201 protein-coding genes, 2 tRNA genes, 1 pseudogene and 3 riboswitches (1 of these 207 running past the window's edge) are annotated in these 230,686 nt (G+C 60.9%); of the genes and pseudogenes, 109 read left to right on the forward strand and 95 right to left on the reverse strand.

From position 1 onward, the window contains the following. The 5 genes from dnaQ to H4I99_RS15535 are packed head-to-tail and all read right to left on the reverse strand — an operon-like array spanning position 1 to position 3,610. The gene (dnaQ, locus tag H4I99_RS15515; protein WP_163902417.1) at positions 1-702 is read right to left on the reverse strand and encodes a DNA polymerase III subunit epsilon; all 702 of its coding nucleotides are present in this window, start codon (positions 700-702) and stop codon (positions 1-3) included. Beyond that, the gene (coaE, locus tag H4I99_RS15520) at positions 703-1,302 is read right to left on the reverse strand and encodes a dephospho-CoA kinase (RefSeq protein WP_163902416.1); all 600 of its coding nucleotides are present in this window, start codon (positions 1,300-1,302) and stop codon (positions 703-705) included. Further along, positions 1,299-2,159 carry a shikimate dehydrogenase gene (locus H4I99_RS15525; protein WP_163902414.1) on the reverse strand — a complete coding sequence of 287 codons (861 nt, stop codon included), beginning with the start codon at positions 2,157-2,159 and terminating at the stop codon, positions 1,299-1,301. The genes coaE and H4I99_RS15525 overlap by 4 nt, the downstream gene beginning before the upstream one ends. Continuing rightward, on the reverse strand, positions 2,152-2,751 hold the full coding sequence (locus H4I99_RS15530; protein ID WP_163902412.1) for a Maf-like protein: 600 nt from the start codon (positions 2,749-2,751) through the stop codon (positions 2,152-2,154). The genes H4I99_RS15525 and H4I99_RS15530 overlap by 8 nt, the downstream gene beginning before the upstream one ends. Positions 2,752-2,788: 37 nt before the next feature. Beyond that, positions 2,789-3,610 carry a pyruvate, water dikinase regulatory protein gene (locus tag H4I99_RS15535; protein WP_163902410.1) on the reverse strand — a complete coding sequence of 274 codons (822 nt, stop codon included), beginning with the start codon at positions 3,608-3,610 and terminating at the stop codon, positions 2,789-2,791. A gap of 401 nt (positions 3,611-4,011) precedes the next feature. On the opposite strand from H4I99_RS15535, the gene hemE reads away from it, so the two are divergent. From hemE to H4I99_RS15575, 8 genes are all read left to right on the forward strand, one after another. After that, entirely contained in the window at positions 4,012-5,043 is a 1,032-nt protein-coding gene (gene hemE, locus H4I99_RS15540; RefSeq protein WP_163902408.1) for a uroporphyrinogen decarboxylase, read from the forward strand. Then, on the forward strand, positions 5,040-5,585 hold the full coding sequence (hemJ, locus tag H4I99_RS15545) for a protoporphyrinogen oxidase HemJ (RefSeq protein WP_163902406.1): 546 nt from the start codon (positions 5,040-5,042) through the stop codon (positions 5,583-5,585). The genes hemE and hemJ overlap by 4 nt, the downstream gene beginning before the upstream one ends. A gap of 199 nt (positions 5,586-5,784) precedes the next feature. Beyond that, entirely contained in the window at positions 5,785-7,050 is a 1,266-nt protein-coding gene (rho, locus tag H4I99_RS15550; RefSeq protein ID WP_099059781.1) for a transcription termination factor Rho, read from the forward strand. Between the two features lie 104 nt (positions 7,051-7,154). Further along, positions 7,155-8,486 carry a tRNA uridine-5-carboxymethylaminomethyl(34) synthesis GTPase MnmE gene (mnmE, locus tag H4I99_RS15555; protein WP_163902405.1) on the forward strand — a complete coding sequence of 444 codons (1,332 nt, stop codon included), beginning with the start codon at positions 7,155-7,157 and terminating at the stop codon, positions 8,484-8,486. Positions 8,487-8,549: 63 nt separating this feature from the next. Further along, on the forward strand, positions 8,550-10,421 hold the full coding sequence (gene mnmG, locus H4I99_RS15560) for a tRNA uridine-5-carboxymethylaminomethyl(34) synthesis enzyme MnmG (protein ID WP_163902403.1): 1,872 nt from the start codon (positions 8,550-8,552) through the stop codon (positions 10,419-10,421). A gap of 3 nt (positions 10,422-10,424) precedes the next feature. After that, positions 10,425-11,063, forward strand: coding sequence for a 16S rRNA (guanine(527)-N(7))-methyltransferase RsmG (gene rsmG / locus H4I99_RS15565; protein WP_425314387.1), 639 nt, complete (start codon positions 10,425-10,427; stop codon positions 11,061-11,063). 15 nt (positions 11,064-11,078) lie between these two features. Next, positions 11,079-11,873 carry a ParA family protein gene (locus H4I99_RS15570; protein WP_163902400.1) on the forward strand — a complete coding sequence of 265 codons (795 nt, stop codon included), beginning with the start codon at positions 11,079-11,081 and terminating at the stop codon, positions 11,871-11,873. A gap of 28 nt (positions 11,874-11,901) precedes the next feature. Next, positions 11,902-12,783 carry a ParB/RepB/Spo0J family partition protein gene (locus tag H4I99_RS15575; RefSeq protein WP_163902398.1) on the forward strand — a complete coding sequence of 294 codons (882 nt, stop codon included), beginning with the start codon at positions 11,902-11,904 and terminating at the stop codon, positions 12,781-12,783. 44 nt (positions 12,784-12,827) lie between these two features. On the opposite strand, the gene holA is transcribed toward H4I99_RS15575, so the two are convergent. Genes holA through leuS form a run of 3 tightly spaced genes read right to left on the reverse strand, consistent with a single transcriptional unit; the run spans position 12,828 to position 17,024 of the window. Next, positions 12,828-13,874 (reverse strand): DNA polymerase III subunit delta, encoded by a 1,047-nt coding sequence (gene holA / locus H4I99_RS15580; protein ID WP_163902396.1) that lies wholly within the window; start codon positions 13,872-13,874, stop codon positions 12,828-12,830. Positions 13,875-13,885: 11 nt separating this feature from the next. Next, positions 13,886-14,407, reverse strand: coding sequence for a hypothetical protein (locus H4I99_RS15585; RefSeq protein WP_186663339.1), 522 nt, complete (start codon positions 14,405-14,407; stop codon positions 13,886-13,888). After that, complete coding sequence (gene leuS, locus H4I99_RS15590; protein ID WP_163902394.1) at positions 14,397-17,024, reverse strand: leucine--tRNA ligase; 2,628 nt, start codon at positions 17,022-17,024, stop codon at positions 14,397-14,399. The genes H4I99_RS15585 and leuS overlap by 11 nt, the downstream gene beginning before the upstream one ends. A gap of 202 nt (positions 17,025-17,226) precedes the next feature. On the opposite strand from leuS, the gene H4I99_RS15595 reads away from it, so the two are divergent. Then, positions 17,227-17,886: a YggS family pyridoxal phosphate-dependent enzyme gene (locus tag H4I99_RS15595; RefSeq protein ID WP_163902392.1), complete on the forward strand. Its 660-nt coding sequence runs from the start codon at positions 17,227-17,229 to the stop codon at positions 17,884-17,886. 121 nt (positions 17,887-18,007) lie between these two features. Beyond that, positions 18,008-19,915 (forward strand): propionyl-CoA synthetase, encoded by a 1,908-nt coding sequence (locus H4I99_RS15600; RefSeq protein WP_163902390.1) that lies wholly within the window; start codon positions 18,008-18,010, stop codon positions 19,913-19,915. Between the two features lie 113 nt (positions 19,916-20,028). On the opposite strand, the gene H4I99_RS15605 is transcribed toward H4I99_RS15600, so the two are convergent. Continuing rightward, positions 20,029-20,730: a DUF1013 domain-containing protein gene (locus H4I99_RS15605; RefSeq protein ID WP_099059772.1), complete on the reverse strand. Its 702-nt coding sequence runs from the start codon at positions 20,728-20,730 to the stop codon at positions 20,029-20,031. Positions 20,731-20,967: 237 nt separating this feature from the next. Between H4I99_RS15605 and acs the strand changes: the two genes are divergently transcribed. Further along, positions 20,968-22,920 (forward strand): acetate--CoA ligase, encoded by a 1,953-nt coding sequence (gene acs / locus H4I99_RS15610; RefSeq protein ID WP_099059771.1) that lies wholly within the window; start codon positions 20,968-20,970, stop codon positions 22,918-22,920. Positions 22,921-22,977: 57 nt separating this feature from the next. On the opposite strand, the gene H4I99_RS15615 is transcribed toward acs, so the two are convergent. From H4I99_RS15615 to H4I99_RS15625, 3 genes are all read right to left on the reverse strand, one after another. After that, positions 22,978-23,253 carry an excalibur calcium-binding domain-containing protein gene (locus H4I99_RS15615; RefSeq protein ID WP_244625119.1) on the reverse strand — a complete coding sequence of 92 codons (276 nt, stop codon included), beginning with the start codon at positions 23,251-23,253 and terminating at the stop codon, positions 22,978-22,980. Between the two features lie 93 nt (positions 23,254-23,346). After that, a complete protein-coding gene (locus tag H4I99_RS15620; RefSeq protein ID WP_244625120.1) occupies positions 23,347-23,730 on the reverse strand; it encodes a thermonuclease family protein in 384 nt (127 codons plus the stop codon). A 137-nt stretch (positions 23,731-23,867) separates the two neighbouring features. Then, complete coding sequence (locus H4I99_RS15625) at positions 23,868-24,089, reverse strand: DUF1674 domain-containing protein (protein WP_163902386.1); 222 nt, start codon at positions 24,087-24,089, stop codon at positions 23,868-23,870. A 114-nt stretch (positions 24,090-24,203) separates the two neighbouring features. Here H4I99_RS15625 and htpX point away from each other — a divergent pair, with 114 nt between their 5' ends. The 4 genes from htpX (at position 24,204) to purH (ending at position 30,197) form a co-directional block, all read left to right on the forward strand. After that, entirely contained in the window at positions 24,204-25,190 is a 987-nt protein-coding gene (gene htpX, locus H4I99_RS15630; protein WP_163902384.1) for a zinc metalloprotease HtpX, read from the forward strand. Continuing rightward, on the forward strand, positions 25,181-26,587 hold the full coding sequence (locus tag H4I99_RS15635; RefSeq protein ID WP_163902383.1) for an RsmB/NOP family class I SAM-dependent RNA methyltransferase: 1,407 nt from the start codon (positions 25,181-25,183) through the stop codon (positions 26,585-26,587). The genes htpX and H4I99_RS15635 overlap by 10 nt, the downstream gene beginning before the upstream one ends. Before the next feature lie 217 nt (positions 26,588-26,804). Beyond that, the gene (locus H4I99_RS15640) at positions 26,805-28,481 is read left to right on the forward strand and encodes a heparinase II/III family protein (RefSeq protein WP_163902381.1); all 1,677 of its coding nucleotides are present in this window, start codon (positions 26,805-26,807) and stop codon (positions 28,479-28,481) included. 99 nt (positions 28,482-28,580) lie between these two features. Then, positions 28,581-30,197: a bifunctional phosphoribosylaminoimidazolecarboxamide formyltransferase/IMP cyclohydrolase gene (gene purH / locus H4I99_RS15645; RefSeq protein ID WP_163902379.1), complete on the forward strand. Its 1,617-nt coding sequence runs from the start codon at positions 28,581-28,583 to the stop codon at positions 30,195-30,197. Between the two features lie 53 nt (positions 30,198-30,250). On the opposite strand, the gene H4I99_RS15650 is transcribed toward purH, so the two are convergent. Both H4I99_RS15650 and H4I99_RS15655 read right to left on the reverse strand, forming a co-directional pair. Then, positions 30,251-31,588 (reverse strand): MFS transporter, encoded by a 1,338-nt coding sequence (locus H4I99_RS15650; protein ID WP_163905961.1) that lies wholly within the window; start codon positions 31,586-31,588, stop codon positions 30,251-30,253. 141 nt (positions 31,589-31,729) lie between these two features. Continuing rightward, positions 31,730-36,511, reverse strand: coding sequence for an NAD-glutamate dehydrogenase (locus H4I99_RS15655; RefSeq protein WP_163902377.1), 4,782 nt, complete (start codon positions 36,509-36,511; stop codon positions 31,730-31,732). A gap of 202 nt (positions 36,512-36,713) precedes the next feature. Between H4I99_RS15655 and pdxY the strand changes: the two genes are divergently transcribed. The 3 genes from pdxY to H4I99_RS15670 all read left to right on the forward strand — a co-directional run bounded on the left by pdxY (position 36,714) and on the right by H4I99_RS15670 (position 40,138). Then, positions 36,714-37,592: a pyridoxal kinase PdxY gene (gene pdxY, locus H4I99_RS15660; RefSeq protein ID WP_163902375.1), complete on the forward strand. Its 879-nt coding sequence runs from the start codon at positions 36,714-36,716 to the stop codon at positions 37,590-37,592. A 77-nt stretch (positions 37,593-37,669) separates the two neighbouring features. Next, on the forward strand, positions 37,670-38,311 hold the full coding sequence (locus tag H4I99_RS15665; protein WP_163902373.1) for a carbonic anhydrase: 642 nt from the start codon (positions 37,670-37,672) through the stop codon (positions 38,309-38,311). 231 nt (positions 38,312-38,542) lie between these two features. Beyond that, positions 38,543-40,138: a diguanylate cyclase gene (locus H4I99_RS15670; protein WP_163902371.1), complete on the forward strand. Its 1,596-nt coding sequence runs from the start codon at positions 38,543-38,545 to the stop codon at positions 40,136-40,138. Positions 40,139-40,170: 32 nt separating this feature from the next. Here H4I99_RS15670 and H4I99_RS15675 read toward each other — a convergent pair whose 3' ends face one another. Next, positions 40,171-40,938 carry a lytic murein transglycosylase gene (locus tag H4I99_RS15675; RefSeq protein ID WP_244625138.1) on the reverse strand — a complete coding sequence of 256 codons (768 nt, stop codon included), beginning with the start codon at positions 40,936-40,938 and terminating at the stop codon, positions 40,171-40,173. Positions 40,939-41,157: 219 nt separating this feature from the next. Further along, complete coding sequence (locus tag H4I99_RS15680) at positions 41,158-42,192, reverse strand: aspartate-semialdehyde dehydrogenase (RefSeq protein WP_163902367.1); 1,035 nt, start codon at positions 42,190-42,192, stop codon at positions 41,158-41,160. 592 nt (positions 42,193-42,784) lie between these two features. On the opposite strand from H4I99_RS15680, the gene H4I99_RS15685 reads away from it, so the two are divergent. Both H4I99_RS15685 and H4I99_RS15690 read left to right on the forward strand, forming a co-directional pair. Next, positions 42,785-44,662 carry an MFS transporter gene (locus H4I99_RS15685; RefSeq protein WP_163902365.1) on the forward strand — a complete coding sequence of 626 codons (1,878 nt, stop codon included), beginning with the start codon at positions 42,785-42,787 and terminating at the stop codon, positions 44,660-44,662. Positions 44,663-44,850: 188 nt separating this feature from the next. Further along, positions 44,851-45,408, forward strand: coding sequence for a GNAT family N-acetyltransferase (locus H4I99_RS15690; protein WP_163902363.1), 558 nt, complete (start codon positions 44,851-44,853; stop codon positions 45,406-45,408). Between the two features lie 106 nt (positions 45,409-45,514). On the opposite strand, the gene H4I99_RS15695 is transcribed toward H4I99_RS15690, so the two are convergent. After that, positions 45,515-45,913, reverse strand: a complete 399-nt coding sequence (locus H4I99_RS15695; RefSeq protein ID WP_163902361.1) for a DUF2794 domain-containing protein — start codon at positions 45,911-45,913, stop codon at positions 45,515-45,517. 100 nt (positions 45,914-46,013) lie between these two features. Further along, positions 46,014-46,961, reverse strand: a complete 948-nt coding sequence (locus H4I99_RS15700) for a LysR family transcriptional regulator (protein WP_163902359.1) — start codon at positions 46,959-46,961, stop codon at positions 46,014-46,016. Between the two features lie 170 nt (positions 46,962-47,131). Between H4I99_RS15700 and chvE the strand changes: the two genes are divergently transcribed. The 11 genes from chvE (at position 47,132) to fhuF (ending at position 61,058) form a co-directional block, all read left to right on the forward strand. Continuing rightward, positions 47,132-48,202 carry a multiple monosaccharide ABC transporter substrate-binding protein gene (gene chvE / locus H4I99_RS15705; RefSeq protein WP_163902357.1) on the forward strand — a complete coding sequence of 357 codons (1,071 nt, stop codon included), beginning with the start codon at positions 47,132-47,134 and terminating at the stop codon, positions 48,200-48,202. 114 nt (positions 48,203-48,316) lie between these two features. Beyond that, on the forward strand, positions 48,317-49,852 hold the full coding sequence (gene mmsA / locus H4I99_RS15710) for a multiple monosaccharide ABC transporter ATP-binding protein (protein ID WP_163902356.1): 1,536 nt from the start codon (positions 48,317-48,319) through the stop codon (positions 49,850-49,852). Beyond that, complete coding sequence (gene mmsB, locus H4I99_RS15715) at positions 49,852-51,063, forward strand: multiple monosaccharide ABC transporter permease (RefSeq protein WP_163902354.1); 1,212 nt, start codon at positions 49,852-49,854, stop codon at positions 51,061-51,063. Before mmsA ends, mmsB begins: the two co-directional genes overlap by 1 nt. A gap of 10 nt (positions 51,064-51,073) precedes the next feature. Then, a complete protein-coding gene (gene araD1 / locus H4I99_RS15720) occupies positions 51,074-52,039 on the forward strand; it encodes an AraD1 family protein (protein WP_163902352.1) in 966 nt (321 codons plus the stop codon). A gap of 70 nt (positions 52,040-52,109) precedes the next feature. Beyond that, complete coding sequence (gene araD / locus H4I99_RS15725; RefSeq protein ID WP_163902350.1) at positions 52,110-53,855, forward strand: L-arabinonate dehydratase; 1,746 nt, start codon at positions 52,110-52,112, stop codon at positions 53,853-53,855. 10 nt (positions 53,856-53,865) lie between these two features. Continuing rightward, complete coding sequence (locus tag H4I99_RS15730) at positions 53,866-54,795, forward strand: Gfo/Idh/MocA family protein (RefSeq protein WP_163902348.1); 930 nt, start codon at positions 53,866-53,868, stop codon at positions 54,793-54,795. A 21-nt stretch (positions 54,796-54,816) separates the two neighbouring features. After that, positions 54,817-56,331, forward strand: a complete 1,515-nt coding sequence (locus H4I99_RS15735) for an aldehyde dehydrogenase (NADP(+)) (RefSeq protein ID WP_163902346.1) — start codon at positions 54,817-54,819, stop codon at positions 56,329-56,331. 15 nt (positions 56,332-56,346) lie between these two features. After that, on the forward strand, positions 56,347-57,267 hold the full coding sequence (locus H4I99_RS15740) for a 2-dehydro-3-deoxygalactonokinase (protein ID WP_163902344.1): 921 nt from the start codon (positions 56,347-56,349) through the stop codon (positions 57,265-57,267). A 14-nt stretch (positions 57,268-57,281) separates the two neighbouring features. Then, positions 57,282-57,923 (forward strand): 2-dehydro-3-deoxy-6-phosphogalactonate aldolase, encoded by a 642-nt coding sequence (locus H4I99_RS15745; protein WP_163902342.1) that lies wholly within the window; start codon positions 57,282-57,284, stop codon positions 57,921-57,923. Positions 57,924-58,078: 155 nt separating this feature from the next. Then, positions 58,079-60,250 (forward strand): TonB-dependent siderophore receptor, encoded by a 2,172-nt coding sequence (locus tag H4I99_RS15750; RefSeq protein ID WP_163902340.1) that lies wholly within the window; start codon positions 58,079-58,081, stop codon positions 60,248-60,250. Between the two features lie 4 nt (positions 60,251-60,254). Further along, positions 60,255-61,058, forward strand: a complete 804-nt coding sequence (gene fhuF, locus H4I99_RS24515; protein WP_163902338.1) for a siderophore-iron reductase FhuF — start codon at positions 60,255-60,257, stop codon at positions 61,056-61,058. A gap of 4 nt (positions 61,059-61,062) precedes the next feature. Here the strand turns inward: fhuF and fhuB are convergent, their stop codons facing one another. From fhuB to H4I99_RS15770, 3 genes are read right to left on the reverse strand one after another with little or no spacing between them, the layout of a single operon-like run. Further along, positions 61,063-63,036, reverse strand: a complete 1,974-nt coding sequence (gene fhuB, locus H4I99_RS15760) for a Fe(3+)-hydroxamate ABC transporter permease FhuB (protein ID WP_163902337.1) — start codon at positions 63,034-63,036, stop codon at positions 61,063-61,065. Further along, entirely contained in the window at positions 63,033-63,953 is a 921-nt protein-coding gene (locus H4I99_RS15765; protein WP_163902335.1) for an ABC transporter substrate-binding protein, read from the reverse strand. Before H4I99_RS15765 ends, fhuB begins: the two co-directional genes overlap by 4 nt. Beyond that, positions 63,943-64,758: an ATP-binding cassette domain-containing protein gene (locus H4I99_RS15770; RefSeq protein WP_163902333.1), complete on the reverse strand. Its 816-nt coding sequence runs from the start codon at positions 64,756-64,758 to the stop codon at positions 63,943-63,945. The genes H4I99_RS15765 and H4I99_RS15770 overlap by 11 nt, the downstream gene beginning before the upstream one ends. Positions 64,759-64,895: 137 nt before the next feature. Between H4I99_RS15770 and H4I99_RS15775 the strand changes: the two genes are divergently transcribed. Together H4I99_RS15775 and H4I99_RS15780 are read left to right on the forward strand one after the other, a co-directional pair. Continuing rightward, positions 64,896-65,780: a helix-turn-helix domain-containing protein gene (locus H4I99_RS15775; protein ID WP_163902331.1), complete on the forward strand. Its 885-nt coding sequence runs from the start codon at positions 64,896-64,898 to the stop codon at positions 65,778-65,780. Between the two features lie 189 nt (positions 65,781-65,969). Beyond that, complete coding sequence (locus H4I99_RS15780) at positions 65,970-68,120, forward strand: TonB-dependent siderophore receptor (protein ID WP_244625121.1); 2,151 nt, start codon at positions 65,970-65,972, stop codon at positions 68,118-68,120. Positions 68,121-68,210: 90 nt separating this feature from the next. On the opposite strand, the gene H4I99_RS15785 is transcribed toward H4I99_RS15780, so the two are convergent. The 3 genes from H4I99_RS15785 to acnA form a co-directional block, all read right to left on the reverse strand. Then, complete coding sequence (locus H4I99_RS15785; RefSeq protein ID WP_194362146.1) at positions 68,211-70,304, reverse strand: ATP-dependent helicase; 2,094 nt, start codon at positions 70,302-70,304, stop codon at positions 68,211-68,213. Positions 70,305-70,591: 287 nt separating this feature from the next. Continuing rightward, positions 70,592-71,329, reverse strand: a complete 738-nt coding sequence (locus tag H4I99_RS15790) for a DUF1223 domain-containing protein (RefSeq protein WP_163905958.1) — start codon at positions 71,327-71,329, stop codon at positions 70,592-70,594. Positions 71,330-71,654: 325 nt separating this feature from the next. Then, positions 71,655-74,348, reverse strand: a complete 2,694-nt coding sequence (acnA, locus tag H4I99_RS15795; RefSeq protein WP_163902327.1) for an aconitate hydratase AcnA — start codon at positions 74,346-74,348, stop codon at positions 71,655-71,657. Positions 74,349-74,625: 277 nt separating this feature from the next. Here acnA and ccmA point away from each other — a divergent pair, with 277 nt between their 5' ends. From ccmA to H4I99_RS15820, 5 genes are all read left to right on the forward strand, one after another. After that, positions 74,626-75,273 carry a heme ABC exporter ATP-binding protein CcmA gene (gene ccmA / locus H4I99_RS15800; protein ID WP_163902325.1) on the forward strand — a complete coding sequence of 216 codons (648 nt, stop codon included), beginning with the start codon at positions 74,626-74,628 and terminating at the stop codon, positions 75,271-75,273. A gap of 136 nt (positions 75,274-75,409) precedes the next feature. Then, complete coding sequence (gene ccmB, locus H4I99_RS15805) at positions 75,410-76,069, forward strand: heme exporter protein CcmB (protein WP_163902323.1); 660 nt, start codon at positions 75,410-75,412, stop codon at positions 76,067-76,069. 45 nt (positions 76,070-76,114) lie between these two features. Continuing rightward, complete coding sequence (locus H4I99_RS15810) at positions 76,115-76,882, forward strand: heme ABC transporter permease (RefSeq protein ID WP_163902321.1); 768 nt, start codon at positions 76,115-76,117, stop codon at positions 76,880-76,882. Beyond that, complete coding sequence (gene ccmD / locus H4I99_RS15815) at positions 76,879-77,055, forward strand: heme exporter protein CcmD (RefSeq protein WP_163902319.1); 177 nt, start codon at positions 76,879-76,881, stop codon at positions 77,053-77,055. Before H4I99_RS15810 ends, ccmD begins: the two co-directional genes overlap by 4 nt. Next, complete coding sequence (locus H4I99_RS15820) at positions 77,052-77,672, forward strand: DsbE family thiol:disulfide interchange protein (protein WP_163902317.1); 621 nt, start codon at positions 77,052-77,054, stop codon at positions 77,670-77,672. Before ccmD ends, H4I99_RS15820 begins: the two co-directional genes overlap by 4 nt. Here H4I99_RS15820 and H4I99_RS15825 read toward each other — a convergent pair. From H4I99_RS15825 to H4I99_RS15860, 8 genes are all read right to left on the reverse strand, one after another. Beyond that, complete coding sequence (locus tag H4I99_RS15825; RefSeq protein WP_244625122.1) at positions 77,656-78,837, reverse strand: GGDEF domain-containing protein; 1,182 nt, start codon at positions 78,835-78,837, stop codon at positions 77,656-77,658. The two genes, H4I99_RS15820 and H4I99_RS15825, sit on opposite strands and share 17 nt — an antisense overlap. Before the next feature lie 209 nt (positions 78,838-79,046). Continuing rightward, a complete protein-coding gene (locus H4I99_RS15830) occupies positions 79,047-79,637 on the reverse strand; it encodes a DUF2585 domain-containing protein (protein WP_163902313.1) in 591 nt (196 codons plus the stop codon). After that, a complete protein-coding gene (locus H4I99_RS15835) occupies positions 79,634-80,284 on the reverse strand; it encodes a septation protein A (protein WP_163902311.1) in 651 nt (216 codons plus the stop codon). Before H4I99_RS15835 ends, H4I99_RS15830 begins: the two co-directional genes overlap by 4 nt. Positions 80,285-80,332: 48 nt before the next feature. Further along, positions 80,333-81,694 (reverse strand): signal recognition particle-docking protein FtsY, encoded by a 1,362-nt coding sequence (gene ftsY / locus H4I99_RS15840; RefSeq protein WP_163902309.1) that lies wholly within the window; start codon positions 81,692-81,694, stop codon positions 80,333-80,335. A 55-nt stretch (positions 81,695-81,749) separates the two neighbouring features. Then, positions 81,750-83,129: a tRNA (N(6)-L-threonylcarbamoyladenosine(37)-C(2))-methylthiotransferase MtaB gene (mtaB, locus tag H4I99_RS15845; RefSeq protein ID WP_186663341.1), complete on the reverse strand. Its 1,380-nt coding sequence runs from the start codon at positions 83,127-83,129 to the stop codon at positions 81,750-81,752. Beyond that, complete coding sequence (dapF, locus tag H4I99_RS15850) at positions 83,051-83,956, reverse strand: diaminopimelate epimerase (protein WP_163902305.1); 906 nt, start codon at positions 83,954-83,956, stop codon at positions 83,051-83,053. The genes mtaB and dapF overlap by 79 nt, the downstream gene beginning before the upstream one ends. Before the next feature lie 789 nt (positions 83,957-84,745). Continuing rightward, positions 84,746-86,560 (reverse strand): phosphomethylpyrimidine synthase ThiC, encoded by a 1,815-nt coding sequence (gene thiC / locus H4I99_RS15855; RefSeq protein WP_163902303.1) that lies wholly within the window; start codon positions 86,558-86,560, stop codon positions 84,746-84,748. A gap of 139 nt (positions 86,561-86,699) precedes the next feature. Further along, a riboswitch (TPP riboswitch) is annotated at positions 86,700-86,831 on the reverse strand. Positions 86,832-86,880: 49 nt separating this feature from the next. Continuing rightward, positions 86,881-87,888 (reverse strand): MBL fold metallo-hydrolase, encoded by a 1,008-nt coding sequence (locus tag H4I99_RS15860; protein ID WP_163902302.1) that lies wholly within the window; start codon positions 87,886-87,888, stop codon positions 86,881-86,883. Between the two features lie 330 nt (positions 87,889-88,218). On the opposite strand from H4I99_RS15860, the gene ffh reads away from it, so the two are divergent. From ffh to trmD, 5 genes are all read left to right on the forward strand, one after another. After that, positions 88,219-89,790 carry a signal recognition particle protein gene (gene ffh, locus H4I99_RS15865; RefSeq protein WP_163902300.1) on the forward strand — a complete coding sequence of 524 codons (1,572 nt, stop codon included), beginning with the start codon at positions 88,219-88,221 and terminating at the stop codon, positions 89,788-89,790. Between the two features lie 11 nt (positions 89,791-89,801). After that, the gene (locus tag H4I99_RS15870) at positions 89,802-90,122 is read left to right on the forward strand and encodes a chorismate mutase (protein ID WP_163902298.1); all 321 of its coding nucleotides are present in this window, start codon (positions 89,802-89,804) and stop codon (positions 90,120-90,122) included. A 63-nt stretch (positions 90,123-90,185) separates the two neighbouring features. Then, positions 90,186-90,560, forward strand: coding sequence for a 30S ribosomal protein S16 (gene rpsP, locus H4I99_RS15875; RefSeq protein ID WP_163902296.1), 375 nt, complete (start codon positions 90,186-90,188; stop codon positions 90,558-90,560). 128 nt (positions 90,561-90,688) lie between these two features. Beyond that, positions 90,689-91,258, forward strand: coding sequence for a ribosome maturation factor RimM (rimM, locus tag H4I99_RS15880; RefSeq protein WP_163902294.1), 570 nt, complete (start codon positions 90,689-90,691; stop codon positions 91,256-91,258). 7 nt (positions 91,259-91,265) lie between these two features. After that, positions 91,266-91,967: a tRNA (guanosine(37)-N1)-methyltransferase TrmD gene (gene trmD, locus H4I99_RS15885; RefSeq protein ID WP_163902293.1), complete on the forward strand. Its 702-nt coding sequence runs from the start codon at positions 91,266-91,268 to the stop codon at positions 91,965-91,967. On the opposite strand, the gene H4I99_RS15890 is transcribed toward trmD, so the two are convergent. After that, positions 91,949-92,695 (reverse strand): sulfite exporter TauE/SafE family protein, encoded by a 747-nt coding sequence (locus H4I99_RS15890; protein WP_163902291.1) that lies wholly within the window; start codon positions 92,693-92,695, stop codon positions 91,949-91,951. The genes trmD and H4I99_RS15890 overlap by 19 nt on opposite strands. 268 nt (positions 92,696-92,963) lie before the next feature. Here H4I99_RS15890 and rplS point away from each other — a divergent pair, with 268 nt between their 5' ends. From rplS to H4I99_RS15925, 7 genes are all read left to right on the forward strand, one after another. Next, positions 92,964-93,500 (forward strand): 50S ribosomal protein L19, encoded by a 537-nt coding sequence (gene rplS, locus H4I99_RS15895; RefSeq protein ID WP_099059721.1) that lies wholly within the window; start codon positions 92,964-92,966, stop codon positions 93,498-93,500. Between the two features lie 146 nt (positions 93,501-93,646). Continuing rightward, entirely contained in the window at positions 93,647-94,045 is a 399-nt protein-coding gene (locus H4I99_RS15900) for a DUF2946 family protein (protein WP_186663343.1), read from the forward strand. Positions 94,046-94,144: 99 nt separating this feature from the next. Continuing rightward, the gene (locus H4I99_RS15905; protein WP_163902289.1) at positions 94,145-94,819 is read left to right on the forward strand and encodes a Crp/Fnr family transcriptional regulator; all 675 of its coding nucleotides are present in this window, start codon (positions 94,145-94,147) and stop codon (positions 94,817-94,819) included. Positions 94,820-94,827: 8 nt separating this feature from the next. Further along, entirely contained in the window at positions 94,828-96,240 is a 1,413-nt protein-coding gene (locus H4I99_RS15910) for a PepSY-associated TM helix domain-containing protein (RefSeq protein ID WP_163902287.1), read from the forward strand. 81 nt (positions 96,241-96,321) lie between these two features. Then, entirely contained in the window at positions 96,322-96,846 is a 525-nt protein-coding gene (gene tsaA, locus H4I99_RS15915; RefSeq protein WP_163902286.1) for a tRNA (N6-threonylcarbamoyladenosine(37)-N6)-methyltransferase TrmO, read from the forward strand. Positions 96,847-96,981: 135 nt separating this feature from the next. Continuing rightward, on the forward strand, positions 96,982-97,779 hold the full coding sequence (locus H4I99_RS15920) for a transporter substrate-binding domain-containing protein (protein ID WP_163905954.1): 798 nt from the start codon (positions 96,982-96,984) through the stop codon (positions 97,777-97,779). Between the two features lie 27 nt (positions 97,780-97,806). After that, positions 97,807-98,640, forward strand: a complete 834-nt coding sequence (locus H4I99_RS15925; RefSeq protein ID WP_163902284.1) for an amino acid ABC transporter permease — start codon at positions 97,807-97,809, stop codon at positions 98,638-98,640. A gap of 18 nt (positions 98,641-98,658) precedes the next feature. On the opposite strand, the gene ppk2 is transcribed toward H4I99_RS15925, so the two are convergent. Beyond that, positions 98,659-99,564, reverse strand: a complete 906-nt coding sequence (gene ppk2, locus H4I99_RS15930; RefSeq protein WP_163902282.1) for a polyphosphate kinase 2 — start codon at positions 99,562-99,564, stop codon at positions 98,659-98,661. 320 nt (positions 99,565-99,884) lie between these two features. Here ppk2 and leuC point away from each other — a divergent pair, with 320 nt between their 5' ends. From leuC to H4I99_RS15960, 6 genes are all read left to right on the forward strand, one after another. After that, positions 99,885-101,294: a 3-isopropylmalate dehydratase large subunit gene (gene leuC / locus H4I99_RS15935; RefSeq protein ID WP_163902280.1), complete on the forward strand. Its 1,410-nt coding sequence runs from the start codon at positions 99,885-99,887 to the stop codon at positions 101,292-101,294. 160 nt (positions 101,295-101,454) lie between these two features. Further along, positions 101,455-102,264 (forward strand): class I SAM-dependent methyltransferase, encoded by an 810-nt coding sequence (locus H4I99_RS15940; RefSeq protein WP_163902279.1) that lies wholly within the window; start codon positions 101,455-101,457, stop codon positions 102,262-102,264. Positions 102,265-102,452: 188 nt separating this feature from the next. Continuing rightward, entirely contained in the window at positions 102,453-103,283 is an 831-nt protein-coding gene (locus tag H4I99_RS15945) for an EamA family transporter (RefSeq protein WP_163902277.1), read from the forward strand. Between the two features lie 139 nt (positions 103,284-103,422). Then, positions 103,423-103,968 carry a SixA phosphatase family protein gene (locus H4I99_RS15950; protein ID WP_163902274.1) on the forward strand — a complete coding sequence of 182 codons (546 nt, stop codon included), beginning with the start codon at positions 103,423-103,425 and terminating at the stop codon, positions 103,966-103,968. 244 nt (positions 103,969-104,212) lie between these two features. After that, a complete protein-coding gene (locus tag H4I99_RS15955; protein ID WP_163902272.1) occupies positions 104,213-104,896 on the forward strand; it encodes a response regulator transcription factor in 684 nt (227 codons plus the stop codon). Positions 104,897-104,919: 23 nt separating this feature from the next. Next, positions 104,920-105,375, forward strand: a complete 456-nt coding sequence (locus H4I99_RS15960) for a cyclic nucleotide-binding domain-containing protein (protein WP_163902270.1) — start codon at positions 104,920-104,922, stop codon at positions 105,373-105,375. Positions 105,376-105,483: 108 nt separating this feature from the next. On the opposite strand, the gene xth is transcribed toward H4I99_RS15960, so the two are convergent. From xth to tesB, 6 genes are all read right to left on the reverse strand, one after another. Beyond that, entirely contained in the window at positions 105,484-106,287 is an 804-nt protein-coding gene (xth, locus tag H4I99_RS15965; protein WP_163902268.1) for an exodeoxyribonuclease III, read from the reverse strand. 84 nt (positions 106,288-106,371) lie between these two features. Continuing rightward, on the reverse strand, positions 106,372-107,028 hold the full coding sequence (locus H4I99_RS15970; protein WP_163902266.1) for an outer membrane lipoprotein carrier protein LolA: 657 nt from the start codon (positions 107,026-107,028) through the stop codon (positions 106,372-106,374). A gap of 99 nt (positions 107,029-107,127) precedes the next feature. Further along, complete coding sequence (locus tag H4I99_RS15975; RefSeq protein ID WP_163902264.1) at positions 107,128-109,788, reverse strand: FtsK/SpoIIIE family DNA translocase; 2,661 nt, start codon at positions 109,786-109,788, stop codon at positions 107,128-107,130. Between the two features lie 352 nt (positions 109,789-110,140). After that, the gene (locus H4I99_RS15980; RefSeq protein WP_163902262.1) at positions 110,141-111,502 is read right to left on the reverse strand and encodes an ammonium transporter; all 1,362 of its coding nucleotides are present in this window, start codon (positions 111,500-111,502) and stop codon (positions 110,141-110,143) included. 27 nt (positions 111,503-111,529) lie between these two features. After that, entirely contained in the window at positions 111,530-111,880 is a 351-nt protein-coding gene (locus tag H4I99_RS15985; RefSeq protein WP_162708326.1) for a P-II family nitrogen regulator, read from the reverse strand. Positions 111,881-112,094: 214 nt separating this feature from the next. Then, the gene (gene tesB / locus H4I99_RS15990) at positions 112,095-112,979 is read right to left on the reverse strand and encodes an acyl-CoA thioesterase II (protein ID WP_163902260.1); all 885 of its coding nucleotides are present in this window, start codon (positions 112,977-112,979) and stop codon (positions 112,095-112,097) included. Between the two features lie 112 nt (positions 112,980-113,091). On the opposite strand from tesB, the gene H4I99_RS15995 reads away from it, so the two are divergent. Continuing rightward, positions 113,092-114,306, forward strand: coding sequence for a ubiquinone biosynthesis hydroxylase (locus tag H4I99_RS15995; RefSeq protein WP_163902259.1), 1,215 nt, complete (start codon positions 113,092-113,094; stop codon positions 114,304-114,306). Positions 114,307-114,361: 55 nt separating this feature from the next. Here the strand turns inward: H4I99_RS15995 and H4I99_RS16000 are convergent, their stop codons facing one another. The 4 genes from H4I99_RS16000 to H4I99_RS16015 all read right to left on the reverse strand — a co-directional run bounded on the left by H4I99_RS16000 (position 114,362) and on the right by H4I99_RS16015 (position 116,922). After that, positions 114,362-114,565, reverse strand: coding sequence for a Trm112 family protein (locus H4I99_RS16000; protein ID WP_163902257.1), 204 nt, complete (start codon positions 114,563-114,565; stop codon positions 114,362-114,364). An 18-nt stretch (positions 114,566-114,583) separates the two neighbouring features. Beyond that, positions 114,584-115,267, reverse strand: a complete 684-nt coding sequence (locus tag H4I99_RS16005) for an LON peptidase substrate-binding domain-containing protein (protein WP_163902255.1) — start codon at positions 115,265-115,267, stop codon at positions 114,584-114,586. A 95-nt stretch (positions 115,268-115,362) separates the two neighbouring features. Beyond that, the gene (gene trxA / locus H4I99_RS16010; protein WP_163902253.1) at positions 115,363-116,340 is read right to left on the reverse strand and encodes a thioredoxin; all 978 of its coding nucleotides are present in this window, start codon (positions 116,338-116,340) and stop codon (positions 115,363-115,365) included. 60 nt (positions 116,341-116,400) lie between these two features. Then, positions 116,401-116,922: a prolyl-tRNA synthetase associated domain-containing protein gene (locus H4I99_RS16015; protein WP_163902251.1), complete on the reverse strand. Its 522-nt coding sequence runs from the start codon at positions 116,920-116,922 to the stop codon at positions 116,401-116,403. Between the two features lie 276 nt (positions 116,923-117,198). Here H4I99_RS16015 and H4I99_RS16020 point away from each other — a divergent pair. Together H4I99_RS16020 and H4I99_RS16025 are read left to right on the forward strand one after the other, a co-directional pair. After that, positions 117,199-117,273, forward strand: a tRNA-Gly gene (locus H4I99_RS16020). Positions 117,274-117,387: 114 nt separating this feature from the next. After that, positions 117,388-118,155: an SDR family NAD(P)-dependent oxidoreductase gene (locus H4I99_RS16025; protein WP_163902249.1), complete on the forward strand. Its 768-nt coding sequence runs from the start codon at positions 117,388-117,390 to the stop codon at positions 118,153-118,155. A gap of 45 nt (positions 118,156-118,200) precedes the next feature. Here the strand turns inward: H4I99_RS16025 and H4I99_RS16030 are convergent, their stop codons facing one another. The 6 genes from H4I99_RS16030 to H4I99_RS16055 all read right to left on the reverse strand — a co-directional run bounded on the left by H4I99_RS16030 (position 118,201) and on the right by H4I99_RS16055 (position 123,382). Beyond that, positions 118,201-119,211: an aldose epimerase family protein gene (locus H4I99_RS16030; RefSeq protein ID WP_163902247.1), complete on the reverse strand. Its 1,011-nt coding sequence runs from the start codon at positions 119,209-119,211 to the stop codon at positions 118,201-118,203. A 39-nt stretch (positions 119,212-119,250) separates the two neighbouring features. Continuing rightward, positions 119,251-120,435 carry a vWA domain-containing protein gene (locus H4I99_RS16035; protein WP_163902245.1) on the reverse strand — a complete coding sequence of 395 codons (1,185 nt, stop codon included), beginning with the start codon at positions 120,433-120,435 and terminating at the stop codon, positions 119,251-119,253. A 19-nt stretch (positions 120,436-120,454) separates the two neighbouring features. Beyond that, positions 120,455-120,907 (reverse strand): GNAT family N-acetyltransferase, encoded by a 453-nt coding sequence (locus H4I99_RS16040; RefSeq protein ID WP_163902243.1) that lies wholly within the window; start codon positions 120,905-120,907, stop codon positions 120,455-120,457. Between the two features lie 4 nt (positions 120,908-120,911). Beyond that, on the reverse strand, positions 120,912-121,841 hold the full coding sequence (metA, locus tag H4I99_RS16045; protein WP_163902241.1) for a homoserine O-acetyltransferase MetA: 930 nt from the start codon (positions 121,839-121,841) through the stop codon (positions 120,912-120,914). Between the two features lie 102 nt (positions 121,842-121,943). Beyond that, a riboswitch (SAM riboswitch) is annotated at positions 121,944-122,021 on the reverse strand. 24 nt (positions 122,022-122,045) lie between these two features. Then, positions 122,046-122,543, reverse strand: coding sequence for an NUDIX hydrolase (locus H4I99_RS16050; protein WP_244625123.1), 498 nt, complete (start codon positions 122,541-122,543; stop codon positions 122,046-122,048). Further along, on the reverse strand, positions 122,540-123,382 hold the full coding sequence (locus H4I99_RS16055) for an AAA family ATPase (RefSeq protein ID WP_163902239.1): 843 nt from the start codon (positions 123,380-123,382) through the stop codon (positions 122,540-122,542). Before H4I99_RS16055 ends, H4I99_RS16050 begins: the two co-directional genes overlap by 4 nt. Before the next feature lie 155 nt (positions 123,383-123,537). Between H4I99_RS16055 and H4I99_RS16060 the strand changes: the two genes are divergently transcribed. Together H4I99_RS16060 and H4I99_RS16065 are read left to right on the forward strand one after the other, a co-directional pair. Further along, positions 123,538-124,188, forward strand: a complete 651-nt coding sequence (locus tag H4I99_RS16060; protein ID WP_163902237.1) for a thiamine diphosphokinase — start codon at positions 123,538-123,540, stop codon at positions 124,186-124,188. A gap of 4 nt (positions 124,189-124,192) precedes the next feature. Further along, the gene (locus H4I99_RS16065; protein WP_163902235.1) at positions 124,193-126,025 is read left to right on the forward strand and encodes an ABC-F family ATP-binding cassette domain-containing protein; all 1,833 of its coding nucleotides are present in this window, start codon (positions 124,193-124,195) and stop codon (positions 126,023-126,025) included. A 137-nt stretch (positions 126,026-126,162) separates the two neighbouring features. Here the strand turns inward: H4I99_RS16065 and H4I99_RS16070 are convergent, their stop codons facing one another. Then, positions 126,163-127,968 (reverse strand): ABC transporter ATP-binding protein/permease, encoded by a 1,806-nt coding sequence (locus H4I99_RS16070; protein WP_163902233.1) that lies wholly within the window; start codon positions 127,966-127,968, stop codon positions 126,163-126,165. A 198-nt stretch (positions 127,969-128,166) separates the two neighbouring features. Next, positions 128,167-128,281, forward strand: a riboswitch (TPP riboswitch). 41 nt (positions 128,282-128,322) lie between these two features. Here H4I99_RS16070 and thiB point away from each other — a divergent pair. From thiB to H4I99_RS16090, 4 genes are all read left to right on the forward strand, one after another. After that, complete coding sequence (gene thiB / locus H4I99_RS16075; protein ID WP_163902231.1) at positions 128,323-129,351, forward strand: thiamine ABC transporter substrate binding subunit; 1,029 nt, start codon at positions 128,323-128,325, stop codon at positions 129,349-129,351. Further along, entirely contained in the window at positions 129,324-131,003 is a 1,680-nt protein-coding gene (thiP, locus tag H4I99_RS16080; protein WP_425503189.1) for a thiamine/thiamine pyrophosphate ABC transporter permease ThiP, read from the forward strand. The genes thiB and thiP overlap by 28 nt, the downstream gene beginning before the upstream one ends. Next, complete coding sequence (locus tag H4I99_RS16085) at positions 130,993-131,721, forward strand: thiamine ABC transporter ATP-binding protein (RefSeq protein WP_163902230.1); 729 nt, start codon at positions 130,993-130,995, stop codon at positions 131,719-131,721. Before thiP ends, H4I99_RS16085 begins: the two co-directional genes overlap by 11 nt. A gap of 254 nt (positions 131,722-131,975) precedes the next feature. Next, positions 131,976-133,502, forward strand: coding sequence for a M48 family metalloprotease (locus H4I99_RS16090; RefSeq protein ID WP_163902228.1), 1,527 nt, complete (start codon positions 131,976-131,978; stop codon positions 133,500-133,502). Between the two features lie 19 nt (positions 133,503-133,521). Here H4I99_RS16090 and H4I99_RS16095 read toward each other — a convergent pair whose 3' ends face one another. The 5 genes from H4I99_RS16095 to H4I99_RS16115 form a co-directional block, all read right to left on the reverse strand. Further along, positions 133,522-134,394 carry an RNA polymerase factor sigma-32 gene (locus H4I99_RS16095; RefSeq protein WP_163902226.1) on the reverse strand — a complete coding sequence of 291 codons (873 nt, stop codon included), beginning with the start codon at positions 134,392-134,394 and terminating at the stop codon, positions 133,522-133,524. Positions 134,395-134,669: 275 nt separating this feature from the next. After that, positions 134,670-135,461, reverse strand: a complete 792-nt coding sequence (lpxE, locus tag H4I99_RS16100) for a lipid A 1-phosphatase LpxE (protein ID WP_246225640.1) — start codon at positions 135,459-135,461, stop codon at positions 134,670-134,672. A gap of 214 nt (positions 135,462-135,675) precedes the next feature. Next, a complete protein-coding gene (gene leuB / locus H4I99_RS16105; RefSeq protein ID WP_163902224.1) occupies positions 135,676-136,794 on the reverse strand; it encodes a 3-isopropylmalate dehydrogenase in 1,119 nt (372 codons plus the stop codon). A gap of 162 nt (positions 136,795-136,956) precedes the next feature. After that, on the reverse strand, positions 136,957-137,562 hold the full coding sequence (leuD, locus tag H4I99_RS16110) for a 3-isopropylmalate dehydratase small subunit (protein ID WP_163902222.1): 606 nt from the start codon (positions 137,560-137,562) through the stop codon (positions 136,957-136,959). Positions 137,563-137,717: 155 nt separating this feature from the next. After that, positions 137,718-137,957: a hypothetical protein gene (locus tag H4I99_RS16115; protein ID WP_164490819.1), complete on the reverse strand. Its 240-nt coding sequence runs from the start codon at positions 137,955-137,957 to the stop codon at positions 137,718-137,720. A gap of 110 nt (positions 137,958-138,067) precedes the next feature. Here H4I99_RS16115 and H4I99_RS16120 point away from each other — a divergent pair, with 110 nt between their 5' ends. Continuing rightward, positions 138,068-138,979: an HpcH/HpaI aldolase/citrate lyase family protein gene (locus H4I99_RS16120; protein ID WP_163902218.1), complete on the forward strand. Its 912-nt coding sequence runs from the start codon at positions 138,068-138,070 to the stop codon at positions 138,977-138,979. Then, positions 138,976-139,182 (forward strand): DUF1737 domain-containing protein, encoded by a 207-nt coding sequence (locus tag H4I99_RS16125; RefSeq protein ID WP_163902216.1) that lies wholly within the window; start codon positions 138,976-138,978, stop codon positions 139,180-139,182. Before H4I99_RS16120 ends, H4I99_RS16125 begins: the two co-directional genes overlap by 4 nt. A gap of 49 nt (positions 139,183-139,231) precedes the next feature. Here H4I99_RS16125 and H4I99_RS16130 read toward each other — a convergent pair whose 3' ends face one another. Further along, a complete protein-coding gene (locus H4I99_RS16130; protein ID WP_163902214.1) occupies positions 139,232-139,981 on the reverse strand; it encodes an SDR family oxidoreductase in 750 nt (249 codons plus the stop codon). A 121-nt stretch (positions 139,982-140,102) separates the two neighbouring features. After that, positions 140,103-140,543: a metallopeptidase family protein gene (locus H4I99_RS16135; RefSeq protein WP_163902212.1), complete on the reverse strand. Its 441-nt coding sequence runs from the start codon at positions 140,541-140,543 to the stop codon at positions 140,103-140,105. 159 nt (positions 140,544-140,702) lie between these two features. On the opposite strand from H4I99_RS16135, the gene H4I99_RS24520 reads away from it, so the two are divergent. From H4I99_RS24520 to H4I99_RS16145, 3 genes are read left to right on the forward strand one after another with little or no spacing between them, the layout of a single operon-like run. Beyond that, positions 140,703-141,614 carry an ImuA family protein gene (locus H4I99_RS24520; RefSeq protein ID WP_244625125.1) on the forward strand — a complete coding sequence of 304 codons (912 nt, stop codon included), beginning with the start codon at positions 140,703-140,705 and terminating at the stop codon, positions 141,612-141,614. Next, complete coding sequence (locus H4I99_RS16140; RefSeq protein ID WP_244625127.1) at positions 141,586-143,061, forward strand: Y-family DNA polymerase; 1,476 nt, start codon at positions 141,586-141,588, stop codon at positions 143,059-143,061. Before H4I99_RS24520 ends, H4I99_RS16140 begins: the two co-directional genes overlap by 29 nt. Next, positions 143,058-146,396 carry an error-prone DNA polymerase gene (locus H4I99_RS16145; protein ID WP_163902208.1) on the forward strand — a complete coding sequence of 1,113 codons (3,339 nt, stop codon included), beginning with the start codon at positions 143,058-143,060 and terminating at the stop codon, positions 146,394-146,396. Before H4I99_RS16140 ends, H4I99_RS16145 begins: the two co-directional genes overlap by 4 nt. Positions 146,397-146,854: 458 nt before the next feature. On the opposite strand, the gene H4I99_RS16150 is transcribed toward H4I99_RS16145, so the two are convergent. Together H4I99_RS16150 and H4I99_RS16155 are read right to left on the reverse strand one after the other, a co-directional pair. Beyond that, on the reverse strand, positions 146,855-147,412 hold the full coding sequence (locus H4I99_RS16150; RefSeq protein ID WP_163902207.1) for an NADPH-dependent FMN reductase: 558 nt from the start codon (positions 147,410-147,412) through the stop codon (positions 146,855-146,857). Between the two features lie 132 nt (positions 147,413-147,544). Further along, complete coding sequence (locus H4I99_RS16155) at positions 147,545-147,898, reverse strand: hypothetical protein (protein ID WP_163902205.1); 354 nt, start codon at positions 147,896-147,898, stop codon at positions 147,545-147,547. A 216-nt stretch (positions 147,899-148,114) separates the two neighbouring features. On the opposite strand from H4I99_RS16155, the gene H4I99_RS16160 reads away from it, so the two are divergent. Next, positions 148,115-148,330, forward strand: a complete 216-nt coding sequence (locus tag H4I99_RS16160) for a hypothetical protein (protein ID WP_163902203.1) — start codon at positions 148,115-148,117, stop codon at positions 148,328-148,330. Here the strand turns inward: H4I99_RS16160 and uxaC are convergent. From uxaC to H4I99_RS16190, 6 genes are read right to left on the reverse strand one after another with little or no spacing between them, the layout of a single operon-like run. After that, on the reverse strand, positions 148,318-149,706 hold the full coding sequence (uxaC, locus tag H4I99_RS16165) for a glucuronate isomerase (protein WP_163902201.1): 1,389 nt from the start codon (positions 149,704-149,706) through the stop codon (positions 148,318-148,320). The two genes, H4I99_RS16160 and uxaC, sit on opposite strands and share 13 nt — an antisense overlap. A 6-nt stretch (positions 149,707-149,712) precedes the next feature. Then, positions 149,713-151,002, reverse strand: coding sequence for a TRAP transporter large permease (locus H4I99_RS16170; protein WP_163902200.1), 1,290 nt, complete (start codon positions 151,000-151,002; stop codon positions 149,713-149,715). Then, on the reverse strand, positions 150,999-151,490 hold the full coding sequence (locus H4I99_RS16175; protein WP_163902198.1) for a TRAP transporter small permease: 492 nt from the start codon (positions 151,488-151,490) through the stop codon (positions 150,999-151,001). Before H4I99_RS16175 ends, H4I99_RS16170 begins: the two co-directional genes overlap by 4 nt. A gap of 59 nt (positions 151,491-151,549) precedes the next feature. After that, positions 151,550-152,530, reverse strand: a complete 981-nt coding sequence (locus H4I99_RS16180; RefSeq protein ID WP_163902196.1) for a C4-dicarboxylate TRAP transporter substrate-binding protein — start codon at positions 152,528-152,530, stop codon at positions 151,550-151,552. Continuing rightward, complete coding sequence (locus tag H4I99_RS16185; protein WP_163902194.1) at positions 152,518-153,783, reverse strand: AGE family epimerase/isomerase; 1,266 nt, start codon at positions 153,781-153,783, stop codon at positions 152,518-152,520. The genes H4I99_RS16180 and H4I99_RS16185 overlap by 13 nt, the downstream gene beginning before the upstream one ends. Next, positions 153,780-154,484 (reverse strand): GntR family transcriptional regulator, encoded by a 705-nt coding sequence (locus tag H4I99_RS16190; protein ID WP_163902192.1) that lies wholly within the window; start codon positions 154,482-154,484, stop codon positions 153,780-153,782. The genes H4I99_RS16185 and H4I99_RS16190 overlap by 4 nt, the downstream gene beginning before the upstream one ends. Positions 154,485-154,587: 103 nt before the next feature. Between H4I99_RS16190 and uxuA the strand changes: the two genes are divergently transcribed. Both uxuA and H4I99_RS16200 read left to right on the forward strand, forming a co-directional pair. Continuing rightward, on the forward strand, positions 154,588-155,805 hold the full coding sequence (uxuA, locus tag H4I99_RS16195; protein WP_163902190.1) for a mannonate dehydratase: 1,218 nt from the start codon (positions 154,588-154,590) through the stop codon (positions 155,803-155,805). After that, the gene (locus tag H4I99_RS16200; protein WP_163902188.1) at positions 155,802-157,274 is read left to right on the forward strand and encodes a mannitol dehydrogenase family protein; all 1,473 of its coding nucleotides are present in this window, start codon (positions 155,802-155,804) and stop codon (positions 157,272-157,274) included. The genes uxuA and H4I99_RS16200 overlap by 4 nt, the downstream gene beginning before the upstream one ends. Here the strand turns inward: H4I99_RS16200 and H4I99_RS24525 are convergent. Beyond that, a pseudogene (locus H4I99_RS24525) lies at positions 157,270-158,178 on the reverse strand (tyrosine-type recombinase/integrase); the annotation flags it as partial. The gene H4I99_RS16200 and the pseudogene H4I99_RS24525 sit on opposite strands and share 5 nt — an antisense overlap. Positions 158,179-158,343: 165 nt before the next feature. On the opposite strand from H4I99_RS24525, the gene H4I99_RS16205 reads away from it, so the two are divergent. Further along, positions 158,344-158,676: a type II toxin-antitoxin system RelE/ParE family toxin gene (locus H4I99_RS16205; protein ID WP_163902184.1), complete on the forward strand. Its 333-nt coding sequence runs from the start codon at positions 158,344-158,346 to the stop codon at positions 158,674-158,676. 42 nt (positions 158,677-158,718) lie between these two features. Then, on the forward strand, positions 158,719-159,807 hold the full coding sequence (locus H4I99_RS16210; RefSeq protein WP_163902182.1) for a HigA family addiction module antitoxin: 1,089 nt from the start codon (positions 158,719-158,721) through the stop codon (positions 159,805-159,807). Between the two features lie 697 nt (positions 159,808-160,504). On the opposite strand, the gene H4I99_RS16220 is transcribed toward H4I99_RS16210, so the two are convergent. Beyond that, on the reverse strand, positions 160,505-160,744 hold the full coding sequence (locus H4I99_RS16220; protein ID WP_163902178.1) for a hypothetical protein: 240 nt from the start codon (positions 160,742-160,744) through the stop codon (positions 160,505-160,507). Between the two features lie 180 nt (positions 160,745-160,924). Continuing rightward, on the reverse strand, positions 160,925-161,917 hold the full coding sequence (locus tag H4I99_RS16225) for a site-specific integrase (RefSeq protein ID WP_163902176.1): 993 nt from the start codon (positions 161,915-161,917) through the stop codon (positions 160,925-160,927). Between the two features lie 239 nt (positions 161,918-162,156). Here H4I99_RS16225 and H4I99_RS16230 point away from each other — a divergent pair, with 239 nt between their 5' ends. Then, the gene (locus H4I99_RS16230; protein ID WP_163902174.1) at positions 162,157-163,485 is read left to right on the forward strand and encodes a PDDEXK-like family protein; all 1,329 of its coding nucleotides are present in this window, start codon (positions 162,157-162,159) and stop codon (positions 163,483-163,485) included. 377 nt (positions 163,486-163,862) lie between these two features. Beyond that, positions 163,863-164,903, forward strand: a complete 1,041-nt coding sequence (locus tag H4I99_RS16235) for a hypothetical protein (protein WP_206110887.1) — start codon at positions 163,863-163,865, stop codon at positions 164,901-164,903. 104 nt (positions 164,904-165,007) lie between these two features. Here the strand turns inward: H4I99_RS16235 and H4I99_RS16240 are convergent, their stop codons facing one another. Further along, positions 165,008-166,096: a Fic family protein gene (locus H4I99_RS16240; RefSeq protein WP_163902173.1), complete on the reverse strand. Its 1,089-nt coding sequence runs from the start codon at positions 166,094-166,096 to the stop codon at positions 165,008-165,010. Positions 166,097-166,334: 238 nt separating this feature from the next. Then, a tRNA-Ser gene (locus H4I99_RS16245) sits at positions 166,335-166,424 on the reverse strand. A 300-nt stretch (positions 166,425-166,724) separates the two neighbouring features. Here H4I99_RS16245 and rplU point away from each other — a divergent pair. From rplU to H4I99_RS16265, 4 genes are all read left to right on the forward strand, one after another. After that, entirely contained in the window at positions 166,725-167,039 is a 315-nt protein-coding gene (gene rplU / locus H4I99_RS16250) for a 50S ribosomal protein L21 (protein WP_112830514.1), read from the forward strand. A gap of 40 nt (positions 167,040-167,079) precedes the next feature. Further along, on the forward strand, positions 167,080-167,352 hold the full coding sequence (gene rpmA / locus H4I99_RS16255) for a 50S ribosomal protein L27 (protein WP_163902171.1): 273 nt from the start codon (positions 167,080-167,082) through the stop codon (positions 167,350-167,352). Positions 167,353-167,487: 135 nt separating this feature from the next. Then, complete coding sequence (locus H4I99_RS16260) at positions 167,488-168,123, forward strand: GNAT family N-acetyltransferase (protein ID WP_163902169.1); 636 nt, start codon at positions 167,488-167,490, stop codon at positions 168,121-168,123. Next, positions 168,120-168,710: a GNAT family N-acetyltransferase gene (locus tag H4I99_RS16265; protein WP_163902167.1), complete on the forward strand. Its 591-nt coding sequence runs from the start codon at positions 168,120-168,122 to the stop codon at positions 168,708-168,710. The genes H4I99_RS16260 and H4I99_RS16265 overlap by 4 nt, the downstream gene beginning before the upstream one ends. Before the next feature lie 57 nt (positions 168,711-168,767). Here the strand turns inward: H4I99_RS16265 and H4I99_RS16270 are convergent, their stop codons facing one another. Then, positions 168,768-169,625, reverse strand: coding sequence for an endonuclease/exonuclease/phosphatase family protein (locus H4I99_RS16270; protein WP_163902165.1), 858 nt, complete (start codon positions 169,623-169,625; stop codon positions 168,768-168,770). Between the two features lie 85 nt (positions 169,626-169,710). On the opposite strand from H4I99_RS16270, the gene obgE reads away from it, so the two are divergent. The 10 genes from obgE (at position 169,711) to H4I99_RS16320 (ending at position 179,690) form a co-directional block, all read left to right on the forward strand. Further along, entirely contained in the window at positions 169,711-170,778 is a 1,068-nt protein-coding gene (gene obgE / locus H4I99_RS16275) for a GTPase ObgE (RefSeq protein WP_163902163.1), read from the forward strand. A 1-nt stretch (position 170,779) separates the two neighbouring features. Further along, entirely contained in the window at positions 170,780-171,961 is a 1,182-nt protein-coding gene (gene proB / locus H4I99_RS16280; RefSeq protein WP_163902161.1) for a glutamate 5-kinase, read from the forward strand. After that, on the forward strand, positions 171,954-173,240 hold the full coding sequence (locus H4I99_RS16285) for a glutamate-5-semialdehyde dehydrogenase (RefSeq protein WP_163902159.1): 1,287 nt from the start codon (positions 171,954-171,956) through the stop codon (positions 173,238-173,240). Before proB ends, H4I99_RS16285 begins: the two co-directional genes overlap by 8 nt. Then, on the forward strand, positions 173,215-173,865 hold the full coding sequence (locus tag H4I99_RS16290) for a nicotinate-nucleotide adenylyltransferase (protein ID WP_186663345.1): 651 nt from the start codon (positions 173,215-173,217) through the stop codon (positions 173,863-173,865). The genes H4I99_RS16285 and H4I99_RS16290 overlap by 26 nt, the downstream gene beginning before the upstream one ends. A gap of 113 nt (positions 173,866-173,978) precedes the next feature. Then, positions 173,979-174,413 carry a ribosome silencing factor gene (gene rsfS / locus H4I99_RS16295; protein ID WP_163902156.1) on the forward strand — a complete coding sequence of 145 codons (435 nt, stop codon included), beginning with the start codon at positions 173,979-173,981 and terminating at the stop codon, positions 174,411-174,413. Positions 174,414-174,528: 115 nt separating this feature from the next. Next, the gene (gene rlmH / locus H4I99_RS16300) at positions 174,529-175,011 is read left to right on the forward strand and encodes a 23S rRNA (pseudouridine(1915)-N(3))-methyltransferase RlmH (protein WP_163902154.1); all 483 of its coding nucleotides are present in this window, start codon (positions 174,529-174,531) and stop codon (positions 175,009-175,011) included. Positions 175,012-175,189: 178 nt separating this feature from the next. Further along, positions 175,190-176,587, forward strand: coding sequence for a murein hydrolase activator EnvC family protein (locus H4I99_RS16305; RefSeq protein WP_244625146.1), 1,398 nt, complete (start codon positions 175,190-175,192; stop codon positions 176,585-176,587). After that, positions 176,577-177,899, forward strand: coding sequence for a S41 family peptidase (locus H4I99_RS16310; protein ID WP_163902150.1), 1,323 nt, complete (start codon positions 176,577-176,579; stop codon positions 177,897-177,899). Before H4I99_RS16305 ends, H4I99_RS16310 begins: the two co-directional genes overlap by 11 nt. A 63-nt stretch (positions 177,900-177,962) precedes the next feature. Next, positions 177,963-179,141, forward strand: coding sequence for a divergent polysaccharide deacetylase family protein (locus H4I99_RS16315; RefSeq protein ID WP_163902148.1), 1,179 nt, complete (start codon positions 177,963-177,965; stop codon positions 179,139-179,141). Positions 179,142-179,162: 21 nt separating this feature from the next. Continuing rightward, positions 179,163-179,690, forward strand: coding sequence for an RNA pyrophosphohydrolase (locus H4I99_RS16320; protein WP_163902146.1), 528 nt, complete (start codon positions 179,163-179,165; stop codon positions 179,688-179,690). Between the two features lie 87 nt (positions 179,691-179,777). On the opposite strand, the gene bfr is transcribed toward H4I99_RS16320, so the two are convergent. The 4 genes from bfr to H4I99_RS16340 all read right to left on the reverse strand — a co-directional run bounded on the left by bfr (position 179,778) and on the right by H4I99_RS16340 (position 185,196). Beyond that, positions 179,778-180,263 carry a bacterioferritin gene (bfr, locus tag H4I99_RS16325; protein ID WP_163905944.1) on the reverse strand — a complete coding sequence of 162 codons (486 nt, stop codon included), beginning with the start codon at positions 180,261-180,263 and terminating at the stop codon, positions 179,778-179,780. Positions 180,264-180,500: 237 nt separating this feature from the next. Then, complete coding sequence (locus H4I99_RS16330) at positions 180,501-180,827, reverse strand: (2Fe-2S)-binding protein (protein ID WP_244625148.1); 327 nt, start codon at positions 180,825-180,827, stop codon at positions 180,501-180,503. Positions 180,828-180,941: 114 nt separating this feature from the next. Further along, the gene (locus tag H4I99_RS16335) at positions 180,942-183,314 is read right to left on the reverse strand and encodes a DUF3772 domain-containing protein (RefSeq protein ID WP_163902143.1); all 2,373 of its coding nucleotides are present in this window, start codon (positions 183,312-183,314) and stop codon (positions 180,942-180,944) included. Positions 183,315-183,456: 142 nt separating this feature from the next. Beyond that, positions 183,457-185,196 carry a glucan ABC transporter ATP-binding protein/ permease gene (locus H4I99_RS16340; RefSeq protein WP_163902141.1) on the reverse strand — a complete coding sequence of 580 codons (1,740 nt, stop codon included), beginning with the start codon at positions 185,194-185,196 and terminating at the stop codon, positions 183,457-183,459. Between the two features lie 325 nt (positions 185,197-185,521). On the opposite strand from H4I99_RS16340, the gene H4I99_RS16345 reads away from it, so the two are divergent. Together H4I99_RS16345 and pyc are read left to right on the forward strand one after the other, a co-directional pair. Next, positions 185,522-186,262 (forward strand): LuxR family transcriptional regulator, encoded by a 741-nt coding sequence (locus tag H4I99_RS16345; protein ID WP_163902139.1) that lies wholly within the window; start codon positions 185,522-185,524, stop codon positions 186,260-186,262. A 114-nt stretch (positions 186,263-186,376) separates the two neighbouring features. Then, a complete protein-coding gene (gene pyc / locus H4I99_RS16350) occupies positions 186,377-189,835 on the forward strand; it encodes a pyruvate carboxylase (protein WP_163902137.1) in 3,459 nt (1,152 codons plus the stop codon). 86 nt (positions 189,836-189,921) lie between these two features. Here the strand turns inward: pyc and H4I99_RS16355 are convergent, their stop codons facing one another. The 7 genes from H4I99_RS16355 to H4I99_RS16385 all read right to left on the reverse strand — a co-directional run bounded on the left by H4I99_RS16355 (position 189,922) and on the right by H4I99_RS16385 (position 203,870). Then, positions 189,922-198,414 (reverse strand): glycoside hydrolase family 94 protein, encoded by an 8,493-nt coding sequence (locus tag H4I99_RS16355; protein ID WP_163902135.1) that lies wholly within the window; start codon positions 198,412-198,414, stop codon positions 189,922-189,924. Positions 198,415-198,457: 43 nt separating this feature from the next. Beyond that, entirely contained in the window at positions 198,458-198,709 is a 252-nt protein-coding gene (locus tag H4I99_RS16360; protein ID WP_163902133.1) for a hypothetical protein, read from the reverse strand. Continuing rightward, complete coding sequence (gene relB / locus H4I99_RS16365; RefSeq protein ID WP_163905942.1) at positions 198,706-199,401, reverse strand: type II toxin-antitoxin system RelB family anti-toxin; 696 nt, start codon at positions 199,399-199,401, stop codon at positions 198,706-198,708. Before relB ends, H4I99_RS16360 begins: the two co-directional genes overlap by 4 nt. A gap of 92 nt (positions 199,402-199,493) precedes the next feature. Further along, entirely contained in the window at positions 199,494-201,107 is a 1,614-nt protein-coding gene (locus H4I99_RS16370; protein ID WP_163902131.1) for a 5-guanidino-2-oxopentanoate decarboxylase, read from the reverse strand. Beyond that, positions 201,092-202,294, reverse strand: coding sequence for a pyridoxal phosphate-dependent aminotransferase (locus H4I99_RS16375; protein WP_163902129.1), 1,203 nt, complete (start codon positions 202,292-202,294; stop codon positions 201,092-201,094). The genes H4I99_RS16370 and H4I99_RS16375 overlap by 16 nt, the downstream gene beginning before the upstream one ends. 11 nt (positions 202,295-202,305) lie before the next feature. After that, positions 202,306-202,995 (reverse strand): TetR family transcriptional regulator C-terminal domain-containing protein, encoded by a 690-nt coding sequence (locus H4I99_RS16380; protein ID WP_163902128.1) that lies wholly within the window; start codon positions 202,993-202,995, stop codon positions 202,306-202,308. Then, on the reverse strand, positions 202,992-203,870 hold the full coding sequence (locus H4I99_RS16385; RefSeq protein WP_163902126.1) for a dimethylarginine dimethylaminohydrolase family protein: 879 nt from the start codon (positions 203,868-203,870) through the stop codon (positions 202,992-202,994). Before H4I99_RS16385 ends, H4I99_RS16380 begins: the two co-directional genes overlap by 4 nt. Before the next feature lie 202 nt (positions 203,871-204,072). Here H4I99_RS16385 and H4I99_RS16390 point away from each other — a divergent pair, with 202 nt between their 5' ends. From H4I99_RS16390 to H4I99_RS16410, 5 genes are all read left to right on the forward strand, one after another. Further along, positions 204,073-204,846 carry an ABC transporter ATP-binding protein gene (locus H4I99_RS16390; RefSeq protein ID WP_163902124.1) on the forward strand — a complete coding sequence of 258 codons (774 nt, stop codon included), beginning with the start codon at positions 204,073-204,075 and terminating at the stop codon, positions 204,844-204,846. Between the two features lie 35 nt (positions 204,847-204,881). After that, positions 204,882-205,664: a transporter substrate-binding domain-containing protein gene (locus H4I99_RS16395; RefSeq protein WP_163902122.1), complete on the forward strand. Its 783-nt coding sequence runs from the start codon at positions 204,882-204,884 to the stop codon at positions 205,662-205,664. 72 nt (positions 205,665-205,736) lie between these two features. Next, positions 205,737-206,468, forward strand: coding sequence for an ABC transporter permease (locus H4I99_RS16400; RefSeq protein ID WP_163902120.1), 732 nt, complete (start codon positions 205,737-205,739; stop codon positions 206,466-206,468). Positions 206,469-206,472: 4 nt separating this feature from the next. Continuing rightward, a complete protein-coding gene (locus tag H4I99_RS16405; RefSeq protein WP_163902118.1) occupies positions 206,473-207,288 on the forward strand; it encodes an ABC transporter permease in 816 nt (271 codons plus the stop codon). 2 nt (positions 207,289-207,290) lie between these two features. After that, positions 207,291-208,454: a M20 aminoacylase family protein gene (locus tag H4I99_RS16410; RefSeq protein WP_244625129.1), complete on the forward strand. Its 1,164-nt coding sequence runs from the start codon at positions 207,291-207,293 to the stop codon at positions 208,452-208,454. Between the two features lie 153 nt (positions 208,455-208,607). On the opposite strand, the gene H4I99_RS16415 is transcribed toward H4I99_RS16410, so the two are convergent. The 4 genes from H4I99_RS16415 to H4I99_RS16430 all read right to left on the reverse strand — a co-directional run bounded on the left by H4I99_RS16415 (position 208,608) and on the right by H4I99_RS16430 (position 213,993). Continuing rightward, on the reverse strand, positions 208,608-211,808 hold the full coding sequence (locus H4I99_RS16415) for an efflux RND transporter permease subunit (protein ID WP_163902116.1): 3,201 nt from the start codon (positions 211,806-211,808) through the stop codon (positions 208,608-208,610). Further along, positions 211,805-212,788 carry an efflux RND transporter periplasmic adaptor subunit gene (locus H4I99_RS16420; RefSeq protein WP_186663347.1) on the reverse strand — a complete coding sequence of 328 codons (984 nt, stop codon included), beginning with the start codon at positions 212,786-212,788 and terminating at the stop codon, positions 211,805-211,807. Before H4I99_RS16420 ends, H4I99_RS16415 begins: the two co-directional genes overlap by 4 nt. Positions 212,789-212,814: 26 nt before the next feature. Then, positions 212,815-213,015 carry a YgaP family membrane protein gene (locus tag H4I99_RS16425; protein WP_163902114.1) on the reverse strand — a complete coding sequence of 67 codons (201 nt, stop codon included), beginning with the start codon at positions 213,013-213,015 and terminating at the stop codon, positions 212,815-212,817. Between the two features lie 114 nt (positions 213,016-213,129). Continuing rightward, entirely contained in the window at positions 213,130-213,993 is an 864-nt protein-coding gene (locus H4I99_RS16430; RefSeq protein WP_163902112.1) for a DMT family transporter, read from the reverse strand. Between the two features lie 210 nt (positions 213,994-214,203). Between H4I99_RS16430 and H4I99_RS16435 the strand changes: the two genes are divergently transcribed. Further along, positions 214,204-215,415, forward strand: a complete 1,212-nt coding sequence (locus tag H4I99_RS16435) for an MFS transporter (protein ID WP_244625130.1) — start codon at positions 214,204-214,206, stop codon at positions 215,413-215,415. On the opposite strand, the gene H4I99_RS16440 is transcribed toward H4I99_RS16435, so the two are convergent. Both H4I99_RS16440 and H4I99_RS16445 read right to left on the reverse strand, forming a co-directional pair. Then, positions 215,412-217,688, reverse strand: coding sequence for a xanthine dehydrogenase family protein molybdopterin-binding subunit (locus tag H4I99_RS16440; RefSeq protein ID WP_163902110.1), 2,277 nt, complete (start codon positions 217,686-217,688; stop codon positions 215,412-215,414). The two genes, H4I99_RS16435 and H4I99_RS16440, sit on opposite strands and share 4 nt — an antisense overlap. A gap of 2 nt (positions 217,689-217,690) precedes the next feature. Beyond that, positions 217,691-218,149, reverse strand: a complete 459-nt coding sequence (locus H4I99_RS16445; protein WP_163902108.1) for a (2Fe-2S)-binding protein — start codon at positions 218,147-218,149, stop codon at positions 217,691-217,693. Between the two features lie 76 nt (positions 218,150-218,225). On the opposite strand from H4I99_RS16445, the gene H4I99_RS16450 reads away from it, so the two are divergent. The 3 genes from H4I99_RS16450 (at position 218,226) to H4I99_RS16460 (ending at position 220,891) form a co-directional block, all read left to right on the forward strand. Further along, complete coding sequence (locus H4I99_RS16450) at positions 218,226-218,813, forward strand: TetR/AcrR family transcriptional regulator (protein WP_163902106.1); 588 nt, start codon at positions 218,226-218,228, stop codon at positions 218,811-218,813. Between the two features lie 82 nt (positions 218,814-218,895). After that, a complete protein-coding gene (ispG, locus tag H4I99_RS16455) occupies positions 218,896-220,146 on the forward strand; it encodes a flavodoxin-dependent (E)-4-hydroxy-3-methylbut-2-enyl-diphosphate synthase (protein ID WP_163902105.1) in 1,251 nt (416 codons plus the stop codon). 79 nt (positions 220,147-220,225) lie between these two features. Continuing rightward, positions 220,226-220,891, forward strand: a complete 666-nt coding sequence (locus tag H4I99_RS16460; RefSeq protein WP_163902103.1) for a YiaD family glycine zipper/OmpA-like lipoprotein — start codon at positions 220,226-220,228, stop codon at positions 220,889-220,891. A gap of 78 nt (positions 220,892-220,969) precedes the next feature. On the opposite strand, the gene hisC is transcribed toward H4I99_RS16460, so the two are convergent. Together hisC and H4I99_RS16470 are read right to left on the reverse strand one after the other, a co-directional pair. After that, on the reverse strand, positions 220,970-222,025 hold the full coding sequence (gene hisC, locus H4I99_RS16465; protein WP_163902101.1) for a histidinol-phosphate transaminase: 1,056 nt from the start codon (positions 222,023-222,025) through the stop codon (positions 220,970-220,972). A 1-nt stretch (position 222,026) separates the two neighbouring features. Next, positions 222,027-222,941: a polyprenyl synthetase family protein gene (locus tag H4I99_RS16470; RefSeq protein WP_163905933.1), complete on the reverse strand. Its 915-nt coding sequence runs from the start codon at positions 222,939-222,941 to the stop codon at positions 222,027-222,029. Between the two features lie 319 nt (positions 222,942-223,260). On the opposite strand from H4I99_RS16470, the gene mtgA reads away from it, so the two are divergent. The 4 genes from mtgA to H4I99_RS16490 all read left to right on the forward strand — a co-directional run bounded on the left by mtgA (position 223,261) and on the right by H4I99_RS16490 (position 225,532). Beyond that, positions 223,261-223,926 (forward strand): monofunctional biosynthetic peptidoglycan transglycosylase, encoded by a 666-nt coding sequence (mtgA, locus tag H4I99_RS16475; RefSeq protein WP_163905931.1) that lies wholly within the window; start codon positions 223,261-223,263, stop codon positions 223,924-223,926. A gap of 76 nt (positions 223,927-224,002) precedes the next feature. Then, the gene (locus H4I99_RS16480) at positions 224,003-224,650 is read left to right on the forward strand and encodes a glutathione S-transferase family protein (RefSeq protein WP_163902099.1); all 648 of its coding nucleotides are present in this window, start codon (positions 224,003-224,005) and stop codon (positions 224,648-224,650) included. A gap of 158 nt (positions 224,651-224,808) precedes the next feature. Then, positions 224,809-224,994, forward strand: coding sequence for a 50S ribosomal protein L32 (rpmF, locus tag H4I99_RS16485; RefSeq protein WP_007604390.1), 186 nt, complete (start codon positions 224,809-224,811; stop codon positions 224,992-224,994). A gap of 130 nt (positions 224,995-225,124) precedes the next feature. Beyond that, positions 225,125-225,532 (forward strand): hypothetical protein, encoded by a 408-nt coding sequence (locus H4I99_RS16490; RefSeq protein ID WP_163902097.1) that lies wholly within the window; start codon positions 225,125-225,127, stop codon positions 225,530-225,532. Positions 225,533-225,612: 80 nt separating this feature from the next. Here the strand turns inward: H4I99_RS16490 and phaR are convergent, their stop codons facing one another. After that, the gene (gene phaR, locus H4I99_RS16495) at positions 225,613-226,188 is read right to left on the reverse strand and encodes a polyhydroxyalkanoate synthesis repressor PhaR (RefSeq protein WP_163902095.1); all 576 of its coding nucleotides are present in this window, start codon (positions 226,186-226,188) and stop codon (positions 225,613-225,615) included. Between the two features lie 230 nt (positions 226,189-226,418). Between phaR and H4I99_RS16500 the strand changes: the two genes are divergently transcribed. Together H4I99_RS16500 and H4I99_RS16505 are read left to right on the forward strand one after the other, a co-directional pair. Continuing rightward, a complete protein-coding gene (locus H4I99_RS16500) occupies positions 226,419-227,600 on the forward strand; it encodes an acetyl-CoA C-acetyltransferase (RefSeq protein ID WP_163902093.1) in 1,182 nt (393 codons plus the stop codon). Positions 227,601-227,745: 145 nt separating this feature from the next. Next, positions 227,746-228,471 (forward strand): beta-ketoacyl-ACP reductase, encoded by a 726-nt coding sequence (locus tag H4I99_RS16505; RefSeq protein ID WP_163902091.1) that lies wholly within the window; start codon positions 227,746-227,748, stop codon positions 228,469-228,471. Positions 228,472-228,821: 350 nt separating this feature from the next. Here the strand turns inward: H4I99_RS16505 and H4I99_RS16510 are convergent, their stop codons facing one another. The 3 genes from H4I99_RS16510 to H4I99_RS16520 form a co-directional block, all read right to left on the reverse strand. Then, a complete protein-coding gene (locus H4I99_RS16510) occupies positions 228,822-229,076 on the reverse strand; it encodes a YMGG-like glycine zipper-containing protein (protein WP_163902089.1) in 255 nt (84 codons plus the stop codon). Between the two features lie 26 nt (positions 229,077-229,102). Then, the gene (locus H4I99_RS16515) at positions 229,103-229,258 is read right to left on the reverse strand and encodes a DUF3309 family protein (RefSeq protein ID WP_163902087.1); all 156 of its coding nucleotides are present in this window, start codon (positions 229,256-229,258) and stop codon (positions 229,103-229,105) included. A gap of 319 nt (positions 229,259-229,577) precedes the next feature. Then, on the reverse strand, positions 229,578-229,772 hold the full coding sequence (locus tag H4I99_RS16520; RefSeq protein WP_163902085.1) for a hypothetical protein: 195 nt from the start codon (positions 229,770-229,772) through the stop codon (positions 229,578-229,580). An 81-nt stretch (positions 229,773-229,853) separates the two neighbouring features. On the opposite strand from H4I99_RS16520, the gene H4I99_RS16525 reads away from it, so the two are divergent. Beyond that, positions 229,854-230,686: the 5' end (the start) of a helicase-related protein gene (locus H4I99_RS16525; RefSeq protein WP_163905929.1), read on the forward strand. It continues 2,248 nt past the right edge of the window; the window shows 833 of its 3,081 coding nt (coding positions 1-833); the start codon lies at positions 229,854-229,856; the stop codon falls past the right edge of the window.

The following is a 230,686-nucleotide window of genomic DNA, read 5'->3' on the forward strand; positions in this document are numbered from 1 at the left end:
TCAACTGTATTTTGACCAGATCGCCTTGTCGCCGAGACGACCGAGCAAGCCCGCATGTTTCTCCGCTTCGGCTTCACTCACGCGTGCCGCAAGCGGTCGCGAGCGTTGATAGGAAACCTCGACGACTTCGGTTTCGCTGCCGCTGCTTGCGCTGCCCCGCATTTCGGACTGCACCAGACCGAAAGCTGCCTGACGGCCTCCCAGCATTTCGATGTAGACTTCGGCGAGCAGTTCGGAGTCGAGAAGCGCTCCGTGCTTCGTGCGATGCGAATTGTCGATACCGTATCGACGGCAAAGCGCATCAAGCGAGTTCGGTCCCATGGGATGCTTGCGGCGCGCGAGCGCCAGCGTATCAATCACCATTTCCCCCGGCACCGGGGGAAGACCGAGCCGATCGAATTCGGCATTGATGAAGTTCATGTCGAAGGTCGCGTTATGCGCCACCCACTTCGCTCCATCGAAAAACTCGATGAGATCGTTGACGATATCGGCGAAGGGCGGCTTGTCTTTCAGGGACTCGTCGGTGATCCCGTGAACAGCAAGAGCGTCGGGGTGCACCTTACGGTCGCCCGGATTGATATAGACATGAAAGCTTCTCCCGGACGGGAAATGGTTCACGAGTTCGATCCCGCCGATTTCGATGACCCGGTCATTCTTGAATTCAAGGCCGGTGGTTTCCGTATCGAATACGATCTCGCGCATTCACGCCTCCGATTTCGCCTGCCGACGCAGGGTTTCAATAATGTCCTGAACCTGTTTTCGTGCGGCCTCAAGCCCACGCCCGGTATCGATCACGTAATCGGCCCGTCGGCGCTTTTCGGCATCCGGTACCTGCCGCCCAAGGATCATTTCGAATTTCTCGGGCGTCATCCCCGGTCGTTCCAGAACCCGCTTGCGCTGTATCTCCGGATCGCAGCTTACGACCACAACGACATCCACGCGTTTTTCGGCACCGGTCTCGTAAAGCAGCGGAATATCGAGAACGACCATGTCCGCGGCAGATTCACGCGCTGCCTTCAGGAATGCAAGTTCCCGTTCGCGTACAAGCGGATGAACGATGGATTCGAGAAGTTTGAAATTAGCCGGATTCTTCGCCAGATTCCTTGAAAGCTCGGAACGATCCACCTCACCATTGCGGATGCTCCCGGGAAAGGCCGCCTCGATCGGTATAACCGCCTCGCCACGATAAAGTTCATGCACGACCTGATCGGAATCGTTCACCGAGATACCGGCGTCGGCAAACATCTTCGCCGTGGTCGATTTGCCCATGCCGATCGATCCGGTGAGTCCGATGACGATCATTCATGCGCCTCCATGTCCGCGATGACGAGATTGCGCAATTCCTCATCCACCACCGGTGTGCGGCCGAACCACTTTTCGAAACCTGGAACGGCTTGATGTAACAGCATGCCCAGACCATCGACCGTCGCCAGACCTTTTGCCTCCGCCTGCTTCAGGATCGGTGTCATCAGCGGAACATAGACGATGTCGGTCACTACGGCCGATGGCAGAAGCCGTTCGAAAGGCATCTCGTCGACGGCTCCACCATCCATGCCAAGCGACGTTGTGTTGATAAAGAGGCCAGCGCCTTCGCATACCTCGCCAAGCGCCGCCATCGGATGGGCATGGATCGCTGGGCCGAACCGGTCGGCCAGTTCCACCGCTCTTTCCACCGAACGATTGACGATGTTGATTTCCCCGATACCGCGATCCCGCACCGCCTGAACCACGGCGCGACTGGCACCACCCGCGCCCAGAATCACCGCCCGATCCACATTCTCCCATCCTGGATGACCTGCATCGAGACTGGCGGTAAAACCGATACCGTCGGTATTGGTGGCGTTCAGCCTGCCCTCTTCCATCCAGAGGGTGTTGGCAGCCCCGAGTTCTTCGGCCAAGGCATCCGGTACATCGGCAAGCCGACACGCGGCTTCCTTGTGCGGTATGGTCACATTGCCCCCGCGAAAACCGGAGGTGCCCCTCTTCAGGTCCGCGATAAACGCCTCGAAATATTCCGGGCTGACTGCCACGGGCTCATAACTCCCCTCGATCCCGAACCTCCTCAGCCAGTGCCGGTGGATGAGCGGAGACCGTGAGTGCTTTATCGGATAGCCGACAACGAAAGCTTGGTTAACAAATGTTTCACGTGAATCAGCCATCAATCTCCCCCAGAACCCGCAGCTCCTCCAGCAGCGGCAAAAGCGGCAAACCAAGGATGGTGAAATAGTCGCCGCTTATCTCATTAAATAGCCGGATTCCCTCAGCCTCCAGCTGATAGCATCCAACACTTTTCAGCACCGCATCCCCGGTGCTCTGCAGATAGCCTTCCAGAAACTCGTCGGAAAACTCCCGCATCGTCAACTCTGCAATCGACACGTTTTCCCAGAGAACCTCACCGTCCCTAACCAGAACGACAGCGCTGTTCAGACGATGCGTTCTGCCGCGCAAGGTCTTCAGATTGCGCCGGGCTTCTTCGATATCGACAGGCTTATGAAAGACGACCTCATCGAGGGACATGGTCTGGTCGCATCCGATCACGAGTGCGCCCGAATGCCTGGAGGCGACATCGATCGCCTTCAGTCTCGCGAGTTCCAGCGCAAGGTGATCCGGAGACAAAGGGTTGCCGCCCAGAGCGGCCTCGGCAGCGCGCTCGTCGAGCTGCGCAGCTTCGGCCTCGAATTGAAGGCCGGCGTTTTCCATCAGCATCCGACGTGACTGGCTTGCCGAAGCCAGTATCAGCTTCCCTGCCATGGGACACCTTTTCTAAAGGAATGAAGCGAGGTTCGCCTTAACGTACCTTCAGGCGCAGAGCAACGATAGCCGCAGCCGTTTCCTCAATCGAGCGGCGGGTCACATCGATGATCGGCCAGTTATTACGCGAACAGAGGCTTCGGGCATATTTCAGTTCCTCGGCAATGGAAGCCCTGTCGGTATAGTCACTGGCATTAAAGCCGGGCGTGATGCCAAGTTCACGATTTCCTCGGACCTGAGAAATCCGGTCCGACGTGGCGATCAACCCGACGATCAACGGCCTGTTCGCTCGATACAAACTGTCCGGCAAAGGTACTCCACAAACGATCGGAATATTTGCCGTCTTGATGCCGCGGTTGGCGAGGTAGATGCTGGTCGGCGTCTTGGAGGTGCGACTGATCCCGATAATGACCACATCGGCATCCTCATATCCATCCGGTGCCTGTCCGTCATCGTGATCCATCGTATAGTTCAGCGCCTCGATGCGAGCGAAATATTCCGCATTAAGAGCATGCTGGGCCCCCACCCTTCCGCGCGACGAAGCGCCGAGATAGGACTGGAACTTGTCGATCACCGGTTCCAGAACATTGACGCTTGGCACGCCCATATCGCGGCAGCCTGCCTCGAGCAAATTGGCGAGCTCGCGATCGACAATCGTGTAGAGCACAATGCCCGGTTCCTGATCGATCGCTTCCAGCACAGGGAGTAACTGCCGCTTACTGCGGATCAGCGGATAGACATGCTCGATGGCGCTGTAGGAATTGAACTGGGCCGCCGCCGCCCTGCCCGTCGAAATCAGAGTCTCACCGGTCGAGTCAGAAATCAGGTGCAGATGGAAGAAGCTTTTTCGGTTCTCCACGTTGTTCTCAGCCGCCTGTTGATAATTCGGGAGTAAGAGAGGTAGCGATCAGCACCCCGGCGAGGCAAGGGGAAAAATGCCGATTTATCCACAAACGACACCGGACAGGATAGCTGAAAGGCGGGTCTGTGGATTGTGGTAAGACGCCGCAGTTTTGCCAAATGACTCACAGCTTATCCACAAGCCATTTCTTTCCGACATATCACCTATCGTTTTGAATCTAAATCGTTTATCGCAATGATCAGCGTTTACTGCCAAACATAGCGGATTCCATTCGGCGAAAAGGATCATTTGCCAAGGACGCCGGGAAACCTGTGTGCCGGGATTAATCCTTGATAGTCAGAGACTCTTAGAAATAGAAGAAGATTCATATATCATTTCTTTTTTGAAAGGGCTGACCCTTGAGCGCCAGCGACCGCAAGATCCTCGATGTCCTAAATGGGAAGACTGTCTCTCCGCCACCGGTATGGCTGATGCGGCAAGCAGGCCGATATCTTCCGGAATATCGGGAGACTCGGGCAAAGGCCGGCAGCTTCCTCGATCTCTGTTATACGCCGGAGCTTGCGGTGGAAGTGACCCTGCAGCCGATCCGGCGTTACGGTTTTGATGCAGCGATCCTCTTCTCCGACATCCTCGTGATACCCGACGCATTGAACCGCAATGTTCGCTTTACCGAGGGGCACGGACCGCAGATGGATCCGATCGATGTCGATGGCATCAATGCTCTCGAAGCTGGTGATCCACTTATCCATCTCGCTCCCGTTCTGCAGACCGTCAGACGTCTGAGAGCGGAGCTGCCCCATGAGACTGCCTTGCTTGGCTTCTGCGGTGCGCCGTGGACGGTTGCGACCTACATGATCGCCGGACACGGCACACCCGATCAGGCCCCTGCCCGGCTCTTCGCCTATCGACACCCGAAGGCTTTCGAAAAGCTGCTCGATCTGCTCGCCGATATTTCGGCCTCCTATCTGGTGGCTCAGATCGATGCCGGTGCCGATGCCGTGCAGATTTTCGATTCCTGGGCCGGTGTTCTGGGTGAAGACGAGTTCGAACGTTTCTGTGTTCGTCCCGTCGCTCGAATGATCCAGTCGGTGCGTTCTCAGCGGCCGGGCGCGAAGATCATTGCCTTCGCCAAGGGTGCCGGTCTTCTTCTCAAGGATTATCGCCGCAAGACGGGAGCCGATGCGATCGGGCTCGACTGGACCATTCCGCTCTCCTTCGCCGTTGAATTGCAGAAGGAAGGCGCGGTTCAGGGCAATCTCGATCCAATGCGGGTGGTTGCCGGTGGCTCGGCGATGGAGGAGGGCATCGACGCCATCCTCCAGGCGCTTGGCAATGGTCCGCTGATCTTCAATCTCGGCCATGGCATCACGCCGCAAGCTGCTCCGGAAAATGTGACCCGGCTGGTCGATCGGGTGCGTGGGAAGCGATGAGCGAGAAAGAGCAGCAGACCGGAAGAAGTGCCGGACGCAGGGCAGCCTTTCGGGCGGCTACGGCGATTGTCTTCTTCGGGACCATTGCACTCGCCATCATGGTCTTTGGCGCTGACGAAGCCTATCTCTGGATCAAGGCCCTTCATATTATCGCCGTGATTTCCTGGATGGCGGGGCTGCTCTACATGCCGCGGCTGTTTATTTATCACGGCGACAGCGAACCGGGTTCGGCACAAGCCGAGACTTTCGCTATCATGGAACAGAGGCTTTTGAAGGTTATCATGAACCCCGCCATGATGGTGGCGTGGATCCTTGGGCTTTATCTCGCCTGGTCTGTCTATGGTTTTCACGGCGGCTGGCTGCATGCGAAACTTGCAGCTGTTGTCGCGTTGACCGGCGTGCATTTGTTTCTCTCACGCGCGGTTGCGTCATTTGCCAAGGGCTACTATGTCAGAAATGCTCGTTTCTGGCGTCTGATGAATGAGGTTCCGACCTTGCTGATGATCGCCATCGTCATCCTCGTGGTCGTTAAGCCGTTTTGATCCCGCCTGCGGCATTCTCGCATTATTTTGGGTCATTTCCGCTTTTCGCTTGCGGGTAAAAGGCTGAATCGCTATTTTCCGCCAATCCTATCTTCTGGCTTGCGTAACATTCTGTCATTTGCGGCCTCACTCGCGATCGTACCGAATTCCACCGGCTCGCCTTCCCCGACAAAAATAATCAAAGACGTGGTCCCTCTTCATGGCTGAAATGAAGCTACAAGAACTCAAAAGCAAATCACCGACCGATCTCCTGACCTTCGCGGAATCGCTTGAGGTCGAGAACGCCAGCACCATGCGCAAGCAGGAGCTGATGTTTGCTATCTTGAAAATGCTCGCCAGCCAGGACATCGAGATTATCGGAGAAGGCGTGGTCGAGGTGCTGCAGGACGGTTTCGGCTTCCTGCGTTCGGCCAATGCCAACTATCTCCCGGGTCCTGACGATATCTACATTTCTCCCTCGCAGATCCGCCGCTTTTCGCTGAAGACCGGCGACACGGTCGAAGGTCCGATCCGCGGCCCGAAGGAAGGCGAACGCTACTTCGCGCTCCTAAAGGTCAACACGATCAATTTCGAGGATCCGGAGAAGATCCGTCACAAGGTTCATTTCGACAATCTGACGCCGCTCTACCCGAACGAGCGTTTCAAGATGGAACTGGATGTTCCGACATCAAAGGATCTCTCGGCTCGCGTCATCGATCTGGTTGCTCCGTTGGGCAAGGGGCAGCGTGGCCTGATCGTTGCCCCGCCGCGTACCGGTAAGACCGTTCTGCTGCAGAATATCGCTCATTCGATCACGGCCAATCATCCGGAGTGTTACCTGATCGTTCTGCTGATCGACGAACGTCCGGAAGAAGTGACCGACATGCAGCGATCCGTCCGCGGCGAAGTCGTCTCCTCGACTTTCGACGAGCCGGCCGTTCGCCACGTCCAGGTTGCCGAAATGGTCATCGAGAAGGCCAAGCGTCTCGTGGAACACGGCCGCGACGTGGTCATTCTTCTCGACTCGATCACGCGTCTCGGCCGAGCCTACAACACGGTTGTTCCTTCCTCAGGCAAGGTTCTGACCGGCGGTGTGGATGCAAACGCGCTTCAGCGTCCGAAGCGTTTCTTCGGTGCCGCCCGTAACATTGAGGAAGGCGGCTCGCTGACGATTATCGCGACGGCTCTAATCGATACCGGTAGCCGCATGGACGAAGTCATCTTCGAAGAGTTCAAGGGTACCGGCAACTCGGAAATTGTTCTGGATCGCAAGGTGGCCGACAAGCGCATCTTCCCGGCTATGGATATCCTCAAGTCCGGTACGCGTAAGGAAGACCTCCTTGTTCCGCGTCAGGATCTACAGAAGATCTTCGTACTTCGCCGTATTCTGGCGCCGATGGGCACGACCGATGCGATCGAATTCCTCATCGACAAGCTGAAGCAGACGAAGAACAACGGTGATTTCTTCGATTCGATGAACACCTGATATTGCAGGAAGGTGTGGGGAGATCTCGTGTCTTCTCGTATGCCAATCGCTGTTCCCCGAAACGATTCGCTTCCGTTCCGGCTTGAGGATAGGGATTATTGTGCATGAGTTCCCCTGAGCGAGAGACCATTATTGCCCTTTCATCGGGCGCTCTGCCCTCTGGAGTAGCGGTCATTCGCCTGAGCGGTCCGCAATCCGCGGTGATTTGCGAAGCAATGGCAGGGACTTTGCCACCTCCCCGCATGGCAGCGCTGCGACCGATTCGAGACCGTAACGGTCTTTTACTCGATCGCGGACTTGTTCTTTTTTTTCCTGGTCCTAACTCCTTTACCGGCGAGGATTGTCTCGAGTTCCATCTGCACGGTGGTAGGGCGGTTGTCGAGAGCGCCTTGAACGCAGCGACGGAATTCGAAAATTGCCGCCTTGCGGAGGCCGGTGAGTTTTCTCGTAGGGCGTTCGAAAACGGCAAGCTGGATCTGGTCGAGACCGAAGGCCTGGCGGATCTTCTGGCTGCAGAGACCGAGATGCAGCGGCGCCTGGCGCTTGAGCAGAGTTCTGGGCACCTCTCGGCGATCTACCAGAAGTGGCGCGAGCAATTACTGGGCGCTCGTGCTCTCATAGAGGCTGAGCTGGATTTCTCAGACGAGGGGGACATCCCTGGCAGCGTTTCCGATCGCATCTGGTCGGAGATGGCGTCGTTGGCACGGGATATCGAGCAGGTGCTTGGCAATCTCAAAGCGGGTGAGATCATACGTGATGGCTTTACCGTTGTGATTGCGGGACCCCCCAATGCCGGCAAGTCGAGTTTGCTGAACGCACTTGCCAACCGGGAGGTGGCTATTGTCACCGAATATGCCGGCACCACGCGGGATGTCCTGCATTGTGAGCTGGATATCGGCGGCTATGCCGTGCATCTCTATGATACGGCAGGCGTACGGGAGACATCAGAGCCAGTGGAGCGTGAGGGAATTCGCCGCGCCTACCGTAAGATGGAGGAGGCGGATCTCGTTCTGTCCCTGAGCGACTATGCGAGTTCGGCGAAGCAGGAACTCGATATTCCCAATGGCATCCCAGTGATTGACGTTGTGACCAAGATCGACCTTTATACCGATTCGCTTCCGCAACAATCCACTGCAATGCTGATCTCTTCGCAGAGCGGTCAGGGTCTCGATAACCTGCGTTCCGCGATATTGGCCGAATTGAAGGATCGTACCAACACGGTTTCTCTTGCCATTCCGAGCCGATTGAGGCATGCACAGCACCTGCACGACGCAGCCGAGCATATTTGGCGCGCGGTTCGGGCGGAGACCGATGGCTTGGAGATTCGGGCTGAGTTTCTCCGCAGGGCTGCCGACACAATTGGGCGCGTGACTGGCAAGGTCGACGTCGAAATGTTGCTGGGCAAGATCTTTTCAGAATTCTGCGTCGGCAAGTGATTCACGTGAAACAAGGGCAGTTCTGTGCCCGCGGCCTCATTGCGGGAGGCATGGAGCAATGCCATGAGCGTTTCAAGTTATGATGTGATCGTCATAGGTGGCGGTCATGCCGGCGCGGAAGCTGCTTCTGCAGCAGCCCGCATGGGTGCAAGAACTGCACTCGTCACACAGAAGCTCGAAACCATCGGCGCTATGTCCTGCAATCCCGCGATCGGGGGATTGGGTAAGGGACACCTTGTCCGCGAGGTGGATGCGCTTGATGGCATCATGGGCCGTTGCGCTGATCTAGGCGGCATTCAGTTTCGTATGCTTAATCGCAAGAAGGGCCCTGCTGTCTGGGGTCCGCGCACCCAGGCCGATAGAAAGCTTTATAGGCAAGCGGTGCAGAATGCGCTTCGCGATACACCGAACCTTGATCTTATTGAAGGCAACGTAATCTCTTTTATTCGAAACGATTCCGAAATAAAAGGAATTGGTTTGTCGGATGGCCGAGAGCTTTCAGCGCGTTCAGTTGTTCTCACCTCCGGTACCTTCCTCCGAGGACTCATTCATATCGGAGATCGCAAAATACCGGCTGGCCGCATCGGCGAGCCCCCTTCCACCGGTCTCAGCGAAGATCTGTCTGCTTTTGGCCTCAAGCTCGGGCGCCTCAAGACAGGTACGCCGGCGCGCCTGGATGGAAAGACGATCGATTGGGAATCTCTTGATCGTCAGGAAGCCGATTCGGATCCGATACCTTTCTCCTTCATGACGGATCGTATTGTGAATCCGCAAATCGCCTGCGGCATTACCCGCACGACGGATGCGACGCATAGGCTCATCCGAGACAATATTCATCGTTCCGCCATGTATTCCGGCCAGATCGAGGGCGTCGGTCCGCGGTATTGCCCCTCTATCGAAGATAAGATCACCCGCTTCGGGGACCGTGACGGCCATCAGATCTTTCTGGAACCGGAGGGTCTCGATGATGATACCGTCTATCCGAATGGTATCTCAACCTCCCTCCCCGAGGAGGTTCAGGATGCTTTCATTCATTCCATTCCCGGTCTGGAGAATGTCCGAATCCTGCAATGCGGCTATGCGATCGAATATGACCATGTGGATCCGCGGGAACTTGAACCGACGTTGCAGGTACGCAAGGTACCGGGGCTTTTCCTTGCTGGTCAGATCAATGGCACGACTGGTTATGAGGAAGCCGCGGCTCAGGGGTGCGTAGCGGGTCTGAACGCTGCTTTAGTTGCCGGCGGCGGTGAGGGTTTTGTTTTCAGTCGTACCGATTCCTATATCGGGGTGATGATCGATGATTTGACTTCGAGGGGAATTCTCGAACCCTATCGTATGTTCACATCGCGCGCTGAGTATCGCCTAACCTTGCGGGCGGATAATGCCGATATGCGGCTAACCCCGCGGGGTATCGATCTTGGCTGCGTTTCGCGCGAACGGCGTGAGCGATTTGAAGGCTATCGAGCAGAACGGGAGAGTCTTCTCTCCCGTCTGGATAAGCTTGTGGCAACGCCGAAAGAAGCGCAGTTACAGGGTGTGATAGTGAATCAAGATGGGCGGCGTCGTTCTGCCCGAGAGCTGCTTTCCTATCCGGATATAGGCTGGGCGGATATCTGCCGCATTTGGCCCGAACTCTCGGAAGTATCGTCGAAGATTTCGGAAGCTGTCTCGATCGATGCGCTCTATTCGGCCTATATCGATCGCCAGGCTCATGATATCGCGGGGATGCGGAGCGAAGAGGAACGGCTTATCCCTCGCGACTTCGACTTCCATGCGCTTTCCGGACTTTCGAACGAACTGAAGCAGAAGCTGACGGCGGCTCAGCCCTGGAGTATCGCCCAAGCGGCGCGAATCGATGGGATGACACCGGCGGCCATTGCCCTGCTCGTCGGTTACATCAAGAAGAATGAGCGGTTGCGGGAAGCAAGCTAAAGCATGGCTAATGACATTTTAAAGAGTGCGTTGAAGCTGAACGTTTCACGTGAAACCTTTGAGAAGCTGGAGCACTTTGCCTCTCTCTTCCACAAATGGTCTGCCTCCATCAATCTTGTGGCTCCCTCGACGCGGGATGATCTTTGGCGGCGGCATATCGTTGATAGTGCTCAAATCTTCAAGATTGCTCCGGGACCGAAACATTGGATCGACCTTGGTAGCGGTGGCGGCTTTCCCGGTGTTGTGACCGCCATACTGCTTTCGGAACGCGGCGAAGGCTGGGTCGATCTGGTGGAAAGCAACCATAAAAAAGCAAGCTTTCTTCGTCTTGCCCTATCTGAAACAGGCGCACGTGGCGCCGTTCATACTGTGCGTATTGAAGATGCACCCATCAAAATAGAGTCTGCGGATGCGATATCGGCGCGAGCGCTTGCAGACCTGGATCGTTTGTTTGGTTATGCTGAGCCGTGGGCGGATCGCAACCCTGAACTCGTCTGTGTTCTGCATAAAGGACGGGATTATCAATCGGAAATCGAGAAAGCGCGTGGTCGCTGGGGCTTTGATCTGGTAATACATCAGAGCGCGGTGGAAGCGGACTCTGTTGTCTTGGAGATCGCTCATTTGAGGCGCACGGCTCAATAACACAGCGGGTGCGGCATGGCTGTCGAAATCAACCGTATCATTACGATTGCAAATCAAAAGGGTGGTGTCGGCAAGACGACCACCGCGATCAATCTCGCGACGGCGCTTGCCGCGATCGGCGAGCGGGTACTCATTGTGGACTTGGATCCTCAAGGGAATGCCAGCACCGGTCTTGGCATCGATCGGCGTGATCGCCGACTGTCGTCCTATGATGTTCTGATTGGGACGCATTCGGTCGGAGAGTCCGCAGTTGATACCGCGGTGCCGAATCTCTCGATCGTACCATCCACCATGGATCTTCTCGGGTTCGAGATGGAAATCTCCCAGCATGCGGATCGCGTCTTTCGCCTCAAAAAGGCCCTGACAAGCGATTCCGCGCAGCGCTACAGTTATATTCTGCTGGACTGCCCGCCTTCGTTTAATCTTCTAACCATGAATGCCATGGCTGCTGCGCATTCGGTTCTGGTGCCTTTGCAATGTGAATTTTTCGCTCTTGAGGGGCTCAGTCAGTTGCTGGAAACCATCAATCAGGTTCGCCAGACGGTGAATCCCACCCTTGATATTCAGGGCATCGTACTGACGATGTTTGACGCGCGAAACAATCTGGCGCAGCAGGTGGTCAGTGATGTGCGGGAACATCTCGGCGAAAAAGTCTATACGACGCTGATTCCCCGCAATGTCCGAGTTTCCGAGGCACCCTCTTATGGCAAACCGGCGATCCTTTATGATCTTAAATGTGCTGGAAGCCAGGCCTATCTGCAGCTTGCCTCGGAAGTTATCCAGCGCGAGCGTCAGCGTAAGGCGGCGTAACCTGCGCGTTTGTTATGAGGTATAAAATATGAGTGACGATGTATCGAAGCGGCGACTCGGTCGCGGCCTTGCTGCCCTAATCGGGGAGATGGATCAACCTGTTCCGGTTGGCGAGCCTCGGTCGAGCGTCAATCCAGACCGTACGGTTCCGATCGAATTCGTCACCCGTAATCCCAAGAACCCGCGCCGCTATTTTGATGAATCTGAACTTCAGGATCTTGCCGGCTCGATTCGCCAGCATGGTATCGTCCAACCTGTCGTGGTGCGTACGCGTAGTGCCGATCGCTTCGAAATCATAGCCGGCGAAAGACGTTGGCGGGCAGCCCAGCTTGCCGGTCTCGTGGAAATTCCGGTCATCGTGCGCGATGTTGACGATCGTACGGCTCTGGAACTTGCTATTGTCGAAAACGTTCAGCGCGCGGATCTCAACCCTTTGGAAGAGGCGCTTGGTTACGAGCAACTCATCGCGGAGCATGGTTATACGCAGAATGACCTCGGGGAAATCATCGGGAAGAGCCGAAGCCACGTCGCCAACAGCCTCCGCCTGCTGAAGCTGCCCGATCCCGTTCGCGATATGCTGGCTGACGGAAGCCTCTCGGCCGGCCACGCCCGCGCCCTCGTCTCTACACCGGATCCGGTGTCGCTTGCTCGGACCATCACCTCCAAGGGTATGTCCGTCCGCGATGCGGAGAAGCTTGCCCAGACCCATATCAAGGCGCAGAACGCACCGCCCCAGCCTGATCTCAGGCCTGAGAAGGACTCTGATACCGTTGCACTGGAACGTAGCCTCTCTGATCGGCTGGGACTCTCCGTTTCCATCAGTCACAAGGGAAATGGCGGGCAGATCCGTATCAGTTACAAGACCCTCGATCAGCTCGAAGAGGTCTGCCGCCTGCTTGAGGGTCGCTGAGTGTTGGTTTCGTCAGACTTCTTCGTTGATGCTACACGCTGCGTTCAAGCGCGGCGGTTGCGTCGCGCCGATTGGAGTGTTGTAGACAGTAAGGTCTGAAGAGCCAGATTGTCCTCCAGAAGAGGCTTCTGGCGACTTTGCAGAATAGCGGACTGGATGCGGCCCGCCTCGCGGGCCAAGTCAACCGAAGTCCAGTTTCTTAGGGCCTTTTCGACTACAGGCTTGCGTTTGAAGTGAATTCCCCTGCCGAGGGTCTGCATCACCTGGGCCGGTTGCTGGCGCTTTTCCTCGATTTCGCACCGCATTAATTCCAGTTGCTGAAATTGTTTCAGGCATGACTGAAGCACAAGGAATACAGGCGTCTTTGACGTTACGACTTTTTGTATTGCGTGAAGAAAACCATCGGAATCACCATTCAGGACGGTATCTACAACCTCATCTGTCGAAATCGCGCTCGCGTCCCCAATGATGTCAGCCACTTGTTGCTCATCGATGACGCTATCATTCAGACAGTAGAGCAGCAGCTTGCGGATCTCGTTTCGCGAGGCGATGCGGTCGCCTCCGAGTGATTCCACCAGAAGTTCCCGCGCTGCCGGAGTGATTCGAAGGTTGGCTGTGGAAAGTTCAGTGTCAATCAGCGCGTTGAGAGCCCTGGCATCGTCCTGGTAACAGGCAATGGTGGCTATCGCTCGTGACCCCTCGGCGACTTTGCGCAAGGCCGACCCCTTCTTCAGGTCTCCACCTTCCACGATAACATAACTGCTTTCCGGCGGTGTTTCCGACAATATCTGAAACCCATCGACAAGCGCCTTTTCGTTTTGCGCTCCTCGGATCCAGATCAGCTTCTCTCCGCCGAATAGGCCAAAGGAGTTGACCTCGTCCATGAGACGTCCGGGATCGCCCTGCAGGTCGGAGACATCAAGACGGATTAGGGCGAAACTGTCGGATAGATCGACGCCAGTGGCCTTTGCAAGCTGCCCCGCTCGTTCGGCAACGAGGCCACGGTCAGGCCCATAGGCCAGAAAGAGACGGTAGTGGTGAGCCGACTTCTGCAGGAATCCTTCAAACTCGTGTGACTTTATCTCTACCATCGCCCTTCAGCTCAGCGACCGAGGGTCGCAGCCAGATCGGCTCTGATCAGCTCAGCAAGTTGATGAGCGGCGCGATCCTCTCCGTTGAGAATGGCGCGGCGTTTGGCGAATTCTTGCTCGGGGAAATCGACAAGGGCAACGGTCTGCCGTCGGGCTGTACGCAGTGTTACGTCGTCGGAAATACGCTTCAGCGTGTAGGAAGCCGTCACAATAACGCGACCCACGTTCGGGTTGTCGGTATTCCTCTGCAATTCCACGCCCGACACCGACGAGGTGACGTTCAACTGCACCCTGTACTGGGGAGTCTTCGCCTCGCCTGCTCCGCCGCTCGAGAGGAAGATCAGGCGATTGCGAACCTCCAATCCGACGCGGCTGCCTACGTCGGAATAGGCGATTGCAGCCAGATTCTCGCTCGTTCCCGAAGCCTCGTCATAGAGTGGGCGAACCTGGCAACCGGCGAGAAGAGCAGCAAGACCAAGGCCAAGCAGAATGCTGGCCTGGCGTCGCGGCAGGCGTACGGAATCAGACGACAATGTTCACAATCCTTAGCGGTACGACAATGACCTTTTTCGGCGGCTGTCCATTGAGGGCTGCCTTTACGGCATCCAGTGCGAGAACCGCAGCTTGCACGGCATTCTGATCCGCGTCGCGTGCAATTGTCAATTCGGCGCGCTTCTTACCATTGATCTGAACCGGTAGGACGACGTCATTCTCGACGACGAGGTCCGGGTCGAAAGTCGGCCAGGCCGCGTTAGCGACGAGGCCTTCGCCGCCAATGGCCTGCCAGCATTCTTCCGCCAGGTGCGGGGTCATCGGAGCGACCAGTTGGACGAGGATACCGGCAGCATCGCGAACCGCGGCGACGTAGGCCGCGTCGGCCTTGCCGGCGGCGACTGTCGTCAGCGGGGTCGCAAGCGCGTTCACCAGTTCATAGATGCGGGCGATCGCCTTGTTGAACGACAGCTTGTCGAGATCGCCCTGCACCGCCCTCAGCGTACGATGCGTGATCTGGGAAATCGCCAGAGCCTCACCTTCCTTAGCCGGAGTCGGTTGTGTCTTGGAAAGGACATCGGCAGCTTCGGAGATCAGGCGCCATACGCGCTGAACGAAACGATGGGCGCCTTCGACCCCGGCTTCGGACCAGATGACGTCGCGGTCTGGCGGAGAGTCGGAGAGAACGAAGAAGCGGGCGGTGTCGGCGCCGTAGGACGCGATGATGTCATCGGGATCCACGACGTTCTTCTTCGACTTCGACATCTTCTCGATGGAGCCGATGGTGACTTCCTCACCGCTGGTCAGAAGAGTCGCGCGGCGGCCGCCTTCGATTTCCTCGATGCGGATATCGGCCGGAGCCACCCACTGGCCGCTGTTACCGGTTCCAAGACGATAGGTTTCATGGACCACCATGCCCTGCGTAAAGAGGCCTTTGAAGGGTTCCTTGACGCTGACATGGCCCGTTTCACGCATGGCGCGGGTGAAGAAGCGGGAATAGAGCAGATGCAGGATCGCGTGCTCGATGCCGCCGATATACTGATCGACCGGCAGCCAGTGGTCGGCGATGGCCGGCACCGTCGGCAGATCCTCGCGCGGGGCAGTGAAGCGGGCAAAATACCAGCTCGAATCGACGAATGTATCCATCGTGTCGGTTTCACGACGTGCATCCTTGCCGCATTCGGGGCAGGCCACATGACGCCAGGTCGCATGGCGATCCAGCGGGTTGCCGGGAACGTCGAATGTCACGTCGTCGGGCAACTTGACCGGCAGGTCCTTCTTCGGGACGGGGACGACGCCGCAGGCTTCGCAATGAATGACCGGGATCGGGCAACCCCAGTAGCGCTGACGCGAAATGCCCCAGTCGCGCAGGCGGAAATTGACCTTGCGCTCGCCTTGCGGTGCGTTGCCCAGCAAGGTGTCCGACAGGCGGCCCGCGACCGTTTCGAAGGCTTCCATCGTCGACATGCCGTCGAGGAAGCGGGAATTGATCATGACGCCGTCGCCGTCATAGGCAGTGTCGCCGATGGTGAATGTTGCTGCATCGCCATCGGCAGGCATGACGACGGGCACGATCGGAAGATGATACTTACGGGCGAAATCGAGGTCGCGCTGGTCACCGGACGGGCAACCGAAGATTGCGCCGGTGCCATAATCCATCAGCACGAAGTTGGCGATGTAGACGGGCAGTTCCCAGGAAGCATCGAAGGGATGGCGAACCTTGACGCCGGTGTCCATGCCCTTTTTCTCAGCGGTTTCCAGGGCAGCAAGTGACGTCCCGGCGCGGCGGCATTCGTCGCAGAATGCGGCGACTTCCGCGTTGTTCTCGGAAATCGCCTTTGCCAGCGGATGATCCGCGGCAATCGCCAGGAACGAGGCGCCGAACAGCGTGTCCGGACGGGTGGTGTAAACGGTGACTTCCGAATGGCCCGCAGGCGCGCCGGAGGCAATTTCCCAGCGCAGCGACAGGCCTTCCGAACGGCCGATCCAGTTCTTCTGCATCAGGCGAACTTTTTCAGGCCACTGGTCGAGCGTGTCGAGTGCGTCGAGCAGGTCCTGGCTGAAGTCGGTGATCTTGAAGAACCACTGAACGAGATCGCGCTGTTCCACCAGCGCGCCGGAGCGCCAGCCGCGACCATCGATGACCTGTTCGTTGGCGAGCACGGTCTGGTCGACCGGGTCCCAGTTCACCTTGGACTGCTTGCGGTAGACCAGCCCCTTTTCCATCATGTCGAGGAAAAGGTATTGCTGCCGATGATAATACTCGACATCGCAGGTGGCGAATTCGCGGGACCAGTCGAGCGACAGTCCCATCGACTTCAGCTGCCCGCGCATGGTGGCGATGTTCTGGTAGGTCCATTCCTTTGGGTGAACCTTGTTCTGCATGGCGGCGTTTTCTGCCGGCATGCCGAAAGCGTCCCAGCCCATCGGGTGCAGAACGCTGTAACCCCGGGCGCGCTTGTAGCGGGCGACCACGTCACCCATCGCATAGTTGCGGACATGGCCCATATGGATGCGCCCCGACGGATAGGGGAACATTTCGAGCACGTAATACTTCTCGCGCTTGTCGTTGTTGTCGGTGACGAAGACGCCTGCTTCGGACCATTTCGCCTGCCAACGGGGCTCGGCGTCGCGCGGATTGTAACGTTCGGTGGCCATTTATCGCATTTCCGGAGTAGTAAGAAAGGAAGGCGTGACCTTCACCACGAAACCGGCCAAGCGTCAAGTTTTTGAGCGCCCTAAACCGGCTTTGGAGACGACCGCGCAGGCAGGTTTGACGGGCGCATGCTTCGGGCTTGCATCGTTCCCTGCAGACAGGCGATTATGGCCGAAGCACAGCAGGAATCGAATGGACAGGAATATGACGGCAGTCGAAGGGTTGAACGAGGTCAGAGCGCGGCTTACGAAAGCAATTAAGGAAGCGGATCGTAAGCCGGATTCGGTAGCGTTGGTTGCTGTTTCCAAGACCTTCGACGCCGATGCAATCCGCCCGGCCATTGGTGCGGGCCAGCGGATATTTGGCGAGAATCGGGTTCAGGAAGCGCAGGGCAAATGGCCCGAGCTGAAGGCGGAGACCGCCGGCATCGAGCTTCATCTGATCGGCCCGCTGCAGTCGAACAAGGCGGCCGATGCGGTGGCGCTGTTTGATGTCATCGAAAGCGTGGACCGGGAAAAGATAGCGCGGGCGCTTGCCGATGAAATGAAACGGCAGGGCCGGAAGCTCGGCATCTATATTCAGGTCAATACAGGATTGGAGCCCCAGAAGGCCGGTATTGCACCTGATGATGTGGCTGCTTTCGTCGATCTGTGCCGGTCGGAACTGCAGCTCTCCGTGGAAGGCCTGATGTGCATTCCGCCGGCCGACGAAAATCCCGGCCCGCATTTCGCGCTGCTGGCGAAGCTTGCCTCGGAAAATGGTCTGTCGAAGCTTTCCATGGGCATGTCCGGCGATTTCGAGACGGCGATTGCCTTCGGCGCGACGAGCGTGCGTGTCGGATCGGCCATTTTCGGTACCCGCTGAGCGGGATATGGCCTCGTATCTTCGCCTTATGACCTAGGGCTTTGGTCTGACTTTCCTCCCTGGGGGCCGGTGCCTACTATCGCGCGCGACATCACGTCGGGCATTGCAGTGGGAGGAAGTCATGCAGAGCAACTATCTGGAAACCTATCAGTCGTGGATGGGGGAACCGGAGGCATTCTGGAAAGCCCAGGCGGACAGGCTCGACTGGTTCAAGCCGGCGGACAAGGTGTTCGACGGCGACGCCGGCCTTTATGGTCGCTGGTTTGCGGGTGCCGAAACCAATACCTGCCACAACTGTCTCGATCGCCACGTTGCCGCCGGACGCGGCGAGGACACCGCTGTGATCTACGACAGTCCGATGACCGGCGCGAAGAAGCGCTACAGCTTCGATGACGTGCTGGCCGAAGTGATGGCAATCGCCGCCGTCCTCAGGAACCACGGTGTTGCGAAGGGCGATCGGGTCATCATCTATATGCCGATGATCCCGGAAGCGGTGTTCTCAATGCTTGCATGTGCCCGCATCGGGGCCATTCATTCGGTGGTTTTTGGCGGCTTTGCCGCAAGCGAGCTGGCAACGCGCATCGATGATTGCGGCGCAAAGGTCGTGATCAGCGCGAGCTGTGGCCTGGAACCGGGTCGCATCATTCCCTATAAGCCGCTGCTCGATCATGCACTCGACATGGCCAAGGTAAAGCCGGAATATTGCTTCGTGCTGCAGCGTGACGAGTTGCATGCTCCGTTGCGTTACGAGCATGGCGACGTGGATTTTGCCAAGGCCGTCGAAGTCGAACGGATCAATGGCACGCCTGTCGCCTGTGAGCCGGTTGCGGCCACGGATCCCCTTTATATTCTGTATACCTCAGGCACGACCGGCCAGCCGAAAGGCGTGGTGCGCGACAATGGCGGTCACATGGTGGCGCTCGCCTGGACGATGGAAAACATCTACGGGGTCAAGCCCGGCGAAGTCTTCTGGGCGGCCTCCGATATCGGTTGGGTCGTCGGTCACTCCTATATCGTTTACGGACCGCTGCTTGCTGGCAATACGACGGTGATTTTCGAAGGCAAACCGGTTGGAACGCCTGATGCCGGAACCTTCTGGCGCGTGGTGGCCGAGCATGACGTCAAGGCTCTCTTCACCGCGCCGACCGCATTCCGCGCCATTCGCCGTGACGATCCGGATGGTGAGTTGATCCGTAAATACGACAGCTCCGGTCTCAGGGCGCTGTTCCTTGCCGGCGAGCGGGCTGATCCGGAAACCATCAAATGGGCAGAGAAGATGCTCAAAGTGCCGGTAATCGACCACTGGTGGCAGACGGAAACCGGCTGGGCGATTGCTGCAAATCCCGCGGGCCTCGGTCTCCTGCCGGTCAAATACGGCTCTCCCGCCGTACCGATGCCGGGCTACGGGGTTGAGGTGCTGGATGATGCCGGCCATCCAGTGCCGCGTGGCACGCTCGGCAATATCGTCGTGAAACTGCCGCTGCCGCCCGGTTGCCTTGTGACCTTCTGGAATGCCGACGAGCGTTTCCGCTCGTCCTGCCTCGAGGAGTTTCCCGGCTATTACAAGACGGCCGATGCCGGCATTGTCGATGAAGACGGCTATGTCTTCGTCATGGCGCGCACGGACGACATCATCAATTGCGCTGGCCATCGGCTGTCGACCGGTGCCATGGAGGAAGTCTGTGCCATGCATCCGGATGTCGCGGAATGCGCGGTCATCGGTATTGCCGATGAACTCAAGGGCCAGATCCCCTGCGGCTTTCTGGTGCTGAAGCGCGACGTGAACCGCGATTTCAGCGCGATCCAGCGTGAGATCGTGCAGCTCGTCCGTGACGAGATCGGGCCGGTTGCAGCATTCAAGACGGTGATGAAGGTCGAGCGCCTGCCGAAGACACGGTCAGGCAAGATCCTGCGTGGAACCATGCAGAAGATCGCAGACGGTCTGCCGTGGAAGATGCCCGCGACGATCGACGACCCGGTTATCCTCGACGAGATCACCGTCGTGCTGAAATCACACGGTCACGGCTAAGAACAGCTTATAGGTCTGCGTGATTGCCTCAGGCGTCTTCGGATCTGAAGCGGACATGAAAAAAGCCCCGGCGTCAGACGCCGGGGCTTTTCAATTAGCCGGATTTGATCGCTTCAGAAGCGGTCGTCGTCCTCGTCATCATTGCGGTCGGATTTCAGCGACTGAAGTTTGGAGAAGACGGCGTTGACGTCGATTTCCTTCTCTTCCTCGCGATCGTAGCTGAAGCCGAGGTTTTCGGTCTCGTTGGCTGCCTGCAGGGTCGCGCCGAGCTCGGCGGCGGTCGGCAGCGGACGGCCCTTCGATGCCTTTTCCACTTCGAGATCGAGGTCGATCTGGCTGCAGAGGCCGAGCGTTACCGGGTCCATCGGGGTCAGGTTCGCCGAGTTCCAGTGGGTGCGGTCGCGGATCTGCTCGATTGTGCTCTTGGTCGTGCCGACCAGACGCGAAATCTGGGCGTCCTTGAGTTCGGGATGGTTGCGAACGAGCCAGAGAATGGCGTTCGGGCGATCCTGGCGCTTGGAAACCGGCGTGTAACGCGGACCGCGGCGCTTGGAGTCGGGAACCCGTACCTTCGGCTCGGAAATCTTCAGCTTGTAGTTTACATCGGCTTCTGCACGGGCGATTTCGTCGCGCGAGAGCTGGCCGGTGGAGATCGGATCAAGCCCTTTGATGCCCTGCGCTGCTTCGCCGTCTGCAATGGCTTTGACCTCAAGCGGGTGAAGTTTGCAGAACTGCGCGATCTGATCGAATGACAGCGCGGTGTTGTCGACCAGCCATACGGCAGTGGCCTTCGGCATAAGCAAGGTCTGAGCCATGGATATAATCCTTCTTCGCGTCCGCGCCGGGTGTCGCGGGCCGTGGGTCTTAACCACAATTTCCGGGAAATCATCGGTCTTATACGCGGATTGTATCGTAATTGCAATTCTTGAAGGCCCGAATGACCTTTGTCTAATTGCTGGAGGCTTGCGAACTGCTATGAATGAGTCACATGGACCGGGTAGGAGTGGTCCGCGGCCGTCAGGAAACTGGTGCGTCAACGTGAGGAGGAATTCATGTCTGCCAAGATTTATCCGGTGCTCAAATCGGCGAAAACCCGCGCCTTGATCGACAAGGACAAATACCTGAAATGGTATGAGGAAAGCATCGAAAATCCCGAGAAGTTCTGGGACAAGCACGGCAAGCGCATCGACTGGTTCAAGCCGTATACCAAGATCAAGAACACCAATTTCAAGGGCAAGGTTTCCATCAAGTGGTTTGAAGACGGTCTGACGAACGTCTCCTACAACTGTATCGACCGTCACCTGAAGACCCACGGCGAGCGCACTGCGATCATCTGGGAAGGCGACAATCCCTATATCGACAAGAAGATCACCTATAACCAGCTTTACGATGCCGTCTGCCGCCTCGCCAACGTGCTGAAGGAGCAGGGCGTCAAGAAGGGTGATCGTGTCACCATCTACATGCCGATGATCCCCGAGGCGGCCTATGCCATGCTCGCCTGCGCCCGCATCGGCGCCATCCATTCCGTCGTCTTCGGAGGCTTCAGCCCCGAGGCGCTCGCCGGCCGTATCGTCGACTGTGAATCCACCTTCGTGATTACCTGCGACGAAGGCGTGCGCGGCGGTAAACCCGTGCCGCTCAAGGAAAATACCGATATCGCCATCGATATCGCCGCCAAGCAGTATGTCATCGTCAACAAGGTCATGGTCGTTCGCCGCACCGGCGGCAAGATCGGCTGGGCGCCAGGGCGCGACATCTGGTATCATCAGGAAGTCGCCAAGGCGAAACCGGATTGCCCGCCGGTCAAGATGAAGGCGGAAGATCCGCTGTTCATCCTCTATACCTCGGGTTCGACCGGCAAGCCCAAGGGCGTGCTGCACACCACGGGCGGCTATCTCGTCTACGCCTCGATGACCCATGAATACGTGTTCGACTACAAGGACGGCGAGATCTACTGGTGCACGGCCGATGTGGGCTGGGTGACGGGTCACTCCTATATCGTCTACGGACCGTTGGCGAACTGCGCCACGACGCTGATGTTCGAGGGCGTGCCGAACTTCCCGGATCAGGGTCGTTTCTGGGAAGTGATCGACAAGCACAAGGTCAATGTCTTCTACACCGCGCCGACCGCCATCCGCTCGTTGATGGGTGCTGGCGACGAGTTCGTGAAGCGTTCCTCGCGCTCGTCGCTCCGACTTCTCGGCTCTGTGGGCGAGCCGATCAACCCGGAAGCATGGGAATGGTATTACAACGTCGTTGGCGACCAGAAGTCACCGATCGTCGATACCTGGTGGCAGACAGAAACCGGCGGTATCCTCATCTCGCCGCTGCCAGGCGCCACGGATCTGAAGCCGGGTTCGGCCACCCTGCCCTTCTTCGGCGTCAAGCCGGAACTGGTTGACAATGAAGGCAAGGTGCTGGAAGGCGCCACCGACGGCAATCTCTGCATTACCGACAGCTGGCCCGGTCAGGCGCGCAGCATCTACGGCGACCACAACCGTTTTGCCCAGACATACTTTTCCACCTACAAGGGCAAGTATTTCACCGGTGACGGCTGCCGGCGCGACGAGGACGGCTATTACTGGATCACCGGGCGCGTCGATGACGTCCTGAATGTCTCGGGTCACCGTCTCGGCACGGCGGAAGTCGAATCGGCGCTGGTTTCGCATCATCTGGTGTCGGAAGCTGCCGTCGTCGGCTATCCGCATCCGATCAAGGGACAGGGCATCTATTGCTATGTCACCCTTATGGCCGATCACGATGGCGACGAGGCGCTGCGCCAGGCGTTGATCAAGCATGTCCGCTCGGAAATCGGGCCGATTGCCACGCCGGACAAGATCCAGTTCGCTCCGGGCCTGCCCAAGACCCGTTCCGGCAAGATCATGCGCCGCATCCTGCGCAAGATCGCCGAAGACGATTTCAGCGCTCTCGGCGATACCTCGACGCTTGCCGATCCGGCTGTGGTCGATGATCTGATCGAGAACCGCCAGAACCGCAGCGCGTGAGATTTCACGGCAGTCTGAAAAACAGGGGCCCCTTTCGAGGGGCCTTTTTCATACGGCTCAACAGCCGATGGCGTTGCGGATCTCCTCAACCTGTTCCAGCGTGTAGCAAATATTTTCGCAAGGAATTCCATCCTTGTCGGCATCGGCGCGGCGATATCCGTTGCACCAGAGTTCAACCGCTTCCTCGCAGCTTGCCACCTGCTTGCATGTCTGGGCGGCCGCGAGCATGATCGTGCCCTTGGAGTTCCTTGCCGAAGCTGCATCAGCAGCCTGGGCTGCCAGCAAAAAAGCCATCAGCGGCAATTCGATCGGAAACAGGTGCTTGAGCGACATCTTTATCTTCGGTCCCTTGCGGAGGGATAGAAGAGGATCGGGCGGGACCTGTCCAGCAATCGCTGACAGCTCAGGCGTGCAGGTTCCTGTTTCTCAAGGGCAGAAGGCGGTTTTCTTCCGCCCGCCCTGATATGGATCCACAAGACCCTCGTCCAGCAGGATGGAGGATGCGTCGCGGCCATCCTCCAGCTCGAGGCTCGCAACGACCCTGCCGAAATATTTGTCGCCGGAAATATTGGAGAGTGAAAGCGTGGCGGAGGAGGCGACGAGTTCCTCCAGAGCGGAATGCGCCCGTTCCGCCGCGTCGCGTGTCTCAGGGCAGCGAGACTTGAGCTCGGGCGCATCGATGCCGCGCAGCCGCACATAGGTCGTCACATGCTGGTTCGGCCACGGCGTCGCATCCACAAGAACGGTGTCTCCGTCGATCACCCGGATTGCCGAGGCTTCCACCGGGCCGCTGATGCGCTGGCCAGCCAAAACTTCCTCCGCCGGACCGGCGGCGATCAGGCTGGTAAGGACAAGGCAAGAAAGACAGAATCGACGGCTTCGCATGAGAGGAATATATTCCAATACGAAGCGGCCAACAATAGGTATTTATTCTGCGCTCGATGCGATCAGAAATCGATGGCGCGGCCGTTGATCTCCCAGTCGCCGAAACGGGCGGGGTCGGCACCGCCCCGGCCGCCGATTTCAGTCGGCGGCGCGGCCTGTTGCTCATTTCGCCGGCGTTCCTCGGCTTCTGCAAGCGCGCGCTTTGCCGCTTCGCTCAGAACCTTCACGGGTGCCTCGCTTTCGGTATTGACGGGATTGTTATCGTTATCGGCGTTGCTGCTCATGTCCGATTCGTCCGGCGATCATTGAAACTTGACCAAGTCCCTTTACATCTAGTGCAGTCTTGCGCACCAACCAAGGCTTGAATCCCCATTTGCGCCCAACGACGGAGGGAAACGATGAATTTCATGCGAACTGCCATGCTCCTGGCCTTCATGACGGCCTTGTTCATGGGTGTTGGCTACCTGATCGGCGGCCAGAGCGGCATGCTGATCGCGTTCGTCGTCGCTGCGGCCATGAACTTCTTTTCCTACTGGAACTCCGACCGTATGGTGCTTTCCAACTACCACGCCCAGGAAGTGGACGAGCGCAACGCGCCGGAATTCTATGCGACGATCCGGCAGTTGGCGCATAACGCCAATCTGCCGATGCCGAAAGTCTATATCTTCGATAGCGAGCAGCCGAACGCCTTTGCGACCGGGCGCAATCCCGAGAACGCGGCCGTTGCCGCCTCGACCGGACTTCTGCGTCGGCTTACCCCCCAGGAAGTTGCCGGCGTGATGGCGCATGAACTGGCGCATGTCGAAAACCGCGATACGTTGACGATGACGATCACGGCGACGCTTGCAGGTGCGATCTCCATGCTGTCCAATTTCGCCTTCCTGTTTGGCGGCAACCGGGACGACCGCAACAATCCCTTCGGCTTCATTGGGATCCTCGTCGCCATGATCGTTGCGCCGCTTGCCGCGATGCTGGTGCAGATGGCGATCAGCCGTACACGCGAGTATTCGGCGGACCGACGTGGAGCACAGATTTGCGGCAGCCCTCGTGCGCTTGCTTCCGCGCTGCAGAAGATCGCCGGCGATGCCGCCCATATCGAAAATGTCGATGCGGAGCGCAATCCAGCGACAGCGCATATGTTCATCATCAATCCGCTTTCCGGCCAGCGCATGGACAACCTGTTTTCCACTCATCCCGACACGGAAAATCGGATCGCGGCACTTATGCAGATGGAGGAGACCGGCTTTGGGGGATCGACGCGGCGGGCGCCCGCTGCTAATGCGACTCGCAAATCGCGCTCCGTTCCGAATGCAGGCTGGGGGCGCGGCGGCTCCGAACGCCCATCCGAACGCCCCCCAGAACGCCCTAAGGGACCATGGTCTTGAACGAACAGAAACGCGGCAAATCAGGCAAATTCTTCCACAAGGCGAAACCGCGCGGCGGATCGGCTGACGGCAAGGAAAAGGTGCCGGCCGCTCCGCCCAAGGCCGGGCTCGATGCCCGCATCGCCGCGGCCAAGATCCTGTCGGCCGTCGTTGACCGGAAGACGTCGCTTGACGGCATGCTCGACGCCGAACATGGCAATCCCGCGTTTCTGGTGCTGGGGGACGCCGACCGTGGCCTCGTGCGGGCAATCCTGCAGACGGCCCTGCGCTATCTGCCGCGGATCGAGGCGATCCTCGCTCAGCTGCTTGATTCGCCACTGCCGGAAGGCGCGCGTTCGCTGCATCATCTTCTGGTCGTCGGTGCCGTGCAGATGCTCTATCTCGACGTTCCCGACCATTCGGCCGTCGATCTCGCCGTCGAACAGGCCAATCGCGACCCGCGCAATCGCCGCTTTGCCAAGCTCGCCAACGCCATCCTGCGCCGCCTCGGTCGGGAAAAGGCCGAACTTCTGGAAAGCGTCGCCGGTGTCATCTGCATGCCTGGCTGGTTCTTCGACCGGCTGGTCGAGGCCTATGGTCGTGAAGCAGCGGATGCTATCGCCAGGGCGCAATTGCAGCCGGCGGCGATCGATATCACCGTGAAGGAAGATGCAGCCGGCTGGGCCGCGAAACTCGGCGGACAAGTGTTGCCGACGGGAAGCGTACGGCTCGATCCCTTCCGAGGGGCGATCACGACGCTTGAGGGTTTCGAGGAAGGCGCATGGTGGGTGCAGGATGCGGCAGCGGCCGTGCCCGCCCGTCTGATGGGGGATGTCCGGGGTAAGCGGGCGGTCGATCTCTGCGCGGCACCCGGCGGCAAGACCGCGCAGCTCGTCGCAGCGGGCGCTGACGTGACGGCGGTCGAGCAGTCGGAATCCCGGCTGAAGCGACTGAAGGGCAATCTCGAGCGGCTCGGCTTTTCGGCGAATTGCGTCCGGTGCAATCTTCTCGATTTCGCGAGCGAACAGCCTTTCGACGCCGTCCTCCTCGATGCGCCGTGTTCCTCGACGGGAACCACGAGACGTCATCCGGATGTCCTCTGGACCAAGGGCCCGGAGGACATCGTCAAGCTGGCAGGCGTTCAGGAAAAACTGTTGCGGCATGCGCTGACCCTTGTCGGGTCGGGTGGCCGGGTGGTCTTTTCAAACTGTTCGCTCGATCCTCTTGAAGGCGAAGAGCTGATCGATCGCGTTCTCGCCGACAATCCCGCCTTCAGCCGCGTCCCGATCGGTCCTTCGAACTGGCCGGGAATGGAAGCTGCCATCTCCCCGAAGGGAGATTTCCGCGCCACCCCCGCCGTTCTGGCGGATCTCGGTGGCATGGATGGTTTCTATGCTTGCGTTCTTGCTAAAATTTAACGGAAACTTCACTAAAATTGTTGGAATTTGAAGAGGCTCGGCATCGCCTCCCCGTTGGCGGCGGTAGATGGCGTTATGTGGACGAGTCGTCTCCGGAAACCGGGATCACCGGACGGAGCGGAGCGATGGCTGCCTGCGTGCGGGAGACCGGATTGATCTCCGGTCCCGTGTGCGGGGTCTTGCGCGCCCGATCTCTTCGGGGCGGCATGGAAAGACAATGCAGATTACAGAACGCCAGAGGCTGATCTCTCTCTATCTCGGCGAAGCCTGGCGACGGGCGACGCGCGGGCTGGCGATCGGTCGGTCCATGCGCCTCAAATGGACGCCTGCCAATAATGCCCGGCTGATCGTCGCGCCGACCGATCTTCGGGTGGTCGATCCGTTCGTGGCCGAGGAAATCCTGCAGGGGCGTTTTCCGCTCGCAGGCCGGGTTCTCGATGCGGGGGATCGCTCACCCTTCGATTTCGAGCCACCCTCGCCGGCATTTTCCACGCGGCTGCACAGCTTCGCGTGGCTTCGGCATATCCGTTCCGACAAGAGCGCTCGTGCCTGCGCCAATGCGCGTGCCATCACCGATTCCTGGATCGGCCTGTATGGCGCGCGCACCGGAGGTGCGGCTTGGGATCATGACGTGGTCGCCCAGCGCATCATTGCTTGGCTTTCCCATTCGCCCATCGTATTGCAGGATACCGATGGCGGCTTCTACCGGCGGTTCCTTGCCAGCCTTGTGTTTCAGGTGCGTTTCTTGCGCCGCGAGGCGGATTTCCTGCCGATCGGGCTGAAGCGGCTGCGCGTCAGGATCGCGCTTGCCATGGCCTCCATCGCCATGGAGTCCCGTTCCTCGACGATCCGCCGGGCTGCGCGCGATCTCAACCGCGAGATCGACCAGCAGATCCTTCCCGATGGCGGGCATGTCTCGCGCAATCCTCAGGCGGCGGTCGAGCTTCTCTTCGACCTTCTGCCGCTTCGCCAGACCTATATCAATCTCGGCCACGAGGTTCCCGCGCGGCTCATCCCGGCCATCGACCGCATGTATCCGGCGATCCGCTTCTTCCGCCATCAGGGAGGCGATCTGGCGCTGTTCAACGGAGCGAGTTCGACGCTTGCCAATGAACTGATGTGCGTCCTGCGCTACGATGAAAGTGCCGGCCAACCATTCAAGGCCCTGCCCCACTCGCATTTTCACCGGCTTGCGGCCGGTGCGACCGTAATCATTATGGACACCGGCTATCCGCTCTGCCCGGAGCTTTCGAAGACGGCTCATGCCGGCTGCCTTTCCTTCGAGCTGTCGTCGGGGCGTAACCGATTCATCGTCAACAGCGGTTCTCCCCGCTTCGCCAATGACCAACTCCGGCAGCTTGCCCGCACAACGGCGGCGCATTCGACTGTTGCAGTTGGCACCAGTTCGTCGGCGCGCATCTCGTCTTCCGCCTTCCTTGGCCCGCTGATGAGCGGTGGCGTTTCCGATGTCGCGGAGCAGCGGCAGACCGGACCCGATGGCAGCGACCGACTCTGCGTCAGCCATGACGGCTATCTCGCCCGCTTCGGCCTGTTGCATGAACGCGAAATCCGGCTCAACGAAGCCGGCAACAAGATCGCGGGACGTGACCGTTTCATGCTGCCGGACAGGACGCCGTCCGCGAACGCACCTCCGGAAACCGCGGTGGCGCGTTTCCACATCCATCCTGCAATCAAGATCGAGCGTATCGATCAGCGCAAGGTGCGTCTCGTCGCGCCTGATGGCGAAAGCTGGGTGTTTTCGTCGCCCGCCAACGATCTTGTGGTCGGCGAGGACGTGTTCTTCGCTGACGTTTCCGGGGTACGTCCTTCGCAACAGCTTGAACTGACCTTTGCCGGTCCGGAAATCCGCTGGTTTCTTGCACATCATGCATAGTTTCTAAGGGAAAAGGTTTCCTCCTTGGACGGGCTGTGGTAGGCGGCGGCATCGCGTCTGCGATCTCCATCGAAGGCGCAATTCAGATCGGAGAAAACCATGGCCGTCGTTTCCAAGAAAATTCCCGTGCCGGACCGCATCCGGATCCGCACCGCGCTCCTGTCGGTGTCCGACAAGACCGGCATTGTCGAGCTTGCGCAGGCGCTGAACGCGCTCGGCGTCAAGCTTCTGTCGACCGGCGGCACCCACAAGGCGATTGCGGCGGCGGGCTTGCCGGTCATCGACGTTTCCGAGGTCACGGGCTTTCCCGAAATCATGGATGGCCGGGTAAAGACCCTGCATCCGCGCGTGCATGGCGGTCTTCTTTCGATCCGTGACGACGAGGAACACCAGGCTGCGATGCGCGAGCACGGCATCGAGGGCATCGACCTTTCGGTCATCAACCTCTACCCGTTCGAGGCCGTTCGCGCGGCCGGCGGCGATTATCCGACCACGGTCGAGAACATCGACATCGGCGGTCCCGCGATGATCCGCGCCTCGGCAAAGAACCATGCCTATGTTACCGTCCTGACGGACCCGTCCGACTACACTGCGCTGCTCGATGCGCTTCAGGCTGATGACGGCCACATTTCCTACGCGGCTCGCCAGAAGTTCGCCGCCAAGGCGTTCGCCCGCACGGCGGCCTATGATGCGATCATCTCTAACTGGATGGCGGAAGCGCTCGGCATCGACATGCCGGATTACCGCGCCATCGGTGGCGTTCTGAAGGAAAAGATGCGCTACGGCGAAAATCCGCACCAGAGCGCCGGTTTCTACGTGACCGGCGACCAGCGGCCGGGCGTGGCGACGGCGACGCTCTTGCAGGGCAAGCAGCTTTCCTACAACAACATCAACGACACCGATGCCGCCTTCGAGCTGGTTGCCGAATTCCGCCCGGAAAACGGTCCGGCCTGTGCGATCATCAAGCACGCCAACCCGTGCGGTGTTGCGACCGGCCCGAGCCTCGTCGAGGCCTACAAGCGTGCGCTTGCCTGCGATTCCGTCTCGGCCTTCGGCGGCATCATCGCCCTCAACCAGTTGCTCGACGCGGAAACGGCAACCGAGATCGTCAAGCTCTTCACCGAAGTCATCATCGCCCCCGAAGTGACCGATGAAGCCAAGGCGATCATTGCCGCCAAGCCCAATCTGCGCCTGCTGACCACCGGCGCCCTGCCCGATCCGCGCGCAGCCGGCATCGTTGCCAAGACTGTTTCGGGCGGCTTGCTCGTCCAGTCGCGCGACAACGTTCTGGTCGAGGATCTGGATCTCAAGGTCGTGACGAAGCGCGCGCCGACGGCGACCGAACTCGAAGACATGCGCTTTGCCTTCAAGATCGCCAAGCATGTGAAGTCGAATGCGGTGATCTACGCCAAGAACGGCCAGACGGCCGGTATCGGCGCCGGCCAGATGAGCCGCGTGGATTCGGCCCGTATCGCAGCGCTGAAGGCAGAGGATGCCGCTAAGGCACTCGGACTTGCTGAGCCGTTGACCAAGGGTTCCGCCGTCGCTTCGGAAGCCTTCTATCCCTTCGCCGATGGTCTCCTGGCGGCAATTGCTGCGGGTGCTACCGCGGTCATTCAGCCGGGTGGTTCGATGCGCGATGCGGAAGTGATCGCCGCCGCCGATGAGCATAACGTTGCCATGGTCTTCACCGGCATCCGTCATTTCCGGCACTGATTTCTTCTGAGGTCAGAATGCTTCAAAGGCCCGGTCGCGAGACCGGGCCTTTTTCATGCCTCCGCCGAGACAGTCGGATGGGCAGCCGGGTAAGGCGTGCGCAGGAGAATGATGAGACCGACGAGAAGAAAGACGATCAGGCTCGCCATGCCGACGCGCGCCGATCCGGTCCAGTAGGTCAGAAGCGAAAAGCTCAGTGTCGCCATGAAGCTCGTGGCGCGGCCCGACAGGGCATAGATGCCGAAATAGCGTCCGGCTTCCGAAGGGCTGACGCTTCGTGCGAGATAGGAGCGCGAAGAAGCCTGCACTGGACCGAAGGCGATACCGATGAGGGTGCCGTAGAGAATATAGGCCTTCTCCGCTGGCGTCGAAAACAGGCCTTCGCTGACGCTGGCCGGCCACTGAACGAGACCGAACAGGGTGAAATCCCTGCCGGTGGAAATGATCCCGACGGTTGCTGCCAGCAGGAAAAGAAGGCTCAGCACCACGACGAATTTCGAGCCGAACAGGCGGTCGATGGAACTGGCCGCCATGCAGCCGAAAATCGCCACGACGTTCAGGATGATGCCGTAGATGCCGATTTCCATGGTCGACCAGCCGAACATGGCGGCTGCGAAGATGCCGCCCAGGATCAGCAGGCCGTTGACGCCGTCCTGATAGATCATCCGGCCGATCAGAAAGCGGGAAATGCCGGGCCTTCCCCGCAGTTCCAGAAGCGTCCGCCCCAGTTCTCTCATGCCGGAGCGGACGGCGGCGGGAAGCGCCTTGCCGCGACCGGCATCAGGCGTGAACAGGAACATCGGCAGGATGAAGACCAGATACCAGAGCGCCGAGATCGGGCCGGTGACGCGGGCATCCTCGCCGGTTGCGGGATCCAGGCCGAAGAGCGGCGTGCCGCCGAGCAGCGTTGTGCCCTTCTCCGGGCTTGCGGCGATGAATAGCACGATACCGATCAGTACGATCATTCCACCGAGATAACCGAGACCCCAGGCGATGTTGGAGACGCGCCCGACGTCGCGCGTGCTGACCAATCGCGGCATCATCGAATCGTTGAAGACGATGGAAAACTCCGCCGAAATCGTTGCGAGGATCATCAACAGCACCGGATAGACGACCGGTGAGCCCGGTGCCGCCGTCCATAGCAGGCAGAGGCTGACGATCTTGATGACTGCGAAGAAGGCGATCCACGGCTTTCGTGAGCCGGATTCGTCGGCAATCGCACCGAGAACCGGAGAGAGCACGGCGATGATGACTGAGGAGATCGTTGCCATGTTGCTCCACATCGCCTGCGCGCTGACCGGGTCGCTGGTCAGCCGCGAGACGAAGTAGGGACCGAAGATGAAGGTCGTGATGACGGTGAAGAACGGTTGGGCGGCCCAGTCGAAGAACATCCAGCTCACGACCCCGCGGCTGAAGACGGGCTGCCTTGCCGTTTCCACTGTCGCCGTCAATTTCCGCCCCTCTCAGCCCGCTCCTGGATCTTCTTCAAGCATGAACTTATCGATCCTCGTTTCACTCCGGTCGGATCAAGCTCATCGTGACCGGCCATGGGCAAGGTCGCTTACGAGACCGGCCGCAACCGCGATCTTCGACAGGCTTGCTTCCGCGCCCTCGCTCAGCGCCAGCAGTTCGGCGCCGAGACGGTTGATGCGCTGGAGATCGGCGGCATGCCAGGCCTGCACCGGCTGCTTCTCGCCCGCATGGCTTGTCAGCGCCGAGATCACGATCTCGCGGCGCGCCGCACCGATCTGGTCGAGACTGCGGAACAGCGCAAGGCTGTCATAGTGGTCGTTGGTGACGACGCGGGCGCCGAGCGCCAGAATGCGGTCGATGCGGAAGATTTCCGACACCGCAAAATAGCCCTCGATGGCGCGGGCGAGCGGGGCTCCCGTCCGTTCCGCGATCTGCATGACTTCCGGTACCAGCAGCAGCGCCTGCAGCTTCACCACATCGGCCGCCACGTCTGCCGGCACGCCCGCATCCGTCAGCTCCGCCGTTTCGGCTTCGAACTGCTGCTTGAGTTGGGCAGGAAGGGTCGAGGAGAGCGCCTTCTCGCAGGCCTTCACAGCGGTCTTGAGGCGCGGCAGGGCTTCGCCGAGTGCGATAGTCGAAAGGCCCGTTTCGACTATCAGGCGGGTCATTCCTTCGTAGACACGTCCTACAGTCGCATAGAGACGGTTCTGGGTTTCACCGGGAATGGTTGCGTCGAGTGCGTCGATGCGGTCCCACAGTGCCGGCAGGTCGAGGCCGTCGCGGGTCAACAACGCTGCCTTTACCACTTCCGCCGGCAGGGTTCCGGTGGCGTCGGCGACGGCAACCACGAAGCCGGGTCCGCCGCGGTTGATGACATGGTTGGCAAGCACGGTCGCAATGATCTCGCGGTGCAGTCGGTGGCCGGCGATATCCTTCGCATAGGTCTTGCGCATGCGGGCTGGGAAATAATTGGTCAAAGCGGCCGCGCAATAGGGATCGTCCGGCAGGCCGGATTCGACGATCTGGTCGAACAGGACGATCTTGGCATAAGAGAGCAGCACGCCGATTTCCGGCCTGGTGAGGCTCTTGCCGCTTGCGTAACGCTCCATAAGTGCGACGTTATCCGGCAGCGTCTCGACCTTGCGGTTCAACCTGCCGGCCGCCTCGAGATAGTTCATCAGCCGGTTCAGTTCCTCCCTGTTGCCAGACCCCTTGCGTTCGCTGAGCGAGATCGCAAGGCTCTGCAGGTAGTTGTTGCGCAGCACGAGTTCGCCGACTTCCTCGGTCATTTCCGAGAGAAGACGATTGCGCTTGTCGCGGGTCAGGCGGCCATCGGCCATCGGCGGCGCGAGCGCGATCTTGATGTTGACCTCGACGTCGGAGGAATTCACGCCGGCGGAATTGTCGATCGCGTCGGAATTGATGCGGCCACCGTTCAGCGCATAGGCGATACGGCCGCGCTGGGTCACGCCGAGATTGGCGCCCTCGCCGATCACCTTGGCCCGAACCTCGGTGCCGGTCACGCGGATCGCGTCGTTGGCGCGGTCACCGACTTCCGTGTCCGTTTCGCTCACAGCCTTCACATAGGTGCCGATGCCGCCGAACCAGAGCAGGTCGACCGGGGCCTTCAGGATGGCGCTCATGATGTCGAAGGGTGTCGCGACCGTCTTGTCGAGGCCGATGGCTGCTGCTGCTTCCGGAGTTAGGGTCACGGATTTTTCCGCGCGCGAAATGATCATCGCGCCCCTGGACAGCGTCTTGCGGTCGTAATCCTGCCAGCTCGAACGCGGCAGTTCGAACATGCGTTTGCGCTCGGCAAAGGAGATCGCGGTATCGGGGTCGGGATCGATGAAGATGTCGCGATGGTCGAAAGCGGCAATCAGGCGGATCTTTTCCGAAAGCAGCATGCCGTTGCCGAAGACGTCGCCGGACATGTCGCCGACACCGACCACGCTGAACGGCGTCGTCTGGATGTCGGTGTTCATCTCCCGGAAGTGGCGCTTGACCGCTTCCCAGGCGCCGCGCGCGGTAATTCCCATCTTCTTGTGGTCGTAGCCGGCGGAACCGCCGGAGGCGAAGGCGTCGTCCAGCCAGAAGCCGGCCGTCTGTGCAAGGCCGTTGGCGGTGTCGGAGAAGGTGGCAGTGCCCTTGTCGGCAGCCACCACGAAGTAAGGATCGTCCTCATCGAGCCGCACGGTGTCGGCCGGAGCTACGACTTTGCCATCGACGATATTGTCGGTGATCGACAGCAGCGTGCGAATATAGGTCTTGTAGGCCTCGGTGCCGGCGGCAAGCCAGGCGTCGCGGCTACCGCCCACCGGCAACTGCTTGGGATAGAAGCCGCCCTTGGCGCCGACCGGCACGATGACGGCATTCTTGACCTGCTGCGCCTTTACAAGTCCCAGTACTTCCGTGCGGTAGTCCTGGGCGCGGTCCGACCAGCGCAGGCCGCCGCGGGCGACCTTGCCGAAGCGAAGATGTACGCCCTCGACTTCAACGCCGAAGACGAAGATTTCGCGGAAGGGCCTCGGGTCCGGCAGACCGTCGAGAAGCTGCGGGTCGAACTTGAAAGCCAGCATTGCGGCTGCCGTATCGTTCTTCTGGAAATAGTTGGTTCGCAGCGTCGAATCGACCGCGTTGATGTAGCGCCGCAGGATGCGGTCTTCATCGAGGCTCGGTACGGCGAGAAGCGCCGTCTCGATTTCTCCGTGGATGTCGGAGAGTTTGCGGGTACGCGCCTTCTCGGCGAGCTTCGGGTCGAAGCTTACATGGAAGAGATCGAAGATCAGCTTCGCGATCGCGGGGTGTCGGTTCAGCGTCTCGGCGATATGGCCTTGAGAGTAGACGAAACCGGCCTGCCGCAGATAGGCGGCATAGGCGCGAAGCACCGTGACTTCCCGCGCAGTGAGCCCGGCGGCCAGAACCAGCCGGTTGAAGGTGTCGTTGTCTACTCTTCCGGAGAAGGCGGCGAGGAAGGCTTCCTCGGTGATCGGTCCCTTTTCGGCGATGCCGAAGCTTTCGTCCTCCGGAACCGTCAGCTCCATGTCGTGCAGCACGACGAGGGTCTCGTCCCCACCCTCCGGTGAGACATGGATGTCGAAGGTGCGCTCACTGATGACGCGGAAACCGAGATTTTCAAGGAGCGGGACGCGCCGCGACAGCGGCAGGTGGACACCCGCATGGAAGATCTTCAGGTAAAGCTGCCTGCCGGCTTCCGTCGTGGTTTCATGGAAGGCGATCGAGACGGGTTCGCCGGCGAGGCATGCCTGGATATGGGCGAGGTCGTGGACCGCCTCTTCCGGCGAGAAGGCCTCCTGATAGGCCTGACTGACCTCAAGCGCGGGCGCCTTCGGTCCGGCCAGCGCTTCGAAGCGGTCGCTCCAGCGGGCGGTGATTTCACGGACGGCTTCCTCGAGCGTTGCCTGCGCAATGCGTGGCGTCTTGCCTTCGGAGCGGCCGATGATGATATGCACGCGCGCCACGCCGCCTTCCGGGAAAGCCGGATAATAGGCGGAGACGTGGCCTTGATAGACTTGGGTCAGATAGGCGCCGATCTTCTCGCGCACGACGGAATTATAGTCTTCGCGCGGAACGTAGACGATCAGCGAGACGAAACGGTCGAATTGGTCAATGCGCGGCAGGACGCGCACGCGTGGCCGTTCGGAAAGATCGTTGATCTGCTCGCAGAATTTCGCCAATTGTTCGGGCTCGATCTGGAAGAGATCGTCGCGCGGATAGGCTTCCAGCGTGTTCTGCAGGATGCGCCCCGAATGGCTCTGCGGGTCGAAGCCGAAATGATCGGTCACCTTGCGGACCTTGGCCCTGAGCAGCGGGATCTGGCTGACCGAGCCGGTATAGGCGGTCGAGGTGAAGAGACCGACGATGCGCAGTTCGCCCACTACCTTGCCGTCCCGGTCGAAACGCTTGACGCCGACATAGTCCATATAGGCGCGGCGGTGCACGATGGATTTCACATTCGCCTTGGTGACGATCAGGAAATCCGGGCCCTGCAGGAATTCAAGAATTTCGGGTGTGGTGGTAACAGCGTTTCTGCCCTGCCGAAGGACGAGCACATCGGGATCGGACAGGATACCAAGCCCGGTGCCCTTGTCGCGTTCGAGCTTCGCAGCCTCCCCCTCGCCCGAATAGATATATTCCCGCATGCCGAGGAAGGTGAAATTGTCATCGCGCAGCCAGTCGAGGAAGGCGAGCGCCTCGTCGCGATCGGTTTTCCTGCGGCCGGGAGAGAGCTCGCCGAGCTCCCGCATCGTGGTGTCAAGAAGCGAGAGCATCGGCTTCCAGTCGGCCGAGGTCATATGGACCTGGGCGAGAACGGTCTCCAGGCGCGCCTTCAGGGCCGTTGCCTGGGCCTCCGTCAGCGGTGCGAGGTGGAGTTGGATATAGCTTGTACGGATCGCGCCTTCCGGCTCCTCCTGCGAGCCGGCGAGCGAGACGAGGCCGCCCGGCACGATCGACAGGATCGGGTGAACGGCCATGAAAATGTCGCGGTATAGGCTGGTGACCTCGCCCATCACTGAATCGTAGAGGAAGGGCTTATTGCGCTCGATGATCGAAAGCACGCTGACCGGCGTGCCAGCCGGCGTGACGTCGGCAATTGGCGCGATGACGATATGCGGCGCATTGCCATCCCAGGCGGCAATGTCGCTTGCTGCGCGGAGAGAGGAAAATGCGAGCATTTCCGGAGTATAGTTGTCGAGATCGTCGCCGCTAGCGCGGCCGAAAAGGATTGCCGGATCGATGAAAGGCTCCTGGAGAGCCTCCGCGATCTCGCAAGCGGCCTCCAGCTGAGGTTCCCGCTTGAGCTTCCTGTTCGCGACCATTGCTCTCTCCCTTTCAATGTCACTTTCATGTCGTGCAGCTGATTCATAAAGCAGTTTGCAGAATGATGTATCCGCATTTGACCGCGATATGGAAATCTCTGCTGTTTGAATATGTGATAAATATGAAGCAAAGAATGCGAAGTGTTGACAGATTCGACATAAAGAGAGGGTCAACGACGCGAACAAAGGTGAGTATCCGGTCATGACAGAGAAGTCGCAGGGCGCGGTCATCGTCATTTCGAGCCATGTCGTGCGGGGGTCGGTCGGCAACCGGGCGGCCGTCTTCGCATTGGAGAGCCTCGGGTTTCCAGTATGGGCTCTGCCGACCGTGGTGCTGCCGTGGCATCCAGGTCATGGCCCCTCGACGCGACTCACTTTTCCGGAAGCGGATTTTGACAAGGTAATCGATGATCTCATCCGGGCGCCCTGGCTTTCCGAGGTTTCCGCGGTGCTGACCGGCTATTTTGGCAATGCCGCGCAGCCGCGATCGGTGGCACGTCTCATCACGGCGCTGAAAGAGCGTAACCCTGATCTCATCTATGTCTGCGATCCAGTAATGGGCGATCTCGGCGGGCTCTATGTTCCCGAAGCCACTGCTGCCGGGATTCGCGACCATCTCATTCCGCTTGCGACGATAGCCACGCCGAACCGCTACGAACTTGCATGGCTGGTCGGCAGCGCGCTTGAGACCAACAAGGACATCGTGGACGCGGCTCTCTCACTCGGTCCGCCGCAAATGCTGGTGACCTCCGCAGTGCCGATGATGGCGGGCGGCACCGGAAATCTCTATTTGAGCGGCCGTATCGCACTTCTTGCCGAGCACAGGTTGATCGAGAATCCGCCAAACGGCCTTGGTGATTTGCTTTCGGCGCTTTTTCTTGCATGGTTGCTCGAGGGGTTGCCGGAGGAAAGGGCGTTGCAGCTTGCCACGGCCGGAGTCTACGAGATGCTGGCGCGCACGGCGAAGAAGGGCGGAGACGAACTGACGCTGGAAAGCGACGCTTCCAGCCTGGCATCGCCGATGGCGCTGGTGCAGATGCGGCGGCTGGTTCATCCGGCGCAGCGTCCGAAGCAAAGTTGAAAATGCAAGGCTGCCACGACACCGAAGCTTAAGTGAAACTGTTGCCTTGAGCGTCAGCACACGCTAATTCAGAAAGTATGAAGCGTTTCCCATCCTCTCTCATCGCCGGTTATCGCAACTTCATGAGCGGTCGTTACACCGCCGAGAGCGAGCGATATCGACACCTCGCCGACCAGGGACAGAAGCCGCAGACCCTGATGATCGCCTGTTGTGATTCGCGGGCGGCACCCGAGACGATCTTTGACGCCGGTCCGGGCGAACTGTTCGTGATGCGCAATGTCGCCAACATGGTTCCGCCCTATGAACCGGATGGTAACTACCATGCGACGTCGGCAGCACTCGAATTCGCCGTGCAGGCGCTGCGGGTGAAGGACATCATCGTCATGGGGCATGGCCGTTGCGGCGGTATCCGCGCGGCGCTAGATCCCAATGCGGAGCCGCTTTCCCCTGGCGATTTCATCGGCAAGTGGATGGGTCTCCTTCGTCCTGCCGCCGAGCAGATCCAGGGCAATTCCGTTTTGACGGACAGCGAACGCCAGACGGCTCTCGAGCGCATCTCGATCCGTAATTCGATTGCCAATCTCCGGACCTTCCCCTGTGTTCGCATCCTTGAGGAACGTGGCAAGCTGCAGCTTCACGGCGCGTGGTTCGATATTGCCAACGGCGAGCTCTGGATCATGGATCCCGATTCCCGGGATTTCGTCCGTCTCGATATTTGAGTGACGCTGACACAGCTGCCAAAATCGCAAGCGCTCTTTGAGAAAACGGGTTCCGCAGGCGGAGAGCGTTCGGTCTCGCTTGGGTCGGTCCCACGCGCCTGTGGCGCAGTAGAGCTAATTTAGAGGTTGTTATCAACTTCACCCTAGACTGCTCCGAGTTTTGGAGGGGGCGGCTCCACATGGGGGATGCCAGCGCGAGAGCGGCGCTTACTCGACGCTCGCGGTGAGTGGATGAATTTCGAAGGCACGAAGAAGATCGTCATCGCAGCGCTCCTGCTGCCCAGCCTGATCATGGCTGCCGAAGCTGTTCTTCTTCTCGGCAACTACTATCAAAGCTTTCGGGATTTCGCTGCCGGCAAACATTATGCCTACATCGCATCAGACGCCGGCAATATCGGCTCATCTGTTATCCCTGACGAGGCCCGTGCGACGCTCGCCTTCCTTGCCGATCGTAGCAGTGAAAATCATGGCAAGCTGGCGGCTCGACGGTTCGATCTCGACAACCGGTTCGACCGTTTTCTCGCGCTTCTGGCAGAGTCCGCTAAGACACAACCGTCACTCGATGCGCGAATTCGCGGCTTGTGGCAGGCTGTCGAGCACCTGAAGGCATTCCGAGATTCGGTCGATCAGGGGACAGCCAGAGCTGAACAGGTGATCGGACAATACAAGCCCGCCTCAATAGAATTTCTGGAACTGGTTACTTCTCTTCGCTACGAGATCGCCGATCCGGGGCTTTCGCGACAGTTGAGTTTGCTGATCGATATTCTCGATGCCAACGAGGCGGGATTGGTCGTCTCGTTCTATGGGACCGAACACTTCAGGGGGCTACGGTTATCGGATCAGGATCGTGAGACCTTCAACCAGTCCCTGGCTCTTATGAACGTTACGGTGGGCAGGTTTTCCGCTTTTCCGGATTCACCCGCAATCAAGTCTATCGACGATTTCGCTCGTTCGCTTGATGGCCGCTGGCTGGCCCGCATCGCCCAAGAGGTAGCCACGGGGGACGCTACGCCATCACGCTTGATGCTGCGGCGCTGGTCGCAGTTGCAGGACGAACGTATCCAATTGTGGCAAGACAGCATCCGCTCTGTCGTGGAGGAGACCCGAGCAAGCGGCGATGCCCTTGCCTTGCGCTCCCGCTTCTTCCTCGAATTGCTGGTTGTCGCGACCGTCGTTTTCTCCCTGCTGGTCGGTGTCGTCATCCTCCTGGCGGTCAAGGGCGTGTCGCTGGCAGATCGCCTGATACGCGAGAGGGAACTGCTCGTGGGCGAGCTTCGCAATGCCGCCCAGACCGACCTTCTGACCGGCCTCTACAACCGGCGCGGTTTCGACGCCGCAGCGACTTCTCTGCTGCGCGCAGAAAGCGCAGCGGGTGCCCTCTCCATAGTGATTTTCGATCTCGATCGTTTCAAGCAGATCAATGACGCCCATGGTCATGATGTCGGGGATATGGTGCTTCAACGTGTGGCGCAGGTTGCCCAGGATAATTTTCGCACTCAAGACCTTCTGTCGCGCCATGGTGGAGAAGAGTTCGTGGCCCTGTTGCCCAATACCTCTCTCAATGAGGCCGTCGTCGTTGCCGAGCGGGTGCGGGCGGCCATCGAGGCAACAGAAATCCGTCTGGTGGACGGAACCACGCTGAAAGTGACCGCGAGCTTCGGCTGTTCGGTGACCGAGAACGAAAACGTTCGCAGCGCGATCAATGAGTTGATCAAGAGAGCTGATCTGGCGCTTTATACGGCGAAATTCTCTGGCCGAAACCGGGTCGTCATAGACGGCGAAGCCGATATGCCTGTCGTCGAACGCCGCAATTCACAGAAGACCTGAGGCAAACTCACTTTCCGGATCGGGACAGCGACTTACTGGCCGTCGATCTGGGCGCCGATATAGGCGATCGCCTGCTGGTAAACGGTGGCGGCATTCCAGCCCTGGATGGCCGCGAAGTTCGGTTGGCCTTGCTGATAACCGGCGCCTGCCTGCCAGCCGTGGCCCTTCAGGAAGTTTGCGGTAGAAGCCAGCGCATCAGCCTTCGAGCGAACGAGGTCGATGCGGCCATCACCATCGCCGTCAACACCATAGCGCACGACATTGCGGGGAAGAAACTGTGTCTGGCCAATTTCGCCGTGGGCGGCGCCGACGGCGGATACGGAGAGTTCGTTGTTGGCGACAAGTTCGAGTGCTGCATAAAGCTGATCGGTGAAATATTCCGTGCGGCGACAATCGAAAGCGAGCGTGGCGACGGCAGAAAGGGTGTGTTCCTTGCCGAGGAAAGAGCCAAAGCCCGTTTCCATGCCCCAGATTGCGATAAGCGGGCCTGCCGGAACGCCGTAACGCTGTTCGATCTTGGCGAAGAGCGCTGCATTGTTCTTCTTCATGCCCTTGCCGCGCGAGATGATCGCGGCCCCGCCACGCTTCTGCATGAACTGGTCGAAGGACAGCTTGAAGCTCTTCATGCCGCGGTCTGCCCGAATGGTCGCGGTGTTGTAGGATACGTTCGAAAACACCTTGTTGAGCACGGAGGGATTGACGCCCTGGCTGCTCGCTTCCTGCTTGAATTCATCGATCCACTGATCGAAACCGGCTGATGTGCTGCTGCATTTTGCGGCAGCGGCGTTGCCGGCCGTCATGGAAAATACTGCCGCTGTCAAAAGAGCTGCCGCCGAGATTCTGGACAGTCGCATCGATGCCTCGTTGTTCGCTTATTTAGTCTTTGCCGCAACATGCCAGCAGACGCTGATTCTGTCACGTCTCATTCAACTATTCCGGAAGTATTTCCGACTGGTTATCACTCACAAAAAGATGAACCGGCCCGCCTCTGTCGTGATCGGCGGGCCGTAATATCACCCTCAGGCGGCAGCCTTCTTCGGCTTGATCAGGCCACGATTGACAAGAAGCTCGGCGATCTGGACGGCGTTGAGTGCAGCACCCTTGCGCAAGTTGTCGGAGACAACCCAGATGTTGAGACCATTCTCGACGGTTGCGTCCTCGCGGATACGCGAAATGTAGGTCGCGTCTTCGCCTGCGCATTCGATCGGAGTGATGTAGCCGCCGTTCTCGTGCTTGTCGATGACGAGGCAGCCAGGAGCCTCGCGCAGGATATCACGGGCCTGATCGGCGGTGATTTCATTCTCGAACTCGATGTTGACCGATTCGGAGTGACCGATGAAGACCGGTACACGCACGGCGGTGCAGGTGACCTTGATCTTGGGGTCGAGCATCTTCTTGGTCTCGGCGAGGACCTTCCACTCTTCCTTCGTGTAACCATCTTCCATGAAGACGTCGATGTGCGGAATGACGTTGAAGGCGATGCGCTTGGTGAACTTCTTGGTTTCGATGGGGTCGGCGACGAAAACGGCGCGTGTCTGGGTGAACAGCTCGTCCATGCCCTCCTTGCCTGCACCGGAGACCGACTGGTAGGTCGAGACGACGACACGCTTGATGGTGGCCGCGTCATGCAGCGGCTTCAGCGCGACGACGAGCTGGGCCGTGGAGCAATTTGGGTTGGCGATGATGTTGCGCTTCCTGAAATCGGCGATCGCGTCTGGGTTCACTTCCGGAACGATCAGCGGGACCTCGGCGTCGTAGCGCCAGGCAGACGAGTTGTCGATCACGACGCAGCCCTGCTGGCCGATCTTCGGTGACCACTTCTGCGATACAGTTCCGCCGGCAGACATCAGGCAAATGTCGGTGTCGGAGAAATCGTAGTTTTCGAGGTTCTGGACCTTCAGCGTCTTGTCGCCGAAGGAAACTTCGGTGCCCTGCGAGCGGGCGGAAGCCAGTGCCACGACTTCATCCGCAGGAAAGCCCCGTTCGGAGAGGATGCCCAGCATTTCGCGCCCGACATTGCCGGTAGCGCCCGCGACTGCAATCTTGAAACCCATTTAAAAGCTCTCTTTCTGTCTCTCCGCGGGTGGTGAGGGAGGAAGGAAGCACGAGCGCGCATCTTCCATGTCCCCGGCCGTGCCGGGGAGAGAGCGGTGGCCAGAGACGTCAGACGGTTTTCGTCGTCGTTTTGGCCTTGGTCGTGGATGAAAGGGCGACATGCAAAATTTCCCCGGCGGCGAGCGCCAGGTCGGACACCTCAATAAAGGATGAGCCGAAGAATTGCATGGTTTGGTCCCTTGTCGCGCCGAGCTAATAAGGCGTTTTTGCCGGGAGTCAAGCAAAAGCACGCATTCTGGCTCATTGTCATGGTTTCCGGCCCGAGCCGCCCCTACCGCTTGCAATGTCGGAGCGGTCACTCTCCCCCGCAACCTCCGATTCTGTCGTTAATGAGATATAATTTGCGTCAACTGTTCCATCTGCGACGGATTGAGCCTGGGGAATTAGACTTAAGTCATACGTCCAAAGCATCTCTCTGTTTTTTCCGGATTTCTGCCAGTCTGTTAACAACCTGTACCGCGACAAAACGACCCGGAGGAGCATTGGGTCGGTCGTTGTGAAGGGGGGCCTTATCTCAGTGGAGGAATTACAATGGCAAATGTAGCAGCCGTTAGCGGCTCGCCGCGTGGCATGACCGCCGAGGAACGCAAGGTTATCTTTGCGTCGTCGCTTGGCACGGTCTTCGAATGGTATGATTTCTATCTTTACGGTTCACTGGCGCTTTATATCGGCGCAACCTTTTTCTCGCAGTATCCGGAAGCTACCCGTAACATCTTCACCCTTCTCGCCTTCGCTGCGGGCTTCCTCGTGCGCCCCTTCGGCGCGCTGGTGTTCGGCCGGCTCGGCGATATGGTGGGTCGCAAGTATACCTTCCTCGTCACCATCCTGATCATGGGTGCATCGACTTTCCTGGTCGGTCTTCTGCCGGGGTCCGCCAGCATCGGCATTGCCGCCCCGATCATCCTGATCGCGCTGCGCATGCTGCAGGGCCTGGCGCTTGGCGGTGAATACGGCGGTGCAGCGACCTATGTCGCAGAACACGCCCCGCATGGCCGTCGCGGTTTCTACACCTCGTGGATCCAGACGACCGCAACGCTTGGTCTCTTCCTCTCGCTGCTGATCATTCTCGGCATTCAGACGCTCATGGGCCGCGAAGCTTTTGCTGAATGGGGCTGGCGCATTCCGTTCCTGCTCTCGGCGCTTCTGCTGGGCGTTTCGGTCTGGATCCGCATGAAGATGAACGAATCACCCGCCTTCAAGAAGATGAAGGAGGAGGGCACCCATTCCAAGGCGCCGATCTCCGAGGCTTTCGGCCAGTGGAAGAACGCCAAGGTTGCCATTCTCGCCCTGCTCGGCGCTGTCGCCGGCCAGGCCGTGGTCTGGTATTCCGGCCAGTTCTACGCGCTGTTCTTCCTGCAGAACGTCCTGAAGGTCGATGCGCAGAACGCAAACATCATGGTCGCGATCGCGCTTGCCATCGGTACCATGTTCTTCGTGGTGTTCGGCTGGCTGTCCGACAAGATCGGCCGCAAGCCGATCATCATGGCCGGCCTTCTGCTCGCCGTGCTGACCTACTTCCCGCTGTTCAAGGCCATGACCGAGTTCGGCAACCCGGCGCTTGCCGCGGCCCAGGCCAACATCCGTGCAACCGTCACTGCCGATCCGAAGGATTGTAACTTCCAGTTCAACCCGACCGGCACGGCGAAGTTTACAACCTCCTGCGATATCGCAACGTCGACGCTGACCAAGAACTCGGTTCCCTATGACGTCGTCGCAGGTCCCGCCGGTTCCGTGGCCACCATCAAGATCGGCGATGCAATCATCGAGAGCTATGACTCGATCAAGTCGGCGGATCAGGCCAAGGCGCATGATGCAACCATGCAGAAGAGCATCAACGTTGCCCTGCAGGCTAACGGTTACCCGCTGGTTCGCGGTCCCGTGAAGGTTCCTGACTCCAAGCTTGACGCCTTCGTTGCCGCCAACCCCGAACTCGCTCTCGACGCTGCAGCCGTCCGCGCGGGTGAAAAGGAAACGGTCGCCACCAGCCAGCTCGTCACCGAAAAGCTTCTGACTGCCGAAGAAGCTGCTGGCGCTACCGAAATGCCCGTCTACACGATCGCCAAGGGCGGTGCGTTCAAGATGGTGGCCGATCCGGCCAGTGTGAACTGGGTTGGCGTTATTGCCGTCCTCACCGTGCTGATGATCTATGTCACCATGGTCTACGGGCCGATTGCCGCCATGCTTGTCGAGATGTTCCCGACGCGTATCCGCTACACCGGCATGTCCCTGCCCTACCACATCGGTAACGGCTGGTTCGGCGGTCTGCTTCCGGCAACGGCCTTCGCAATGAGCGCTGCCAAGGGCGACATCTACTACGGCCTCTGGTACCCGATCGTGATCGCTGCCTTCTCCTTCGTGATCGGCATGATCTTCCTTCGCGAGACCAAGGATAACGACATCAACGCCTGATATCGCACATCAGGCCGGCTACTCGGAAACCCGGCGCAAGGCGCCGGGTTTTCTCTTTTCCGCAGCCACTTTCCGCCGGAAACCAGGCTAGCAGCATGCACTGAATGGTGGCGTCGTCATCCGCCTTGCATAGGCGGGATGAGTGTGAAACAGAAAAAACATACTTGTTCCATACCGGCTGCTTTTCCATGATCCCCGCCCTTCGCGATGCTACGTCGAACGACCTTCCCGCCATTGCCTCGATCTATGAGGAAGCCGTGCTCAACGGCACGGCGAGCTACGAGATTACCCCGCCGGATCTGGCGGAGATGCAGCGGCGCTTTCAGGCGATCACCGGGCAGGGCTATCCCTATATTGTGGCTGTCGATGAGGACGGAGCGGTGGCGGGTTATGCCTACACCTCGGCATTCCGTACTCGCCCGGCCTATCGCTGGCTGGTGGAGGATTCGATCTACATTGCCCGGAACGGTCGGGGCAAGGGGATCGGTCGCCTGCTGCTGCAGGAACTGGTCTCTCGCTGTACCGCACTTGGTTTTCGTCAGATGGTGGCGGTCATCGGCGGCGCAAGTCCTGCCTCGGTTGCGGTTCACCGGTCCTGCGGCTTCCGGATGGTCGGCACGCTGAACGGAACGGGCTTCAAGCACCAACAATGGCTGGATACCGTCTTCATGCAGATCGCGCTGGGGGAGGGTGATACGAGCGATCCCGATCCGAAGGGTTATCCGGGAACATTGTTCGCCGGCTGAGGCTCCCCCCGGTAAAGCAGAGCGCAGCGCGATCCAGTAGGACCGCGCGCCTTACGTCTTCCCTTTCTTTATCGTAAATCCTCACGCACTCGTTCTGCGGAATGCCTCAGTCGACGAGCTTGAGAGCCTTGTCGAAGACCTTCAGCACCTGCTTGAGCTCATGGCCGCGCTTCAAAATGCGGCCATCCGCGCCTACGACGGAAAACGCGCCCTGTTTAGCGGCGAGTTTGGGGTTCTTCTCGATCCTGTAGAGGGGATATTCGCCGGATCGCTTGAAAACCGAAAATACGGCCTTTTCCTTCAGGTGATCGATCGCATAGTCCCGCCATTCGCCGTCGCCGACCATGCGACCGTAGATCCAGAGGATCGCATCGAGTTCCCTGCGGTGAAAGGTGACCGGCAGCGGATCCCGACTTTGGCGAAATTCCTGCAGGTCAACGATGGCAGCGGGTGCGCCGTCCTGTCTGTAAGACGACTGTCCCTGCAAATCCGGCTCATCGGTCATCAAGACTCCTCGACGTCTCCATCGTGACGGATGGATGACAGTGTGCCTGAGCGATTTGAAATTGCAAGCCTTCGCGAGGGATGACCAGCGGTCCTGAAAGTCAGTTGCCCAGCCTCTTGCGGTTTTCGAATTCGGTCAGCAGCAGATCGCGCAGCCGCAGGGCAACGGGAGACATGCGCTTCCCGGCCATGCTGATCAGGTGATAGGGAGCTACGCTGATCGGCGCCCTGATATCGAGCTGACAGAGCCCCGCGCCCGTGGTCTGGCGACAGAGGAGGTCGGAGACTTCACGCGACATCGGCGCGATCGCGTTCGAGGATGCGAGCATGCCGATCATCACCAGGAGGGAGGTAGTGTTGACGATGTTGACGGGAATGGGAGCGCCCTGCTCCAGGAATGCTTCCTCCACGGCCTGGCGCACCGGTGCGCCGGGCGCCTGCATGGCCCAGGGAAAGTGTACCAGGTCTGCAAAGGTCAGATGCTCGGCGTTGGCCAGTGGGTGACGCTGGTGCACCAGGAGGTCGACCTCCTCGGACAGCGATGCCTGGATGTTGAACTGGCGCGCGTCGATGCCGGCAGGGATTCGCCCGAGGACGAAATCGAGATGGCCGGCCATGAGATCGGCAATCAACGGTCCGCTCGGGGCGACATCGACATGGATGTCTGCGGTCTCCGCCTCTGCCTTCAGCACGTCGATCGCCGGTACGACATAGCCGACCGCCCCGCCTGTCACCGCGCCAATACGCACGGTTCCGGACAGTCCCCGCTTGATTGCCTCGACCTCGCGGGCAGCCTCTCGAATTTCCATGAGCAGGTTCTGGGCCCTGAGTGCCAGAGCGCGCCCGACGGCCGTCGGTTCCATGCCCTTCGGTGTGCGGCTGAAAAGCGGGCTGCCGACGATATGCTCGATTTCCGAGAGCATGCGGGATGCGGCGGGCTGGGTAAGCGCAAGCGCGTTGGCAGCAAGGCTCAACTGTCCGAGGTCGACGATGGCCCGGACAAGATTGAAGTGCTTCGGCAGAAGCCGGTTGGCGATGATGTCGGACATGGAGGACATATCGATTATGGTATGAAGAAAGTCAAATAATTCATTTGATCGATATGTTCGAGCCGTTAAGACTCCCCCCAGATCGGGGGCCGCCTGGGCGAGCGCCGGTTCTAGCAATGTACGGTTGCCAGAAGGAGCTGGGGCCGGACGATCAGCCAAGGGAGGAATCCATGAAGAAAATCAGCAGTCTTATCGCGTCTGTCGCTCTCGGCGTTGCCGTGTTTGCGTCGTCGGCATTCGCGGAAACGAAGGGCGTCGTCGGTATCTCTATGCCGACGAAGACTTCGACGCGCTGGATCTCGGACGGCGAGACCATGGAAAAGCTGTTCAAAGAAGCCGGCTTTACGCCGGACCTGCAATTTGCCGATGACGACATTCCCAATCAGCTCGCTCAGATCGAAAACATGGTTACCAAGGGTGCCAAGGTTCTCGTAATCGGTGCGATCGACGGTACGACGTTGTCGGATATCCTTCAGAAGGCCGGCGAATCCGGCGTGAAGGTCATTGCCTACGATCGCCTCATTCGTGAGAGCGCCAATGTCGACTACTACGCAACCTTCGACAACTTCCAGGTTGGCGTCCTGCAGGCTACGAGCCTGGTCAACGGCCTGAAGGCAAAGTTCGCCGACACCAAGCCGTGGAACGTCGAGCTGTTCGGCGGTTCGCCTGATGATAACAACGCCTTCTTCTTCTACGACGGCGCGATGTCCGTCCTGCAGCCCCTGATCGACAGCGGTGACATTGTCATCAAGTCGGGCCAGACCGGCATGGAGCAGGTCGGTACCTTGCGTTGGGACGGTACGGTTGCCCAGGCCCGCATGGAAAACCTGCTGTCTTCGACCTACACCGACGCCAAGGTCAACGGCGTTCTGTCTCCCTATGACGGTCTCTCGATCGGTATCCTGTCCGCTCTCAAGGGCGTTGGCTACGGTTCGGGCGACATGGTCATGCCGGTTGTGACCGGTCAGGACGCCGAACTGCCGTCGGTCAAGTCGATCCTCGCAGACGAGCAGTACTCGACCGTGTTCAAGGACACCCGCGAACTGGCGAAGGTTGCCGTGCACATGGTTGAATCCATCATGGACGGCAAGGAACCGGAAGTGAACGACACCAAGACCTACAACAACGGTGTCAAGGTCGTTCCGTCCTACCTGCTGAAGCCGGTCGCAGTCGACAAGAGCAACGTCAAGGACGTCATGATCTCTTCCGGCTACTACACGGCCGACCAGATCGGCAACTGATCCTTTAGGACATGCCGGGTCCGCGATCAGTCGCGGACCCTTTTCCCGTCGCATTGAGGGAGCTTGCGCTTTTGGCCGGCCTTGGTCTGCCGCATCCGCGCTGGAATTCTGCACATGAATAATATCATTCTCGAGATGCGTGGCATCACCAAGACGTTTCCGGGCGTGAAGGCCCTGGACAATGTCAATCTCAAGGTTCGCGAAGGCGAAATCCACGCTCTGGTCGGCGAAAACGGTGCCGGCAAATCTACCCTCATGAAGGTGCTGAGCGGCGTTTATCCGGCCGGCACCTATGAAGGCGAAATTCATTTCGACGGCACGGTCCGTCATTTCTCCACGATTTCCGATAGCGAAGAGCTCGGCATCATCATCATCCATCAGGAGCTGGCGCTCGTGCCGCTCCTGTCGATCGCCGAAAACATCTTCCTCGGGAACGAAGTCGCGACCAATGGCGTCATCCGTTGGGCCGAGACCTTCTCCCGCACTCAGGAACTGCTCTCCAAGGTCGGCCTGAAGGATTCCCCGACGACGCGGATCACCGATATCGGCGTCGGCAAGCAGCAGCTGGTGGAAATCGCCAAGGCGCTTTCCAAGAAGGTACGCCTGCTCATCCTCGACGAGCCGACCGCTTCGCTCAACGAGACCGATTCCGACGCCTTGCTCAACCTCTTGATGGAATTCCGCAAGCAGGGCATGACGTCGATCATCATCTCCCACAAGCTTAACGAGATCCGCAAGGTCGCCGACCAGATCACCATCCTGCGCGATGGCGGAACGGTCGAGACGCTCGACTGTCACACCGGTGATGTCAGCGAAGACCGTATCATCAACGGCATGGTCGGCCGTGCGATGGAAGATCGCTATCCGCCGCGCGAGCCGAAGATCGGCGAAACGCTGCTCGAGGTGAAGAACTGGAACGTCTATCACCAGAACCACCGCGACCGTAAATTCCTGCACGATGTCAATTTCAACGTACGCGCGGGCGAAGTCGTCGGCATTGCCGGCCTCATGGGCGCGGGTCGTACCGAAACCGCGATGAGCCTTTTCGGACGCTCCTGGGGTCACAAGATCACCGGCGACGTGTTGATGAACGGCAAGGCGGTCGACGTCAGCACGATCCCGCGGGCGATCGATGCCGGTCTCGCCTATGTCACCGAGGACCGAAAGCATCTCGGCCTCGTGCTGAACAGCAACATCAAGGAAAACACCACGCTTGCGAACCTGCGGGCGGTTTCCGCGAATGGCGTGATCGATGACCGCAAGGAAGCCTCGATCGCGTCGGACTACCGCACCAAGCTGCGTATCCGCTCGCACTCGATCTATCAGGAAACTGTCAATCTTTCGGGCGGCAACCAACAGAAGGTCGTGCTGTCGAAGTGGCTCTTCACCAATCCTGAGGTGCTTATCCTCGACGAGCCGACACGCGGTATCGACATCGGTGCGAAATACGAAATCTACACCATCATCAACCAGCTAGCCGCAGAGGGCAAAGGCATCCTGATGATCTCGTCTGAGATGCCGGAGCTTCTGGGAACCTGTGACCGCATCTACGTGATGAACGAAGGCCGGATCGTTGCCGAGCTTTCGAAGGAAGAGGCGAGCCAGGAATCCATCATGCGTGCCATCATGCGCTCGGGGGAAAAACACTAATGGCAATCGACACAAGAACCGAAACCCCGAAAGTTTCCGTCAGCGATTACCTCAGGAAGAACATCCGCGAATACGGCCTGCTTCTGGCCCTCGTGGTCATCATGCTGTTCTTCCAGTACATGACCGGCGGCGTGCTGTTCCGCCCGGTCAACATCACCAACCTGGTTCTGCAGAACTCGTTCATCGTCATCATGGCGCTGGGCATGCTGCTGATCATCGTGGCGGGCCATATCGACCTGTCGGTCGGCTCGATCGTCGCCTTCATCGGCGGCATATCGGCAATCATGCTGGTGAAGTGGGGCTGGCATTTCTCGCTGGTCGTGCCGCTTTGCCTCATCGTCGGTGCCGCCATGGGCGCCGCCCAGGGCTACTGGGTGGCATACCAGAAGATCCCGTCCTTCATCGTGACGCTGGCGGGCATGCTGGTTTTCCGCGGTCTGACCTACGTTGTGCTCGAGGGACGTCCGATCGGGCCGTTCCCGAAGGAATTCCAGATGTTGTCCACGGGCTTCATCCCGGACTTCCTGTCGTTCACGGATCCGGCAACGAGCGTTATCCAGAACTATGTCGCGCTCATCGTCGTGCTCGTTCTCGTCGCGCTCGCCATCTATTCCGGCATGCGCGAACGCCAGATCAACGAGCGTCACGGCACCCCGAACGAGCCCTTCGTCTTTTTCGCCGCCCAGATGCTGATCATCAGCGTGGTCGCCGTGTTCCTCGGTTACCAGCTCGCAACATATCGCGGCCTGCCGAATGTTCTGGTGGTCATGGGCGTGCTGATCGCGGTCTATTCCTTCGTTACCACCCGCACGACCATCGGTCGGCGCATCTATGCGATGGGCGGCAACGAGAAGGCTGCGAAGCTCTCGGGCATCAACACCGAGCGGCTGACCTTCTACACCTTCGTCAACATGGGCGTGCTGGCGGCTCTTGCCGGCATGATCATCGCGGCCCGCTTGAACTCGGCGACCCCGAAGGCCGGTGTGGGCTTCGAACTCGACGTTATCGCGGCCTGCTTCATCGGCGGTGCTTCGGCTTCGGGTGGCGTGGGCAAGATCACGGGTGCCGTCATCGGCGCCTTCATCATGGGCGTCATGAACAACGGCATGTCGATCATGGGCATCGGTATCGACTACCAGCAGCTCATCAAGGGCCTGGTGCTGCTCGCTGCCGTGTTCTTCGACGTCTACAACAAGAACAAAGCAGTCTGAGGTAAAGGCCATGTATCTGTCGCAATTGAAGGGTGGTGGGGTCATCTGCCGCCAGGGAGACTCTGCGCGCCTCGTTCTGGGCTTCGCTTCCACCTACGAGCTGGCGAAAGCCGCCATCGCGTCGGGGATATCGATTGGAGCCCTCATCCAGCGTCAGGGCGCCGGCGATGCCGTCGATCTCGCGGCACTTGCCGCGGGCGGCAAGCTCGATTGTCCTGTCCGTCATCCGGATCCGGCCCACATGTTCCTCACCGGAACGGGTCTGACCCACACCGGTTCGGCCTCCGCCCGCGACAGCATGCATGCCGATACCACCGGCATGAGCGACTCGATGAAGATGTTCCGCATGGGCATCGAGGGTGGCAAGCCGAAGCCGGGCGAAACCGGGGTTCAGCCGGAATGGTTCTACAAGGGAACGGGTGTCAACGCGATTGCGCCGGGCGAAGCCCTGGTGTCGCCGTCCTTCGCGCTCGATGGCGGTGAAGAGCCGGAGATTGCCGGCTTCTACCTGATGGGCGAGGACGGCACGGCGTTCCGCATCGGCTTCTCGCTGGCCAACGAGTTTTCGGACCACGTCACGGAAAAGATCAACTACCTCTATCTCGCCCATTCCAAGCTGCGTCCGGCCGCCTTCGGTCCGGAACTGCTGGTGGGTGAACTGCCGGAACACGTGACGGGTTCCTCGCGCATCCTGCGCGACGGCAAGGTGATCTGGGAAAAGCCCTTCCTTTCGGGAGAAGGCAACATGTCCCACACCATCGCCAACCTCGAATACCACCACTTCAAATACGATCTTTTCCGCCAGCCGGGCGATCTGCACGTGCACATGTTCGGCACGGCGACGCTTTCCTTTGCCGACGGCATCAAGACGCAGGATGGCGACGTGTTCGAAGTCAGCGCGACCCAGTTCGGGCTTGCGCTTAGCAATCCCTTGAAGACCGCGGCCGAGCAGATGCCGGCGGTCAAGGCCCTCTGAGAGCGGCCTCTGGACAAAATCGGGCGGCATGAGCCGCCCGCCCTTCGACCAAACAGAATCGAGACAAGCCATGAGCGCTTTCAAACCGGCAGCTTGGCCACGCAAACTGAGATCCCAGGAATGGTACGGCGGCAACTCGCGTGACAATATCTATCACCGCGGCTGGCTGAAGAACCAGGGTTACCCGCACGACCTGTTCGACGGGCGCCCGGTGATCGGCATCCTCAACACGTGGTCGGACCTCACGCCCTGCAACGGCCATCTCCGCGAACTGGCGGAGAAGGTCAAGGCGGGTGTCTGGGAAGCCGGCGGTTTCCCGCTCGAAGTGCCTGTCTTCTCGGCTTCGGAAAACACCTATCGCCCGACCGCGATGATGTATCGTAACCTGGCGGCTCTGGCGGTGGAAGAAACCATCCGCGGCCAACCTCTGGATGGCGTCGTGCTTCTCGTCGGCTGTGACAAGACCACGCCGTCGCTGCTGATGGGTGCCGCATCCGTCGACCTGCCGGCGATCATGGTTTCCGGCGGTCCGATGCTCAACGGTTACTTCCGCGGTGAGCGCGTCGGTTCCGGCACGCATCTGTGGAAGTTCTCCGAAGCCGTGAAGGCTGGCGAAATGACCCAGGAAGAGTTCCTGGAAGCCGAAGCCTCGATGTCGCGCTCCACCGGTACCTGCAACACCATGGGCACCGCCTCGACCATGGCGTCGATGATGGAATCGCTCGGCATGACGCTTTCGGGCAACGCCGCTATTCCGGCTGTCGATAGCCGTCGTCGCGTCATGGCGCAGCTTTCCGGCCGTCGCATTGTACAGATGGTGAAGGACGACCTGAAGCCTTCCGACATCCTGACCAAGGCTGCCTTCGAGAACGCGATCCGCACCAATGGCGCCATCGGCGGCTCGACCAATGCGGTCGTGCACCTTCTCGCCATCGCCGGCCGTACCGGCATCGACCTGTCGCTCGACGACTGGGATCGCCTCGGTCGCGAAATCCCGACCATCGTCAACCTGATGCCGTCGGGCGAGTACCTGATGGAAGAGTTCTTCTATGCCGGCGGCCTGCCCGTCGTCCTGAAGATGCTCGGCGAATCCGGCAAGCTCAACAAGGATGCGCTGACCGTCTCCGGCGGCCCAATCTGGGATGAGGTCAAGGACGTTCGCAACTGGAACGAGGACGTCATCCGTCCGGTCGAAAAGGCGCTCACCCAGCATGGCGGCATTGCCGTGCTCAAGGGCAATCTCGCCCCGAAGGGCTGCGTACTGAAGCCTTCGGCGGCATCCGAGCACCTGATGCAGCATCGCGGCCGTGCCGTCGTGTTCGAGGACATCGACGACTACAAGGCGAAGATCAACGACGAAGCGCTCGATATCGATGAAAACTGCGTCATGGTCATGAAGAACTGCGGTCCGCGCGGCTATCCCGGCATGGCAGAGGTCGGCAACATGGGCCTGCCGCCCAAGGTTCTGCGCAAGGGCATCACCGACATGGTGCGCATCTCGGATGCCCGCATGTCCGGGACGGCCTACGGCACGGTCCTCCTGCACACCTCGCCGGAAGCCGCCGTCGGCGGTCCGCTCGCCGTGGTTCGCAATGGCGACATGATCGAGATCGACGTCGCCAATCGTCGCGTCCATCTCGACATTCCGGATGACGAGCTGCAGCGCCGCCTTGCTGCATGGCGTCCGGCCTCGGAAGCCCCGAACGGCGGTTACGAGCGTCTCTTCCACGACCACGTCGAAGGTGCCGATACCGGCGCTGACTTCGACTTCCTGAAGGGTTGTCGCGGCAGCGCCGTCGGCAAGGATTCGCACTGAGGAGAGACCCATGACGAAGCGTATTCCGCTGGCGCTCGTGGGCGTCGGCAAGATTGCCCGCGACCAGCACATTCCCTCGATTGCCGGGGGGGCGGATTTCGAGCTCGCCGCCGCCGTCAGCCGGCACGGCAAGGTCGATGGCGTCGACAACTTCGAAAACTTCGATGCCTTTCTCACCGCCCGTCCGGATGTAAAGGTCGTATCGCTTTGCACGCCGCCGGAAGTCCGCTTCGACATGGCGAAGAAGGCGATTGCCGCCGGCCGCGATGTCCTGATGGAAAAGCCGCCGGCGACAACGCTCGGTGAAGCGGAAGCGCTGAGCGCGCTTGCTGCCGAAGCTGGCGTGACGCTGTTTGCCACCTGGCATTCGCGCTTTGCGCTCGGTGTCGAGCCGGCGCGGCTCTGGCTTTCGGACAAGACTATCAAGACCGTGTCCATCGTGTGGAAGGAAGATGTCCGCCGCTGGCATCCCGGTCAGGCGTGGATCTGGGAGCCGGGCGGCTTTGGCGTGTTCGATCCGGGCATCAACGCGTTATCGATCCTGACTGCGGTCGTACCGGGTCCGATCCTCGTCGAGCGCTCGACGCTGGAATTCCCGGAAAACAAAAAGCAGCCGATTGCCGCCTCGATTGCCATGCGCACCGTCGATGGCGCGCCCGTCAGCGCCGAATTCGACTGGCGCCAGGAAGGTCCGCAGACCTGGGACATCACGATTGAGACCGATCAGGGTCTTTTGCGTCTTTCAAAGGGCGGTTCGGAACTCTATATCGGGGATGCGCTCCATACGGCAGGTCCCGATCGCGAATATGCTGGCATCTACGAGCGCTTCGGCGCACTCATCCGCGCGCGTGAAAGCGATACCGACTACCAACCGTTGAGACTCGTGGCGGATTCCTTCCTCTGCGGTGAACGGAAGGTTGTCGCTTCCTTCGAAGATTGATCAAAACGAGGAGGCCCTGTCTTGGCCTATACACTGACCGGAAAGCACCTGATCGCAGGCAACTGGATTGCAGGTAGCGAAACCTTCGACTCTTCGCCGGCTACGGGCCCCGTCCGTTCCTTTTCCGTTGGTTCGTCCGCTCTGGTCGATCAGGCGGTGAAAGCCGCCGAGGAAGCGTTCGAGACCTATGGCTATTCAAGCCGCGAATCGCGCGCCGCCTTTCTTGAGGCGATCGCCGAGGAAATCGATGCGCGCGGCGATGCGATCACCGAGATCGGCTCGCAGGAAAGTGGCCTGCCGGAGGCCCGCCTGATCGGCGAGCGTGGCCGCACCGTCGGCCAGCTTCGTCTGTTCGCCGCCCATATCCGCAAGGGCGATTATCTCGACCGTCGCCATGACGAGGCGCTGCCGGATCGCAAGCCGCTGCCGCGTCCTGACCTGAAGATGGTCCAGCGTCCGATCGGTCCGGTCGGCGTGTTCGGCGCTTCCAACTTCCCGCTCGCCTTCTCGACGGCCGGTGGCGACACAGCGTCGGCGCTTGCCGCCGGCTGCCCGGTTGTCGTCAAGGGTCATGAAGCCCATCCCGGCACCGCCGAGATTGTCGGCCAGGCCATCGATGCGGCGATCAAGCGTACCGGTGTGCATCCGGGCGTCTTCTCGCTCGTTCAGGGCGGAAGCCGCGACGTCGGCACGGCGCTCGTCCAGCACCCGCTGATCAAGGCCGTCGGCTTCACCGGTTCGCTCGGTGCCGGCCGCGCGCTCTTCGATCTTTGCGCCCGTCGCCCCGAGCCGATCCCGTTTTTCGGCGAGCTTGGCTCTGTCAACCCGATGTTCCTGCTTCCCGAGGCCGTTGCCGCTCGTGGCGAGGCGATTGCCAAGGGTTGGGTCGCATCTCTCACCAATGGCGCCGGTCAGTTCTGCACCAATCCGGGCATCGTCGTGGTGACCGAGGGTACGGACGCTGAAACCTTCACGACGACCGCAGAAGAGGCTCTTGCCCAGGTCGGCGCACAGACCATGCTGACGGACGGCATCGCCGATGCCTATCGCAAGGGTGCTGCCCGCATCGCCGCCGTCGAAAATGTTCGCTCGGTGTTGACCTCGACCTGCGACCTGCGCAATGCCAAGCCCTACCTGTTCCAGACGACGGCCGAAAACTGGCTGGCGAACCATGAACTCGGCGAGGAAGTGTTCGGCCCGCTCGGCATCATCGTTACGGCGAAGGACGCCGACGAGATGGTGAAGCTTGCCCGCAGCCTCGAGGGCCAGTTGACCGCGACGCTGCAGCTTGAAGCCGGTGACGAGCCGGTCGCCAGCCGTCTCTTGCCCGTGCTTGAGCGCAAGGCTGGCCGCATTCTGGCGAACGGCTTCCCGACGGGTGTCGAGGTTGCCGATGCCATGGTGCATGGCGGTCCCTACCCGGCTTCCACCAATTTCGGCGCGACCTCGGTCGGCACGATGGCGATCCGCCGGTTCCTTCGTCCGGTCTGCTATCAGGATATCCCGGCCGCTCTTCTGCCCGAAGATCTGCAGTAAGAAGGCCCTGCGTCCATGACCGGCTCACCGTTTGCCGCCCTCGTTGACTGGGGAACCAGCAATTTCCGTCTCTGGATCGTCGATGCCGGAGGCGGGGTTCTTGCAGAGCGCCAATCGGATGACGGCATGGGTCGCCTCGAACGGGATCGTTTCGGTGCAGTTCTGGAAGGACATCTGCAGGCGCTTTCCGCGCCTGTGGACCTGCCTGTGGTGATTGCCGGCATGGCGGGAGCCCGCAGCGGCTGGCTGGAAGCAGCCTATGTCGAAACGCCCGCACCGCTCGAGGGTCTTTTCCGCCATGCCGTGATGCCGGAGCACTCCGGCCGCCGGGTGTTCATTCTTCCCGGTGTGTGCCAGCGCACGGCCGGTGCCGAGGACGTGATGCGTGGCGAGGAAACCCAACTTGCCGGCGCCATCGAATCCGGCATTGCCAGCGGACTTTTCTGCCTGCCGGGCACCCATTCCAAATGGGCAGAGCTTGATGCCGGAACGGTTCGCGGTTTCACCACGGCGATGACGGGCGAGCTTTTCCAGCTCCTGAGCCGCCAGTCGATCCTGCGTCTTTCCGTGCCCGAAGATGCGCGCGCTGAAGCCGATCATCCGGCTTTTGCCGCGGGCGTTTCGGAGGCTGCCGAACCGGATTTCTCGCTGACGACTCGGCTTTTCTCGATCCGGGCGGAAGGCCTGCTCGGTGCCGCGGACGGCGCTGCCGCCGCCGCACGTCTTTCCGGCCTGCTGATCGGTGCGGAAGTGGCCGCCATGCGCCGTCGCTACGCGCCGGCCGGCGACGTTCACATCATTGGCACCGGTGCACTCGCCAACCTCTACACCAGGGCGCTTGCCCTGTCCGGCATCCGCGCCGTGGCGCTCGATGGCGGCGAACTCGTTCGCAAGGGCCTGTTCGCAGCCGCCCGCTCCCTCGTTTCCGTCTCCTGAAGGAGTAACCCGTCATGACAACGTCCGCAGTCGCCTGGCCTCAGCTCAAGCGCAATCTGGTGGCCATCCTACGCGGCGTCAGGCCGGATGAAATCGAACCGATCGTCGATGTTCTGCTTGAAGCCGGATTCGAGGCGATCGAGGTTCCGCTGAATTCGCCTGATGCCTTCGTGTCGATCGAAAAGGCACGCAAGCGCGCGTCGGCGTCCTGCCTGATTGGCGCCGGGACGGTGCTCGATGTCGCCAATGTCGACCGTCTCGCCGATGCCGGCGGCAATCTTCTCGTCACGCCCAATGTCGAGCCGGATGTTATTCGTCGCGCGGTCGGTCATGGCATGGTCACCATGCCGGGCGTTTTCACACCGACCGAGGCACTTCTCGCTGCCAAGTCCGGTGCTGCGGCGCTCAAGTTCTTCCCGGCCAGCGTGCTTGGCGCTCAGGGCATCAATGCGATCCGCGCGATCCTGCCTGCCGGCCTGCCGATCGGTGCCGTCGGCGGCGTTTCCGAGACCGATTTTTCCGCCTACCTCAAGGTCGGCGTCACCTGCTTCGGGCTTGGTTCCAGCCTCTACAAACCGGGATACGATGCCGCTGTCGTCGAGGAGCGGGCGGTCAAGACCATAGTCGCCTATGATGAGGCGGTTTCGGCCGGTTGACATCGCCTTGATGAAAGGGAAGAGCTGTTAATCTCTTCCTTTTTTATCAAGTTTAAAGTTGACTCTTTTCGTTCACTTTATAGTGTCCACTCGTTCGCAACGCGGTGGGGGAAACCCGCAGCGAGCCTGTGGACGGACATGAACAGGAGAGGTCTATGAAGCGGCTGAATGATCAACCGGCGGTCGGAACGGGTTTAACCGGAAAGGTGCCAGGCGCGAGGCGCAAAGCCATTCTTGCGGGCGCGGCGACACTCTCGCTGTTTGCTGCCGCAGTGGGTACGGTTGCGCAGGATGCAGCCCAGGAAGCATCCACCGAACTGAAGCCCATCGTGGTGACAGGAAAGCAGGAGCGACCCATTGGCCCTGATGCGACGGTGGTCGCGAGCGAGTCGGCGACAGGCACAAAAACCGACACTCCGATCCTCGACACGCCGGCTTCCGTTTCGGTCGTGACCCAGAAGGAAATGGAGACACGCGGGGTCGAGAACATTCAGCAGGCTGTTTCCTATACGGCAGGCGTTCTCGTGGACGAGTTCGGGTCTGACGATCGTTACGATTACCTCCGCATTCGCGGCTTCGACCAGACTGCGCTCGGCAGCTACCGCGATGGCCTCCCGGCCCGCATCCCGGCATGGTTCACCGCAAGCCGCCTCGAGCCTTATGGCCTGCAGCGCGTCGAGGTGCTCAAGGGTTCCACATCGACCCTGTTCGGCCTGAATGGTCCCGGCGGTCTGGTCAACGCCATCACCAAGCGCCCGCAGGATGAATTCCACGCGGAGGTCTACACCACCTTCGGCGACGAGCACATCGAGACCGGCACCGACTTCGGCGGTCCTATCGGTGACAGCAATGTCTGGAGCTACCGCTTCACCGGCAAGTGGCAGGATGCGGCAAACAGCTACGATTATTCCAACGACGACCGTCTCTATATCGCCCCGGCCTTGACCATCAAGCCCGAGGAAGGCACCTCGCTCACCATCCTCACGGACTATTCGAAGCGTGACAGCAGCCTGTCCTATGGCTTCTTCGAAGGCGTCGAGATGGACCTCGATACCTTCCTTGGCGAGCCCGAATACAACAAGTTCAATACCACTCAGACCGATCTCGGCTATCAGTTCGAGCATGAGTTCGACAACGGCCTGACCTTCCGTCAGAACGCCCGCTACAGCCATATCGATCTCGATTACGAGCAGGTCTATGGCGGCACGACCGATCCGGCCGACGATCGCACGGCATTTCAGGTCTACAGCAGCGGCTATCGCTTCACGATCGACAATCAGCTCCAGTACGATGCGAGCTGGCAGGCGTTCGACAGCAAGACGCTGGTCGGCCTCGACTACACCTACGACAACACCCGGGAAGATATCGATATCGGCACGGCGCCGGGCATCGACATCTACGATCCCGTCTATTGCGGCCGAAGCTGCATCACGCTCGGACCTTATGTCGACTGGCGTGTGAAGCAGAAGGCGCTCGGCATCTACGCACAGGAACAGCTGACATTCGACGATCGCTGGATCCTGACGCTTGGCGGCCGCTACGATTACGTCAACACGGTGGCCGATTATCTGGATACCGGCCTGCAGGACGACGACACGGCAAAGGCCTTCACTTCGCGCGTCGGTCTTACCTACAAGATCAATCCGGAACTGGCCGTTTACGCCAATTATTCGGAATCCTTCCAGCCGCTGGTTGCTGCGAATGCCAATGGCTATGCGGTGGATGGTTCGCTGAAGGCGCAGGAAGGCACCCAGTATGAAGTCGGCGTCAAGTATCGCCCCGAGAGCTTCGACGCGCTCTTCACGCTCGCCTTCTTCGACCTGACGCAGAGCAACGTGCCCACCTACATCTCGCCGGTCGAGCAGCGCCAGATCGGCGAGGTCCGGGTGCGCGGTATCGAGCTTGAAGGCAAGATGGCGTTGAACGATCGTCTCAACCTCACGCTCGCCTATTCCTATTGGGACGGCGAAATTATGGAGGACGGCATCAGCGGCAATGCCGGCAACCGGCCGGACCGTGTGCCTGAGCATATCGCTTCCGCATGCCTCGACTACACCATCCCCGGTGACGGCATTCGCGGCGATCTTACCCTCGGTGGCGGCGTGCGCTATGTCGGCCAGACCTTCGGCGATGCCGAAAACACCGTATCGGTTGACGCCTACACCGTGGTCGATGCCTCGGTTAAGTACAAGGTGACGGACAACCTCAGCCTTGCCGTCAACGCGACCAACCTGTTCGACCGCGAGTACCAGACGACCTGCTACTACGGCACCTGCTATTATGGTGACCGTCGCAAGGTCGTCGGCACGCTGAAATACACCTGGTGAGGCCGTGAACCCGGACGTCGCCAGCGAAAAACCGGTGATCGATCATCCGGCCGCGTCGAAGGACGTGGCCGGTATCGTTGATTTTGCCGACATACTGGCGCGGAAGGCCGGGGCGAAATACGTCTATTGCACCGGCAAGTTTGTCTTGGGCGCACCTGATGATACCCAAGTCCTGGGCTGTCGGGCACTGACAGGCGAGGAAACATTCTCCGGCCTTGTCGACCGCTACGCTCTTCGTTACGGAGATGGCGACCGGCGGGCCGTGGTCTCCATGTGGACCATGTATTACTTCAGCACCCTGATGATCGGCGCGGCCGTTTCCTGGCTGGAACTGCGGCGCATCCTGCCTCTTTGTCTCGATCGCCTGAACCTCGCCGTTGACGCCAGTAGCGGCGAACCGCGGGCCTTCGTGTTTTCCGACTGGGGACGGGAGGACGAGGGGGCCAGTGTCCACGAAGCCTTTCACGAGGTCATCCGCGAGCATGCGGAGTTGTTGATCGATGCAATCGCTGCGCAATCCGGCGTCAGCCGCAAGCTCCTGTGGGCCAATGCGGCCGGCTATCTCAGCTGGATCGTCGGAGAAGTTGGGCGTCTCACCGATCCGGCGCTTGCCGTCGAGGGCAGGGCATTGCTTGATGACCCGTTCTGGCCGGATGGCTGGAAGAACCCGATGCACGGCATGATCCGGCGGGAATGCGGGCAGGGTGGCGAAACCATCGACCGCCGCCGGGTGTGCTGCCTGCGCTATGCGCTGCCGGGCATTGCCGGATGCGGCATGGTCTGTCCGCTTCCGCAGGGCCGCAACTGATTTCTCAGGCTTTTCGTCTCAACATGAGCATCAGGAAGGGGGCGCCGACCAGTGCGGAGACCAGTCCTGCCGGTATGGCGTAAGGGTAGACCACCGTGCGCCCCGCCCAGTCTGCCAGCACCATCAGTCCGCCGCCGATCGCAGCCGCACCCGCCATCTGGGGAAATGCCCGGACAAGGCCAGCCTCGCGAGCCAGATGCGGCCCCATCAGGCCAATGAAGCTTAGCGGGCCTACACTCAGTGTCGCCGCGGCACTCAGCAGTCCGGCAAGGCCGAACAGCACCAGCCTGGACGGTGTAAGCGGCAGGCCGAGGGCAGTTGCCGCTTGTGGGCCGAGCGGCAGGATATCCAGCCAGCGCCGCGTCGAGAACGCCGCACCAATCAGGATGACCCCGGCGACCGAGACCGTGATCGCCGTGACGCCATCGACATTGTAGGTCGAGCCGCTCATCCACCGCATCAGGAACAGGGACCGGGGATCGCCGCTCGCCGTCAGGATGCCGACGATGGCATCGACCATGGCGCTGAGCGCAATACCGGCGAGCAGAACCCTTTCCGGGGCGATACCTGAGCGGATGGCGAAGGCGAAGATCACCGCAAGAACGACCAATGCCCCGAAAGCGGCAAAGCCGAGCTGGCTCGCAAGGCCCGGAGCGGCGATCGCAAAGACGGCGATGGTCACGCCGAAGGTGGCGCCGGCGCTGATGCCGAGAACTTCAGGGCTTGCCATCTCGTTGCCGGTGAGGCGCTGCAGGATAACACCCGCAACGGCGAGCATGGCGCCGGAAGCGAGTGCTGCGAAGACCTTTGGCGTTCTCAGCCCCAGGATCTCGCTTGCGATGGAGGCATCGGGCAGGGCCCAGGCTCCGTCGATCGCACGGCCGAAGAAGAGGCCGACCAGCACGGCCAGCATGACGGCCGTAAGTGCCAGAAGGAGCGCCTTGGGGCCGATGGCCAGCCTGCCGGCTTGCCTTGCGCGTCCCTGCAGGATCCTGTGGCGGGTTTTCAGCCGCGGTAAGAGCAGGAGAAGCAGGGGCGAACCGAATACCGCCGTCACCGCTCCCGTCGGCAGGAAGTCGGCCGTGGCCCCCGCCAGATATTGTACGGCCCCGTCGGCAAACCACAGGAGCGATGCACCTATCAGGGTCGACCATACGAGAATTTCGACCGGACGTCTTGCGCCGGAAAGTCTGGCGATGGTGGGAGCGACCAGACCGATGAAACCGATGACGCCGACGGCGCTGGTGACGAAGGCCGCAAGCGTGACGGCTGCGGCAACGGCAAGGAAGCGTAGCTGGGCGATGCGCAGGCCAAGAGCGGATGCGCCGGCTTCGCCAAGCTCCAGCAGGGAGAGCGGCCGGATGATCAGCGCTGAAAGCAGTGCAACTGCGCCGATCTTGGGCAGCAGCGAAAGCGGAATGGACCAGCTTTGCTGGGAGAGGGACCCGGAGCCCCAGATGAACAGGCTGACGAGATAGCGTTCGTTGAGCAGCATCAGGATCGCCGAGAGCGCGCCGCACCAGAGACTGATGACGAGGCCCGAGAGCACAAGCGAGAAGGGGGAGAAGCCCCGGCGCGCGCCGAGCAGGAAGACGAGCGCTGCGGCAATTCCGCTTCCGGCGATGGCGACCAGATCGCGGCCGAAACCGAGCAGAGCAGGAAAAAAGAGAGTCGCGATCGCCAGTGCCAGATTTGCACCGGCCGAAATGCCGAGTGTTGTCGGCGAAGCCAGAGGATTACGCAGCACTTGCTGGAAGAGCGCGCCGGAAAGCGCAAGTGCCGCGCCGGAAAGCAGTGCGGTCGCCATGCGGGGCAGGGTGGAATAGAGTAGCACCATGCGGGTAACATCATAGCCGGCTGCCGGTGCGGCGTCGAGGGCGGGCGCGACCTGCAGCCAGGCGATGGCTGCCGCCAGCACTATCATTGCAAGCGTTACGATCGCCGGCCCGAGGGAAAGTCTCGTGGATGTCCCGGTCATGAGCCGGATTCCAGTTCGCTGGTTATGATCGAGGCGAAGCGTATGGCTTCGTTGACCATGCCGAACATCAGGGCAGGGGGCACGATCGAGAAATGTCCGGGTCGGGCAAAGGGCAGGGCCCGCCATAGCGGACTCTGGTCGATTTTCGGCAGGACGTCTCCGGGAAGCGGTTCGAAGGCGATCAGCCGTGCCTGTCGATCGGTCACGCGCGACAATTCCTCTATGCCGATGGTCTGGAAACCCCAGTAGTTAGACTTCTCTTTCCAGGCGTTCTCGATGCCGATCTTTTGCAACACGTTATCAAACAGGCCCGGCGCTCCATAGATGCGGGCGTGGCGGGCATCCATGAAATTGACCAGTGCAAGAGGAGGGGGCGACAGCGGTTCGAGCCTGCGGCGGCACTCGGCGAAGAAAGTGTCCGCAGCCACGAGGTAACGCTCGCCCTCCCCGGTCCGGTCAATGGCCGCAGCCAATTTACGGGTGGCCGCGATGGTGGCCGGCAGGATTTCCCCGCCTTCAGGGGTGTAGATCTCCAGACGCAGCACCGGCGCCACCGCTTCCAGTTTGGGAAGCAGTGCGTCGAGATAAGGCGTGGTGAGGATCAGATCGGGCTTCAGCTCGGTGAGAATCTCGAAGTTGACCTCCCAGGAGCTGCCGAGGTCGATGACGCCCGCCGGCATCCTCGGTTCGACCACCCATTTGTCCCAGTCGGCGAGCGAGGCCACCGCAGCCGGCGTGACGCCGAGCGACAGCATGGTCGAGGCCAGGCCGTAGTCAAGGCTGACGATCTTCGTCGGTACGCCTTCTGCCCGGGCAGGCAATGTTGCCAGCTGGGCAGGCAGGGCCGCGGCGCCCGCCATCATCTTCAGCAGCGCCCGCCGCCGCACCCCGCGCCGGCCGTGATCGTCAGGAGACATAGGCGAGCGGTATGCTGAGCGCCGGATGGGGCATCACGTCCATGGCGATGCCGTAGATGTTTTCCAGCGCGTCGCGCTGCAGGATCTCGGCGGGCGTGCCGCTTGCGGCGACGATGCCGCCCTTGAGCGCATGGATGCGGTCGCAGAAACGGGCGGCCATGTTGATGTCATGCAACACGATGACCACGCTCAGGCCCTTTTCGCGCGAAAGACGGCGAACGAGCGAGAGCACTTCCATCTGATGGGCGATATCCAGCGCCGAGGTCGGCTCATCCAGCAACAGGCATTCGCTGTCCTGCGCCACCAGCATGGCGATCCAGGCGCGCTGCCGTTCTCCACCCGACAGCGTTTCGACCAGCCGGTCGGCGAAGGGGTCGAGATGGGTGAGCGCCAGCGCTTCCTCGACCTTCTGGCGGTCGCGATCAGTAAAGCGACCCAGTGCGCCGTGCCAGGGGTAACGTCCGCAGGCCACCAGTTCGCGCACTGTCATGCCGGCGCCGGCGCCGACATCCTGCGGCAGATAGGCGACGGAGCGGGAAAACGCGCGTGCGTCGAAGGACGAGGTGGGCCGTCCGCCATAATAGACCGCGCCGGAATTTTGGCCCTGCTGGCGGGCGATGATCTTCAGGAGCGTCGACTTGCCGGAGCCGTTGTGACCCACGAGTGCGGTGATCTCGCCCGCGGCAAAATCCAGCGACACATCCTTCAGGATGGCGCGTCCTTCGAGGGTGAGCCCGACGCCTTCGACACGGAAGGCCTGGCTGGATCGGTCCGCGCCGTCGACCGGCCTCTGGTTCTTCGTCATGTTCCGCTCCTTCGCACCTGCGCAACATCGGTTGTCACTGCGTTACTAAATATGATAATTGCGATCAAGTATATCTTTCCAACAACGTCATCGGCTCGAGGTGCCGCCTTACCCGGGTCTGCCTTACGAGGAGCGGAATGAGTTATCTGCCCCGCATGAACAATCGCATCGATGGCTTTTCGGTCATTCAGGGATTTCACCGCCGCTACTGGGACGGCATGGTCGCCGATCTCTGGAATGTCGACTGCGCGCCGGAAGCCGGCGGTTATTATGTCGGGAGTGATCCGCGGCTTTTCGCCGTTCTCGATGCCCAGTTCGGCGCGGACGGCGATTTCAGCATGGCGGAACTCGGGACTGTTCCGCTGACCGCGTGCCAGCGACGTGCTATATCCTTCATTCCGGCTGGTATGGAGATGCGCACGGAAATGCGTGGCATCCGTTTCCTGCGCCATCTCGACCTGCATTTCGATATCGACGGGCTGACCCGGCGTTTCGGCGAGGATCTGCCTCCGCAGACACTGGAGGAGCCGCGGTTCCTTTGCGACGAGGCGCGCCTGCTTGCGCTTGCGGACCTGATTGCCGCCGAGTGCGCCGCGCCCGATCCCCTGCATGGTCTCTATGGCGACGGGTTGACGCTGGCCCTCCTGATCGACGTCCTGAAGATCGGCGCTATCGTCGAGCGGCAGCGCTCCAAGCTCGCCGCCTGGCAATTGCGGAAAGCGACAGAGTTCATCGAGGAGCATTGCCTGCGCGCCATTCGTCTGGACGAGCTTGCGGCGCTGACCGGGTTGTCGCCCTCCCATTTCAGCCATGCCTTCAAGGCGTCCACCGGACTGCCGCCCCATCGCTGGCAGATGAAGGTCCGCATGGTGCGGGTCAAGGAATTCCTGCGCCGGCGTGACATGTCTTTGACCGCGGTTGCCGCCGAGACGGGCTTTGCCGATCCGGCGCATTTCGCCCGCGTCTTCCGTCGTCAGGTCGGCGTATCCCCGTCCATCTGGCGCAAGGCCAACCTCGATTGAGGATGAGCACCGGTCCGTCGGCCGAAGTTTGACCAAATACGGTCAAGAGTGAGCAGGAACGGACAAGCGGGACACATAATCCTGATATAAAAACTCATCTTATTTTCGACACACTATTCCATCCGGCCGGTTGCAGGACCAGCCGGTGAAGCGGGGTACATAATGCGCAGAAACACGGGATACCGCTCGATGAGCAAGGCTTGGCGTGCGGGGGCAGCGCTGGCGATACTGTTCTCACCGGCAGCAGCCGCAGCCCAGGATGCGGGCACGACACTTCAGACCATCGTTGTCCAGGGCAAGCAGGAAAGCGCGACCGGTCCGGTGGATGGTTATGCTGCAAGCAGTTCCTCGACGGGTTCCAAGGTCGATACGCCGATTGCCGAAATCCCGCAGTCGGTGTCCGTCGTCGGTCGCGAGGAACTGGACGATCGCGGCGTCACCAACAAGGTCGATGAAGCCCTTCGCTATACCGCCGGCGTTTTCGCCGAGCCCTTCGGCGTCGATCCGGATACCGACTGGATCTATATCCGCGGTTTCGATGCGACGCAGACGGGCGTGTTTCTCGATGGCCTCAGCCTTTATTCGTATGGCTTCGGCGGTTTCCAGATGGACCCGTTCTTCCTGGAGCGTGTCGAGGTGCTGAAGGGACCGGCTTCCGTTCTCTATGGTGCGTCGAACCCCGGCGGTCTCGTCAACATGGTCGGCAAGCGGGCGCTGGACGAAAAACTGCTCTACACCGAAACCGGCATCAACAGTGACGGCAATGCCTTCTTCGGCTTCGATGCGGGCGATGTACTGCAGGAAGGTGCGTTCAGCTATCGCCTGACCGGCAAGATCGCCGGTGGCGATCAGTATACCGATTATTCCGAGGATTTCCGCGGTGGGATCATGCCGCAATTCACCTGGAAGCCGGATGAATCCACCAGGCTCAACGTCTACGGTTTCTACTCCGCGCTCGATCAGGTGCATGTGGGCAACGGCTTTTACCCTTACGTCGGCACGGTGGTCGATGCTCCCTTTGGCAAGATCGACCCGAAGTCCTTTTACGGCGAGCCGGATATCGACCATGGCGAATACCAGCAGACCATGATCGGCTATGAGGTCGAGCATGAGCTGGACAGCGGCTGGAAGCTTTCGCAGAACGCCCGCTACGCTCATCTCAACAAGTATGAGAACGCGCCCTACACCTACGGCTATTACGATTCTTCGACCGGCACCGGCTATCTCGAAGAACCGGCCGGCCCTGACTACGAGTTCTACCGTATCGGTTTCGAAGGCAAATCCAAGGTCGACAGCTTCGTCGTCGACAACCGGATCAATGGCGAATTCGCAACCGGCGGATTGGACCACGACCTGACTGTTGGCCTCGATTACAAGTATTACCGTCTCGATCATGAGCAGGCCTGCTGCGGCTCGACGCCGATCGGCGTAACGGACCCGGTCTATGGCGCAGCGCAGGGCACCAACTTTGTCTATCTCGACCAGGTGCTGACCCAGCAGCAGGTCGGCATCTATGCGCAGGACCAGATCAAGTTCGGCGGCGGCTTCATCGCCACGCTCAATGGCCGCTACGACTTCGTGAAGACGGAATCGGATGCCACCGTCGGTTACTCCTATGATGCCGACGACAAGGCGGCGAGTGGCCGTATCGGTCTTGCCTACGAGTTCGCCAACGGCTTCACGCCCTATGCCAGCGCCTCGACCTTCTTCAATCCCGTGATCGGTTCCAGCGCCACCGCGCCGATCAAGCCGGAAGAAGGCTATCAGGTCGAGGGCGGCTTCAAGTACGAGCCGACCGCATTCGAAGGCCTGTTCACGGCGTCGGTCTTCCATCTGGTCAAGCAGAACTGGACCGTTACCGATCCGGCCACCTTCCTGCAGTCGCAGATCGGCGAAGTCACCTCCACCGGCATCGAACTCGAAGCCAAGGTGCAGATTGCCGACGACTGGAAGGCGACGGCGGCCTTCACCTGGCAGGATCTTGAGATGACCGAGCATGCCGATCCGACCCTGGTCGGCAACAGCCCCTACCTCATTCCGGCCGTCACCGCTTCGGCCTGGCTCGATTACACGGTGCCGACTGGCGTTCTCGAAGGCCTGAGCGTTGGCGCAGGTCTGCGTTACCAGGGAGAATCCTGGGCGGATTATGCCAATACTCTCAAGGTGCCGGACGCATTGCTCGCCGATGCGGCCATCCGCTACGAGAAGGACGGCTGGGGTCTGTCGCTCAATGTCGCGAACCTGTTCGACAAGGAATATGTCAAGGGTTGCCAGGGCACGTTGACCTGCGGTTATGGCGAGGGACGTACCTTCACGCTGAAGCTCAGCAAGACCTGGTAACACAGGCCTGCCGACTGAATGGCTTCAGAAAGCCGCCGGGACCGATCGGTTCCGGCGGTTTTCCTTCTTGCGGGTATTGCGGTTGAGAGTTCAGCGCCACAAGCCGCGCATGCGGGCGCCGACGTCGATCCGCTTCTGCCGCTCGCCCTGCCCTGCCTGCGCTTCGCCAGCGGTGGCCAGCGGCCAGCTCACCTTCTCGAAATATTGCAGCAGCATGGCAGGGATGAAGCGCGAGCGGGCGGCGTAGACATGGCGGTCGCCCTGTGCGTTCTGGCCATGGGTGAAGAAGCGCTGCGGCGTGATGATATGCAGGCTGTCCTTGGCGCGCGTCATCGCGACATAGAGCAGGCGGCGCTCCTCATCGATCTCGTCGGTGGTGCCGACCCCGAGATCCGAGGGAATGCAGCCATCGACGCAGTTCAGCACGAAGACGGACGTCCATTCCTGCCCCTTGGCGGAGTGAATGGTCGAAAGGATCAGGTAATCTTCGTCGCGCAGCGGCACGCCGGCCTGATCGCTGGTCGCATCCGGTGGATCGAGTGTGAGTTCGGTCAGGAAACGTTCCCGCGAGGGATAGCCGCCAGCGATCTGCTCGAGTTGCAAGAGGTCGGCCAGGCGGGTCTCGGCATCTTCGTGGATGCGGCCGAGATGCGGTTCATACCATTCCCGCGCCCGGGCGATTTCGCCCGGCCAGCCGAGGCTCATGCTTCTCAGCTCCATGAGCATCCTGGTGAATGCGCTCCATTCCTCGCCGCAGCGGGGCGGCGGTGGCATTTCGGCAAGCGAAATCAGAGGTTCCGGATCGGCGGCTGAGGTGTCGAGGATCTTGCCGGCCGTCTGCGGGCCGATGCCGGGAAGCAACTGCAACAGGCGAAAGCCTGCCACCTTGTCGCGCGGGTTCTGGGCGAAGCGCAGGGTCGCCAGCAGATCCTTCACATGGGCGGCGTCGAGGAATTTCAGCCCACCGAACTTCACGAAGGGGATGTTTCGCCGCGTCAGCTCGATTTCCAGCGGGCCGCTATGGTTCGACGCACGGAAGAGCACGGCCTGTTGCTTGAGCGTCGTGCCAGTCTCGCGGGCCGCGAGCACCTGCTCGGCGACATAACGGGCCTGATCGGCCTCATCGCGTACGCCGACGAGCATCGGGCGTGCCTCGCTTGCCCGCTCGCTCCAGAGGTTCTTGGTGAAGCGTTCGCGGGCAAGGCCGATGACGCCGTTTGCCGCCGTCAGGATCGGCTGGGTGGAGCGATAATTGCGGTCGAGGGTCACGACATCGGCCGGCGGATCGAACTGCTTCGGAAAATCGAGGATGTTGCGGATCGTCGCGGCACGGAAGGAATAGATCGACTGGGCGTCGTCGCCGACTACGGTCAGCCCGATACCCTCCGGCTTCATTGCGGTCAGGATCGTCGACTGCAACCGGTTGGTGTCCTGATATTCGTCGACCAGAACATGGTCGAAGCGGCCGCCGATCGCACCAGCGAGATGGGGATCGGTAACGGCATGGGCCCAGTAAAGCAGGAGATCGTCGTAATCGAGCACGTTCTGCGCCTGCTTGGCCTCGACATAGCCGGCAAACAGCTCCTTCAACTGGCTTTCCCAGTTGCTGCACCAGGGGAAGGAGGATTGCAGCGCGTCTTTCAGTGGGCATTCCGCATTCACGACGCGGGAATAGATCGCAAGACAGGTCGCCTTGGTGGGAAAGCGGCTTTCCAGCTTCGAAAGGCCGAGCTGGTGACGGACCAGATTCATCAGATCGGCCGAATCCTCCCGGTCATGAATGGTGAAATCCGGGTCGAGGCCGATCTCGTAGGCATATTCCCGCAGGATGCGGGCGCCGATGCCGTGAAAGGTTCCGGCCCAGGTCAGGGCGTCCGTCAGGGTGGATGCCTCGTTGCCCAGCACCTTGCGGCAGATGCGCTCCACGCGGATGGCCATCTCGCTTGCGGCGCGCCGGGAAAAGGTCATCAGCAGGATGCGGCGGGGGTCGGCTCCGTTGACCAGCAGATGGGCGACGCGGTGGGCCAGCGTATTGGTCTTGCCCGATCCGGCGCCCGCGATGATCAAAAGAGGCCCGGCGCCACCCTCGGGGGCCGGGATGCCATGGGCGACGGCCGACCTCTGCTGCTCGTTCAGGGCATCCAGATAGGTTGATTGCACCGGCAGTGTCGGGCTGGAGGTCATGCCCATGATGTGCCTGACTATGGGCGATTCGGCAAGAACATAGGGCGAACTTTCCTCGCCCTTCGGTTCGGGTGTGGTCATGGGCCAGCGGAAATCATTCGTCCGCACTAATATGCTTTTTTTAGCGCCGCCGCATTTTGAACAAAACACCGCCCAAATTTCCATCGAGACTGCCGGCTCTTGGTTGGCGCGGTGCGCCAAAACGGTCCGGTCTGGCGCATTGACCCCTTACCCCCAGCCCCCCAATGCCCCCGGGCCGGACCGGCCAAGGTAAACTCTCGAAAAACTCAGGACTTCGTCGGATCCGCCATCATGGTCGCGCCGAGAATGCCTGCGGGCTCGCCCTGCGGTCCGGTCGATTGCAGGAGAATGGCGCAGCCGCTGTTGCCGTCCTTGTCGATCAGCTTGGCCGGCAGCACGAGATCGAGCGCGGAACCGTCCCACATGCCGACAGTCTGGACGTCGGTGACGCTGTTCCAGTAGACCATCTTCTTGCCGATGTTCTCGCCCTTCAAGAGCTCGACTGTTTCCTTGCGACGGAAATAAACCACGACGACATCGGCCTTGCCGACGCCTGCCCCGACCTTAACCACCAGTTCGTCGCCCTTGCGTTCGGCAGCAACGGGAATGGTCAGGCCGCCTCCGGCATTTTCGAGCGCGCCGAGCTTCTGGTTGATGGCGCCGATATCGGTGCCCTTCATGTGGTCGCGGCCGTTGAGGATCGCCTGGGGGGTGTAGACGCCACTGCGGCCGAGGCTGCTGGCATAGCCATACTGGCGCTTGGTGTTTTCCTTCGAGGCGAGCGTGTCGGCCCAGCCCATGTAGTTCCAGTAATCGACGTGATAGGCGAGCGCCACGACATCGCCCTGGCGCACCAGTGTCTCGAAGGCGCGGTCGGCCGGCGGGCAGGAACCGCAGCCCTGCGAGGTGAACAGTTCCACGACGCCCCTCAGAGGCGTGCCGTCGCCGGCGAGCGCCGGACTACTCAGCCCCAGCGTCAGCAAGAATGCCAGACCTTTGAACATGCTCCTGTTCATGGAGTGCCCCGTCTTGCGATCCAGCGCTTCGTGGATGCGCCGCCGTTGATCTTCCTTTGTACGTGCCGACACATAGCTCTTCCGGCGTTCAAGGCAAAGTCACGATGGGGTGAAACCTGAGCGATACCAGCAAAAGTGGGAACCGGTTTTGCGTCCGGAATTGCGGCAAGGCGAAGAGCTGGAGCATTGCGGGCGATTCTATTTTCGCCGGAAAGACTCCCTGCCCGAGGACGCCCGAGCGAACCGTAATGCCAAGGAAAACCGCCGGACGACAGGGTCGACCGGCGGTTCGTGTTCAATAAGGCAAGCCCGATCAGGCTGCGAGATCGCGAAGAACGGTCTGCAGGATGCCGCCGTTCTCCATGTAGGTGACCTCGTCGAGCGTATCGATGCGGCAAAGCAGCGGAACCTCCTTCACCGAACCATCGGCATAGGTGATCCTGGCGATCTTGGTTTCGCGCGGCTTGATGTCGCCTTCGAGGCCCTCGATGGTGACGGTTTCGTCGCCCTTGAGGTTGAGCGAAGCCCAGGTGGTGCCGTCTTCGAAGGTGAAGGGAACGACACCCATGCCGACCAGGTTCGAGCGGTGGATACGCTCGAAGGACTGGGCGATCACAGCCTTGACGCCGAGTAGGTTGGTGCCCTTCGCGGCCCAGTCGCGGGACGAGCCGTTGCCGTATTCGACGCCGGCGAAGATGACGAGCGGAACGCCCTCTTCCTTGTACTTCATGGCGGCGTCGTAAATCGACATCTCTTCCTTTGACGGATAGTGGATGGTGTAGCCACCTTCCTTGCCGTTCGGGCCGAGCATGTGGTTGCGGATGCGGATGTTGGCGAAGGTGCCGCGCATCATGACTTCATGATTGCCACGGCGCGTGCCGTACTGGTTGAAGTCCGCGACCTGAACGCCATTGTCGATCAGGTATGCGCCTGCGGGAGACGCCGCCTTGATCGAACCGGCCGGGGAGATGTGGTCGGTGGTGATCTTGTCGCCGAAGAGACCGAGGACGCGGGCGCCCTTGATGTTCTTCAGGCCGCTGCCGGTCTTGCCCATGCCCACGAAGTAGGGCGGGTTCTGGACATATGTCGACTTGTCGTCCCAGGCATAGGTCTGGCCTTCAGGAACCTGCACAGCCTGCCAGTTGGCATCGCCCTTGAACACGTCGGCGTACTTCGTTTCGTAAAGTTCGCGGGTGACGTATTTCTGGATGAAGGACTGGACTTCCTGCGAGGTCGGCCAGATGTCCTTGAGGTAGACCGGCTTGCCGTCCCTGTCTTCGCCAATCGGCTCCTTCGTCAGGTCCTTCTGCACCGTGCCGGCGAGCGCATAGGCAACGACGAGCGGCGGCGAGGCGAGGTAGTTCGCCTGAACGTCCGGCGAGATACGGCCTTCGAAGTTGCGGTTACCCGACAGCACGCCCGCGGTGATCAGGCCCTTGTCGTTGATCGTCTTCGAGATCGGGGCCGGCAGCGGTCCGGAATTACCGATGCAGGTGGTGCAGCCGAAGCCGACCAGGTTGAAGCCGAGCGCGTCGAGTTCCGTCTGCAGACCGGACTTCTCGAGATATTCGGCGACAACCTGCGATCCCGGTGCCAGCGAGGTCTTGACCCACGGCTTCGTCTTCAGGCCCTTTGCCACCGCATTGCGGGCGAGAAGGCCGGCGGCGATCAGCACGCTCGGATTAGAAGTGTTTGTGCAGGAGGTGATGGCGGCAATCGCCACATCGCCATGGCCGATGTCGAAGTTTGCGCCTTCGACCGGATAGCGCGTCGAAAGCTGGCCGGGCTTCTTATAGTCGGTTTCGAGGGCCGTTGCGAAGTTCGGCGCAATGGTTTCGAGCGGCAGGCGGCCTTCCGGACGCTTCGGACCGGCCATTGAGGGCACCACGTCGCCAAGGTCCAGTTCGAGCGTGTCGGTAAAGACGAGGTCGGATCCGTCGCCGTGACGCCACATGCCCTGCGCCTTCGAATAGGCCTCGACCAGGGCGATCCGGTCCTTGGAGCGGCCGGACATGGTCAGGTAATTGATGGTCTCACCATCGACCGGGAAGAAGCCGCAGGTCGCACCGTATTCCGGGCCCATATTGCCGATGGTGGCGCGGTCGGCGAGCGGCATATTGTCCATGCCCGGGCCGAAGAATTCCACGAACTTGGAAACCACGCCCTTCTTGCGCAGCATCTGCACGACGGTCAGCACGAGGTCGGTCGCGGTCACGCCTTCCTTGAGCTTGCCGGTCAGCTTGAAGCCTATGACCTCAGGCAAGAGCATGGAAACCGGCTGGCCGAGCATGGCGGCTTCGGCTTCGATGCCGCCCACACCCCAGCCGAGAACGCCCAGGCCGTTGATCATGGTGGTGTGGCTGTCGGTTCCGACGCAGGTGTCGGGGTAGGCGATGGTTTCGCCGTCTTCTTCCTTCGTCCAGACGGTCTGGCCGAGATATTCGAGGTTTACCTGATGACAGATGCCGGTGCCGGGCGGAACCACGCGGAAGTTCTTGAACGCCTGCTGGCCCCACTTCAGGAAGCGGTAGCGCTCGCCGTTGCGCTGGTATTCCAGATCCACGTTGCGGGCAAAGGCCTGGGGGGTGCCGAATTCGTCAACGATAACCGAGTGGTCGATGACGAGGTCGACCGGAACCAGCGGGTTGATCTTTTCAGGATCTCCGCCGAGCGACTTGATACCGTCACGCATGGCGGCGAGATCGACCACCGCCGGAACGCCAGTGAAGTCCTGCATCAGCACGCGGGCTGGGCGATAGGCGATTTCGGCTTCCTTCAGGCCCTTGTTCACCAGCCATGCGGCAACGGCCTCAATGTCGGCCTTGGTGACAGAACGGCCATCTTCGTTGCGCAGCAGGTTCTCAAGCAGAACCTTCATTGAATAGGGAAGCCTGGAAATGCCGGCAAGACCGGCGGCCTCTGCCTTTGGCAGGCTGTAATAGACGTAATCCTTGCCGTCGACGGTCAGCGTCGAACGACAATTAAAGCTGTCAATGGATTTAGACACGGATAGAAACCCCGCATATTCTGATAGCCTACACATACGTGCGGACGCCTATGCACTCATGCACATCAGGATGCGGGTACGACCATTTCCGCTGTCCGCCCGTGAAAATTGCCCTTAGCAATCATCAAGTTCGGCGCAAGGATGAAGTTCACGCCGGCCGCTGGCGTGGTTGAAACTCATATAGATAATTTCTAAGAAAGCTGCCAGACCAAACAATGGCGAATTGAGACAATTTTTTCGACAGGCGACCGGTATGGTTGCCGGAAAGCGAACGGGGATGCGGCTCACTGCCGAAAAGCTCGCCGCCAGGCGTGGCGAAGACCTGATTTTTTTCGATATTTCCTTTGAATTGCACGCTGGCGAGGCGATGGTCCTGACCGGTCGCAACGGTTCGGGCAAATCGACGCTGCTGAGGGTGGTTGCGGGACTTCTGAGGCCTGACCGCGGCAAGGTCGAATTCCGGTTCCGTGATGGCGAAGAATCGCGGCCGGCGCACGAGGTGAGCCAATATCTCGGCCATCGCAACGCCATGAAGCAGGAGCTTACCGTTCGCGAGAACCTTGTTTTCTGGCGGGACTTTCTCGGCGATGCCGAGGGAGAAAGGGGCCTTTCCGTCGAAGAGGCGGCGGAAGCCGTCGGCCTCGGCAGCATCACGCATCTTCCCTATGGTTATCTCTCCGCCGGCCAGCAGCGACGCTTCGCGATGGCCAAGCTGATCGTCGCCTACCGCCCGGTCTGGATCCTCGACGAGCCGACGGCGGCGCTCGACACCAGCGCCGACGAGATGTTCGCAGGCCTCGTCCACGCCCATCTCGCCAGGGGCGGCATCGCGATCGCCGCCACTCACCAGCCGCTTGGTCTCAGGGGCGCGAAGACGCTGGTGATGAGGGGTTTCGAGTATCATGAGGCGGAGGAGGTGCTGTGATGTGGCTTGCTCGCGGTCCGTTGTTCGGCCTTTTTTTGCCAATGCTCTTCATCCGCCTGCCGGTGCTGCAACGTCTCCGCTTTCCTCTCCCCGCTTGCGGGGAGAGGGTGAGGGGCAATTTCCAAGGTGTTTCCGCATGATCGCCCTCTTCTTCCGCGACCTCAAACTCTCGGTGCGGGCGGGAGGCGGCGCACTGATCGGCGTCCTGTTCTTTATGACGGTCGTTGCCGTCATCCCGTTCGGGGTCGGTCCTGATCTCAACCTCCTGTCGCGTATCGGGCCGGCCATCGTCTGGATCGGGGCCTTGCTTGCAGCCCTTCTCGGGCTCGACCGGCTGTTCCAGGCGGATCGCGACGACGGGTCGCTCGATCTGGTCCTGATGCAGGAGACGCCGCTGGTCCTGACCGTCTTCGTCAAATGCCTCGCGCACTGGACTGCCACGAGCCTGCCGCTGGTCATTGCCTCGCCGCTGCTTGGCCTGTTCATGAACATGGACGAGGTGGCGATCGGCGCGGTGATGCTGACGCTTCTGGTCGGATCACCGGCGATCACTTTCATTGGAGCGGCCGGCGCTGCGGTTGCCGTCGCATTGCCCCGCGGCGGACTTCTGGTATCCATTCTGGTGCTGCCGCTGGCCATTCCGGTGCTGATCTTCGGGGTTAGCGCTTCCTATGCGGCGGTGCAGGAGCCGGCCCCATTTATGCCGCCCTTCCTGTTTCTGATTGCGATCACGCTGTTCTTCGCGGTGATCGGTCCGCTTGCCGCCGCACTGGCGCTGCGCAACGCGTCCGATTGACCCGGATCAATTGCAGACGACCCTCTCTCAGGTTAGAAGCATTCCATGAACGACACGAGCCTTGCCATTTCGAAGTTCAGCGATCTCGCCAACCCGACCCGGTTTCTGGCGCTGGTAGCACGCGTCCTGCCGTGGTTCGCCTGTCTGACCGCTGCGCTCTTCGCCGTGGGGCTCTATCTGAGCTTCACGACCGAGGGCGATTACCAGCAGGGCGAGACCGTGCGCATCATGTATGTCCATGTGCCGGCGGCCTGGCTTTCGATGATGTGCTATTCTGTCATGGCGCTTTCGGCCATCGGCACGCTCGTCTGGCGCCATCCGCTGGCGGATGTCAGCCACAAGGCCGCAGCACCGCTGGGTGCGGCCTTCACTCTGATCGCGTTGATTACCGGCTCTCTTTGGGGCAAGCCGATGTGGGGCACCTGGTGGGTGTGGGATGCGCGTCTCACCTCCGTCTTCGTGCTGTTTTTGATGTATCTCGGCCTGATCGCGCTCAACCGGTCGATGGACGATGCCTCGAAGGCAGCCCGCGTCAGCTCCGTGCTGATCCTCGTCGGCTTCGTCAACATCCCGATCATCAAGTTTTCGGTCGAGTGGTGGAACACGCTGCACCAGCCGGCGTCGGTGATCCGGCTCGACGGGCCGACCATCGATCCGGAATTCCTCTGGCCCCTGCTGATCATGGCCGTAGCCTTCACCATGCTGTTCTTCACGCTGCATCTGATGGCCATGCGCAACGAGATCTGGCGCCGGCGCATAGCGACGCAGCGCCGAATGGCAGCCCGCATGGCGGGCCGGGAGGCTTCTCCATGAGCCACGCCTTTTACGTCTACCTGTCCTACGGAATTGCCGGCCTGATCATCCTGGCGCTGATCGGCTGGGTCTGGCTGGACGGCCGTGCCCGTCAGGCCGAACTCAAGGTGCTGGAAGCCTCCGGTATGCGCCGCCGCAGCGCCGCCGCCAAGGCTGAGGGTGCCGGCCAATGAGCGAGCCCGCCGTCGAGGAAGAAAAGCCCCGTAAGGGCATTGCCCGCTATGCGCTGGCGCTCGTTCCACTCGCGGTTTTTGCCGTCATCGCTGGCACGGCCGGCAAGATGCTCTATGAGCAGGACGTCAACGGCAAGAACGTTTCCGACATTCCGTCCGCTCTGATCGGCACAAGGGCACCGGTGCTGGATCTGCCCGCGCTCGAAGGCTCGAACACGGTGCCGCTGACGACGGCCGCCATCTCCGGCAAACTGACGCTGGTCAACGTCTTCGCCTCGTGGTGCGTACCGTGTCGGCAGGAGCATCCGATCCTCAAGGAACTGTCCAAGGATCCCCGGCTGAACGTGGTGGGTATCAACTACAAGGATAAAAACGAGAACGCCCTGCGTTTCCTCGGCGAACTCGGCAATCCCTATAAGGCGATCGGCGTTGATCCGAACGGCAAGGCGGCGATCGACTGGGGTGTCTACGGCATTCCGGAAAGCTATCTCGTCGCCGCCGACGGCACGATCATCTACAAGAAGGTTGGTCCTTTCGATCCGCAGTCGCTGGAGAATGGCCTTTTCCCAGCTATCGACAACGCACTCGCACGGCCTCAGGTCACGACGACGAAATGATGCGCAGGGCCGGCGCTTCGCCTGTCGGCCGTCCTTCCATGACCACCCTGTTTCGTCCGGCGCGCTTCGCCTCGTATAGGCAGGCGTCGGCGCTGGCGATCGCGGCATGAACCGAGTAGTCGCTCTTTGACTGTGCGGCAATGCCGAAGCTTGCTGTGATCCTGATGTCGAACCCGTCTCGTTCCCATGTCCGGGACGCAAAGCCCAGGCGCAGTTTCTCGGCCGCCTGATAGACCGCTGCCGGCGTTTCGCCGGGCAGGAAGGCGACGAATTCCTCGCCGCCGAACCGGGCGAGGATGGCGCCGCGAGGCATGAACTGGGTGAAGAGGGTGGCAAAGCCGGCAATCACGGTATCGCCGGCGGCGTGGCCGAGGCGGTCGTTGACCTGCTTGAAGTGGTCGATGTCGCCGATGAGGATGGTTCCTGCCGACCGGCCCGTCGGAATGGCGTTCATCGCCTGCTCGAAACCGCGGCGGTTGAGAAGGCCCGTCAGCGGATCGCGATGGGCGGCATATTGATAGCGCTGGATGAGATCGTCGACCAGCGTGCCAAGCACCGTCAGCGCCAGCAGGAAAGCGATCACTCCGGCGCCGAACTGCACGTAGAAGGCATAGGCAGAACCGAGGAAGGCGTCGAGGGTTCCCACATCGGAGGAGGAGGTCATCAGGATCAGGACGGCCACTCTCGTGAAGGTCTCAACCACGACGAGGCCAACCATGAAGACCAGCAGGCGGTCCATGGGACGTCGCGGAGCGCGGGCGACCTGAAGCACCGGCACGATCAGCAACAGGGCGATGCTGGTGTCGCCGAGGATCAGTTCGGCCCGCAGGTCCTCCTTGAGGATGATGATGGCGGCAATCGCTACGAGCGCGATGCCGGCGAAGGCATAACGCGCAGGGCGGTAATATCTTTCCCCAAAACGGGCGAGTAGTGCATCCCCGTAAAGACAGAAGGCCGCAAGAAACAAGGCGTTTGCAACAATGGCCTGGGCCTTGAAGGGCAGCACCTCCGGCGGCAGCAGCGGTATGGAAAAGCCGGCAGCCGCCGACAGATAGCCAAGGCCCCAGAAGGTCGCGGAACTTCCCGCCCACAGCCGCGCAGACAGGAAGATTGCCGCGAAGACCGTCATGAAGAACGGTAGGAGAAAGGCGAAATTGTCCGTCATGTCCATCTGCATCCCGAACCGGATCGATGGCCGGGCAAGCTTGCATACCCGACTGGCGAAGACCGGTTCGGCAAGAAAAGTCTCTGCCTTTCGGTTTCCGGCTTCAAATCTGGGATCGGGGCCGAAGCTTCATGCTCCCGCACCGTTCGTCAGGATCACCCTATCAACCGTTTCTTAATAAAGTCTGGACTTGACGTTTGTCAAAAATGCTAGCCTGCCTGCCATTGGCGGACCGCATCCACCGGCCAGACGAGCATCAGCACGTTGAGAGTGAGGTTGTCGCGGATCAGCCAGCCGGTGAAGAGCTCGAAGACGATGGCGATCACGACCGTCAGCCAGACCGGGGCGCGAGCGGCGAAGAGGAAGCCGAGCATCATCGCGACCGTATCCATCGCCGAATTCAGTACGCTGTCGCCGCTATAGCCGATGGCCATGGTCTCGCTGCGGTAGCGATTGATGATGATCGGGGAGTTTTCGAGGATCTCCCAGGCTGCCTCGATGATCACGGCCAGTGTCAGGCGGGCGCCGAACGAACCACGACGAAGCACCGCCCAGCCGAGCAGGTAGAACAGGAAGCCGTGGATGATGTGGGAGGGCGTGTACCAGTCGGCGATGTGCTGGGAATTGCCTGACGTGTTGACGCCGGGTTCGAACAGCTTGATGTAGCCGCATTCACAGATCGGTACCCGGCCCATGGCGAGGAGCGTGGCGATCTGCGCCAGAAGCAGCAGGCCGACAACGATCAGCCAGAAGCGGGCGGAGCTTTTGCGTATATCGAGATTGCCGGCGCCGGTTGTCATTTCGTCTTTCCTTCCGCGTCCTGCTCGACGCTGTGGCGCATGATCAGCGGCATCTGGGCGAGGGTGAAGAGAATGGTGATCGGCATGGTGCCCCAGACCTTGAAGTTCACCCAGACATCGTCGGAGAAATTGCGCCAGACGGCTTCGTTGATGACGGCGAGGAACAGGAAGAAGACGCCCCAGCGCAGGGTGAGTTTCTTCCAGCCTTCCTCATCGAGCTGGAAGGCGGCGTTGAAGACGTAGCCGAGCAGCGACTTGCCGAACAACAGGCCGCAAAGCAGCACCACGCCGAACAGCGTGTTGACGATGGTCGGCTTCATCTTGATGAAGGTCTCGTCCTGCAGCCAGATCGACAGCGAGCCGAAGACCATGACCACCACGCCCGAGACGAAGGGCATGATCGGCAGGTGCTTGAAGACAATCTTGGAAACGATCAGCGAAGCAATCGTCGCGGCCATGAAGAGGGCGGTCGCGATCAAAAGCGGTCCACCGACCGCAGTCAGCGCCGGGAAGGTTTTCGCCAGCCATTCGCCGCGCAGGTTGCCGAAGAAGAAGACAAGCAGCGGTCCGAGTTCGAGCGCCATCTTGAGAAGCGGATGATGGCGCTCCTCGGATGTCGGCTTGGTATCGCTTTCGAAATTGTTCATGGAAGATATCCGTTTGAAATCCCTTGGCTCCGGCACTCGAGCGCGCCGTCAGCGGGCGATGCCGGCGATGGCGCTGGCGAAATCCTCGGCCTCGAAGGGCTCGAGATCGTCGACGCCTTCGCCGACCCCGATGAAGTAGACCGGCAGCTTGTGCTTGGCCGCGATGGCGACGAGGATGCCGCCGCGGGCGGTGCCGTCGAGCTTGGTCATGATGAGGCCGTTGACGCCCGCCACGTTGCGGAAGATCTCCACCTGGTTCATGGCGTTCTGGCCGGTGGTGGCGTCGAGCGTCTGGAGAACGGTGTGCGGCGCTTCCGGGTCGAGCTTGCCGAGAACGCGCACGATCTTTTCGAGCTCTGCCATCAGCTCGGCCTTGTTCTGCAGCCGGCCGGCGGTGTCGATGATCAGCACGTCGCTCTTCTCGGCTTTTGCCTTTTCGAAGGCGTCGTAGGCGAGGCCAGCGGCATCGGCACCGAGCTTGGTGCCGATGAAGGTCGAGCCGGTGCGGTCCGCCCAGATCTTCAGCTGTTCGATCGCGGCTGCGCGGAAGGTGTCGCCAGCGGCGAGCATGACCTTGAGGCCGGAGCCGGAAAGCTTGGCGGCGAGCTTGCCGATGGTGGTGGTCTTGCCGGTGCCGTTGACGCCGACCACGAGGATGACATGCGGCTTGTGGCTGAGATCGAGCGCCAGCGGCTTTGCCACGGGCTTCAGCACCTTGGTTATTTCGGCCGCCATGATGCGGGCGACATCCTCGCCGCTGACATCCTTGCCGTAGCGCTCGGATGACAGCGCGCCGGTGATGCGCATGGCAGTCTCGACGCCGAGATCCGCCTGGATCAGCAGGTCTTCAAGTTCGTCGAGCGTATCCTCGTCCAGCTTGCGCTTGGTGAAGAGGGCGGCGATTTGCCCGGTCAGCTGCGAGGAGGTGCGGAAGAGGCCCGCCTTCAGGCGCTGGAACCAGGTGAGTTTTTCCTTCGGCGCTTCCGTTTCCGGCTCGGGCGTTGTCTCCACCGTGGCGAAGCCCCTGGGAAGCGCCACCGGCCCTTCCTTTTCCGGAGCGATGTCCTCCTGCGATGCGATTTCCCCGTGGGAAACGTCGGCAGGCTGTTCGGGCTGCGTGTGGAAGACGGCCTCTGCTTCCTGCGGGACCTCGGGAACGGCGGGCGGTTCCTGGGGTGCGGAGGCCTGTTCTTCCTCGACCGTTTCGTCCGGCGACGGGCCACCGGCGGTTTCGACCACTTCGGGCAGCACCGGTTCGGCGGCGATGACGGTTTCTTCCGGCGTCGCTTCGGTTTCGGCCTTTTCGGCGGCTTCAATCAGGCTTGCGAAATCCTCGCCCTCCGGCGGCTTTTCGCTTGCCGGCTTCTCCTTGCCGAAGGTGAAGACTTTCTTGATGAAGCCGAGCGCCATGAAGCTTTCCGTTCTGTCTTTCCGTTCGATCAGCCCGTTTGACCGGTTTTCCCGATCAGGCGGCCGAGGCTGAGGCCGGTTGAATGTCGAGGTGGCGGCCATTGTGGCCGGTGATCGTGACCGTCACAAGGTCGCGCGGCTGGAAGCCGGGCGTGGCAACGAGCGCGAAGTTTTCCGTATGGGCCATGCCGCTCATTTCCACAAGCACCGTCTGTCGTGTGCCGACCATTGCGGCGAGGTGGCGGGCCTGAAGCTTCTCCGCCGTTTCGCGCAGCCGGGCGGCGCGCTCCTTGACGAGACGGCGGTCGAGCTGCGGCATGCGGGCGGCGGGCGTGTCGGGACGCGGGCTGTAGGGAAAGACGTGAAGCTGGGAAATCCCGATCTCTTCCGCAAGGCGGGCGGAATTTGCAGCCATTTCCTCGGTTTCGGTCGGGAAGCCGGCGATCATATCGGCTCCGAAACTCATGCCGGGGCGCAATTGTTTCACGTGCGACACGAATTTCAGCGCGTCGGCGCGGCTGTGACGCCGTTTCATCCGCTTGAGGATCAGGTCGTCGCCATGCTGCAGCGAGAGGTGCAGGTGCGGCATGAAGCGCGGCTCCTCGGCGATCAGGTCGAGGAGGTGCCGGTCGACCTCGATGCTGTCGATAGAGGAGAGCCTGAGTCTGAGAATCTCCGGCACCTGCTTCAGGAGCGTTTTGGCGAGCAGGCCGAGTGTCGGCTCCCCCGGCAGATCGGCGCCGTAGGAGGTGGCATCGACACCGGTCAGCACCACTTCGCGGTAGCCGTTTTCGGCCAGCTTGCGGGCCTGTTCGACCACCGCGCCCATCGGCACGGACCGCGAATTGCCGCGGCCGAAGGGGATGATGCAGAAGGTGCAGCGGTGGTCGCAGCCATTCTGCACCTGAATGAAGCCGCGGACATGACCGTCGAGATGGCCGACCATCTGCGGGGCGGTCTCGGTCACACTCATGATGTCGTTGACGCGAACCTTCTCCTCGGAGGAAATGCCGAAATCGGGCAGGGCGCGATAGCTTTCGGAGCGCAGCTTTTCCTCGTTGCCGAGCACGGCGTCGACTTCCGGCATGGCGGCAAAGCCCGCCGCGTCGGTCTGGGCGGCGCAGCCGGTGACGATGATGCGGATTTCCGGATTTTCGCGCCGTGCCTTGCGGATCGCCTGACGAGCCTGCCGCACCGCCTCGCCGGTGACAGCGCAGGTGTTGAACAGGATTGCGCCGTTCAGCCCCGCTTTCGTGGCCTCCGCCTTCATCACCTCGGATTCATAGGTGTTGAGCCGACAGCCGAAGGTGACGACGTCGATGCCGCCCTGTCCGTCCGCGCTCGAAGCGTCGCGGCTCACCTTGCCGAGGCCCCGGCTTCCGCGTCGCGCTCGAAGGAGCCGGTTACCGGATCGAGATGGCCGGACCATTCCCATTCGGCGGGGCCCGTCATGACGACGTGATCGTCGCGCTCGCGCCATTCGATCACGAGGGGCTGGCGGCTGGGGCTGGACGCAACGTCGATTGTCACCTTGCGGCCGGTCCGTCCGGTGCGCGCGGCCGAGACGCCGGCGGCGCAGGCGGCGGAACCGCAGGCGAGCGTCAGGCCCGCGCCGCGCTCCCATGTGCGGGTGCGCAGGCGATCCCTGCCGGTGACCTGGGCGAGCGTGATGTTCGCCTTTTCGGGAAACATCGGATGGTTTTCGAGCAGCGGTCCGAAGCGGGCGAGATCGAAGGACATGGGATCGCGGTCGACCCAGAAGATCGCATGCGGATTGCCCATGGAGGCGACGGAGGGCGAATGCAGGACCGGATCGTCGATCGGACCGATCTGCAGTTCGATGCGGCTGGTGTCGTGGAATTCTTCCGACAGCGGAATGCGGTTCCATTCGAACACCGGCTTGCCCATGTCGACGGAAATCATGCCGTCCTCATGTTCCACGGCGTTGAGGATGCCGGCGACGGTCTGGAAGGTGAAGGCCTTGCGGCCGGTTTCGGCGGCAAGCGCCTGCACGACGCAGCGCGTGCCGTTGCCGCAGGCCTGCGCCCTGGAACCGTCGCAGTTGATGATGTCGATATAGGCGTCGGTGCCGTCGATCTTCGGATCGTGGATCGCCATGATCTGGTCGAAGCTGGTCTCGGCTTCGCCGGCAAGGGCGACGGCTGCCTCCGGAGTTACCCGGTCGCCACGGCCGCGCATGTCGACGACGAGGATCTTGTTGCCAAGCCCGTTCATCTTCGCGAATTCGACCGTTGCTGCCATCGTGTCTTTCCTGAAAGTCATTCCTTGCGCTAGAGCGCTGTTCGATCTGATTGAATCAGATCGGCACTCTAAGCCCTTTCTGTTTGAAGCATAATCTTATCGATCCTCGTTTCACTCCGGTCGGATTATGCTCCATTGCCGTCTATATGGCGGAAAAGGGCGGAAATTACCAGTGCACCTCCCGTTACACGAGCGAATGCGCCGCGCGGACCTTCCGGTCGCGTGGTTGGGGTCACTTCGGTTCCCCTTTCCGGCCATCCGGCCAAGGGATCGGTCGGGGCGCTGGAAGCTGCCTCGTAAAGTAAAAATAAGTGACACCTTCCGGCGCCCCGTTCGGTGTGTTTTTCCGGACGAACTCGGTCTCTCTGCGCGGATGACGGCACCTTTCCAGGGTTGCGCTCGCGAACATTTTCGTTCGTGACGCCACGAAAGGCCGTTTTGGCGGCCAGTCGCCGGTCCAGTCATGTGTGCCCTGCAGGCACGCCCCGCCCTGTTTCAGGCGAGAGGGAGACCATTCTCATCCAGCCCCCGGAACCTGTTCCGCGTTTCGAACAGACCACCGGATCACCGGTCCCGCCTCGCCGGCAACGCAAACCGGTGTAACCGCGACGGGACGGATGGATTGTAGGCACGGACGCAAGGGGCGGGGATTTTGCGGGAAAACGGGGAAGAAAGTGGACACTGCGAAACGAGGTGAAGCCTGCCCCTCATCCCCCTGCCGGGACCTTCTCCCCGCAAGCGGGAAGAAGGGTGACAGAGGGGCAAAGCCGGGCGAAGCGGGCGAACGGTTTATGCCTTTGGCATGTAGAGATCGCCGCCGTCGCGGTATTTCGCGGCCATGGCTTCCATGCCTTCCTTCTGGGCCTCCGCCCGGATGTCGTGGGAAATCCGCATGGAGCAGAATTTCGGGCCGCACATGGAGCAGAAATGGGCGACCTTGTGGGCCTCCTTCGGCAGGGTCTCGTCATGCATCGAGCGGGCGGTATCGGGATCGAGTGACAGGTTGAACTGGTCTTCCCAGCGGAACTCGAAGCGGGCGCGCGACAGCGCGTCGTCACGGATCCTTGCCGCCGGATGTCCCTTGGCGAGATCGGCGGCGTGGGCGGCGATCTTGTAGGTGATGACGCCCACCTTCACATCGTTTCGGTCGGGAAGGCCGAGATGCTCCTTCGGCGTGACGTAGCAGAGCATGGCCGTACCGAACCAGCCGATCATCGCCGCGCCGATGCCCGATGTGATGTGGTCGTAACCCGGCGCGATGTCGGTGGTCAGCGGCCCGAGCGTGTAGAACGGGGCCTCGCCGCAGACTTTCAGCTGCTTGTCCATGTTCTCCCTGATCTTGTGCATGGGAACATGGCCTGGACCCTCGATCATCACCTGGCAGTCCTTCGCCCAGGCGATCTTCGTCAGTTCGCCCAGCGTTTCGAGTTCGGCGAACTGCGCGCGGTCATTGGCATCGGCGATCGAGCCGGGGCGCAGGCCGTCACCCAGCGAGAAGGATACGTCATAGGCGCGGGCAATATCGCAGATCTCCTCGAAATGCTCGTAGAGGAAGCTCTCCCGGTGATGATGCAGACACCACTTGGCCATGATGGAGCCGCCACGCGAAACGATGCCGGTGACGCGGTCGATGGTGAGCGGGATATAGGCGAGGCGCACGCCGGCATGGATGGTGAAATAGTCGACGCCCTGTTCTGCCTGCTCGATGAGCGTATCGCGATAGACCTCCCAGCTCAGGTTTTCGGCGATGCCGCCGACCTTTTCCAGCGCCTGATAGAGCGGCACCGTGCCGATCGGCACGGGCGCATTTCTCACGATCCAGTCGCGGATGTTATGGATGTTGCGGCCGGTGGAGAGATCCATCACCGTGTCGGCGCCCCAGCGGATCGCCCAGACCATCTTCTCCACTTCCTCGGCCATCGACGAGGTGACGGCGGAATTGCCGATATTGGCGTTGATCTTCACGAGGAAATTGCGGCCGATCGCCATCGGCTCGCTTTCCGGGTGGTTGATGTTGGCGGGGATGATGGCGCGGCCGGAGGCCACTTCCTGACGGACGAATTCGGGGGTGACGAAGTCGGGAATATGGGCGCCGAAGCTTTCGCCGTCGCGGGGCGTGGGGAGGGAAGCATCCCTCATCGCCTTGCGACCGAGATTTTCGCGGATGGCGACGAACTCCATCTCCGGCGTGACGATGCCGGCGCGGGCATAGGCGAGCTGGGTGACGGCCTTGCCGTCTCTGGCGCGCAGCGGCGCATGGCGGAGCGGAAATTCAGGTGTCAGCTTTTCGGGCGAGACGAAACCGTTGTCCTCCGGCTTCACGATGCGTCCTTCATAGGTCTCGACGTCGCCGCGGGCCGCGATCCATTCGGCCCTGAGACGCGCGAGGCCTCGGTCGATGGCGATGTCGCAAGCGGGGTCGGTGTAAGGGCCGGAGGTGTCGTAGACGTTAACCGGTGGTTCTCCGGCGGTCGGGTGGACGGCGATCTGGCGCATGGGGACGCGGATTGCCGGGTGGATCTCGCCGGGAATGTAGATCCGGGTCGAGGCGGGAAGAGGGTCCGTGGTGATTTCGGGTTTTACGATCTGCGGGGCGATATTCATCGTGGAGCTCCAAGGTTTGATGTTGGAGACCCAGTCATGTCAGCCGGAATGATGGAATGCGCCCTGCGGATCCCTTTCCGGATCCGTCTTCGCCCGAGCCGTTCCGAATAAACCCAGGGGCTTCTTGTTCGGAATCGATCTGGCAGCGCTCGCACCGTCCCTACGCCAGTATGAACTGGATCAGGTTCAACGGGTCACCGCGCTGCCATCTGTCATGTTGGATGGCCCAGCGGAATCTCAGCCCCTTGTCGGGACACCCCTGGTGAATTCGATGATTTTCGAAAATTCCGGCGCGCCTGTCAACGGCCGGAGGAAAGAGTTCACGCCACGGGCGGCACGTCGAAGGCTTCGCCGGCACGCAAGGGACGGAAGCGTTGCGGCTCCACGCCCTCAGCGGCAAGGGCTTGCGACAGGTGTTCCACCGGCGCTTCGATGGCCTCATCGGTGAGCTGGAAGGTGCCGAAATGGTGGCCGACGGCATAGGCCGCGTTGCAGAGCCGCATGCCGGCGACGGCTTCCTCGGGGTTCTGGTGCTGCCCCTTCATGAACCAGCGCGGCTCGTAGGCGCCGATCGGCAGCACGGCGAGGCGGAAGGCGCCGTGTTTTGCGGCGGCGGCCTTGTAGTTGATGCCGTCGTGAAAGCCGGTGTCGCCGATATGGTAGACCTTGCCGGCCGGTGTCGAGATGACGAAGGCGGCCCAGAGCGCCATGCGTCGGTCGTTCATGCCGCGCGCCGACCAGTGATGGCAGGGTTCCGCATCGATGGAAACGCCGTCGGAAAGCGCGATGCGGTCGCCCCAGTCCATGACCGAAATCACGGCCTCGGGCATGGCCTTGCGGATCAGCGGGTCGTTGCCGAGGGGGGTGACGACCTGCGGTGCATGACGCTTGCCGAGGCGGGAAAGCGTTTGAAGATCGAGATGGTCGTAGTGATTGTGGGTGACGATCACGAGGTCTATCGGCGGCAGAGCCTCGAAGGGGATGCCCGGTTCGATGACCCGTTTCGGCCCGGCGAAGGAAAAGGGGCTGGCGCGTTCCGACCAGACGGGATCGGTGAGGATGTTGAGGCCGGCGACCTGGATCAGCAGGCTGGCATGGCCGATCATGGTGACGCGCAGGCCGTCGCCGCCGATGCGTTCGGCAGGCGCTGCCGGCTGCGACGGGCGTTCGACCCGCTTCGGCCAGCGGGCGCGCTCGCCGTTGGTCCGCCATTTCCAGAGATCGCGGAGATTGCCGGGTTCCACACCTTCCGGGTTGAAGAAGCGGATGCCGTCGAAATGATCGGTGACGGGGCCTGAATAATAGGGATTGGCCGGTTTTCTCGCCATGGTGCCTTGCCGTTGTCGATGAAGACATGCATCTGGGAACGGGGTGGCCGGTTTGGAAGAGGCATTGCGCAAAATGCCCGCTTTTGCGTCCATTTCCCGGCAAGCCTTGACTTTCCCGGGCATTTCCTGTTTATCGCGGCGAAATCTGCGACGAGACAAGAACTCCGAGCCGCCGACCGGGACCCTGACAGGTATAAAGAGATCCCGGAGGTCAACACCCGACAGCGCGATGCGCCCTCGGGTGCTTTTTGGCTTTGCGTCTTGTTTTCGGCGGGAAAAAGACCAACGTTCCGGGGCAAGCGACGAAACCGGAACGATAAGGAAGAGCCGATGTTTGAAAACCTCCAGGACCGCCTTGGATCCATTCTGAATGGACTGACCGGCCGTGGCGCATTGTCCGAGGCGGATGTCTCCGCCGCGCTGCGCGAGGTGCGTCGTGCGCTTCTGGAAGCCGACGTGGCGCTGGAAGTGGTGCGCTCCTTCACCGACAAGGTGCGGGAAAAGGCCGTCGGCGCCGCGGTCCTGAAATCGATCAAGCCCGGCCAGATGGTCGTCAAGATCGTCCATGACGAACTCGTCGAGATGCTGGGATCCGAGGGCGTCGGCATCGACCTCAATGCGGCGGCTCCGGTCGTCATCATGATGGTCGGCCTGCAGGGCTCGGGCAAGACCACCACCACCGGCAAGATCGCCAAGCGGCTGACCGAGCGGGAGAAGAAGAAGGTGTTGATGGCGTCGCTCGATACGCGACGCCCGGCCGCCCAGGAACAGCTTCGCCAGCTCGGAGCGCAGACCGGGATCGACACGCTTCCGGTGATCGCCGGCCAGTCGCCGACCGACATCGCATCGCGCGCCGTGCAGGCGGCGAAGCTCGGCGGCCACGACATCGTCATCCTCGACACCGCCGGCCGTACCCATATCGACGAGCCGCTGATGGTCGAGATGGCCGAGATCAAGGCCAAGTCGAAGCCGCATGAAATCCTGCTCGTCGCCGACAGCCTGACCGGTCAGGACGCCGTCAATCTCGCCCGCAATTTCGACGAGCGCGTCGGCATTACCGGCCTCGTCTTGACCCGCATGGACGGCGATGGCCGCGGCGGCGCCGCCCTTTCGATGCGCGCCGTCACCGGCAAGCCGATCAAGCTGATCGGCGTGGGCGAAAAGATGACGGAACTCGAGGAGTTCCATCCCCGGCGTATCGCCGACCGCATCCTCGGCATGGGCGACATCGTCTCGCTGGTCGAAAAGGCGGCCGAGACGATCGACGCCGAGAAGGCGGCGGCCATGGCCGCCAAGATGGCCAAGGGCAAGTTCGACCTCGATGACCTGTCCGAGCAGCTCAAGCAGATGAAGAAGATGGGCGGCATGGGCGGCATCATGGGCCTGATGCCCGGCATGTCCGGCATGAAGGACAAGATGGCGTCGGCCGGTCTGAACGACAAGCTGTTCGACCGCCAGATCGCCATCATTTCCTCGATGACCCGGGCCGAGCGCGCCAATCCCGACATTCTCAAGCATTCCCGCAAGAAGCGCATCGCGGCAGGCTCCGGCACGGACGCCGCCGAGATCAACAAGCTTCTGAAAATGCACCGCCAGATGGCCGACATGATGAAGATGATGGGCGGCAAGGGCAAAGGCGGGATGATGAAGCAGATGATGGGCGGTCTTGCCTCCAAGATGGGGCTCGGCAGCGGTATGGGCGGCATGCCCGACCTCTCCAGCATGGACCCGAAGCAGCTCGAAGCACTGGCCAAGCAGGCGGAAGCCGCCGGCCTCAAGCCGCCGCCGGGTCTCGGCGGCATGGGTGGCCTTCCGGGTCTCGGTGGCGGAGGGCTGCCGGGTCTCGGTGGAGCGAAGCTTCCCGGTCTCAGCGGTCTGCCGGGCCTGCCGAAGAAGAAGTGAGGGGGAGACAGATGGTCGATCAAGCCGTCAAGGAACAGCTTTCCAGTTATCGCCAGTCGATCGACAACATCGATGCCGCACTGGTGCACATTCTGGCCGAACGCTTCCGCTGCACCAAGGCAGTGGGCATGCTGAAGGCCAAATACGATCTACCGCCGGCCGACCCGGCGCGCGAGGAATACCAGATCGCTCGCCTGCGCCGGCTGGCACAGGACGCGCATCTGGATCCGGATTTCGCCGAGAAGTTCCTGAACTTCATCATCACGGAAGTCATCCGGCATCATGAAGCCATTGCCGCCGAACATGGCGGTGCAACCGAAAAGACCGTCTGACGGCGGCCTCAACAAGAACCGGACCGCTGGAAGGCGGCCCAAAGAAAACTCAAGGAGTACATCATGTCCCTCAAGATTCGTCTCGCCCGTGGCGGTTCCAAGAAGCGCCCCTACTACCAGATCGTTATCGCCGACGCCCGTTCGCCGCGCGATGGCCGTTTCCTGGAAAAGGTCGGTTCCTGGAACCCGATGCTCGGCAAGGACAACGAAAAGCGCGTCGAACTGAACGTTGACCGCGTCAAGGAATGGCTCGCCAAGGGCGCACAGCCGACCGACCGCGTTCTGCGCTTCCTCGCTGAAGCCGGTATCGCCACCCGCGACGCCCGCAACAACCCGGAAAAGGCAAAGCCGGGCAAGAAGGCTCTCGAGCGCGTCAAGGAAAAGGAAGCAAAGGCTGCTGAGCTCGCTGCTGCCGCTGCCGAAGCTGCTGCCGAGTAATCTTTGCACCGGATTTGTCCGGTTTGAACGGGCGGCAGGTCTCCTGCCGCCCGTTTTAGCGTTTTCTTTCGGCAGCTTTCGCACTACAAGGCAGGTATCCGACACTTGCCCGAAATGCGACCGAGCCGATGACAAAACTAGAAAATCCCGTTTTGATGGCCGTGATTGGCGCAGCCCAGGGCCTGCGCGGCGAAGTCAGGGTGAAGGCCTATACCGGCGATCCCATGTCGCTCGGCGAATATGGCAACCTGCACAGCCTCGACGGTCGCGTCTTCGAAATCCTCGAGATCCGCGAAGGCAAGAATGTCGCTATCGTGCGGTTTCGCGGGGTCAACGATCGCAATGCGGCGGAAGCGCTGAACGGGCTGGAGCTTTATATCGACCGCGATGCGCTTCCCGACGAGGAACTCGACGAGGACGAATTCTACTATGCCGACCTCGAGGGCCTCGAAGTGCATGATGGCGAGGGCAACCACTACGGTGCGGTGACCGGCATCTACGATTTCGGGGCTGGCGATCTTCTCGAACTGAAAGGTCCCGGCAAGCGTCCGGTCCTCATTCCCTTCTCCGAGGCGGCCGTTCTTGAAATCGACCTCGAGGGCGGCAAGATCCTCGTCGACCCGATTGCCGCCGGCCTGAAGGACGACGACGAAAAGCCCTATGGCGGCGGGAAGGCGCGTCCGAGGAAGGACGGGTGAGACGCTGATGGCTTTCAAGGCGACGGTTCTGACCCTTTATCCGGAGATGTTTCCGGGCCATCTCGGTGCAGCACTGGCCGGCCGGGCGCTGGAGCGCGGCGACTGGTCGGTCGAGGCGGTGCAGATCCGCGACTTCGCCATCGACAAGCACCGAAGCGTCGACGACACGCCGTCCGGCGGCGGGGCCGGCATGGTGCTGAAGCCCGATGTGCTTGCCCGCGCCATCGATTCGGTGGGGGCCGATACTCGTCCGCGCCTGCTGATGAGCCCGCGCGGGCGGCCGCTGACGCAGGAACGCGTGCGCAAGATCGCCGGCGGCGAAGGCGTGGTGATCGTCTGCGGGCGATTCGAGGGGGTCGACCAGCGGGTAATCGATGCCCGCAATCTCGAAGAGGTTTCCATCGGGGACTATATTCTCTCCGGCGGCGAGCCTGCGGCGCTGACCCTGCTCGATGCGGTCGTGCGCATCCTGCCCGGTGTGATGGGCAACCAGCTTTCCGGCGTGCATGAAAGCTTCGAGGCGGGGCTTCTGGAGCATCCGCATTACACCCGGCCGCAGGTGTTCGAGGGTCGCGAGATCCCGGCGGTGCTGACCTCGGGGGATCATGCAGCGGTCGAGAAATGGCGGCTGGCGGAAGCGGTCAAACTGACAGCCGAACGGCGGCCGGACCTGTTAAGTGCGGACGAGGATCAGCCGGTCAGGAAATAATAGACGGCGAGCAGAAGGCCGGCCGCGACGACCAGGAAACGCAGGATCGACTGGGGGACCCGCCTGGCGAGGCTGACGCCGGCATAGCCGCCGAGCGCGACGGCCGGGACCATGACCAGCGCATGAGTCCAAGAGACGGCGCCGGCGGTGGCAAAGACTGAGATCGCCACCGCCGCGATGACGATCGACAGGAAGTTCTTCAAGGCGTTCAGCCGATGATAATCGCCGCCGCTCGCAAGGCCGAGCGAGGCGAGCATCATGATACCCATCCCGGCTCCGAAGAAGCCGCCATAAAAGGCCGTCAGCGTCTGCAGGACAAGGCCGAGCGGCGTCGCCGGATGGCCCTCGCCTACGGTTTTCGGTCTGAGCTTCGGCCCGGCCGCGAAGACGGCCGTGGCGGCGATCAGCAGCCAGGGAACCATGGCGCGAAATGTCGGATTGGACAGCGAAACCAGGAGGAGCGCGCCGGCGAGCGCCCCCGCCGCCGAAACGAGGGCGAGTACGACGGCCCCCTGCCAGAAGCTCTTCAGCTCGCGAAGATAGGCGAGCGTCGAGGTGACGTAGCCCGGAAACTGGGTGATCGACGATGTGGCGTTGGCGGCAATCGGCGGCAGGCCGGCCAGCGTCAACGCGCCGAAGGTCAGGAAGGTGCCGCCGCCTGCAATCGCATTGACCACGCCGGAAAAGAAACCGGCGGCAAAGAGAAGAAGGATCGTCGCAATCGGCATGTCGTGTCCCCGTCCACGGCGGTAAGGCTTATGCTTTCCCGTTCGTGCGGGCAAGCGGCGGACTGCCGCCTCCGACAAAAGTGTTGTGCCGGGGGTGACAACCGGGGGCGTTTGGTGTATTTGCGCCCACGGAAATGGGCTTTTGCCCGTCTGCCACAACAAAGAGCATGCGTACCCGCTCCTGCCCACAAGGCAAATCCGGAGGCTTCGACCGAAGGATCATCCGTTGAGCGCTCTGGCTGTTCCAGAAGAACCGAAGGTTAGACAAATGAACATCATTGAACAGCTGGAAGCCGAACAGGCCGCCAAGATCGCCGCCAAGCGTACGCTTCCTGAATTCTCCCCGGGCGACACCGTCCGCGTCAACGTGAAGGTCACGGAAGGCAACCGTACCCGCGTGCAGGCCTATGAAGGCGTCTGCATCGCCCGTTCCGGCGGCGGCCTCAACGAGAGCTTCACCGTTCGCAAGATCTCCTACGGCGAAGGCGTCGAGCGCGTATTCCCGGTCTACTCCCCGATGGTTGAAGGCGTTGAAGTCGTTCGCCGCGGTAAGGTCCGTCGCGCGAAGCTCTACTACCTGCGCGACCGTCGCGGCAAGTCGGCTCGTATCGTTGAGAACACCGGCACCCGCGCCCGCAAGCTGAACGACGCCGAGCGCGCCGCAATCGCTGAGGAAAAGGCACGCCTGGAAGCTGAAAAGGTTGCAGCAGCACAGGCTCTGGCAGCCGAAAAGGCAGCTGCAGAAGCCGCTGAAGCAAAGGCTGCTGCCGAAGCAGCTGCAGCAGCAGAAGCTACCGCAGAATAAGAAATCCCGATTTCGGGTTTTGGGAAGGCGGCCTCCGGGCCGCCTTTTTTGTTTTCGGGCCGGTTCCGCGACCTGTTGGCGCGGACCCGGATGCTTGCGTCCAAGTGATGCGACTGGTAATTCTTCCCTCAGGCAGGGGATCATCGATGCAGCGCAGGCGACCGACATGGCAGACCGCGATACGCGCCCTGTGCGTGTTGGCGCTCTTTGCCGTCGGGTTTGCGCATCAGGTCCCGGCGGGGGCTGTTCCGGCGCTTTCCGCAGCCGAGATCGTCGCGCTGACGCTGCCTGACGGCACACTTCCGGAACTCTGCCTGCCCGGCCAGGACGAGGATGGCAAGGCCGGACACAAGATGGGCATGACGGGATGCGAGGCCTGCGTTATCGCCGGCTCCACCCTATTGCCCGCTCCCGTGGACATTACGGGGCGGACCCTTTCCGTCACGCTTGAAATCCTCGTTCCCGAACGGGCCGAGGCCCTTTACAGGCAGCTTTTCCCACCCAATGCGGCGCCAAGGGCGCCTCCTCTTCCGGCTATCGCCTGAACCTGGTTTCCGCATGGCCCCGCCGTGCGGTCCGTTACGTTCAACAGGCCGGAGCCGTGCCCGTGCGCATGAGGTCCGGTCCGATATCCGGATTTCACCATGCTCCAACTTGCATCCTTGGCAGCGCTGGGATGCGCGCTGCCTGCCAAATCGCACCCCGATACCCGTGTCGACAGCCGGGAATTCCTTGCGCCTCGAACGGTCATCTTCCGTGAGGGGTTCGACGCGGTGCCGCAATTGCGGCTGACGGACGGCTGTGTTGCCCTTTCCCGATCGCTCTCCGACGGACGCCGCCAGATCATCGACATCGTCGGGCCGGGCCGGCTGATCGGTCTCGTCTTTGGCGAACACAACCGGACTACCGCGGAAACGCTCACCTATTGTCAGATAGAACCCGCGCGTGAACTCGGCCTGGCCGAGTTTCGCGGGGCGGTCAACGAGATGGTGTTGAGGGTCGAGTCGCATGCCATTTTATTGGGGCGCAAGACCGCACCGGAGCGCGTCGCTTCGGCAATTCTCGACCTTGCCGATCAATTTGCCCGGCCGCGCGCGAAGCGCAAGGGCACGACGACCTTCAATCTCTATCTCACCCGGGGAGAAATGGCCGACTGGCTGGGACTGACGGTCGAAACCGTCAGTCGCTGTTTCCAGCGCTTCAGGCGGGCCGGCCTCGTCGGCTTCACGGATCCGCAGATCGTGACGCTGCTGCAACCCACCGTTCTCCAGGCAATCGCCGCTGGCCGGCGTCAATTCGACAATTCCAACAACCTTTGAGGAAGCCCATGACCATCCTGACCGATACACCGGCCGCGCCGGCATCGGCGTCGTTTTCGCGACGCTTCTACAACACTGCATGGCGCTGGCATTTCTACGCCGGGCTCTATGTCGCTCCCTTTCTCGTCATGCTGGCCGTAACCGGTCTCATCATGCTGTGGTCGGCCGTGTTCGTCGGCCGAGACGGCGAAAAATACTACAAGGTGACGTCAGCCGGACCTGAACTCGCCGTGTCGCAGCAGGCCGAAGCGGCGCTCTCCGTCATTCCTGGCGGGACGCTCGTCCAATATATCGTGCCGCGCACACCCGAGCAGCCGGCAGTGTTCCGCATCAATCAGGGGGATCAATCGACCATGGTCGCCGTCGATCCCCATACGGCCAAGGTGCTAGGCGACTGGCAGCGGCGAAACGCGCTTTACGATCTCGCCGACACGATCCATGGCACGCTTTTGATCGGAGATGTCGGAGACAGGCTCATCGAGATCGCCGCCGGGTTCGGCGTCGTGCTGATTATCACCGGGCTTTACCTCTGGTGGCCTCGTGAAGGCAGTTTCGCCGGCGTGCTGGTTCCGAGGCTTTCGGCAAGGGGCCGGCAATTCTGGAAGTCGCTGCACCTGACGGTCGGATTCTACGTTTCCGCCATTCTTCTGGTATTCCTGCTGTCGGGGCTGACCTGGGCGGGTATATGGGGCGAGAAATTTACCCAGGCCTGGAGCACCTTTCCCGCCGAGAAATGGGACAATGTGCCGCTTTCCGATTCCACCCATGCCAGCATGAACCACGGTGGCATAAAGGAGGTGCCCTGGACGCTCGAACAGACGCCGATGCCGGCCTCCGGCTCGCATGCAGGCGTGCCGGGAATTCCGGAAGGGGTGGCAGTCAATATCGATTCGGTCGTGGCTCTTGCCCGCTCGCTCGGTTTCGACGGTCGTTTCCAGCTTGGCCTGCCATCGGGCGAGACGGGTGTCTGGACGATTGCGCGCGATACCATGAGCAATGACAGCGGCAATCCCTTGTCCGACCGGACGGTGCATATCGACCAGTATACCGGCAAGGTGCTGGCGGATGTCGGCTTTGCCGATTACGGCGTCGCGGGCAAGGCCATGGCTGCCGGTATCGCCTTTCATGAAGGCGACATGGGTGCCTGGAACGTCGCCCTCGTGACGATCTTCTGCCTCTCGGTGATCTTTCTTGCGGTCTCCGGTGTAGCGATGTGGTGGATGCGACGGCCGAAGGGCGCCGGGGCACGCCTGCTTGCGCCGCGCGTCGGAGAGCCCGGCCCGCTGTGGAAGTCCGGCGCCATCATCATGCTTGCCGTATCGCTGCTCTTTCCGCTGACCGGCGCCGTGCTGATCGGCGTCCTTCTGCTGGACTTCGCCGTTCTGCGGCACATCGGGCCGCTGAAGCGGGCGCTCGGTTGAACGCCTGCGACCGGTGATATGGTTCTTCCCACGATGTATTCCGTCAGATATATCGTGGGAAGGCCTGCTGGAGACATGATAATGGTGCGTGAGAACGAGATCCGGGAAAACGAAGTGCAGATCGAGGCGCCGGAGGCCCGCGATGCCTGGCTGGTCTTCATCGGCCGCATCCATACGCCATGGACCTCGCGGATGGAGACGCCGCGGCAGGGACGCCATGATGGTCCGCTCTGCGAGATCGAGATCTTCGAACCCTGGGTGCCGGCGCTGGAAGGCGTCGAGACATTCGAGCGGCTGGAAATTCTCTACTGGCTCGACCGTTCCAGACGCGATCTCGTGCTGCAGAGTCCGGGGAACAATGGCGAGGTGCGTGGCACCTTCTCCATCCGCTCGCCGGTCAGACCCAATCCGATCGGTACCTCGATCGTCGTTCTGGAGAAGATAGAGGGTGGCAGGTTGTTCGTTCGTGGTCTCGATTGCCTCGACGGGACACCGCTCATCGACCTCAAGCCGGACCGTAACCTCTTCAAGCCGATCGCCCCGCCGCAGAAGGGCGATTTCGAGGTCGGTGACGGCGTTCAGGCGAGCCATTGCCAGAAAGCGTGAGCGGGTGGCTTTTCGGCGGGATGTGCGGGATTGAGAAGGCCGTTTCTCACCCGGTGCTGTGGACGCAACGCCGCCCGCTTGCAAGACGCGATTGAACTGTGACACTGTCGGCCCGCCACAATCAGGGAGACAATGATGCTTCTTCGCCGCGCCGTACTCGCCGGTCTGTCCGTTCTTTCGCTGCTGCCGTTCACTGCCGTTGCCGCCGACCTGCCGGATCTCGGCGGCAAGACGGTTGTAGTGGTCACGGAAAACGCCTATCCGCCGCTACAGTTCGTCGATCCGAAGTCGGGTGAGGCCATCGGCTGGGAATATGACGCGATGAACGAGATCGCCAAGCGGCTGAACTTCAAGGTCGAGTATCAGAACACCTCGTGGGACGCGATGATCCAGGCGGTGTCGGACGGCCAGTACCAGATCGGCATGACCGGCATCACCATCAAGGACGACCGCAAGGAAAAGGTCGATTTCTCCGATCCCTACATGCGTTCCGAACAGTTCATGCTTGTGCGGGGCGACGAGAGCCGTTTTTCGGACGCCAAGAGCTTCGGCGAATTCAAGGATGGCCTGATCGGCGCGCAGCCGGGCACCTCGCCCTTCTACACCGCCGTCTATGAAATCCTCGACGGCAACGAGCAGAACCCGCGCATCAAGCTGTTCGAAACCTTCGGCGCCACCGTTCAGGCGCTGAAAGCCGGCGACGTCGACCTCGTCCTCACCGACAGCGTTGCCGCCAAGGGCTATGTCGATGCATCCAATGGCGGCCTGAAGGTCGTCGGTGGTGCGCTGGGTGCGGAGGATTTCGGTTTCATCTTCCCGAAGGGCTCCGACCTCGTGGCGCCGGTCAACGTGGCGATCGCCGCGCTGAAGGCCGATGGCACCTTCGACGCGCTGAACAAGAAGTGGTTCCTCGACTACAAGATGGGCGAGTGATTTGCGAAAGCCGGAGGCCATGAGCTGATGGGCTTTCAGACGCTTCCCGGCGCGGGCAGGGAAAAGGGCGAGGGCGACCGGCCATGGTGGCTGGTCGCCCTTGTCGCGATCGGTCTTGGGATCGCCGCCGTCATCGCGGTCAACGACCTCTACGCGCAGGTCTTCACCACCGTTTCACGCGGCATCGGCGTGACGGTGTTCGTGACCGTCGTCGGCTTCGTGCTGGCGACGCTGCTCGGCCTGCTGGTGGCGCTCGCCGGCATGTCCGACAGTCAGATCGTCAGGCAGATCGCGCGGTTCTATGTCGAGGTGATCCGCGGCATCCCGATCCTCGTCCTTCTGTTCTACATCGCCTTCGTCGGTGCTCCGGGCTTCGTCAGCCTCTACAATTTCCTGATCGGTCCGCTGGTCGAAGGCGGCTGGCTGTCGGCTCTTCAGGTCCGCGACGTGTCGCTGATGTGGCGGGCGATCTTCGCGCTGATGATTGGTTATTCGGCCTTCATCGCCGAAATCTTCCGCGCCGGTTTCCAGTCGATCGACAGGGGGCAGGTGGAGGCGGCGATGTCGCTCGGCCTCAACCGCTACCAGCGCTTCCGGCTGATCGTCTTTCCGCAGGCCATCCGGGTGATCTTTCCGCCGCTCTCCAACGATTTTGTGGCGATGGTGAAGGATAGTTCGCTGGTTTCGGTGCTCGGCGTCGCCGATATCAGCCAGGCCGGCAAGATCTATGCGTCCGGTTCCTTCCGCTTCTTCGAGACCTATTCCATCGTCGCCTATATCTATCTTATCCTGACGATAGGCCTGTCCATGCTGCTGCGGCGCGTGGAAAAGCGGATGCGCCAGAAAGGCGCCGCCCGATAGCAGCCGGCGCGGTTAACCTCAGTAGACATCCGGCACATACATTTCCGGCGGAACCGGGTGACGGATGTAGTCGGCGTTGCGGACGCGCTCCGGCAGCACGATGTGTTCCTTCGGTACGGTCTCATAAGGGATCTGTCCGAGAAGGTGGGCGATCATGTTGAGGCGGGCCTTCTTCTTGTCGACGGCCTGCACGACCCACCATGGCGCTTCCGGAATGTGGGTGTGTTCCAGCATGTCTTCCTTGGCCTTGGTGTATTCCTCCCAGTGGATGCGGCTCTGCAGGTCCATGGGCGAGAGCTTCCACTGCTTCAGCGGATCGTGGATGCGCATGCGGAAGCGGAATTCCTGTTCCTCGTCTGTGATCGAGAACCAGTATTTCAGGAGAATGATGCCGGAGCGGACCAGCATGCGCTCGAATTCCGGCACGGAGCGGAAGAACTCCTCCAGCTCTTCCGGGGTGCAGAAACCCATGACACGCTCGACACCGGCGCGGTTGTACCAGGAGCGGTCGAACAGCACCATTTCGCCGGCGCCCGGCAGATGGTTGACGTAGCGCTGGAAATACCACTGGCTCTTTTCACGCTCGGTCGGGGCGGGCAGGGCCACGACGCGGCAGACACGCGGGTTGAGGCGCTGGGTGACGCGCTTGATCGCACCGCCCTTGCCGGCGGAATCGCGGCCTTCGAACAGGACGACGACCTTCAGCTTCTTGTACTGGACCCAGTCCTGCAGGCTGACCAGCTCATGCTGCAGCCGGAAAAGTTCACGGAAATAGATCCGGCGGTCGATGGTCGGCTCGGAGAGGCCTTCGGCGACCATCTCTTCCATCCGCTCCTCTTCCATCTGTTGTTCCAGCTCCTCGTCGAAGCTGTCGATGATGTCTTCCTTGATGCGGCTGATTTCGTCGTGAATAGGATCGGACATGCGGTCTACCTCCGTTTGGCCCGACAGATGAAGCACGTTTCCGCGAACACTTTATGACAGACATGTGTCAGGCGGCTGACGACGCAAATCCGTTGCCGATTTTGTGGAAAACTGTTATTGCCACGCCATGGGATCTAAATTCGGATGTCTCGCGAACCAGTTCATCGTGCTGCAGGACCACAAGCGTCTGCCGGCACGGTTCTTCGCGTGCGTCTCCGGAGCGCTTAACAGCCGCCTAGGCTGAACGTAGCCGGCCGCATCGGCGGCGCTTCAGAATACCAAGAACCAATCCCACTTCTTCAGCCGGATGGAAACACGCCATGAGCGCACCGCGTACACTTTACGACAAGATCTTCGATGACCACCTGGTCGACCGTCAGGACGACGGCACCTGTCTTCTCTACATCGACCGTCATCTCGTGCATGAGGTGACGAGCCCGCAGGCCTTCGAAGGACTGCGCATGGCCGGCCGGCCGGTACACGCGCCGCAGCGGACGCTGGCAGTGGTAGACCACAACGTTCCGACCACCGCCGACCGTCTGGAAGGCATCAAGAACGAGGAAAGCCGCATCCAGGTCGAGGCTCTCGCCCACAATGCCGCTGAATTCGGCGTCGAATACTATTCCGAGCGCGACAAGCGCCAGGGCATCGTGCACATCGTCGGCCCCGAACAGGGCTTCACCCTGCCGGGCATGACCATCGTGTGCGGCGACAGCCACACCTCGACGCACGGCGCCTTCGGTGCGCTGGCGCATGGTATCGGCACATCCGAAGTGGAACACGTTCTGGCAACCCAGACACTGATCCAGAAGAAGGCCAAGAACATGCTGGTGCGTGTCGACGGCCAGCTTCCGGAAGGCGTCACCGCCAAGGACATCATCCTCGCCATCATCGGCGAGATCGGCACCGCCGGCGGCACCGGCCACGTCATCGAATTTGCCGGCGAGGCGATCCGTTCGCTGTCGATGGAAGGCCGCATGACCGTCTGCAACATGACGATCGAGGGCGGCGCCCGCGCCGGCTTGATCGCGCCGGATGAAAAGACCTTCGAATATATCAAGGGCAAGCCCAAGGCTCCGACCGGCGAAACCCTCGAACAGGCCCTTGCCTACTGGAAGACCCTGCACACCGACGAAGGCGCGCATTTCGACCGGACCGTCGTGCTCGACGCCGCCAACCTGCCGCCGATCGTTTCCTGGGGCTCGTCTCCGGAAGACGTGGTGTCGATCCAGGGCGTCGTGCCGAACCCGGACGAGATCCAGGACGAGACCAAGCGGGTCTCCAAGTGGCGGGCGCTCGACTATATGGGCCTCACCCCCGGAACCAAGATGACCGACATCGCGATCGACCGCGTGTTCATCGGTTCCTGCACCAACGGCCGTATCGAGGACCTGCGCGCTGCCGCCGCTGTCATCGAAGGAAAGAAGGTCGCATCGACCGTCTCCGCCATGGTCGTGCCGGGCTCCGGCCTCGTCAAGGAACAGGCTGAAGCCGAAGGCCTCGACAAGATCTTCAGGGAAGCCGGTTTCGAATGGCGCGAGCCGGGCTGCTCCATGTGCCTTGCCATGAACGACGACCGGCTGAAGCCGGGCGAGCGCTGCGCCTCGACCTCGAACCGCAATTTCGAGGGCCGTCAGGGCTACAAGGGCCGCACGCATCTGGTCTCCCCGGCCATGGCTGCTGCTGCTGCCGTTGCCGGCCATTTCGTCGATATCCGCGACTGGAAGTGAGATCCAAGGCCCCGCCGGCCTGAAAGTCTCGCTGTCAGGGCCGCCCGCAGAAATGCGGGCGGCCTTTGTCGTTTCAGGGACGCACGGTTCCCAGGTCTATGCTCTGCTTCTCGCCGGAGCGCTCCTGCGGTATAATCGCCCCGTCTGGGAGGACGCAGCCATGACCGAGGCCGACAAGGTATTTGCAGGCAGCATTCCCGCGCTTTACGAGCGGTTCATGGTGCCGATGATCTTCATTCCGTATGCAGGCGAGATGGCTTCGAGGGTGGCGGTGCTGAGGCCTGCCACCGTTCTGGAGCTCGCCGCGGGAACGGGCGTTGCAACCCGCGCCATGGCGGAGAAATTGCCTGAGATGACGGCGATCACCGCGACCGATCTTAACCAGCCAATGATCGACCTTGCGATGACGCTGCAGGAGACCGGGAATGTTCTCTGGCAGCAGGCCGATGCGATGGCGCTGCCCTTTGCCGATCATGCGTTCGATGCGGTGGTCTGTCAGTTCGGGGTGATGTTCTTTCCCGACAAGGTGGCATCCTATCGCGAGGTTCGCCGCGTTCTCAAGCCGCGCGGCGCCTATCTCTTTGCCGTCTGGGACGGGATCGAGAACAACGCCTTTGTCGGCGTGGTGAGCGAGGTCCTGTCGAAGCGTTTTGCCGACAATCCTCCGCAGTTCATGCGGCGCGCACCGCATGGTTATCACGATCTCGGGCTGATCGATGGCCAGTTGAGAGCAGCCGGCTTTTCGGCTGTCGAGACCGAAACGTTGAAACTGGCGGGCCGCTCGCCCTCCGCACTTGATGCGGCCACGGGCTACTGTCAGGCCAACCCGATGCGCAACGAGATCGAGGAGCGTGCGCCCGGTGAGCTGCAGGCCGTTACCGAGCTGGTGGCGGAGGCGCTCGAGAAACGTTTCGGTTCGGGGCCGATCGAAGGCGGGTTGAGCGCCCATGTGATCACCGCGCGAGGCTGAATGTTTCCGCGTGTTGATCGATTGCGTGCAACGGATCGACGCTCGATAGTTTTGCGCGAAATCGGCATTGTAAAGCGGCCGAAAGAGGCTAAGGTCCGGGCCTTCACAAAACTGTCATATTGACCTTTGCCGATGCCTCTTTCGCCGATCTCGTCCTTCCTCTTTCATCGTCTTGCCGGGGTGGTATCGTGAGCACGATTGCCGTCGTGCTTGCCCTCGTCGCGGCCATTCTGCATGCGAGCTGGAATGCGTTCCTCAGAAACGGAGCGGATCGGCTGTGGTCGGTGACGGTGATGAGCCTTGCGGGAACGCTGGTCGCCCTGCCGTTCATCGCCTGGTTCCCGCTGCCTGAGGGCGAGGCGTGGTTCTATATCCTGATGTCGGCATCGCTGCAGGTGGGCTACAGCCTGTTTCTCGTGGCCGCCTACCGGCATGGGGAACTCGGGCAGGTCTATCCCATCGTTCGCGGCACAGTACCGCTCCTGGTGACGCTGGGCGGCTTCCTGTTCTTCGGCGAGATCCTCGGAACATTCCAGACCATCGGGGTTATGCTGGTGGCGGCGGGGATCATGAGCCTTTCTCTCGGCAAGACGCGGGCCGCGACCTCGTCGCTGCTCTTTGCGTTTGCGACCGGACTGATCATCGCCTGTTATTCGACGGTCGATTCCAAGGGTGTGAAGTTCGTGCAGCAGCCGGCGGCCTATGCCATGTGGGTGCTGTTCCTCTATGGCCTGATGCTTGCGGTCACCTATGCGGTGCTGCGGAAGGGGATTTCCATCGATGTTCGTTCGTCGGTCACATGGAAGGCCTTCGGCGGCGGCGTGGTGGCGATGATCGCCTATGGCCTCGTGGTCATCGCCTATTCCTTTGCGCCCGCCGGCCTCGTGACCGCCGTGCGCGAGACGAGCGTGGTGTTCGCCGTTTTGATCGGAGCGCTCTTCCTCGGAGAGCGGCTGACCGTCAAGCGGCTCGTCGCCTGCCTGATCGTCGCGCTGGGTGCGATCTGCGTCAGCCTCTGACATCCGGATCTCAATTGTAAAACCGCTGCATACTTTTGCGCCACATGCGTTAGCTTGGGGAGCGGGCGGCTCGCTGGGCCGGGTGCAACATATTGTTAACCATGATTGTCACACGTGAATCATGGCGGAGGGGGAGGTCATGTCGAACAAGAACAGGGACGCGCCTGCCGGTGGACGGCGGCTCATCCTGCTTCGTCACGCGAAATCGGACTGGCCTGACGGCGTGGACGACAAGAAGCGTCCGCTTGCCGACAGGGGCCGCAAGGCGGCATCGCTCATGGGAGATTATCTGGAGCGGGAGGGGCTCGTTCCCGACCTCGTGCTGGTCTCGACGGCCGAACGCACGCAGCAGACCTGGGGGCGGGTGAAGAAGGCGTTTTCGCAAGCGCCTGAGGTTCGCGATGCCGATGCGATCTACGAGGCGCCGGCCGAGACATTGATGTCGGTCCTCAAAGGCGTGGAACCGGCCTTTCGCGTCGTCATGATGATCGGTCACAATCCCGGCATGGAGGATCTTGCAGCCAAGCTGATAGGTGGCGGCGATCCTGAGGCGCTGCGGAGAATCTCGGAGAAATATCCGACGGGTGGACTGGCCGTGATCGATTTTACGGCGGACACATGGCAGGCGATCGGTTCCGCCTCCGGTGTCCTTGAACGCTTCGTCACCCCACGTTCCCTTGTCTGAGTAAGCAGGCCTTGAGCGGCGTTCAGGAGGGGCGTGAAACGCTTGGTGCGGGTTTTACGCATTGTTGCAGGGCGAGCCATTGAAACCGCTCACGAGATTTTGCGTTGTCTGTGAAGTTCGGTGTATTCATAGCACTTCGAATATGCGCCGAAGACGCAAGTGACAGCGTTTCTTCCGGCGTGACGGCGTTTCGGGTTCAAGCCGTTGCATGAATGGCGACGGAGAATGCAGGAGAAGCACAGACATGAGCGCGCGCACCATCCTTCTGGTTGATGACGACGACGATCTCAGGGAAACGCTGGTCGAGCAGCTTTCGCTCTATGACGAGTTCAATCTGCTGCAGGAGCCGAACGCCACGAAAGGCATGCAGGCCGCCCGAAGCGGCCAGGTGGACCTGATGATCATGGATGTCGGCCTGCCGGATATGGACGGTCGCGAAGCGGTGAAGCTGCTGCGCAAGGGCGGGTTCAAGGCTCCTGTCATCATGTTGACCGGGCACGATACCGATTCGGACACGATCCTCGGCCTTGAGGCCGGCGCCAACGATTACGTGACGAAGCCCTTCCGCTTTGCCGTGCTTCTCGCCCGCATCCGAGCCCAGCTTCGCCAGCACGAACAGAGCGAGGACGCGACCTTCGGCGTCGGTCCCTATCTGTTCAAGCCGAGCCAGAAGCTTTTGACCACCGAGGACGGCAAGAAGATCCGGCTCACCGAGAAGGAAGCGGCGATCATCCGCTATCTCTACCGCGCCGGCCAGAAGGTCGTGACGCGCGACGTCTTGCTCGAAGAGGTCTGGGGCTATAATTCGGGTGTGACGACGCATACACTCGAAACCCATGTCTACCGTCTCAGACAGAAGATCGAGCGCGATCCGTCCAGCGCCGAAATCCTCGTCACGGAAAACGGCGGCTACAAGATCATCCCCTGACCCCGTGACGCCGGAGAATCCGCATGGCGCTTGCCGATGACATTGAGCTGCTTTCCGGCGTTCCGTTGTTTGCAGGGCTCGACAGCGACCAGCTCCGGCTGATCGCCTTCGGTGCGGAGCACAGGCCGGTCGGCAGCGGGCAGGCGCTGTTTCGCGAGAAATCGCCTGCCGAATGCGCCTATGTGGTGGCGAGGGGACGTTTCGAGCTTTCCTCGCTCGGACGCGGCGGCAAGCCCAGGGTCGAGGCCGTTGCCGAACGCGGCACCATGCTTTCCGAACTGGCGCTGGTGACGATGGTCGAGCGCAAGTATACGGCGGTCGCGATGGAGGATGCCGATGTCATCCGCATCACCCGCGCGCTGTTTCACAGGCTGCTCGAGGAATATCCCGAGATGGCGGCAATCATCGAGGCGCGTATTCGCGCATCGATCAGTGGGCTGATCGATGGGGCCGCCGCCATGGCTGACCGCTTCCGCTGATCACCGTTGGAGAGTGTCAGCTTTTCTTCGAATCGCTGAAATGCTCTCTCTCTTTGTTCTTACGCATTTTCGGACGGAAAACCGGTTCCCACTTCTCCCTGACAAACCCTAAATGTCGAACCAGGCCGTGACCGGCACATGGTCCGACGGCTTCTCCCAGCCGCGGGCTTCCTTGAGGATATCGATTCGCTTCAGATGACCGGTCATATCAGGCGACGACCAGATATGGTCGAGACGACGACCGCGGTCGGCCGCTTCCCAGTCCTTGGCGCGGTAGCTCCACCACGTGTAGATCTTTTCCGGCTCGGGCGTGAATTGCCGCATCAGGTCGACCCAGCCGCCCTGACGGACGACATCCAGCAGTCCCTCGGTCTCGACCGGCGTGTGGCTGACGATCTTCAGGAGCTGTTTGTGGGACCAGACGTCGTTTTCGAAGGGAGCGATGTTGAGGTCGCCGACGAGGATGGCAGAAACGCCGGGCTCGGCATCGGCCTTCAGCGCCTTCATTTCCTCGATGAAATCGAGTTTGTGACCGAACTTGGGATTGATCGTGCGATCGGGTTCATCGCCGCCAGCGGGAACGTAGAAGTTATGCAGGCGTATGCGTTTACCGTGCCATTCGAAGATCGCCGAGATGTGGCGCGAGTCGCCGACGCCGCAATAATCCTGGCGGTGATCTTCGGTGAGCGGGAAGCGCGAGGCGATGGCGACGCCGTGGTATCCCTTTTGGCCATGCAGGACTATGTTATCGTAGCCGAGAGCCTTGAGTGCATCGGCGGGGAACTGGTCGTTCTGGCACTTGATTTCCTGCAGGCAGAGAATGTCGGGGCTCACCCGCTTCAGGAAATCCTCAACGATCGGCAGGCGCAGCCGGACCGAATTGATGTTCCACGTGGTGATCGACAGTGACATGCTTCGTACTCCGGTTGACGGAGCATGGTCTATCGGATCCCGGCGGAATTCAAAACGGTTTTCGACCGTCGAGGCTTACCCAAATCAACGTCTCGGCGCGTGAACGTCGGCGTAGGGGATTTCGAAGACGCTCGGATCGAGATTGACGCCGGTCTGCACGTTGAAGATCATCACGGACGTATCCTTGGCCTGAACGTCGGTGATCGTCCATTGCCGCAGATCATAGGTCTTCGGGTCGAACATCAGGGTAATGGTCGAGTCCCCGAAAATGGTCTTGTCGCCGAGAACAATGGTGGTCAGGTCTGATTCTTCCTTGACGTCGCGCACCAGCTGGTTGCCGAGGTCGATCTTGTCGGCGAGCAGCAGGCTGAGCGGTGTCTTCGACAGGGGATAGAGATCCCAGGTCTTCAGCTTCATGTTGCCGATGACGACGTTCTTGCCATCGGAAATCACGCGCATCGGCGATGGCTTCTCGTAGTTGAAGCGCAGCTTGCCCGGACGCTGGATGAAGAACTTGCCGCCGGTCTGTTCGCCGCGCGGACCGAACTGAACGAACTCGCCCATCATCGACTTTACCGAGGAGAAGTGGTCGGCGATCTTCTGGGCGGCGTCGGTTGCGGCATGGGCGCGGGGCAACGGCAGGGCGGCGAGCGCAAAAAGCGCGCCTGCACCGAGCACAAACTGACGGCGGGTCGTGGACGTCGGCGCGATCGCGAGACGTTCGGCATTTTCTTCAATCATCCGGAACTCCTTCATGTGGTCATTCCATCGCCGAGAAAGGCGGCGTCTTCATGGCCGAGATATCGTTGCCGGGACTTAACGCGCGAGCTGCCCCGGTGTTCAACGTTCGATGATGTCGTCTTCGGTCGGCACGAGAATTTCGCGCTTTCCGGCATGGTTTGCAGGGCCGATGATGCCTTCCTGCTCCATGCGTTCGATCAGGGAGGCGGCGCGGTTGTAACCGATCCCGAGGCGGCGCTGGACATAGGAGGTAGAGGCCTTGCCGTCGCGGAGCACGATTGCCACCGCCTGATCATAGGGATCGTCCGAATCGGCGAGGTTGGAGGTGCCGGCCGGGCCGCTACCGCCTTCATCATCATCGTCGATTGTGATCGCCTCGAGATACTGCGGCGCCCCTTGAGTCTTCAGATAAGCCACGATCTCCTCGACTTCGTTGTCGGAGACAAAGGGGCCATGAACGCGCTGGATGCGTCCGCCGCCGGCCATGTAGAGCATGTCGCCCATTCCCAGCAGCTGTTCTGCGCCCTGTTCGCCCAGGATGGTGCGGCTGTCGATCTTCGACGTCACCTGGAAGGAGATGCGGGTCGGGAAGTTCGCCTTGATCGTACCGGTGATGACATCGACCGAGGGACGCTGGGTCGCCATGATGACGTGAATGCCGGCGGCACGCGCCATCTGGGCGAGGCGCTGGACGGCGCCTTCGATATCCTTGCCGGCGACCATCATCAGATCGGCCATTTCGTCGATGATGACGACGATATAGGGGATCGGCTTCAGGTCGAATTCTTCGGTTTCGTATATCGCCTCGCCGGTCTGGCGGTCGAAGCCGGTCTGGACGGTGCGGGTCAGTACCTCGCCCTTCTCCAGCGCCTGCTCGACGCGGCTGTTGAAGCCGTCGATGTTGCGCACGCCGATCTTCGACATCTTCTTGTAGCGCTCTTCCATCTCGCGGACGGTCCATTTCAGCGCGACGACGGCCTTCTTCGGATCGGTGACGACGGGCGAGAGCAGATGTGGGATACCGTCATAGACGGAAAGTTCCAGCATTTTCGGGTCGATCATGATCAGGCGGCATTTTTCCGGCGGGAGCCGGTAGACCAGCGACAGGATCATGGTGTTGATGGCCACGGATTTACCCGAACCGGTGGTACCCGCGACCAGCAGGTGAGGCATCTTGGCGAGATCGGCAATGACCGGCTCGCCGCCGATGGTCTTGCCGAGCGCCATGGCGAGCTTGGCCTTGTTGGTATCGAAATCGCGTGAACCGATCAGTTCGCGCAGGTACACGGTTTCCCGCGTCTGGTTGGGCAGTTCGATACCGATCGCGTTGCGGCCGGGAACGACGGCGACGCGGGCGGCAATCGCGCTCATGGAGCGGGCGATATCGTCAGCAAGGCCGATGACGCGCGACGACTTTATGCCGGGCGCAGGCTCCAGTTCGTAGAGCGTCACCACCGGGCCGGGGCGGACATGGATGATCTCGCCCTTGACGCCGAAATCCTCCAGCACGCCTTCCAGCATGCGGGCGTTCTGTTCCAGAGCGTCGGCCGAGAGGGTGGCGTCGCGGGCAATGGTCTTCGGTTCGGCCAGGAGATGAACGGAGGGCAGCTGGAAGCCTTCGGGCCTCAGCAGCGAAGTCTGGGCGTCCCGTTCGATGCGCGCGCCCGGCTTGGGACGCGGCGCGGGAGCGGCCACGCGCGGCGAACCGCTCGCGCCGCGGGCTGCGGCCGGGGACGGCGTCCAGCCGCTATCGTCGGGAAGGATTCCAGCAGGACGCGGCATGTCGTCTAGATCGAAGGGCGGATCGTCATCATAATCTTCATCCGCGCTGATCGGCGGCGGTGAGACGATATTGCGCTTGGGCGACAGCACGCGGGGGCCGCCATCGAGCGATGGCTCAAGGCGCTCGTAGGCACCCGGAGCCTTGGGCCGGACGGGCTCGTTCAGCGTGCCGAATTCGTCATCGTTGAAATCGTAAGGCTGTTCGAAGCGGTGGCTGCGATCCGCCGGCTTCATGCCGAGCAGGCGGCGCATGCGCGCGCGTGTCGTGTACCAGTGGTGGGTGAAGGCGCCGAGCGCAAGCGCGATCGGTCCTTCCTCGTCGTCTTCATCCTCTACGGCGACGGAGCGGGCGGCCGGTCTGCGACGCTCGACGGGGGCTTCGTCTTCTTCGTCGGTCGCCGGTTCACGTCCGATGAGGCCGGAGGCGAAGAGCAGCAGCCAGGCGGAGGGAAACGCCAGAACGGCGCCGAGGATCATGGAGACTGTGCCGGTGGGATAGGCACCGATGAACAGGCTCGGGAAGCGCAGGATCATGTCGCCGAAAACGCCGCCGATGCCGTTCGGAATCGGCCATGTGGTGGGCGGTGGAAAGCAGCCGACAACGGCGGAGGAGACGATCGCGCCGACCAGCCATGCGGCAATGCGGGCCGGAATGCGATGAAGCGGGCGGCCGGTGATGAGGGCCAGCGACCATGCGAGCACCGGAAGCAGGGCAAGAAGGCTTGCGAGACCGAAGAACTGCATCATGACGTCGGCGAAGATCGCGCCGCCATGGCCGAGAATGTTGGTCGGCTCGTTGGCCGTCGCATAGGAAAGGCTGGGATCGGCGACATTCCATGTCGCAAGCGCTGCGACGGCCAGCACAAGTGCCAGGAAAATGGCGAAACCCAGCAGTGCCAACACTTGCCGCACGATGAAAGCGCTGAGCGCGAAGCGGCCGGGCTGATCGCCCATGGCTGCCGAATTGCCTCTGTTCATCCCCTGCCTGCCCGTTCGTCGAGGTGAATTCCTGCCGGTCGGGCCACCCGGCACGAGGCGAGGCGATCCTTTCACGGCTCCATACGGCATATTACATGGGACAGGGTTAATGGTGCATTAACCATCGACGGCGCGAAAAGGCCGGTTTTCGGGCGTCAGAACATTCGGCCTTTCCTGAGACGGCGAAAACGCCCCTTTGTTTCTATTTTGCTGAAGCGAGGGCGCAACGCACCCCAACTGGAAACACGCCGCAGAAAAAAGCCCGGACGCGAGGTCCGGGCCAAGAGCGGCTCGCCGTTCGACGGCCGCGACGGGAGGAAGAGCCGCACCGCCAAGCGGTGCGGCGAAACCCTTACGAGTGGTATGCAGCTTCGCCGTGGGAGGCGAGGTCGAGACCTTCGCGCTCTGCTTCGACCGGAACGCGCAGGCCGACGATGACGTCTGTGATCTTGTAGAGGATCGCGGAGCCGACGCCGCACCATACGAGCGTGACCAGAACGGCCTTCACCTGGGTGAAGAACTGGGCGCCCATGGTGACGCCTTCGGCATAGCCGATACCGCCGAGCGAGGAGGAAGCGAAGATACCGGTTGCAAGAGCACCGAACAGACCGCCCACGCCGTGAACGCCGAAGACGTCCGCGGTGTCGTCATAGCCGAACTTGTTCTTCACCACGGAGACGAAGAAGTAGCAAAGCGGCGAAACGATCAGGCCCATGACGATCGCGCCCATGGGGCCGACGATGCCGGCAGCAGGCGTGATGGCGACGAGGCCGGCGATCATGCCCGAGGCAGCGCCGAGCATCGAGGACTTGCCGCGGGTCAGGCTTTCGACGAAGGCCCAGGAAACGATAGCGGCAGCGGTTGCGATGAAGGTGTTGACGGTTGCGAGCATCGCGCCGCCGGAGGCTTCGAGGTTGGAACCGGCGTTGAAGCCGAACCAGCCGACCCAGAGCATGGCTGCACCGACCATGGTGAGCGTCATGGAATGCGGAGCCATCATGTCCTTGCCGTAGCCGGTACGCTTGCCGACCATGATCGCGCCGATCAGACCGGCAACACCGGCGTTGATGTGAACGACCGTGCCGCCAGCGAAGTCAAATGCGCCCCAGCCGAAGATCAGGCCGTTTGCGTCCCAGACCATGTGTGCGATCGGGAAGTAGACGAAGGTGACCCAGAGAATGCAGAACAGGATCGAGGCCGAGAACTTGATGCGTTCGGCGAACGCGCCGACGATCAGGGCCGGGGTGATGGCGGCGAATGTCATCTGGAACATGATGAAGATGTATTCCGGAATGACGGCATCCGAGAAGGTTGCAGCCGTCGAGTCCATTGTCACGCCCGAGAGGAAGAGCTTGGCCGTGCCGCCGAAGAAGGCGTTGGTCGAGCCGCCGAAGGCGAAGGAATAGCCGTAGATGACCCATACGAGCATGATGGAGGCGCCGACGACAGTGCACTGCATCAGCACGGAAAGCATGTTCTTGGCGCGAACGAGACCGCCGTAGAACAGGGCAAGACCCGGAACCAGCATGAAGAGGACGAGAATGGTGCAAAGGAACATGAAGGCGGTATCGCCCTTGTCCGGCACGGGTGCTGCGGCTGCGGCTTCCGCGGCGGCCGGTGCGGCTTCCTGCGCAAAGGCGACAGCCGGCGCCAGAAGCGCGGCCGAAGCGGCGCCGATCCGCGCGAAAGTGGAAGAAAACTTGGTAGACGACATCAGTAACAACTCCCCTAACAGCCGTTCTTACAGAGCTTCAGAATTGGTTTCGCCAGTGCGGATGCGGACCGCCTGATCGATCGAGTAGACGAAGATCTTGCCGTCGCCGATCTGGCCGGTCTTGGCGGCGGACGCGATTGCCTCGACGGCCTTGTCCGCGAGTTCGGAAGAGACGGCGATTTCGATCTTCAGTTTCGGCAGAAAGCTTACGGCGTATTCGGTGCCGCGATAGATTTCCGTGTGCCCCTTCTGGCGGCCGTAACCCTTGACCTCGGTCACGGTCAGGCCCTGGATGCCAACAGCGGTGAGGGCTTCGCGCACCTCATCCAGCTTGAACGGCTTGATGATGGCCATCACAATCTTCATCTGGTTTCCCATCCTTTGCTTGTCCTCGGCTCGGAGCCGACTCTCCTTGCCGCCAGCCCCCAAAGCGTCCAGCGACTGCAGTCAGACATTCAAAGTATGTGCCAGTTCCGTGACGACTAATAAGTTATTGAAATCTAAAGATTATAAAGAGCGTAGCTAATAAACAGGCATTTGGTCGGCAGATGTGCGCACAAAATATGTGCAAAAATTCCGATTTGCCTTCAACTTAGTCATCTGCCCTTTTCCGAATCAACCCTTCCTGAGCCACCGAGGCAATCAGTACTCCCTCACGGCTGTAAATGCTGCCGCGGGTCATTCCGCGCGCACCGGAAGCGCTCGGACTGTCCTGGGTGTAGAGCAGCCAGTCATCCAGCCGGGTGGGACGATGGAACCACATGGCATGATCGAGGCTGGCTGCCTGCAGCGAGGGATCGAAAATCGAGGTGCCGTGGGCGTAAAGCGAGGTATCGAGTAACGTCATGTCGGAAAGATAGGCGAGAACGGCCGCCTGATAGTGACGATCATCCGGCGGCGGTGCGCTGGTGCGCACCCATATATGGGCCTTCGGTTCCAGCTTCTCGTCGGAGATGTAATGCACGAGCGAGACGGGACGAATTTCGATTGGCCGTTCGCGGCCCCAGTAGCGGCGGACCGCATCGGGTGCCTTGGCGAGAAAGACGTCGCGGAATCCCTGTTCCCCCAGCAGGCTTTCCGGTGTCGGTACGGCCGGCATTTCCACCTGGTGATCGAGGCCCGGTTCATCGAGCTGGAAAGAGGCCGACATGGAGAAGATCGCCTTGCCATGCTGGATGGCCACGACCCGGCGGGTGGTGAAGCTTGCGCCGTCGCGGATGCGCTCGACCTGGTAGATGATCGGCACGGCGGGATCGCCGGGACGCATGAAATAGGCATGCAGCGAATGGACGAAACGGTCGGTCGCGACGCAACGTTGGGCGGCCATCAGGGCCTGGGCGATGACCTGCCCGCCGAAGACGCGTTGCCAGCCGTTCTGGGGGCTCTTGCCGCGAAAGAGATCTTCTTCCAGCTTCTCAAGGTCGAGCGTCGCGATCAGCTTTTCCATGATCCGCGTTTTCTCTTCCGCCTGCGACATATTATAATGCTCCCGGTTGTAGGAAGTCGTTCAAGGCTGATCTATATAGCGGCAAATGAGATGCACAAGGGCAAAGACTCTGCCCCGGGTGCCGGGATAAAGGAAGTTCGCCATGCTGGATGTTCTGGTCGTCGGTGGTGGTTATGTCGGTCTCGCGGTCGCGGTCGCGGTCAAGCAGGCGGCCCCGCATCTGGCCGTCGAGGTGATCGAGGCGGCGCCGGAAGACGCATGGAAGAAGGACCCACGCGCCTCGGCGATCATCGCCGCGGCGACGAAGATGCTGGAAGTCTTCGGCATCTGGGACCGGATCGAACCCGAGGCGCAGCCGATCACCAGGATGATCGTCACCGATTCGAAGACGTCGGATCCTGTGCGGCCGGTGTTCCTGACCTTTGACGGCGCGGTGGAGGAAGGGCGCCCCTTCGCCCATATGATCCCGAACGTGGCGATGGTGGGGGCTCTGCGCGACGCTTGCGCAGCAGCCGGCATCCGGATCCGTCACGGCGTCATGGCTACGGGCTTCCAAAATACCGGGCCTTCCGCCGATCTCTCGCTGTCCGATGGCAACGTGGTTTCGGCGCGGCTGGTCGTCGCCTGCGACGGCGTGCGCTCGAAGCTGCGCGACATGGCGGGCATCAAGACCGTGACATGGGATTATGGCCAGTCGGGCATCGTCACCACCGTCGAGCACGAGCGGCCGCATGACGGCTGCGCCGAGGAACATTTCCTGCCGGCCGGTCCCTTTGCCATCCTGCCGCTCAAGGGTAATCGCTCCTCGCTGGTCTGGACGGAGCGCACCGGCGATGCCGAACGTCTCGTGGCTTCGGACGAACTGGTTTTCGAGGAAGAGCTGGAGCGCCGTTTTGGTCACAAGCTCGGCGCGATCCGCGCCACTGCCGACCGGCGCGCCTTTCCACTGGGGCTGACGCTCGCCCGTGAATTCGTGGCACCGCGGCTAGCGCTGGCGGGTGACGCGGCCCACGGTATCCATCCAATTTCCGGCCAGGGCCTCAATCTCGGCTTCAAGGACGTCGCGGCACTCGCCGAGACCATTGTCGAAGCGGACCGGCTCGGCCTCGATATCGGCGACCTCAATGTTCTGGAGCGCTACCAGACGTGGCGTCGGTTCGACACCTTCCGCATGGGGGTGACCACCGACGTGCTGAACCGGCTCTTTTCCAACGATGTGACACCGATTCGGGTGCTGAGGGATTTCGGGCTTGGGGTGGTCGACCGGATGCCGTCGCTGAAGTCCTTCTTCATCCGGGAAGCGGCCGGAACGACCAATGGCGGCGCGCCGAAGCTTCTGGCGGGTGAGGCGATCTGACCGCGTCTCGAACCCTTCACCAAAAATCGCGACGGTTCGACCGGCTGTATTTCGCTCAGCTTTCCAGCTTGCGGGCCTCGGAAACGAGCATGATCGGAATGCCGTCGCGGATGGGGTAGGCAAGAGCGGCGCGCTCCGAGACGAGTTCGCCCTTCTCGCGATCAAGGGTCAGTCGCCCCTGTGTCAGCGGACAGACCAAAAGTTCGAGAAGTTTCGGGTCGACTGTGCTCTTCCGATGATCCGCAGGGCGATTTTCCATGGGCGTTCCGGCAGGTTGCTATTGCAGGACGGAGTCCGCATCGCCGAAGGTGCGGGCCAGCACGATCTCGGTGATGGCGACGAGCGTTTCCGCGCGGGTCTTGAGGTCGGGGGCTTCCAGCAGCGCCTGCTTCTCGGCCGGACCGAAGGGCGACATCATCGACAGGGAGTTGACGAGGGTGAGGTTGCTTGCACGCTCGACGCTTTCCCAGTCCGCTTCGAGCTTGTTGGCATCGAGATAGGCGCGGAAGGCGGCAAGGAGGGCGGCGCGATCGACCTGCGCCTCTTCATCATCGCCTCCGGCGAGATCCGTCATGAAGGGCGCTATGCGGAAGTTGCGGTAGGGCTTGGAACCGGGAACCTCTTCCATCAGGCGGAAACGGCATACGCCGCCGAGCGAAACGAGATAGCGGCCGTCGCCGGTCTCGGTGAACGAGGTGATGCGGCCCATGCAGCCGACCTGCGCCAGCGGCGGCCGTTCCGGCAGGATATCCGCCTCCGGCACCTCGCCGAGCGCCGGCTGGATCATGCCGATCAGGCGATTTCCCGCCAACGCATGATCGAACATGGCGAGATAACGCGGTTCGAAGATGTTGAGGGGGAGCTGTCCGCCGGGCAGCAAAAGCACACCCGAGACCGGAAAGATCGGCAAAATCCCCGGAACGTCGTTTTCAGTCAGATATCTGGCATTCCCGACATGCATGAAATTGTACCCACTCCAGCCGCTTCCGGCCGCAACCGTCCTTATAATGTGGTTGCGGCGAGGGGAATCTCAAGGGCGGAAGCGTATTTCCTCGCTCACGAGAACAGGATCGACGACAATTTGCGGCGCGCCATGATGGTTGCGGGATCCTTTGGGCCCCAGACCTCGAAGAACTGCAGCAACTGGCGGCGCGCGCCGTCGTCGTCGAATTCGCGGTCGTGCTTCATGATCAGCAGCAGGTGTTCGGCCGCTTCCTCGCGTCGTCCCTCGACATTGCGGATCTTGGCGAGTTTCATCCGGGCTTCATGATCGTCCGGATTGAGCGCCAGCGCATGTTCGAGCGCCACGGGATCGCCCAGCTTGCGGGCCTCGTCGATCTGCTCGAACTTCTTGAGAAGCGCCTGGATTTCGGCCGTCTTCTTCACCTCTTCCGGCAGGCTTTCCACCAGCTGCCGGGCACGGTCCTGCTGGCCAGCGGCAAGCATGCATTCGGCCATGCCGGCGATCGCCTTGGGATTCTCCGGCTCGGCCTGCATGACGGCGCCGAAGAGCTGTGCGGCCTCCTGGATGTTGCCGGCGGCAAGCAGGGTTGCCGCTTCCTCCAGCGCTGCCTCGATCTCGGCCGCCTGATCGGCGCCGGCAGGGCCTGCGACCTTGTCGATGAACTGACGGACCTGGCTTTCCGGAAGCGCGCCCATGAAACCATCGACCGGACGGCCGTTGACGAAGGCGATGACTGCGGGGATCGATTGAATGCCGAGCTGGCCGGGAATGGCCGGATGGTCATCGATGTTCATCTTGACGAGCTTGACGCGACCGCCGGCCTCGTTGACCACCTTTTCGATCACCGGGGTCAACTGCTTGCATGGGCCGCACCAAGGCGCCCAGAAATCGACGAGAACCGGCTGGTTGCGGGATTCCTCAATGACGTCCTTGGTGAAGCCCGCGGTGGTAGTGTCCTTGATGGCCGCGCCACCGGCGGCTTGCGCCGGAGCGGCGGGGGCGCCACCGAAATGGGCCTGGCCCGTCATCTGGCTGCCGAAACCGCCATAGGGATTGCTGTTATCGCTCATCGAAATCTCTCCCGCACCTTGGGGCCTCTTCGGGGGCCGAGTCTGGCTTAAGATCGTATGTCAGGCCGTGACTTTCAAGACAAGCGGTGTGTGACCGGTTGCTTCAAGAAAGCGAATAAGATCATCGCGGCCGATCGAGGTCGTCGCATCGTTGGAAAGGGGATGACCGTTGATGATGTCATGCTCCATCAGGTCGGCATCCAAAACGAAGGTGACGTTGTGGCCGGTGTCGTTGATCGCGCCGAAGACGGTGACGGAGCCGGGAATGACACCGAGATATTCCATCAGCTTTTCCGGCTTGCCGAAGGATACCTTGCTGGCCGCGCCGATCAGCGTGTGCACCGTCTTCAGATCCACTACGGCGTTTTCCTCGACGGTGAGCAGGAAGAAGCGATCCTTCTTGTCCTTCACGAACAGGTTCTTGGTGTGACCGCCCGGGATCTCGTCGCGCAGGGAAACCGATTCGGCGACGGTGAAGACCGGTTCGTGACGGGCCGTCTTATGCTCGATCTTCAGTTCGTCGAGAAAGCGAAAGAGGTCGTCGGCGGTCTTCGGTGCGGTGGTTTCTGGATCGGTCGTCATCGGAGGCTCTCGGGGGGCGGATTTCAGGGAAGTGCAGATGAAAAATAGAGGCCGTCTGGCCGTCGGCGGAGAGTGATACGTCCGCTTGCCGGGCTTGGCAATCGTTCCTTTTACCTGAAAAGCCCGGTTTTCCGGGCTTTTCGAGGCGACGTGATTTTTTCTCGAAAATTTCGTCATTTCCCTGTTGCATTTGAAAAACGGTTGGGCCATATACCGCCCGTCGCCGCAACGCAGACGACCTTCGATCCACCGACTACCCCCGGATCGTCGACATGAGCGGGTGTAGCTCAGGGGTAGAGCACAACCTTGCCAAGGTTGGGGTCGGGCGTTCGAATCGCCTCACCCGCTCCAGTTTTCCTTCCGAAAAGAACAGCGCAGAGCAGCATTGCTGCTGCCCGGATCAATCCGGCAGACAGACGCAGTTTCGCGTCCTATATTCCCTCGATCCGCATCGGAGGGGACGGCATGGCCGACAGGTTGAGGGGCAAGATTGCGATCATTTCAGGCGGGGCGACCGGCATGGGCGGGGCGGCTTCCAGGCTGTTTGCGGCCGAAGGCGCCAAGGTCGCGATCATCGACCGCAATGGCGAGGAGGCAGCGCGGACCGTAGCTGCCATCCGCGAGGCAGGTGGCACGGCGGAACACTGGGTCGCCGATGTTTCCGATGAAAAAGCCGTCAACGAGGCCGTGAAGGGCGTCGAGGCGCATTTCGGTCCGGTGACCGTTCTCTTCAATCATGCAGGCACGATCGTCATCAAGCCCTTCCTCGAGACCACTGCCGAAGAATGGGACTGGCTGCACGCCGTCAATGTCCGCTCGATGTTCCTGATGACGAAGGCAGTGCTGCCGGGGATGATTGGCGCTGGCGGCGGTTCGATCGTCTGTACCTCGTCTATTTCGGCCGTGGCGGCAACGCCGATGGAAGTGCTCTATGACACAACGAAGGGCGCCGTGCACATGTTTGCCCGGGCGATCGGCGTGGAGTTCCGCGACCGGAATATCCGCTGCAACGCCGTCTGCCCCGGCTTCATCCGCACGCCGCACGGGCTTCGGGAAGTGGCGGAGCTTACCGCCCATGGCGTCGATGTCTCCGAGGCCGCCATTGCCGCCCAGCAGGGCCGTATCGGCGAACCGGAAGACGTGGCGCGCGCCGCGCTCTATCTGGCAAGTGACGAATCGAATTTCGTCAACGGAGCGCATCTCTTCGTCGATAACGGCTTCACCGCCATCTGAGGGAGCGTCCAAGGCCCCTCGGCCTCTTATGGGCCGAGGACCGTCTCAGATCCGTGAGAAGACGTAGTCGGTTTCCTGCCTCAGCACTTCGCCGGGCCGGAGCACCGCGCTCGGGAAACCGGCGTGGTTGATAGCGTCGGGCCAGACCTGGGTTTCGAGGCAGAAACCGGCATAGGGGCCGTATGTTTTGCCGTCCAGTCCGGGAACGGGAATGTCGATATAGACGCCGGCGTAGAACTGAACGCCGGGCTCGGTGGTGCGCACTTCCATGGTGACGCCGGAATTGATGCTGCGGGCAAGCGCCACGCTGCGCTTTGGCGTGCGGGTCGGCGAAAGGCAGAAATTGTGGTCATAGGGCACCTGCGCGCCGTCGATCTCGCGACGGATCGGATGCATGTCCCGGAAGTCGAACGGCGTTCCCTCCACCGGGCGAATCTCGCCGGTCGGGATCAGCACGTCATCGACCGGCAGGTAGTGATCGGCGGCGATCATCAGGTCGTGGCCGAGGATATCGGCGCTGCCGTCGAGATTGAAATAGGCGTGCTGGCAGATATTGGCGAGCGTCGGCTGGTCCGTCTCGCTTTCATAGACGACCGACAGCACGCCTTCGTCCCTGAGCCGGTAGGTGGCGGTGATACGGCAATTGCCGGGATAACCGGCGCGGCCGTCGGGATCGGTGATCGCAAGCGTCACGCTGTTGGATGACAGCCCGATGATTTGCCAGTTCCGCTTTGCGATGCCGTCGGAGCCGCCATGCAGGTGGTTGAGGTCGTTTTCGTTGCGTTCGAGCTGATACGGCTTGCCGTCGAGCGTGAAGGCGCCGCCGGCGATGCGGTTGGAACAGCGGCCGGGCGTGGCACCGAAATAGGGCGAATGGCGCTCATAGTCCTCCAGCCGGTCGAAACCGAGCACCAAGGGTGCAGCATGGCCGTCGAGACGCAGGTCCTGGATCGACGCGCCATAGGTCATGATGCGAGCCGTCAGGCCACCGCCCGACAGGGTGACGCGCTCGACCGTCTCGCCGTTTGCGGTCTGTCCGAAAATCTCTTTCTGCATGGCGTGATCCTGGCTTGGGAAATGGTGAGGAGATAAAAATCAGCGGGAAAGTTCTCTCGCCGCGGTTTCGAGGCCGCCGAGCGTCAACGGAAACATGCGGTCGCCCATCAGCCGACGGATGAGGCCGACCGATGTCGTATAGCCCCAACGGTCCTCCGGCAATGGATTGAGCCAGAGGCTCTTCCTGAAATGACCCGTCAGACGGTCGATCCAGACGGCTCCGGCTTCCGTGTTCCAGTGTTCGACGGAGCCGCCGGAATGGGTAATCTCGTAGGGGCTCATCGAGGCATCGCCGACGAAGATCAGGCGGTAGTCGGAGCCATAGGTTCGGATCACGTCCTCGGTCGCCATCACTTCTGAGTGACGGCGGCGATTGTCCTTCCACACCCGTTCATAGGGGCAGTTGTGGAAGTAGAAGTAATCCATATGCCGGAATTCGGAGCGGGCGGCGGAGAAGAGTTCCTCGACGATGCGGATGTGATCGTCCATGGAACCGCCGATGTCGAAAAACATCAGCAGCTTGACGGCATTGCGCCGTTCCGGCCGCGTCTTCACGTCGAGATAGCCGTGCTCGGCCGTCGAGCGGATGGTGCCGGGCAGGTCGAATTCGTTGGCGGCCCCCTCGCGGATGAAGCGGCGGAGCCGTCTCAGCGCCACCTTTATGTTGCGGGTGCCAAGTTCGACCCCGTCGTCGAGATTGCGGAATTCGCGCTTGTCCCAGACCTTCACCGCCCGGCGGTGGCGCGATTCGTGCTGGCCTATGCGAACGCCTTCGGGATTGTAGCCATAGGCGCCGAAGGGCGAGGTGCCGGCGGTGCCGATCCATTTGGAACCGCCCTGATGGCGGCCCTTCTGCTCGGAAAGCCGCTGGCGCAGCGTCTCCATCAGCTTGTCGAAGCCACCGAGGGCCTCGACCAGTTTCCTGTCTTCTTCCGAGAGGTGTTTCTCAGTCAGCCTGCGCAGCCATTCCTCGGGGATCGGCACGGTTTCCAAGCCGTCGGCGCTGGAGATGCTCTCCAGTCCGCCGAAGATTTCGGAAAACACCCGGTCGAACCGGTCGATATGCCGCTCGTCCTTCACCAGCGCGGTGCGGGCGAGGAAATAGAAGGCTTCGGTGTCGAAATCGGCAAGCCCCGCTTCCACGCCCTCGAGAAGCGCCAGGAACTCCCGGAGCGTCACCGGGATTTTCGCTTCCTTGAGCTTGAGGAAGAAGGGGATGAACATTCAGGGTCTGTCCCTCTGTTCAGAAGTTCTTCTGATAGACGAGGAACGGAGTCTTTTCCGCGATGCGGTCATAGAGCCGGCGCGCGGTGGCGTTGAATTCCTGCGTCATCCAGTAGACCTCCTTCGAGCCTTCCGCCTTGGCCTTCTCGTAGACCGCCTCGATCAGTGCGCGGCCGATACCGGTGCCGCGGACCTCAGGGTCGGCATAGAGATCCTGAAGGTAGCATACATTGTCGATATGCCAGCAGGATCGATGGAAGAGATAGTGCGCAAGGCCGGCGGGCCGGCCATCCACCAGCGCGAGGAGACCGCGATATTCGCCCGGTGCCGAACCGGTCAGCCGGGCGAAGGTCGTGGCATAGATCTCTTCCGGCAGTTCGGTCTCGTAGAAGGCCAGATAGGCCTTCCACAACCGCCGCCATTCGGTCTCGTCTGCTGTCGTGAGCGGACGGATCTCGACGGTTCCCGCCATGGGCTCAGGTCTCCTTGCCGGTGCCGATCGCATCCAGATCGTAGGGTGTCGTCTGGTAGATCTCGTTGATCCAGTTTCCGAACAGCAGATGGGCATGGCTGCGCCAGCGGTTCAAGGGGGTGATCTCCGGATCGTTGTGCGGGAAATAGTCGTGCGGCATCTTGATCGGCACGCCGGAATTGACATCGCGGAAGTACTCGTCGCCGAGCGAGGTCGAGTCGTATTCGACATGGTTGAACATGTAGAGCCGGTTGCCGCGCTTCTCATGCACGAGGCAGACGCCCATTTCATCCGACTCCATCAGGATCTCCAGCCCCGGAACACCCTCGATATCGTCGCGGCGGACTTCGGTCCAGCGGGAGACGGGCACCTGGAAGTCATCCGAGAAACCGTTGAGGTAGATGGAGGACGGCGCAAGGTTGCGGTGGCGGTAGACGCCGAAGGCCTTTTCCTTCAGGTCATGCTTTGGCACACTGTGGAAGTGATAGATCGCTGCCATTGCGCCCCAGCAGACGTTCATCGTCGAATGGACGTTGGTTTCCGTCCAGTCGAGGATCTTTTCCATCTCGGGCCAGTAGGTGACTTCTTCGTAAGGCAGCGTCTCGACCGGCGCGCCGGTGATGATGAAGCCGTCGAACTTGCGCTCCTGCACTTCCTCCCAGGTCTGGTAGAAGGAAAGGAGGTGTTCCTCCGGCGTGTTCTTGGCCTTGTGGCCGCCGATGCGCACGAGGCTCAGTTCCACCTGCAGCGGCGAGGCGCCGATCAGACGGGCGAACTGCACTTCCGTCTTGATCTTGTTCGGCATGAGATTGAGCAGCCCGATCTGCAGCGGGCGGATATCCTGACGGATAGCGGCCGTTTCGGTCATGACCCGCACGCCCTCATGCACGAGGGTTTCAAAGGCGGGCAGGGTATCGGGTATCTTGATCGGCATGTTCGAACTCGACTTTCCGTGTCATGGCGGTTCGGGTAGCCCGGCACCGCGCACATACAAAAACCGGCAGCTTCCAATATCGCCACCGGTCCTCGGAAAGTTTTCGAACTCGCCTCGGCCCTTTAGCGATTTATTTAACGTGGCTGCAAGCCGGCCGGCCAAATCACCACGAGGTCAGTCCTTTACGCCTGTCGGCTGCGCGAATCAACGGAAAAGGTTTTCGCGGTGCAGCACGGGCTTGGCCGGTCTTCCGACGAGGTGGGCGAGCGCATCCGCCATGCCGTAGCCGAGCCTTTGATGGGCCTCGTCCAGCTCGAGCCAGAAGAAGCGGAAACGGATCGGCTCGCCGCCGCCGAACGGCATGGTTTCCCAATGGACCCAGGTTTCTGCCGGCTTTTCCGGCAGCGCTACATGAAAATAGGAGCGCCGGTGGGTGATGAGCGATCCCTTCTGCTCGAAGCGGTAGTCGCATGTCTCGATCAGCCGGAACGGCGCCTTCGGCGCCAGCCCGGTTTCTTCGACGAATTCCCTCAATGCAGCGCGCTCGATGGTTTCCATATGCTCCACCGTGCCGCCGGGAACCTGAAGCGCGATTTCTGGAAAGTCCGGTTCATCGAAAACGAGAAGGCGATCGCGCCATGTCGCGTAGATCAGGACCTTGAATGCATCAGGCATCCCATCAGGCATCGCATCGCGCGTCATCGTCCCTCCCGCCTTGCCATGAAGGCGAGCCGTTCGAAGAGATGGACGTCCTGTTCGTTCTTGAGGAGCGCGCCGTGGAGCTTCGGCAGGGCCTGCTTCGGATCGACGCGAAGGTCGGCGGGATCGACGTCTTCGGCGACCAGAAGACGGATCCAGTCGAGCGCTTCCGAGGTCGACGGCTTCTTGCGCAGGCCCGGTGTCTCGCGGATTTCGTAGAACTGGGTCAGCGCCGCGCGGATCAGGTTCTGCTTCAGGCCGGGATAGTGGACCTCGACGATCCGCGCCAGCGTATCTGCATCGGGGAAGCGGATATAGTGGAAGAAGCAGCGGCGCAGGAAGGCGTCCGGCAGTTCCTTCTCGTTGTTCGAGGTGATGATGACGATTGGCCGGACCCTGGCCTTCACCGTCTCCCCGGTCTCGTAGACATGGAACTCCATGCGGTCGAGTTCCTGCAAGAGGTCGTTCGGAAACTCGATATCGGCCTTGTCGATCTCGTCGATCAGCAGCACGGTCTTGGTATCCGTGGCGAAGGCCTGCCAGAGCTTGCCCTTGCGGATGTAGTTCTTCACGTCGTTGACACGCTCGTCGCCGAGCTGGCTGTCGCGCAGGCGCGAGACGGCATCATATTCGTAAAGGCCTTGCTGCGCCTTTGTGGTCGACTTGATGTTCCATTCGATCATGTCGAGGCCAAGGGCCGTCGCCACCTGCCGGGCAAGCTCGGTCTTGCCGGTGCCGGGTTCGCCCTTGACGAGCAGCGGACGCTCGAGCGCGATCGCCGCATTGACGGCGACCATCAGGTCCTTGTCGGCGACGTAGTCGGCGGTGCCGGTGAATTGCATGGTCTTCTTCCCGTTTTTGGTCGGCCGGAAAGTAATGGGAGGGAAGGTGCGGTGCAAGGTGGACATTGGTTGCCGTTTCTCGCGCCTTACGCAGCCTGACGACGGTTTGCCGAAGCGCTTTCCCTTTCGCTGCAAGATGCGCTATGGGCAGAGCCATGAGGAAAAACAGCTTCACCATCCTGCTCGGCGGGCAACTGACTGCGACCGACCGTCTGAAGGCGGCGATTGCCGGCAGCCGCGTGATTGCAGCCGATGGCGGCATGCGCCATGCGGCGGCACTCGGGCTTGAGCCCGAACTCTGGGTGGGCGATTTCGATTCCTCGCCGGAAGACCTGTCGCGGGATTTTCCCGATGTGCCGAAAATGCCCTATCCGGCGCAGAAGGCCGAGACCGACGGGGCCATCGCCATCGGCGAGGCTCTCGCACGCGGCGCCGAAAGCCTGATCCTTGCCGGCGCGCTCGGCGGCGAGCGGTCCGATCACGCACTGATGCACATGCTGCAGGCGATCAGCCTCGCCAGGCAAGGCCACGACATTCTCCTGACATCCGGCGAGGAAGAGTTCTATCCGCTGCTGCCCGGAGAGCGCGTCATCGACCTGCCGAAGGGTTCGCTGTTTTCCATTCTCGGATTTTCGCCACTGACAGGGCTTTCGATCCGCAATGCCCGTTATCCGCTCGACGATTTCCAACTGCCGTTCGGTTCGTCGCGCACCGTTTCCAATGTGGCGGAAGGTCCGATCGCGCTGTCGCTGAAAAGCGGCGACGCGATCCTGCTTGCCCGCCCCTATGACATGACCGGAGCCTGAAGCCTTGGCGCCTCCCATCCTGAAACTCGATGACATCTTCCTCTCCTTCGGCGGCACGCCGCTGCTTGCCGGCGCCAGTCTGCAGGTGGAGCCGGGAGACCGGATCTGCCTTGTCGGCCGCAACGGTTCGGGCAAGTCGACGCTGATGAAGATCGCGGCGGGCATTGTCGAAGCGCAGTCGGGCGAGGTCTTTCGTCATCCGGCGGCGACCATCCGCTATCTGGAACAGGCCCCCGATTTCGCCGGTTTCTCGACGGTGCAGGCCTATGCCGAGGCGGGACTTGGACCGGGCGACGATCCCTATCGCGTCACCTATCTGCTCGAACATCTGGGGCTGACGGGCCACGAGAATCCGAACAGCCTTTCCGGCGGCGAGGCGCGCCGGGCGGCGCTGGCGCGGGTGCTTGCGCCCGAACCCGATATCCTGATGCTCGACGAGCCGACCAACCATCTCGACCTTCCGACCATCGAATGGCTGGAAAGCGAGTTGCAGAAGACCCGCAGCGCGCTGGTGCTGATCAGCCACGACCGTCGCTTCCTTGAGAAGGTTTCCACCGCGACCGTCTGGCTCGACCGCGGTCTTTCGCGCCGGCTCAATCGGGGTTTCGGCCATTTCGAGGAATGGCGCGATAAGGTGCTCGAGGAAGAGGAAATCGAGCAGCACAAGCTCGGCAAGGCTATCGAGCGTGAGGAACACTGGCTGCGCTATGGCGTGACCGCGCGGCGCAAGCGCAATATGCGCCGGCTCGGCAATCTGCAGAATCTCCGCGCCGAATATCGCGGTCACAAGGGGCCGCAGGGCACCATCCAGGCCAGCGCCACCGAGGGCCGGGAAAGCGGCAAGCTGGTGATCGAGGCGGACAAGATCACCAAGGCCTATGGCGAGCGCACCATCGTCGCGCCGTTTTCCATCCGGGTGCATCGCGGCGACTGCATCGGCCTGATCGGCCCGAACGGGGCCGGCAAGACGACGCTTCTCAAAATGCTGACCGGTCAGCTCGACCCCGACAGCGGCACGGTGAAGCTCGGCACCAATCTCGAAATCGCGGTTCTGGACCAGAAGCGCGAAGGGTTGAACCCCGACGAGACGCTCGCTCATTACCTGACGGACGGGCGCGGCGAAAACCTGCTGGTCAATGGCGAGCAGAAGCATGTGACCGGCTACATGAAGGACTTCCTGTTTCAGCCCGAACAGGCCCGCACGCCGATCCGCAATCTCTCCGGCGGCGAGCGCGCCCGGCTGATGCTGGCCCGGATCATGGCGAAATCCTCGAACCTGCTGATCCTCGACGAGCCGACCAACGATCTCGACATCGAGACGCTCGATCTTCTGCAGGAGATCGTCGCGGGATATTCGGGAACCGTCATCCTCGTCAGCCACGACCGCGACTTTCTCGACCGGACGGTGACGTCCACCATCGCGCCTGTCGATCCGGAAAATCCGGATGGCCGCTGGATCGAATATGCCGGTGGTTATTCCGACATGCTCGCCCAGCGTAAGGGGGCGGAAGAAGAGCGCAAGCGGGTGGAGAAAGCGGAAAAGGCGAAGGCTTCCGGCAGCGCGGACAAGTCTGCCTCGGATCAGGGGTCCAAGGGCAAGGGCAAGCTCTCCTACAAGCAGAAATTCGCGCTCGAAAACCTGCCGAAGGAGATGGAGAAGACGGAGAAGGAAATCGCTGCCCGCGAGGCGAAGATGGCCGATCCGAAGCTCTTCACCAAGGACCCTGCGACCTTCAACAAGCTCGCCGCCGAAATGGAAAAGTTGCGCGCCGATCTCACCCGCATGGAAGAGGAATGGCTGGAACTGGAGATGCTGCGCGAGGAGCTGGAGGGCTGAGGGTCAGAGCATTTCCGGCGAAAACAGATCGCCTTGAATGCTCTATCCCTTTGTTTTGATGCAATTCCAGACGCAAAACCGCTTCACACTTTTGCTGGAATTGCTTTGAAGCCCAAAGGCGTGCAGCTTTGCCTGCCTCAGGCGGCCTCCGTCGTTTCCCGCGGACGGGGCGGTTCCGGGTTGAGCCGTTCCAGATGCAGAAGACGCGGGGAGGTGGCGTCGTAGAAGGCGCCGGAGCGGCCGATATAGATCAGCGTCGCATCGGTGAATTCTGCCATGACGCTCGACAGGGTCGCGACCGTGTCGTGCTCCAGGCCTTCCAGAACATCGTTGAAGACGATCCAGCGGGGCTTGCGCAGGAGAAGGCCGGCAAAGGCCAACGCCATCTGTTCGTCCTTGTCCAGCACACGGTCCCAGCGGGCGCGATCGTCCAGCTTCTCGGCAAGGTGTTCCAGCCCGACCCGCTTCAGGGCGGCGACCATCGCCTCTTCCGGTATGCCGGCGGAGGCCAGCGGATAGGCCAGTACGCTCTTCAATTTGCCTTCCGGCAGATATTCGAGTTGCGGCACGAACAGGATATTGTCTTCCCGCGGCAGACGGATCGTGCCTCGGCCGTAGGGCCACAGCCCGGCAATCGCGTTGAACAGCAGCCGGCGGTTCACGCCCTGGTCGCCATTGACCATGATGCGCTCGCCGGCGGTGATCTCAGGGTTCTGTTCCCTGATCCGGAAGCCGGTACGGCTGACTTCACCATCGACCTGCGGGCAGATCGCCAGATCCTCGAAACTAAGCTTGCCGGGCGGGCCGACTTCCAGTGCGATGCCGCCGCCTTTCGGCTTGATGTCATCGATTCCCGTCAAGGCTGCGCGGAAGACAGTCACCCGGAGAAGGGCGGCCTGCCAGTCGGCGATGGCGCCGTAGTTGTCGACATACCAGCGCAGGGCGGAATAGACTTGGTTGAAGGCGGCAGCGGCGGCCATCAGCTCGCCGAAGGTCATGGTTCCCGCGAAATAGGCGGGAGACGCGATCAGGATCGGCACGATCATGGCGAGCCAGCCGAAGCCAGCAGTTACCCAAGTCAGATTGGTCAGCGCCATGGCGAGTTGGCGGATGACGGCGAGCACGGAATCGATCGCCTCGTGAATGTGGCGGCGCTCGGTTTCCTCGCCGCCGGCAAGCGCGATGGCTTCCAGATTTTCGTTGGCGCGCATCAGCGAGAAGCGCAGGTCGGCTTCACGCGCATAGCGCTCGGCATTGAGTCGGGTGAGACGCCAGCCAACCACCTTGCTGAGCAGCGAGGCGGCGGCGGCGTAGATCAGCGCGCCCCAGACCATGTAGCCGGGAATGGAGAAGCTGTAATCGCCGATATGAAAGACAAAGCCGCTCGACATCTGCCAGAGAACGCCGATGAAGCTGACCAGCAGGATCGTTGCCTGAACAAGGCCGATCGATAGCGATGTGGTCATTTCCGCAAGCTTGCGGGCATCCTCGTGCAGCCGCTGGTCCGGATTGACGCCGAGCGGGCTCGACATCGATAGCCGGTAGGCGCGGCGATCCTTCAGCCACTGGTCGACGACATCGCGCGACAGGCCTTCGCGCATGTAGAGCGCGGTCATCTGGTTGAGCCAGGTCTGAATGACGTTGAGCAGCAGCAGGAAGCCGGCGATCAGGCCGAAATTGCCGAGTTCCCGGACGAAGGCGTCGATGTCGCGCCTTTCAAGCGAATTGTAGAAGGGAACGTTCCAGCGGTTGATCAGGACCTGGCCGTAGGTGGTCAGGAGGATGACGGCAAGCAGGGCGGTGGCGACGCCGAAGACTCGGTTGCGCACCGAGGATGCCCAGAAGGAATCGGCGGCAATTCGCAACTGCCGCGAAAAGCTAAGCTCAACGGTAGCGGCCGCGGGGCGCTCGCTTGCAGCCTTTTCCGGTTCCGAACTGACCATATACCACTGTCTCGCCGTGTCGGCTTTTTCTTATACCATCAAAAAGGCCGTATGCATCCGTTGCCGTGCACAAACCAGCCATCCTTCGAGAGAATGGCAGAAATAGGTTGGAAAAGCGTTGAGGAAGTGCCGCATCTGTACTTTTTGAGGTGTTTTCGGCGGCTCTTGCCTCCCGGGGTGCGCCGCGCTATGTCTCGTCCTGCTCTAACGGGGTGCTTCATGTCCTTCCCGGACACGTGGCTGAGAGGCGAATAGCCAACCCGCGGAACCTGATCCGGTTAACACCGGCGGAGGGATTAGACGCGTGAGATAAAAACGCCCTATCCCGAAATCCTACTTTTATGGAGGGGCAATATGCCGACCACATCTCTTTCGTTTTTCCGCCGCGGGCTTGCCGCAGCGGCGATTTTCTCGTTGCTGCCTGCGCTCTCCGCAGTGGCTGCGGACAAAACCCTGACGGTCTACACCTATGAAAGCTTCATTTCCGAATGGGGTCCGGGGCCGAAGGTCAAGGAAGCCTTCGAGAAGACCTGCGGCTGCACCGTCGATTTCGTCGGCGTCGCCGATGGCGTGGCGCTGCTGACCCGCCTCAAGCTCGAAGGGGAAGCGACCAAGGCCGACGTGGTGCTCGGTCTCGACACCAACCTCGTTACTGAGGCGAAGCAGACCGGCCTGTTCGACACCCACGGCGTCGATGTTTCCAAGGTTTCCGTTCCCGGTGGCTTTTCCGACGACAGCTTCGTTCCCTATGACTATGGCCATTTCGCCGTGGTCTACGACACCGAGGCGCTGAAGAACCCGCCGAAGAGCCTGAAGGAACTGGTGGAAGGCAATCCCGACGAGAAGATCGTGATCGAGGACCCGCGCACCTCGACGCCCGGTCTCGGCCTGCTGCTCTGGGTGAAGTCGGTCTATGGCGACAAGGCCGCAGACGCGTGGGCCAAGCTCAAGGGTCGCGTCCTGACTGTCACCCCCGGCTGGTCGGAGGCCTATGGCCTGTTCACCAAGGGCGAGGCGCCGATGGTGCTGTCCTACACCACGTCGCCGGCCTATCACATGGTGGCGGAGAACACCGATCGCTATCAGGCGGCGGAATTCTCCGAGGGCCATTACATCCAGATCGAGGTTGCCGGCCTGCTCAAGAAGGCGCCGCAGAAGGAACTGGCGAAGGAATTCCTGCAGTTCATGGTTAGCCCCGGCTTCCAGGATACCATTCCGACGAATAACTGGATGATGCCTGTCGCTCCGACTTCCGAGCCGCTGCCGGAAGCCTTCGGCAAGCTCGTTTCGCCGAAGAACACCTTCCTGATGAGCCCGGAAGAGGTCGCCGCCAATCGTAAGGCGTGGATCGATGAATGGCTCGCCGCCATGACGCTGAAGTGAGCGTGGCGGGCTTTCATTCCATGGATCTTCGCGAGAGGCTGCCGGCGCTTTCCGGCGGCCTCGTCGCGTTTTCGGCGATTGCGGCCTTCATCGGCATCGCTGTCGTCTCGCTTTTTCAATTCGGCGGGGAAGGCGCGCTGCTTTCCGTAGCCTCCGATCCGGTGGTCGCAACGGTTCTGCGCTTCACGCTGATGCAGGCGGCGCTGTCGACGCTGTTTTCGGTGGCCTTCGCCATACCGGTGGCGCGAGCGCTGGCGCGGCAGCCGCGATTTCCCGGCCGCGTCTGGCTGGTTCGGCTGATGGCGGTGCCGATGGGCCTGCCGGTGCTGATCGGAGCGCTTGGCCTCCTCGGCATCTGGGGGCGGCAGGGCCTCGTCAACGATCTGCTGGTGATGCTCGGCGCGGGTCAGCGTTTCAGCATCTACGGGCTTGGCGGCATCCTTGTCGCCCATGTCTTCTTCAACATGCCGCTTGCGACACGGCTCATTCTCGCGGGTCTCGAGCGTATTCCGGCGGAATACTGGCGCAGCAGCGCCAGTCTCGGCATGGGGCCGATTTCCAATTTCCGCTTCATCGAATGGCCCATCATCCGGCGCATCCTGCCGGGGATCGCCGGGCTGATCTTCATGCTCTGCGCCACCAGCTTCACGCTTGTGCTGGTGCTCGGTGGGGGACCGGCGGCAAGCACGATCGAGGTGGCGATCTATCAGGCGCTGCGGCTCGATTTCGACCCGCCCCGCGCGATATCGCTGGCGATGCTGCAGATCGCGGTGACCGGCGTCATTCTCGGCCTGCTGTCGCTTGCCGGAACGCCGTCCGATCCCGGCTCGACGGCAGGCGCTGCTGTCAGGCGCTTCGACGGACATTCACACCTTGTCCGGATGACGGATGGGGTGGCGATCCTTGTTGCCGCGCTGTTTCTCGGCCTGCCGCTCGCACAGGTGGCCGTGGCGGGCCTCAAGGCGAATCTTTTCAAGCTTGCCGGCGAGAGGGCCTTTCAGGACGCGGCGCTGACCAGTCTCGGCATCGCCGCAACGGCTGCGGTCGTTTCCGTCGCAATCTGCATTGCGATCATCGAGGCGCGGGCGGCCCTGTCTGCCGAGAGGCATCCATCGCCACCGGCGCGATTGTTTTCCGGGCTGCTTGCTGCCTCGTCTTCGCTGGTGCTGCTGGTGCCGACGACGGTGCTGGCGACCGGATGGTTCATGGTGCTCAGGGCCTATGGCAATACGTCCGTTTTCGCGCCCGCCATCGTGGTGTGCATCAATGCGCTGATGTCGCTCCCCTTCACCATGCGGGTGCTGGCGCCGGCCTTTGCCGAGCATCGGGCCAGGACGGCGCGGCTTGCCGCAAGTCTCGGCATGTCGGGTCTTTCACATCTGCGGTTCGTCGACTGGCCGGTCCTGCGCCGGCCGGTGCTGACCGCGTTTTCCTTCGCCATGGCCTTGTCGCTCGGCGATCTCGGCGCCGTCGCGCTGTTCGGTTCGGAAAACCTGACGACGCTGCCCTATCTGATCTATAGCCGGATGGGTAGCTATCGCAGCGATGATGCCGATGGCTTCGCCTTCCTGCTCGGTCTCGTCTGCCTGATGCTGGCGCTGGCCGGAACGCGGGGAACCGCATCGAGAGAAGGTGGTGCAGATGTCCGGTAATGCGACTGGTGACATCGTGCTGGACGGCGTGAAGCTGCGTCTCGGTGACGCCGGATTCGATTTCGACTGTCGCATCGGCGCCGGGCGTATCACCGCCATTGCCGGCCCCTCGGGCTCGGGCAAGTCGACACTCCTGAACCTGATCGCCGGTTTCGAGCGGCCTGACAGTGGCCGGGTGCTGATCGCGGGCGAGGATGTGGGCGGGTTTGCGCCCGGCAAGCGGCCGGTTTCGCTGGTCTTTCAGGACAACAATCTCTTTGCCCATCTCGATGTCTTCACCAATGTCGGGCTTGGGATTAACCCCGCGCTCCGGCTTTCCGCGGCGGACCGGGAAGCGGTCTCGACCGCCCTTTCCCGCGTCGGGCTTGCGGGCTATGAAAAGCGCAAGCCCGCCACGCTTTCGGGCGGGGAGCGCCAGAGGGCGGCATTCGCAAGGGCGCTGGTGCGGCGAAAGCCTGTGATGCTGCTCGACGAACCGTTTGCGGCGCTCGATCCGGGCCTTCGGGCGTCCATGGCGGATCTGCTCATCGACCTGCATAGGGAAACGGGCGCGACGATCGTCATCGTCAGCCATGATCCGGACGAAGTCGCCCGGCTGGCCGGAGACGTCCTGTTCCTGGACCGTGGTGGAATTGTCTTCGACGGGCCACACGCAGAGTTCACCGAAAGGGTCGATATCGAGGTCATCGGGCGGTTCCTCGGCCATTCCGGCGGCTGAGTGTGCCATTCTCGACCGGTTCGCCTTAATTTGGACGCTCACCGGTGGCATGCGCTTAAGGAATGGGTGGTTTTCTTTTCTCGTCCTACTCTTTTCGCGCCCACCTGCGCATCTTTTCCATTATGCAAATTTATCCATATTCGATGAATGATGTTAAATGGTTGGTGCCGAAGGAACGATTCTCGCAGGTTGCAACGGCAAGTCCCCGGACCGTACTGGGTTCCGGATCGCAGGCAGGGTGGTAGTGGGGCAGGATGCAAGTAGTCGCCGATAAGAGCACAGCGCCGGGCGCTCGCGTTCGGCTGCACCGGTCGACCGGCTTGCGGCGAGGCCTCGTCGCAACGTTCGCGGCCGCACTCATGCTGACCTCCTGTCAGTCGATCTTCGAGCAAGCCTATGTGCCGACGGTCAGCCCGTCCAGCAATCCACAGATCGTCGACGAAGTGCAGAAGAACGATCCGCGCGCCCAGATGGGTGCGCGCGAGCATCCGCGCATCGTCGCAAGCTATGGCGGCGAATATCACGACGAGAAGACTGAGAAGCTGGTTGCGCGCATTGCCGGCGCCTTGACGGCGGTGTCGGAAAACCCGGCGCAGTCTTACCGCATCACCATTCTCAACTCTCCGGCGATCAATGCCTTCGCGCTTCCTGGTGGCTATCTCTATGTGACGCGCGGACTGCTGGCGCTGGCCAACGACGCTTCGGAAGTCGCAGCCGTGCTGTCGCACGAGATGGCGCACGTGACCGCAAACCACGGTATTGAGCGGCAGCGCCGCGAAGAGGCCGAGGTGATTGCAAGCCGCGTGGTCGCGGAAGTGCTGTCGAGCGACATCGCCGGCAAGCAGGCGCTGGCGCGCGGCAAGCTGAGGCTCGCGGCCTTTTCCCGCCAGCAGGAACTGCAGGCCGACGTGATCGGTGTGCGCACGCTCGGTGAGGCCGGCTACGATCCCTATGCCGCGGCCCGGTTCCTCGATTCCATGGCGGCCTACAGCCATTTTACCTCCGTCGATCCGGATACCGATCAGAGCCTCGACTTCCTGTCGAGCCATCCGAACGCGCCACAGCGTGTCGAACTTGCCCGCCGACATGCGCGTGCCTTCGGGCCGGAAGGCACGCATGGCGAGACCGGTCGGGACTATTACCTGAACGGCATCAACGGGTTGCTCTATGGAGACAGTCCTCAGGAAGGCTATGTCCGCGGCCAGACCTTCCTGCACGGAAACCTCGGCATTCGTTTCGACGTGCCGGAAGGCTTCCAGATCGACAACAAGGTGGAAGCGGTTCTGGCGACCGGCCCGGGCGACGTTGCGATCCGCTTCGACGGCGTGGCCGACAACCAGAAGCGCAGTCTTGAAAACTACATTTCGAGCGGCTGGGTGACCGGGCTTCTGCCCGAGACGATCAAGCCGATTACCGTCAACGGGCTTGAGGCGGCGACTGCGCGCGCTTCGGCCGATCGCTGGGATTTCGACATCACCGTGATCCGCATCGGGCCGCAGATCTTCCGCTTCCTGACGGCCGTGCCGAAGGGTAGCTCAATGCTCGACCCGACGGCCGAGAAGCTGCGTTCCAGCTTCCGACGGATCACTCCGCAGGAAGCGGCATCGCTGAAGCCGTTGCGTGTTCGCGTGATCACCGTCGGATCGGGGGATACGATCGGTTCGCTTTCTGCCCGGATGATGGGAACGGAGCGCAAGCTGGAACTCTTCCGGCTGATCAACGCGCTGACACCGACCTCGACGCTGCAGCCGGGAAGCCGGGTCAAGATCATTTCCGAGTAAGGCTTTGTCCCGTTAGTTTTTACGCCATTTCGAGCGACTTGCCGGCTTTCGGAGCGACTTCCGTAAGTGCTGCCTTGAGCTTCTCCATGGCGCGCGTCTCGATCTGGCGTACGCGCTCCTTGGAAATGCCGAGTTCGACGCCTAGTTCCTCCAGCGTCACGGTCTCCTCGGTCAGCCGGCGGGCCTTGATGATACGGCTTTCCCGTTCGTTGAGGCCGGTCATGGCGTTGTGCAGCCATGCGCTCCAGCGCTCGCCATCGATGATGCCGCTTACCTGTTCGTCCGGTGGCAACTCATCGCTTTCCAGCATGTCCAGCTGCTCGGTGCCTTCACCATGCCGGCCGGCGACGGGTGTCTGAAGGGAGGTGTCATTGCTCGAGAGACGCGCATCCATGGACTGGACGTCGGCGAGGCTGACGCCGAGTGCGGAAGCGATTTCCTGATGAATCGCCTGCTCGCTCAGGCGATTGTCGCCACGGGCGAGCTTCGCGCGCAGTCGACGCAGGTTGAAGAACAGCGCTTTCTGGGAGGAACTGGTGCCGCCACGGACAATCGACCAGTTGCGCAGGATGTAATCCTGCATGGAGGCGCGGATCCACCAGCCGGCATAGGTGGAGAAGCGGACCTCGCGAGTGGGATCGAAACGGGCGGCGGCTTCCAGAAGACCGATATAGCCCTCCTGGATCATGTCGTTCAACGGCAATCCGAAGCCACGAAACTTGGAGGCCATAGCAATCACGAGGCGCATATGGGCCTGGGCTATGCGGTTTCGCGCGTTCTGGTCGTTACCGTCCTTCCAGCGGATCGCGAGATCCAGCTCTTCCTCCCGACCGAGATAAGGCTGGGCCATAGCAAATCGGATGATGTGTCTGTCGGCGGACATGGCTTTCATCGTCGTCTCCATGGAACGCAAACCCGTTGCGGGACCATCCCGCCGGAACGATGCGTCAACGGACGAGGGAGGCTCCGGTTCCATGACGGACAGGGCTTTTTCAGCGTATCGCCGGGCGGATCACTCAGTCGTCATCGCATTCTACGCATGAGAACGGCGCGCGGTTTTGTCGGAATCTCTCGAAATGCGATTCCGGCAGCGGTTTTCTCATTCAACCGAATTGTCGGGCATCGGAATTTCCGGACATCGGGATGTCGGGACGGTGACCGCGACAGTCACTTGTCCGTGCCGGATGTTTTGCCCAAGGGGTCCGGGGGCAACTGCCGTAGCGGAATGAGCGACAGCCGCGGGATAGGCCAGCCCTTCGCGTCCGGCATGAAAACCAGTCGGTAACGAGCGAAGATATTGGCGAGCAGCAGTGAGAACCATGCACCGTAGGAAAGACCCGCGATCACGTCGCTTGGATAATGCGCGGAGACCATGACGCGGCTGAAACCCATCCAGAGCGCCAGCAGGACGAAGGCAAGCCGATAGCGGGGCAGAAGCAGGATCAGCACCATGAAGATGGCGCCGACAGTGGTCGAGTGACCGGAGGGGAAGCTTTCGAACTTGGAGCCGCTAAAGGGGGAAATGCCGAAGGCTCCCCATTCGTCGAACTGGCTCGGCCGTGCGCGGCCTATCACCCGTTTCAGCACGTTTGCCGAAAGGCCAGACAGGGCAACCGCCAGGAAAAAATAGGCACCTATCTGCGCCGCATAAAGAGCGCGGAAGCGACGCTTCACGCTTCTCGACAGGCGGAATGAGGAGAGCCCCTCGAAGAACAGGATGGCTGATACGATGAGGATCCAGCCTGAACTGCCGAAATCGGTGATGAGTTCACCGATTGACCGGGCAAACGGGCCGGCTGGCCGAGTTTCACCGACGGCCGTATCGAAGATCAGGAAGGAAAGAACCACCAGATTGGCGGCGACGATGGCGAAGATCTGCCAGTAGTGTGGTGCCGGAGGATGGCGGTTTGCGTCGCGTCGTTTTTTGAGCCAGGCCCAGGTTTTTTCGATGCCGTTCACGCGTGCCTTCCACTTATTCTTATTTCGCCATGGCTGGGTGATGAAAGCGTTGTGCGCAAGTGCCCAGGATGACGGCAGCCGCGGCAAAATGGTTGTCACGGCTGCGAATTGCAAGGGGCGCTGGGATTGTCACACGCTTTTTAACGCGCGTGATGGGAATGGCAGCGCCTGGAATGACCGCAGGAATCCCCCGTGCCCATTCCTGCTTTGGAAATTATGCGGCAGCAGAAAGCGCCTTGAACTCGGCGAGGATCGCGTCGCCCATCTGCGTGGTGCCGACGCGGGTTGCGCCTTCAGCCATGATATCGCCGGTGCGGATGCCCTTGTCGAGCACGTTGGCGATCGCCTTTTCGAGGTTGTCCGCTTCCTTGACCATGTTGAAGGAGTAACGCAGGCACATGGCGAAGGAGGCGATCATGGCGATCGGGTTGGCGATGCCCTGGCCGGCGATATCGGGCGCCGAGCCGTGTACGGGCTCGTACATGGCCTTGCGCTTGCCGGTCTTGGCATCCGGTGCACCGAGCGATGCAGACGGCAGCATGCCGAGCGAACCGGTGAGCATGGCCGCGACGTCGGAGAGCATGTCGCCGAACAGGTTGTCGGTGACGATGACGTCGAACTGCTTCGGCGCGCGTACGAGCTGCATGCCGCCGGCGTCGGCCAGCATGTGTTCGAGCTTCACGTCCGGATACTTGGCCTTGTGGGTCTCGGTGACCACCTGGTTCCAGAGCACGCCGGATTTCATGACGTTGCGCTTTTCCATCGAGCATACGGCGTTCTTGCGGGTGCGGGCCAGCTCGAAGGCGACGGAGGCGATGCGCTCGATCTCGTAGGTGTCATAGACCTGGGTGTCGATGGCACGCTTCTGGCCGTTGCCGAGATCGGTGATGGTCTTCGGCTCGCCGAAATAGACACCGCCGGTCAGTTCGCGCACGATCAGAATGTCGAGGCCTTCGACCAGTTCCGGCTTCAGCGAGGAAGCGGCGGCCAGCGCCGGGTAGCAGATTGCCGGGCGCAGGTTGGCGAAAAGCTCGAGATCCTTGCGCAGGCGCAGCAGGCCGGCTTCCGGACGTACTTCGTAAGGTACGGCATCCCACTTCGGACCGCCGACCGCGCCGAACAGGACCGCATCCGCGGCAAGCGCCTTCTCCATGTCGGCGTCGGTGATCGCGACGCCATGGGCGTCGTAGGCGGAGCCGCCGACGAGGCCTTCGTCGGTGGTGAAGCCGGCGTTCTGCTCGGCATTCATGTAATCGATGATCTTGCGCACTTCGGCCATGGTTTCCTGGCCGATGCCGTCGCCGGGCAGAAGAAAGAGATTGCGCTGTGTCATGGGGAGGCCTCCCTGGCTTTGAAAGAGTTGCCGCCTTCTATCGGGCAAAGCCCCGCGTTTCAAGGACGCTCAGCGGCAGAACGGTACGGCGGGAGGAACCGTTTCCGGCGCGATGGCTCATGTTGCCGCGCCGGTGTTGTTTTTGGGGCAAGTGCGGAGGCGTCAGGCCCAGGGATGATTGACGGCGTTCGCTTTTTCGAAGGAAGCGATGCTGCCGGCCTTTTCGAGCGTCAGGCCGATGTCGTCGAGGCCGTTCAGCAGGCAGTGGCGCTTGAAGGCGTCGATCTCGAACTTGATGCGGCCACCATCCGGGCCGGTGATTTCCTGAGCTTCCAGATCGACCGTCAGCACGGCGTTCGAGCCGCGGCTTGCGTCGTCCATCAGCTTGTCCAGTTCGTTCTGGCTGACGACGATCGGCAGGATGCCGTTCTTGAAACAGTTATTGTAGAAGATGTCGGCGAAGCTGGTGGAGATCACACAGCGGATGCCGAAGTCGAGGAGCGCCCACGGCGCATGCTCGCGCGAGGAACCGCAGCCGAAATTATCGCCGGCGACCAGGATTTTGGCATTCTGGTAGGCGGGCTTGTTGAGGACAAAATCCTCGTTGACCGAGCCGTCTTCCTTATAGCGCGCTTCGGCGAATAGGCCCTTTCCGAGACCGGTCCGCTTGATGGTCTTCAGATAGTCCTTCGGGATGATCATGTCCGTGTCGATATTGACGACCGGAAGCGGCGCGGCAACGCCGGTGAGCTTTTCGAACTTTTCCATCAGACTCCGCCTTCTGAATGCAATTCAGGAATTTCCGCTGCACTTAGAGCAAAAATGTGCGGATTTGAAGGTCTTTATTGCCCGAACGGGTACGCCTGTAGCCCGCGGCGCCAGTTTTTGCCGCTAACTTTCACCGTTCCAACGCGGCGCACGCCTCAGAGGTCGATGATCGTACCGCGACCGTCGTTCCAGACGCGCATTTCGCGCTCGCCGGATTTGCGGTTTGTCTTGGCGTAGATCGGGGCGGCCTTGGTCCGTGCGGTCAGCATGCGATAGCCGAGCGAAAGCGTCAGGACAGCACCGGCGATCAGCGTCAGGGAGACGGCGAAGGCGGCGGCTGCGGCGATGACGACGATGCCGGCAAGACCCAGAGCGACGGAACGAAGATTCTGCATGTTCGAAATCCTTTCTCGCCCATCAAGGTGGTCCTTCTTCGCCCTGAATGCAAGGGCTGTCGGCCAAAAGTCGGCTTGCACCGGCGGGCAAAGATTGGCAGAACGCTGGCATGGTTTCCTTTGCCGACGATCACCCTTCGAGATTGCGCCGTTCCGTTCTGAGCGTGCCGGCAATCAACGTCCGCGCGCTTGAAAAGACCCACGGCCTTGCCTGCGACGCCGTCATCTTCGATCTGGAGGATTCGGTCTTTCCGGATAAAAAAGCCGAAGCGCGGGAAAATCTGCGCCGTTTCTTTGCCGAAACGCCGCTTGTGGGCCGCGAAGCCGTGATCCGGGTGAACGAAATCGGCAGCGATTATTTCGCCGACGACATGGCGGCAGTGATCGAATGCCGGCCCGACGCCGTCCTGCTTCCCAAGGTCGATGGACCCGACGTCGTTCGTGTCGTCGCGGATCTGCTCGCGGAAGCGGATGCGTCAGAAAGTCTCAGGATATGGGCGATGATCGAGACGCCGCTCGGTGTTCTCAACGCCGCCCAGATTGCTGCCTCCGGCCGCACCGCCGGCGGACGGCTCGACAGTTTCGTCGTCGGTCTCAATGACTTGAGGAAGGCGACCGGGGTAGTCCCGGAGTCGGGGCGAACCTATCTCGTGCCCTTCCTGATGCAGGTGATCCTTGCGGCGCGGGCCTATGGGCTCGATGCGATCGACAGCGTTTCGAACGATTTTCGCGATCTGGAGGCCTTTGGCCGCGAGTGTCTGCAGGGCCGTTCCATGGGATTCGACGGCAAGATGCTGATTCATCCGGCGCAGATCGAGGGCGCCAACCGGCATTTCGGCTTTTCGCCGGAGGCTGTCGCCGAGGCGCGGATGATCGTTTCCGCCTTTGCCGATCCCGCTACGGCAGCGCTCAACGTCATCAATGTCGACGGCCGCATGATCGAGCGGCTGCATCTCGACGAGGCCGAAAAACTGCTCGCGAAGATCGCGATCATCGAACAGAGAGAAGGCAAGCTATCGTGAAAGTCTATCGTTTCCTCACCGGTCCGGACGACGCATCCTTCTGTCACCGGGTCACCGACGCGCTCAACAAGGGCTGGGAACTGCACGGCCCGCCGAGCCTTTCGTTCAACGCTGCGACCAACCAGATGCATTGCGGCCAGGCCGTGGTGAAGACCGTGCATGGCAAGGACTACGATCCCGCCATGAAGCTCGGCGAGCAATAAGCCGGCTAAGGGTCCGCCCGTCAGACGGGCCCTTGCGGTCATATTCGCATCATTTGACGGCGGCGTTGCCGCCATCGGCATAAAGTGCTGAGCCCGCGACGAAGCTCGACAGCGGGCTTGCGAGGAAAAGCGCTGCCTGGGCGATCTCTTCCGGTCTTGCGATCCGTTTTAGCGCATGCAGGCCTGCCGCCCAGTCCTTCTGCGCCTGATCTCCGGCCATGGCCGTATCCGTGCCGCCGGGCAGAAGCGCGTTGGCGCGAATGTTCCGGCTTCCATAGTCCGCGGTGATCCCCTTTACCAGACCCATGATTCCCGCTTTCGCGGCGGCATAGGCGGCCATTCCGGGCAGGCCGACGCTGGTTCCGACGAAGCTCGAAACGAAGACGAGCGCGCCCGCGCCGCTTTCCAGCATGGCCGGGATCTGGTGGCGGGCGCCGAGAAAGGCCGATGTCAGGTTGGTGGTGAGCGTGTCCTGCCATTCCTGCGGGGCGATTTCCGCAAGCGGCCTGATCGGGCCGACCGTTCCGGCATTGTTGATCGCGACATCCAGCCTGCCGAACCGGCTTGTGGCCGCGGCGACAAGTTCCGAATGGGTTTCGTCCAGGCTGGCGTCGCCTGCGACGGCAAGGGCCGTTCCGCCTTCCCGCCTGATGGCATCGGCGACGTCCTCCAGAGCCTTGCTGCCCCGAGCATTCAGGATGACGGATGCGCCTTCGGCGGCAAGCAGCATGGCCGTGGCGCGGCCGATGCCCGACGATGCGCCGGTTATGATTGCGACCTTGTTTTTCAGAACTGACATTGAGACCTCCTTTAAGTGGGAGGCCAAGGGATAGGGGGAGGAAAGTGCGCCAACCACCCGTTTCCTGCTCAGGTTCGGGTGCGAGCCGGAAGTGACGGTGTTCTAGACCGCGTTTCGGGCCTTACCGGTTTGTGGAGGCGTCTTCGGCGCTTTCCTCGATGCGTTCCATATCATCGTCCGAAAGGCCGAAATGATGGCCGATCTCATGGATCAGTACGTGGGTGATGATGTCGCCAAGCGTCTCTTCGTTTTCCGCCCAGTAATCGAGGATCGGCCGGCGATAGAGCGTGATACGGTTTGGCATTTCGCCTGTGTCCATGGTGAAACGCTCGGAAATGCCACGGCCCTCGAACAGGCCGAGCAGGTCGAAGGGCGTTTCGAGCGCCATGTCCTCGAAGATCTCGTCGGTCGGAAAATCGGCGATCTCGATGATCAGGTTGCCGGTCAGGGCACGGAATTCCTCCGGCAGATGGCCATAGGCCTCAATGGCCAACGATTCGAATGTGCTGATCGTCGGCGCATGGCGTTCACGCCAATCTTCGGTCTGGTCAATGCGGGCCATCTGAGCTCCTTGTCGAGCCCATCATATAGGGTTTTTGCCACCGCTTTTCGAGTGGGAATCCGGTCAAGGAATAAATTCACAGGAAATGTGGTTGACTCTTCGCAAAAGCTCTGGAATCCATAAGAACATATAGAGAACAAATTGACGGGAGAGAACGTCATGGGCGGGAACGCTCTGGCGCAGGAGAAGCTTTTCGCCCTGCGCAAGGCGATTGCGAAGATCGAGGGCAAACCGGCGGCCGATGGGCTTTCGTCGGCGGGGGGCGATGCCGTTCCCCCGGTTTCCGACGCATCAGGTGCCGGCGCGGACGATCTTGGACGACTCCTGCCGGAAGGTTTTCCGGTTGGGTCGATGATCGAGGTGCGCGGTGCGGCGATGCGGGATGCGGCGTCGGTCAGCGGCTTCGGCCTCGGGCTCTGCCTGTCGTGCCGACCTGATCGGTCAGACAAACGGATCCTGTGGATCGGCGAGCGATCCGTCGCCCGGGAGGTCGGCCTGCCTTACGCGTCGGGCCTTGTCGATTACGGCTTCAGGCCGGGTGAATTGCTGCATGCCATGCCGAGAAAGCTCGAGGATGCGCTGTGGCTGGCGGATGCAGCACTTTCCTGCAGCGCTTTTTCCGCCGTGATGCTGGAGATTCAGGGCAATCCGCGCGGCTTCGGCCTGACCGAAAGTCGTCGCCTCAGCCTGAAGGCGAAGGCCGGCGGCGGTTTCCTGCTTCTCCTGCGGCAGTCGGGGGAGGAAGAGGCGAGCAGCGCTTCCCTTCGTCTGCGTGTCGAACCCGCGCCGGCAGCGGCGCGGTTCCTGGCCGGCGGGTCGATGCTTGGCGGCAGTATCGGCAACCCCGTCTTTCATCTTGTTCCGGAAAAGAGCCGGTTGGCGGCTCCCCCCGGACTGATCCTGGAGTGGAACCCACATGACCGTCTGTTTTCCCCCGCAGCTTCCCCTTCTTCCGGCAGGGCACGCCCCTTCCGCCCGGCGTATCCTGGCGCTCTGGTTTCCCCGGCTTTCGACCGACAGGCTGGCGCGACGGCGCTGGGGGATGTCGTGGCGTTCGAAAGGGCGTCCTGAGCATCCGCCTGTCGTCTGCGCCGGCCGGGTGCAGAACAGCATGCGGCTGACGGCGCTCGACGAGGCGGCCGAGGCGATCGGTCTGAGGACCGGGCAGGGCCTTGCGGAAGCACGGGCAATCTGCCCCACGCTCGATGTCGCCGAGGCCGATCAGCATTCGGACCGGCAGTTTCTCGAGGCGATCGCCGACTGGTGCGACCGCTACACGCCGCTGGTGGCGATCGACGGGGTCGATGGGCTACTTCTTGATATTACCGGCTGCGCGCATCTCTTTGGCGGGGAGCAGGGTCTGATCGACGATATTCTGGGGCGTCTCCTGCAACTTGGCCTCGAGGTGCGGGGGGCGATTTCCTCGACCCCCGGCCTCTCCTGGGCGGCGGCGCGGTTTTCCGACAGGCAGGTGATTGCCGACGAAGCGATGGTGGGGATCCTTTCCGCCCTGCCGATGCGGGCGCTGCGCATCGATACAGATATGTCGCTGGCGCTTGCCAGGGTCGGCCTGAAGCAGGTGGGCGATTTGCTCGCCGCGCCGCGCGGACCACTGACGCGGCGCTTCGGGCCGGAGCTTCTGCTCAGGCTCGACCAGGCGCTCGGGCGGGAGGGAGAGCCGATCGTGCCGCGTCGGACGGTTGCCCTTCTTTCGGTCGAGCGGCGTCTTGCCGAACCGGTTCGCGACGAGGAAGCAATCCTCGATCTCGTGGGGCGACTGGCGGCGGGCTTGAGATCTGGGCTGGAGGGGCGTGGCGAAGGTGGGCGGCTGTTCGAACTCCTGCTCTTCAGGGTGGACGGACGCGTCTTCCGCATCGAGATCGGCGCGGCAAGCCCCTTGCGCGATGCCGCCCGGATCAAGGCCCTGTTCAACGAGCGCATGGCCGTGCTGCATGACGACATGGATGCCGGTTTCGGTTTCGAGATCCTCAGGCTCAACGTGCTGCAGTCGGAAGCTCTCGATGAGAAACAGGTGGCATTCGGCGCTCGCTCCTCCGATGCGGACCAGTCTCTCGATTTCATCGACCGCGTGGCGGCCCGTTTCGGACGCGATTTCCTCAGGCAGCCCGTGCTTCATGCCAGTCACTGGCCGGAACGGGCTTCCGGCCTTGCGCCGCTTGCCGATGTGACATCGCCGGCAGGGAAGGTTGCGCCGCCGGTGCGCAACGAGCGGCCGATGCGGCTCCTTGCCCATCCCGAGCCGGTTCAGGTTATGGCGGCGGTGCCGGATGGTCCGCCAGCGAGCTTCCGCTGGCGCCGTGCCCTGCACCGTGTCGTGCGGGCCGAAGGGCCGGAACGTTTGAGCGCGGAATGGTGGATCGACGGCGAGGATGCGTCCTCACGGGATTATTTCCGGATCGAGGACAGCACTGGCCATCGTTTCTGGCTTTACCGTCAGGGACTTTACGAACGCGGCGCCACCGATCCCGGCTGGTTCATGCAAGGGCTCTTCGCATGAGCCCGCCCGTTTTCTTCGAGATCGGGGCAAGGAGCAATTTCTCCTTTCTCGAGGGAGCCGCGCATCCCGAGGAAATGGTTGCGACGGCAGCCGAACTCGGAATTGCCGGGCTCGGGCTTGCCGATCGCAATACGGTGGCGGGTGTGGTGCGCATGTATGCGGCGGCGAGAGTCACGGGTTACGCCATCAGGCCCGGCGCCCGGCTGGTCTTTGCCGATGGCACGCCGGAACTTCTGGCCTATCCCATCAACCGGCGCGGCTGGGGGCACCTCTGCCGGATGCTGAGCGCGGGAAACCTGCGGTCGGAGAAGGGTGTGTGCACGCTGTATGAAGCCGATCTTCTCGAATGGTCTGAAGATCTCATGTTTGCAGCCATGGCGCCTGCATTCGCCGATCCCGAACAGGCGGAAGCGTTTTGCGCACGTCTGGCGGTCCTTGCCGCGCATCTGAAGGATCGGCTTTATCTGGCTCTGGTGCCGCGTTATGACGGTCTCGACCGGCTAACGTTCGCCCGGCTGAACAAGATGGCTGAAGGGCTTTCTATCCCCCTGATCGCCAGCAACGAGCCCGTCTATCATGTGCCGGAACGCAAGCCGCTTGCCGATGTGGTCACCGCCATCCGCGAGCATGTAACGCTGGCCGAGGCGGGTTTCCATCTTGCCGCCAATGCCGAGCGGCATCTGAAGCCGCTGGCGGAAATGGTGCGTCTTTTCCATCTCTATCCCGAGGCTATCACGGCCACGGCCGATTTTTTCGGCCGGCTGCAGTTTTCCCTCGACGAACTCAGCCATCAATATCCCGACGAAACGGTCGATGGCGAGCCGGTTGACAAGGCCCTGCGCCGGTTGACCTATGAGGGGGCTGCGCGGCGTTTCCCGGACGGCGTACCGTCCAAGATCGCAGGTCTCCTCGAATACGAACTCAACCTGATCGCGGACAAGCGTTACGAGCCCTACTTTCTGACGGTTCATCGCATCATTACCTATGCCCGCAGTCAGGACATTCTCTGCCAGGGACGCGGCTCGGCCGCCAATTCCGCCGTGTGCTACTGCCTCGGCATCACCGAGGTGAATCCGGAGAAGACGACGCTGCTTTTCGATCGATTCATCTCGACCGAGCGCGAGGAGCCGCCGGATATCGACGTTGATTTCGAGCATGCCCGGCGCGAGGAGGTCATCCAGTTCATCTATCGTGAATACGGAAAGGAACACGCGGCGCTGACGGCGGCGGTCATCAGTTATCGGGCGCGTTCGGCAGGCCGTGAAACGGCCAAGGCCTTCGGCCTCTCGGAAGACGTGCAGTCGGCGCTGGTGGGGACGATATGGGGCTGGTCCACGTCGGAACTTTCGGAGCGCGAGGCGCGGGCGGCGGGGCTGGAACTCGCCAATCCGACGACGCTGAACGTGCTTCGCTATGCCTCGGCCCTGCTGGGTTTTCCCCGGCATCTTTCCCAGCATGTCGGCGGCTTCGTGATTACCCGGGACAGGCTCGACGAGGTGGTGCCGATCATGAACACGGCCGATGGCCGCTACATGGTGGAGTGGAACAAGGACGACCTCGATACGCTGAAGATCCTCAAGGTCGATGTTCTGGCACTCGGCATGCTCACCTGTCTCGCCAAGGCGATGAAGTTGCTTTCCCATCATTACGGACGCCAAGAGACGCTCGCCACTCTGTTTCGGGATCATCAGGACGACGTCTACGACATGATCTGTCGGGCCGATACGCTGGGCGTCTTCCAGATCGAGAGCCGGGCGCAGATGAGCATGTTGCCGCGGCTGAGGCCCCGAGAGTTCTACGATCTGGTGATCGAAGTGGCAATTGTCCGGCCGGGTCCGATCCAGGGCAAGATGGTCCATCCCTATCTGAAGAACCGTGAAAATCTGGCGCGGGGCGTGGAGGTCACATATCCCAAGCCCGAGCTGAAGACCGTTCTGGAACGGACGCTGGGAGTGCCGCTCTTTCAGGAGCAGGCGATGCAGATTGCGATCACCGCCGCCGGTTTCACGCCGGCCGAAGCCGACCAGTTGCGGCGCGCCATGGCGACTTTTCGCCGAACGGGACAGGTTACCGATTTCAAGCAGCGTTTCATCGATGGCATGATCGCCAAGGATTATGACCGGGATTTTGCCGAGCAATGCTTCAGCCAGATCGAGGGCTTCGGCGAATATGGCTTTCCGGAAAGCCATGCGGCCTCCTTTGCCCTGTTGGTTTACGCCTCTGCCTGGATGAAGACCTTTTATCCGGATGTCTTCTGCGCGGCTATGCTCAACTCCCAGCCCATGGGGTTTTATGCTCCGGCCCAGCTTATCCGCGATGCGCGCGAACACGGGGTGGACATCCGGCCGGTCGATGTCAATTGTTCCAGCTGGGATGCTGGGCTGGAGGATGATGGTTTCTCGGCGAAGCGGGTCGCGCAGCGGCATGCGTCGATGCGGACGGTCATTCGCAGCACGAAGGCGGTGCGGCTGGGGTTCCGTCTGGTCAAGGGGCTTTCCGAGGCGGATATGGAACTGCTCGTCCAGCGGCGTGGGGGTGGTTACGCTTCCGTCAGGGACCTTTGGCTGAAGACCGGCCTGTCGCGGTCGACGATCGAATTGCTTGCGGATGCCGACGCTTTTGCCTCCATGGGTCTCGGCCGTCGGGATGCGCTCTGGGCGGCGCGCGCGCTGGACAAGGGGGCGGTCGTCGAAAACCTGCCGCTCTTCGAAAAGGCCGCGGATTGCGAATTGCAGGCGGAGGAGCAAATGTCCCTGCGGTCCATGCCGGCGGGTGAGGCGGTCATTCAGGACTACCGGGTGCTTGCCCTTTCCCTGAAGGCGCACCCGCTTTCCTTCCTGCGGGCCGATCTTGCATCGAGCGGCATCGTCCGGTCCGCTGAACTGGAGGATATTGCTGCCGGCCGTTTCGTGAAGGTCGCCGGGCTCGTTCTGGTGCGGCAGAGGCCGGGTTCGGCCAAGGGCGTCATCTTCATGACCATCGAGGATGAAACCGGTGTTGCCAATATCATCGTCTGGAAGAAGACCTTCGAGCGTTACCGCCCGGTCGTGATGGGCGCGCGGCTGGTGACGGTCCATGGCCGGCTGCAGAAGGCGAGCGGCGTCATTCACATCGTGGCCGAGAGGATCGGGGATTCGACGGAGAAACTCGGCTTGTTGAAGGAAGATGCCAATCGTCTCGGTGCTCCCGATAATGCCCATACGATGCCTCGACCGCAGAACCGCCCGTCCCGACAGCCGGCGCAAACAGGTGCGAATGCCGATCCGCCGAGGTTGTTACCGGCCGCGTGCAATGATGTCTCCGGCGTCATGCCGAAGGGCCGCAATTTTCACTAGGCAGTTCCACGCAAGGGCATGAAACAACTTGGCATCAGGAGATGGTGGATTTAAAGCGCTTCCGTTCTCGCCGGGAATGTTCGGAAGTGTTTCCGGTGAAGTATACGGCCGGTCTCGTGTTCCGAACGGCGTAAAGCAGGAAGATGGAGCGCTGGCGCAATCCCGATCTGGCGACACGCTCTCCAGCGGAAAGTCATAGCGGATACGTTTCATGGCCGAGAAGCATGCCGGGCATAGCCGGGATCGCACCGAAATGCCGAGCACAGTGGCTGTTCATGTCAGTTCACGCGGCCAGACCCACGCCTGTCTTGCGAAGTTTCTAACGCGGTGTGATGGCTTTCGGTGCTTGAGTGGTGAGACCCTGTCCGCATTTACGGCTATATCTATCCCGATGACCGAGCCTGCCGCACGGCCGGTTCATATGTGAACCGTGCGGCGGGCGCTGGGCTTATGGAGGCTTACCTTGTGCCGGTCGCTTCGATCCAGTCGGCGAACTTGTCGATGAAGGTCTTGAGGAAGTCTCTCGTTCCGTCACTGGTCAGCTTGCCCTCGGCGTCGAGGAGGTCTCCAACCTTGGAGATATAGGCCTCCGGCTGCTGGAGGACTGGCATGTCGAGAAAAACAAGCGGCTGGCGCAGGTGATGGTTGGCGCCGAACGCGCCGAGCATGCCGGGCGAAACGCTGACGATGGCAGCCGGCTTGCCGCTCCAGGCGCTCTTGCCATAGGGACGGGAACCGACGTCGAGGGCGTTTTTCAGACCGCCCGGAATGGAGCGGTTATATTCCGGCGTCACGAAGAGAACAGCTGAGGATTTGGCGATCTCGCTACGGAAGCGCGACCATGCCTCGGGCGGGGTCTCGCTCTCAAGATCGGGATTGTAGAGCGGCAGGCCGCCGATCTCTACGATGGTCAGTTCGAGACGCGGGGCTGCTATCTCCTTCATTGCAAGAGCGATGGACCGGCTGAAGGCACCCTTTCGGAGGCTGCCGACGACGACGGCGACATGGATGGTCATGGGGAAATTCCTATTCTGCTTGAGGGGTATTCAGGGCAATTCACCAGCGTCAATCCAGTTCGATACGATCGTCTGGTCCGTGATGAAACCACATCGCAGGACAAAGAGGTAGGGTTGCGGCATTCTATCGTTTCAGGGTCGCTCGCCGATGAGCAATGTCTGCGACAAGCGTTCCTTTGTTGTTGGCAAATCGCCAGTCTGAATGTTCGCCTGGGGTAGCTCGTCGAGGTTGAAGTGAAAACCGTATTGACGCGGACCTCTGGCGCAAACCTGACCGTGAGGCCTTTGGCTCCGGTCGACTGACGTCATCGCCGATAAAACAGCCGGGGCGCTACCCTGCCTGTAATCGCAACCAGCGGAGAAGGTCATGATACCGCCCATTGCCGTTTTGCCATCGCGTGTCGGACGATGTGGAGATCGGATGATCTCGTCTTCGATCACCGTTCTGATCGTTTCGTGAACGGCATCCGGAAGGTTGTCGCCCATGAGGTGTTCGCTCACTGAGGCAAGTGGTCGAGGGAGTGATGAAACCTGTCACATCCACACGGACCTAGGGGGTTCGCTTGCATGACAGTCCTTGGCGGCGAACGCTTGCCAGATCTGCTCATTCTTGCTTCCACTTCTTCCTGAAGACCAAGGATGGCCGAAGGAAAGGCACATCGACTTTGCATAATATAATCCCGTCACGACGGACCGCCCTGCATGGAACGCTTGTCGAAAGATGGGCTCATGAAGGTTACTGAAGCGGCGCCAGATCCGGGCGTCGCCCCCTGTTCGATCGGAAGGCGCAAGAGAAATCGCGCGCTGTGCGACCTTGCAATTGGCGACAAGCTTGGAGGCCACGATCTTTTTGAAATCAAGATCATAGCCTCGGCGATCCCGATCACGGGAACCGACATGTCCCGCTACAGCCGATAGGCCTCCCTTGCCAGGTCGCCCGCAAGCAGGCGGGCGAGATCCGTCGCCTCGTCTTCATCCAATCGGTGCGTTACCACCAGTTCCGCCAGAAAGGCGCAATCGACACGACGGCTGACATCGTGTCGGGCGGGGATTGAGCAGAGTGCCCGCGTGTCGTCGTTGAAGCCAACAGTATTATAAAATCCGGCTGTTTCGGTTGCAAGTTCCCTAAACCGCCGGATACCCTCGTAACTGTCGTGGAACCACCATGGCGGGCCGAGACGCAGGGATGGATAGGCCCCGGCGAGCGGTGCAAGCTCGCGGGAATAGGTGCTCTCATCAAGGGTAAAGAGGATCAGCGTCAAACGCGGGTCCATGCCCACGGCATCCAGCAGCGGCTTTAGCGCCTGGGTGAAGTTGACGGACACCGGGATATCGAAGCCGCGGTCTCGACCATACGCGGTCCTGACCCGGGCGCTGTGACTACGGAAAGAGCCGGCATGCAACTGCATGACCATGCCATCCTCGGCGGACATGCGTGCCATTTCAGTCAACATCTGTGCCCGGAAGAGCTCGGCATCCCCCGGCTGGCCCTTGCCGTTGCGGATGCGAGCGAAGAGAGCGGTCGCCTCCCTTTCTGGAAGGTCAGCGGTGTTGGGTGTTAAGTGCCCATGATCTGTGGCGGTTGCGCCCAGAGAGCGGAAAAAGGCCCGGCGGTTGCGATGCGCCTCGAGATAGCCGTGCCAGTTTCCCGTGTCACAACCCGTTAATTCACCGAAACGGTCGAGACCGGAGAGGAAATCTTCTGTGTCCGGGTCGATAACCGCGTCCGGGCGATATGTCGGTATGACCCGGCCGTTCCAGTCGCTTTCCCGCGCCATCCGATGCCATGTCAGCTCGTCGAGCGCACCGTCCGTTGTCGCAATGACGTCAATGGAAAATGCGTCATAAAGCGCGCGGGGCCGGTAAGCCCGATCTCCTAGGCGCTCCATGATCGCATCATAATGGTGATCGGCATTGGCTTCCGACAGACGCTGCGAAAGCCCGAAGACGGTCGATAGGGAGTGATCGAGCCATAACCGGGACGGTGTTCCGCGAAAGAGATGATAATGCCGGGCAAAGCAGCCCCAGATCCTTCGCGGATCCGTTTCACAGTTGGCGCCGATGCCGAGGTCTTCATAGGGAATTCCATGACTGACCAGCATGCGGACCACATAGTGGTCCGGTATGACGAACAATTCGGCCGGATTTGCAAAGGCAGGGTTTTCACCCCACCAGCGCGGGTCGGTGTGACCATGCGGTGATACGATCGGCAGCTTTTCCACCCGTGCAAAGAGATCGCGGGCGATGTTGCGGGTCGTCGGATCGGACGGAAAGAGGCGGTCAGGGTTCAGCATGCTGCATCAGCCCATCATTGCCCGGGGAAGAAACATCACGATCTCCGGGAAGAGGATCATGATGACGACAACCGCGAGCACGGCCACGGCGAGCGGAATCATCTCGGCCGTATATTCCTTGTAAGAGCACTTCAGGATGCCGCAGACCGTGAACATCGAGACTCCTACCGGCGGGGTCATGCCGCCGAAGGTCACCAGTGTCATCATGACGAGGCCGAAATGCACCGGATCGACGCCCGCCGCGGTGACGACGGGAACAAGGATCGGGGTCAACAGCATGACTATGACGGTCGCTTCGACCAGCATGCCGAAAACGAGCAGGAAGGCTGAAATGACAAAAAGCAGCGTTGCCTGGCTGGAGAAGAGCCCAAGGGTCAGTTCGGCAAGGGTTTGCGGCACGCGTTCGAAGGTGATGACGTAACCGAATGCGCCGGAAAACAGGATGATCAGCATGATCATGCCAATATCGCGCACGCTGAGCAGCATGGCATCGACGATCTTTGCCCAGGAGAGTTCGCGATAGATGAAAGCGCCGACCAGAACGGCATAGGCAACAGCGAAGGCCCCGGCTTCGGACGGGGTAAAGATCCCGAAGCGAATGCCAACGATCAGCCAGACCGGGAAGAGGATCGCCCAGAAACTTTCGCGCACGGCATCGATCACCTCGCGCGTGGTGGGCCGACGATTGGAGATCGGTCGGTAGTCCCTCCGGTGCGCAATCCAGCCCGTCGCGATCATCAATGCGATGGTCAGCAGAACGCCGGGCACGATTCCCGCAATGAAAAGCCGTCCGATGGAGACCTCCCCGAGAAAGCCGTACAGGATAAGTCCGAGGCTTGGGGGGATCGTCGCGGTTATGAGGCCGCCGATCGAAAGCAGGGCTCCCGTGAAACCACGGCTGTAACCCTCCTTGATCATGGGTTCTCCAAGAACCCGCGATTGCATGGCCGCGTCTGCCACGGCCGATCCTGAAATGCCGCCCATGAGGGCAGAGAGCAGCAGGCTGGTCTGCGCGAGGCCGCCGCGCATCCAGCCGGCCAATGTCTTGGCAAGCGTCAGCATGCGCGGAGTGATGCCGGAACCGTTCATCAGATGGCCGACGAGAATGAACAGCGGAACAGCCAGCAGCGGGAACGACTGACTGGCGGCCACGATGCGTTGCACGGCAGTCGTGTCAGGCATGAAGGTGGATGGCAGCAGGAAATAGACGATGCTTGCGACACCGATGGCAAAGGCCACAGGCATCCCGATCACCATGAAGCCGAGGGCAAGGCAAAGCAGCAATAGCGAAATCACAGTAGTTGCTCCCGGTCGTGATGTTCAGGTTCGATAGAGAAGATAAGACCGTGCCCGAACGTCCGGCGCAGCAGGGAAATGATCATCAACACGCAACCTACGGGAAATGCCAGCGTCACCCAGCCGTAGGAAAGGCCCGATGCGCCGATCTCGCGTGCCCAATTCGACATGGCGAGGTGCCAGCCGAGCCAGCCGGTGTAGGTGAGAAACAGGATCATGCAGACGAGGCAAAGAAAGTTCAGCGCCCGGCGTCCGTTGGTTGAAAGGGCATCCGGCAGGGCGGATATGCGGATATGCTCGCCACGCTTCATGATCAGGTCTGCACCAAACATGCAGCTCCAGATCAAGAGAAGTTGGGCGATTTCAGGTCCCGACGGGAAGGGCTGACCAATGGCCCGTCCGATAGCGCCCAAAAGCACCGCCAGCACGGTGCCGGTCAGAAAAACGATCGCCAGAAACTCCTCTGCCCGATCCAAGACTTTCCACATTTTTTCCTCCTGCCTTGCGAGGGCGGACGACGCGGCTGTGGCCGCGCCGTCCGTTTGGATCAGAGTTTTGCCGCGTCGATGAAGGGCTTCAGAGCATCCCGGGCTTCCTCCAGGCCCAGTTCCTTGTAGACACCGGGCACGAGAGCCTTGAAGTCGTCGACGTTGATCTCGTTGACCACGACGCCTGCGGCCTTCATGTCCTGAAGGACGGTGTCGATCTTGGCCACCGTTCCGGCAGAGGCTTCGTCGCCGGCCTTCTGCAACTCCTCATTGATGATCGCCTGATATTCCGGTGACAGGGATTTGAACCAGGTTTCGGACGTCGCCAGGCCCGTCAGCAGCTGGACGTGACCGGTGAAGGCGAGGTTTTTGGTCACCTCCTGTAGCTTGATACCGTAGGCGCCGGTGAGCTGCGCTTCCGCACCGTCAACAGCACCGAGCTGCAGGGCGGAATAGACTTCCGACCACGGCATAGGCACGGCGGTCGCGCCGAGCGCATTGACGGTTGCGAGCCAGCCCGGCGCGTCGATCGTACGAACGCGAACGCCCTTGAGGTCAGCCGGCTTGGTCACCGGGTTCTTGGTGAACATCTGGCGGGTACCCTGGAACCAGTTGTAGTTCAGCAGACGAATGCCGGAGGATGTGGCGAGATCTTCCACCCATGCCTTGTAGACGGGGGATTCCGTGATGGCGGCATACTGCTTGTAGTCATCGACGAGATAAGGAGCGGCCAGGATTCCCAGTTCCTTCTTGAATGGGGCGAGACGGCCGGCATCAACGAGGACCGCAATGGCGGCGCCGTTGCGGATCTGCTCCAGTACGTCATTGTCCGAGCCTAGTTGCGAGGATGGGTAAACAACGACATCGATTTCGCCATTGGTCCGTTCCTTGATGCGCTTGGCGGCGTCCTCCATCGCCATTGCGAGCGGATCCTGGGCGTTCTGCGACGTCGACAGGGCAAACTTCACCTCGGCAAATGCGCCGGTGGCGGTGGAAGCGAGCAAGGCGGCTGCCAAGCCCAGGGATTTCAGATTGAACATGGTTGCACTCCTCCGTTTTTATACCGGGTAGGTCCAGGCCAAAGGCCTGCGCCTGCGCCCTCGGTCAGCGCAAGCACGAGATGGTAGACCAGTCGGCTCATGGCATCCGGCCACAGCACGGCTCCGCCTCTATCGAGCTGGTTGGCGAAAGCGGCGCGCCCGTCGAAATAACGGTCGAACATGAGCTTCACGCGGCTGCGCGCCCGTTTGCCGCTCTGCTCATCGCCCGCGAGAAAACGAGCAGTATCGCTCTTGATAGCTTCGGTCTGGGGCCAGAGCAGGAAGGTTTCGCATCGCCAGGCGGCATCTGCCGAAACGGCATCGAGGGCCGCCCCGGACATCAGGCCGGAGGTCGCAAAACCATGCGCGTCGGCAAAGGCTGTGAGCTCTTGCGCAATGGCGCGAACCTCATTGCTTCCACCAAGACGGGCTTCTCGGTCCAGCAACCAGGCCCATTCGCATTGATGACCCACTTCACGCCGGATGCCCTCCTTGCCGCTGAGAAACGAGAGGTCGGGCGCCAGGAACTCGATAATGGTGCCGCTGTCTCGATCCAGGAAATGATCGAGTGCAATTTGCCGAACGGTTGCCGCACGATCGAGCCAAAGAGGCTCGCCGGTCATTTCGAATGCCTGCAGGGCGGCCTCATAAAGATGCATATGCGGGTTCTGGGCCCTCGGCGGCGCTTCGGGCGCCGAAGGCATTTTGATCGTGTCATCCTCAAGGAGCAGGCCGGTATTCGGGTCCGTCAGTATTGCCTGTATCGCATCCCAACAGGCGTCCAGCTCGCGCTTGATGGTATCGTCCGGCGCAAGTCTTTCCCATGTCGCAAGCGCGAGGATGACGAAGGATTGATCGTAGCTGCGTGCAACTGCATCCGCGTCTTCACCCGTCGCTTGGCCGTCGCGGGCCACGGCGCGCGCATAGAGCCCGGACCTCCCGCGGAAGTGGGAAAGAAAATCATAGGCTCGCTTCGCGGCGTCGTGATGAAGCGGGTCTCCGGTCAGCAAGGCAAGATGGGCGAATGTGAAAAGCAGGCGCGACTGCGCGAGAACGGTCTTTGGTGCCGCCGGATCTGGCAGGCCGTCCTTATCGAGACTGTCGAAGAATCCACCAGCCTCCCGATCGCTTGCCCGATCGATCCAGCCGGGCAAAAAGGCGTTCCAAAACCAGGTGGCCCATTGCTCGACGGACGTATCGTCCGGTTGGCGCGATGCCACGGCCACCGGCATACGGGCAAGACCGGCGATCAATTCCCTTCTCCGACATCTTCGAAATAATCCGGACGGGTACGAACGATATCCGGCAGATCATGAATGATCTCGCGCAGATGGAGGCGCATGCCTCCCTCCGCCTTGGCTGCATCCCCGTTGCGAATGGCGTCCACAATTGCAGCGTGTTGCGCAACAAGCTTATCCAGTGCGAACTGACGGGCGCTGATGTGTCTGACCCGGTTCATCTGGGTTTTCAGGCCTTCCAGATAGTCCCAGACCGCATCCTCGCCCGCAAACTGCGCAAGCATGCGATGAAACTCCTCGTCGAGCCGCATGAAAACTGAAGGCTCTGCATTCTCCGTGACCGCCCGCTGCTGAGCGATCTGGCCTTCCAGCGCGGCAATCGCCGCAGTATCCGCGATTTCGGCGACCCTTCGCACGATATCGGCCTCCACGGCCTCCCGGATGAAGCGTGCGGTCATGACGGCGGGCACAGAAATGCGCGTCACGAAGGTGCCGCGCTGCGGACGTACCATGACGAGATTTTCTTCAGCGAGCTTGATGAAGGCTTCGCGCACCGGCTGACGGGATACCTGATAAGCGACGGCGAATTCGGTCTCGGAAACACGCGTTCCCGGCGGTAGTTCGCCGCGAATGATTCTGTCGCGCAGGAGACGGTAGAGCTGTGGCCCGACGGCCGCACTCAGTTCCAGCTCATGCTTTTGCACATTTGCCGACATCTCATTTCCTCCCTTTCCTCTCTATATCTCCATACTTCCATACTAGTCAACACTAGGTGGGCATGCTATCTGCTTGAGGAATGAACGGACAATGGAGGATGGCGTGCGGCAGACGTGGCGCTGGTTTGGGCCGAAAGACCTGGTTTCGATTGATGATATGCTGCAGGCGGGTGTGGAAGGTGTGGTCTCGGCCCTTCATCATGTTCGCACGGGCGATGTCTGGAGTAAGGACGATATCGCTTGCCGCCAAGCCGAGATCAGCCGCATGAAAGACGGCGCGCCATCGGGTTTGAAATGGGAAGTTGTTGAAAGCCTGCCGGTCTCGGAGGATATCAAGAAGCAGAAGGGGGACTGGAAGGCGCATATAGCCAATTACAAGCAGTCCCTGGCCAACCTCCGCGCAGCTGGTATCGAGGTGGTTTGCTACAACTTCATGCCGGTCCTCGACTGGACCCGAACCGATCTGGCCTATCGCCTTCCCAACGGGGCGACCTGCATGCGTTTCGATCTTATCGACTTTGCCGCCTTCGACATTCACATCCTGGCACGCGCCGGTGCGGCAGAGGATTTCCCAGCAGATATCGTGACCGCCGCCGCATCCCGGTTTGCCAAAATGTCTGATAAGGATCGCGACGATCTGGCTCGAAATGTCGTCTTCGGGCTGCCGGGTGCTGCGGAGAACTTCACGCTCGAGGATGTTCGTCAGCATTTGGCCGAATATGCGCGGATTTCGCGCGAGACCTTGCGGGCGCACCTTGTGGACTTTCTAAGCGAGGTCGCCCCTGTGGCACAGGAACTCGGCCTTCGCCTTTGCTGCCATCCGGACGATCCGCCATTTCCCCTGCTCGGGCTTCCGCGCGTCATGTCAACCGAAGCGGACTACCAATATATCCTCGATGCTGTGAATCTACCTGCCAACGGCGTTACCCTCTGTGCGGGTTCGCTGGGGGCAAGGCCGGACAATGACCTTCCGGGCATGATGGCCCGGCTCGGCGATCGCGTGCATTTCCTGCACCTGCGCAATGTCCGTCGTGAAAGCGTTGACGTCATGGGAAGCTTTTACGAGGCGGAGCATCTTGGAGGAGGCACGGATATGGTGGCCCTCATCGCTGCCATCCTTCGCGAGGAGCGCAAACGTAGGGCTGCCGGCAGGAGCGACCTTTCCATTCCGATGAGACCGGATCACGGCCAGGACATTCTCGACGATCTTACCCGCAAGGCGCAGCCCGGCTATCCGTCGATCGGTCGCCTGAAAGGCCTTGCGGAGTTGCGGGGTGTCATAACGGCACTTGAGCATCCGCTCGAGGGTCTGTCGCGATGAGCGCGCCGCGGCTTTCCGGTGTTGCCGATATCACTGGGCCGGTTTCCCTGCCTGGCTACGAGCCGTCGCAACATGGGGTGGGGATCGTCCATCTTGGCATAGGCGCCTTTCATCGCGCCCATCAGGCCCTGATGACCGATGCGGCGATCGCAGCTGACGGCGGGGATTGGAGAATCGTCGGCGTCAGCCTTCGCTCAACGGAAATCGCTGAGGCTCTGAATCCGCAAAACGGGCTTTACACTTTGATCGAGCGCGGCGAAGAGGGCACGACTGCCCGGCTTGTCGCTTCCGTATCCCGGGTCATTGCGGCTGATCCTGCTGCGACGCTGGAAGCCCTCTGCGATGCGGCGATCCGCATCGTTACACTGACCGTGACCGAAAAAGGCTATGGCATTGACCGTCTGACCCGTTTACCGGATCTTGCCCATCCGGCGGTTGCCGCCGATTTGGCCAATCCGGAAACACCCGTCGGCGTACTGGGTCTTCTCACTGCGGCAATCGCGCGTCGCAGGGCTGAAGGCGCCATGCCGTTCACCGTGCTTTCCTGTGATAATCTTCCGGAAAACGGCGCCTTGCTTCGCGACGGCGTGGTTGGTTTTGCTCGCCGTATCGATGCAGGGCTGGCGGATTGGATCGCCGCCAATATCGCGTTTCCATCTTCAATGGTCGATCGAATCACGCCAGCATCGACGGCCGAGACGATTGCCGAGGCAGAGCGTCAGACCGGGCGGCAGGATCTTGCCGCTGTCGAGAGCGAGCCGTTCATCCAATGGGTGGTTGAAGACCATTTCCCGTCAGGACGTCCTCTGTGGGAGGCTGGCGGAGCGATTTTCGTCGATGACGTGGTGCCTTATGAGCGCATGAAGCTCACCATGCTGAACGGCAGCCATTCCATGCTGGCGTATAGCGGGTTTCTCGCGGGACATCGCTATGTCAGGGACGTGATGGCAGACCCGGCGATTTCAGCGCTTGTGCAGCGCCATTTAACAGCGGCCATATCTGTGCTTCCCCCGCTGCCGAACATCGATCTGGTGCATTATGCTGCGGCGTTGCTTGCTCGCTTTCGCAATCCGGCGATTGCGCACGAAACGTTCCAGATCGCCATGGATGGCACCCAGAAGCTACCGCAACGCATTTTCCAGCCGGCGGTTCTGGCGCTTCAGGCCGATCGTGATATCAGGCCTTTCGCCTTCGCCACCGCAATGTGGATGCGTTATTGTCTGGGTGAGACCGATACCGGTGTGACTTATGCCTTGCGGGATCCTCGCGAGGCGGAAATCCGCTCTGTTCTTACGGCCGGTTCTCGCACCGCGTCCACTATATCCGACGCGCTTCACCGTCTGCCCCGATTTTTCCCGCCGGAACTCGTCGCCTCGTCGAAATGGCGCCGGATCGTTGAAACGATCCTCGAAAGCACACTAAAAAAGAGTGTAGTCGATTCTCTCGTCCTTGAGGCCGCGCTTCGCTGACCTCGATCCCGTTCAGCCCGCCCTCGAACAACCGGTTGACGCTTTCGTGACGCAAATCGCGAAAGCGCAGCGCGGTGATGCCGGCGCGCAGCAGAAGGCGACGCCATGCTTGCTCCAGCGCTCCAGGCGTCCTCGGGAAGACGGTAGACTGATCTACCGGCGCACGCTCCTTCCAATCCATCAGCGCATTGAATGCACGCTGAGACAAAGGCACCTCACGACCAGAGCCGTTCTTTGTCAGAGCGAGCGTGAGCACCCGGCGATTGTGTGAGACATCCGGCCATTTGAGGCCGAGAATTTCGCCACGACGCATCCCTGTCTCGATCGCTAGGATCAGTAGCGTCTTGAAGTAGGGAAGCTGCCCACCGTCGCAGCCGCCGAGAAGCCGTTGCTCCTCGTCACGGGTCAGTCTCCGGCTGCGCTCATTGCGGATCACCGGACGACGAACCAGCTTCACCACGTTCTTTGTGAGCGGCAAGCCCCAATCGCGGATCGCGACCTCGAGAACCTGGCTCAGGATCGCCAGCTCGCGGACAGTCGTAGATGGAGCTACCGACTGCAGGCGCTCGTCGCGGAACGATGCGATGTCCTGCTGGCTCAATCCGATCAGCGTCCGGTAGGCGAGATCATGACGACGCAGCACGTCGATCCGTTGGATCTCTTGCACCGAGCCGCGCTTCAAAGGAGAGACCTCGCGCTGATAGCGTTCCAGCAAATCGCTGAGCGTCGTGCTTTCCAGGATCTTCGTGTCAGGTGCGACACCGAAGCGATCGACCTGGGCTTCTAGGTCGCGCGCCCACTTCTCGGCTTCGAGCTTGCTGTCGAAGCTCTTGCAGCGGGGCTTCACACCCCGTCGACGCACCTGCGCCTGCCAGCGTCCTCTGAGCTTCCGGATCGTCGCCATGTGATCTCCAATCGTTGTTGAAGGTCACGCGTAGGATGCCCCCATAGGGGTGCCAAGGATTATACCGGCACTTACGGATAGCAAACTTTAATCTATCGTCGTCTTGTGTTACCTATTGCGTAACGATTCCGATTCTATTACTTAATGGGTAACAGACAGGCGCTGATGAATATCGATTTTGCAAATGGCAAACTTCGACGTCAGCTGGAGTCTGACAGGGAATTGAAGAAGGCGTATGGTGATCGAGCTGGCCGTCTAAAAATGCGGCTAGCCGTGCTGGATCAGGCCAGCAATCTTAGCGAGGTCCCTACCGATCCGCCAGATCGATGCCATCAGCTTGATGGTGAATGGGCTGGCTGTTTTGCGGTAGCTATCACCGGGAATTGGCGGCTCATATTTGAGCCTGATCACGACCCGGTCCCAATTCGTGATGACGGAGGCATAGACCGTGCCGCCGTTGTCGCGATTCGGATTCGCGCTATTGTTGACTACCACTGAACCAAATGACCTTTCAAAAGTGAATGACGTTGGGATTGGGCGATGGTTGCTGTAGCGAAGAAGGAAGACTGGACGCCAGATTGGGCGACTCATCCTGGCGAGCATCTTGCCGAGTATCTTGAGGACCGCGGATGGTCTCAAGCCGAATTTTCCAGGCTCGCGGACATGAGCCCGAAGCATGTCAGCACGATCATCAACGGCACCAACCCGGTGACGGCAGACACGGCACTGAAACTAGAACGCGTTCTTGGATTAAAGGCCAGCATCTGGACGGGCTTGCAGGCTAAGTGGGATCTACGTGAAGCCAAAGCCGTAAACTATCGAGCCCTGGCAGACGCTGATCAGGTTCTTTCCAAGTTCCCGATCAAAGAACTGAAAGATCGTGGTGCGCTGCCCGCGACCAATGATAACGGCCGACTTCTGAGTTCCCTGCTGGAGTTCTTTGCTGTCGGAAGCCCGCATGCTTTCGACGCCCGATGGGCAAATCTAGCAGTCCATCATCGACAATCTAAGGCTTTCGAGACTAGCCAATATCATGTTGCTGCATGGTTGCTTCTTGGAGAGAGGAAAGCGCGCGGGATGAATCTGCCGGCGTTTGACGCCAACAAGTTCGCTAATGCTGTGCTTGAAATCCGTAAGCTGACAACCAGCCCGCCGGAGATCTTCTATCCTCGTATGGTGGATCTGTGCCTTAGCGCTGGCGTGGCATTTGTGCTTGAGAAGCCGATTCCAAAAACCTGCTTATTCGGTTCCGCTCGATGGCTCGAGGGCGATAGAGCAATCATCCAGATGTCGTTGCGAATGAAGAGTAACGACCATTTCTGGTGGACATTCTTCCATGAAGCCGCCCACATAACTCTTCATAGGGGACGGGCGTTCGCTGACGATAAGGGCGGCGAGGGTGACGGAGTGGAGGATGAGGCCGATGCCTGGGCGGAGGAAATCCTCGTTGGCAGGACTAGATTTGCCGCTTTCAAGAGAACTAACCCAAGGTCTGAAGTCGCTGTGAAAGCGTTCGCTAAGCAGGTCGAGATCCATCCAGGCATCGTTGTTGGAATGCTACAGCACAGCGGTGCAATTCCACACCGCAACTTAAACGGGCTTAAAGCGCGGTATGAATGGGCGGACTGATGAGGAGTTCATTATATTTACCGGCACCAAACGACCGTTAACTTCTGTCCGGCGCCCGTTTCGTCTTAAGCCGCATTCTTTTCGATGAAATTGTCCACGCCGCCCGGTCGATCGGAATTTGCTCGACCTTTTCTATCATCCCCCAGTAGGATGCCATAAAAGCTTTGTTGGGGGATTCAACCAATAGTTCCACAATCTCACTGAGAATTTTTTGGCAATCGAACCACATCTCGACCTTAACTGCATCTAATGAATGTATAGAAGCCGTAAGATCGGGATTTAATTTCGTATTATCTCTATTCAGAGTTTTAATCCATTGCCCATGCGCAATCTTGTTACGGATTAGACTGGGATCTGCCACCAAAGACGAAACGCATTTTTTCAACCTTTGCTTGGCATTTGGCGTGAAATTGCTTTTATTTGCTGCAGTCTTCAAGAAGGCTAGCTGAATACATTTTTCCCAACCGTCGACTACACTCCCAGCACGTATAGACGCCTTAATCTGCGCGATTTCAACAAGGGAAAAGCCTTTTGGCGTGTGAATCGTTTTTGAAAAGTTCGCCTCTAACGGCGAACGAAAGAGCGGCGCTCTCGGTTCTCCTATCCTTCACGTGCACCAAGCTATCGACATTGACCAGCACCGGCGCGCAGTGAGGTCTCCTACCGCGAATATGGATGTGCCCGCATGGTGTGTAGATCAATCAACCACCGGATCTGGTGGGTCTTTCGCGAATATGTTTTCGACACTGGGGATGAAGGCGATCCGGTTTGGTTGTTGCGGCTCTCGCCAGAGATATGAAGCGCAGCCGGTGAATTTGTCGGGCGGATCGAGATCAGGTGGCTTCGAGAAAAGAAGAAACGCAACCAATGCGCGTCCAATTGCCTTGACGGCTGGCAAAAAAAGCGATTTGGAGCCGATTCCGTCAAGTTTTGTCAAGAAAGCGCAAGGTAGAGGACCAAATCCGCAACGATTGCGGATTTGATGCAAGAATATTTGCAACCTAGGATGTATTTTTCAGATGGTTTTGACCACCAACCTTGACGGACGCAAGGTTCGGCAAGGCTTCTGTCAAGGTTGGGCAGGTCAGATGTAAAGGTTTCGGTCTCGTTGATCGATCTAACCTAGGCGCGCAACGAGATCGTCAGCGGCGAGGTGCGTGTAGCGCTTCAGCATGCGCATTTCCTTGTGCCCGCTGATGCTGCTGACCTCGATCACGTTCAGACCACGCTCGAATAGACGGCTGACGCCCTCGTGACGCAAATCGTGAAATCTTAGCCCGGTGATGCCGGCGCGCAGCAGAAGTCGACGCCATGCTTGCTCCAGTGCTCCTGGCGTCATGGGAAAGATCGTAGATTGATCTACTGGCGCGCGAGACTTCCAATCCATCAGTGCATTGAAGGCGCGCTGAGACAGCGGCACCTCACGACCGGAGCCGTTCTTTGTCAGAGCGAGCGTGATCACCCGGCGATTGTGCGAGATGTCGGACCACCGCAGCCCGAGGATCTCCCCTCGACGCATCCCGGTCTCGATGGCGAGGATCAGCAACGTCTTGAAGTATGGAATCTGTCCGCCGTCGCAGCCATCCAGAAGACGCTGCTCCTCGTCGCCGGTCAATCGGCGGCTGCGCTCGTTACGGATCACCGGACGACGCACCAGCTTCACCACGTTCTTTGCAAGCGGCAGACCCCAATCGCGGATCGCGACCTCGATGACGTGGCTGAGGATCGCGAGCTCGCGGACTGCGGTAGATGGAGCTACCGACTGAAGGCGCTCGTCGCGAAACGATGCAATGTCCTGCTGGCTCAGTCCGATCAGGGTCCGATAGGCAAGATCATGGCGACGCAGCACGTCGATCCGCTGGATCTCCTGGACAGACCCGCGCTTCGCTGGTGAGATCTCGCGCTGGTAGCGTTCGAGAAGCTGTCCGAGCGTCGTGCTTTCAAGGATCTTCGTGTCGGGGGCGGCACCGAACCGATCTACCTGTGCTTCTAGATCTCGCGCCCACTTCTCGGCTTCGAGCTTGGTGTCGAAGGACCTACATCTAGGCTTCATGCCGCGACGACGCACCTGCGCTTGCCACCGTCCTCTGAGCTTCCGGATCGTCGCCATGTGATCTCCAATCAATATTGAAGATCACGCGTAGGACGCCCCTGGAGGGGAACCAAGGGTTATCCCGGCACCTAAACCAACTAGTCTGCCTATAAAACAGTGACAAAGGCTGCATAGATTGACCCGGAATCCTCGAGCAAATATCTATCTTCGCACTGTAAGAGCGACAAGCTCGGTAGGGTTCTGACCTCTGATCCGTCTGCCAGAGCGCGGGCAAGATCATGCCGAAGGGGAAGCGATTGAGCGACACAAGCACTCCGAACGTTCACCGCGAACCGACATATGAGGAGATGGAGCGCCTTTTCGTAAACAACGCTGAGCTGTCGCGCATCGAAAAACACCTTAATCGATTTAACCCTATTAAAGTCATGAAAATGGAGCGGATGGAAATTCGCCATTCAGCGATACTCGCTTGGCTATTAAACCCTAAGGAAACACATGGGCTGGGCGACAGATTTTTGAAGTCTTTCCTTGGCGAGGCCCTCAGAGGTGACAGTCATCGTAAACCCACCGCTCTGGACGTTTCACAAAGCGACATGCGCGATGCTGAAGTTCGCTGTGAATGGCACAACATTGATATCTTCATTTTATCTCCAAAGAATCGCTGGGCCTTCATAATTGAAAACAAATTTCACAGCACTCAACACCAAGGGCAGCTAGAAAAATATAGAGAACGGATCGTAGACGCATTTCGGGCGCAGACGATTGAAGAAAATGACCTCGAACGGGTGATAGTATCCGGAATATTCCTAACTCTTAACAATGAAAATCCGGAAGATGAAAGATACACGTCGATTCGATATGACAGCGTCTGTCGCCTTTTGCGGTTATACATAACTGGAGAGGAGCATCTATTCACCAATGAGGTCAGAACCTTTTTGCGGCATTATCTGGACACCTTGGAGGAAGCTACAGGGATGAGTGTGGAACGGACAGAGATGGAGAAGTTGGCACGCAAACTTTATCGCGATCACCGAAAAGTTCTGGACTTCGTGATTGAACACGGAGCCAGCTCTGATTTTGCCATCGCGGCTCACAACCTATTCGGTGAGGATCCTGAATGGATGGATACAGTCCGCATCGATGATTACGACTACGTTTTCGGCGGCCTCGCCAACCACATGGTTAGTTTCTTGCCGAAAAGCTGGCACACAGCATTGCGCGAAAAACATCTCTCTTGGCCAGGTTGCGAAGGATGGTGGTCCGGCTATCCAGTAATAGCATGGCTTCAAATATGGAACGTCAATCAAGGCACTAAAGGTCAGATTAGGTTGTATGCTGAAGTCGGCCCATTGACCAACCACGAGTTCAGAAAATCTCTGATCGAGAAGATTAAATCACTGCCGTCCAATCGAATTCGATTTCAGAGCGGTGCAGCAGATGAAGGCAAACAATTTTCAAAATTCCTAAAAGACAACAGCCTCGAAATCAAAGATATCCACGATGCAGACGAGGTAACGCAAGCGATCAAGCAGCTTCTGCGGAAATTCAAACCGGAATTTGATGCTGTTGCTTCAGTTCTGTCTGAATTTACCCATTACGGGGAGCCGGTTGATCCCCGCCGGTGATGGCAATCGAGGTGATCTGACCGGGCGACAAACCTGAGCCGGCCAACGTCCTCTGAGCTTCCTAATCGTTGCCATGTGATCTCCGGTAAATCTTGTCGATCACGGGTAGGATGCCACCCCAACAAAGCCAAGGAGCATCCCGGCCAAATCTCCTCCTTGGCTGCGCATTTTTATACCTGACGACCTGAAGATTTCCTCGAGCTGACCTGTCGTTTTTGGCAGAATCTCCAAGCATTTCTCGCGCTGGATGAGATCGAATAATCCGGCTTATGATTTTCGATATAAAGGCATTCTTGATGCAAGGCTTGATCTACACGGTTAACCCAGACGGCACTCTCCAACGCATGGCACCCTCAGCGCCTGAAAGCGAAGATCGCATGCAGTCGCTCGTCGCCAAATATCCGGAGTTAATATCCGACGGTGATGGGGAGCTCTTACTCATTAAACGGGAACAGACGATCTTAGACAGTGAACAGGGTGCCGGGCGATGGTCTGTGGACCATTTGTTCGTCACCAGAACCGCTGTCCCAGTGCTCGTTGAACTTAAGAGAGCGGTAGACCCAAGACTGCGGCGAGAAGTAATCGGGCAGATGCTCGAATATGCAGCTAACGCGACAGCTTACTGGCAGCCGGGTAAGATTGCCGACAGTTTCGCGATGACGGCATCTCAGGAAGGTGCTGACCCCGACAAGACCTTGGCTGACTTTATTGGCGAGCAGGATCCGGCCAGTTTCTGGAGCCAGGTCGACGCGAATTTCAGAGCGGGTCAGGTCAAATTGGTGTTCGTCGCGGATGAAGTTTCTCGGGAGCTGGCCCGTATCGTCGAGTTCTTGAACGACCAGATGCGCGCTGACGTCCGAGCTGTCGAGCTGCGTTGGTATACGAGTGCGCTCGGCCACATAACACTCAGCCCCCGCATTATCGGTGAGACAGAAAGGACCGCATCAGCGAAACGGCTCTCTCAATCGCCGGGTCCGATCGCGACGACAGAATGGTTAGAAACCCATATTCGGCCGCTAGGTCCAGACTTCGAGAGAGGAGCATTCCAATTTCTGAAAGCCATCGATAAATGGCGTGCGAGGGCGGAGATTTCTAATACACACGCTTCACTCTATGTGATTGCTACGGATTCCAATGAGAGACCAATCTATCCGCTTCATTTATGGGCGACGAAGGGCGAGGTTTCCTTCTCATTGAAGTGGCTTTTTAACAAACCGGCCTTCGCCGACGAAGGAATCAGGCGCGAACTCTATGACCAGCTCGTAGAAATTGTTGGTCCGTTGTCGACCGGAAATCTAGCCGGCTTACCATCATTTCTGGTCAAGCAACTGGCATCGGAAGACCTCTCGGAGAAGTTCACGGACTGGGGGGCGCGGCTTATTGAGCGGATGAAGAACGGGGCTTCAATGGGTGCTTAATCTGCCTCGCCAAGGCGGGCTTGTTCGTGATCTCCAATCGATATTGAAGATCACGCGTAGGATGCCCCTGGTGTGGTGCCAAGGATTATCCCGGCACGCTCTAACTATTCAGAAACCTTCAGAAATAAAGCGACGAGCGGCGCATTGATATAGTAATTGTTTCTGCCACTCTGGTGCTTGGTCAAGAAGCCGCGTTCAGCAAGAGTGTCGAGGTATTTTGCGGCAGTCTGACGGGTAATGCCGAGCTCGTTTTGAACGAAATCGATTCTGGTATATGGGTGCCGGAACAGATTGTTCAGTAAGTCCTGTGAGTAAAGCTTGGGAAGTTCATCGCGAAGTCTTTTCTTCGCCGATGCCATTTGCCCACGAATATTCTCTACTAGATCAAGCGTTGTTCTGGCGGTCTCATCGACCGCTTTGAGTATGTAGACGAGCCAATCTTCCCATTCGCCGGTATCGCGAACATGCTGCAAGAGCCGGTAGTATTCGCTCTTTGAGTTGTTGATGGCTCTACTGAGATAAAGGATCGGTATTTCGAGCAGCTCCACACGCGTAAGATAAAGAACATTGAGAATTCGCCCTATTCGCCCATTGCCATCAGGGAACGGATGAATGCTTTCGAATTGATGGTGGATCAATGCCATTTTGATGAGCGGGTCGAGTGTTGAGCGCTGATCATCATTGATGAAACGCTCAAGCTCGCTCATCGCTGCATTTATCTCGCGCTGATCCTGAGGTGGCACATAGACGATCTCGCCGGAGCGATCATTTTTGAGCGCCGTGCCTGGCGTCTGGCGGAATCCATCTGTGCGCCGCTTGAGTAGCTGAAACATGCCGACAATGGTTGCATTCGTAATCAGACCATCAGTTTGCCGGAGCTTGTCGAAGCCGAATTTTAAGGCATCACGATAGAGTGCAACTTCTTTTGCGGCAGGGGACTCCAGTCCCTCAGGAAATAGCTCGGCTTGAAACAGCTCGTCCTGGGTGGTGACGATGTTTTCGATCTCCGAGCTCGCCTTTGCTTCTTGCAGTGCAAGTGTGTCGATTAAAATACCTTGATTGGGTATGGCCGCTGCTCGACCCTTCAATTCGGCTAGCGACCGGTTGGCTGTAGCAAGTGCCTTGAAGATTTCGATAGTTTCCAAGCCAGCAAGAGACGTCAGATCGGGAAGCTGGTAGGACGGCTTTAACATTTGCGACTCGATAAGTTAAAAAAACTCCATTTCTTTAACACGTCGAAGCCAACATGTTAAATCCGAATCCATGGTTGCCTGCGCGAGATCAGCGATTGCTGGTTGGATTAGAATGGGGAATACGCGTCGGAAGCGCCGTCCCTGTGGCGCGATGATTGATTGTGATCGAAACGTCAGGCAGACGGCACCCTGATCGAGGGCTGCCCATCTCATAAAATATTGTAATTTCAGGAAGTTATGGCGGAGAGGGTGGGATTCGAACCCACGATACGGTTGCCCGTATGCCGCATTTCGAGTGCGGTGCTTTCGACCACTCAGCCACCTCTCCGCTTGAGCATGATGACGCGTTGGTCAGCGCGGGGTGTCTCTTAGCCGGTGTTTCGAAGGCTGGCAAGCGCGAATATCGCGTTACCCTAAGCTTTTATCTTGACAGTTTTTTGCGCCTCACGTATGCGACCGGGGAATTAGGCATGGGCGTACTGTGTCTTGTTTTTCCTGCTTCGATGCAGGGTTCCACCGGCGGGTGTTTGGGTTTCAACGGAACCGGGAACATTCGCTACACCGACTGACAAAAAGACAGCCGTCCGGCAAGCCGGAAAGAGCTGGAACGAACATGAAAGGATAAAAAATGTTCGCAGTCATCAAGACCGGCGGTAAGCAGTACCGCGTCAACACCAACGACGTGCTCTCCATCGAAAAGCTGGAAGCCGAAGCTGGTGCAACCGTAGAATTCACCGAAGTCCTCGTTGTTGGCGAAGGTGCCGATGCGAAGATCGGCGCGCCTTTCGTCGCCGGTGCTTCCGTCAAGGCTGAAGTCGTCGAGCAGACCCGTGGCAAGAAGGTGATCGCATTCAAGAAGCGTCGTCGCCAGAACTCCAAGCGTTCGCGCGGCCATCGCCAGCACCACACCGTGGTGCGCATCACCGACATCGTAGCCGCTTAATCGCGCTCAAACGAGAACTAGGTTTTAAAGGAGAACTCCAATGGCACACAAAAAAGCTGGCGGTTCCTCGCGTAACGGTCGCGATTCCGAGTCCAAGCGCCTTGGCGTGAAGAAGTTCGGCGGCGAAGTCGTCGTTGCAGGCAACATCATTCTGCGTCAGCGCGGCACCCAGTGGCATCCGGGCGCGAACGTCGGCCTTGGCAAGGATCATACGATCTTCGCACTCACCGCCGGCAATGTCGCATACCGTACGAAGGCCAACGGCCGAGTATACGTGTCCGTAATGCCGAAAACGGCGGAAGCAGCGGAATAAGCCGGTAACGCTCTAAACAGCCGGCGTCTCATCGACCCGGCTGTCCGTATCAGGTTCAGTCAAGAAAACAGGGGAGATGGGGCGCCACCCAGCTCCCCTTTTTCTTTTGTCTTTCAACCAGAAGGAGACTGAACCATGCAGAGTGAATTGTTGAGGGTCGACCAATCCCGGTCACCCCAGGACCGGTTCAGGCCGGATCGGCAACGGAGCGATTGCCCCGTCTTGTTATCGCAGCGGCTCGTCATGCGGGCTCCTCACGAAGAAGACATCGACGCCCTTGCCCATCTCGCCAACAACGCCGCAATCGCGACCATGGTGTCGCGCATGCCGCACCCGTATACGATGAAAGACGCCGCCGACTTCGTGCGACGCACGAATATCGGCGAGATTGGCAAGTGCGTCTATGCCATCACAAAAGCCGTCAATGGTGAGTTTCTCGGTTGCTGCGGACTGGAGCCGCATTCCAACGACGATGAAACGCTCGAAATCGGATACTGGCTCGGCGAGCCCTACTGGAACAAGGGTTATGCCACGGAGGCGGCGCATGCGCTGATCGACATGGCTTTCCGTACCCGCGACATCGAGCGGATCGATGCCCGCTGCAGGGTCACCAACGTCGCCTCGCGGCGGGTCATCCAGAAGTGCGGTTTCCAGTTCCAGGGCTCGGGCATGGTCGGCAATCTTGCGACCGGCGGCATGATGCCGGTGGAATGGTATCGGCTCGACCGCAAGACCTGGATGTCGCTCAAGAGCTGGGGGGAGATGAGATGAACGCTCCCTCCCAGCGTCCCGATGCCCAGCGTGCGGCGACGCGCCCGCCCGGACCCTGCCCGACCATCGAGACGAGCCGGCTGGTGCTGAGGCCTCACCGCATGAGCGATGCCGACGCGATCGCCCAGTCTTTCTCCGACTATCAGGTCGTGCGGATGCTGGCGCGGGTGCCGGTTCCCTATGACCGGGAGGACGCGGTCGACTGGCTGAGCCGGGCGACTTCGGGCATTACGCCCGACTGGTCGTTTGCCATCACTCTTGGCGGTGACGACGTGCATATCGGCGCCGTCGGCATCGAGCTTCGGCATGGTCAGTGGCATCTCGGTTACTGGCTGGATCGCTATTACTGGGGCAAGGGCATCATGTCCGAGGCGGCAGGGGTGGCGGTCGAGCGCTTCTTCCGGCGCATGCCGGACGAGGTGCTGTATTCCGGCGCCTTTGCCGACAATGCGGCGTCGCTGCGCATTCAGGAGAAGCTCGGTTTCGTAATTACCCGAAGTGGCGATCTCTACTCGCGTTCCCGCAATGCGGTTGCGCCGCATATCGAGACGCAGGTCACGCAGGTGGGTTTCCGTCCGGGTGTATGAAAACAGGATACCGGGCGGGCAAGAGCTGCCCGGTATCGCCAGTATTCGGGGCGGGTGTCAGTCGAGTTCGACCCAGACCGGGAAGTGATCGGAACCCGGAGCGGAAACGTCGACGCTTGCGCTTTTCAGGCGCGGGGCGAGATCACCACTGAGGAAACAATAGTCGAGATGCTTGCGCACGGTGCGATCGGGACTCATCCAGCTATAGCCTTCCCGGCTATGGGCGCGGCAACGCGCCAGAGCATCGAGCGGCAGGTCGGCGCGCGGCACGCGACCGTAGAAGGCGTCATCGAGGCCGACCATTTCGATATATTCCGGCGACTCCGGCTCCATGTTGAAGTCGCCCATGATGAGATAGCCGGAGGGGAACGGCAGATCCGGGAGGCCAAATTGACCGGCTCCCGTCAGGGCTCCGCCTTCGCGACCGAAGTTTGCGACACGCTCCTTGATGAAACGGATCTGGGCGATCCGCTCGCCGGGAGAGACGTGGTCGAGATGGAGGGAATAGACCCGCAGCGGACCACCCGGTGCGTCGATCACCGCTTCGACTGCGCCGCGCTGCAGGTTCAGCTTGTCATAGGTGCGGCTGCGCGGCAGGAGCAGGTGGCGGGTTGCCAGGATCGGATAGCGCGACAGCACCATGTTGCCGAACTGGAAACGCCGTTCGCGGCGGCGTCCTTCGATGATCTGATGGTCGATCAGGACATCGCAGGCGGCTCCGAAGGTACAGGAGTAGTCAGGAAAGAGCTTACTGAAGGTTTCGGCGAGATCGGCATGGCCGTTGCGATGAAAATCGCGGGTGACTTCCTGCAGGGCGATGATATCCGCATCCCGGATGCTGTTGGCGATCCGCACGGGGTCGAATTTGTCATCCAGACCCATACCGAACTGGATGTTGTAGCTGACGAACTTCACGATACTCTTTGACCTCCGCTTCAACCGGCTATATCGATGGCCGCATAAATTCCGTACATCCCCACACGTTATCAATGGCTGAAGCATGAAATTTCTCGACGAGGCAAAGGTTTATATCCGCTCAGGCGACGGTGGCGCCGGCAGCGTCTCGTTCCGTCGCGAAAAATTCGTCGAGTTCGGCGGCCCGGACGGCGGCGACGGCGGACGCGGCGGTGACGTATGGGTCGAGGCGGTCAATGGTCTCAACACGCTGATCGACTTCCGTTTCCAGCAGCATTTCAAGGCCAAGGTCGGCATGCATGGCATGGGCCGCAACCGCACCGGCGCGAATGGCGAAGACGTGACGCTGAAAGTGCCGGTCGGGACGCAGATCTTCGAGGAAGACAACGAAACGCTGATTGTCGATATGACCGTGGAAGGCCAGCGTTTCAGGCTTGGCAAGGGCGGCAATGGCGGCTTCGGCAATGCGCATTTCAAGTCGGCCACCAACCAGGCGCCGAACTGGGCCAATCCGGGTCTGGAGGGCGAAGAAAAGACCATCTGGCTCAGGCTGAAACTGATCGCGGATGCTGGTCTCGTCGGTCTGCCGAATGCCGGCAAGTCGACCTTCCTTGCAGCGGTGACGCGCGCCCGGCCGAAGATCGCCAATTATCCCTTCACGACACTGCACCCGAACCTCGGCGTAGCGACCATCGACGAGCGGGAATTCATTCTCGCCGACATTCCCGGCCTGATCGAAGGCGCCCATGAAGGTGTGGGCATCGGCGACCGGTTCCTTGGCCATGTCGAGCGCACGCGCGTTCTGCTGCATCTCGTTTCCGCGCAGGAAGAGAATGTCGGCAAGGCCTACAAGACCGTGAAGCATGAGCTGGAAGCCTATGGCGGCGGGCTTGAAGATAAGCCGGAAATCGTCGCGTTGTCGCAGATCGACGTGCTTGACGAGGCGGGCCTGAAGAAGAAGGCGCAGGAGCTGAAGAAGGCGTCCGGCAAGGTGCCGCTGCTTCTCTCCGCCATTACCGGCAAGGGCATGACCGAGGCGTTGCGTGCGCTCCGAGACGTCATCGTCGCCGAAAACGGCGATGTGGATCTTCGGGAAAAGAAGGACAAGAACCGCAAGCGCGATCTGGATACGGATACGGAAAGCGACGAATAGCATGGCCGCCGCACGCAAATCGCTGACGCGCTACAAGCGCATCGTCATCAAGATCGGCTCGGCGCTGCTGGTCGATCGCGGCAGTGGCCTGAAGAAGAGCTGGCTCGATGCCATTTGCGACGATATCGCGGAACTCAAGGCGCGGGGCATCGATGTTCTAGTCGTTTCCTCGGGTGCGATTGCGCTCGGAAGAACCGTGCTCGACCTTCCCTCCGGTGCATTGAAGCTGGAGGAAAGCCAGGCGGCGGCGGCGGTTGGCCAGATTGCGCTTGCGCGTCATTGGTCGGAAAGCCTGTCGCGCTCCTCCATCGTCGCGGGCCAGATTCTTCTGACACTGGGCGATACCGAAGAGCGCCGGCGTTATCTCAACGCGCGCGCCACGCTGAAGCAGCTTCTGAAGATCGGCGCGGTGCCGATCATCAACGAAAACGATACTGTTGCCACCACCGAGATCCGCTATGGCGACAACGACCGGCTTGCCGCCCGCGTCGCCACCATGGCCGGGGCCGACCTGTTGGTGTTGTTGTCGGACATTGACGGTCTATACACAGCGCCGCCGCATCTCGACCCGCAGGCGAAGTTCCTCGACGCTATTGCCGAGATCACGCCCGAGATCGAGGCGATGGCCGGCGGGGCGGCATCCGAACTTTCGCGCGGCGGCATGCGTACCAAGATCGATGCGGGCAAGATCGCGACCGGAGCTGGCTGCGCGATGATCATCGCTTCGGGCAAGGCCGATCACCCCCTGAAAAGCATCATCGATGGTGTGCGTCATTCATGGTTTGCGCCGTCCGCGGCGCCCGTCACCGCACGCAAGACCTGGATTGCCGGCCAGCTGCAGCCGGCGGGTGAACTGCATATCGATGCGGGCGCGCAGGGTGCGCTCAAGGCGGGCAAGAGCCTGCTTCCGGCCGGTGTGCGCATGGTTGCCGGCCAGTTCAGTCGCGGCGACACGGTTTCGGTGATCGGGACCGAGGGCCGCGAGATTGCCCGGGGGCTTGCCGGCTACGATGCAGACGATGCCCGCAAGATTGCCGGCCGCAAGTCCGGCGAAATCGAGGAAATCCTCGGCTATGCCGGTCGCTCGGCCATGATCCACCGGGACGACCTGGTGATGACCGATCCGGCGCATAAGCACGACCATCATGCGAGTGCCGAAAACAAGGACGAAGCCCATGCTTGACAAGGCAAAAGCCAACCACACGGACATCGATGCCCTTATGCTCGATATCGGCCGCAGCGCCCGCGCAGCCGCCCGACCGTTGGCTATTGCCCCAACCGAGCAGAAGAACGCGGCGCTCGTCGCCATGGCCGATGCGATCCTGGCCGGCGAGGAGGCGATCCTTGCCGCCAATGCCATGGATGTCGCAAACGGCAAGGCGTCTGGCCTGACGGGTTCCTTCATGGATCGCCTGATGCTCGATTCCGACCGGGTCGCGGCCATCGCAAAGGGTATTCGCGAAGTCGCGGAACTGAAGGATCCCGTCGGCGAAGTGATTGCCGCCTGGGAGCGTCCGAACGGTCTCAAGATCGAACGCGTGCGCACGCCGCTCGGCGTGATCGGCGTGATCTATGAGAGCCGCCCGAACGTGACGGCGGATGCCGGTGCGCTGTGCCTGAAGGCGGGCAACGCCGTCATCCTGCGTGGCGGCTCGGATTCGGTCCATTCCTCGCGAGCAATCCACGCCTGCCTCGTAAAGGGTCTGGAAAAGGCAGGCCTGCCGGCCGACGCCATCCAGCTTGTTCCGGTCACGGATCGCTCGGCGGTCGGCGCCATGCTGACAGGGCTGGGCGGCGCAATCGATGTTATCGTACCGCGCGGAGGGAAGAGCCTCGTTGCCCGTGTTCAGTCAGAGGCGCGCGTACCGGTCTTCGCCCATCTGGAGGGTCTCTGCCACATCTATGTCGACGCATCCGCCGATCTGGAAATGGCGAAGAAGATTGTGGTCAATTCCAAGATGCGCCGCACGGGCATCTGCGGCGCAGCCGAAACGCTGCTTGTCGACAGCGCTGCGATTGGCACGCATCTGATGCCGCTTCTCGAGGCATTGACGGAAGCGGGCTGTGAGATCCGCGCTTCGGCCGCGGTGCTGAAGGTTCATCCCGGCTTCAAGGCGGCGACGGAGGAAGACTGGCGCACCGAATATCTCGACGCGATCATCGCGGTTGCTATTGTTGACGGCGTGTCCGGAGCGATCGATCATATCAATCGCTATTCGTCGAACCATACGGAAGCTGTGCTTGCAGAAGATTCCGAGGTCGTAGAACGTTTCTTCAACGAGATCGATTCCGCCATACTGCTGCACAACGCCTCCACCCAGTTCGCCGATGGCGGCGAATTCGGCATGGGGGCAGAAATCGGCATTGCCACCGGCAAGATGCATGCGCGCGGTCCGGTCGGCGTCGAGCAGCTCACATCCTTCAAATACCGCGTGCGTGGCACCGGACAGGTGCGGCCCTGACGTGACGGCGAAGGACCCGATTGCCCACCGGTACCGATACATGCCGCATACCGAGCGCGGCATGGTGATCGGCCTGTTCGGCGGGTCTTTCAATCCGCCGCATGAGGGGCATACGCTGGTGGCCGAGATCGCAATCAGGCGTCTCGGTCTCGACCAGCTGTGGTGGATCGTGACGCCGGGCAATCCCTTGAAGAGCCATAACAATCTCGCGCCGCTCTCCGAAAGACTGGCGAAATGCGAGGAGATCGCGGCCGATCCGCGCATCAAGGTGACGGCATTCGAGCAAACGCTCGGCACCAGGTATACGGCGCGGACGCTCGATTATGTGAAGGCGCGCAACCCGCATGCACGCTTCATCTGGATCATGGGTGCGGATAATCTCAAGTCGTTCCACAAGTGGCAGCAATGGCGGCGGATCGCCGAGACCTTCCCGATTGCAGTCATCGACCGGCCGGGGTCGACACTTTCCTATCTCTCATCGAAAATGGCGCATACCTTCAATTACGCGCGTATCGACGAGGACGATGCCGGTGTGCTGTGGAAGAAGAAGGCGCCCGCCTGGACCTTCATCCACGGGCCGCGTTCACCCCTCAGTTCGACCGCGCTCCGGGAGGCTGCCGAATGATGCCCCGGCGCTGTCCACATAGCCAATTCGGGCTCTCTTGAAAGATTAACGGAACGGTGCCACCTTCTATGAGCGATCTCCAAACTAGGGAATCGCCGAAGTGCTGTTCTGTTATGCCAAGGAAAGGAAAAACTCTGACAACAGTACACACCAAGGGAAAGATGCCTGTCGTCCTTCCCAAAAGCCCGGAACGTGGCGCCGATGCCGCAGCCCGCGAGCTTGAGCTGGTCCTCGCAAGTCTCGAGGACTCCAAGGCAGAAGATATCGTTACCATCAACATTGCCGGAAAATCCGCGCTGGGCGACTACATGGTCGTTGTCTCCGGGCGCTCTAACCGGCATGTGAACGCAATCAGCGAACACCTGATTTCCGACCTCAAGGACGAGGGCTTCCGCTCCGCTCGTGTCGAGGGACTGGAAACAGGCGACTGGGTGCTGATAGACACCGGTGACGTGATCGTGCATGTGTTCCGTCCTGAAATCCGAGAGTTCTACAACATCGAAAAGATGTGGGCGGCTCCGGATATCGAGGAAGGGCGGCTGCACTAAACCATCGACTGTCGGCCGGCTGCCGCTCACCCGGCAGTGAAGGGAGCCGAGCGATGCAGCGATCCGAGTTATCGCTGCTGACCCGCTTTTGCGGCCGAAATGGATGGAGTGCGACATGCGAATTGGAATCTATGCCGTGGGCCGGCTGAAATCCGGGCCGGAGAAGGAACTTGCGTCCCGATACCTGGACCGGTTTGCCAAAGCAGGACCGCCGAGCGGCCTTGAGCTTTCCCGCATGGTCGAACTTACCGAAAGCCGCGCGGGAAACGCGCAGACGCGCAAGCGTGAGGAAGCCGCCGAACTGCTGAAAAGCATACCGGACGGCGCGATGATCGTTGTTCTCGACGAGCGTGGCAAGGCGCTCGACAGCGAGGAGTTTGCAACATTGCTCGGCGAACATCGTGACAGGGGGCAGCGTGATCTCGCAATCGTGATCGGCGGCGCGGATGGCGTCGATCCGGACCTTCGGGAGCGTGCAAAGGTCGTCCTCAACCTCGGAAGACTGACCTGGCCGCACCAACTCGTGCGGATACTGATCGCAGAACAGCTGTACCGGGCTGTCACCATTCTTACCGGTCATCCCTATCACCGGGTCTGATCCGGCCGGTTGCCGCACGGCGCTTTGCGCCTGAAGGCAAATCAGCGTAATTTCCGCGGCGAACCGGGAAAGTCCCTTGCGACAAGACAAACGACCATTCATGCGAAAAGCGGTGACGACGTCCGGACGCCGTGCCTTGCGTGCCGGCGCGGGCGGAGCGCTGGTGCTTGCGGCGGTCATGGTCGGCCATGCCCTGCCGCCGGCGAGGGCTCAGGAGCCGACCGAACCTGCAGATCCGGCTGCCTCTACCGCAGTATCCCCCGCAACGCCTGGCGTCGCATCTGCCGCAAATGCTGCACCTCAATCCGGGGTGGATGATGCAGCGCAGGCGCTGCGCCTTAAACGGGACCAGATCGGTCGCGAACTGCAGGAGCTTTCCCGCAGTATGCAGCTTTCGCAGGAAAAATCCGAAAACCTGCAGCAGAGCATTGCTGCTATCGCAAAGACGTCCGAGAGCCTGAAATCGGCGCTGATCGAATCCGCTTCTCGGCGGAAGGATCTGGAGCGGAAGATGGCCGAGGGCGAGCGTAAGCTCGCTGATCTCGGGGTTCGGGAAGACAAGATACGCCACTCGTTCAAGGAAAGGCGTGCGGTTCTGGCGGAGGTCTTGGCGGCGCTGCAGCGCATGGGCCGCAATCCGCCGCCGGCCCTGTTGGTCAGCCCGGACGATGCGCTTGCCTCGGTGCGCACAGCCATCCTGCTCGGGGCCGTGGTTCCCGGCGTGCGCAAGGAAACGGATAAACTCGCCGCCGATCTGCAGGAGTTGCTGCGGCTGCGCGACGAAGGCCAGAAGGAAATGACGAGCCTCGTTACGACCATGCAGAGCCGGCAGGAGGAAGAACGGCGGATGGATCTGCTGCTCGTCGAAAACGGTCGGCTTTCGAAGCAGAATGCCGAGGAGCTGGACGCGGAACGGAGGCGGGCGGAACAGCTTGCCGAACGCGCCTCCACCATGGAAGGCCTGATCGCCTCGCTGGAAAGCGAAATTTCATCGGTGCGCGAGGCGGCGGAAACGGCGCGTGCGGAAGAAGAGAAACGGCGGCAACAGACCGAGGAACAAAAGCAGAAAGCACGGGAGCTGGCGCTCTCCACACTGCCCGATAAAAACCGTATTGCGCCCGCATATCCCTTCTCGGAACTGAAGAAAAAACTGGAACTGCCAGTGGCTGGCGATATCCTGCGTCAGTTCGGCGATCCGGATGGCACGGGGCATCCTGCCAGGGGCATGGTGATCGCGGCGTCTGCCGGTGCGCTTGTTACGGCGCCTGCGGATGCCTGGGTGGTTTTCGCGGGGGAATTTCGCAGTTACGGACAGATGGTGATCCTGAATACCGGTGATGGATATCATGTCGTTCTCTCAGGCATGGACAGGATCAGCACCAGCCAGGGCAGGTTTGTGCTCTCGGGCGAACCGCTGGCGGTGATGGGAGAAAAAAGAGTGGCGAGCGCGACGGGTTTGGCGCTGGAAACCGATCGTCCGACCCTTTACATTGAGTTTCGCAAAGATGGAAAACCGGTTGATTCCCGTCCGTGGTGGACAGGGAACGATTCTGGAAAGGCTGATAATGGTACGTAGGGTCTCTCTTGTTCTCGTCGGTGCACTGATGGGTGCGACTGCGATGAGCGTTCTTTATTCGGCCGGAATTCCTGCTCAGGCAGCGGGAGCCTCGACCTACAAGGAACTGTCGATCTTCGGCGACGTCTTCGAGCGCGTGCGTGCCCAGTACGTCACGCCGCCAGATGAGGAAAAGCTGGTCGAAAACGCCATCAACGGCATGCTGAGCTCGCTCGATCCGCATTCGGTCTACATGAATGCCAAGGACGCTGCAGACATGCAGACCCAGACCAAGGGTGAGTTCGGCGGCATCGGCATCGAAGTGACGATGGAAGACGAGATGGTCAAGGTCATCACGCCGATCGACGACACGCCCGGCGCCAAGGCAGGCATCCTCGCTGGCGACTTCATCTCCGATATCAACGGCGAGTCCGTTCGCGGCCTGAAGCTGGAAGAGGCCGTCGACAAGATGCGCGGCCCGGTCAACACGCCGATCAAGCTCACCATCCTGCGCAAGGGCGCCGACAAGCCGATCGAGCTTAGCGTCGTGCGCGAAATCATTCCTATCCGCGCGGTCAAGTCGCGCGTCGAAGGGGACGTCGGTTATCTCCGGGTGATCTCGTTCACGGAGAAGACCTATGACGACCTCGAAGCCGCGATCGCCAAGATCAAGAAGGAAGTCCCGGCCGACAAGCTGAAGGGCTTTGTCCTTGACCTTCGTCTCAACCCGGGCGGCCTGCTCGACCAGGCGATCTATGTGTCGGATGCCTTCCTCGAGCGCGGCGAAGTGGTTTCCACGCGTTCGCGCGATCCCGAAGATACCCGCCGCTTCAATGCCAGCGCCGGCGATCTGACCGATGGCAAGCCGCTGATCGTGCTGGTCAATGGCGGTTCGGCTTCGGCGTCAGAAATCGTTGCCGGAGCACTGCAGGACCTGAAGCGCGCGACCGTCGTCGGTACGCGTTCCTTCGGCAAGGGTTCAGTCCAGACCATCATTCCGATGGGTGAAAAGGGTGCTCTGCGCCTGACGACGGCGCTTTATTACACACCGTCAGGCAAGTCGATCCAGGGCACCGGCATCGAACCGGACGTCAAGGTCGAACAGCCGCTGCCGCCGGAACTTCAGGGTAAGGTCCGCTCCGAAGGCGAATCCGCCCTGCCGGGTCACATCAAGGGTCAGAACGAGAACGAGGAAGGCTCCGGCTCCTCGGCTTACGTTCCGCCGGAAGCCAAGGACGACATCCAGCTCAATTACGCGCTCGATCTGCTGCGCGGCGTGAAGACGGATCCTTCCTTCCCGCCGGATCCGCAGAAGGCCGTCGTTTCGAAGTAATCACGAGGGTGCCGGAGCAATCCGGCGCCCGAACGCCTCTGCGACCCGGGAGCGGATAGAACCTTGAGCGCCGATCTGCACGCACCGCTCGGTCAGAGCCGCAAAGACCGTGGCGCCCGTCGTCGGATCCCTCTGGGTTCGCTTGCAGGCTGGCTCGTCGCTATCGGCCTCCTCGGGCTTTCCTCCTATTCGACCTTCATGCCCCTGCCGCTTACGGCGCTGTATATGACGGATCAGCCGGAAACTGCCGATACCATGCCCGCTGATGCGTCTGCGTCTAAGCCGGGTGCCGGTGGCGGAATGGAGGCCAGCCGTCCGCGTTCCGGTGCCAATGTCGAGCGCACCGTGACCGAAGACGGTTCGGTGGTGACGAAATATTCGCCCAAGGCTCGGGATGGCAAAGGTCCCGCCCTGATCAGCACGCAGGACGTTGGCCAGGATCCGCGGATGGCCTCCCTTCCCGACGAGAACCTGCTTGAGGATACGCCCGAAGGCCGTATTCCGGTGGTTGGGCCGGATGGGTTGCGGCCCGTCGATCTTTATGCCCGGCCGTGGTCCGGCGCGCGTGGCACCCGTATCGCCATCGTCGTCGGGGGCATCGGCCTCAGCCAGACGGGCAGCCAGAAGGCTGTCAGAGAGCTGCCCCCGGAAGTCACGCTTGCCTTTGCGTCGACGGGCAACAGTCTGACCCGCTGGATGCAGGAGGCGCGTCGCAAGGGTCACGAGGTCCTGCTGCAGGTGCCGTTCGAGCCTATTGATTATCCGGCCAATGATCCCGGCCGCGGTACACTGCTGATAGGCAAGAGCGCCGATGAAAATCTGAAGAACCTGCATCAAGCCATGGCGCGCATGACCAATTATACCGGCATCATGAACTATATGGGTGGCCGGTTCCTCGCTGACGGGGAGGCGTTGGAGCCAGTGATGCGCGATATCGGCAAGCGTGGTTTGCTGTTCCTGGACGATGGATCCACTGCGCGTTCGTTGAGTGGCGATTTCGCCAAGGCGATCGGCATGCCGCAGGCCTATGGCAACCTTTTGCTCGACGGGCAGCTCGACCGGCGGGCCATTCTCGACAAACTGGACGAACTGGAGCGCATTGCCAGACGCAGCGGAGGGGCAATCGGTACGGCCTCGGCTTTCGACGAAACGATCCTTGCAATCCGGGAGTGGGCCAAGGAAGCCTCTGGTCGCGGCATAGAGATCGTCGGCGTATCCGCATTTGCGACCGAAGGGGAATAATCAAAGGATGAGACGAGAGCCATGAGCGAGCCCAAGATCAGAGCTGAAGACCTGCCTTACCGCCCCTGCGTGGGTGTCATGGTGCTGAACCGCGCCGGCCTTGTCTGGGCAGGCCGGCGGATACCGGAAGGTAATTCGGAATATGACGGTTCACCGATGCTCTGGCAGATGCCGCAGGGCGGTATCGACAAGGGAGAGGAGCCGCTCGCTGCCGCGATCCGCGAGCTTTACGAGGAAACCGGCATGAAGAGCGTGTCGCTTCTCGCTGAGGCCGGACGCTGGATCAATTACGACCTTCCCCCCGCACTGATCGGCATCGGCCTCAGGGGCAAGTATCGCGGCCAGACGCAGCGCTGGTTTGCCTTCCGATTCGAAGGCAATGAGGACGAGATTGCAATTTCGCCGCCGCCGGGCGGACATGTCGCCGAGTTCGACGCCTGGGCATGGAAGCCGATGGCCGAGTTGCCGGAGCTGATCGTTCCGTTCAAGCGCCAGGTCTATGACGAGGTCGTGGCGGAATTCTCGCATCTGGCCGGCGTTACTGCCTGATCCCGATACCGACAGGGTTTACGAGAAAGACCGGCGATCGTTGAGAGCGCCGGTCTTTTCATATGAAAACTGGATTTGGGTCTGTGGTTATTCCGCTTCGTCGGCGGAGGCCGCGTTGAGCTGGCCGTACTTCTGCTCGCCGATCTTGGAGAGCAGTTCGAGCTGGGTTTCGAGGAAGTCGATGTGGCCTTCCTCATCGGCGAGAAGGGTCTCGAACAGCTTCATCGAAACATAGTCGCCGGCCTCATAACAGATATCGCGGGACTTCTTGTAGGAGGTGCGGGCGTCGTATTCGCCGGCGAGATCGGCTTCCAGGACTTCCTTGACGTTCTGCCCGATGCGAAGTGGCGCAAGCGTCTGCAGGTTCGGATGGCCTTCGAGGAAGATGATGCGGGCAACCAGCTTGTCGGCGTGCTGCATTTCCTCGATCGACTCGGCCCGCTCCTTCTTGGCGAGCTTCAGGTAGCCCCAGTCTTCCAGCAGGCGATAGTGCAGCCAGTACTGGTTGACTGCGCCGAGCTCGAGAAACAGCGCCTCGTTCAATCTTTCGATGACTCTCTTATCGCCCTTCATGGTGGTGATATCCTCTACCTGTGTTGCAATGACCAGCACGAAGCTCCTTGAGCGGCTTCACGCAAAATTTTAGAATTATTCTAATTCGACTTTGGCGCACACTGCCATAATCATCCTAGAACAGCAACGCACTTTTGAAAACGATCGCCATTGCGGATGCGTTCCATACACGTCTTCGAAAGAACGGAATTTCATGGATAGGTTGCATGAAGGTGATGCAGCGAGTTGTACCTGATGTCAGGCGACCTTGCCAAGATTGCGGCGACGCTCGAGATTGGCCAGCCGCTGCTCCTCATGAAAACGACGAAGGCGTTCCATGAAGTCGCACACCTTCACTCCGTCCGTCTTGTGGGCAGCGTGATATTCCTCAGTCGTCTTGATGATGATGTCGACCACATTCGGGAAGCAGCCACAGCAACGGCCGCGCTTGCCCATGGCGTGATAGACCTTTGCAGGCACGATGAGCTGCCAACAGTCCTCGTCAAGGAGCTCGTTTATAACGTCCCTGATTTCTTTATCGGTGATGAAATTGCAGCTACAAACCAGCATGGTTTCGTGGACCAGGAAACATGACTTTCAGCCCCTCCTTTCTGCAAAACCAGATGCGCATTGTCAAGAAAAGAATCCGCTAAAGAAGGTACCGCTGCGCATACCGGCTATGCCTGATGGTGCAGGCGCTCAAGCCTGCGGGGCTGGCGTATCGCGAGGCCCCGGCACTGGCGGCAAATTGCCGAGAAAGGCTTTCGCGATCTCATCGACATTGCGCACGAGGACATCGCGGTGGGGATGGGGAATGTCTATGCCGGCCCGCGCCAAGGCCGAATGGATCTTGTGAAGCAGATCCGATTTCACGGACAGTCCGGCGGACACGTCATCGATGAAACAGCGGAGTTCGAAATCCATCGAGCTTTCCCCAAGTCCGACAAGCGGTACCGCGGGTGCGGGCTGTTTCTCGACCCTGGGGTGCTGCTCGGCCGCCTGGCGCAGAATGGATGAGACAAGCTCCAGATCGCTGCGATGGGAAACGCTGACGGGTATGATGATGCGGCCGATGGTGGAACTCAGCGTCATGTTCTTCACCGTACCGGTGATGAGGTCGGCGTTCGGGATGATCACGTCGTGGCGGTCGAAGGTCTCGATTCGGGTGGAGCGGACGGAAATCTTCTGCACGATGCCGGAATGGCCGGATACCTCGATCCAGTCTCCTTCCCTGATCGGACGTTCGGCGAGCAGGATGATGCCGGAAACGAAGTTGGAGACCACCGCCTGCAGGCCGAAACCGATGCCGACCGAGAGCGCACCGGCAACAATTGCCAGGTTGGAAAGGTCCAGCCCTGCGACCGAAACGGCGACGAGCGCCGAGAGGATCAGGCCGACATAGCCAGAACCCGTGACGACCGCGTTGCGGCCACCGCTGTCGAGCCGCGTGCGCGGCAATACGGTCCTGCCGAGGAAACGCTGGAGCCATCGCGTGGCGAATATACCGGATGCAAAGACGGCCAGCAGCATGGCGGCGGTGGTGACGGAGATGCGGCGGCCACCAATCTCGACACCCTCATTCAGCAGGGTCCAGGCATCGGTCAGATCGGCGGTTCGCGCACCCCAGAGCAGGGCGAGGACCGGCAGGAGAAGGAGCGTCACCAGGATGGCGACGCCGACCGGCAGGAGCGATTGCGCGGCCGTCTCCCCGTAGCCGCTTCTGCCCAGAAGCCTGAGGAGCAGATAGACGAGGACCTTGTGCACGGCGACCGCGACGCCAGCGAGGCCGAGCGACATGATCATCGGGTCCATCGCCTCGCGGGCGATCTCGACATAGCCGACGGCAACGGATGCAACGGCGGCACCGGTAACCAGCTGTATCAACCGACCGATCAACAGCACGCCGCCATCGTGCTCGTCGGATGGGTTGGCGGGATCGTCACGGCCGGCATGGACAAGGATGCGGGCAAGTTGCCAGAGGCAATAGCTGCCAGAAAGCACGACGATAGCAGCCCAGACGGAGCGTGTCGCGGCGGTGAATGTATAATCGATCTCCACCAACTGGTTGATCGCCTCGAACACGACGACAATACCGAGCGCCGTGCAGTAACGGCTGGCTCGCCGCGCGAGTGCGTCTTCCATCTGCAACAGCCGGCCTTCCGGCATCGAGGGTGCGAAGATCAGATGCCCGAGCCAATAAGGCACAACCGCGACATAAACGAGGTTCGGAAGTGCGTTGACCGCGGTCCTTGCGGAGGGCGGCACGAAATCCAGGGTCTGCAGGGCGAGCGACAAGAGGGCGGCGGCGATTGCCGTCAGGGCGAGACGCAGCGCAAGGGCGCCGACCATGCCGCTATTGCGCCGGGCCTTCCGCGGATCGCGGACCCGGTTCTCCAGCCGTCGGATCAGGGTGGGCTGGAGAAGGCCGAGAATGAATAGCGCGCCCGCTATCATCGACACGGCGGCGGGCGCCCGTTCCCGCAGGAGAAGCGCGTTCCCCGGATTTCGCAGCATCGCAATGATCTCTCCATGGATGCGCGCAATGTATTCGCCGGCGTCTGAAAGAGCCGGAACCCAGTTCGCCGGAATGAAAGGGGAGGGGCTCAGGGCAAGCATCTCAGTTCGCAGCGCCTGACGGATGAGCCTGTCGACGCCGCCGATCAGCACTTCCGCCCGGCTGTAGGACTGCCGCGCGGCAAGGATGGGTGCTTCCGCCTCGGACAACGCGTTTGTCAGTTCGGCGCGCCGCGTGGCGCGGAATGCCGGTTCGCTCTCATCCTTTTTCGGGGCCGGGCCGAGGGCTTCCAGTTGCGCCTTGAGGCTTTCGACGGTGATGCTGCCGGCACCCGTGAGCTCGAACGCTTCGGCCCTCTGGACGGCAAGCTCCTCACGCAGGATTTCCAGTGCTGCAGGTGATGCCGCGCCGTTGAGAATCGCTTCCTCGGCTCGTTCTGCCGTTTCGTTCCAGCGATCCTCCCGTTCACGTAGCCCCTCTTGTGCGAAGACGAGGGGGAGTGGCGCGAAAAACAGGCAAAGGAGGACCGTCATCAGACGGAATAGGCGAGGCGGCATTGATGATCTCGGGCTTTACGGGCACCGGGAACTTCTCATCTTTCCCGTAGAGCGGATATAGTCGAAACCGCTCCGGCATCGACCTATTCCGGGCCTATTGCGTCTCCTTCGATATCCGCGGTGCTTACAGAGATACGAAAGCCTACTGACTTTTGGTTTCCGCAAGCAGTCCGCTGGCGCGCAGAAGAGAGGCGAAACGGCCACCTTTTGCGCTCAGTTCGTCATAACCACCCATCTCGATGATGCGCCCCTGATCGAGGAAGAGCACGAGATCTGCCTCGCGTACCGTGGAAAGACGGTGGGCTATGATGAAGGTTGTGCGGTCCTTGCGCAGCCGGTCGATGGCATCCTTGACGCGTGCTTCGGTTTCCACGTCGAGCGCGCTGGTCGCTTCGTCGAGGACGAGGATCGGAGCATTTTTCAAGATTGCACGGGCAATCGCGATGCGCTGGCGTTCGCCACCGGAGAGCCGGTTGCCGCGTTCGCCGACCACGGTGGTATAACCCGTTAGACGGCTTTCGATGAAGTCGGTTGCCGCCGCTGCTTCCGCCGCCTTCATGACCTCCTCCTCAGTCGCGTCCTCGCGGCCAAGCCGAATGTTTTCCTGGATCGAGCGGTTGAGCAGGCCTGCATCCTGGAACACGGTGGCGATCGAATGACGCAGCGATTTGCGAGTGACCGTGGAAATGTCGGTGCCGTCGATGAGGATCTTGCCCTGGTGAGGCTCGTAGACGCGCTGCAGCAGATTGATGAGCGTAGTCTTGCCGGCGCCTGTCGGGCCGACAATGGCCACCGTCTGCCCCGCCTTCACAGAGAATGACACGTCATGGACGCCTTGTCCGGTATTGGCGAAATCGAAGGAAATGCCGCGGAACTCGACATTGCCTTTGACGTTCTGCAGTTCGATAGCGCCCGCCGGTTCCTCCCGCTCCTGCACGGCATCCTCAAGCTGGTAGAAGTCCTCGAGCTTGGAGCGGGCTTCGAAGATCTGAGTCGCAAACTGGCGCATCTGGTCGAGTCGCCCGATCAGCAGCGTGGCGAAACCGGTGAAGGCGATGATGTCGCCGACCTTGAGTTGGCCCTGCTGGACGAGCAGCGTGCCGATGACCAGAATGATCAGCATGGAGATGGTCGAAGCGATGCGGTTCAGCGCGCTGGCGATGGCCCACCAATCGAGAACGGGATACTGGGCGGCGAGAAGCTGCTCGGCATAGCGCTTCAGGGCGCGCGTCTCCGCTTCTATGCGGTTGTAGCTATGCAGGACCGACACGTTGCTGATCGAGTCGCTGACGTGGGAAAAGACGGTGTGGTAATGGCTCTCGACGGAGGCCTGCCCTTCCTTGGTCCGCGTCATCACCGTCTTGCCGATCAGAACGTAGAAGATGCTGAGGACGATCAGGACGGCGGTGAGGCGAACGTCCATGGAAAAGGCGGTCGGAATCAGCAGCGCGAGCGCCACGGCCGTTGAAAGGTGGGTGCGCATGAATTCGAGCCAGAGGCCGAACAGCGTTTCGCTGGCGCGCAGCAGGGTGTGGAGCGCGTTCGAGGTACCCCGCTTCTGGTGCCAACTCAGGGGCATGGAGATGATGCGACCGAAGGCCTCGGTCAGGAGGTCAGCGCGGCGGCCGTGGGCGAGGCGGTCGGCCTCACGGGCAACGAGTACGAATGCGAAAGTGTTAAAGATGCCGAAACAGCCCCAGGCGATAAGGATCATCTTCGGATCCCGCTTTTCGGAGATGGCATCGATGATGCGGCCGAAAAGAATGGGCTCGGCGATGGTGATGACGGCGAGGATGATGTTGGCGAAAACGACCAGCGCCACCCGGAACCGATAGGTCGAGAGGTATTTGAGCGCCTTGATGTAGACTTGAAACAGGGACAATTGCGTTCTCTCGTCGGTAAACCGCTATCCTCTTACAGCTTCAAGCGCTTTTCGGGCGCCAAGGCAAGAGGAGTACGGGAAACCGGAGTAATTGGTTGCGCTGCCATGGCTGGCAGGCATCAGAAGATATGCCGCAGTCAGGACGCGCGGGGGATTTTGGTTGTTCAGTTCCGGCTTGAATGGCTAGATTTCGGATATCGAATTTAAATGCCTCCTAACCAGATATGGTAGCAAATGGTTTACATCGTGCCGGACGGGCGCAAGTCAAACGCGAAAGCTATGGCTTTTTCGTGATGTTGCCGCCTCGGCGGTTTTGGGGGTTCACGTGAGTGTCAATCAGATAATTCAGTTCCTGGTCGTTGCGGATGAATGCAGGTCACCGGAAGAAGTTGTTGTCGAGCTGGAGAAGCTTCTCCGCGTTTATCGTTTTGATTATTATGGTCTTTTGCGTCATCCGAAGCCCCACGAGAATCCAATGAAGCTCGTGCTTGTCGGGCGGTGGCCGGATCGCTGGCCGGAAACCTATATCGCCAAGAAGTTCGTGCTGATCGATCCGACGATCCGTTACCTTGCGCAGGCGCAGAAGGGTTTCCGCTGGCGCGATACCATCGCCGCCTTCCGCAATGACCCCCATCGCAAGCGCATGGAGCGGATGATGGGCGAATCGATACGATTCGGCCTAGAGGACGGTTATATCTTTCCTATTCATGGACGTCAGGGTCTGCTTGGCAACATGACGCTTGGAGGCAAGCCGGTCGATCTTTCGCCCGTGGAAATGTCGCTTTTCGACGCCGTTGCCAAGAAGGCCTTCTGGCGTCTGCTCGAGTTGAAGAAGGACACCGAGGAACTGGACGCCGCGGCAAGCGTCGATACCAAGATGACGCGGCGCGAGATGGAGGTTCTCAACTATCTTGCCGACGGCATGACCTCCAACGAGATCAGCAGGGTTCTGCAGATTTCCAACCATACGGTTGACTGGTACATGAACGGTATCCAGGACAAGCTCAACGCCAAGAACCGCCAGCATGTCGTGGCACTGGCTCTCAGGCTCGGCCTCATCACCTGATAAGGGGTAATTTTTTCGCCAAAACGGCGTGGATGGGGCTTGCTCCGAACGACAGGTTATGAAGATATTTCGCAGTTGCAAAAAAGCACTGGCCTGTCGTTTGAGGAGACCGATTTGCCCATTTCCAAGATACTTGTCGCCAACCGCTCTGAAATCGCCATTCGCGTCTTTCGCGCCGCAAACGAACTCGGCCTGAAAACAGTCGCGATTTGGGCGGAGGAAGACAAGCTTTCGTTACATCGCTTCAAGGCGGACGAAAGCTATCAGATTGGCCGGGGGCCGCATCTTTCCCGTGAGCTTGGACCGATCGAAAGCTATCTTTCGATCGATGAGGTGATTCGCGTCGCAAAGCTTTCCGGTGCCGACGCAATCCATCCGGGCTATGGCCTTCTGTCGGAAAGTCCCGAATTCGTGGACGCCTGCAACGTTGCAGGTATCACTTTTATCGGTCCTCGGCCCGAAACCATGCGCCAGCTCGGCAACAAGGTAGCTGCTCGCAATCTGGCGATTTCGGTCGGCGTTCCGGTCGTTCCGGCAACAGATCCGCTGCCGGACGATCCCGCGGAAATCCACCGGCTGGCGGAAGAGATCGGCTATCCGGTGATGCTGAAGGCCTCCTGGGGCGGCGGTGGACGCGGCATGCGTGCCATCCGCGATCCCAAGGACCTGATCCGGGAGGTGACGGAGGCCAAGCGCGAGGCGAAGGCCGCCTTCGGCAAGGACGAGGTCTATCTGGAAAAGCTGGTCGAGCGGGCGCGGCATGTGGAAAGCCAGATTCTCGGAGACACGCACGGCAATGTCGTGCATCTGTTCGAGCGTGACTGCTCCATCCAGCGCCGTAACCAGAAGGTGGTCGAGCGCGCACCGGCGCCGTATCTCTCTGACGCCCAGCGACAGGAACTGGCCGACTATTCGCTGAAGATCGCCAAGGCGACGAACTATATCGGCGCAGGCACCGTCGAGTATCTGATGGATGCCGATACCGGCAAGTTCTACTTCATCGAAGTGAACCCGCGCATCCAGGTCGAGCACACCGTCACCGAAGTGGTGACCGGCATCGACATCGTCAAGGCTCAGATCCACATTCTCGACGGCTTTGCCATCGGTACGCCGGAATCGGGCGTTCCGAAGCAGGAAGATATCCGGCTTAACGGCCACGCTCTGCAGTGCCGCATCACGACCGAAGATCCGGAACAGAACTTCATCCCGGACTATGGTCGTATCACCGGCTATCGCTCTGCCTCGGGTTTCGGTATCCGTCTCGATGGTGGAACAGCCTATCCGGGCGCTGTGATTACCCGGTTCTACGATCCGCTGCTGGTCAAGGTCACTGCCTGGGCACCGCAGCCGGCGGAAGCGATCGCCCGGATGGACCGCGCCCTGCGCGAGTTCCGTATTCGCGGGGTGGCGACCAATCTCACCTTCCTCGAAGCGATCATCACGCATCCGAAGTTCCTCGACAACAGCTATACGACGCGCTTCATCGATACGACGCCGGAGCTTTTCCAGCAGGTGAAGCGGCAGGACCGCGCGACGAAGCTGTTGACCTACTTGGCCGACGTGACCGTCAACGGGCATCCTGAAGCCAAGGGCCGGCCGAAGCCCGCAGCCGATATCGCCGCACCCGTGGTTCCCTTCATCGAGGGTGATATCCAGGCCGGTACGAAGCAGAAGCTCGATGAACTCGGGCCGAAGAAGTTTGCCGAATGGATCCGGGCGCAGAAGCAGGTGCTCTTGACCGATACCACCATGCGCGACGGTCACCAGTCGCTTCTGGCGACGCGCATGCGTACCTATGACATCGCGCGGGTCGCCGGCACCTATGCCCGGGCGCTTCCGCAGCTCTTCTCGCTGGAATGTTGGGGCGGCGCCACCTTCGACGTTTCCATGCGCTTCCTGACCGAGGATCCGTGGGATCGTCTTGCCCGTATTCGCGAGGATGCGCCGAACCTGCTGCTGCAGATGCTGCTGCGCGGCGCAAACGGCGTGGGATACAAGAATTATCCCGATAACGTTGTGAAGTATTTCGTCCGCCAGGCTGCCAAGGGCGGCATCGATGTGTTCCGCGTGTTCGACTGCCTCAACTGGGTCGACAACATGCGCGTCTCGATGGATGCAGTGGCGGAAGAGAACAAGATCTGCGAAGCCGCGATCTGCTATACCGGCGATATCCTCAATTCGGCCCGGCCGAAATACGATCTCAAGTACTATACCGCTCTTGCCACTGAGCTGGAGCGGGCAGGCGCCCATATGATCGCATTGAAGGACATGGCGGGCTTGCTCAAGCCGGCTGCTGCCCGGGTGCTGTTCAAGGCGCTGCGCGAGGCGACCGACCTGCCGATCCATTTCCACACGCATGACACGTCCGGCATTGCTGCCGCGACCGTGCTTGCGGCGGTAGAAACGGGTGTCGATGTTGTGGATGCGGCAATGGATGCCCTTTCCGGCAATACGTCGCAGCCCTGCCTCGGTTCCATCGTGGAGGCGCTCAAGGGTTCGGAGCGCGATCCGGGCCTCGATCCGCAGTGGATCCGGCGCATTTCCTTCTATTGGGAAGCCGTCCGTCACCAGTATGTGGCCTTCGAAAGCGATCTCAAGGGACCGGCTTCGGAAGTCTATCTGCACGAAATGCCGGGCGGGCAGTTCACCAACCTCAAGGAACAGGCACGTTCGCTCGGTCTGGAGACGCGCTGGCATCAGGTGGCGCAGGCCTATGCCGACGCGAACCAGATGTTCGGCGATATCGTCAAGGTGACGCCGTCCTCCAAGGTGGTCGGCGACATGGCCTTGATGATGGTTTCGCAGGACCTGACCGTGGCCGATGTCGAAAACCCGGAGAAGGACATCGCCTTCCCGGATTCCGTGGTCTCCATGCTGAAGGGTGACCTCGGTCAGCCTCCCGGCGGCTGGCCGGAGGCCCTGCAGAAGAAAGCGCTCAAGGGCGACAAGCCTTATACGGCAGTCCCCGGCTCGCTGTTGCCGCCGGCCGATCTCGAGGCGGAGCGCAAGACGATTGAGACAAAGCTGGAGCGTGCGGTTTCCGACTTCGAATTCGCATCCTACCTGATGTATCCCAAGGTCTTCACCGACTACGCGCTGGTCGCCGAGACCTATGGCCCTGTCGGCGTTTTGCCGACGCTTGCCTATTTCTACGGGCTGGCGCCGGGCGAGGAGTTACAGCCCGAGATCGAGCGCGGTAAATCGCTGGTCATTCTGCATCAGGCCAGGAGCGAGCCGGACGAACAGGCGATGGTGAAGGTGTTCTTCGAGCTGAACGGCCAGCCTCGCCTGATCAAAGTGCCGGATCGCAACCGCGCCGCCACCTCGCTGGCGCGTCGCAAGGCCGACGTGGCGAATTCCGCCCATCTCGGCGCACCGATGCCGGGTGTGGTCTCGACCGTTTCCGTCTCTGCCGGCCAGTCGATCAAGTCGGGCGACGTGCTGCTTTCCATCGAAGCAATGAAGATGGAAACGGCGCTTCATGCGGATCGCGACGGCACCATTGCCGAAGTGCTGGTCAGAACCGGCGACCAGATCGACGCCAAGGACCTGCTGGTGGTCTTCGCGGACTGACGGTTCCATAGAGGCACCATTCCTCAACGAAAAAGCCCCGGCTCTCACAGCCGGGGCTTTTGTTTTGTTCTTGTCCCGAGCAGTCGTTACTTCGACTTGGCGAGCTTGAAACCCTTTGCCGGGTCGGTGACCTTCTTGCCGTTGACGGTGACGGCGAAGGCCGCATCGCCGCTGCGTTCGACGGCAATCTCATAGGTCGTGCCGTCGATCGTCACCGTAGCCTCGAAGGTGTTCCATTCCGGTGGCAGGGCGGGCTGTACGAACAGCAGGCTGCCCTTGCGGCTGATGCCGAGCAGGCCTTCTACGGCGAAGCGATAGAGCCATCCGGCCGAACCGGTGTACCAGGTCCAGCCGCCGCGACCCGGATAGGCATCGCCGCCATAGACATCGGCTGCGACGACATAGGGTTCGACGCGGTAGCGTTCGGCGGCGTCCGCATTCCGGGCGTGATTGACCGGGTTGAGGATCTCGAAGCAGCGCCAGGCGTCTGCCGCGCGACCGGCCTTGGCGAGTGCCAGACCGAGCCAGATCGCGGCATGGGTATACTGGCCGCCGTTTTCGCGCACACCCGGCGGATAGGCCTTGATGTAGCCCGGATCGAGCGGCGACTTGGCGAAGGGCGGGGTGAACAGGCGAACGATGCCCGCCTCTTCATCGACCAGTTCGGCAACGGCCGCATCGAGCGCCTTGACGGTGCGCTCCGCCTTGCCCTGACCGGACAGCACGCTCCAGGACTGGGCAATCGAGTCGATCCGGCACTCTTCCGACTCCTTCGAGCCGAGCGGCGTGCCGTCGTCGAAGTAGCCGCGACGATAGTAGTCACCATCCCAGCCGGCGGTCTCCAGCGCTTCGGAAAGCGTTGCGAGATGCGCCGTCCAGCGCGAGATACGATCCTTGTCGCCCCGGTCCTCGGCATAGACGATGAAGGACTTGAGCGTTGCGGCAAGGAACCAGCCGAGCCAGACGCTTTCACCCTGACCCTTGGCGCCGACGCGGTTCATGCCGTCGTTCCAGTCGCCGCCGAGGATCAGCGGCAGGCCGTGCGGGCCGGTGCGCGCGACCGCGAGGTCGAGTGCCCGGGCTGCATGCTCGTAGAGATCCGCTTCCTGTTCCGACACCGTCGGCTGGAAGAAGGAGTCATGCTGGTTTTCGTCAAGCAGCGGTCCTTCGAGGAAAGCGAGCTTCTCCTCTAGGAAGGTCTTGTCGCCGGTTGCCGTGATGTACTCATCGACCGCATGGGCAAGCCACACCACGTCGTCGGAGATGTGGGTGCGCACGCCGGCGCCGGTCTGCGGCAACCACCAGTGCTGTACATCGCCTTCGGGGAACTGGCGGGCCGCCGCGTTGAGGATCTGGCGGCGGGCGAGTGCCGGCTGATGCAGCAGGAAGGCAAGCGTATCCTGCAGCTGGTCGCGGAAGCCATAGGCGCCGCTGGCCTGATAGAAGCCGGCGCGTGCGAAGATGCGGCAGGCGAGCGCCTGATAGGGCAGCCAGCGATTGACGAGGTTGTCGAAAGACTGGTCGCCTGTCCTAACCTTCAGCTTGCCGGTGAAGTCCATCCAGAAGGACTTGGTCGTTGTCAGGATCGACTGGAAGTCTTCTTTCCTGATTTCGCCGATCAGTGCGCGGGCGGCTTCTGCCGTTGCGGTTTCGCCAAGCAGGAAGGTCACATCCTTCTCTGCTCCCGCGGGTACCTCGATATCGAACGCGATGGCCGCGCAGGGATCGCCCTCGGTGTCGATGGAACCCGAGAGGCGCGACTGGCGGGCAAGCGCCTGCGGCATGCGGATGGTGCCATGGCGCCCGATGAACTCCCTCCGGCTCGCGGTGAAGCCGGCTGGCGTTTCGATGCCGGCGAGGAAGGCGATGCGGCCGGGATAGTTGATGTCATACGGATTGGTGGCGAATAGTGCGCCCGTTTCCTCGTCATGGGAGGCGAGAACGAAGGGAGCCGTCTTCTGGGCATTGTTGCCCAGCACCCATTCCGCATAGCCATAGACCCGGTAGGTACGGGCTTCGCCGCCGGTGTTCTTCAGCACCAGACGCGAAAGCTTGACCGGACGATTTCTGTCGACTGTCTGGGTCAGCTCCAGTTCGAGACCGTCGTGACAGCTGGCGAAGACCGAGTAGCCGAGGCCGTGACGCGTCTCGAAGCGGGCGCTGTCGTTGAGGTTCAGCGACTGGAACGGCACATAGGTATTGCGGCTTTCGAGGTCGACCACATAGAAGGCCTCGCCCGGACGGTTCGTCACCGGATCGTTGGACCAGGGCGTGACCTGATAGTCGCGCGAGTTCTGGCTCCAGCTGAAGCCTGCGCCTTCCGCGGAGACGTGGAAGCCGAACTGCTCGTTGGCGATCACGTTGATCCACGGCTGCGGCGTCGAGGTTGCGGCGTCGAGGCGCACGACATATTCCGTTCCGTCCTTGGCGAAGCCGCCGAAGCCGTTCCACATGTCGAGGTCGTCGGCTGTTACAGGTGTCGTTGCGACCGGAGCCGAAGCCGGGATTGCCGGCAGAAGACCGGCCCATTCGCCTTCGGATCCGTCGGGAATGCGCGGCGTGGCAAACAGCGAGACCGCGCGGTTGATCTGGTCGACGATCTTGCCGTTGCGAGCATGGAAGACGACGCGGGCGGCGGCGAGAAGGGCCTGCGAGCCGTTCTCGTCCATCAGGTCGTGGCGGACCGTAAAGACGTGCTGGCGGCCGGATACATCCTGCAGGCGGTTGCGCATGTTTTCCGCGATGCGGTCCAGCGCATGCTGCATGTCCTGGATGTAGGAGGTCGCGCGCTCGTTGACGATCGCGAGGTCCGCGGTGACGCCACGGCGACGCAGATATTCGAGACCGCTCAGCGCTTCGCGGGCGATGTCGATGTCCATGTCGTCGTTGATACGGAGCGCAAAGATCGGGAAGTCGCCCGAGATCGCCATCGGCCAGAGTGCGGACTGCGAACGCAGGCCGTTGCGGACCGTTTCCGGGTCTGCACGCAGATGCGGGTCGGGATAGACGAGGTAGCGGCCGAGATGCTGGAAGGCCGCGGCCTGTTGCGATGTAATGCCGATGTGGCGCAGTTCCACCTGGGCGCGGGTCCAGGCGTGAATGAGTTCATGCGCGAAGGCGTCCGGGTGCCGGTAGCGCTCGATGGCCTTGTCGACCTCTTCGCGGCTCGGCGTGGCGATGGTCCAGAAGATCACGCTGACCTTCTTGCCCGAGGGCACGCGCACGACGCGGCGCAGGCTGAGCACCGGATCGAGCGTGAAGCCTTCCGTGCCGGAAAGCGTCGCACCCGGATCGAAGGCGGCTGCCTCCGCAAGGCTGCGGCCACGGCCGAGGAAGCGACGACGATCCGTCTCGAACTCGGTCGGACGGCCGGGGCCGGCATTGTCGACCACCAGATGGGCGACGCAGATATCCGGATCGCTGGGGCTGCGCTTGTTGCGTTCGGCGCGGATCACATCGCGGCGGCGGCCGAATTCGGTCTTGACGAACATGCGCGAGAACAGCGGATGGGCGTTGTCGGCATCGTCATAGCCCAGCACCGGTTCCAGATAGGAGGTCACTTCGATGAAGCGGTCTTCCGGGCCGGTGTTGAGGATGGTCAGGCGGCGGCCTTCCGCATCGTGCTCGGTGGCGACGATGCATTCGACGCTCGTCTGGATGTCGCCGACCGTCTTGAAGAACTCGGCCTTGTCGTCGCCGAAGATGACCTTGGTCTTTTCGTCCTCGGCGCGGCGGGGTGCTGCGGTCGCGGACCACCACTGGCCGCTTGCCGTGTCGCGCAGGAAGATGAAGGTGCCCCAGCGATCCTCGGTCGGATCGGCCTTCCAGCGGGCGACCGACTGGCCGTTCCAGCGGGAGTAGCCGGAGCCGGTTGCCGTCAGCATCACCGAATAATGGCCGTTTGAGAGGAAGGCGACTTCGCGCTCCTTGTTGGCCGGGTCGGTTATGGTACGGATTTCCGGACGCAGCAGGTCGGCCTGACCCTTGCCGGGGGTTTGAGGCTCGTATTTGGCGCTCATCACCGGAATCTCGCGCGGCGGCTTTTCCTGCAGCAGGAGTTCGGCGGCCTCGATCACCGGGTCGGAGTGGAAGAGTTCACGCAGGCGGCCGTTGAAGGAGACGTTGGCGATTGCCGCAATCGACATGCCGTGGTGGTGGGCATAGTAGTTGTAGACCACTGCACAGGTCTTGCCGTCCGGCACGCGGGTCGGGGTGAAGTCGACCGCATCGTGGAAGCCATAGGCGCCGAGCGCGCCGAGCTTGCGCAGTCGCTCCAGGTTCCTGAGGGATTCCTCCGGATAGTACTGGCTGGCAAGGATCGAGGCGTAGGGCGCGATGACGGCGTTCTGACCAAGGCCGCGCTTGAGGCCGAGCGTCGGTACGCCGAAGTTGGTGTACTGGTAGTTCATCTCGTGGTCGCGGGCGTTGAACGCCGCTTCCGAGATACCCCACGGAATATTGAGCCGGCGACCATGGTTCATCTGTTCGACGACGACCAGATTGTTGGTCTGGTTGAGGATACCGCCCTGGCGCTCCTGCATGACGAGCGGCGGCATCAGATATTCGAACATCGAGCCGGACCAGGAGATCAGCGCCGCACGGGCGCCGATCGGCACGACCTGACGGCCGAGCTTGTACCAGTGTTCGGTCGGCAGGTCGCCCTTGGCGACGGCGAACAGGCTGGTCAGGCGGCATTCGGAGGCGAGCAGGTCGTAGCAAGCCTCGTCGAGCTCGCGGCTCTCGACGCGGTAGCCGATCGAAAGCAGGCGACGCTCCGGCCGGTAGAGGAAGCTGAAATCCATCGAGAAGGCGATGTCACGGGCGCGGTCGCGCAGCGTGCAGAGACGCTGCCGCAGCGGGTCGATGTTCGACAGGTCGAAGGACGAATCCGCGATATGGGCCTCGCAGACACCGACCAGCGATTCCGTCCAGCGGGTCACTTCGGCGCTCTGCTCGGAGCGTACCTCGTGGTGCAGGTTGGCGGCGAGCTTCTGGATGTCGCGGGCGAGCACGGCAAGATTGGCGATGCGGATCGAGGCGAATTCCCGCTCGCGCTTGACGGAGGCAAGTCCCGTCTTGAAGCCGAGGATGCGTTCTTCCAGACGCCGGCGCAGCGGACGCACCGTTTTGCGGTCATCAGGCAGTTCCTTCAGCGTCTCATAGAGGATGCCGCAGACATCGCCGATGCCGTCGAGATTGCCCTGAAGGTGGGCGGAAGGCGCTTCGCCCCATTCGCGGCAGGCGGACGAAATCGCGATCAGGTGGCCGGCGAGGTTGCCGCTGTCGACGGCGGAGATGTAGCGCGGTCCGAGCGTCTTCAGCGTATCGGTGTGGTACCAGTTGAAGAGATGGCCGCGGAACTTGTCCATCCGCTCGACGGTGGAGATCGTCTGTTCGAGGCGCTCGATGGTCTGCTCGAAGCTAAGCCAGCCGAAGTGTCGTGCCGAGACGGTCGAAAGCAGGTAGACACCGATATTGGTCGGCGAGGTGCGGTGCGCGACGATCGGTTCCGGGTTTTCCTGATAGTTGTCCGGCGGCAGGTAATTGTCGCCGGCGGTCACGAAGGTCTCGTAGAAGCGCCAGGTGCGGCGCGCGATCTTGCGCAGCTCGACGGTGACCTGCTCGGGAACCTCCAGGCTGTCTTCGGTTTCGGCGGACTGGCTGACATACCAGGCGACGAGCGGCGAGAAGACCCAGAGCACGACGAAGGGCAGGCCGGTCAGGTAGCCATAGTCACCCGACAGCGAAGCTGCGGCGACTGCCAGCACGGCCAGAACCGGGGCGTGTCGCATGGAGCGGTAATAGGAGATGATGTCGCCCTGGGCGACCGACTGGACGCTTGCGGCGGTCCGCCATTCCAGGAGCAGCCTGCGGCTCACCGCCATGCGGTAGATCGAGCGGATGATGGCGTCGGCCATCATGTAGGCCGTATCGGCAATGAAGACGATGCGCAGCGCGACCTGAGCGTTGACCGAGCGAACTTCCGACCACAACGTCTGGAAGTGGGCGGCGGGAACGATGTCGGTCTGGCGCGGAATGATGCCCGAAAGCAACGAGATGGTGGGGGCGACGAACAGGCTGAAGATCAGCACCAGCTGCCAGATCATGGCGCCGACCGGGCCCATGGTGGCCCAGCCGAGCGCCGAGGCGATGAACCAGGCAATGGGGGTCAGCGAGCGGCGCAGGTTGTCGACCATCTTCCAGCGGCCGAGCGCGGTGATGCCGCGGGCGGGATCTATGATGTAGGGCAGAAGCTGCCAGTCTCCGCGGGCCCAGCGATGCTGGCGGGAGATTTCCACCTCGTAGCGGGTGGGGAAGTCTTCGACCAGTTCCACGTCAGTGACCAGCGCGCAACGGGCGAAGGAACCTTCCAGAAGATCGTGGCTGAGAACCGTGTTCTCGTCGATGCGGCCCTTGATCGAGGTCTCGAAGGCATCGACGTCGTAGAGGCCCTTGCCGGTAAAGGAACCTTCGCCGGTGATGTCCTGATAGACGTCGGAGACGGTGAAGACGTAAGGGTCGAGGCCGCGGTTCATCGAGAAGACACGTTGGAAGACCGAGGCATCCTCGCCGGTGGTGAGCGACGGAGTCACGCGCGGCTGCAGCAGGCCGTAACCGCTGACGACGCGGCCGGTCTTCGGATCGTGCACCGGGCGGTTGATCGGATGATGCAGCTTGCCGACGAGCTTGGTGACGGCGTCGCGCATCAGGCGCGTGTCGGCGTCGAGCGTCATCACGTATTTCACGTCTTCCGGCACCATGTTGGCGCCCGGCAGATACGAGGTGTCGCGGTCGCCGCGCAGCAGCAGATTCATTTCGTGCAGCTTGCCGCGCTTGCGCTCCCAGCCCATCCAGCAGCCTTCCGCCGGATTATAGAGCCGGCGGCGATGCAGGAGGTAGAACAGCGTTTTGCCGACATGGGCGTAGCGGGCATTGAGGGCCGCCACCTCCTGCTTGGCATATTCGAGGACTTCGAGATCCGCCGGCGTTTCCTCGACGGAGCTGTCGCGCCAGTCGCTCAGCAGGGCGAAATAGATCTCGCCGTGCGGATTGGTGAGATAGTGGACCTCTAGATTGCGAATGAGTTCGTCGATGTCGTCGCGCTTGGCGATCAGGCAGGGCACGGCAACCAGCGTGCGGGCGTCCGCCGGAATGCCGGTCTTGAACTCGTAGCCGGTGAGCCGCGACGGTTTCACCATCAGGGTCACCAGCGTATTGAAGAGGCCGGTTGCGCCTTCGGAGGCTGGAAGCGAGAACATCGCCAGCAGGATGAGGATCAGCGGCGTGGAGAGACCGGCCTGGGCGAGAAAATATCCGACCAGCGCCAGCGCACCGACGGTCAGGCCGATGACCGGTATGGCGATGGCTAGCCAGTTCAGCCGCTTGATGGCGAGCGCGAGGCTGCGCCACACGGGAACGCTGTAGTCGATCGCCTCTTCGAGGAGAGGACGCCTCGCGCCGACGAGGTAGCTGCCGACATCGGGGGCAACGCCGTCCTCGCCCGAATGTCTGGCGTTGGCAGCGAGATCGATGGCTGTTTGGGCGATTTCAATTTCGGTCTTTTCCGAGCGCCGGGCAAGCTTTTCGATGGTGTTGCGATAGGCGTTTCGCGAGCCGAAATCGAGCTGACGATAATCGGTATGCTGGCTCAGGATCTTGTCGACAAGGCAGACGTCCTCGACCCAGACCGACCATTCCTTGTCGTCGATCTCGCGCAGGCCCTTGACGATATTGCCGGTGGTGACGTTGCCGGAGGACAGGCGGTTCTGCTCGGCGGTCATCGCCTCTTCGGCGCTGCGGCCGGCCTGTTCCAGGCGCTGCTCCTGCCAGCTGACGGCAAAGCTCGTATCCTGCGAACCGTTGCGCAGGCGATAGAGGAACTGGGTAGCGAACGTGTTGTCTTCGGCCAGTTGCTCAATCTGCTTGAGAATATCGGCCGAGGCGGCGGCATCATTAAGGCGGATAATTTCGTCCGCGACCTCGTTCGCCTTGCGGCGCATACGGCGCGAGCGATCGACGCGGGTAGAGATGCGACGCAGGTTTTCGATCAGGACGAAGCGGACGATGGACGGCAGCGCCCAGAGTTCACCGATCTCAAGCACCTGATGCTTCTGGAAGCCTTCGACCAATGCCGTCATGCTTTCCATCGACACCGTCGAATGGGTGTGGGCGACATAGAGCCAGGCCAGCGCCATGGTGCGCGGGATCTCGCGATTGCCGACCTTCATTGTCGGAAGCTGGCGGTAGAAGCGACGGGGGAAGTCGCGGCGGACTTCCTGGATCGCTTCCTCGATGATGTAGTGGTTGTCGAGCAGCCATTCGGCCGCCGGTGTGATCGTCGCGCCGGCCTCGACATCCGCGGCGGTCGCGCGGTAAACCCGCAGGATCTCCCGTTCGTTCTCCTTGTGCCGGGCGAAGAAATCGAAATCGATCAGCCCCGGGAGTTCGCTTGCGCCATCCCTGCCGAGCGTCTCGGCGCTTTCGCGCAACTCGTCGATCGTGAAATAGGCGGCCCGGATCGAGTCGTTATGATCGATCTGTCTGGATTCAAAGTCGCGCGACGGAACATGCGGAGTCATGGGAAGACTTAATTTCTCGGGTTCTGGGTTTAAAAAGCGTTCGTCAGGGTTCGTCTTGACCGCTGTCCTCCTTCGGCGCTTCGCTTGCACATAAACGGCCGGTCGGTCCTTGATCCGAACTCAAAAGGCCGGTTTGTGCAGCGATGCCGATCAGAAAACTGGTCTGGGCGGAAATCTTTCGTGCCTTCGCTGGGAAAATTGGCTTTTTTATGCCGTATTTCAAAGCCGTAGCCAAGAGGAATCGCATCTGCAGCGCCCGATGGAGGCCGTGTGACACGACACCGGAAAGCGTCACGGATTTTCGGGACGGTCGGGGTAGCAGATGATCGACAGGAAGCGGATCGGCAGGCTTACCAGCACTTCCGGGCCGTGACGGGCATCGGCATCGAAGAACAGGCTGTCGCCGGGAAGCATGGTGTAGAGCCGGTCGCCGTGTCGATATTTCACCTCACCCTCCAGCATGTAAATAAATTCCATGCCGGCATGCTGGAAGGTCGGGAAGACGTCGGAATCGGCGGTCAGGGTGATGAGGTAGGGTTCCACCTGGACGCCGCTACTGCTCGACGGGATGTGGCCGAGAAGATTGTACTGATGGCCGGCGCGTGTGCCCCTGCGCTCGATCTCCACGCCTTCGCCGGCCTTGACGAAGACCGCGTTGCGGGGTTCCTCGAAGCGGCGGAAGAAGCTGGTGACCGGAACGCCGAGCGCGCGGGCCAGTGATTGCAGCGTGGTCAGCGACGGGGAGGTGTTGCCGTTCTCGATCTTCGAGAGCATGCCGAGCGATATGCCGGTGGCGGCGGCAAGATCGGAGCCGGTGATGCCGAGCTTCTTGCGGAATGCCCTGACTTCATGGCCGATGGCAATTTCCAGATTGTTTTCCTTGGGATCGCGCACCGCATGCGGATCCTGTCGCAGCGGCGTGCGCGAAGGTTCTTCCGCCGTTTCAGCTTTCGGCTGCTTCTTCCGGTCCGGTATTCTGTCCGTCATCATCGTCTCCCACCGGCCGACTGATAGTCGCTCGGCGGGGGGCATGGCAATCAGACATTTTGCTCATGCCGCCGTTAGTCGCCATGCGAGTATCAGGCGGTGATGCCGACGGTGTTCTGTTCGTGGATTTCGATGAGCGCGAGACCACCTCCATCCCTTGCCCTTCGCAGGGCCGCCGGAAGATCGTCCACATGCGCGAGCCGCATCGCGGAAATGCAGTAGGCCTCGGCGATCTTCAGGAAATCCGGTGCCGAAGGCTTCACGCCTTCCGGCGTGATCCCCTGTTCGATCATATAGGTTTCGATTTCCTGGTAGCCGTCATTGTTCCAGACAAGGAAGATGACGCGCGCGCCGGCGTCCTTCGCGGAGCCGATTTCGGCAAGCGAGAACTGCAGGCCGCCATCGCCCGTCAGGCAAACGATCTGCGTTTCCGGTTCCGCAAGGCTTGCGCCTACCGAAGCGGGCGCGGCATAGCCGAGCGCACCGTAGCCGGTTGCTGAATTGAACCAGCCATGTGGACGGTCCGCTTCGAAATAGAGATTTCCGGCATAGACGGCCTGGGTGGAGTCTCCGACGATGATCGCGCCCGGAAGCGTGTCACGGATGGTTTCGAGGATGGAGATCTCGGCGCGCATCTTGTCGGTGAGTTCGGCGTGCGCCGCAGCCCTCGCCGCCGCCGCGCGATCGGCTCCTCCATTGGCGGTTCTTTCCTCGCACATCTCCGTCAGAAGATCGTCGACGAGGCTTGTGACGCTCGATAGGATCGAGATGGCGGCGTTCGGCCCGCGCGCAAGTTGCGTGGCGTCGATATCGACGCGGACGAGGGTTTCCAGTTCCGGAAAGCCGTCATCTACATACATATCGTAATCGGTCTGACCCATCTGGGTGCCGAGTGCCAGCACGAGGTCGGCTTCCGCGATGAGCTTTCGCACCGCCTTGAGGCTGGGGCTTGCCGGCACCGAAAGCGGGTGCCCCGGCAGCATGCCGCGGGCGTTGACCGTGGTGACAACGGGTGCGTCGAGCCTTTCGGCGAGCGTCTCAACAGTGCTCGTAGCCGAAACAGCGCCGCCCCCGCAAAGAATGACCGGCTTTCGCGCACGTTGGCACCGTTCGGCAAGATCGAGCACACCGGCCAGATTGGCGCGTGGCAGCAAAGCTGGGCTTGAGACGAGGCGGGGAAGGTGGACCTTCATCGACATGACATCAATCGGGATTTCGATATGAACCGGTCCAGGGCGGCCGGAACGCAGGATGGTGAAGGCTCTCGCCATCACCGCAGGCAGATCGGCCGGATCGAGAAGGGTGTGGCTCATCAGCGTGAGGGACGCCATCATCGCGTGCTGGTCGGGCAGCTCATGCAGCCGGCCGCGGCCCTGTCCGAGGCTGGAGCGAACATTGACACCGGAGATAACCAGAAGCGGCACGGAATCCTGCTGCGCCTGCGCCATGGCGGTGATCGCGTTAGTGAGGCCCGGACCCGTGATCAGCAGGCAGACACCCGGTTTCCCGCTGACGCGGGCATAGCCGTCCGCCATGAAGCCGGCGCCCTGTTCGTGGCGCGGGGTGATGTGGCGGATTTTCGAGGCGGCAAGGCCGCGATAAAGCTCGACGGTGTGGACGCCCGGAATGCCGAAGACGGTGTCGACGCCATTCGCCTCCAGAATATCGATCAGTGCTTCTCCGACTGTCTTCAGTTCGCCGCCCATTTCTGTTGATCCTCCCGATCGATCAGTTCCGTCGCCAGTTCGGCCATACGTCCCGTGGCTTCCGCGAGCTTTTCGTCATCGACTGTGAGCGACACGCGTATGAAACCCTCCGCCTGTTCGCCGAAGGAGCCGCCGGGCATGACGGCGACGTTCTTCTCGTCCAGCAGGCGATGGGCGAACTGGAGGCCGGTAAGCCCGGTCGCACTGACATCGATCACGATGAACATGCCGCCTTCCGGCATCATCGGCTGCAGCGGTCCGTTGCCGGCAAGGCCGTCGGCCACGAGGCGGGCGCGGCGGGCATAATTGCCACGCATGACGGTTGAGGTGTCGAAGGGCTCGGAGAGCGCCATTGCCGTCATGTCGGCGATGAAGGGCTGGACGCCGAACAGCATGGTTTCCGAGACAGGCAGCAGGCGATCGCAGAATTCGACCGGGCCGGCGGCCCAGCCGCTGCGGAAACCGGGGGCCGCATGGGACTTGGAAATCGATGAGACGACGATGGTCCGTTCCGCCAGATCCGGCTGGTCGAAGGGCGAGGCGAAAGGCTTGTCGAAGATCAGTTCCTCGTAGACCTCGTCGCAGACGATCCAGAGGTCGTGATCACGGCAGACCTTGCCAATGGCGGCGATCTCGTTCGCCGACAGCACCGCGCCGGTCGGATTGTGCGGCGTATTGAGAAGGACCACGCGCGATCGAGGGGTGATCGCCCGGGCAAGATCATCCGGCTGCAGGTGGAAGTGGTGTTCGGGCCGAAGCGGAACGGGCGCCATGCGCGCGCCGCTGGAAGCGATGACGCCTTCGTAGGTTGCGTAGAAGGGATCGCCGACCAGCACCTCGTCGCCCGGTTCGAGCAGGCCGAGCATCACCGTGAAGAGTGCGGTTTGCGTGCCTGGGAAACAGAGGATGTTGCGTTCGGTGACGTCAGGCCGGCGTTTCGCGTATTTTGCTGCCAGCGCCTTCACCACGCTCGGCTCGCCGCGCCCGTTCGAATAGCGGGTGCGGCCGGCATACATGGCACGGGCGCACTCGGCGAGCAGGGCCGGATCCGGGGCAACATCCGGTTCCCCGATCGTCAGTTCGATAACGGGAATACCTTGTGCTGCCTTGCGGCGGGCCTCGATATGAACGGCCCATTTTCCCGAACCAAGGTGAGCAAGCCGCTCGGTGATGGAGGCGTAACGCATGGGTTTTCCGATCATTTCTTGTTGGTGTCGGCATCCGGCCCGGTGAGTGCCTCAGTGAGGCGCAGGCCGCCAAGCAGGGCCTCAACCGATTCCAGCGCGATGCGCGGCAGGGCGTGTTCGTCAAAAAGATCCTGGGCGAGCGAGCCTTCGAGCCAGAGGCCGTCGATCAGGCCGTTGATGGCAATGGCAAGCTTGCGGCTTTCGCCCGCTGCCGGCGTACGACCGCATTCGGTGAGAAAGCCGGAAATGAGTTCTTCCAGCGCATCTCGAAAGATCAGGTAGTTCTCGCGGTGGATGCGGGCGAATTCCGGATCGACGCGGATGTGACCGATGAAGCCCGCCCATAGTGACAGGGTGCGCGGATCGGTGACCGGCGGGCTGACATTGGCGATGATGAAATCATGCAGCCGGAGCCGAGCGCTTTTCACCTCGCTCGCGCCCCCGACCCCGACCTCGGCCCCGGCGGCGCTGATCGCCGTCGTGGTCATCGATGCCATGGTCTCGCGATAGGCGGCCTGCAGCATCTGGTCTTTGCTGGCGAAGTAATGGCGGATCAGGCCGCCGGTGACGCCGGCGCGGGCTGCGATTTCGCGTACGGTCGCGCCTTCCAGCCCCTTTTCCGAAATGCAGTCCAGCGTCGCCCTGATCAGATCCTGCCGCCGCTCCGCCTCCCCAGCGCGATGGAAGACCCGTCGGCTCATGACGCCAGTCTCAATATCGGCCGGGTCAGGCAGGTAGGGCCGCCTTCGCAGGCGATGCAGAGTGCGTCTGCGGCAAAGGTCTTTACCTCGCAGCCGGCCGCCTCCATGACGGCACGGGTTCCGGGGAAGCCTTCCACCATGATGACCTTGCGTGGCGAAGTCGGCAGGACGTTGAGGTTCAGGCCGTTGCTGGCGGCAAATTCCTCTTCCGGGGCGACGACAAGCCGGATGCCCTTTTCCTTCAAGAGGAAATAGAAGGTAGCCGGCAAAAGCGGCGCGTGGACGAGCGCAAGATCGTCGGCGAGCGGGCTGATGACAGACATGAGATGCAGGCAGGCTTCCTCGCCCTGCCAGAGCGGTAGGTCGAAACCCAGGACCGTGATGCCATGAGGCGCGAGCAGTGCCGCCATCTGCTCAATGCCGGCCTGATTGGAGCGCACGCCGCGGCCGATCGCAAGCGTCGCCCGGTCCACCCAGACGCAGTCGCCGCCCTCGATCGTGCCGGGGGCTTCGATGCGGCCGAGGATGGGAATACCGGCCTTGGCGTAGATTTCCTCGTGCAGTTCCGGTTCGCGCTGGCGCAGCGGCTTGCCCATATTGAGAATGATTGCGCCGTAGTCGGTCATCAGTGAAGGATCATGGGTGAACATGGCGTCCGCCAGACCGTCGTCACGGTCCTCAAGCCAGAGGATTTCAGCGCCGGAACCGGCCACCAGATCGGCGAAATGCCCGTATTGCTGCACGGCTCTCGCGCCGTCGAAGGTCGGCCCGTAATGCCAGGCGGAAGGGTCGGCATTCCGGAGGCTTGGGCCCGGCCGGCGCATTACAACCCGCATGAGTTTCCCCGACATTTCCTGAGAGCCGTATCTCTTCATGCGTCCGTCCCGTTCCCCGTCGGGCTCGCCCGACCGCAATTCAAACTGATTTATTTATACGCTTGAATAATTACTGCACAAGTGCAAAACTCCGGGTCAATCCACCGGGCGTGATCCAGCGCCGCACCGGGCAGACAAGAAGCTGGCGGGAACAGTGGCAACCATCTTGCCGGGGCTTTGCCTCCGGGCATTGGCGGTATTCATGAACGCATCGGCGCAAGCCATCGACGTGCGGGATCTGCACAAGCGGTTCGGTCCGCTCGAGGTCCTGAAGGGTGTTTCGCTATCGGCAAAGCAGGGAGACGTGATCGCCATCATCGGCGGCAGCGGCTCGGGAAAATCCACTTTCCTCAGATGCATCAACATGCTGGAATTGCCGAGCGCGGGCTCGGTAACCATCCATGGCGAGACGATCACCATGAAGAAGGATGGCCATGGCGGCCTGATGCCGGCTGACCGCAGGCAGGTGCAGCGTATCCGCAGCCGGCTCGGCATGGTGTTCCAGAACTTCAATCTCTGGCAGCACATGACGGTGCTGCAGAACGTCATCGAAGTGCCGGTGCATGTGCTGGGCGTGCGCAGGGACGAGGCGGTCGCCATTGCCGAGACGCTGCTGAGGCGGGTCGGTCTCTACGAGAAGCGGGACGCCTATCCGGCCTTTCTTTCCGGCGGGCAACAGCAGCGCGCTGCAATCGCCCGCGCGCTTGCCATCCAGCCGCTGGTCATGCTGTTCGACGAGCCGACCTCGGCGCTTGATCCGGAGCTTGTCGGCGAGGTTCTCTCCGTCATTGGCGACCTCGCCCGGGAAAAGCGCACCATGATCCTAGTTACCCATGAAATGAAGTTTGCCCGGGAGGTTTCCAACCATGTGGTCTTCCTCGCCAACGGCGTGATCGAGGAACAGGGGCCACCGGAACAGCTGTTCGGCGCGCCGAAATCCGAACGGCTCAAGAAATTCATCAGCTCAATCCATTGAGACTTCATCAAACCTAAAAACAACAGGGGAACATAATGAAGAATGCAATGAAGATAGCGCTTATCGCACTGGCCATCGGCGGCGCGGCCTTTGGCACCGCTGCCGCTGAACCGGTCAAGGTTGGCTTTGCCGCCGAACCCTATCCGCCCTTCGCCTCGCCGGATGCTGCCGGCAAGTGGGTGGGCTGGGAGGTCGATTTCATGGAGGCCATCTGCGCCGAGGCCAAGCTCGACTGCGTCATCACTCCGGTCGCCTGGGACGGGATCATTCCGGCGCTGACGTCCAAGAAGATCGACATGATCGTCGGCTCGATGTCGATCACCGAGGAACGCCTGAAGACCATCGACTTCTCCGACAAATACTACAACACGCCGACCGGCATTGTCGGGCCGAAGAGCGAAAAGTTCGATGCGTCGCCTGAAGGTCTCACCGGCAAGATCCTCGGCGTGCAGGTCTCGACCGTCCATGCCGATTACGCTCACAAGTATTTCGGCGACAAGGCTTCGGAAATCAAGGAATACCAGACCCAGGACGAGGCGAACCAGGATCTCGCCGCCGGCCGTGTCGATGCCGTTCAGGCGGACGCCATCGCGCTCGACGCCTTCCTGAAATCCGAAGTCGGCGCCGCCTGCTGCGAGCTCAAGGGCAATGTGAAGGACGATCCGGCCATTCTCGGCGCGGGTGTCGGCGTCGGTCTGCGCAAGGGCGAAACCGAGCTGAAGGACAAGGTCAATGCCGCGATCAAGGCGATCCGCGCCAACGGCACCTACGACACCTTCTCGAAGAAGTATTTCGATTTCGACATCTACGGCGGCTGACCGTTTTCCCGGGCATGCGGCGGGCTCCGTCGCATGCCCTCTCTGGCCTTCTGACAATCGAGGCGTTTCAAGATGGCGGCAGCGTCCGGCAGCCTTTTCGACTTGGGCCTTTTGGCGCTTTCGCCGCCGGGCTGGGGTGGCGTGCTTCTGCAAGGCTTCGCACAATCGCTGCAGCTTGCGGTGGGTGGCTACGGGCTCGGCATTCTGATCGGGATCGGCGGTGCCTTCGGCAAGCTCTATGGCGGGCCGATCCTTCGCGACCTGCTCGAAGTCTATACCACCGTGATCCGGGCGGTGCCGGAACTGGTCCTGATCCTTCTTCTCTATTATGCCGGTACGGACGCGGTGAACGCGGTGCTTTCGCTGGCCGGCCTGCCGACGGTCGATATCAGTGGCCTTGTCGCCGGTATCTTCGTCATCGGGGTGGTGCAGGGGGCCTATTCGACTGAGGTGCTGCGCGGCGCGATCAAGGCCGTGCCGCCGGGCCAGATCGAGGCGGCGCGGGCCTATGGCATGTCGCCGATCAAGATGATGACCCGCGTCACGCTTCCCGCCATGCTGCCCTTTGCCATTCCCGGGCTTGCCAACCTCTGGCTGATCGCCACCAAGGACACGGCTCTGCTGGCGGTCGTCGGTTTCAGCGAGCTGACGCTGGTGACGCGGCAGGCGGCCGGGACAACCAAGGCCTACATGCTGTTCTTCTGTGCGGCCGGCGTTCTCTACCTGCTGCTGACGCTGGTCTCCAACGTCGTGATCGGGATCATCGAGCGCCGGGCGCGGCGCGGAATTGCGGAGCCGGTGTAACGACATGGCCGAGACCGTCTCCGGAATGCCCGCCTACCAGCCGCCGAAGGCGCGGCACCTTTTCGAGCCGCACCGGCTGCTCCTGATGGCGGTCTTCGCGGCGATCGTCTTCTGCGCCGCATGGTTTATGCGCTGGGACTGGCTGCCGAAATATCAGTGGCGTCTTGCCGCCGGTGTCTGGCAGACATTGCTGTTGCTGTTTTCGACCGCCTTTTTCGGTTTTCTGCTGGCGGTTCCGATCGGGCTCGTACAGGTCACCGGCCCGAGACTGCTGGCCTGGCCAGCCAAGATATTCTGCACGATCATTCGCGGCACGCCGCTGCTGCTGCAGCTCTGGCTTCTCTATTACGGTCTCGGTTCGCTCTTCGCGCAGTATCCCGAGATCCGTTCGTCTTTCCTTTGGCCCTATCTCCGGCAGGCATGGCCCTATGGGTTTGCGGCGCTGATGCTGTCGTTTGCGGCTTACGAGGGCGAGGTGATGCGCGGTGCTTTTGCCGGAGTGCCTAAGGGTGAACTCGAAGCGGCGCGCGCTTTCGGTATGAGCCGGCTAACGATGTTTCGCCGGATCTGGCTGCCGCGGGCGATCCATCGCGCGCTTCCGACGCTGACCGGCGAAACCGTGTTGCAGCTCAAATCCACACCGCTTGTTGCCACCATCACGGTGGTCGATGTCTATGCCGTGATATCGAAAGTCCGGCAGGACACTTATCTCACCTACGAACCGCTGCTATTGCTAGCGCTGATCTACCTCTGCCTGACCGGTCTTCTGGTCATGGCATTTCGCTTTCTCGAAAACCGCATTCCAACCCGTGGTGCATGACGATGACGATACAATTCTCGAACTACATGGCCGATGTGCTGGCGACCCGTCACCATCTCCACCAGTATCCGGAGATCGGTCTTTCCGAGTTCGATACGTCCGACTATGTGGTCAAGCAGCTTGAGGCGCTGGGCTACGAGGTGCATCGCGGCCTGGCCAAGACCGGCGTCGTGGCGACGCTCAGAAACGGAACGAGCAGGAAAAGCATCGGTATTCGCGCGGATTTCGATGCCCTGCCGATCCTTGAGGAAACCGGGGCGGCCTATGCCAGCAAGAACCCCGGCGTCATGCATGCCTGCGGTCACGACGGGCACACCGCCATGCTGCTCGGCGCGGCTCGCATTCTTGCCGAGCGCCGCAATTTCGACGGCGTGGTGCATCTGATCTTCCAACCGGCCGAGGAGAATTTCGGCGGCGCCAAGATCATGATGGATGACGGGCTTTTCGAAAAATTTCCCTGCGATGCGGTGTTCGCACTGCATAACGACCCGACAATCCCGTTCGGCAAGTTCGCGTTGCGCGAAGGGCCGATCATGGCGGCAGTCGATGAATGCATCATCACGGTCAACGGCCGCGGCGGCCATGGCGCGGAACCGCAGGATACGGCTGACCCGATCGTCTGCGGCGCCTCGATCATCATGGCGCTGCAGACCATCATATCGCGCAACATTCACCCCATCGATCCGAGCGTCATCACGGTCGGGGCATTTCATGCGGGCGCGGCGAGCAATGTCATTCCCGAGCGGGCGGAGATGAAGCTTTCCATCCGCTCCTTCGATCCCAAAGTGCGCGACCAGCTCGAGGACCGTATCCGCACCATTGCCGAGGGGCAGGCGGCCAGCTACGGCATGAGCGTCACGCTCGACTACCAGCGCGGCTACAACGCGACGATCAACCACAAGGCGGAGACCGACTTCATCCGCTCGCTCGCGGTCGATTTTGCCGGCGCGGACAAGGTCTACGACATGGACCGACCGACCATGGGCAGCGAGGACTTCGCCTATATGCTGGAAGAGCGGCCGGGCTGCTATTTCTTCCTCGGCACACAACGCACGCCCAACGACCCGCCACTGCACCATCCGCGCTACGATTTCAACGACGACATCCTGCCGGTGGGTACCAGTTTCTGGGTCGAGCTGACGGAAAGGTGGCTGGCCGTAAAGTAAGGTTGGCGGTTCTCTAGGACGCGCGGAGCAGGACTGCTCCGCAGCCTAACGCGACCGGGGTCGAGCCGTATGTCTCGACCCGTCCGGCGGACCTCCCGCAAGCGCGGAGCAGGAACGAGAGGCGGATGAGGAGCCTTTCCTGCAGGACGTCTCTCAAGTCCGCAACACCCGGTAGATCGCCGGAATCACCAGCACGGTCAGAAGTGTCGATGACGCCAGCCCGAAGAGCAGCGAGATCGCCAACCCCTGGAAGATGGGGTCTGTCAGGATCACTACTGCGCCGATCATGGCGGCGAGCGCCGTAAGCAGGATCGGCTTGAAGCGGATGGAGCCGGCTTCGATCAGGACTTCGGTCAGGGGACGTTCGGGTGAAGCCGCATGGCGGATGAAATCCACCAGCAGGATCGAGTTGCGCACGATGATACCGGCCAGTGCGATGAAACCGATCATCGAAGTCGCGGTGAAAGGCGCATGGAACAGCCAGTGGCCGCCAAGGATGCCGATGAAGGTCAGCGGGATCGGTGTCAGGATGACCAGCGGCAGCTTGAACGAACCGAACTGGGCGACGACGAGGATATAGATCCCGAGCAGCGCCACCATGAAGGCCGCCCCCATGTCGCGGAAGGTGACCCAGGTCACTTCCCACTCGCCGTCCCACAGAAGCACGGACTTGCTCTCATCGGCCGGTTGGCCGTGGAGGGCAATTTCCGGCTTTTCGAGTCCTGTCCAATCCTGTTTGTCCAGCGCATCCTGAACGGCGAGCATGCCGTAAAGCGGCGCCTCGAAATCACCTGCCAGTTCGGCGGTGACCATCTCGGCATAGCGGCCGTTGTGGCGGAAGATCGGGAATGAGGCCTGCTCTTCCTTCACGCGGATGACGTCACCCAACTCAACCACGGAGCGCGAACCGGGCAGCAGGTTGGCGGGGATCGGCGTCGAGAGGAACTTTTCGTCCAGTACCTTCGCACCCTTGGGCCGGCTGATGACGATCGGGATCGGTGCGCGGCTTTCGCCCCGGTGAGAATAGCCGATGGTTGTGGTGCCGTTGAGGATCGACAGCGTGTCGAAGACATCGCCTTCCGATACACCGAAGAAGTCGAGATCGTCGGTTGAGATCGTGGCGCGCAGACGGGGGGCGGGTGTTCCGTAGCTATCATCGACATCGACGATGAAGGGCACGGACTGGAAGGCTTCCTTCACCTTCCCGGCGGTCGCGCGGCGCGTATCGGCATCCGGGCCGTAGATTTCCGCCAGCAGGGTCGCCATGACAGGCGGTCCGGGCGGCGGTTCCACCACCTTCAGCACGGTTCCCTCCGGCATGGCGACTTCCGCCAGGAGCCGCTTGCGCAGGTCGAGCGCTATGTCATGGCTTGAGCGGTCACGTTCGCCCTTCGGTGTCAGGTTGAGTTGCACGTCACCCATATAGGCGTTCGAACGCAGATAGGCGTGGCGTACCAGACCGTTGAAGTTGAAGGGCGCGGCCGTTGCCGCGTGGGTCTGGACACTGATGACTTCCGGCGTGGCCAGCGCCACCCTGGCGACATCCTGAGCCACCGCATCGGTTGCCTCGACGGACGAGCCTTCCGGCAGGTCGATCTGCACCTGCAGTTCCGATTTGTTGTCGAAGGGCAGGAGCTTCACCGTGACGTGCTTCGTATAGAAGAGCGAGAGGGAACCGAGGGTTGCTACGCCAACGAGCAGAAGGAAGACCCAGCTTGCCTTTTTCGAGGCGAGGATCGGGCGGGCGACCGCGGCATAGCCTTCGCCGAGTCGGCCGCCGGTGCCGTGAGTGGTGTCGTGATGCAGTTTCGCCTTTCCGGCGATCTTCAGCATCAGCCAGGGTGTGACCACGACGGCGACAAAGAAGGAGAAGATCATCGCCGCCGAGGCGTTTGCCGGGATGGGGCTCATATAGGGACCCATCATGCCGGACACGAACATCATCGGCAGCAGGGCGGCAACCACGGTGAGCGTTGCGACGATGGTGGGATTGCCGACTTCGGCAACGGCGTCGATGGCCGCTTGCCGGCGATCCTTGCCGTCGTTGAAGCCCCAGTGCCGTGCGATGTTCTCGATGACGACGATGGCGTCGTCGACGAGAATGCCGATCGAGAAGATCAGGGCGAAGAGCGAGACGCGGTTCAGCGTGTAGCCCATCAGGTTTGCGGCGAAGAGGGTGAGCAGGATCGTCATCGGGATGACGATCGCGACCACGATGGCCTCGCGGCGGCCGATGGCGACCCAGACGAGCGCGATGATGGAGAGCGTTGCCAATCCGAGATGGAAGAGCAGTTCGTTTGCCTTCTCGTTGGCGGTCTCGCCATAATTGCGCGTGACCTCTACCGACATGCTGTCCGGGATCAGCTTGCCCTTCAGGTCCTCGACACGGTGGAGGATCTCCTCGGAAACGACGACGGCATTGGCGCCAGCGCGCTTGGCGAGCGCCAGCGTGACGGCTGGAACACGCTTCATCTCGCCGTTCTTGTCCCGCGTGACGGTCGAGGTGCGGGCTTCTTCCGTATCGCTGACGAAAGAAACGTCGGCGACATCGCGCACATAGACGGGGCGGTTGTCGCGGGTGGTCAGCAACAGGTTGCCGATTTCGGTGGGCGTGGAGAGTGTTTCTCCCGCGACAACGTCGATCTGCCGGCTGTTGCTCCTGACCTCGCCGGTCGGGAAGGCTCGGTTTGCCGCAGTGACCTTAGCGGAAAGCTGTTGCAACGTTACCCCGTTGAGCGCCAGTTTTTCCGGATCCGGAGCGATGCGGATGGCGTCCCCCGCCTCGCCGACGAGGTAGCTGAGGCCGACATTGTCGATCTTTGCCATTTCGACGCGCAGTTCGCGGGCGATGCGGGTGAGTGCAGTGGCGTCGACCTCGGCGCCCTTGTCTTCCGAGGGCGTGAGTGTCAGCGAAACAATGGCCACGTCATCGATGGTGCGTCCGACGACCAGCGGTTCGGGAATGCCGACCGGGATGGAACCCATGTTGGCCCGGATCTTGTCGTGTACGCGCAGGACAGCGCTGTCGCCGGAAGTCCCGACGATGAAGCGCGCGGTGACGACCACCTTGTCGTCATAGGTCGTGCTGTAGACGTGTTCGACATCGTTGATGCCCTTGACGATGGTCTCTAGCGGTTCGCTGACGAGTTTGACCGCGTCCTCCGCCTTCAGGCCGTCGGCGCGCACGATGATGTCGACCATCGGCACGGAGATTTGTGGCTCCTCCTCGCGCGGCAGCGTTATCAGCGCGATGAGGCCGAGCGCGAGCGCAGCAAGCAGGAAAAGGGGGGTAAGCGGCGAGGTGATGAAGCTCTTTGTCAGGCCGCCAGCAATCCCAAGGCTGGGAATCTTCATGGCAGTACGATCTCGTCGCCGGCAGCAAGGCCGGTCAGGATTTCAGTCATCGGCTGGCCGTCGATCTGGACCGGTTTCGCGGTCACGACGGCGCGCTCCGTCGTTCCCTCGCCCTTCTTTATGGTGACATAATCGACACCATAGCGGTTCTGCAACGCAGCTTTAGGGAGGAAGAGCGCATCGCGCTCCCCAACCGGAACCCGCACGAGGACGCGCTTGTTGACGAAGGAGGTTGGCAGGTCGCCGACCTCGACATCGGCGATGACCCGGCCGTTGTCGATCTCGGGATAGATCTTGGCCAGACGTCCCTTGCTTTGATGACCATTGCCGCTGTCGATCTCTATCGAGGCGCCTTCCCCAAGAAGGTCTGCATGGCGTTCGGGGATCGCGAGGCGCAGATAAAATCCGCCGCCGCCAATGGTGGCAACGGTCTCGCCTGCCATGATGACGGCATCCCTGGTGACAGGGACAGTCAGTACCTTGCCCTCGGTTGGAGCGAGGACGTCGCCCTCCTTGCCCTGCTCTATGTAGACAGACCGCTGCGCTTCAGCGGCTGCGATCTGGTTGCGCACGACATCGACCTGTGTGCGCAGGGCATCGAGCCTCTGGGCAGTAGTAACCCCGCGCTTGATCAGTTCCTCGCCACGGCTCAGTTCCGACTGGGCGTTGTCCAGCGAAGCCTTCAATCCCTGAAGTTGGGCGTCGATCGCGGCGATCTGGAAGTCGATCTTGTCATCCTTGACCGTGGCGATCACGTCACCTGTACCGACGCTGTCGCCTTCCGTTACCTTGAGTGCGATGACGGTTCCGCCGATGCGGGCGCGCGCAGACACGTTGTCGCGGGTTTCGACACGACCATAGACCGCCTTCCACTCAGGGACCTTCATCGGCTGGAGGCGAAGGGTTTCCGCGTGCAGCGCGCTGGTTGCCATGAGCGTGAGTGTGAACGCCGTCAGGCGGGCAAGCGGCTGGACAGTCATGGTGCTGTTCCTCGTGGCGATTAAATTCAGAATGCGGTTCCCGAGCGGGCGCCGAGCTTCTTGAAGATCATTGCGGCCGGGCAGAAACCGGTAAAGGCCGATTGCAACAGGTTGGCGCCAATGAAGACGGTGAGCCATACAAACAGGGGATGTACGAACATCGTCAGCAGGACAGAAAGAAGAACCATCACGCCGGCGAATGCCAGAACCATACGATCGAGAGACATGGAGACCTCCGTTAGAATACTTTCATACATTCGTATATATGATGATTTATATGTTTGCAAGCCTTATTCCGCGCAAGAGAATAAGCAAATACGTCCATTTGCGAAAGGGAAGGTTCAGCCCCTTGCCGTAAGGCGTTCGCTGAAGACGATGATCAGACCTGCGCTGCAGATGAGTGCTGCACCGATGAAAACGTTGGCGGCCGGGATGTCGCCCCAGATCGCATAGCCGAGCACGAAGGCCCAAACGAGGGACGTATATTCGAAGGGAGCGAGAACGGAGATCGGCGCCCGTCGCATACCCTCGAAGAAGGCGAATTGGGCACCGCCGCCGATGATGCCGGTCGCCAGTGACAGAGCAAGCTCGACGGGTGTCGGAGTATGCCAGACACCGATCAGCACTGCGCCGGTCAAAAGCAGGAAGAAACTGTTCGTCACGGTCATCTGCACCAGCGAGCGCGCGCCCATGGCGGTACGGCGAAGCAGAACGGTCGAGAAGGCCCAGAGGCAGGCGGCCTGAAGCGCGAGATAGACCGGAAGCGTGATCTTCATGCCGATGGGATTGCTGGCGATCAACACACCGAGGAAGCCGACGATGACCGCAAGCCAGCGCGGGAGCGTCACCCTTTCGTTGAGGATCGGCACTGCTAGCAGAGTCGCGACTACCGGTGCCGCGTAATAGAGCGTCTGCAGAGAGGCGAGTTGCATCGATTTCGCGGCGTTGTAATAGGAGAGCCACGCGGCAAGCAGCAGAATGCTGCGGATCATCATGGGTTTCACGACCGGGGAGGAGGCCGTCTCGCGAACGAGGGAGGGTCCGCCGAAGATCAGACATCCGGCAAGGATCGTGGCGCTGCGGAAGAACAGGATCTGCCAGACGGCCGTGGTTTCGACGAGGATCTTGATGGTTCCGTCGTGCAGGGTGAACAGGAAATAGGAGAGGCTGGTCAGCAGAATGCCGATGCCGACGGAGGTTTTCACTCTTGCACCTGTGGAGGATATCGAGGGAGGCGGCAGGCGCTGGCACGCCGGACGAAGTAAGCGAACACATCTCCCCCGTTCCGCATTTCCTGTCAATCGACATGAACTCGCCTATGTCGCAAAGATACAAATCGTGAAAAAAGGCACCGCTTCCGTCATTGAGAATTCAATCGATTTAAATAGGATTGTACCAACACGAAGGAGGACGTAATGGCGGAGATAGCGAAGGAAGCTGCTGTAATGGGCGCGGGCGGCCGTCTGATCACGCGCTCCCGGGCGGCGGTTTCCGCGCTGTTCTTTCTCAACGGATTGATGATAGGCGCCTGGGCGCCGAAGATCCCCGTTTTCTCATCGGCGTTGCAGCTCAGTGAGGCTGGTCTTGGTCTCATGCTGTTCGTTTTCGGTATCGGTTCACTTCTTTTGATGCCGATTGCCGGCATGCAGATCGCCCGGTTCGGCTCCAGCCGCGTCGTTCAGGTCGCAGCTTTTTGCTTTCTGCCGACGATCGTCGGATTAACGCTCGTTCATTCGGTCTGGGCGGGAGCCATCGCCATATTCCTGTTCGGGGGCATCGGCGGCGCGATGGATGTGGCGATGAATGCAAACGCGGTCGAGGTCGAACGGTCGATGCGCCGCTCGATCATGTCGTCCTGCCATGCGTGCTGGAGCCTTGGATGCCTGATAGGTTCAGCGACGGGCGGGATTCTTATCGCGTTTATGGGGCCTTTGGGCCACGCATTGACCGTTGCGAGCGCCGGATTGGCTCTATTTTTCATCATCCGGCCGATGATTTTCTCCGACGCGCCGCATCCGTCGCAACAGCGGGAGCGCGCCCGCTTTCCGCTTTCGCCGCTGCCCTGGCTGATCGGCATCGTCGCTCTCTTTTCGATGATTCCTGAAGGTTCCATTCTCGATTGGGGTGCACTTTACCTGCGCGACGAACTCAATGCGCCGACCGCGCTTTCCGGCTTCGCCTTTGCCGCTTTTTCTCTCGCCATGTCGGCTATGCGTTTTGCCGGCGATCTGGTGCGCGACAGGCTGGGTGCGGTCAGAACGCTGCGGATTTGCGCGGTCATATCTTTCGTCGGTCTCATCATCGCAGGACAGGCACCCAATGTAACGGTTGCGCTGATCGGCTTCGGTATTGCCGGCATCGGAATTTCCAACATGGTGCCGATCGCCTTTTCGGCCGGCGGCAATATCCCCGGACTTGCGCCGGGGATCGGGCTTTCGGTCGTCACCACGCTCGGTTATTCCGGTATCCTGTTTGCGCCATCGCTCATCGGCTTCATCGCCGAGTACACTTCGCTTGCCACGATCTATACCGGCGCGTCGCTGCTCAGCCTCGTCGTACTAGCGCTGTCGGGTCTTGCTCGTCATGCGGACCGGGTCGGCGATACCGAGCAGCGCGCGAACGCCTAAGCGAATTCGATCTCGTTTGCGAAAGGCAGGCGGCGCAGCCGCTTGCCCGTGAGCGCGAAGATGGCATTGCCGAGAGCCGGCATCGACGGCGGCGTACCGGGCTCTCCCGCGCCGCCCATGTGGGGGGCGTTTTCCAGAAGCTCGACTTCGATCCTCGGACACTTATCGATGCGCAACGCATCGTGCTCATGGAAATTTGATTGTTCGACCGCGCCATCGGCAAAGGTGATCTGCTGGCCGATGGCGGCCGACAGGCCGAAGACGATGCCGGACATCATCTGGGCCTTGAAGTTGAGCGGATCGAGCACGAGGCCGGGATCGGCGGCGCACCAGACGTTTTCGATGCGGATCGCGCCGTCCTGCCCGGAGACCTCCACCACTTCGGCGACCCAGGTGCCGAAGGAGAGCGAGAAGGCAAGGCCTCGGGCGTGGCCCGGTTGCGCGGGCGTTGTCCACCCGGCCATGTCGGCCGCTTTTTCGACCACGGCGCGGGCGACGGGGAAATCCGCCATCAGCTCCCGACGGAGATCGAGGGGATCGCGCCCGCCGGCATGGGCGATTTCGTCGATGAAGCTTTCATGCATGAAGACGTTGTAGGAGTTTCCGACCGAACGCCAGAAGCCGACCGGAACCGCCAGCGGCACCTTGCGGCCGTCGATCCGGTAGTTCTCGATGCCATAGGGTTGGTTGAAGGCGCCGTCGATCAGCGCATTGTCCGGACCGCCCATGGGGATATCGGGATAGTAGCGGCCGACGGCGCTGGTCATCACCGACGGCGAAGCGACGGATCCCACAAGCGCTCGGGGAATGCCTTTCTCGTCGAGGGATGCCCTGTAGCGTGCCTTGGCCACCGGGCGATAAGGACCGTGGGTCATGTCCTCCTCGCGGGTCCAGGTCACCTTGACCGGCCGGCCTTCGGCTTCGAGCGCCAGACGAATAGCATAGTCGGAGAAATCCGGCTCGATGCGGCGTCCGAAGCCGCCGCCAAGGAAGGTGGTATGGACCCTGATCTTTTCCTTCGGCAGGCCGGTGATGCGCGAACCCACCGCGTCGATCAGCGTCGGTCCCTGGTTCGGTGCCCAGACTTCGAGAAGGCCGTCCTTCAGCCGCGCGGTGGCGTTCATCGGCTCCATGGCGGCATGGGAGAGGAAGGGGGCGTCGTATTCCGCTTCGACGATGCTGTCATGCGGGGCGTCGGCGAATACGAGGTCGGGATCGCCAAGCGTGCGCAGGCTGAAGGAATCCGTTCCCTTGAGGGCTTCCGTAAGCAAGGCCTCCATATCGGCGGATGAGGGCGGGATAGGTCCCTTTTCCCATTTTATGTTGACTGCTTCCGCCGCCTTGAAGGCTCGCCAGGTGTTATCCGCGATGACGCCGATGCCATGGCCGTAAGGGCTATCGATCGCGACGATCTTCTTTACGCCCGGCATGGCGAGTGCTGTGGTGGCATCGAAGTCCTTCATCCGTCCGCCGGGACTGGGGTTCATCCTGACCGTGCCGTAGAGCATGTCGGGCAGGTCGACATCGACGCCATAGATCGGTGCGCCGGTGACCTTGGCCAGCATGTCCTTGCGCGGTTGCGGCTTGCCGAGGATCTTCCAGTTTTTCCGTTCGCGCAGGACGATATCGGATGGCGGCACAAGGTCCGCGGCTTCCAGCGCCACGTCTCCGTAAGAGAGTGTTTGGCCTGATGCGGGATCGGTGATGATGCCGTCCTTCGTCGTCAACGACGCGGCCTGTGCTCCGAGCCGGCGGGCGGCGGCCTGCTTCAGGGTTTCGCGCGCGGCGGCGCCTGCGTGGCGCATCCTTTCGAAACCATCGATCATCGAGGTCGAGCCGCCAGTGAACTGCAAGGCGACGAACTTGGCGACCACTCCCATGGTGCTGCGCAGGCTCTCAGCGAGGAAGCTTTCGTCGAAACGCGGAAACGGCGCACCTTCGCGCATGGCTGCCGCATTGTAATAAGCGGGCGCGGAAGGGCCATGCTCAATGACCACCTGATCCAGCAGGACGTCGAGTTCCTCGCAGACGAGGGCGGCAAGCGTGGTGTAGCTGCCCTGTCCCATCTCGGCGCGCGGGGCGATGATGGTGATGCGGTTGTCGGAGCCGATCTTGACGTAGGGATTGAAGGTTGCTTCGCCCTCGGCGAGCTCGTCCTTCAGCGGATTGGCGAGGGGTTTCCGGTAGCTGTAGTAGCCGAAGGCGACGCCGCCTGCGACAGCGGCGGTGCCGAGGAGAAAGGTGCGTCGCGCGATCTTGCCGATGCTCGCCATGGTCACGCTCCCGCCATCTGGCCGGCCGCCCTGTGTATGGCAGCGCGGATGCGTGGATAGGTGCCGCAGCGACAGAGATTGCCGGACATGGCCGTGTCGATATCCTCGTCCGTCGGGGAGGGATTGGTTTCCAGCAGGGCCACGGCGTTCATGATCTGGCCGGCCTGGCAATAGCCGCATTGCGCCACCTGTTCGTCGATCCATGCCTGCTGAACCGCGTGCAAGGTGTCACCCGAGGCAAGGCCGTCGATGGTGCGGACGGGTGAGGTGACGTCGGCCGCCGCAATCTGGCAGGAGCGCACGGCCTCACCGTCGATGATGACGGTACAGGCGCCGCAAAGCCCGGCGCCGCAGCCGAATTTCGGGCCTTTGATGTTGAGGGTGTCGCGCAGCGCCCACAGGAGCGGCATGTCGGGTTCCACCTCGATGGCATGGGTGGTGCCGTTGACGATCAGGTTCACTTCGTTGCCCTCCTGGTTTAGGGTCGCTTGAGACTATCGCTATGACAAAATAACAAAATATGTCAGAACGTCAATTATGGATGAATTGAAGACCGATCACAAGCGGGCGACGGTGCTGGCGGCGGCGCTCGCCACCTTCATGGCCTATGGCTACAAGCGCACGACGATGGACGACATCGCCCGTGCCGCGGGGCTTTCCCGTCCGGCGCTCTATCTTCTCTATCGCAACAAGGCGGATGTCTTTCGCGCCTGCGTCGAGGTGAAGATGGAGGAGATGCGGGTGAAGGTGGCTGGGTGTTTCGACGGGCGGGGCTCGCTCAGCGGCCAGGTCGAGGCGGCGCTGATCGAGGGGATACTGCGTCCGCATGAGGAAATCGCGGGAACGCCGCATGGCGCCGAACTCTTTGACGTCAATCACGAATTTTCCGGCGATCTGTTCCTTGCCTGGATGACGACCATCGAGACGGAAATCGCCACTGGCCTGCTGGCTGCCGCCGAAGCGGGCCAGATCGGCACTGCTTCAGGCCATGTTTCCCTGCAGGAAATCGCATCAATTCTTCTTGATGCCGTGGAGGGCATGAAGATGCGGACGCCCGGCATCGATGTGCTTTCCCGCAAGCTGCCAGTGCTCGTGCGCATGCTGATCGCGCCGCTCGAGACGTAAAGGGTTTTTTAGCCCGTGGTTGACAAGCGATCCCGTTTGATCCACCTCAGTCCAGCAGTTTTCTGCCGTTCGAGAGACTCCGATGGCTTCAGCAGACGAATTTGATCCCAAACCGCGCCGCGCAACCGTGGCCGTCGATGTCGGCGGCGTGATCGTTGGCGGCGGCGCACCCGTCGTCGTTCAGTCGATGACCAACACCGATACCGCCGATATCGATGCGACGGTCGCCCAGGTGGCGGCGCTCTTCAAGGCCGGGTCCGAGATCGTGCGCATCACGGTCGACCGTGACGAGAGTGCCGCTGCCGTGCCGAAGATCCGCGAGCGGCTGCTGCGGCTCGGAATGGATGTGCCGCTGGTCGGCGATTTCCATTATATCGGCCACAAGCTTCTGGCCGATCATCCGGCCTGTGCCGAGGCTCTGGCGAAGTATCGCATCAATCCCGGCAATGTCGGTTTCAAGGACAAGAAGGACAAGCAGTTCGCCGATATCGTCGAGATGGCGATCCGCTATGACAAGCCTGTCCGCATTGGCGTCAACTGGGGCTCGCTCGATCAGGAACTCCTGACCAGGCTGATGGACAAGAACCAAGAAGAGGGCTTCCCGCTTTCCGCCCGGCAGGTGACGCGCGAGGCGATCGTGCAGTCCGCCCTTCTTTCCGCCGAACTTGCCGAAGAGATCGGCCTGCCGCGTAACCGCATCATCCTGTCGGCCAAGGTTTCCCAGGTGCAGGACCTGATCGCCTGTTATTCGATGCTGGCAGAACGTTCCAACCATGCCCTGCATCTCGGCCTGACCGAGGCCGGTATGGGGTCGAAGGGCATCGTGGCGTCCTCGGCGGCCATGGCTTACGTGCTGCAGCACGGTATCGGCGACACGATCCGCGTGTCGCTGACACCGGAGCCGAATGGAGACCGCACGAAGGAAGTGCAGGTGGCGCAGGAAATCCTGCAGGTTATGGGCTTCCGCCAGTTCATTCCGGTGGTCGCGGCCTGTCCCGGCTGCGGGCGCACGACCTCGACGGTGTTTCAGGAACTCGCCCAGCGCATCCAGGACGACATCCGCAAGAACATGCCGGTGTGGCGCGAGCGCTATCCGGGTGTCGAAGGGCTCAACGTCGCAGTCATGGGCTGCATCGTCAACGGACCGGGGGAGAGCAAGCACGCCGATATCGGCATCTCGCTCCCCGGTACGGGCGAAACCCCGGCTGCTCCCGTCTTCATTGACGGGCAGAAGGCGATGACGCTGCGGGGTCCCAACATCGCTTCCGATTTCGAAGCGCTGGTGAACGACTACATCGAAAAACGCTATGGCAGAAAGAGCGCCGCCGAGTAAGATCGCCGGTCTCACAACTTCATATTGCCGCAATTGGGCTGTTGAGGCCTTCCGAGTTCCACTGGGAGTGATTCCGAAGATGATCAAGAAGCTTTCGATCCTCGCGCTCGCCGCGATTTTCCTTTCCTCCTGCACCACAACCGACCCCTATACCGGTCAGCAGAAGGTTTCCAATACAGCTGGCGGCGCAGTGCTCGGTGCGGCTCTCGGTGCAGTTGGCGGTGCAGTCGTTGGCGGTGGCGGACGGTCGAGCCGTAATGCGGCCCTGATCGGCGCCGGCATCGGTGCTCTGGCCGGCGGCGCGATCGGCAACTACATGGACCAGCAGGAAGCCGAGCTTCGCGCCCAGCTTCAGGGAACCGGCATCTCGGTTACCCGCGTCGGCGACCGGATCATCCTCAACATGCCGTCCAACATCACCTTCGCCACCGACCAGTATGCTGTGATGCCGCAATTCTATCCGACGCTGAACTCGGTCGCGATCGTGCTCAACAAGTTCAACCGTACCCTGGTCGACATCAACGGCCATACGGACTCGACCGGCAGCCTGCAGCATAACCAGCAGCTGTCGCAGAACCGCGCCGACTCGGTCGCCAACTACCTCTACGGTCAGGGCCTCGACCAGCGTCGCGTTTCCTCTGTCGGTTTTGGTCCAAGCCAACCGATCGCATCCAACGCGACGCCGGACGGACGCGCTCAGAACCGCCGCGTGGAGATCCAGATCGCGCCGATCACGCAGGGCTGACGGTCCGGCCAGCAGGCCGTTCCCGATGGGATCATTCAAGGCGTCGCTTCCGGGCGACGCCTTCTTCTTTGGTCAATGTCAGAGAATGTCGTCGAGCGCTTCGACAAGGCGGCGGCATTCGGCTTCGGTGCCGATGGAAATGCGCAGGAAGTCGGCAATACGGGGCTTGCCGAAGTGGCGCACCAGAACGGCCCGCTCGCGCAGCGCGGCGGCCAGTGCCTTGCCTTCGAAACCCGGCTTGCGGGCGAAGACGAAATTCGCCTGCGACGGCAGCACCACGAAGCCGCGGTTTTCCAGCTCCACCGTCAGGCGGCGGCGATTTTCGATCAGTTCGTCCCGGCGGGCGGTGAACCAGGGGTCATCCTCGATCGAGGCGACGGCGGCAACCTGCGCGATGCGATCCAGCGGATAGGAATTGAAGCTGTCCTTCATGCGTTCCAGCGCCTCGATAAGCGGACGCTGGGCGATGGCGTAGCCGACCCTGAGACCGGCGAGCGAGCGCGATTTCGAGAAGGTGCGGATAACGATGACGTTTTCGTTTGTGGCGACCAACGGGATCGCCGTTGCGCCACCGAAGTCGACATAGGCTTCGTCTACCGCCACGACCTCATCGGGATGGGCGGAGGCGAGCCGTTCGATATCGCCAAGCGGTAGGCCGATGCCTGTCGGGGCATTCGGATTGGGCAGGATGATCGCGCCGCAGGGGCTGTCATAGTCTTCCGGGCGGATGCGGTAATCCGCGTCGAGCGGGATCGTACGCGTCTCGATGTCGAAAAGGCGGCTGTAGGTCGGGTAGAAGCTGTAGGTGATGTCCGGATAGAGCAGCGGCGCATCGTGCTTCAACAGGCTTGCGAAGATGAAGGCCAGAACCTCATCCGAGCCATTGCCGACAAAGACCTGTTCCGGCGTCACGTCGTGATAGCGGGCGATAGCCTCCTTCAGCGCCCTTGCAGAAGGGTCGGGATAGCGGCGCAGATCGTCATTGGTCGCGGCGTGGATCGCCTCCAGCACCTGCGGGGAGGGACCCCATGGGTTCTCGTTGGTGTTCAGCTTCACGAGGTTTGCGATCGCGGGCTGTTCCCCGGCGACATAGGGCTCGAGCGAGGCGACGATCGGCGACCAGAACTTGCTCATGTCAGTGCTTTCGGTTGGCGATGAAACGGGCGGCTTCGATGAGGGTTTCAGCCTTCTCGCCATAGGGGCCGATCAGGCTTTCCGCCTCCGCCACCAGCCGGTCGAGTTCGGCTTCCGCCCATTCCTGCCCCTTGAGCGCCACCAGCGTTCCCTTGCCGCGAGCGGCGTCCTTGCCGGCCGCCTTGCCAAGCGTAGCGGCGTCGGAGGTGAGGTCGAGCAGGTCGTCGGCCAGTTGGAAGGCGCGGCCGATCACCTCACCGAAACGCCTGAGGCGGTCGCGATCTTCCCCTGGTGCTTCCGAAATGATGGCGCCGGCCTCGCAGGCGAACCGCAGGAGCGCGCCGGTTTTCATCGACTGCAGAAGAACGATACCGGCTTCGTCCGGCGCCTGCTTCTCGGCCGCGAGGTCCAGGGCCTGACCGCCGGCCATGCCACCGATGCCGGCGGCGCGGGCGAGCGCCAGCACCAGTTCGACCCGGGCGCGGTCGGAAAGAGCCGTTTCCGGCGCCGCAATCACGTCGAAGGCATAGGTCAGAAGGCTGTCGCCGGCGAGAATGGCGGTCGCCTCGTCATAGGCGATGTGGACCGTCGGCTTGCCGCGGCGCAGATCATCGTCGTCCATTGCCGGCAGGTCGTCATGCACCAGCGAGTAGCTGTGAAGACATTCGAGCGCGCAACCGACACGGAGCGCCGCCTTAGCATTGCCGCCGAACAGTGCGGTGCTTTCGACGACGAGGAAGGGACGGATGCGCTTTCCGCCGTTCAGTGCCCCGTGACGCATGGCGTCGAGCAGGCGCTGCGGCCGGGTAATTTCGCCGGTCTGGCCGCCGGACGACAAGAGTTCATCCAGAAGGGCTTCCACGCTTGAAGCGGTTGTCAGCAGGCGGCTTTCGAAGGAAGGTGTCGTCGGGCTCATAAGGCGGCTATTTGGCATGCTCTTCAGGCGCAGGCAACGGGAATCTGGGGGCTTGGCGAGCCGGGTGCCAGAGCGGTCTGGCATTGGCCTCAAAGGGCAGGTAAAGCCACGTCACAATCTTTCAGATCGGATCCATGCGCTTTCAGTTTTTGTTTTATCGCATGTCGTTGTCGCAAAACCGCTGCACACATTTACGCGACATGCTTTAAGAGGGACGGGAAGTCTAACATCGGACAGGGTTTCATTGGCTGAGGACAGCGATATCGGGTACGTGCGCCCGGAGGAGGAGAAGCCGGTGCCGGCGCGACGGATACCGCAGATGGCAAAGCGGATCGCCGGCGTCGTGGCTGCACTTCTGTTGCTGCCCTATGCGCTGATCGTCCTCTATCGTCTCGACTTCATTCATCCCGTTTCGACCCTGATGCTCGCCGATCTCGCGACCTTCCAGGGATATGATCGCCGCTGGGTCGAATTCGAGGATATCTCTCCAAGCCTGGTGCGCGCGGTGATGATGTCGGAAGACGGCCAGTTCTGCTCGCATCACGGCGTAGACTGGGGCGAGATGAAGGGTGTGATCGACGATGCGCTTGCCGGCGAAGCCACGCGCGGCGCAAGCACCATCCCGATGCAGACGGTAAAGAATCTCTACCTCTGGAATGGCCGCTCGATGCTGCGAAAAGCGATGGAACTGCCGTTGGCGATCGCTGCCGACGCCATCTGGTCAAAGCAGCGGACAATGGAGATCTACCTCAACATCGCCGAGTGGGGTCCGGGCATTTACGGCGTCGAGGCCGCGGCACAGCATCATTTCAAGATCCCGGCGGCGAAGCTCAATGCGCGGCAGGCGGCGCTGCTCGCCGTTTCTCTTCCCAATCCGATTACTCGCGTGGCGAGCAAGCCGGGCAGCGGCATGAAGCGTCTGGCCGGCGTGGTCGATCGCCGCGCCAAGCGTTCAGGCGATTACATCACCTGCCTTTATGAGTGACCTCCAAAAGATTTGTTGGTGCTGAACCTTTCTCGTCCTTAAGCTCTCTCGCGAATGAAACCAGCGGGGGAAGGCAATGGAAGGTCTCGTTCTCTATATCGGCAACAAGAACTATTCGTCGTGGTCACTGCGGCCGTGGATCGGACTGACGGCGGCCGGCATTCCTTTCGAGGAAAGGCTAATCCCCTTCGATTTTGCGGCCGGCAATCCGCTCTTTCGGGACATCTCGCCGACCGGGCGGGTGCCTGTGCTGCATCACGGCGCGCTAAGGGTCTGGGAGTCGCTGTCGATCATGGAATACGCAGCCGAGCTATTCCCAGATGCGGGGCTCTGGCCGGAAGACGTTGGCGACCGGGCGATGGCGCGGTCGATTTCGATGGAAATGCTGTCCGGTTTTCGAGCGCTTCGCAATGCATGCCCGATGAACATCCGGCGTGAAAAGGGCAAGATCAAGCTATCCGAGGGCGTGGGAGACGACGTCAGGCGGATCGAGGAGATCTGGCGGGACATGCGCCGGCGTTCCGGCGGGCCTTTCCTGTTCGGCCGGTTCTCCGCCGCCGACGCCATGTATGCGCCGGTAGTCAGCCGTTTCGATGTCTATGACCTCGTTTCCAATGAGGATACACTGGAGTATATGTCGGTCGTTCAGTCTCATACGGCTTGGATTGCGTGGTGTGAAGCGGCGAAGGCGGAAACCTGGATCGTACCCGAAGATGAGGTGTGATGCCGGTTTCGTAAGGCCAGCGCGAAAAAAATGCTGTGGGGACTGGTCAAAGCCCAGCGGGGCATGTATAAGCCCGCAAAATTCCGAGATCGAGACAGATGCTGTTCGGCCTCACCGGGCCGCGGAATCTGTTTTGTCCGTCATGTGGAGTAAGTGAAATGGCTGTACCGAAAAGAAAAACAAGCCCGTCCAAGCGCGGTATGCGCCGTTCTGCTGACGGTCTGAAGGCCCCGACCTATGTCGAGGACAAGAATTCCGGCGAACTGCGTCGTCCGCACCATATCGATCTGAAGACCGGTATGTATCGCGGCCGTCAGGTTCTGACGCCGAAGGAAAGCGCATAAGTTCTGCTTCGGCAGAGATGATTTGAAAGGCCGGCCTTTGTGCCGGCCTTTACTTTTTTCAGTGGTCCAGCGATTAATCGTCCCGAAATGAGACAGGGGGATACTCTCCCGCCGGCTGAAGGACTTTTTCATGATTGCCGCCATCCCGCTGATGATTGTGCCGTTCGTGCTCTACAATCTCGCCATGCTCGGAGTTTTCGGAGCCGGCGGCATCGCGGCGCTGCAGCACGAGGTGATGTCGCTGTCGATGCTGTCGGGCGCGATATGGACGCTGTCCCTCGGCGATGTCTTCGTTCTGGTCGGTCTGTTCGTGCTGTTCATCGAGATTCTCAAGGCCACGCGCAATGGATCCGGCTCGCTTCTCAACCATATGCTTTCGATGCTGGTGTTCATTGCATTTCTGGTCGAATTCCTGCTGGTGCGGAATGCGGCGACGCAGAACTTCTTCATCCTCATGACGATCGCCTTCATCGACGTCGTCGGCGGCTTTGCTGTTTCCATCCGTTCCGCCGGCCGGGACGTCTCTATTGGTCTTTGATCGCCGGCTTGTTCCATACCAACGGAAAAAGGCGGAAGTCATCCTTCCGCCTTTCGTCTTCCTGAATTCCGTCTATTGCCTCAGAGGCTGTCGAGTTTGTTTTGCAGCGTGCGAAGCTGTTCCTTCAGCTCGTCGATGTCCTTGGCTTCCGCCTTGCGGCTTTCCTTCGGGAGCTGGCTGCCGACGAAGGGCGAGAACATCTGCATGGCCTGATGGAACATTTCGGTGTTGCGCTTCACCTGCTCCTCCATGAGCTGGATGGGCATTTGCAGGTTCTTGGTCAGGGGCGTTTCGCCGAAAGCCCTGGTGATCTGCTCGCGCATCTGGGTCTGCTGTTCGGTGAAGGCCTTCATCGAGTGTTCGAGAAAGCTCGGCACGACCATCTGCATCTGGTCGCCGTAATAGCCTATGAGCTGTCGCAGGAAGGAAATCGGCAGAAGCGTGTTGCCGGTCTTCGATTCCTGTTCGAAAATGATTTGCGTCAGAACGGAATGGGTGATGTCCTCACCGCTCTTTGCATCCTGAACGACGAATTCCTCTCCCTTCTTCACCATCTTGGCCAGGTCTTCCAACGTGACGTAAGTGCTGGTGCCTGTGTTGTAGAGCCGGCGGTTGGCATATTTTTTTATGACAATATCGCCCTCTGTCTTGGCCATTCGTGCCTCCTAACCCCGTCGTTATTGTGGATTTTTGCTCTTCCCTCTTTGAATGTAAACGCAAACGAAGCGTGGTGACAATCTCTTTGTGCAATGCGGGACCCGCATTTGACGAAATTCAAGAAGGTACAACCAAGGAATGAAATGGGGCCGCTTTCTTCCTGTTTGACACCGGATGAAAGCTTTGCCAGTTTCATTGTCAAAGGCTGATAAAACGTGAGGAGACGTCCATGAGCAGTGCATCCATCGTTATCGCCAGTGCGGCGCGCACGCCGGTCGGGTCGTTCAATGGCGCCTTCGCCAATGTGCCGGCTCACGATCTCGGCGCCGTTGCCATCAAGGCCGTTCTGGAACGCGCCGGCGTCGATGCCAAGGAAGTCGACGAGGTCATCCTCGGTCAGATTCTGACCGCAGGGCAGGGGCAAAACCCGGCCCGTCAGGCCGCTATGAAGGCCGGCATTCCGCAGGAAGCGACAGCATGGGGCATGAACCAGCTTTGCGGTTCGGGCCTGCGCGCCGTAGCACTCGGCATGCAGCAGATCGCCTCGGGCGACGCCACGATCATCGTGGCCGGCGGGCAGGAATCGATGTCCATGGCGCCCCATGTCGCCCACCTTCGCGGCGGCACCAAGATGGGCGATCTTAAGATGATCGACAGCATGATCAAGGATGGCTTGACGGATGCCTTTTACGGCTACCACATGGGCATCACCGCTGAGAATGTTGCCCGTCAGTGGCAGCTTACCCGTGAAGAGCAGGATGCTTTTGCGGTTGCCTCGCAGAACAAGGCGGAAGCAGCTCAGGTTGCCGGCCGTTTCAAGGACGAGATCGTTCCGGTCGTAGTGCCGAGCCGCAAGGGCGACATCACCGTCGATGCCGATGAATACATCCGCTTTGGCGCAACACTCGACAGCATGGCCAAGCTCAAGCCCGCCTTCGACAAGGAGGGTACAGTAACGGCCGCCAACGCATCCGGTATCAATGATGGTGCGGCTGTCGCTCTCCTGATGACTGAGGAAGAGGCAGGCCGCCGCGGAATCGCTCCGCTTGCCCGCATCGTTTCCTGGGCAACGGCCGGCGTCGATCCGCAGGTTATGGGGACAGGGCCGATCCCGGCCTCCCGTAAGGCCCTGAAAAAGGCCGGTTGGAATGTTGCCGATCTCGGTCTGGTGGAAGCCAATGAGGCCTTCGCGGCGCAGGCCTGTGCGGTCAACAAGGATCTCGGCTGGGATACTTCCATCGTCAACGTCAATGGCGGCGCCATCGCGATCGGTCATCCGGTTGGCGCGTCCGGTGCGCGCATTCTCAACACGCTGCTGTTCGAGATGAAGCGCCGCGGCGTGAAGAAGGGACTTGCCACGCTTTGCATCGGTGGCGGCATGGGCGTCGCCATGTGCCTGGAGTCTCTCTAGGCGAATAACAGAGGACCTGCGCGGGAGCCGGCAGTAGCCGGGAGGCGCGGGTCGCTACGATCAGGTGTCATGAAACTATCCTAACAACGGCTTCGAGAGAAGAGCCGGTGGCCGGCGAAGCTTTACACTGAGGGAGTGACAGCGCATGAGCAGAGTTGCATTGGTGACGGGTGGAACCCGAGGCATCGGAGCGGCGATTTCGGTCGCACTCAAGGAAGCCGGCTATTCGGTGGCGGCAAACTATGCCGGCAACGACGAGAAGGCGCAGGCCTTCAGGGAGGAGACCGGTATTCCGGTCTTCAAATGGGATGTATCCAGCTATGGCGCCTGTGTGGAGGGGATCGCCAAGGTGGAGGCGGAACTGGGGCCGGTCGAGGTACTGGTCAACAATGCCGGCATTACTCGCGACGCGATGTTCCACAAGATCACCCCTGAGCAGTGGAACGAGGTGATCAATACCAATCTCAACGGCGTTTTCAACATGACGCATCCGATCTGGCCGGGGATGCGTGACCGCAATTTCGGGCGGGTGATCACTATCTCTTCGATCAATGGCCAGAAGGGGCAGATGGGACAAGCCAACTATTCCGCCGCCAAGGCCGGTGATCTCGGCTTTACCAAGGCGCTGGCCCAGGAGGGAGCTGCCAAGGGCATTACGGTCAACGCGGTGTGCCCTGGCTACATAGGGACAGAAATGGTGCGGGCCATTCCAGAGAAGGTGCTGAACGAGCGGATCATTCCGCAAATTCCGGTCGGTCGCCTCGGAGAACCGGAGGAGGTTGCTCGCATTGTCGTGTTCTTGGCTTCGGACGATGCTGGTTTCATCACCGGTTCGACGATCTCCGCCAATGGTGGCCAGTTCTTCGTTTGATGAAACTTTGTTCAAGTGCCTCGAGGCCGGCCTTCGTGTCGGCCCCGTTCGTTTTGGCACAAGTGTTAATATGAAAGGTCGGATCGGGCGCTCAAATCCTTAATATCCACCGCAGTGTATGGTTAACTAATTGTAATTTCACAATATATAGCGGTGAACAAAACAGGAAAACCGGAGCGTCTGCGATTCGTCGCCGATTCGTTCCGGCTTTGATCGGAGTGTTAACGGGCCGATTGGTGCAGATATCAAAAAGCCACCGGCGGCGGGCCGGTGGATTTCTGGAAGCGCCTGCTGCTGACGATAAAGCGGTCGCGAGCCGTAAGCGGGCCCGCAATGCTCCTCGTATTGCCTTATCGGCAACGGGCTTCGTATTGACGACCGTAGCGGTCGCGATAAATGCAGTAACCCGGCCGTTCCTGAGACTGGCCGATCAAGGCGCCGGCTACGCCGCCGACTGCAGCGCCGACAGCCGCGCCGCCCCAGGAATTAGTTGCGACCCCGCCGATGACTGCGCCGGTGGCGGCGCCGATGCCGGCGCCTTTCTCCGTCTGCGTGCAGGCGGCAAGGGGGGCAATCAGTGCAAGAACGAGAAGAGCCTTTTTCATTGTCTTTCCTTTCAGGTTGATGGCGCTCAAATGCGGCCCATGAGCAAGAGAATAATCAATATCAGGACTACGAGGCCCAATCCACCGGAAGGTCCATAGCCCCAGTTTCGGCTATATCCCCAGTTCGGCAACGCGCCAACCAGAAGCAGAATGACGATGATGATGAGTATTGTACTCAACATGGCGGCCCTCCTTATTTTGATGCAAAACCTGACTTTCGCTTTGCATCAACGTTATCGTCCCGATTTTGTTCCGCTCGGTTTTTATGTCGTTTGAAACATGAAACCGCGATGAACAGACTTCGGGCGTGTCAACGCGCATAGGGGGCTTCCTGAAAATTCTCCGAAGCGAAGGAGAAAGCCGGGGCCGTGAAAAAAAGACACGGTTGACAGGACGTCATTTTGCGAATCCGCGCTTGTTCGGCAAATTGAAGGAGTTGCAACACGAACTTCATGATTTGATTCAGCATTTTGTGCGCACAGTGACAGACTCAGACCATATCTAGCCGTGAACAAATACTGAATCATCCTGAGTCAACGATTCGTCGCCGATTCGTTCGCAACCTGTTCCAAGTGCCGATAGAGTTGGGTTTCCTGCGTCTGTTTGATGATTGATTCCGCCAAAAATCGTGGCGTTTTCGCTGCTTTTTTTCCTTTGCCTCTGATCGGCCTTGCCTTTGACGGTGATCGTCGCCATGTGTGGGCGAAGTTGCAGGGCGGGCCGGTCAGTCCGGCCGGCACCGTTTGCAGCGCGGAGCGGTAATTGAATTCGCAACCCATGATCCTGAGCGGCCGCGGCGTCACTGCTGTGCTGGGGCCGACCAATACCGGCAAGACGCATTTCGCCATCGACCGCATGGTCGCACATGGTTCCGGGATCATCGGCCTGCCATTGCGCCTGCTCGCCCGCGAGGTCTACACGCGGCTGGTGGAGCGGGTCGGCCCGCAGCATGTGGCGCTGGTGACGGGCGAAGAAAAGATCGCGCCGCCGAATGCGCGCTATTCCGTCTGCACGGTCGAGGCGATGCCGCGAGAGACGAAGGCATCTTTCGTGGCGATCGATGAGATCCAGCTTGCGGGCGATCTCGAGCGGGGGCACATCTTTACCGACCGACTGTTGCACCTTCGTGGGCGCGACGAGACCCTGCTGCTTGGTTCGGGCACGATGAAGCCGATCCTGATGCAATTACTGCCGGGTATCACCGTCATAGAAAGGCCACGTCTGTCGCAGCTTTTCTATGCTGGCCAAAAAAAGATCACCCGTCTGCCGCAGCGAACCGCCATCGTCGCTTTTTCTGCAGACGAGGTCTATGCGATAGCCGAACTCATTCGCCGCCAGCGTGGCGGTGCGGCGGTCGTGCTCGGTGCGCTCAGCCCGAGAACCCGTAACGCGCAGGTAGGGCTCTATCAGGAAGGTGATGTCGGATATCTCGTTGCCACTGACGCTATTGGCATGGGGTTGAACCTCGATGTCGACCATGTGGCCTTTGCTCAGGACCGCAAGTTCGACGGTTACCAGTTCCGCAATCTCAATCCGTCGGAACTCGGTCAGATCGCCGGTCGCGCCGGCCGCCATCTGAAGGACGGCACCTTCGGGGTCACGGGCCGGGT

Origin of the sequence: Paenirhizobium daejeonense (genome assembly GCF_014280875.1) — a bacterium.
GTDB lineage: Bacteria > Pseudomonadota > Alphaproteobacteria > Rhizobiales > Rhizobiaceae > Allorhizobium > Allorhizobium daejeonense.

Bases quoted from the DNA above. Each gene is read 5' to 3' on its own strand.
- dnaQ (WP_163902417.1), bottom strand. From the start codon at position 702: ATGCGCGAGATCGTATTCGATACGGAAACCACCGGCCTTGAATTCAAG.
- coaE (WP_163902416.1), bottom strand. From the start codon at position 1,302: ATGATCGTCATCGGACTCACCGGATCGATCGGCATGGGCAAATCGACC.
- H4I99_RS15525 (WP_163902414.1), bottom strand. From the start codon at position 2,159: ATGGCTGATTCACGTGAAACATTTGTTAACCAAGCTTTCGTTGTCGGC.
- H4I99_RS15530 (WP_163902412.1), bottom strand. From the start codon at position 2,751: ATGGCAGGGAAGCTGATACTGGCTTCGGCAAGCCAGTCACGTCGGATG.
- hemJ (WP_163902406.1), top strand. From the start codon at position 5,040: ATGAGCGAGAAAGAGCAGCAGACCGGAAGAAGTGCCGGACGCAGGGCA.
- rho (WP_099059781.1), top strand. From the start codon at position 5,785: ATGGCTGAAATGAAGCTACAAGAACTCAAAAGCAAATCACCGACCGAT.
- mnmE (WP_163902405.1), top strand. From the start codon at position 7,155: ATGAGTTCCCCTGAGCGAGAGACCATTATTGCCCTTTCATCGGGCGCT.
- mnmG (WP_163902403.1), top strand. From the start codon at position 8,550: ATGAGCGTTTCAAGTTATGATGTGATCGTCATAGGTGGCGGTCATGCC.
- rsmG (WP_425314387.1), top strand. From the start codon at position 10,425: ATGGCTAATGACATTTTAAAGAGTGCGTTGAAGCTGAACGTTTCACGT.
- H4I99_RS15570 (WP_163902400.1), top strand. From the start codon at position 11,079: ATGGCTGTCGAAATCAACCGTATCATTACGATTGCAAATCAAAAGGGT.
- H4I99_RS15575 (WP_163902398.1), top strand. From the start codon at position 11,902: ATGAGTGACGATGTATCGAAGCGGCGACTCGGTCGCGGCCTTGCTGCC.
- holA (WP_163902396.1), bottom strand. From the start codon at position 13,874: ATGGTAGAGATAAAGTCACACGAGTTTGAAGGATTCCTGCAGAAGTCG.
- leuS (WP_163902394.1), bottom strand. From the start codon at position 17,024: ATGGCCACCGAACGTTACAATCCGCGCGACGCCGAGCCCCGTTGGCAG.
- H4I99_RS15595 (WP_163902392.1), top strand. From the start codon at position 17,227: ATGACGGCAGTCGAAGGGTTGAACGAGGTCAGAGCGCGGCTTACGAAA.
- H4I99_RS15600 (WP_163902390.1), top strand. From the start codon at position 18,008: ATGCAGAGCAACTATCTGGAAACCTATCAGTCGTGGATGGGGGAACCG.
- H4I99_RS15605 (WP_099059772.1), bottom strand. From the start codon at position 20,730: ATGGCTCAGACCTTGCTTATGCCGAAGGCCACTGCCGTATGGCTGGTC.
- acs (WP_099059771.1), top strand. From the start codon at position 20,968: ATGTCTGCCAAGATTTATCCGGTGCTCAAATCGGCGAAAACCCGCGCC.
- H4I99_RS15615 (WP_244625119.1), bottom strand. From the start codon at position 23,253: ATGTCGCTCAAGCACCTGTTTCCGATCGAATTGCCGCTGATGGCTTTT.
- H4I99_RS15625 (WP_163902386.1), bottom strand. From the start codon at position 24,089: ATGAGCAGCAACGCCGATAACGATAACAATCCCGTCAATACCGAAAGC.
- htpX (WP_163902384.1), top strand. From the start codon at position 24,204: ATGAATTTCATGCGAACTGCCATGCTCCTGGCCTTCATGACGGCCTTG.
- H4I99_RS15635 (WP_163902383.1), top strand. From the start codon at position 25,181: ATGGTCTTGAACGAACAGAAACGCGGCAAATCAGGCAAATTCTTCCAC.
- H4I99_RS15640 (WP_163902381.1), top strand. From the start codon at position 26,805: ATGCAGATTACAGAACGCCAGAGGCTGATCTCTCTCTATCTCGGCGAA.
- purH (WP_163902379.1), top strand. From the start codon at position 28,581: ATGGCCGTCGTTTCCAAGAAAATTCCCGTGCCGGACCGCATCCGGATC.
- H4I99_RS15650 (WP_163905961.1), bottom strand. From the start codon at position 31,588: ATGTTCTTCGACTGGGCCGCCCAACCGTTCTTCACCGTCATCACGACC.
- H4I99_RS15655 (WP_163902377.1), bottom strand. From the start codon at position 36,511: ATGGTCGCGAACAGGAAGCTCAAGCGGGAACCTCAGCTGGAGGCCGCT.
- pdxY (WP_163902375.1), top strand. From the start codon at position 36,714: ATGACAGAGAAGTCGCAGGGCGCGGTCATCGTCATTTCGAGCCATGTC.
- H4I99_RS15665 (WP_163902373.1), top strand. From the start codon at position 37,670: ATGAAGCGTTTCCCATCCTCTCTCATCGCCGGTTATCGCAACTTCATG.
- H4I99_RS15670 (WP_163902371.1), top strand. From the start codon at position 38,543: ATGAATTTCGAAGGCACGAAGAAGATCGTCATCGCAGCGCTCCTGCTG.
- H4I99_RS15675 (WP_244625138.1), bottom strand. From the start codon at position 40,938: ATGACGGCCGGCAACGCCGCTGCCGCAAAATGCAGCAGCACATCAGCC.
- H4I99_RS15680 (WP_163902367.1), bottom strand. From the start codon at position 42,192: ATGGGTTTCAAGATTGCAGTCGCGGGCGCTACCGGCAATGTCGGGCGC.
- H4I99_RS15685 (WP_163902365.1), top strand. From the start codon at position 42,785: ATGGCAAATGTAGCAGCCGTTAGCGGCTCGCCGCGTGGCATGACCGCC.
- H4I99_RS15690 (WP_163902363.1), top strand. From the start codon at position 44,851: ATGATCCCCGCCCTTCGCGATGCTACGTCGAACGACCTTCCCGCCATT.
- H4I99_RS15695 (WP_163902361.1), bottom strand. From the start codon at position 45,913: ATGACCGATGAGCCGGATTTGCAGGGACAGTCGTCTTACAGACAGGAC.
- H4I99_RS15700 (WP_163902359.1), bottom strand. From the start codon at position 46,961: ATGTCCGACATCATCGCCAACCGGCTTCTGCCGAAGCACTTCAATCTT.
- chvE (WP_163902357.1), top strand. From the start codon at position 47,132: ATGAAGAAAATCAGCAGTCTTATCGCGTCTGTCGCTCTCGGCGTTGCC.
- mmsA (WP_163902356.1), top strand. From the start codon at position 48,317: ATGAATAATATCATTCTCGAGATGCGTGGCATCACCAAGACGTTTCCG.
- mmsB (WP_163902354.1), top strand. From the start codon at position 49,852: ATGGCAATCGACACAAGAACCGAAACCCCGAAAGTTTCCGTCAGCGAT.
- araD1 (WP_163902352.1), top strand. From the start codon at position 51,074: ATGTATCTGTCGCAATTGAAGGGTGGTGGGGTCATCTGCCGCCAGGGA.
- araD (WP_163902350.1), top strand. From the start codon at position 52,110: ATGAGCGCTTTCAAACCGGCAGCTTGGCCACGCAAACTGAGATCCCAG.
- H4I99_RS15730 (WP_163902348.1), top strand. From the start codon at position 53,866: ATGACGAAGCGTATTCCGCTGGCGCTCGTGGGCGTCGGCAAGATTGCC.
- H4I99_RS15740 (WP_163902344.1), top strand. From the start codon at position 56,347: ATGACCGGCTCACCGTTTGCCGCCCTCGTTGACTGGGGAACCAGCAAT.
- H4I99_RS15745 (WP_163902342.1), top strand. From the start codon at position 57,282: ATGACAACGTCCGCAGTCGCCTGGCCTCAGCTCAAGCGCAATCTGGTG.
- H4I99_RS15750 (WP_163902340.1), top strand. From the start codon at position 58,079: ATGAAGCGGCTGAATGATCAACCGGCGGTCGGAACGGGTTTAACCGGA.
- fhuB (WP_163902337.1), bottom strand. From the start codon at position 63,036: ATGACCGGGACATCCACGAGACTTTCCCTCGGGCCGGCGATCGTAACG.
- H4I99_RS15765 (WP_163902335.1), bottom strand. From the start codon at position 63,953: ATGTCTCCTGACGATCACGGCCGGCGCGGGGTGCGGCGGCGGGCGCTG.
- H4I99_RS15770 (WP_163902333.1), bottom strand. From the start codon at position 64,758: ATGACGAAGAACCAGAGGCCGGTCGACGGCGCGGACCGATCCAGCCAG.
- H4I99_RS15775 (WP_163902331.1), top strand. From the start codon at position 64,896: ATGAGTTATCTGCCCCGCATGAACAATCGCATCGATGGCTTTTCGGTC.
- H4I99_RS15780 (WP_244625121.1), top strand. From the start codon at position 65,970: ATGAGCAAGGCTTGGCGTGCGGGGGCAGCGCTGGCGATACTGTTCTCA.
- H4I99_RS15785 (WP_194362146.1), bottom strand. From the start codon at position 70,304: ATGACCTCCAGCCCGACACTGCCGGTGCAATCAACCTATCTGGATGCC.
- H4I99_RS15790 (WP_163905958.1), bottom strand. From the start codon at position 71,329: ATGTTCAAAGGTCTGGCATTCTTGCTGACGCTGGGGCTGAGTAGTCCG.
- ccmA (WP_163902325.1), top strand. From the start codon at position 74,626: ATGCGGCTCACTGCCGAAAAGCTCGCCGCCAGGCGTGGCGAAGACCTG.
- ccmB (WP_163902323.1), top strand. From the start codon at position 75,410: ATGATCGCCCTCTTCTTCCGCGACCTCAAACTCTCGGTGCGGGCGGGA.
- H4I99_RS15810 (WP_163902321.1), top strand. From the start codon at position 76,115: ATGAACGACACGAGCCTTGCCATTTCGAAGTTCAGCGATCTCGCCAAC.
- ccmD (WP_163902319.1), top strand. From the start codon at position 76,879: ATGAGCCACGCCTTTTACGTCTACCTGTCCTACGGAATTGCCGGCCTG.
- H4I99_RS15820 (WP_163902317.1), top strand. From the start codon at position 77,052: ATGAGCGAGCCCGCCGTCGAGGAAGAAAAGCCCCGTAAGGGCATTGCC.
- H4I99_RS15825 (WP_244625122.1), bottom strand. From the start codon at position 78,837: ATGACGGACAATTTCGCCTTTCTCCTACCGTTCTTCATGACGGTCTTC.
- H4I99_RS15830 (WP_163902313.1), bottom strand. From the start codon at position 79,637: ATGACAACCGGCGCCGGCAATCTCGATATACGCAAAAGCTCCGCCCGC.
- H4I99_RS15835 (WP_163902311.1), bottom strand. From the start codon at position 80,284: ATGAACAATTTCGAAAGCGATACCAAGCCGACATCCGAGGAGCGCCAT.
- ftsY (WP_163902309.1), bottom strand. From the start codon at position 81,694: ATGGCGCTCGGCTTCATCAAGAAAGTCTTCACCTTCGGCAAGGAGAAG.
- mtaB (WP_186663341.1), bottom strand. From the start codon at position 83,129: ATGGGAATGGTCCGGCCATCTCGATCCGGTAACCGGCTCCTTCGAGCG.
- dapF (WP_163902305.1), bottom strand. From the start codon at position 83,956: ATGGCAGCAACGGTCGAATTCGCGAAGATGAACGGGCTTGGCAACAAG.
- thiC (WP_163902303.1), bottom strand. From the start codon at position 86,560: ATGAATATCGCCCCGCAGATCGTAAAACCCGAAATCACCACGGACCCT.
- H4I99_RS15860 (WP_163902302.1), bottom strand. From the start codon at position 87,888: ATGGCGAGAAAACCGGCCAATCCCTATTATTCAGGCCCCGTCACCGAT.
- ffh (WP_163902300.1), top strand. From the start codon at position 88,219: ATGTTTGAAAACCTCCAGGACCGCCTTGGATCCATTCTGAATGGACTG.
- H4I99_RS15870 (WP_163902298.1), top strand. From the start codon at position 89,802: ATGGTCGATCAAGCCGTCAAGGAACAGCTTTCCAGTTATCGCCAGTCG.
- rpsP (WP_163902296.1), top strand. From the start codon at position 90,186: ATGTCCCTCAAGATTCGTCTCGCCCGTGGCGGTTCCAAGAAGCGCCCC.
- rimM (WP_163902294.1), top strand. From the start codon at position 90,689: ATGACAAAACTAGAAAATCCCGTTTTGATGGCCGTGATTGGCGCAGCC.
- trmD (WP_163902293.1), top strand. From the start codon at position 91,266: ATGGCTTTCAAGGCGACGGTTCTGACCCTTTATCCGGAGATGTTTCCG.
- H4I99_RS15890 (WP_163902291.1), bottom strand. From the start codon at position 92,695: ATGCCGATTGCGACGATCCTTCTTCTCTTTGCCGCCGGTTTCTTTTCC.
- rplS (WP_099059721.1), top strand. From the start codon at position 92,964: ATGAACATCATTGAACAGCTGGAAGCCGAACAGGCCGCCAAGATCGCC.
- H4I99_RS15900 (WP_186663343.1), top strand. From the start codon at position 93,647: ATGCAGCGCAGGCGACCGACATGGCAGACCGCGATACGCGCCCTGTGC.
- H4I99_RS15905 (WP_163902289.1), top strand. From the start codon at position 94,145: ATGCTCCAACTTGCATCCTTGGCAGCGCTGGGATGCGCGCTGCCTGCC.
- H4I99_RS15910 (WP_163902287.1), top strand. From the start codon at position 94,828: ATGACCATCCTGACCGATACACCGGCCGCGCCGGCATCGGCGTCGTTT.
- tsaA (WP_163902286.1), top strand. From the start codon at position 96,322: ATGGTGCGTGAGAACGAGATCCGGGAAAACGAAGTGCAGATCGAGGCG.
- H4I99_RS15920 (WP_163905954.1), top strand. From the start codon at position 96,982: ATGCTTCTTCGCCGCGCCGTACTCGCCGGTCTGTCCGTTCTTTCGCTG.
- H4I99_RS15925 (WP_163902284.1), top strand. From the start codon at position 97,807: ATGGGCTTTCAGACGCTTCCCGGCGCGGGCAGGGAAAAGGGCGAGGGC.
- ppk2 (WP_163902282.1), bottom strand. From the start codon at position 99,564: ATGTCCGATCCTATTCACGACGAAATCAGCCGCATCAAGGAAGACATC.
- leuC (WP_163902280.1), top strand. From the start codon at position 99,885: ATGAGCGCACCGCGTACACTTTACGACAAGATCTTCGATGACCACCTG.
- H4I99_RS15940 (WP_163902279.1), top strand. From the start codon at position 101,455: ATGACCGAGGCCGACAAGGTATTTGCAGGCAGCATTCCCGCGCTTTAC.
- H4I99_RS15950 (WP_163902274.1), top strand. From the start codon at position 103,423: ATGTCGAACAAGAACAGGGACGCGCCTGCCGGTGGACGGCGGCTCATC.
- H4I99_RS15955 (WP_163902272.1), top strand. From the start codon at position 104,213: ATGAGCGCGCGCACCATCCTTCTGGTTGATGACGACGACGATCTCAGG.
- H4I99_RS15960 (WP_163902270.1), top strand. From the start codon at position 104,920: ATGGCGCTTGCCGATGACATTGAGCTGCTTTCCGGCGTTCCGTTGTTT.
- xth (WP_163902268.1), bottom strand. From the start codon at position 106,287: ATGTCACTGTCGATCACCACGTGGAACATCAATTCGGTCCGGCTGCGC.
- H4I99_RS15970 (WP_163902266.1), bottom strand. From the start codon at position 107,028: ATGATTGAAGAAAATGCCGAACGTCTCGCGATCGCGCCGACGTCCACG.
- H4I99_RS15975 (WP_163902264.1), bottom strand. From the start codon at position 109,788: ATGAACAGAGGCAATTCGGCAGCCATGGGCGATCAGCCCGGCCGCTTC.
- H4I99_RS15980 (WP_163902262.1), bottom strand. From the start codon at position 111,502: ATGTCGTCTACCAAGTTTTCTTCCACTTTCGCGCGGATCGGCGCCGCT.
- H4I99_RS15985 (WP_162708326.1), bottom strand. From the start codon at position 111,880: ATGGGAAACCAGATGAAGATTGTGATGGCCATCATCAAGCCGTTCAAG.
- tesB (WP_163902260.1), bottom strand. From the start codon at position 112,979: ATGTCGCAGGCGGAAGAGAAAACGCGGATCATGGAAAAGCTGATCGCG.
- H4I99_RS15995 (WP_163902259.1), top strand. From the start codon at position 113,092: ATGCTGGATGTTCTGGTCGTCGGTGGTGGTTATGTCGGTCTCGCGGTC.
- H4I99_RS16000 (WP_163902257.1), bottom strand. From the start codon at position 114,565: ATGGAAAATCGCCCTGCGGATCATCGGAAGAGCACAGTCGACCCGAAA.
- H4I99_RS16005 (WP_163902255.1), bottom strand. From the start codon at position 115,267: ATGCATGTCGGGAATGCCAGATATCTGACTGAAAACGACGTTCCGGGG.
- trxA (WP_163902253.1), bottom strand. From the start codon at position 116,340: ATGAGCGATAACAGCAATCCCTATGGCGGTTTCGGCAGCCAGATGACG.
- H4I99_RS16015 (WP_163902251.1), bottom strand. From the start codon at position 116,922: ATGACGACCGATCCAGAAACCACCGCACCGAAGACCGCCGACGACCTC.
- H4I99_RS16025 (WP_163902249.1), top strand. From the start codon at position 117,388: ATGGCCGACAGGTTGAGGGGCAAGATTGCGATCATTTCAGGCGGGGCG.
- H4I99_RS16030 (WP_163902247.1), bottom strand. From the start codon at position 119,211: ATGCAGAAAGAGATTTTCGGACAGACCGCAAACGGCGAGACGGTCGAG.
- H4I99_RS16035 (WP_163902245.1), bottom strand. From the start codon at position 120,435: ATGTTCATCCCCTTCTTCCTCAAGCTCAAGGAAGCGAAAATCCCGGTG.
- H4I99_RS16040 (WP_163902243.1), bottom strand. From the start codon at position 120,907: ATGGCGGGAACCGTCGAGATCCGTCCGCTCACGACAGCAGACGAGACC.
- metA (WP_163902241.1), bottom strand. From the start codon at position 121,841: ATGCCGATCAAGATACCCGATACCCTGCCCGCCTTTGAAACCCTCGTG.
- H4I99_RS16050 (WP_244625123.1), bottom strand. From the start codon at position 122,543: ATGACGCGCGATGCGATGCCTGATGGGATGCCTGATGCATTCAAGGTC.
- H4I99_RS16055 (WP_163902239.1), bottom strand. From the start codon at position 123,382: ATGCAATTCACCGGCACCGCCGACTACGTCGCCGACAAGGACCTGATG.
- H4I99_RS16060 (WP_163902237.1), top strand. From the start codon at position 123,538: ATGAGGAAAAACAGCTTCACCATCCTGCTCGGCGGGCAACTGACTGCG.
- H4I99_RS16070 (WP_163902233.1), bottom strand. From the start codon at position 127,968: ATGGTCAGTTCGGAACCGGAAAAGGCTGCAAGCGAGCGCCCCGCGGCC.
- thiB (WP_163902231.1), top strand. From the start codon at position 128,323: ATGCCGACCACATCTCTTTCGTTTTTCCGCCGCGGGCTTGCCGCAGCG.
- thiP (WP_425503189.1), top strand. From the start codon at position 129,324: ATGGCTCGCCGCCATGACGCTGAAGTGAGCGTGGCGGGCTTTCATTCC.
- H4I99_RS16085 (WP_163902230.1), top strand. From the start codon at position 130,993: ATGTCCGGTAATGCGACTGGTGACATCGTGCTGGACGGCGTGAAGCTG.
- H4I99_RS16090 (WP_163902228.1), top strand. From the start codon at position 131,976: ATGCAAGTAGTCGCCGATAAGAGCACAGCGCCGGGCGCTCGCGTTCGG.
- H4I99_RS16095 (WP_163902226.1), bottom strand. From the start codon at position 134,394: ATGAAAGCCATGTCCGCCGACAGACACATCATCCGATTTGCTATGGCC.
- leuB (WP_163902224.1), bottom strand. From the start codon at position 136,794: ATGACACAGCGCAATCTCTTTCTTCTGCCCGGCGACGGCATCGGCCAG.
- leuD (WP_163902222.1), bottom strand. From the start codon at position 137,562: ATGGAAAAGTTCGAAAAGCTCACCGGCGTTGCCGCGCCGCTTCCGGTC.
- H4I99_RS16115 (WP_164490819.1), bottom strand. From the start codon at position 137,957: ATGCAGAATCTTCGTTCCGTCGCTCTGGGTCTTGCCGGCATCGTCGTC.
- H4I99_RS16120 (WP_163902218.1), top strand. From the start codon at position 138,068: ATGGTTTCCTTTGCCGACGATCACCCTTCGAGATTGCGCCGTTCCGTT.
- H4I99_RS16130 (WP_163902214.1), bottom strand. From the start codon at position 139,981: ATGTCAGTTCTGAAAAACAAGGTCGCAATCATAACCGGCGCATCGTCG.
- H4I99_RS16135 (WP_163902212.1), bottom strand. From the start codon at position 140,543: ATGGCCCGCATTGACCAGACCGAAGATTGGCGTGAACGCCATGCGCCG.
- H4I99_RS24520 (WP_244625125.1), top strand. From the start codon at position 140,703: ATGGGCGGGAACGCTCTGGCGCAGGAGAAGCTTTTCGCCCTGCGCAAG.
- H4I99_RS16140 (WP_244625127.1), top strand. From the start codon at position 141,586: ATGTCGTGGCGTTCGAAAGGGCGTCCTGAGCATCCGCCTGTCGTCTGC.
- H4I99_RS16145 (WP_163902208.1), top strand. From the start codon at position 143,058: ATGAGCCCGCCCGTTTTCTTCGAGATCGGGGCAAGGAGCAATTTCTCC.
- H4I99_RS16150 (WP_163902207.1), bottom strand. From the start codon at position 147,412: ATGACCATCCATGTCGCCGTCGTCGTCGGCAGCCTCCGAAAGGGTGCC.
- H4I99_RS16155 (WP_163902205.1), bottom strand. From the start codon at position 147,898: ATGGGCGACAACCTTCCGGATGCCGTTCACGAAACGATCAGAACGGTG.
- H4I99_RS16160 (WP_163902203.1), top strand. From the start codon at position 148,115: ATGGAACGCTTGTCGAAAGATGGGCTCATGAAGGTTACTGAAGCGGCG.
- uxaC (WP_163902201.1), bottom strand. From the start codon at position 149,706: ATGCTGAACCCTGACCGCCTCTTTCCGTCCGATCCGACGACCCGCAAC.
- H4I99_RS16175 (WP_163902198.1), bottom strand. From the start codon at position 151,490: ATGTGGAAAGTCTTGGATCGGGCAGAGGAGTTTCTGGCGATCGTTTTT.
- H4I99_RS16180 (WP_163902196.1), bottom strand. From the start codon at position 152,530: ATGTTCAATCTGAAATCCCTGGGCTTGGCAGCCGCCTTGCTCGCTTCC.
- H4I99_RS16190 (WP_163902192.1), bottom strand. From the start codon at position 154,484: ATGTCGGCAAATGTGCAAAAGCATGAGCTGGAACTGAGTGCGGCCGTC.
- H4I99_RS16200 (WP_163902188.1), top strand. From the start codon at position 155,802: ATGAGCGCGCCGCGGCTTTCCGGTGTTGCCGATATCACTGGGCCGGTT.
- H4I99_RS16205 (WP_163902184.1), top strand. From the start codon at position 158,344: ATGAATATCGATTTTGCAAATGGCAAACTTCGACGTCAGCTGGAGTCT.
- H4I99_RS16210 (WP_163902182.1), top strand. From the start codon at position 158,719: ATGGTTGCTGTAGCGAAGAAGGAAGACTGGACGCCAGATTGGGCGACT.
- H4I99_RS16225 (WP_163902176.1), bottom strand. From the start codon at position 161,917: ATGGCGACGATCCGGAAGCTCAGAGGACGGTGGCAAGCGCAGGTGCGT.
- H4I99_RS16235 (WP_206110887.1), top strand. From the start codon at position 163,863: ATGCAGTCGCTCGTCGCCAAATATCCGGAGTTAATATCCGACGGTGAT.
- H4I99_RS16240 (WP_163902173.1), bottom strand. From the start codon at position 166,096: ATGTTAAAGCCGTCCTACCAGCTTCCCGATCTGACGTCTCTTGCTGGC.
- rplU (WP_112830514.1), top strand. From the start codon at position 166,725: ATGTTCGCAGTCATCAAGACCGGCGGTAAGCAGTACCGCGTCAACACC.
- rpmA (WP_163902171.1), top strand. From the start codon at position 167,080: ATGGCACACAAAAAAGCTGGCGGTTCCTCGCGTAACGGTCGCGATTCC.
- H4I99_RS16260 (WP_163902169.1), top strand. From the start codon at position 167,488: ATGCAGAGTGAATTGTTGAGGGTCGACCAATCCCGGTCACCCCAGGAC.
- H4I99_RS16265 (WP_163902167.1), top strand. From the start codon at position 168,120: ATGAACGCTCCCTCCCAGCGTCCCGATGCCCAGCGTGCGGCGACGCGC.
- obgE (WP_163902163.1), top strand. From the start codon at position 169,711: ATGAAATTTCTCGACGAGGCAAAGGTTTATATCCGCTCAGGCGACGGT.
- proB (WP_163902161.1), top strand. From the start codon at position 170,780: ATGGCCGCCGCACGCAAATCGCTGACGCGCTACAAGCGCATCGTCATC.
- H4I99_RS16285 (WP_163902159.1), top strand. From the start codon at position 171,954: ATGCTTGACAAGGCAAAAGCCAACCACACGGACATCGATGCCCTTATG.
- rsfS (WP_163902156.1), top strand. From the start codon at position 173,979: ATGCCAAGGAAAGGAAAAACTCTGACAACAGTACACACCAAGGGAAAG.
- rlmH (WP_163902154.1), top strand. From the start codon at position 174,529: ATGCGAATTGGAATCTATGCCGTGGGCCGGCTGAAATCCGGGCCGGAG.
- H4I99_RS16305 (WP_244625146.1), top strand. From the start codon at position 175,190: ATGGTCGGCCATGCCCTGCCGCCGGCGAGGGCTCAGGAGCCGACCGAA.
- H4I99_RS16310 (WP_163902150.1), top strand. From the start codon at position 176,577: ATGGTACGTAGGGTCTCTCTTGTTCTCGTCGGTGCACTGATGGGTGCG.
- H4I99_RS16320 (WP_163902146.1), top strand. From the start codon at position 179,163: ATGAGCGAGCCCAAGATCAGAGCTGAAGACCTGCCTTACCGCCCCTGC.
- bfr (WP_163905944.1), bottom strand. From the start codon at position 180,263: ATGAAGGGCGATAAGAGAGTCATCGAAAGATTGAACGAGGCGCTGTTT.
- H4I99_RS16335 (WP_163902143.1), bottom strand. From the start codon at position 183,314: ATGCCGCCTCGCCTATTCCGTCTGATGACGGTCCTCCTTTGCCTGTTT.
- H4I99_RS16355 (WP_163902135.1), bottom strand. From the start codon at position 198,414: ATGACTCCGCATGTTCCGTCGCGCGACTTTGAATCCAGACAGATCGAT.
- relB (WP_163905942.1), bottom strand. From the start codon at position 199,401: ATGACGGACAGAATACCGGACCGGAAGAAGCAGCCGAAAGCTGAAACG.
- H4I99_RS16370 (WP_163902131.1), bottom strand. From the start codon at position 201,107: ATGGGCGGCGAACTGAAGACAGTCGGAGAAGCACTGATCGATATTCTG.
- H4I99_RS16375 (WP_163902129.1), bottom strand. From the start codon at position 202,294: ATGCGTTACGCCTCCATCACCGAGCGGCTTGCTCACCTTGGTTCGGGA.
- H4I99_RS16380 (WP_163902128.1), bottom strand. From the start codon at position 202,995: ATGAGCCGACGGGTCTTCCATCGCGCTGGGGAGGCGGAGCGGCGGCAG.
- H4I99_RS16385 (WP_163902126.1), bottom strand. From the start codon at position 203,870: ATGAAGAGATACGGCTCTCAGGAAATGTCGGGGAAACTCATGCGGGTT.
- H4I99_RS16390 (WP_163902124.1), top strand. From the start codon at position 204,073: ATGAACGCATCGGCGCAAGCCATCGACGTGCGGGATCTGCACAAGCGG.
- H4I99_RS16395 (WP_163902122.1), top strand. From the start codon at position 204,882: ATGAAGAATGCAATGAAGATAGCGCTTATCGCACTGGCCATCGGCGGC.
- H4I99_RS16400 (WP_163902120.1), top strand. From the start codon at position 205,737: ATGGCGGCAGCGTCCGGCAGCCTTTTCGACTTGGGCCTTTTGGCGCTT.
- H4I99_RS16405 (WP_163902118.1), top strand. From the start codon at position 206,473: ATGGCCGAGACCGTCTCCGGAATGCCCGCCTACCAGCCGCCGAAGGCG.
- H4I99_RS16410 (WP_244625129.1), top strand. From the start codon at position 207,291: ATGACGATACAATTCTCGAACTACATGGCCGATGTGCTGGCGACCCGT.
- H4I99_RS16415 (WP_163902116.1), bottom strand. From the start codon at position 211,808: ATGAAGATTCCCAGCCTTGGGATTGCTGGCGGCCTGACAAAGAGCTTC.
- H4I99_RS16420 (WP_186663347.1), bottom strand. From the start codon at position 212,788: ATGACTGTCCAGCCGCTTGCCCGCCTGACGGCGTTCACACTCACGCTC.
- H4I99_RS16425 (WP_163902114.1), bottom strand. From the start codon at position 213,015: ATGTCTCTCGATCGTATGGTTCTGGCATTCGCCGGCGTGATGGTTCTT.
- H4I99_RS16435 (WP_244625130.1), top strand. From the start codon at position 214,204: ATGGCGGAGATAGCGAAGGAAGCTGCTGTAATGGGCGCGGGCGGCCGT.
- H4I99_RS16440 (WP_163902110.1), bottom strand. From the start codon at position 217,688: ATGGCGAGCATCGGCAAGATCGCGCGACGCACCTTTCTCCTCGGCACC.
- H4I99_RS16450 (WP_163902106.1), top strand. From the start codon at position 218,226: ATGGATGAATTGAAGACCGATCACAAGCGGGCGACGGTGCTGGCGGCG.
- ispG (WP_163902105.1), top strand. From the start codon at position 218,896: ATGGCTTCAGCAGACGAATTTGATCCCAAACCGCGCCGCGCAACCGTG.
- H4I99_RS16460 (WP_163902103.1), top strand. From the start codon at position 220,226: ATGATCAAGAAGCTTTCGATCCTCGCGCTCGCCGCGATTTTCCTTTCC.
- hisC (WP_163902101.1), bottom strand. From the start codon at position 222,025: ATGAGCAAGTTCTGGTCGCCGATCGTCGCCTCGCTCGAGCCCTATGTC.
- H4I99_RS16470 (WP_163905933.1), bottom strand. From the start codon at position 222,941: ATGAGCCCGACGACACCTTCCTTCGAAAGCCGCCTGCTGACAACCGCT.
- mtgA (WP_163905931.1), top strand. From the start codon at position 223,261: ATGGCAAAGCGGATCGCCGGCGTCGTGGCTGCACTTCTGTTGCTGCCC.
- H4I99_RS16480 (WP_163902099.1), top strand. From the start codon at position 224,003: ATGGAAGGTCTCGTTCTCTATATCGGCAACAAGAACTATTCGTCGTGG.
- rpmF (WP_007604390.1), top strand. From the start codon at position 224,809: ATGGCTGTACCGAAAAGAAAAACAAGCCCGTCCAAGCGCGGTATGCGC.
- H4I99_RS16490 (WP_163902097.1), top strand. From the start codon at position 225,125: ATGATTGCCGCCATCCCGCTGATGATTGTGCCGTTCGTGCTCTACAAT.
- phaR (WP_163902095.1), bottom strand. From the start codon at position 226,188: ATGGCCAAGACAGAGGGCGATATTGTCATAAAAAAATATGCCAACCGC.
- H4I99_RS16500 (WP_163902093.1), top strand. From the start codon at position 226,419: ATGAGCAGTGCATCCATCGTTATCGCCAGTGCGGCGCGCACGCCGGTC.
- H4I99_RS16505 (WP_163902091.1), top strand. From the start codon at position 227,746: ATGAGCAGAGTTGCATTGGTGACGGGTGGAACCCGAGGCATCGGAGCG.
- H4I99_RS16510 (WP_163902089.1), bottom strand. From the start codon at position 229,076: ATGAAAAAGGCTCTTCTCGTTCTTGCACTGATTGCCCCCCTTGCCGCC.
- H4I99_RS16515 (WP_163902087.1), bottom strand. From the start codon at position 229,258: ATGTTGAGTACAATACTCATCATCATCGTCATTCTGCTTCTGGTTGGC.
- H4I99_RS16520 (WP_163902085.1), bottom strand. From the start codon at position 229,772: ATGGCGACGATCACCGTCAAAGGCAAGGCCGATCAGAGGCAAAGGAAA.